The organism is Mycolicibacterium novocastrense (assembly GCF_001570485.1).
Taxonomy (GTDB): Bacteria; Actinomycetota; Actinomycetes; order Mycobacteriales; family Mycobacteriaceae; genus Mycobacterium; species Mycobacterium novocastrense.
In genome coordinates this window covers 1-230,686 of the sequence record NZ_BCTA01000028.1, presented here as the reverse complement: position 1 = coordinate 230,686, position 230,686 = coordinate 1, and the positions used below count along the sequence as shown (strand labels likewise).

Here is a 230,686-nt window from a genome sequence, read left to right as displayed (position 1 = left end):
AGCGGGTAGACCCTTTTCCCGGCAGATTGGCCTGCGACAAGTACGCCGCTGCCCGCCGTAAGACTTCATTCTCTTGTTCCAACAACCGATTTCGGCGTCGTAGCTCGCGCAGATCAGCGGAGTCATTGGTGCTCTTACCTGGCTTGGCGCCCTCGTCGACGTCGGCTTGGCGCATCCACTTGGTCAACGTCATCGGGTGCACGCCGAAATCGGTGGCGATCTGCTCGATCGTCACCCCGTCGTCGCGGTTACGGGCAACGCGGACGACGTCGTCGCGAAATTCACGGGGGTAGGGCCTAGGCACACTGACATCCTTCCAGCCCGCCCGCTTTGGGCAAGCCAACTCAGATGTCACCTATTGGTGCAGCAGACCCGATGATCGTGGGCTGGCGGGTAGCGTCGCACATGCGTACCACCATGGTGCTGGATGCGTTGGAGATGGCTCGTTGGTCACGCGGAAACACATTGCCGGGCTTGACATGTCACTCCGATGCCGGATCGCAATTCACCTCTATCCGCTATGGCGAACGGCTCGCCGAGATCGGAGCGGTCCGCTCGATCGGCACGATCGGAGACAGCTACGATAATGCCCTGGAGACGGTGAACGGCTACTACAAGGCGGAGCTGATCTACGGGCCAGTCCGCACCAGGCCGTGGAAGACCGTCGAGGACGTCGAACTCGCGACCCTGAGCTGGGTGTACTGGCACAACACCAGCCGCTTACACAGCTACCTTAATGACATCCCACCCACCGAGTTCGAAGCCGCGTTCCACGATGCACATGGGACCGACCAACCCCTGGCCGGAATCCAATAACCCGAGCCTCCGGGAAAGTCAGGGCGATTCAATCAAGTAGCTAGAGTCCGATACGTTTGGCGATGACCTCGTTCATGATTTCGTTGGTGCCGCCGCCTATTCCGAGAATTCGGCAATCTCGATAGTGTCTCTCGATCTCAGACTCACGCATGTAGCCCATCCCACCGAAGATCTGAACCGCCTCATTGACCACGTAGTCGCACGCATACACAGCGGTGTTCTTGGCCATCGACACCTCGGCAACGACATCCTCCCCCGCTAGCCACCTCTGCATGACCGCACGGGTGTAGGTGCACGCCACGTCGACCTGTCGAGCCATCTCCGCAAGCTTATGGCGAATGATCTGGCGCCCCGTCAAGGGTCTACCGAACGTTTCACGTTCCCGCGCCCAACTCTTGGCAAGGTCGAGAGCCCGACCCGCCGTCGCGTACGCCTGGACGGCGATGCCGAGCCGTTCAGCCTGAAATTGCTGCATGATCTGCAAAAACCCACTGTTCTCTGCCCCCACCAGGTTGTCAGCCGGTACGCGAACGTCGACGAAAGACAACTCGGCGGTGTCGCTACATCGCCACCCCATCTTGTCTAACCGGCGGGACACTTCGAATCCAGGCGAATTCTTGTCGATCACAAGCAATGAAACTCCACCGTAACCCGGTCCGCCGGTGCGTACCGCCGTAGTAACGAAGTCCGCTCGAACTCCGCTGGTGATGAACGTCTTTGCTCCGTTGACCACGTAGGTGTCCCCCTCGCGCACCGCGCGTGTGCGCAGATTCGCGACATCTGAGCCTGCCCCAGGCTCGGTAACGCCCAGCGAGCCGATCATCTTTCCTGCGAGCGTAGGACGGACATATCGTTGAATCAGGGCGTCGGAGCCATTGGCGGCAATGTGGGGAAGGGCAATGCCATGGGTGAACAAGGCGGCGCAGACGCCAGTGGACCCGCCTGCGGCCAGGATGGCCTCAGTGACCAGTGCAGAGTCAATCGCATTGCCGCCGCTGCCGCCGACTTCTTCCGGGAACCCGATTCTGAGAAGCCCCACCTCGGCAGCATTGAGATGCAGGTCGCGCGGAATCTCACCCACGTGCTCCCATTCCGCTAGCTTCGGCGCGATTTCACGTTCCGAGAAAGACCGCGCCATTTGGCTCAGCGCTCGTCGCTCCGGCGTGGTCCACACCTCCGGGGCGATAGCGAAACGAGCAGCCCCATCCCTGCTTGCCGTGGTCGTGCCAGCGTCCGTCATCTCAGCCTCCCAGAGAATGTGATAGATGATCGATGAGGTGTCTGATGCTTGCCGTCCTCACGACGGGAAAGAAGGACCCGACGCCAACCACCCAAGGGGCCCGGCCGCATGATCTGCAGCAACGCAAGGACATGGAGACCAGCAGTGGGCATGATGCTCTTCAGAACCGGACCAGCCCTCGGATATTTTTTCCTGAACGCATATCCTGGTAGCCCTCATTAATTTGGTCGAGGGAGTATTCGCGGGTGACCAACTCATCGAGCTTCAACAACCCAGCGGAGTACAGCTCGACCAGTCGCGGAATATCGTGCGGCGCATTGGATGAGCCATACAAAGCGCCACGAATCTGCTTCTCGTAAAGCGTCATTTCAAGCAGTGATCCTGAGATCGATGAGTCGTCGGGGTGCCCGATGGCCGTGACCACGACGCGCCCGCGCTTTCCGACCAAGGCCAGCGCTTCCGCGGTGTAGGAGGCCTCAGCCACATCGGTGGTGAGGATGCAGACATCAGCCAGCTTGCCCAGCGTCATATCGCTGACCAGCGACCAAGCTTCATCCATCGAGGCCGCGGTGTGCGTCGCACCGAACCCGCTCGCTTGCTCTCGCTTGAACTTCACCGGATCGACCGCCACAATCGCCAGCGCTCCCGCGATTCGCGCGCCCTGAATCGCATTCATTCCGATTCCGCCCGCTCCCACTACCACGACGGTGTCCCCGGCGCGCACCTCCCCAGTCCGCACCGCAGATCCGTAACCGGTCGTGACGCCGCAACCGATCAAGGCTGCCCGATCCAGGGGGATTCCGCCGTCAATCTTGACCACGGACGCCTGCGGCACCACTGTGTACTCGGAAAACGTCCCGAGCAAACACATCTGCCCGACGTCCTCGCCTCGTGCGTGAAAGCGATAGGTGCCGTCGATCTGCGGTCCCATCATGAGCGCCGCTCCCAACTCACAGAGATTGCCCATGCCGCGCGCGCAGTACGAGCAGCGCCCACACGAGGGAAGGAAGGTCAAGATGACAGAATCACCTTCGGACAGTTCCTCAACCCCTTCGCCGCACTCCACGACTGTGCCAGCACCCTCATGACCCCCCACTACCGGCAATGGGATCGGGAGGTCGCCGGTCACCAGATGTTCGTCGGAATGGCACAAGCCGGTGGCCGCCAGCCGCACGAGGACCTCCCCGGGACCTGGCGGATCCAAATCGACTTCTTCGACCTCCCACTTCTGCTCCAAGCCCCACAAAACAGCCGCACGTGTCTTCATGTTGAAGTCCCTTCTATCGAATTACGCTTCTCGAGTAGTTATCCCGACCGCGCACGGTGGTCGCGCGAACTGTCCTGGATGATCTCCGGGCACATCGCCCAGAGGCCCGCGCCGCTCACCCGGGCCCGGGCGCGGTACCGCACCGACATCACACATTGAGCAGGTCGTGACGCTTGTCGGCCTCAAGGATTGCCCGGTATTCCGGAAAGAGGTTCTTTGCCTGCGGTATGAGCTTGATCAGTTTGGTGACAGGACCTTTCGCTCGTACAGTTCCTTTCGCCATCGCCATGGTCAAGTTCACCTTCCCCAACCAGAACCTGTTGCCGGTATCCGCGGACATGAACAATTCGACATTCGGTGTAACGCCACTGTCCGCGCCGGTCTCTACGACCTTCTCCGGCATATCCACGGTTACTACCGCATCCGGATCGGTGTAGTGGATCCGTAACACCACCCCGGACCCGGCAAGTCTGTTCGCAAGGTCTTCGTTCTCCAAACCTCGTCGAAAGATGCCGGCGAGGTAGCGGTAAACCTCTTCCGCATCAGCGAAGACAGCCATCGTGATTCTCCCTTCCTATGACACAATTCAAAGCGCTCAAATAAATCTGCTGGGTCGCAACCAGTTCGGCTTGCTCCGAAGCAATCAGAACTCATAGGAGTAGATCTCCTGCCTCCCTCAGCGCCTCCGCGAGTCGACGTTCGGCTGTCGGCAATTGCGCAGCCACGGACGCGGCGCCGCTCGCTCTTCGGTGCGGATCTGCACCGCGGTCATAAGCGGCGTGCGCAACCGCGGTCCACAACTCAGATGCGGTCTTTGCAGCCTCCGCTGCTTTAAACGCAGGTTCGAAACTCAACTCTTCAGCGACGCGCCGACATCCACGTGCTTGCAGATCTCGGAACAGACCGCCTCCGGTTCCGGCTTTTTCGATGAAGGCGCTCAGCGCAAACAAGGCTCCGTCGAGGGTGTCGTCGTCAAAGATCTTCGGCCACCGCTTGAGATCCTCCACAAAAGTCGATACCCCTGGTAGCCCACGCACCTGAATTTCACAATCGGAGTCCTCGGTGATCGGCGCGCTCACACACGAACCCTGCATCGCGTCCGCGGACCTACGGAAGGCCGACCGGGCAGCATTGCCGAGATCTGGTGCCGCGCCGGGCCACTCGACTACGTAGGTGGTGTGCCGCGTGGGGACGGGAAATCCCGTCGATGCCCGCGCCTTCCGTAGATTCTCGTAAGGCACGGCTTGAGGTGTATCGCGATCGTTATCGACCACGAAGGCGAGTTCCTCGTCGTCGTCGTACCCTACGATCACGACATCGTGCCGGCTCATACTCAGACGCGTTCTCAGATAGGGCAATTCGGCGATGTCAGTCCACACCATGACCGGCGTACCGGCATCGATCTGTTCGGTCACCCATTTCCACCCGAGATCGGGGTCGTCTGTCGAACGACACTCGAAGCGCGCGCCCAACCGGGTCAAGTATTCGTCTTCGAGGTCCGCGCTGCGTCCAACGAGGTAGATCGGTGGACGTAGGTGGGCCGAGCGAACATACGAGAAGTCGAGGGCCCCGCCGAGAGCAAACACGATGCCTTCGTCCGGGGTGTCATCACCCCAACGGATCCCGGCCCATTCGGTCAAATCCCGAAGAGCCCCCGATCCGCAGTGGCCGCCCATGTCGTGGCGATACGGCACCACCATCGATGCCATCAGTCCTCCTCCTCTAGATGACTAACGTGCGGGCGGCAACTCCTCTGAGTCATAGGGAACGCGAGATGATTTCCTTCATCACCTCGTTCGTGCCGGCATAGATTTTTTGCACGCGCTGATCCACCCACAACCTCGAGATGGGGTACTCGGTCATGTAGCCATATCCGCCGTGAAGCTGCATACAGTCATCGAGTACCTTCATCGCTCGCTCAGTGGTCCACCACTTCGCCATGGCGACGGTCTGCACGTCGAGTTGACCCGCAAGGTGCAGGTCGATGCAGTAGTCGAGGAACACTCGTGCGATGCGCGTTTCTGTCGCGGCTTCAGCCAGCGTGAACTTGGTGTTCTGAAAGCCAAAGACAGGCCGACCGAACGCCTCCCGCTCACGCGTGTACTTGAGCGTCTGCTCCAGGGCAAGTTCCATCGCTGCGACAGCCCCCACCGCGACGATGAGTCGCTCTTGTGGCAGCTGCGTCATCAGCTGAATGAAGCCCTGTCCCTCAGACTGGCCCAGTAGATGCGAGCGCGGAACTCTCACTTCATCGAAGAACAACTCGGAGGTGTCCTGGCCGCGCTGGCCGATTTTGTCGAGAACCTTGCCGCGCCGGAATCCCGCCCGGTCAGCCTCGACAACGATCAAAGAGATGCCCGCAGCGCCCTGGCTCGGATCTGTCTTGGCAACAACGATGATGAGGTCGGCCTGTTGGCCGTTGGTGATGAAAGTCTTGGAGCCGGTGATCACGTACTCGTCACCGTCCAGGAGGGCTTTTGTCTTGACGCTCTGCAGATCGGACCCGGTCCCCGGTTCTGTCATGGCGATCGCCCCGATCATTTCACCGGACGCCATCTTGGGAAGCCACTGCGCGCGCAGCTCTTCAGTCGCGTACTGCAGGATGTAGTGGGCGACGATTCCGCTGTGCAGTCCCGCGCCCCATGAGCTGTCACCTATGCGGGCCTGCTCTTCAAGCACGACCGCTTCGTGCGCGAAAGTGCCACCGCCTCCGCCGTATTCCTCAGGTATAGACATGCAGAGCAGGCCCAGCTCGCCTGCTCGGTTCCACAGTTCTCGGTCGACGTGGTGCTGGTCTGCAAAGCGGTTCGCATGCGGCGCCAATTCGGCCGAGAAGAACTTCGCAGCGAGGTCACGAAGCTCGAGTAATTCGGCATTCATCCAGGGAGAGATTGGTGAGGACATGATTACCTTCCGACTGTTGGAATTCCAGGGATTTGACGTTATGACGTTTCGATTTCGATGAGGTATTCGCCGGCAGAGTGGCGCGCACGGATGACCTTTTTGTCGTACTTTCCGACGCTCGTCCTCGGAATATCGGACACGAAGCTCCATCGCTCGGGAATCCACCATTTGGCGACTTTGTCCGCAAGGAACGATCGGAGTTGGTCAATGTCAACGTCGGTTCCGGGGTGGACGACGACAAGCGCCAACGGCCTTTCCTGCCATTTATCGTCCGCGACGCCGACTACCGCCGCTTCGTACACGGCAGGGTGGCCGATCAGCGTGTTTTCCAGCTCCACCGAGGAGATCCATTCGCCACCTGACTTGATGACGTCTTTCGAGCGGTCGGTCAGTGTCAGATAGCCCTCGGCGTCGATCTTGCCCACATCACCGGTACGCAGCCATCCTTCGTCGAACTTCTCCGTATCGTTGTTTCCGAAATAGGACCCGGTGATCCAGGGACCGCGCGCCTGGATCTCCCCAACTGATTGCCCGTCCCACGGCACGTCTTTCCCGTCGTCGTCCCGCAACCGGATTTCGACACCGCAGATCGGTCGGCCCTGGGATGCGCGCAGCTCCCAGCGCCGCGTCGCGTCGGCTCTGTGAGCCGGACGTGCAACGGTCGCCAACGGAGAGGTTTCGGTCATACCCCAGGCCTGCACAATGGGCACGTCGTACTTCTCTTCGAATGCCCGCATCAACGAAAGCGGAACAGCAGACCCCCCGCACGCGACCAGCCGTAACGAAGAAATGTCCCGCTCAGGGTGCGAATCCAGATATCGGTCGACATCGTTCCAGATCGTCGGCACTGCACCGGCCAAGGTCGGTCTGGTGTCTTCGATGATCGACACCAACGGTTCGGCTTGGAGATACCGGTCAGGCAGTACCAGATCCGCACCGGACATCAACGCTGCGTAAATAAGCCCCCACGCATTGGCGTGAAACATTGGGACGATGGCCAGCACACGGTCGGCCTCGCTGACTGACAAAGCGTTAGCTGTGCAGGCGGTCAGGGAGTGAAGGTACGTCGAACGGTGGCTGTAGACGACGCCTTTGGGATCTCCGGTGGTACCGCTCGTATAACACATGGCCGCGGCGGACAGCTCGTCGAGCTCAGGCCAGTCAAATGATTCTTCTTGGCCGGCAAGCACTTCCTCGTAACGCAGAACGGTCTTCCCGCATCCCTGGAGCGGGGCAAGGTCGCCCTCTCCGGTGACGATGACGGTGTGCACCGACGCCATCGCTGGGAGCGCGCGCGCCAACAACGGGGCAACCGAAGCGTCGACTAGGACGATCTGATCGCTCGCGTGATTGGCGATGTACGCCAGTTGCTCTGGGGCCAAACGAATGTTGAGCGTGTGCAGGACCGCGCCCATGGAGGGAATCGCACAGTAGGCCTCCAGATGTTCCTGGTTGCTCCACTGGAAGGTGGCCACGCGTTGGTCTGCCGTGACGCCAAGACTGCGCAGCGCATTGGCAAGGCGAGCCACTCGCGCCAGCACAATGCGGTAAGGCGTTCTCCGATATCCATTTCCGGTCGGAGTGACGACCTCGCTGTCACCGTGTATGGCTGCCGCATGCTGGACGATCGCCGACACCGTGAGCGGAACATTTTGCATTGTGCTTTGCATCGTGTAGTGCCCTTTCAGGCGAAGAGGTCGGGACGGCTGTTCGGCTGATCGATGAATGTGCCGTAATGCGTTCTCAGTGCTTGCAGGATGTCTGCTAGGGGTAGATCGTCGTAGGCTCCCCGGTCGCGCAGATACTCCATGTGCTGGGTGCCGTCAGCGGTGAAACCATGGAGTAGCGCGTCGCTACGGCCGTCGAATTCGATCGGCGAGACACCGAAGCGTGCGCACAGCTCGCGATTGAACGCCGGGGTGGCCTTTACCCACGCACCGTTGAGGAACATGAGACTGTAGCCGTGGTAGACGAAAACGTCGCTACCACCCATCCGCTCGCGCAATGCCTTGGTCTGGAGGTGGTTTCGGACGTCGGCGAACCCCAGCCGCGCCGGGATTCCCGCCGCTCGGCACGCTGCAGTCAAGAGCACGGCCTTCGGGACGCAGTAGGCCCGTTCTGCGGTCGCGACGGTGCTGGCGCGATACGCGTGCGGGTTGTCGGTCACCGTGTAGGGGTCGTACCAAATGGAGTCACGGACCGCGGTGAAGATGGCGATGGCCTTCTCGGTGTCGCCGCAGGCACCACGGATCGCCGATGACACGAAGTCACGTACCGAATCTTGTTGCCAGTCAAGAAACTCCGTGGGTTCGAGGTAGGGGCTGTGGTCGACGGTCATCGGCGCTTCATCTCCAACGGAAGTCCGTCCACCGGAATGGGCAGCGAGGTGTTGTCCCATCGGACGTGATAGTTCTCCGGAACCTTCCAAGTGAACGAACGCAGCATCCTGTGCAGGATTGCTTTGACTTCGAGCGTCCCGAATTGCATGCCGATGCACTTGTGCGCTCCACCTCCGAACGGAACCCAGGCGAATCGGTGGTGTTGGTCTTCGCGCCGAGGCTCGTCGAAACGTGAGGGATCGAACCGCTCCGGATCACTCCAGATCGTTCGATCGAAGTGATTCACGGCAGGCGTTATAGCGCATAACGTGTTCGAGGGGATGTGATATCCATCGATGGCGACATCTCGAACCGTCTTGCGCATCACCAGCGGAACAGGTGCAAGCAGTCTGAGCGCTTCCTTGATCACGAGGTCGATGACCGTCATCTTCTCCAGGGCCTCGATGTCCGGCAACCCGTCACCGATGGCCGCGGCTTCCGCAGCCGCAGCCTCCTGCCACTGCGGATACTTGGCAAGGAAATAGGTGACCGCTGTGGTGGTGATCGTCGAGGTGTCGTGGGCCGCCATCATCAAGAAGATCATGTGATTCACCACATCCTCGTCGGAAAACCGCTCCCCGTCTTCGGTCGTGGCTTGACAGAGAGCAGCGAACAGATCCTCCGTTTCACCGGCTCGCGCGGCCGGCAGATGCCGGAAGAAGTAGTCCTCCAAAACGCGCCGCCCTTGCACACCAGCGCGGAATCTGGTTCCCGGAAGCGGAGCACGCACAAGGGAACTCGCCGCCCGGACCGTAGCGACGAACGCCTTGTTGACAGCATCGCTCTCGTCCTTGCCGCGGCCGCCCATGAAGACGTCGGTAGCGATGTCGAGGGTGAGTTCCTTCAACAGTGGGTAGATTCGAACCGACGGGCCCACCGGCCACGCAGGCACTGCCGAGCGAACGCATGGCGTTACCTGTTCGACGTATCCGGTCAGGCGCGGACGCGTAAACGCCTCCTGCATGATGCGCCGGTGCATCAAGTGCTCGTCGAAGCTCATGAGCATCAAACCGCGATGGAAGAAGGCGTCGATCAGGAAGGACCAGCCATCCTGAGAGAATGCTTTCGCTTCGCTCGTGAACGCCTCTCGAGTGGCGTCAGGGCCGGCGATGACCACCATCTTGGTGCCGAACGCGCCCATCCACGACACCGAACCCAGACGGTCGTAGCGCTCTCGACTGAAATCCGAGCCGAATCGGATGTAGTCGAGCGTGTGACCTACGAAGGGCAGTCCGGCATCCCCCCGGACGGCTTTCAATCCACTGCCCGCGGGTGCCGGTGCCAGTTCACGAACCGGCCAGTCCCGGCTCCATCGACGCCATCTGTCGTCGACGGCGTGAGGCGCGGGGACCATGATCACAGAGGACAACCGCTCCTTCACGTGGTGCGCAGGTGCGAGAAGGTGATTCGTCATGGTTCCTCCTGGACGCTGGGCCGCTTTGACGGCGTCCACCAGTCTTTACAAAGATGCCATTGATGTCAATATCTAGACATTATTGGCCTAGCGGTTAAGTGCGCGTCTCGTGCCCTTAGTCGGCCAGGCTCGGTTCTGCAGGGTCTCAGACCTTTAGACGCCCGACGTTTCTCAAGACGTAATCGCCGCTGTGCGGCTTCCGGGTAAGGAGTCGATAAACCAAGGTAGGCCCCGGCCAGTTCGTCGGGATTTCCCCGCTCGAGGTTCGATACCAGCTCGCACACAGCGCCCACACCGACCTCCGTAGTCGCCTTCTCAAGCGCGTGTTGTAGCGTTGCGCGCTCTCCGTCCTGACATCGATCGCATGACCCGGATGAGCAGCCACGGCTTTGATGAGCGTTGCGATGTGACGGACTTGTGACTCGATCATGTAGAGGATCGACCCCGAGCCCACATTCGTGTTGGGACCATAAAGCAGGAACAGGTTCGGGAACATGGGGACAGTGATGCCCAGATATGCGTACGCCTGGGTCTTCCACACCTCGGCCAAGGAGACTCCGCGAGAGCCGCGCACGGACATCGGGGCGAGAAAATCGGTGGCGCGAAACCCGGTTCCGTAGATCACGACATCTGCAGGACGAAACTCTCCATCCACGGTCTTGACACCGTTGTCGCAGAGCTCTGCGATAGCCTTCGGCACCAACGACACGCGATCACTCGCGATTGCTGGATAGTAATCATTCGAGAACAGCACTCGCTTGCACCCTGGCGCGTCCGAAGGCATCAATTGCTCGCGCAAAGATGGGCTAGCAACCTGCCGATGTAGGTGGCGGCGCGCGATCGCACCGAGGACGCGTGAGAGGGGCTTCGCGTCGACTAGCGTCACAGCGAGCAACTCGAAAATTAGCCATACCGCGAAACGCTCGAGGCGCAGCGCCATCGGCAATAACTCGCTCACCCTGTCGTGAAGGACTCCATACCTGCTGTCCCACTTCGGCAAGATCCACGGAGCCGTGCGCTGATATAGCGTGACATGCTCCGCCTCCTGGGCGATGTGTGGCACGAATTGGATGGCACTAGCTCCTGTGCCGATGACGGCTACTTGCTTGCCGCGAAGCGAAACCGATCGGTCCCAACGCGCCGAATGAAAGCGCGGCCCCTGGAAGGTGTCTGCGTCGGCAATAACGGGTACGTGGGGCAAGGAGAGCTGACCCACGGCCGAGACGACGACATCGCAGGTTATTGTCTCGTTCGAGTTCGTAACCAGGGTCCAACGCCCTAGCTGGTCATCGAAGGTCATTGCGACAACTTCGGTCTGGGTACGCAGATGCGCGGCCAGTCCGCCACTCTCCACGAGTTGTTGGAGGTACTTGAGTATCTCGGGTTGCTCGGCATATCGCCGTGACCAACGAGGATTGGGCTTGTACGAGAGTGAGTACAACGCTGACGGCACGTCGCAGGCCGCTCCCGGATAGGTGTTGTCACGCCAAACACCCCCGATGTCTGCAGCCTTTTCCAGGATCGTGAAGTTCGTGAACCCGTCCTTCTTCAGCCGGTGGGCCATCGCAACCCCGGCGAAGCCGGCCCCGATGATCACGATCGACGGATCGTATGCGCGACAGGCCGTCGCGAAGTTGCTGCTCATGAGGCAGAGACGACTGACTTCACGCTGCGGCGGTCGAGGTGGTGTAGGTGTAGGAGCATTGCCTGTTCGGACACTTTCACCTGACTTCCGAGGCTTCAAGGAAGCGTCCCGCTCGATGAATCGCGTCTCGGGCTTCGGGAAGAATCCGGAACATAGCCTGGAATACATGGATCTGTCCCCGGTATACCTGGATCTCGACGTGGGATCCAGCTGATTGAAGTCGCTCGGCGAGACGGCGCGAGTCATCGATCAACATTTCTCTCCCGCCCACCTGAATGAGGATCGGCGGCATCGAGGTGAGGTCCGCGTCAAGCACGCTGAGGCGCGGATCTCCGCGATCTGCGCCACCTACGTAGAGGTCAAGAGCGCGCGCCGCTGATTGAGCGGAGGCAAAAGGATCCCGGCGGCGAATTTCACGCGCTCTGGCAAGTTCGCACCTGAGATCCAGGACGGGAGACATCAGCAGCATCGCATCAGGGAGCGGCAATCCAACTGCACGTGCGCCCAAGGCCGTGGCCATCGTGAGCTGACCGCCCGCTGAATCGCCGGCAACCGCGACGGTGCGCTGACAAGAACCCGGGGACCCTCCGCTGGTAAGCCAGCGATACGCATTCAGCGCATCGTCCGCGGCTGCGGGATAGGGATACCGCGGGGCAAGACGATACTTCACTGCGAAGATGGGGCGCCCGCTCGCCGAGGCGAGTTCACCAAGAAGACCGCGGTGCGTCTCCGGCGAGCACATAGAATAGGCGCCGCCGTGGATGTACAGCAAAGGGTTGGCATGCGGATTAATGGCAGGCGTGGTGATCCAGTCCCCACGAACCGGGCCTCCGGCGAATACAGTGTCAACCTTGCGCACTGTGACGCCGCGCCGAGGCCGTGAGGCTACGAGCGCTGTTCGAAGCACGCGATCCATCACCGCAAGTCCGTAGGCGTTTGATGGCATCAGCTGCGCCAGTGGCCGCAGCGTGGTTCGCGAGGACATCGCGACGAGATGACTGGCAAGACTGGGCTGCCAGTCAGGGGCATCCATTCTGGTCACCGGGGACACACCTCTTCGGGCCGATTCTCGAATCGGTAGTCCGAGAGGCGAAAGGTGCGGCTCCGCCAATAGGTCTCCAGAGTCGTTGATGGACGGAGTGGAACGTCACCGTGCCTGTCGAAGTAGTAGCTGTTGGCATTGGAACAGCTCGGCTGCCAGAAAACCTGTCTGTGACGCCGCCTTAGCACTTCGGCGAAATAACGGTCGTTCGCCTCCTTCTTGACCTCCACGCAGTTAGCACCCAGCGCCCGCGCGCGACGAAGACACCGGACGATGTGCCGACTCTGCGCCTCGATGAGCGTGAAGTACGAGGAACCGTTGTAGCCGTACGGGCCGAAGATGTTGAAATGATTCGGAAATCCCGGGACGCTCACCCCTTCGAAGGCCTGCAGTCGATGCTCGTCCCACCATGTAGCCTGCTCCAGCCCGCCGCGTCCCTTCAATACGTAAGTTGGCATGTTGCCCGACTCCATCACTTTGAAGCCGGTGGCCAGGATCAAGACGTCAATGGGATGAGCTTTGCCGTCTCGAGTATGGACGGATGCATGGTCGATATGGGTTATGCCGCTCGTCTCGAGCGAAACGTTGGACCGGTTGTACGTTGCGAGATAGGAATTGTGGAAGCTGGGTCGTTTACAGCCCAACGAGTAGCGCGGAATGAGTTGTTCTCTCGTCGTCGGGTCATGGACCTCACGCCGCATGTACCGCTTTGCGGCGCTCTCCATGACATCGGCGAACGGTATCACCGTATGAAAGTGAGCGGCGATTGGGAAAGTGATTTCCACGAACGCCTGGCTGGCGGTCCGGGTCGCCAATTGTGCCCCCGGCAGGAAATGTAGAAGCCTTCCACCCCACGTCGGTATGGGGAAGTCTGGCTTCGGCAGACAATAAATTGGAGTTCGCTGAAATACCGTCAGACTCTCTGCTTTCTTTGCGACTTCGGGTATCAGTTGCACCGCCGATGCACCGGTACCGATTACTGCAACCCTCTTCCCGCTGAGATCTTTGGCATTGTCCCATCTAGCCGTGTGGAGCGTAACGCCGGCGAAATCTCGCACCCCCTTGATTTCAGGCCACTTTGGCCGACTGAGAACGCCGGAGCAATTTATCACGAAGCGTGCCGTGAACTCCTCACCATTGGCACTGGTCAAATGCCACCGTGTTGCGTTCTCGTCGAAACAAGCCTCGGTAATGGTTGTGTTGAAACGAATATGGTCCCAGAGCCGATACTTTTCAACACATCGCTCGGCATAGGCTTTGAGCTCATTGCCGTGGGCGTACGTGCGCGACCAAGAGGGCCGCATTTCGTATGAGAATTGATAACTGAACGACGGTATATCGACAGCGATACCCGGGTAGGTGTTCCAGTGCCACGTACCACCTACGCCATCGGCGTCATCAACCATCAAGAAGTCGGTAAATCCCGCCTTCATCAAGCTAATGCCAGACCCGATGCCGGAAAATCCAGCTCCTATGATAATTATCTCGTAATTACGGTCGGACTTGCGATCCATTCCTGTATTTCACCGTTCTGACGGTCAGCCCTGCAAACTTGTATTCAGAGTGATTGCGTCAGCTCGACGTGTGTATCGTCGCGCCGGGTTATCACGTAATCATGAGGATCCAAGCGGGATAGTTCTCTCATAAACTGGGTCGCGAAACCTGGGTACATCGTGCCGTTGTAGCCGTCCTCGGTCAAATACCAACTGCTGCACCCCGAATTCCAAGTCGTTCGTCGAAGGCGGCGCTGAATTTCGGAGTGATAGCGGTCCTGACGATCCTCCCTCACATCCAAAGTGCCGATGTCATTTTGCTGAAGGAGCTTGATCGCCTTGACTATATAGTCAATTGCAGCCTCCATATATACGAGCGCCGAGTTGTGGCCTGGCCCGGAATTCGGTCCGAAAGTGAAGAATAAGTTCGGATACCCGGCCACGCTCACGCTCTTGAAGGCAAATGTCCCCTGAGACCATTCATCGCCGAGCTTCCGACCGCCGAGGCCGCTAATCGGGAACGGGGTGCCACGTTTGGCCACATCGAAGCCAGTGGCAAATACGATACAGTCCACTTCGTGCTCGACACCGTCGGCGGTCCGAACACCGTTGGGTGACAATGTGGCGATCGGCCAGCTGATCAGCTTGCAGTTATCCGCCTGTAGCGCAGGGTAATAATCACTGGTCATGAGCATGCGCTTGCATCCAGGCCTGAAATGGGGCGTCAACTGACGTCTCAACCAGGAGTCTTTCACCTGCCGACGGAGATGAGCCTTGGCCGCCAGCTGTATCGCGGACGTCGCGGCGGTGTTCCAGACCATACCCACTGCCATCACTTCGTGGGCCCAAAACCACGCGTCGCGGAGCGCTTGTTCGCTCACCGGCAGGTGTGTGAAGGTCGAACGCGCCCAGGCCGGATGCCTGAAGTTCACCCTGGGCAACACCCAGCCGGGCGTTCTCTGGAAGACTTTGACCGAGGCAGCCGACTTTACGAGCTCGGGAATGATCTGAACCGCGCTCGCGCCTGTCCCGATGACTGCAACCCTCTTACCGCCGAGATCGTAGCCATGGTCCCATCGAGCGCTGTGGATCTTTTTTCCACCGTACGAGTCAATACCCCGAATATCGGGAAAGCTGGCGTTGGCAAGTGGTCCACTGGCCATCACAACTGACCGGGTGTGATACCGCTTTCCATCTGCCGTGTCGGCCATCCAGATGCCGGCACTCTCATCGAATTCCAAGGCAGTCACGTCGGTATCAAACTGGATGAACCGGGCAAGATCGTACTTGTCGACCATATCGTCGATATATTCGAGGATCTCAGCGCTCCCCGAGTAGGTACGAGTCCAGCCCGGATTCGGCTCGAACGAGTAGGAGTAGAGAAGCGAGGGAATATCGCAGGCCGCACCGGGATAAGTATTGTCTCGCCAGGTGCCTCCGACGCGATCTGACCGTTCCAGGATGACGAAGTCATCCGTGCCCTCTTGAAGCAGTCTGATCGCCGCACCGATACCTGCGAACCCGGCGCCGACGATCAACGTCGTCGTGGTGCCTGTCATTTGGCAACCGGTTCGTAGGTCAGTTCGTCCGTCCAGGATGGCGGCCGACCGAAAATCTGAACAGGGAAAACATCGATCGCATTGCCAAGGCGCTGAGACACGAAGTGCAGAGGCTGGGACCGCTTGATGGACGACGACATGTGCGCCTTCAAGATGTGATAGCCGGGCACCCTCCGCGTATGCTCACTGCGATCGCCGACATTGGCATACCGCGTCACTGCGTTGTATAACTTCTCCTCGGACAGACCCATAGCGTTGAGATTCATCAACATGCGCGTCAGGAGCGGGATATACAGCAACGCGCCGGTGAGAATGCGCGGGTCGACAAGAGCACCCGCAGTTTGAATGGCGTGGATTCGCATCGGGCTGGCGCCCAGGTCATTCAAGACCTGGAAGCCAACCGCGAGATGCCTTGATTCGTCGCTGTTGACCTTGTTGAACACCTCCCCGCACACAGGGTCGTCAACCTCATCGAGGAGAAACTTCAGCAGCGCTCCATCGAGCGCAGTCTCCAGTGCCGGAATCGCGGCCCCGATGACGGTCAGGGGCAGGGCTTCCGCATAACGGTCCAGCCATTCGATGACCAGCCGAATATTCTTGTTCGGGACCGGTTTCTCGCCTTCCTCGAGCATGCCCCAGCGACGCATCAAGGCAAGTTCGGCATTGGCGTGACGCTGCTCCTCGGCGTGAAAGTAACGGTAAATGTCTCCGAGCGCTTCGAATGGCGCCTTTGGAGCCATCGCGGCGAAGGCACGTGCTCCAACATGCTCAATCCACACCACGTCGGACATGAATTGCTTGAGTTTGGGACGCTGTTCATCGGTGATCAGTTCCGCGCCAGGGGCGTTCCAATCGATATCGGCAAGAGCCCATTGCTTGTTTTTGATTGTCTCGAGCATGTCACTGTATGCGAAAGCCATTTTCCCTGCTCCTCTACTCGGCTGAATCGTTCCATGAGGCCATGCGCTCCACGAGGCCCAGCGTGCGAGTAAAGGGGCCGGGTAGGGCTCTCTTGAGTTGCCACAAGACTTTGGCATCGAGTTGGGGTACTACATAAATTTGTCCGCGATCGTGCGCGTTCAACGTCGTTCGAGCAACGTGCTGTGGCGAAATGCCGGTCCATTTCATCAGGTTGGCCGCGAGTCTTGCAGCCGCCTCGTCGATTTGAGGATTGTTGACGATGTTCGTCTTCACGAAGGTGGGGCAAAGCACTGTGACGTTGATGTCAGTACCGCTCAGTTCGGCCGCCAATGTCTCCGACAGAGCGAGCACCCCGGCCTTGCTCACGTTGTAAGCCGCCATCCGAGGGGCCGAGCCAAAGCTCGCTGCCGACGCCACATTGATGACTCCGCCATGCCCATTGCTGCGGAGCCGAGGCACAAAAGTCTCGCAGCCGTAGATAACGCCCCAGAGGTTGACAGAAATCGCCGCGTTCCAGTCCTCGATCGACGTCGCGCCGATGCGGTTGCCGCCCGCACCGATTCCGGCGTTGTTGATGACGAGGCTCGCAGCCTTCTCGAACCAGTCTTCGCTCACATCAGCGAGGTTGCGGACCTGCTCAAGATCGGTGACATCGCATTCGATGTCGAAGCCCTCGCCGCCAGCCTGCCTCACCAACTCTGCCGACTCTTTTGCAGTGACGGGATCTTTGTCGGCGCACACCACGCGTCCACCTCGGCGCGCAAGCTCCACGGCGAATGCGCGGCCGATACCGCTTCCTGCGCCCGTGACGACTGCATCGGCGCGGTGCGTTCTGCCTGGTGCGCCGCCGAAGGGCAGCAATCTCATCCGTCTGCCTTTCGGGTCGCGACATGGACGTCTGCTGTGGGGAAACTCTCATCTGGGGGCACCAGCCACCATTGGTGTCGCATGCCACCAGTTTGGTGGTGGAACGAGCACCTTGTCAAGATGGAGAGGTGCGGTCGAGAAACAAGCGCTGGGGTGGTCGGACCGGGGCCGAGCGTCGTGCCGAGCGACGGCAGCAATTGATCGAGGCCGCAACCGAGATTTGGAGTGAGAGCGGTTGGGCCGCGGTCACTATGCGCGGCGTATGCGCCCGCACAGGGCTGAACGATCGATACTTCTACGAGGGCTTCAAGACGCGCGATGAGCTGCTCGTTGCTGCGTGGGATGGCGTCCGCAATGACATGCTCGGCGAGGTCGCCGCGCTCTTCAACGAGCGTGCGAATCGGCCGCCGATCGAAACCATCACCGCGGCGATCACCATCGTGGTCGACCGGATCGCACGCGATCCCGGCCGGGCACGCATCCTCCTCGCTCAGCATGTCGGTAGCTCACCGCTACAAGACCGCCGCGCCGTGGCGCTACAGGAAGCAACGCAGTTGGTCGTTGAGGCAAGCCGGCCACACCTCCGACAAGATGCCGACGAGATAGCCCTTCGCATGGACACCCTGATCGCTGTCGGGGGATTCGTCGAAGTCATCACCGCCTGGCACTCCGGTTTGCTTGCGGTGACCGAGAAAGAAGTGGTCGCGCACACCAGCAGACTTGCTGAAACCCTGGCTCAACGCTATGTCATCAGCGACTGATCGAGGCTCACAACAGGCCAGCCAGCCCCGTGGCGATCGCTGCGAACCGCATTTGCGGGTCCGACCGCCACCTTCACCGGCCACCGAGCACCGAATCCGTGAGTCACCGACGCGTCGCACCCTGTTCGGAAGGAGCGACGCAGGAACGGTGCTCCTGCGTCGCCGCACTTCCGCATCTTTGCTATCCCGACGAAGCGATAACTCGCTGTGAACCGTCTTGGTCGAACAGTTCTTTGCTCCAATGCTCCAGGACCGCGGCGCTGTCCCAATCATCAGGATGGAAACCCGGGCGATTGTAGGAACGGAAACGCCGCAGCGCATCGGCGGTGAACATCGGGGTGCGACTAAAGCGGTACAGACTGCGCACCAGGGTGACCGGGTTATATGAGGCTCTATCAGCGGCCATAGACAAGGCAGTCTGCAGAATGAGCTCGCCGAACAGAATTACTGAAGCGATCCGCATGCCCCGTACACGGGTGCGCTCGGTTGCTCCCACCAGCCGATAGACATCAAAGGCAACCGCTTTGTGCTCCGACTCCTCGAAGGCATGCCACAGCAGAATCGGTCGAACCTCTGTCTGGCCGATGAGCTTCTGGGCGTCTTCGCTGGTAAGAATGATTTCTGCCAGCGTAGCGGTGTAGTGCTCCAACGCGGAGGTCATGGACAGCCGCATTTCCGGCGAAAAGCGCCGTTCCAATCGCTTGATCAAGCGTCCGACATGACGGTCGATTCGCGCGGTCGGATAACCCATGACCTGGAGTCGCTCGTTTAGGAGACGATGCTGGTGTCGATGTGTGGCCTCTTGTCCGATGAAACCCTTGACCGCTGTCTCTAGTTGGGGATCGTCGATGGAACTCTGGAAGTTCCTGACCGAGCGGATGAAGAAATCCTCGCCTTCCGGGAACGTCGCAGAAAGCACCGAGATGAAATGGCTCATCACCAGGTCGCCATCGACAAAATGTTGCCGCTTCGTGGAGGTCGGCATCGGAAACCGAACGCGCCTGGGTTTTGGCAGCACCCGGGTCGGGGTCGGGGCTTGATCGTCCGACATTTGAGGTCCTTCCTCGAAGTTTGGATCTGACTTTATGCCTTGTCAGATAAGACTGCCAGACTGTAGGACATGAGTCCAGCACGTGTCTATGGCGGGCTGTCCGCAACTCAACGCGATGCACAGCGTCGCGTGATGTTGATTGATGCCGCGGTCTCAATCATGGGCACCCACGGAGCTACCGCGTGCACCGTGACCGCCGTGTGTGCGAAATCAGGAGTGACGAGCCGGTACTTCTACCAACAGTTTCGCGATCGAGACGCGCTCTTGCGTGCGGTATTTGCCAAGATCTCCACTACCTTCCAAGCGGTGATAACCAGCGCCATTCCGGACGACACGGTTGCTCCTCAAGAACTGGCTTACGCTCCGATCAAGGCCCTGGTTCAGGTGATCGAGAACGATCCCCGCATGGCCCGCATACTGTTTGTCGAGTCGGGCGCAGAACCCCTCCTTCGGCAGCTGCGAAGCGATCTGATGACCGATTTTGCGGAGCTGGTGCTCAGAGAGGCCCGCTTGCACCTCGATATACCCAGCGATGTGCTCCAAGTCGCAGATCTCGCCGCTACCTACGGTGTCGGGGGCCTGTTCGAGATACTCCGTCGCTGGATAGATGGACAACTGAACCTCTCGACTGAAATGCTCATCGAGCACTGTGCGGGTTTTCTCGGCATTCTCGGCCTGTATACCCTCGGACAGGCGCCTGATCAGGCCGCTCCGCCGCTGGCCAAAGCCGAGGAGACCCGATAGATTCTGGCCGACCGGCGTTATGCACTACTCGGTTGGCTGAAGGGCATGGCGCGACACTGACAATCGCTGCGGGTGTTCACCCGAGATCGCGAACCGTAGACTCCACGCGCGCCGGACGAGGAACTCGATACGACCTCGCACGGGCCCTGTGTGCCGTCCCTCCCCAGTCAATTCCTTCGATCGCTCGATCTGCAGCGAACGCACCGCTTCGATCCTCGCCATTCGACGGAACCACGGCGCGGAACAAATCCGACGCCCGCCTGCGCCGTTGTCACCTGATGTTAATTGCGGCTAACATCAGCGCCTAGTAGATCGACGTCGATGCTCGCCCGGAAGGAAAACTTTGGTACAGGTCCTGCCCGATCGGGTCGACGACACCGCGCCCGGCTATCTCAAGAACCGCGAAGGACTGAGCGCGCAACTCGACACCATCGCGGAGCAACTGGCGCTGGTCAACGGCGGCGGCGGCGCGAAATACGTTGCGCGCCACCGTAAGCGGGGCAAGCTGCTTGTCCGCGAGCGCATCGAGCTGATGCTCGACCCCGACACGGCGTTCCTCGAACTATGCCCCTTCGCCGCCTGGGGCAGTAAGTTCCCCGTCGGCGGTAGCGTGGTGGTAGGCATCGGCGTGGTCGAGGGCATCGAGTCGATGATCATCGCCCACGACCCCACCGTCCGCGGCGGCGCATCGAACCCTTATACCTTCCGCAAGGTGTTCCGCGGCATGGCCATCGCGCGGGAGAACCGACTGCCCATCATCAACATCGTCGAATCTGGCGGCGCCGACCTGCCCACACAGGCAGAGATCTTCGTGCCCGGCGGACAGCTGTTCCACGACTTGACCCAGCACAGCGCAGCGGGGCTGCCGACACTGGCCCTGGTCTTCGGCAACTCGACCGCGGGAGGTGCGTACGTCCCGGGCATGTGCGACTACGTCGTGATGGTGCGCAACCGTTCCAAGGTGTTCCTCGGCGGTCCGCCGCTGGTCAAGATGGCCACGGGCGAGGTCTCCGATGACGAGTCGCTCGGCGGCGCCGACATGCACGCCCGCACCTCGGGGCTGGCCGATTACATGGCCGAGGACGAGCAGGATGCGATCCGCATCGGCCGTCGCATCATGGCGCGGCTCAACTGGCGGAAGAACGGCCCCGGACCCACCACGCCGCCGCACCCACCGGTGCACGACCCCGATCAGCTGCTCGGCATCGCGTCGGTCGATCCGAAGGTGCCCTTCGACCCCCGCGACGTCATCGCCCGAGTGGTCGACGGCTCGGCCTTCGACGAGTTCAAACCTCTCTACGGCACGTCACTCGTCACCGGCTGGGCCTCGATCCACGGCTTCCCGGTCGGCATCCTCGCAAACGCACGGGGCATCCTGTTCAGTGAGGAGGCCGAGAAAGGTTCGCAGTTCATCCAACTGGCAAATCAGATCGACACCCCCCTCATCTTCCTGCAGAACACCACCGGTTTCATGGTCGGTGCCGAGTACGAACAGGGCGGCATCATCAAGGACGGCGCCAAGATGATCAACGCCGTATCAAACAGCACGGTCCCCCACGTGACCATCACCATGGGTGCGTCCTACGGTGCCGGGAACTACGGCATGTGCGGGCGATCGTACTCACCGCGTTTCCTATTCGCTTGGCCTAACTCGAAGTCGGCCGTGATGGGTCCGGCGCAACTGGCCGGAGTGCTGTCCATCGTGGCGCGCGAGTCCGCCGCCGACCGCGGGCTGCCCTTCGACGAGCAGGCCGACGCCCAGATGCGCGCCGCCGTCGAGGAACAGATCGAGCGCGAATCCGTCGCACTGGCCAACAGCGGCCGACTTTACGACGACGGGATCATCGATCCCCGCGATACGCGGACCGTTCTCGGGTTCTGCCTGTCGGTGATCCACAACGGCGAGGTCCGTGGCCAGCGTGGCTACGGCGTGTTCCGGATGTGATGGCGATGCCCAAGATCCGCAAGGTCCTGGTCGCCAACCGTGGCGAGATCGCGCGGCGGGTGTTCCGCACTTGCCGCGATCTCGGGATCGCCACCGTCGCGGTCTATTCCGACGCCGACGCCGACGCGTGGCACGTCGCCGACGCCGACGAGGCCGTGCACCTTCCCGGCTCGTCTGCCGCCGAGACCTACCTCGACATCCACCGGATCATCGCCGCTGCCTCGCTCACCGGCGCGGACGCAGTACACCCCGGCTACGGCTTCCTTTCGGAAAACGCCGGGTTCGCGCGCGCCTGTGCCGCCGCCGACCTCGTCTTCATCGGTCCGCCGCCCGGGGCGATCGACGCGATGGGCTCGAAGCTGCAGGCCAAGAAGACGATGTCCGACGCGGGGGTGCCTGTGCTGCCCGGTGGCGACACGACGGGGCTATCGGCCGAGCAGCTGGCGAAGCTGGCCGCCGACGTCGGCTACCCCGTGCTGGTCAAGGCCAGCGCCGGCGGCGGTGGCCGAGGCATGCGCATTGTCGCGTCGCCGGACGAGCTCGACGAAGCGGTCACCTCCGCTTCGCGTGAGGCCGCCGCCGCGTTCGCCGACGGCACCGTCTTCCTCGAGCGTTACGTCCAGCGCCCACGCCACGTCGAGATCCAGATCATGGCCGACACGCACGGAAACGTCGTCTCTCTGTTCGAGCGCGAGTGCTCCGTGCAGCGTCGACACCAGAAGGTGATCGAGGAGGCGCCGTCACCGGTCGTCGACGACGCGTTGCGCGCTCGGATGAGCGAGGCCGCCATCGCCGCCGCGCGCGCCGTCGGCTACGTAGGCGCCGGGACGGTCGAGTTCGTCTACGACGCCGCTCAGGATGGCAAAGCCGACTCCTTCGCCTTCCTAGAGATGAACACCCGGCTGCAGGTCGAGCACCCGGTTACCGAGCTGATCACCGGCCTCGACCTGGTGCGTGCCCAGCTGCTCGTAGCCATGGGCCGCCCGCTGCCTGAGGAGATGCACAACCCGCGAATTCGCGGTCACGCGGTCGAGGCCCGGCTGTGCGCCGAGGATCCGGCCGATGACTACCGGCCCTGTACCGGCACCCTGCGCACCTTGGATGTCCCGGCGCTTGCCGGCGTGCGGGTTGACTCGGGTTTTCGTGCCGGTTCGGTCATCAGTCATTACTACGATTCGCTGCTGGCCAAGGTCATCGCGTGGGCACCAACGCGCGACGAGGCACTTGCCAGCCTCTCGGCGGCGCTGGCCGGCGCCCGTATTCACGGCGTGACCACCAATCGCAACCTGCTTGTTCGCGTCCTGCGCCATGACGAGTTCGCCGGGCGGGGCACCGACACTGGGTTCCTTGACCGACACGACGTCGCCCAACTCGGCGCTGCCCTCCCAGACACGCAGTCCGAGCGCCTGCACGCCGTCGCGGCGACCGTGGCCGGGGTGGCCGCGCGGCGTGCCGTCGCAACTCTGCAGGCCACGTTGCCCGCCGGCTGGCGCAACAACCCTTCGCAGCCGCAGACCACAACCTGGCAGACCCAGGGCGGGCGCGAAGTGCGCGTCGGGTACACGTTAGGTTCGACAGGGACCTGCCTGCAGGTCGACGACGAGCCGTTGGCCGACGTCGAGGTTGTCGAGGGCAGTAGCGAGCGGGTGGTGCTGCGCGTCGACGGGGTGCGCCGCACTTATGATGTCGTCCTCGACGGCGATGTTGCCCACCTCGACTCGGTCGCCGGCTACTCCGCCCTGCGGCTGGCGCCACGCTTCGTCGACCCGAGCACTCTGAACCCGCCCGGGTCGCTCACCGCGCCGATGCCGGGCTCGGTGATCCGACTACCGGTCGCCGAGGGCGAGACGGTGTCAGCCGGTCAAACGCTCGTCGTCCTGGAGGCGATGAAGATGGAGCACACCGTCGCGAGCCCGATCGACGGGGTGCTGAGCGCCCTGCCGGTCCAGGTCGGCCATCAGGTCTCGAGCGGTGACGTCCTCGCCGTGGTCGAGGCGGTGGACGGCGGTGAAGTGGCGTCGGACGCCACGGAGCTCTAATGAAGCCGGCGCGCTCCCGATCGGTGGCGCGTCGATACCGATGTGAGGAGTGTCATGGAATTGCACGAGACAGAGGAACGTCAGGACCTGCGCAAGGCGGTCGCCGAGATCGCCAAGGACTTCGGACACGAGTACTACCTGGAAAAGTCGCTGGCCGGCGGGAAGAGCACCGAGCTGTGGCAGGCCGTGGGCAAACAGGGCTTCCTCGGGGTGAACCTTTCCGAGCAGTACGGCGGCGGCGGCGGCGGCATCTACGACATGCAGATCGTCGGTGAGGAGCTCGCCGCGGCGGGCTGCCCGCTGCTGATGACCGTCGTCTCGCCGACCATCTGCGGCACGATCATCCAGGCATTCGGCAGTGAGGAACTCAAGCAGCAGTGGCTGCCGGGCATCGCCAGCGGCGAGACGATCATGGCATTCGCGATCACCGAGCCGGACGCGGGCTCGAACTCGCACAACATCTCCACGACCGCGAAACGCGACGGCGACGACTGGGTCATCAACGGCACCAAGTACTACATTTCTGGTGTCGACGAAGCCGAAGCGATCCTGGTCGTCACCCGAACGTCTACCAACGACAGTGGTCGCGGACTACTCAGCTTGCTCGTCGTGCCCACCGATGTCCCCGGGCTCACCAAGTCACTCATCCCGGTGCAGGCGGTCACTCCAGAGAAGCAGTTCACTCTATTCTTCGATGACGTCCGCGTGCCGGCCGCCAACCTTATCGGCGCGGAGAACGAGGGCCTGCGCCAGGTCTTCATGGGCCTGAACCCGGAGCGAATCATGGGGGCGGCGCTCGGCAACGGCATCGGTCGCTACGCGCTGGATAAAGCCGCCGATTACGCCCGCAACCGCCACGTGTGGGGAACGCCGATCGGCTCGCACCAAGGCGTATCGCACCCGCTCGCCCACGCCAAGATCCAGGTTGAGCTGGCCCGGTTGATGACTCAGCGTGCCGCCTCCCTGCACGACGCCGGCGATCCGGGGTCGGGTGAGGCGTCGAACATGGCGAAATATGCCGCAGCCGAGGCGGGCATCCTGGCGCTCGACCAGGCGATTCAAACCCACGGCGGCAACGGCATGGCCACCGAGTACGGCCTCGCCACGTTGTGGGGTCCGGCCCGGCTCATGCGCACCGCGCCGATCAGCCGCGAAATGATCCTCAACTTCGTGGCGCAGCACAGCCTGAAACTGCCCGCGTCCTACTGAGTCGCCGCGGAATGAAAGGGAATCGAATGCAACTCGGCATCGGTCAGTGGGTGAGCCGGCGCGCCTTCCTCAACGGCGGGCGCACCGCGTTGATCAGCAACGGCGCGCACATCACCTACGCCGACCTCGATCGGCGCACCAACCAGGTCGCCGCCGCACTCATCGCCCTCGGCGTGCGCAAGGGCGATCGGGTCGCGATGCTGCTGGTCAATTCGACCGAGTTCATCGAGGTGCTGCTGGGCTGCGCCAAAATCGGCGCACTTGCAGTTCCGCTCAACGTGCGCCTTGCCGGACCCGAGATCGGCTACATCCTGGCCGACTCAGGCGCCGATGTTCTGGTCTTCCACGAGCCGTTCGCCGCGCAGGCCAGGAGCGCCGTCACCGAGTCCGGAGTCCGCGTGCGCCATGTCGTGCGCGCCGGTGGGGTGCCGGCGCCGGGCGAGCTCGGCTACGAAGACGTCGTCTCGGGCGCCGCGCCCGAACCGCTCAACGGTGACGTCGACGGCCGCGACCCCGCGTTCATCATGTACACGTCGGGGACGACGGGCCGACCCAAGGGCGCGATCCTCACCCACGACAACCTGCTATGGAACGCGATCAACGTCCTCGGCACCGACATCGGCCTGCGGGGCGAGGACGTCACCGTCGCGGTGGCGCCGATGTTCCACATCGGCGGGCTGGGAGTACACACCCTGCCGCTGTTGTACGTCGGCGGCACCAGCGTGATCATGCCGTCCTTCGAGCCGCGAGCGACGTTACAGGCGATGGCCGACCACCACGTCACGGTCCAGTTCATGGTGCCGGCCATGTGGACCGCACTCACACAGGTGCCCGACTTCGACTCCTTCAACCTGTCTGCGCTGCGTTTCGCCATGGGCGGCGGGTCGCCCGTCCCCCTCACGGTCATCGACTTCATGCGCGAGCGAGGCGTGCCCTTCACCGAGGGCTTCGGCATGACCGAGACCGCTCCCTTGGTGACCGTCCTCGACGCCGAGAACGTCAGCACGCGGGCCGGGTCGATCGGCCGCGTCGCAATGCATGTCGACGCCCGCATCGTCGACGACGACGACCGCGACGTCGCGACCGACACCGTGGGCGAACTGATCGTGCGCGGCCCGAATGTGTTCACCGGCTACTGGATGAAGGCCGAGGCGAGCGCCGAGGCGTTACGCGGGGGCTGGTTCCACACGGGCGACCTCGGGCGCATGGACGCCGAGGGCTTCATCACCCTCGTCGACCGCAAGAAGGACATGATCATCTCCGGCGGCGAGAACGTCTACCCGATCGAGGTCGAGCAGGTTCTCTTCCGCCACCCGGCGGTGTTCGACGCCGCCGTGATCGGCGGTAAGGACGCGAAGTGGGGCGAACGCGTCGTCGCGGTCGTGGTCGCCGACCCGGCGACACAGGCGCCGAGCGCCGAGGAGATCGTAGCGTGGTGCCGGGAGCGGCTGGCACACTTCAAGTGTCCGCGTGACGTGCACTTCGTCGCCGAACTGCCGCGCAATGCCACCGGCAAGCTGCTCAAGACCGAGCTGCGCGCGCAGTTCACGGGCATCGAGGGCGGAGTCGTTTTGCGCTGAGTCGTGCCGCTGCACATCGCGGGTTCGAAGCAGGGCCCCTAAATCATGAACTGAGAAGAGGATGCGACAGCATCGGCGGGGGCTAGCGGTTTCGTTCACCTCCCTTGATTTGGTGCGGCGGGTGCCGACGCAGGCAACCCCAGCGCCGGTAGGATCCCAGCCCGGCCCAGCGGATCGGACGGCGAACAACGTAACCACAAATCGACAGGAGGCCTGAAAGTGGCCGGTTTGCGCCGCAAACTGCTCCTCGAGGCCGCCGCCGACCTGTTCGCGCGGCAAGGCTTTCACGCCGTGGGCATCGACGACATCGGTGCCGCAGCAGGGGTGAGCGGGCCGGCCGTCTACCGGCACTTTCAGAACAAGGACGCGATCCTGCGCGAGTTATGCGACGCCGCCATGACTGAGCTGCTGGCCGGCGCCCGGCGCGCCACCAACGCCGGCACACCGACGGAGGTCCTGCACGCCCTTGTCGACCTACACGCGGCCTTCGGCGCGCGACGACGCGGCCTGTTGGCCGTCTACGCCCGCGAGCACCGCTCGCTGTCGCCGCTGGCGACCCGTGCCCTGCGACGCCGACAGCACAGGTACGAGTCCTTCTGGGTCGACGCGCTCGTACGAGCACGGGGCGATCTGGACCGTGAGCGCGCACAGGGCCTGGTCGCCGCCGTGCTGTCATTGCTCAACGCGTCCGCGTACATGCCGGCGTCGCTGGACGACGCGACGATTGAGGCGATGCTGGCCGCCGCGGCCGTTGCGGCGCTGTTCAGCCGCGCGGTTACACAGCAGGTAGACGGCGCCCCGCACCGGATTTAGTGTGTGTCGAGCAGCGATTCGGGAACGTCCACCACTCGGGATCGCACGTACTCCCCGAGCCCCTTGGCCTGCGCGTCCGGCCGGGTCGAGGAGGCCACCCCGTCACCGAGCAAGCCGTGCACCACCACGTTGAGCGCGCGCAGGTTCGGCAGTTCGAAGCGCTCGATGCGCAGGTGCGCCGTCTCCGGCCCGAGCAGTGTGCGCAGCCGCTCGACGCTCAGGTACTCGCGCGCCCACGCGTAACCGGGGTCGTCGCGTGCCCACAGTCCGAGGTTGGCGTTGCCGCCCTTATCTCCGGACCGCGCACCGAGTACCGACCCGAGCGGCGCGAGCCGCGTCGGCCCGGATGGCGCCGGCAGCTTCGCGGGCGGGGCGATCCCAGCCGGCGGGACCGCACCGGTCGGCGGGTCAGGGATCACGTGCCGATTGCCGTCGGCGTCGACGAGCACGTGCGTGAGGGCCGAGCGCGGAACGTAGGCCGGCCGGTAGACGCCGAACGCGGTCTCCGAGGACGGTGGCGTGGTGGTGTGGAAGCCGGCGAAACCAGCCAGGGCGATCTCCATGACCCCGCCGGAGAAGGCTCGGCCCACCTTTCGCGGGTCGGCGTCCTTCACCGTCACACGCAGGTGCGCGCAGGCTTGCTCGTTCGTCGGCGCATCGGAGACGTCGAAACGCAACAGTCGCACGTCGACTTCGTCGAAGGCGTCGCGTCCGCCGAGAACGTCGAAGAGCTGCTGTTCGGCGAAGGCCGCCTTGGCCTCGATGTCGAGGCCGGTGAGCACCATGGTCATCGTGTTGCGGAAGCCGCCCACCTCGTTCAGCGCCACCTTCAACGTGTCCGGCGGCGGACTGCCTTTCGTACCGCTGATCGCGACACGGTGCTCACCCTGTTGAGCCAGGCGAATGGTGTCGAAGTGGGCGACGACGTCGGGGCCGAGGTAGGCAGGTTCAGCGATCTCGTAGAGCAGCTGGGCGGTGACCGTGCCGACTGAGACCAGTCCCCCGGTGCCGGGATGCTTCGTGATCACCGAAGAGCCGTCCTCGGCGACCTCGGCGATCGGAAACCCCGGGTAGCGGCGGTCGGTGATCTCGTCGAGGAACGCGTAGTTGCCGCCCGTCGCCTGAGGGCCGCACTCGATCACGTGCCCGGCGACGACCGCACCCGCGAGCCGATCCCAGTCGGCGCGTGCCCAGGCGTGCCACCAGGCCGCGGGACCGACCACGAGGGATGCGTCGGTGACCCGGCCGGTCACGACGACGTCGGCGCCCGAATGCAGCGCCTCGGTGATGCCCCAGGCGCCGAGGTAGGCGTTGGCCGACACCGGTTTGATGTCGCCGACGGGCGGCGTGATTGCGTGGAGGTCGCCACGTAGGTCGTCGCCCTCGACGTGCGCGACGCGCGCGGTGAGGCCGAGACGTGCGGACAGCTCGCGCAACGCGGCGGCCAAGCCGGCGGGATTCAGCCCGCCCGCGTTCGCGACGACCTTGATGCCACGATCGAGACAGGTGCCCAGCACCTGTTCCATTTGGGTGAGGAAAGTCCGCGCGTACCCGCCGGACGGGTCTTTGGCCTGGGCCTTGGCCAGGATGAGCATGGTCAGCTCGGCCAGATAGTCACCGCACAGGACGTCGATCGGTCCGCCCTCGACCATCTCGCGGGCTGCGGCGATGCGGTCGCCGTAAAAGCCGGAGCAGTTGCCGATGCGGACCGGGACGCTCACCGCTGACCCCCTGCGAACTGGCCCGCCACGCGCCCGCCGCCAGGGGGCCCCGCGAAGGCCTGGGCGATCGCGAGCCACTGGTCGGCCAGCGGTCCGTCGGCGACCAAAGCGGTGTCGTCGCGGTGGCGGCGTTGGGTCACCAACAGGCAAAAGTCCAGCGCCGGCCCGCTCACGCGGTTGGCGGCGTCGGCTGGCCCCCACGTCCAGACGCTGCCGTCCGGAGCGGTCAGCTCGACGCGTACCGGGTCCGCGGGGAGGTCCAGACCGTTGGCCAGGTAGCTGAAAGCGCGCGCACCCACCCCGATGTGGGCCACGTGCCGCAGCCGTGCCGTGGCCTCGCGGGTCGCGCCGAGCGCGTCGACGATGTCCTGGCCGTGCGCCCAGGTCTCCATGAGTCGCGCTGTCAGCGACGAGACCGCGCTCATCGTCGGCCCGAACCACGGCAGGCGGGTCGCCGGGGCAATGTCCGCGAACGCCGCAACGAGGGCTGCACGCGACGTGTCGAACCACGCGAGCAGGTCGGCAGCCGGCATTTGACGGTAGCGCTCAGCGATGACGTCGGGTGAGATGCTTCCGTCGGCCATCATCGGCAGGTAGTCGCTGCTGAAACCGTCGGGGTCGGTGGCCGAGCGCACCGCCACGTCGTCGAAGAACGCCAGATGGCTGATCTGGTCGCGGATCGCCCAGCCCACGGCCGGAGTCGGCGCGTCCCAGCCGCGCGGACCTTCGGGCAGCGGTGCGATGAGTTCGCGCAACGCGGCCGTTTCGGCTTCGATGTCGGCGATTACCGACTGCATGGTCACCGCCATGTCAGCGTCCCTTCCACTGTGGTGCGCGCTTCTCGCGGAACGCCGTCGGGCCTTCCTGCGCGTCGTCGCTCAGATAGACCGGCTCCCATATCTCGTCGGCCAGGTCGTAGGCGGCGGCGAGGTGGTGCTGTGCCGAGAGGTACACGGTGCGCTTGGACGCAAGCACCGATAGCGGTGCGTTCGCGGCGATGCTGAGCGCCAACTGCCGGGTACGCTCGCGCAACTGATCGGCCGGCACCACCTCATTGACTAAGCCGACCTGGTGGGCGCGCTCGGCGGTGATCGGGTCGCCGGTCAGCAGGATCTGCATGGCAACGCGTGGGGGCACCAGCCACGATAGCGGTGCCGCCCACGGCGACCCGCGGCCGACTTTGACCTCGCTGACGGCGAAGGTCGCGTGTTCGGCAGCCACGACCAGGTCGCACTGCTGCGCGAGCAGGAAGCCCCCGGCGAACGCGACACCGTTGACGGCCGCGATCGTCGGCTTCGCGACATCGATGTTGCGGCCGAACTGCGGAGCGAAGTCCTTCGGGGGCACCTTGAGCGCGTTCTGCGCCATCTCCTTCAAGTCCCCGCCGGCGCAGAACGCCTTATCGCCCACGCCGGTGAGGACGAGCACCTTCGCCGCGTCGTCGTCATTGAAGCGGCGTACCGCGTCGAAAAGCCCCGTGCGCACAGCGTTGTTCAGCGCGTTGCGCGCCTCGGGCCGGTTGATCGTCAGCCAGGCCACGCTGTCGACGACCTCGTAGCGAACCGGTTGCTCGGCCACCGAGCCTCCGTCCCTCACCGTCGCCTCGCATGTGAGTGGCAGCTCACCCCGGCACCTCGACAAACGGGTCGGCCAGCTCAACGGTGGCTTCACTCGGCACGCACGGACCATCTTCGCTCGAGACGAGCAACTCGAGGTCGACGAGGCGCCGTCCGCCATCGTCGCGTTTGGCCACGACCTTGCCGCTCAGGGTTGCGGTCTGGCCCGGATAGATCGACCGGATCATTGAGATTCTGCGGCGCCGGATGAGCGCGTCGGGTCCGGCCCATTCGTTGAGGCCGCGGTCGATGAAGCCATGGAAGAAGAGGGTTGACAGGTAGATCGTGCGCTGGCCCTGGCTGCGCGCGTAGTCGGGGTCGTGGTGACCGGGGAACCAGTCCCATGTCGAAGCCGCGTTCATGCAGATGCGCTTGTAGCTGATCTCGATCGAGACGGGCGTCAGGGTGTCGCCGACGGCGATGTCCTCGAACCGCACGGGGACGCGGACCATGCTGCGCTCGGTGGAGTCGTTCATGATGCGCCTTCACTATCGGCGGTGTCGTATCGGAAGAGCACGTTGGTGTTGCGGCCGATGACCTCACCGTGCTGGTCGGAGAAGGTGCTCACCGTGGTGATGAACACACCGGTGCCCACCCGCGTCGTCTTGGGCTCGGAGATCGAGGCGATCTCCTCCACGATCGACACGTGATCGCCTACCCGGGGCCGGCGTTCGAACTCCGTCGTCGTCGAGGCGTTGATGATGTGGTGGCCCGGCAACGGGACGCTGAGCGCGAACATCATGTCGGCACGCGCTAGGTACCCGGGCACCCACTGCGGCGCGAAGCCGAGGCTCATCAGCAGCCCGGGCGGGCAGTCCTCACCCTCCCAGTAACGGGGGTTCGCGTCCTCGACGAGCGAGCAGTAGTACAACACCATCGAGCGGTCGATCGGGAACCACGCATGCCGCGGTTCGGAGCGATGACCGACCCACGCCCGGCCTTCGTCGAAGGTCCCGAACGTCATCCCGAGGCCGGTGACGTCGCTCGTTGGCGCGCTCACCGGGTCACCTGCACGACGGCGCTCCCCTTTATCGCGGGTTCGCCGGTCTGGCGCGTGACCACGAGTTCGAGGTCTGCCACCTGCTGCCCTCCGGCCTCGCGCACGCCGGTGACCCTGCCGCCGAAGCTGAGCAGGTCACCGGGCCATACCTGACCGGTGAACCGGATGCGGAACGAGCGGATGTTGGCCAGCCCCACCCAGGCGGTCAGCCGCTGCGCGAGCACACCGCCGTGCAGCAGTCCCATGCCGAACACACCGGGCATGCCGGCCGCGCGGGCGAACTCTTCGTCGTGGTGGATCGGGTTGAAGTCGCCGCCGGAGCCGGCGTAGCGAACGATGTGCGAGCGCGTCAGCGGGCCGAACTGTGAGGTCGGCATCTCGTCGCCGATGGCCAACGCCACCGGCGCGGGGGATGTCGTCATTGGGTGGAGCCTCCGGTTTCGATCAAGACGTCGGTCTGGCGCACGACGAGTTCGTCGCGCTGGTTGGTGAAGTCGGTCTCGATCGTCACGATTGTCATGATGCCGCCGCGCTTCCCCTCGCGGCTGGTCACGTTCGACACCCGACGAGTCTCGGTGAGCTCGTCGCCGACGAACACCGGCGCGAAATACTCCCAGCCGCACTCACCGTGCAGTACGCGTCGCAGGTCGAGCCCGAGGGCGCCGAACATGTCGTCGTCGGCGCGCCAGTGAGCCGAGGAGACGACGAAGGTCGGAGGAGCGGGGATCGCGCCGAAGCCGGCGGCGCGGGCGGCCGCGACGTCCTGGTAGATCGGGTCGCGGTCGCCGAGCGAAAGTGCGAACTCGCGCACTTTGGACCGGTCGACGGGAAACGTGGTCCTCCCGAGTTGCGTCCCGATGAGCGATGCGTCAGCCACTCTGGTCACCTTTCCCGCCGGCGAAGGCCGGCGCACAATCGCGAATGAGGCTGCCGAGGTTCTCGGCGATGCGCTCGGGCGCGAGACCAATCGAGGGTGAGTAGAGAACGATGTGGTCCAGCACGCCCTCGTAGCGGCGCAGCCCTTCTCGGACCTCGGCGGCGGTGCCGGCCACCGCCATCGCGTCGATCATGTCGTCGGTGACCGCGGCGAACATGGCCGGCAGGTCACGCCGTGCGAACGCGTCGCGGATGGCCGCTGCCTGCCTGGCGAAACCGCTGACGTCGAGCACGTGCTCGTAGGTCTTCACCGAGGAGTAGAACGCGATCTGCTGCGCGGCCTCACGACGTGCGATCTGTGGGTCGTCGTGCACCGCGCAGATGACCATCGAGACGATCTCAATGTCGGCGGGATCGCGTCCGGCCCGCTCCGCACCGCGCACGACGGCTGGGCGGGCGACCTCCTCGACGTAAGTCGTGGTGAACAGCGGATGACCAGCCAACCCGTCGGCTACGCGCCCTGCCACCTCGCACATCCGCGGACGCACGCCCGCGGTGATGATCGGGATCGCTCGCTTCGGCGGCGCGACGTCGCCGGTTGGGACGAGATTCATCCGGTAGAAGCGCCCCTCATGGCGCACGGGGCCCTCGTGCAGGTTCCAGATCCGACGCACGAGCGGGACCAGCTCCTCCATGCGCAGAGCGGGAGCGGAGGTGTCCTCCACGCCGTGCCAGTCGCTCATCATGCGGCGTGTACCGTTGCCGAGCCCGAGTACGACGCGCCCGCCTGAAAGCTCGTCGAGGTCACGCGCCTCGGTGGCGAGCACGAGCGGGCTGCGCCCGACGCCATACAGGATCGACGACCCGATGCGGCAGCGCTTTGTGCGCGCGGCCATCGCGGCCATCGAGATCGAGCCGGAGCGCGAGTAGAACTCCGAGGCCCAGGCGGCGTCGAAGCCGGCGAGGTCGGTAGCCTCGGCGGTCTCGACAAGGGTGGCCAAGTCCGCGCCGAGCACCGAGACCCCGTACGTGGTCACGACGCCGCCAGCCTGAATCGGACCAGCCCAAGGTCCTCGTTCACCCGCTCGAACACTGCGCGCACTCTCGCCCCGATCGCAACTTCATCTGGGGCCACGCCCTCGAGACTGGCCAACAACTGCGGCCCCTCGTCCAGACGAACGAGCACGACGACGTACGGCTCGCTGCGCGGGAACGAGTCCCACGGGGGGCGGTACACCGGCGCGAAACTGACGATCTCACCAGTACCCGCCGCGGTCTCCCAGGCCAACTCACCGTCATGGCAGACGGGACACACCAGCCGCGGGTAGAGGAAAGGGTGGTCGTTCGCGCACCGCTGGAAGACGAGTACACCGCGGGCCGCTGCTGCGAAGTAGGGACGGTTGACATCGGTCAGCGGCGGCAGCGCCTCAGGATCGTGCAGACCGTCGAGAGAACTCGAAGCTGCGGTCATGACGCTCCCTCCATCACCATGCTGACGTGACTGCACAGCATCGAGCCGTAGCTGTGCACGAACGCGGTATCCGCCCCGGGCACCTGACGGCCCTCGGCGCGACCGGACAACTGCCAGTAACCCTCAAGGATCTGCGAAATGCCAGAGGAGGTCCCGGTGTGCCCGAACCGGATTAGGCCGCCGTCGGTGTTCACCGGAAGGTCGCCCCCCGGATCGGCGCAGCCGTCACGGTAGAAATCGCCTGCCCCACCGGGCTTCACGAAACCCGCCTCCTCAAGGATCATCGCCGGGTTGGAGGCGAAGGCGTCGTAGAGCAAAGCGATGTCGACGTCGGCCGGCGCCCGTCCGGAGCGCTCAAAGGCCATCGGACCCGAACGGGCGGCCCCGGTACGACCCGGCCGGGCCAGCGAGGTCAGAAAACCGTGGGTGTGACCCTCTCCAAAGCCCAGCAAATGCACCGGCCGGTGCTTGCCCGCGCGAGCCCGGCGGGCCGAGCCCAGCACCAGCGCGCCACCGCCCTCGCAGGGAATCGAGCAGTGGTAGAAGTGGAACGGCCCGGCGATCGGCCGGGACGCCAGCACGTCCTCCACAGTCAGGCGTTGAGCGCCGTGCGCGATAGCCGCGGGGTTCAGTGCGGCCCAACGGTCCTGCGACACGGTGACCTCGGCGATGTCCGCCTTGCCCTGTCCCGTCTCGTGCATCCAGGCCTGCGCGATCAAACCGTAGAGCGCCGGCACGGACGGTCCATAGGGCATCTCGAACGCGTGGTCACACACCAGCGCCATCAGTTCGCGCCCGCCATCGCGGATCGGTGGAAACTTGCCCGCCGACACGACCAGCACCGTCTCGGCCTCGCCCCGGGCGATGACGTTACTCGCCATGCGCGTCATGGCGAGATGGGTCCCGCCGCCAAGCTGACAGGTCATCTGAAGTTTCAGATTGTGCAGCCCGAGATAGTCCATGAGGTCCTCGGACAGGAAGATCGAACCCTCGTTCGTCATCGGCCCGGCGCACACCAGACCGTCGACCTCGTCTGGGACCACCCCTGCGTCGGCGAGAGCCGCGACCGCGGCGCGCACATGCAATTCAGTGGAGGTGTACGGAACGTTTCTCCCTGGAGCGAGTTCGGCGGCACCGATGATGGCCGGCTGGTCGTGTGGCATCCGGACTCCTCTCGACCACGCGTCCAACGCCGGTCCCGACGTGAACGACGGTTAGCATAGCGTGCCTAGAGGTCCGCGTCACCCCCGCCCGCACCCGCCGCTAGCGCGGTATGGATTCTCTGGAATGTCCTTGCGCCTCTTCCCAAGAGGGTGCTGCGATGACCGAAACCCGCGCCGATCGTGTCGTTTCTCGACGATGTCCAGGTGACAGATGAGGCCGATCGTGAAGCCCGCTGGTTCCGATGGTCGCCCGGCACACGCCGGGGCGGATCTATAGCCCTCAGTCGCGCGTTTTTCTGAAGTGGCGCGGTGAACGACCGGTCCACCGTTTGAAGGCATGTGTGAAGTTCGTGAGCTCCGCGTACCCGAGTTCTGCCGCGATCTCGCTTACAGACAACGATCTGTCGAGAAGTCGCAGAATTGCTCGCTCCCGCAAGAACGACTGACGCAATTCGCGAAAGGTGGTCCCCTCTTCGCGGAGGCGCCGCTTCAACGTGCTCGGGGATATCGAAAGCTCGCCCGCCGTCCGGCTGATGTTCGTTTTTCCGGGATCTTTTTCGAGCAGGTCCCTTACTTTTTCGGAGACCGACGTGTCACGTCGTTGATCGAGAGTTCGCTGCAAATCGGTGACGGCAATCCGGTACGCCACAGGATCGGAGAATCGACAGACCTCCTCGAGCGAAGCCGCGGGAACGTGGACGAACGAGCTGGGGGCGTCGAAGAAGATCCGACCCGCCAACACTTCGTCATGAAGAACCCACGACTCCGGCGCTGAATGACTTAAATGCAGTTCAATATTCGGTACGGCACCCGCGAGCATGTCGAGCAGACGCAACAGCGCCAGCCCACCGTAGGTGACGGCCAGGCAGTTCAGGCCCGCGTCACCGGTGCGACCGGTGAGCCCGATCGTGAGGCCGCGTTCCGTCGAATGGAACGTCGGGCTGAGGGCTGTGGTGATCACCGGCAGATAAGCAAGCAACTCGACAACCTCGGCTACCGAGCCCGCGCTGACCAAGGGAACACTGAGTGCCCCAAAGGACGTCAGTTTGGCGTGTTCAGCGAACGCGAAACCCAGACGGGTTCCCTGATCACAATCGAAATCGGAATATATCTCCCTGAACCACCGTAAGGGGACCTGCGCGTCGCGACCCACCAACATCGACTCGGTAACGTGCTCGCGAACCATGATGCTGCGGAGCGCAATGCTGGCGTCATGCCCCAGCGCCTCACTGTCCAGCATCTGCAGGAAAGCCAGCGCTGGCATACCCGAGTCGTCGAGTTTCACGTGCCTCCCTGCGCGTGAGCTAAAAACACAACTTTTTGACTCCTGCGAGCCTAGCGACGCTGGTCACGCGCGACAACGCTAAATAGAGGAGTTCCAAATTGAGGAGAGTTAATCATGGCAGTCGTCACCTTCGTCTCTCACGACGGCGAGAAGTACGAAGCCCCCTTGGCCGAAGGGCAGTCCTTGATGCAGGTTGCGGTCAACAACGCGGTGCCCGGCATCGACGGCGATTGTGGAGGGGAAGCCGCATGCGGAACGTGCCACGTGATCGTCGCTCCCGAGTGGTCGGACACGGTGGGACTCTGCGGCGCCAACGAAGAGGAGATGCTCGCGATGAACCCCGAGCGTCAGCGGACGTCGAGGCTGTCTTGCCAGATGTCCGCCTCCGAGGCATGGGATGGCTTGACGGTCGAGCTACCTGAGTTCCAGCTCTGAAACAACGTCATGGATTTGGAGGAAACAATAATGAGTATTCCCGCGGCAGTGGCCGCCAAAGCCCAGTCTGCCGTGCCTCTGGAGCTGCAAATCCGCGGCGCACACCTCTACGACAAGACACGCCGGTGGGTAACCGGAACCAATGGTAAGAAGATCTTCACCGAGACGCCCATTCCTCCGGTCGAGGACGTTGATATCGCCGACATCGATCTCAGCAACCCGTTCCTCTACCGCCAAGGCCGCTGGAAGTCCTACTTCGAACGCGTGCGCAACGAGGCGCCGGTGCACTACCAGGCTCACAGTGCGTTCGGCCCGTTCTGGTCGGTGACCCGCCACGCGGACATCATCGCCGTCGACAAGAACCACGAGGCTTTCTCCGCAGAGCCGTTCATCATCATCGGGAGACCGCCCCGCTTCATGGACATCGCCATGTTCATCGCGATGGATCCGCCACAACACGACTTGCAGCGCGCTTCCGTCCAAGGGGTTGTCGCGCCGAAGAACCTGCGCGAGATGGAGGGGCTGATCCGCTCGCGTGTCCAGGAAGTGCTGGACGATCTACCGGTGGATCAGCCGTTCAATTGGGTGCACCACGTCTCCATCGAACTGACAGCGCGCATGCTCGCGACCCTGCTGGACTTCCCGTACGAGCAGCGGCACAAGCTCGTGGAATGGTCGGACCTCGCCACCTCCATGGAGCAAGCCAATGGTGGTCCTTCCGACAACGACAGAGTGTTTCGTGGCATGGTCGACATGGCGAAGGGTCTCAGCGCTCTCTGGCATGACAAGGCGGCCCGTACCGCCAACGGGGAGCGACCGGGCTTCGATCTGATCACGATGCTGCAGGCCAACGAGGACACTAAGGATCTCATCGACCGCCCGATGGAATTCCTCGGCAATTTGGTACTGCTGATCGTCGGGGGAAACGACACGACTCGCAACTCGATGAGCGGAGGGGTTCTCGCCTTGAACCAGTTCCCCGATCAGTTCGAGAAGTTGAAGGCGAACCCTGACCTGATTCCCAACATGGTATCCGAGATCATTCGCTGGCAGACCCCGTTGGCGTACATGCGCCGAGTCGCGAAAAAAGACATCATGTTGAACGGGCAATTCATCCGCAAGGGCGACAAGGTCGTGATGTGGTACGCCTCTGGTAACCGCGATGAGCGTGTCTTCGAGCGGGCCGATGAGTTGATCATCGATAGGAGCAACGCCCGCAATCACATCTCGTTCGGGTTCGGCGTGCACAGGTGCATGGGAAACCGACTTGCTGAGTTGCAGCTTCGAATCCTGTGGGAGGAATTGCTCCCTCGCTTTGAGAACATCGAGGTGGTCGGCGAACCCGAGTATGTGCAATCGAATTTCGTCAGGGGTATCAGCAAGCTGATGGTTCGCCTCACTCCCAGGCCAAGTGCGTGACTCCCGAACGAGCGGTGATCGTCGGCGCGAGCCACGCCGGCGCGCAGTTGGCAGCTAATCTTCGAAGGGAGGGGTGGTCTGGGGAGGTCGTGCTCATCGGCGACGAGGGGGGACTGCCCTACCACCGGCCTCCGTTGTCGAAGGGATACCTGGCCGGCAAGAACGGCCTCGACGACCTCCTGATTCGCGGCGCTGATTTCTACGAAAAGCAGCACATTCGACTCTTGAATGCGACCGTGGAGGCGATCCACCGGAGTGCCAAGCGTGTGTCTCTGAGCACCGGCGACACGCTGACGTACACCAAGCTCGCGTTGTGCACCGGCGCAAGGGCCAGACGACTCCCCACACCAGGGGTGGATCTTCCCGGAATTCACTACCTGCGTACCGCTGCAGACGTCGAGTTGATCCGTGCCGCCGCTACACCGGGTCGGAGGGTTGTGATCGTGGGCGGCGGTTACATCGGGTTGGAAACGGCGGCCTCGCTGTGTTCGCTCGGCATGAACGTCACCGTCCTCGAGGCAACCGAGCGTGTACTCGAACGGGTCACCGCGCCGGAGGTTTCCGCGTTTTACACCCGAATCCACAACGGCGAGGGAGTGGAGATCCGAACACACGCTCTCGTCGAAGCCTTCTCCGGCAACGGCAGAGTGCAGGAGGTCGTGCTGGCAGGCGGCGAACCGATCCCCGCCGACTTGGTCATCGTCGGCGTCGGTGTGGTGCCGAACACCGAGCTCGCCTCGGCCGCAGGATTATCCGTCGACAACGGCATCGTGATCGACGACCAGGCCCGCACCAGCGACCCCGACATCGTGGCCGCCGGCGACTGCACCAGCCACACCATGGCTCGATACGGCTCGCGTATTCGTTTGGAATCCGTATCGAGCGCCGGCGAGCAGGCCAAGATCGCTGCGGCGACAATCTGCGGAAAACACAGCGCAATCGCTGCGCTTCCGTGGTTCTGGTCCGACCAGTACGATCTCAAACTCCAGATCGCCGGTCTCAACACCGGATACGACGAAGTGGTCTTCAGCGGCGACCCGTCGCGTGACCGTGACTTCAGCTGCTTCTACTTCCGCGATCGTGAACTCATCGCCGCCGACTGCGTCAACCGTCCTCGCGATTTCATGTTCAGTAAGCGGGCCATCAGCCAGCAGCTCCGAGTTGACCGCTCAGAGCTCCTCGCCGGCTCGATCTGACACGAGAGCTTGCTAGTTACAAACTGTGGACAACTCCCAGGTACCTGAGTGCTACGCGGGAGATCCGCTCACCGGTGGTGGCGATGTCCGCGGCTGGGAGTACAACATGACTCACTGTCAGTCGCACCAGAACATCTGCGACCTCCTCAACGTCTTCGGGATCGAGATCGTCGAAGTGGTCGTTAAACCACGTGATCAGAGCCGCGGAGCAGAGCTGAAGCAGGGAAGCCGACGTCGGCAGAAGAGGTAGGACTCCAGTAGACGACGAGCCACCGCGATCATTCCCCGAAGGGTTGGACGTCAGAACTGCCTTGAGGAGCGGGCTGTCTTCTGCTTCACAGAGGGTGAATTGCACCGCTGCGGTGATGCCGCCCCGCACGTCGCCCACGTGTTCGGCAAGGACGGCAAGAATGCCTTCCATAAAGCGCTGGCCCTCCGACACCACAAGCGCGTCGCCGAGCCCCTGTTTGTCGCCGAACTCTTTGTACAACGTCGGGCGGGAGACGCCGACCGATTCGGCAACCTCGCTCATCCGGACCTGATCCCAGCCCTTCTCGATGGCGAGTTCTCGTGTCGCCCTCAAAACCTTTTCGCGCACATGCCGGCGGAAAGACACCCGCGCTGGTTCAGTTGGCATAGGAGCAGGATAGGCGCCAGCCCTACATGGGCAGTCAACCGACAGCAGGGTTCATGTGGTCCTGTCGAGGAATTCGACGACCGCCGTCGAGAATGCGTCGTTGTTGTCGCCGGCAATCATGTGTCCCGCGCCCGATACGTCAACGGTTTGCGCGTGCGGAACGACGGTCAGGAAATGCTTTACTGTCTCTTCGGAGACCATGTCAGATAGTAGGCCCCGGACCAGCAGCGTTGGCGCGGACACCTGCCTCGCACCATCAAGAAGGAACGCGCTCATCATGTCGAAGTCTTTAGCGCCTTCGTCTGGATCACCCTGCAGGAACTGGAAATTCGACGTCACGAAAGCTGGATCCCATCGCCAGGCCCAGCGACCGTCTTCGCGACGGGCGAGGACTTTTCGGAGGCCGTCGAGGTTTTCGGGGCGAGGGCGGTGCGGGTTGTAGGCGGCGATCACGTCAGCGGCCGACTCTAGGCTGTCGAAACCTTCGGGGTGTGCCGACATGAACGCTACGACTCGTCGGGCGCCTTCCATCTCCATTCGCGGAGTGACGTCAACCAGGACGACGGCCTGCCATAGGTCCGGCGGGGCGAGCAAGTGTGTTCCGAGAATGGTCAAGCCGCCCAGAGAGGCGCCGATCGCGGCGACGGGGCGGCCGGAATCGGCGTATGAGCGCACGGCCAATAGGTCGGATCCAAGCCGGTCCCCGTCGTAGCGTCCGTCGGGGTCCCAGTCGCTGTCCCCGTGTCCCCTGGTGTCGTACGCGGCCACCGTGTAGCCCCGCTGGTGCAGGCGTTGGGCGGTGACGTCCCAGGCGTGTCGGCTTTGACCTCCGCCGTGAAGGAGCAACACGACCGCCCGCGGCGCATCACAGCGGTAGAGGTCGACCGCCAGCGTCAGCCCGTCCGCCGTGGGCACGCGCTCGACCACAGGAGCCGACGAATCGCCTGTTCTCTTTGCCGACATCAGGAGCTCGTCTTCGGTGCGACGACGGTGACGGTTCCCTGGGCCGCACACACCGCTCTGCCGTCGTTGCAGATGTCGATACGCGCCACACCGCTGGTTCTGCCCAGCGAGATGATCTCGGCTGTGGCTACACAGGTGCCGCTAGAGACCGGACGAAGCAGATTCAGTTTGAACTCCGTTGTCGCGACCCAAGATCCCAGTGGAATCACGGGATAAAACACCACTCCGAGGCAGTGGTCGACCATGGCCGATAAGCAGCCCCCATGCAGGTTCCCGAAAGGCGTCTTCAGGTCGTCGCGTGCGTCCATCTCCGCGACGAGCCGTCCCGCAGTGAATTCGGTGTGACGGAAGCCGAGGTAACCGGCCAACCCGCCCGTGGTTTCTGCTGCGCTCTTTAGTTGCTCAGCGACCTGTTCGTTGAACGTGGTGAATTGCACAGGCCCTCCTACCTCATCTGCCGTCGAGACATTACGCCATAGATGTCACATCGGTCGAGCGTGGTCACCCGCCAGGATCGCCGGAAGGAGAAACCTCGACAGAAACGCCCGGAGTCCGTCACGACTGCGCTCCCGCGGCCCTCGAACAGTCAGCAGGCTCAATATCGTGCGGACAACCCACTCGGCGGCGTCGTCGACGGAGACGCCCGGTTCCACGCAACTCCAGTGTCTGGTGAAGATGGGACGCAGAAATTCGGTGACGATTTCGAAGAGGGACGTCGAGGTCCCCGCCGCGAGACCCACGCCGGCGAGTTCCTCGTCGCTGCCGAACAACAATCCGATGATCTCTTCGCGGCGCGCGGCCTCAACCGTGTATTCCACGAAATCGACGAGCGCGGAGCCCAGGTCGGCGTGCGCCGCGATCCGCGGGCTGATGCGGTCGAGATAGCGCTCGGCGGCGCGAATGATGACACCCGACATCACCGCCTCCCGACTGGGGAAGTAGCGATACACCGTTGCCCTGGACACACCCGCTGTTCTGCCGATGTCCTCCATGGTCGTGCCCACCACACCGCAACTCTCGAGGCACCGCTCGGCAGCATCGAGCAACCGGTCGCGAGCGGACCCACGATCTGTCGGCGCGGCGGCGCCCCATCTCAACAACCTCGTCGACACACAGCCAGTATGCCGCGAGCGCACACCATTGTGACTTGCCCACGCACATGACACCATCGCAGTTATGTCTCAAGTCAGCCCCGTGGCCCTGAGCGGATGCCGATGCCGATGTTGGTAGAAGCGCGTACCCCGGTTGTCGTCGGCGTGGGCGAAGTTACCCATCGCGGGAACGACTTCGTGGACCCGATCGACTTGGCGGTAGAAGCCGCACGCCGCGCGGTCAAAGACGCAAGTCGCCCGGTCGAGCGGCGCATCGACACCGTCGCGACTCCGGGCATCCTGGTCATACCGCGCGACAATCCCGCCAGCAGGATCGCCGAAGCGATGCACATCAGTCCCGCCCGCCGCATCAGCTGTCCCGTCGGCGGAAACACCCCGCAGTATCTCGTCGAAGTGTTGGGTGGCGAAATAGGCGAAGGCCGTGCAGATGTCGTCCTGGTCGTCGGGGCGGAGAGCGGGCATTCCGCACGCAAGCTTCAGGGCGGGGCACTTCTCGACTCGCCGCCCCCACCCCGCTCCGACGACGAATCCCTGGGCGACGCCCGCCCCGGGCTGAGTCAAGCCGAATTGTCGGTGGGTCTGAGTTGGCCGCACGAGGTGTATCCCATCTTCGAGTCCGCGATCGCCGCGCGCCACGGCCGCGACTTCGATGCTCAACGGGAGTGGCTGGGCACGCTGATGGCCCCGTTCACAGCCGAGGCGGCACGCCATCCGGAACAGGCCTGGTTCCCACGCGCACGAAGTGCCACCGAACTCAGCGAAGTCACCGCGGAAAACCGCATGGTCTGCTTGCCCTATCCCAAGCTGCTCAACAGCATCATGTCCGTCGACATGGCTGCCGCCTTCATTCTCATGGCGGCCGAGGTGGCGGACGAATTAGGCGTCGCGCGCGATCGTTGGGTCTTTCCCTGGTCAGCAGCGACTTGCAACGACGTGTACTTCCCCGTGGAACGGCCGGACCTCAGCCGCTCATCGGGTATCGAGGTAGCGGCACGGAAGGCTCTCGATGCGGGCCGGTTGACCACCGACGACATCCGGTGGTTCGACCTCTACTCCTGCTTCCCGTCGGCAATTGAGATGGCTGCCGAGGCTCTCGACTTGGACCCCCTCGACGACAGAGGCCTCACAGTAACCGGAGGCCTGCCTTATCACGGCGGTCCCGGAAACAATTACGTCAGCCACTCGATCGTGGAGATGGTCCGACGGTGCCGACGCGACCCAACCGATGCCGGACTCGTCACCGGCCTCGGGTGGTATTCGACGAAGCATTCGGTCGGTGTGTGGTCGGCCACCCCGCCACCAGCCGGGTGGCGACTGCTCGACACGGCGGTCGAACAAGCTCAAATCGATTCATCGCGGCTGGCCGTCGCAGGCGCCGACGAGGCGACCGGTTGCGCGACAGTCGACGGATACACCGTCGTCTACGACCGAGACGGCCAACCTCGATGGACTCCGATCATCGCGCACCTGTCCGACGGGCAAAGAGTCGTCGCACGCAGCGACGATCCGCAGATCGCCGAGGCGATGGGCGCGGAAATGTACGTAGGTAAAACGGTGTGCCTCCGAAACACAGGGTCGTTCACCGGGTTCGAGCTTCCATGATCGCCGAGGCGATGGTGCTGACCGGACCGCGGAGTCTGCAGCGGCGCCAGATGACCATCCCCGACGTCGGCGACCGGGGTGCGATCCTGCGAGTTGAAGCATGCGGTCTGTGCGGAACAGATCACGAACAATTCACCGGACACCTGCCTGCCGGCTTCTCATTCGTTCCAGGGCACGAAATCGTCGGCATCGTCGAACATGTTGGCGCTGCGGCTGGCCAACGCTGGGGTGTACAAGCCGGCCAGCGCGTGGCCGTTGAGGTGTTCCGGTCCTGCCGAGACTGCCCCGAGTGCCGCCGCGGCGAATACCGGCGGTGCGCGGTGAACGGCATCGCCACCATGTTCGGGTTTGTCGACGTGGAGGTCGGCGCGGGCTTATGGGGCGGATACGCCACCCATGTGGAGCTTCCGTGGGACGCGATGCTGCTCCCGATTGCCGAAGACATGGACCCCGTTCTCGCCACGTTGTTCAACCCTCTCGGGGCCGGTATCCAGTGGGGGGCGACTCTTCCCGACACCAAGGCCGGGGACGTCGTAGCGATCCTGGGGCCCGGCATCCGCGGAATCTGTGCGGCGGTGGCGGCCAAAGAGGCGGGAGCCGCGTTCGTCGCGATGACCGGCGTAGGCCCACGCGACGAACAACGACTGGCCATAGCCAGATCATTCGGTGTCGACCTGCCCATCGATGTATCGCAGGACGATGCAGTGACCGCGCTCCAGCGTGAGACAGGCGGACGGCTTGCCGACGTGGTCGTCGACGTCACCGCTAAAGCACCCTCCGCGTTCGCCGATGCCGTCGGCCTTGCCAGGCCCGGCGGCACAATTGTGGTGGCCGGCACCCGTGGAGGAGGCGGCACGCCCCGGTTTGAACCAGACTTGTTGGTCTATAAAGAATTACACGTCGTAGGCGCACTCGGCGTGGAGTATCCCGCCCACCGGGCAGCCCTCGAGATTCTCGCCCTGGGCCGCTGGCCGTTCGACCGGATCACCAGAGAATCAACCGGATTCGCTGGGCTCGCGCAGCTGCTCACTTCGCTTGCAGATGAAAGTGCCCGATCAAGTGGGGCGCTGCACAACGTCTTTTTGCCCACGCCCTAACGGCGTGGGCAGAGGTTCAACAGAGAGGGCCACCCGTGACCATGGCGGAACGCGTACCGATGCTCGACCGTGAGCAGGCCCAGCTGCGAGCTGCCGAATGTGGGTTGCCCGAAGAGTTGGCAGACCTGTCGGTATTCCGCGTGGCACTTCATCAGCCGCGTGTGGCGGTTGCGCTGTATGGGCTGCTAGACGCGTTACTCTTCCGCGGTTCCCTTGACGCGCGGCTACGCGAGCTGGTCATCATGCGCATCGGCTGGATTACTGGCTCCGAATACGAATGGACTCAACATTGGCGAATCGCCACACTGCTCGGCGTGCCTGAGCATGATCTCCTGGCGGTGCGCGACTGGCAGAATTCCGAAAGCCTCGGGCCAGTCGAGCGTGCGGTCCTCGCAGCGACCGATGATGTGGTACGCGACGGGGTCATCTCCGAGGAAAACTGGGCTGGGTGCCAGAAGGCATTCAATAGCGATCACGCCGTTTTGGTCGAACTTGTCGGAGCAATCGCCAATTGGCGGCTCTTTTCGATCCTGCTTCGATCTCTGAATATTCCGCTTGAGTCCGGTACCGACGGCTGGCCGCCCGATGGGCGAGCTCCTCAGGGTTGCGATTGAGCGAAAAACGTGGACCGGTGCTTGACCGAAGCGGTCAGCGCCCCAATCGCCAGACCACGACCCGTGTCGTAGACGGACAAGTCCCCCCTCGGACACCAGGTCAGTAGACGTCGCGCACGTAGCGTTTGGCCGCGACCAGCTCACGTTTGTAGTCGTGCGCCTGGTCGTGCGACATTCCGCCGTGCCGCTCGATGATCGTGGTCAACGCGGCGTCGACGTCCTTGGCCATGCGGGTGGCGTCGCCGCAGACGTAGAAGTGCGCGCCGTCGTCGAGCCAGCGCCACAGCTCGGCCCCTTGTTCGAGCATCCGATGCTGGACGTACACGCGCGAGGCCTGGTCGCGGGAGAACGCGAGATCCAACCGGTCGAGCAACCCGTCTCGCGCCATGTCCTCGAAATCGTCGCTGTAGTAGTAGTTCTGAGCACGGTGCTGCTCACCGAAGAACAGCCAGTTGCGACCGCGGTGCCCGAGCGCCCGTCGCTCCTGTAGGAAGCCGCGGAACGGCGCGACGCCCGTACCGGGGCCGACCATGATCATCGGCACCGAGCCGTCCTCCGGCGGGCGGAAGTGCGGTGAGCGCTGCAGGAAGACCGGCGCCGACGATGCGCGGTCGGCCAGGAACGTCGAGCAGACGCCGCCACGACGGCCGCCGTCTGCGCCGCGGTAGCGCACCACCGACACCGTCAGCTGTACCTCGCTGGGGCTGACCAGCGGACTCGACGAGATCGAGTAGCTACGCGGGGTCAGCCTGACCAGCACTTCGCGCCACTCGTCGGGATCGGCGTGCACGACGAACTCCTGGACGAGGTCCAAGCCGTTGCGGCCGATCAGCCACTTGTCCAGCTTGGCCTTGGGCGCGCGCAACGGCTTGGCGCCGCGGCTGTGCTCGGCGATGAAGCGCACCAGGTCTGGAGTGACCCGGCAGAAGTCGAAGTGGCTGATGAGCGCGTCGCGCAAAGGCTGCTCGGCCCCGTCGACCTCGACGGTGTGCTGAGCCGGCATCCCGGTGGCCGCCAGCCACGCGTCGACCATTGCCGGATCGTTGGTGGCGCACACCCCCAGCGAATCACCCGCGGCGTAGGTGACGTCGTGTTCGGAGATGTCGAAACCGAACTGGCGCACCTCTTTTCGGGAGGCCGGCCCGTTGAGCACCATATTGCGGGACAGCGGCACGACGAGAGGACGCGCCCGGGTGAACGGCTGCGCGACAGTGGTGGGCCGTACGAGTGTCGAGACGCTACCGGTCGACGGTGAGATCCCCGGATTGAGCAGTGCGGTGACGTCGTCGGCCCAGCGTCGCATCCGCTCGTCGTCGTAGGCCTCGCAGTCGGCGCGTTCGAGCAGCCGGACGGCGCCGAGGTCGGCCAGCCTGGTGTCGACGGCCTTGGCGTGTCCGCAGAAGTCGTCGTAGGAGCGGTCGCCGATACCCAGCACCGCGTACCGCACGCCGGTCAACCGCGTCGCCTCGTCGGATGCCAGCCGCTGCCAGAAGCCCGCACCGTTGTCGGGCGGTCCGCCGTCGCCGAACGTGCTGGTGACGACGAGCACGTCGCGGGCGGCCACGAGGTCCGCTGGCGCGACATCGTCCATGTTGACCAGCTGGGCGTTGCCGAGCCGCTCGGCCAGCCGCGAGGCGAAGTCCTCGGCGTTGCCCGTCTGGGAGGCCCACAGCACGAGCGGCCCGTCGTCGAGTTGTGTTCGGGCGGCCGGTTCTTCTGACGGGCGGTGAGCCTGCCCGGCGAGCAAACCGTTGATCCACTGCCGCACCTCAGTGGATACGGGCGCGGAGTCGGGCAGCACCGGAACCTCCGACTGCGCCTCGGCCAGGCCGCTGAAAAAGCCTGACACATAGAGCGTTTCCTGATCGGTGAGCGTCGGGGAGGCAACGGGCTGCAGGTTGACCGCGCAGACCTTGAATTCGGGCTGCAGCGAGTCGGGGTCGACGGCGTCGTTGGTCAACGCGTTGATTGTGAGGTTTCCGCCGTGCTCGTCGTTCCAGTGGAACGGCACGAAACAACTGCCGGGGCGGACGCGCTCGGTGACGGCGGCGGGCAACACCGCGCGCCCCCGTCGCGTCGTGAGTTCGACCGGTCGTCCGTTCTCGATGCCCAGCTGCAGCGCGTCCTCGGGATGCACCTCGACGAACGGCTCACCGGTCAACTTGTTGAGCGACTCGACGCGTCCCGTTTTGGTCATGGTGTGCCACTGGTGTTGTAGCCGGCCGGTGTTCAGGGTCAGCGGGTACTCGTCGTCGGGCAGTTCCCGCGCGTCCATGTGCGGGCGGGCGTGGAAGACCGCCCGCCGCGACGGGGTCGGGAAGGCCAGCCGCGGTGCGCGACCGTGCCCGTCGACGAAGAACTCTTGGCTCACACCGTCGTTGAGGTAGCGGATGGGATGGCGATCCTGCGGATCGTCGGGTGGGCATGGCCACTGCACCGGTGTTTCCCGTAGCCGCGCATAGCTGACGCCGCGAAGGTCATAGCCCGACTTGGGGTTCCAGAATCGCCGGATCTCGTCGAAGACCTGCTCGCTGGAGGTGTAGGCGAAGTGCTCGCCGAAACCCAGGTGGGCTGCGACCTGGCAGATCAGCTGCCAGTCGGGCCTGGCCTGTCCGGGCGCCGGGATGGACTGCTGCAGCAGGGTGAGGTTGCGCTCGGAGTTGACCATCACCGCATCGGATTCCGCCCACATGGTCGCGGGTAGCACGATGTCGGCGTAGGTGTTGGTGGCGGTTGCGCTGTAGGTGTCCTGGGTGATGACGAGCTCGGCGGACCGCAGCCCTTCGATGACCGTCGACCGGTTGGCCACGCTGGCAACGGGATTGGTGCAGATGATCCAGCATGCCTTGATGTCGCCGTCGGCGAGCTGCCGGAACATGTCGATGGTGCCCGGTCCGACGTCCGCGCGGATCGTGCCGGGCGCCACGCCCCACTGCTCCTCGACGAATGCGCGGTCCTGCGCCGAGGTCACCGAGCGCTGCCCCGGCAATCCCGGTCCCATGTAGCCCATCTCGCGTCCGCCCATCGCGTTGGGCTGTCCGGTCAGCGACATCGGTCCGCTGCCCGGTCGGCAGATCGCGCCCGTGGCCAGGTGCAGGTTGCAGATCGCGTTCGTGTTCCAGGTGCCGTGCGTGCTCTGGTTGAGCCCCATCGTCCAGCAGCTCAGCCACTCCTCCGCGTCGGCGATCATCCGCGCGGCGAGCCGGATGTCGGCCTCCGCCAGACCCGTGACCTGAGCGACGCTTTCGGGCGTGTAGTCGGCGAGGAATGCCGGCATCGCCTCCCAGCCCTCGGTGTGTGCGTCGATGAATTCCTGGTCGATGTCGCCGTTTTCGACGAGCAGATGCAGCAGCCCGTTCAGCAGTGCGAGATCGGTGCCGGGTTTGATCTGCAGGAAGAGGTCGGCGCGTTCGGCGGTCGTGGTGCGGCGCGGATCGACGACGATCAGCTTGGCGCCCGCCTTCAGCCGGTCGGCCATGCGCAGGTAGAGAATGGGGTGGCAGTCGGCCATGTTGGAGCCGATGACGAAAAACAGATCGCTGCAATCGAAATCGGCGTACGACCCAGGCGGGCCGTCGGCGCCCAGTGATTGTTTGAAACCGGTTCCCGCGCTGGCCATGCACAGCCGTGAGTTCGACTCGATGTGCACCGTACGCAGGAACCCCTTGGCCAGCTTCGTGGCGAGATACTGCGCCTCGATGGACATCTGGCCCGAGACGTAGAGCGCGACCGCGTCGGGACCGTGCTGCTCCACGATCGCCCGCAATCGTCGACCCGCCTCGGCGACGGCGTCGTCGACCGGGGTCGGGACCAGTTCCTCGTCACGGCTGGGCCGCAGCATCGCCGAGGTCAGCCGGCCGTCTGCGGCGCGCATCAACTCGGCGTGGGTGGCGCCCTTGGTGCACAGCCTGCCGAAATTGGCTGGATGCAGCTTGTCCCCGGAGACCCGCGCGATGACCGGGTTGCCGGTCTCGCGGTCGGTGGCGGTGTGCACCTCGATACCGCAGCCCACGCCGCAGTACGAGCACGCCGTCCGAGTCACCATCGGCGTCAAGCGGGCACCGGTGAAGCGGCGCGGCCGACCTGCTCGCCGGCGCCGGACCGCGAGGTCTGCATGCGCAGGAACACGAACCACGTGACGATCGCGCAGATCACGTAGAACCCGAGGAACACCCAGAACGCGTTGGTGGCCGATTTGGCGTCGCTGACGTACGAGGCGCGCAGGACGACGTTGATGAACACGCCGCCGAGGGCGCCGACCGCACCGGCGAAGCCGATCAGCGCGCCGGACATGCTGCGCGACCAGGCGGCCTTGTCCTCGCGGCTCCATTCGTCGCGGCCCTGGGCCTTGGCCTCGAAGATCGACGGGATCATCTTGTAGGTCGAGCCGTTGCCGATACCCGACAGGATGAACAGCAGGATGAATCCGGTCACGTAGGCGGCCATCTGCCCGCCGGTGGCCGCGCCTGCCATGCCGTCGTCGAGCACGCCCGCCGCCACCAGGATTCCGGCGGCGAAGATCATCGCGATGAAGGTGTAGAGGGTGACCCTGCCGCCACCGACCCGGTCGGACAGCTTGCCGCCGAAGGGGCGCGAGATGGAACCGAGCAGCGGGCCGATGAACGCGATCTGGGCGGCGTGCAGCGAGGCCTGCGCGGGGGTGTCACCGCCGGCGAGGAAGTTGATCTGCAGCACCTGTCCGAAGGCGAATGAGAAGCCGATAAACGAACCGAAGGTGCCGATGTAGAGGAAGCTCATCACCCAGGAGTGCTTGAACCGCAACGCCTCTACCATGGCGCCGAGGTTGGACCGCTGGTTGCCGAGGTTGTCCATGAACAGGGCAGCCCCAAGCGCGGCCAACGCGATCAGGACAAGGTAGATGGCGCAGACGATTTCGGGTGCAGTGTTGCTGACGGTGGCGATCACCAGCAGGCCGACCAGCTGGATCACCGGTACTCCGATGTTGCCGCCGCCGGCGTTCAGGCCGAGCGCCCAGCCCTTGAGCCGCTGCGGGTAGAACGCGTTGATGTTGGTCATCGAGGAGGCGAAGTTGCCGCCGCCGACTCCCGCGACGGCGGCCACGATCATGAACGTGGTGTAGGTCGTGTCGGGGTTGCTCATCGCCCACAGCGTCAGCACGGTGGGGATCAGCAGCAGCAGGGCACTGACGATGGTCCAGTTGCGCCCGCCGAATCGCGCGGGTGCGATGGTGTACGGGATCCGCATGAACGCGCCGACCAGTGTGGGCATGGCGACGAGGTAGAACTTGCCCGCCGCGTCGATGCCGTAGACGTCCTGGGGCATGAACAGCACCATCACCGACCAGATCGACCACACCGAGAATCCGACGTGCTCGGCGAAGATCGACCAGATCAGGTTCCGCTTGGCGATCTTGTTACCGCCGGATTCCCAGGCCTCGACGTCCTCGGCGTCCCAATCTTCGATGGTGCGGCTGCGGCTCAGAGTCTTCACGGGCACCAGAGTCGCCCGAACCCATTCCGCATCCGTTGCGTCATCGTGACGTAAACGTCAACTCCAGCTCACATACGTAACGGATACGCGTGCGGGGTGCACGAAACCGAGCCGAAACAAATGTGGCCGGGGCCACTCCGCGGCACCTTCAAAGGGGCTTCTTCGAAGAGGCCGCCGCACACCTCGGCGAAAGCGCCGCAGGTTTCAGAACGGCGCCAGTCGCCGGTTCCTCGCGCGTTCGGCCTTGATTCGCGCGGCGTATTCGGCGGCGCGGCTACGCCGTCGCAGCGGCATCATCAGCCCGCGGTCGCAGACCGTCGGCGGCGAGGTCGGTGGCGGAGGAAGGTCAGCGGTCGTCGTATCCCACGTCGGAAAGAACAGCTTGCTTCCGGGTCTGGTGGTGTATTTCCGACCGCTCGGCGAGGTCCAGATCACCGTGCCGTCTGGCAGCTGAACATCGTCCCATCCACCAAATGTCTTGGCTAGATGATGTTTTCGACACAGGCACTTGAGATTTGACGCATGTGTCGGACCGAACGGATACGGGGCGGTGTGGTCGATGTCGCAACGATCGGCTGGCGCGCTGCAGCCGGGGGCCCGGCAGTGCAGATCTCGCATGCGCACGAACTGGGCCAAGTCCGCCGACGGGCGGTAACGCGGCTCGGGCTCGTCGCTGGGCAGTTTGATCGGACGGATCTTCGCGCCATCGCGGATCAGTTGGGCCAGCAACGGTGCAGGCAGGATGTCCTCGCCGAGGAGGAGTGCTGTGGGCGGCTTGGCCTTCGACTCGCCGGCTGTCGGGGCAGGTGCGTCGGACTCGCGGGCTGCCGGGGCAGGTGCGTCGGACTCGCGGGCCGTCGGCTGCTGTAATGCCGCTTCGGCCGCTGACCGCTCGGCGAAAACGTTGACGACGACGTTCGACGACCGCGGCACGTCAGCCGACGGACACGTATCAGATCCGCAGCGGCACGCGAGGCGGTCATTGCCCGAGATCATCGCACCGACCGCGTCCGATCGGCGCTCCCCGGCGGATCGAGGATCGGCATCGCACAGGCCCTGCACCATTGCAGCGATGCGACGTTTGAGAACCGCCCCATCCGTGGCCAGCAGCCGGCCCCACACCGACGTGGTTCCTGCCGGATCGTCGATGTCGCCGACCGAGAAGTCTCTGCTGCGCGTGGTTGTTTCGCTGTGGCGCAAGGCTTCTGGATCGTACCGCTCGACCCACGCGTCAATTGCCCTCTCGAGCTTGTCATCGGACAGGCGACCCCATTTCGTCGCGCCTTCTGCAAGGGCAGCGTCGATCAAGGCCAGCGCCTCATCGTCGTAAACGAGCTGTGTGCGCCACGTGAGCGCCGAGACAACCCGGGAGTTGATGGCGCCCTGCAGATACAGCGCAGCAACGCGCGGAAGCCGGTCCCGAAGTGCGATCGCTATGCGCATCTGTGCCGAGGCCCGCCTGTGGCCGACGGTCATAGCGGCCGCGACTTCGGCGGCGGCCGCATCCCAACCGTCGAATGCTGCTCGGTCGTCATCGTCGACTCGGCGGCGGGCGAGTTCGGCGATGGCCGCCAGCCGACGGGCTCCCGCCCTTGCTTCGGCCCGCGTGCTCTCCTCGATCGCAGCGACGACGGCCGCGTCGTCAGCCTCCGAGAACTCCGAGTCGAACATGTGTTCGAGTATGCCAGGGCCCACCGACACGTTGACTCATCAGAAATGCGCGCGAACGGCTGAGCCGACACGACCGTCAGTCAGCGGCGGTCTCCCAGAAGCGCGTGAGCACCTCGGCCCCGAGCGCCGGATCCTGGACCATCCACCAGTGTCCGAGCCCCTCGAGAACTTCGGTCCGCGCGCCGGCACGCTCGGCCGCACGCCGGCGCATCTCGTCGGTTCCGACGTACGGATCCTCGGTGGCGAGTATCGACAGGCCGGGCCGCGACGCGGCGGTGCCCAACCCGCGCCCGGCTTTGCGAAGAACCGGCTGGGCGGCCGATCGGTACAGCACCAGGATCGCGCGCCCCATCTCCGGGCCTTGGGCCTTCGCCAGCGATGTCGCGATATCGATTGGCAGCCCGAGATCGGCCATCTGCGCCGTCCTGTCCGCGACCGTGCCGCCCATCATCGCCTCGACCAGTTCCTCGCCGGCTCCCGGCGTCTGCCACACCTGCGCGAGGTCATGCCAGACGTAGTCGGCATCGAACAACCCCACGACGTCACTGGCCCAGGTGCGCAGGAGTTCGGGACGGTGCATCGCCACGTTGACGACGTGACCGCCGCCCCAGTCGTGTCCCACCAGATCGACCGGCTCGTCGAATCGCTCCAGTTCGCGCTCGAGCCAGTCGCGATAATCGAGATAAGTCGCCGAGAAGTCGTCCGGCAGCGGTGCACCGAATCCGGGCGGAGAAAGCCGCACCACATCATCGCGGCCGAGCGCATCGACCAGCGGACCCCAGATCGCATCCGTCTCCGGATTGCCATGCACCAGAACGACTGTCATACGGCGATCCTAAGCGTGCCGCGCGGCCTCCTGAGCCAGCTGCACCCGCGACGCCAGTCCGAGCTTCGTGTAAACGTGGGTCAGGTGCGTCTGCACCGTGCGATGCGACACGAAGAGCCGTGCGGCGATGTCCTTGTTGCCGAGTCCCTCGGCGACCAATCGGACCACGCCGAGCTCGGTCGGAGTCAATGAGGCCCAGCCTGTCGACGGTCGCTTTCGCTCACCACGCCCGCGCTGCGCATACGCGATGGCCTCTTCGATGGACAACGCGGTCCCTTCGTCCCGCAGCGCCTCGAAGTCGTTCTTTCCGAGGGACTCCGTGAGTAGCGACACCGATTCCGCGTACGTCGCGTCGTGCACCCGGAGCCGGACCAGTCCCATGCGTTCCCGCATGGCATCGGCGGCACCGAGGAACCGCGCAGCATTGCGCTGATCGCCGGCCACACCTGTCAACTCACCGAGCACCTCGAAGGCATCGGGCGCGATTTGATAGGTCTGATGGGCGGCAATGCAGTCGAGCGCTCGGCGCAGATCTTCGAAGGCCTGAGCCGGTTCACCCTGCGCCATCGCGACGCGAGCACGGATCACCAGGGCACGCGCCAGATGCCACCCATGCATCAGCGACACGTCAACGTCCGCATACTCTCTGGCAGCGCGCAAATCACCTTTGGCGAGTTCGAGCTCGGCCAGTGGATTGACGTTCGTTATCGCCGTTTCGGGCTGTGCATTGATGCGCTGCGACGCCAAATCACACGCCCGCGCAGCCGCTTTCAGATCGCCCTCGGCGAGGGCAGCGTAAGCCAGCGGCGCGTACGCCCATGGTTCGAGGTAGGGACCGACCGTGGATGCGGTTTCAATGGCCGCCTCGGCCAAACTTCGACCCGCGGCGGGGTCGCCCGTCGATACAGATACGTGCGCAAGACCGATACGCGCAAGGAGGCCGTGCAGCACGTCCCCTGATGCGTCGGCCTCAGCAAGAAGTGCCTGCAATGACTCTGTGCCGTACTTCAGATCGCCGTGCTGGAACGCCGCCAGCGCCGGGCCCCAGTAACGGTTCATGCGCGCCATGAACACGTCTCCGACTTCCTCGGCCAGCGATTGGCCCTCCTCGCCGGCCGTCCGGGCCGCCACCGGATCTCCGAGAAGGATGGCGATGAGCGCCTTCCACGCGAGGATCTGGCACAGTCGCCACCGATCGCCCAATAGCCGTGCCAACTCGAGAGCTTCGTCGATATACGGGTAGGCCGCCTGCGCGTCGAACGTGGCCGCCCCGACACACGACACCAGCACCCGAAGCAACAATGCGGGGTCGTCGAGTTCCCTCGCCGTCGCCAGGGCCTGTTCGAGGTCATCGGTGACGCCGACCGTGACCGCCCACGCGTGGAGCACCGCCCGATCGGCGATCGCACTGAGCCGGGCTGCAACATCGGACGCCCCCTCTAGCGCCGGGTCGCTCAGCACGGCGTTGAACCAGGACAACCCCTCTTTGACCCGTCCGCGCATGAGCCACAGCGGTTGCAGCGAGCTTGCGAGGCGCAACGCCGCGTCGACGTCCTGACGCTCCCTGCTCCACGCGAAAGCGGCACGGAGGTTGTCGATTTCGAGTTCGGCCTGTGAGACGAGGCGGTCATACTCGGCGCATCCCGGTACCTCGAGTTGAGCGGTCATCGAGTTGTAGTGATCCCGGTGGCGGCCGCGCACCGTGTCGGCTTCGCCGGACTCACCGAGTTTGTCCAGCGCGTACTGGCGGACCGTTTCCAGTAACCGGTATCGCACTCGCCCACTGGAGCTTTCGGCCAACACCAGTGACTTGTCCACCAGGAGCATCAGCAGATCGAGCACCTGGAAGCGCTCGACCTCTCCGCCCGTGGCCACCGCCTGCGCGGCGTCGAGGTCGAAGTCTCCGGCGAACGCCGCCAGGCGCCGGAAGACGACTCGTTCGGGTTCGGTCAACATCTGATGCGACCAGTCCACGGATGCTTTGAGGGTCTGCTGGCGACGCACCGCTTTTCGTGATCCGCCCGTCAACAGGCGGAACCTGTCGTGCAGGCCGTCGAGGATCTCCCGCACGGACAGGGCGCGGACTCGGGCGGCCGCCAGCTCGATGGCCAGCGGCATGCCGTCCAGACGTCTGCAGATCTCGCCGACGATCGCGAGTTCCTCATCCGAGGGAGTGAAATCCGACTGGACATGGCGGGCGCGGTCGACGAACAACTCGACGGCTTCGTCGTCGATCGCCAGCGATGCCACCCGCCACACGAGCTCACCTTCGACGCCGATCGGTTCTCGGCTGGTGGCCAGGAACCGCAGCGCAGAACACCGCTCCAGCAGAGTGGTGATCAACTCGGCACTGACGTCGAGCAGATGCTCGCAGTTGTCGAGCACTGCCAGTCCCGCATGCTGGCCGATGAATTCGATGATGCTGTCCAACGTCGAGCGACCCGGCTGATCCGGTACCCCGAGCGCTCGCAGCACGGCGACGGGCACGAGATCCGGATCGCTGATCGGAGCAAGGTCCACATACCAGACCGACGGCAGATCGGTGCGGTCAGCGATCTGCACGGCCAGCCGCGTCTTGCCCACCCCGCCCGCACCGGTCAGCGTCACCAGCCGGCGGCCGGTCAGCAGCTCACCGATCTCGCCGATCTGCTTGCGGCGTCCGATGAATCGCGTCAGCTGCGCGGGCAGGTCGTGTCTCAGCGCGGCGTCGGCCGTACGCAGGGGCGGGAAGTCGTTGCGGATGTCGGGATGGCACAGCTGTACTACCCGTTCGGGTCGGGGCAGGTCCCGTAGCGGATGCGATCCGAGGTCGGAAAGCCACGCACCCTCGGGCAGATAGTCGACGACCATGGATTCGGTCGCACCCGTCAGCACCGTCTGCCCGCCGTGTGCGAGATCGCGTAGCCGCGCCGTGCGGTTGATCGTCGTCCCGATGTAGTTGCCTTCGTCGCGTAGTTGAATCTCACCGGTGTGCACGCCGATGCGCAGCCGGATCGGGGCCAGCGGCGCCCGCTGCAACGCCAGCGCGCAGGCCACCGCATCGCTGGCGCGCGCGAAGGCCAGCACGAAGCTGTCGCCCTCGCCCTGCTCGACGGGGCGGGCACCGTTGTTCATGATCACGAGATCGGCCAGCGTCGCGTCGAGCCGCCGGATGGCCGCGCGCATCTCCTCGGGCTGCGAGTCCCACAACCGCGTCGACCCCTCGACGTCGGCCAGCAGCAACGTCACGGTTCCGGTCGGCAGTCCGCTCACACCAAGTTCGCTCCACTCGAGTGCGCTCATGCTAGCCAGCATGCGACCCGCGTATCGGCAAAACATCAGCGCAAACGCGTAGATCTCTCCCCGGGCGCCGGGTTCACAGCTTGCGCCGGAGCCGGTCCCGGTACGACCGCCCGTCCGGGTCGTACATGAACCGGTACACGGGCTCGGCCCACAACCGCGTCAGCAGCCCGAGCCGCTCGGCCTTGTGCGGGCGCAACCGGCCCGGCGGTCGCGGTCCCCTACGACCGGAGGCGTACCACCCCTCCAACGCCTCGGCGGCCTCGACGATCTCGGACACCGCGGTGACCGGATCGACCAGTCCGCCGTCCTCGCTGCCGTCCTCGGCCCGGTCCAAGTGCTCGCGCATCAGCCGCAGCCTGAAGTCGCGGGCGAACACACCGTCGGAATCCAGTACGGCGCAGGACAACTCGCTGTCGTGCGTCCATGATCGTCGGTTGAAGTTGTCGCTGCCCGAACACGCCCACACGTCGTCGATCACGCACACCTTGGCGTGCACGTACACCGGTGTGCCCTCATGGTTCTCGACGTCGAATACATGCACCCGGTCCGGTGCGGCGCGGTGACACGTCTCGATGGCCTGCCAACGGCCGACCTGGTTGGGCGGCAACGCCAGCCGGCCGTCGACGTCGGGGTAGCGCGGCACCACCGCGACCAGATGCAGATCGGGATTGTCCCGCAGCGCGGCGGCGAACAGGTCGGCCACCCGCTTCGACCACAGGTACTGGTCCTCCAGGTAGATCAGCCGGCGGGCACGCGGCACCGCCTTGCTGTACGCGCGTGCGATGCTGCGCTCGCCGTGCGGTGCGAAGTCGTACGCGAAGTGGGCATCCGGATAGGTCCGCAGCACCTGCACGCTGTGCGGACCACACCGTGGCGGGTCCGGCGGTTGCTCCGGCAGCGCGTCGGCCGTCATGTCCGCGCCACTGAACTTGTCCCGCAGCCACGCCAGGGGGTTCAGCATGTCCAGCGACGCGGGATCGGTCCACCGCTCGCGAAACGTCGTGTCCAACGCGCCGACGACAGGCCCCTGCAGCCGCAATTGCACGTCGTGCCACGGCGGACGGTCGCCGTAGCGCGGCGACATCTCGATCGCCTGCGGGTCGCCGCGATGCGAGGCGTCATCCCTGCGCGAGTGACACAGATCGATCCCTCCCGCGAACGCCACATCACGCTCCGGCTCACCGGGATGCCGGATCACGACCAGCTTCTGGTGGTGCGAACCGCCGATGCGCACCCGCTGGTCCAACAAGACCTCACCGCCGGCCTTCTCGATGTGCTCACCGAGATGGCGGTTCTCTTCTTCGCTGTAGGAGAGTTCGTCCAGATGCGACCGCCACACCAGGCCCTTGACCACCACACCGCGTTCGGCTGCGCGGCAGAACAATTCGCGAACAGTGGGACCGTCGTCGCGCATCTTCTGATCCGGGTCGCCACGCCAGTCGGTGAAGAACACGTAGTCACCCGGCCCGAGCGCCTCCACCTCGGTGGCGAGCTGGTCGCAGTAGGTCGAGCCGTGCACGAGCGGTTCGACGCGGTTGCCGTCGCACCACGCCGGGAGGTCCGATGCGGGGTTGCCGCGCTCCTGTGCGGTCAGGAACCACTCCTCGACGTTCACGGGCGCCGCCGCAACAACCGGTCGCGGTACGAGCGACCATCGGGGTCGAAGATCATCCGGTAGGCGGGTTCGGCCCACAGCCGCGTCAGCGGATCGACCCGTTCGCTCTCGTGTGGCCGCAGCCGCCCGGGTGGTCGCGGGCCGGAGCGGCCCGACCGATGCCACTTTTCCAAAGTCTCTGCACAGGCGATGATCTCGTCGACGGCGGTCGCCGCGTCGACCAGACCCTCGTCTTGGCTACCGTCCTCCGCCCGATCGAGGTGCTCGCGCAGCAACCGCAGCCGCAGATCGCGCGCGAACCTGTCGTCGGCGTCGAGCACCGCGCACGACAGTTCGCTGTCATGCGTCCACGACCGGCGATTGAAGTTGTCGCTGCCGATGCAGGCCCAGGTGTCGTCGATGACGCACACCTTGGAGTGCACGTAAACCGGTGTCCCCTCGTGATTTTCGACGTCGAACACGTGCACCCGGTCAGGCGCGGCGCGTCGGCACGCGTCGAGTGCCAGCTGGCGCCCGACCAGCGTCGGTGGCCGACCCAAACCACCCTCGAGATCGAAATACCGTGGCACGACGGCCACCAGCTGCAGTTCGGGGTTCTCGGTCAGCGCGCCGACGAGCAGGTTGGCGACCTCTTCGGACCACAGATACTGATCCTCCAGATAGATCAGGCGCCGGGCGCGCCGGATCGCCTTTGTGTAACCGCGCGCGATGCTGCGTTCGCCCTCCTTGGCGAACTCGTACTCGATCAACGCGTCACCGTAGGTGCGAAGCACCTGCACCGCGTGCGGCCCGCAGGCCGGCGGATCCGGTGGCTGGTCCGGCAACGGGCGTCGTCGCGAATGGCCACCGAACCTGTCGCGCAGCCACGCGAGCGGGTTGAACAGATCCAACGGCGCCCGCGCCGTCCACCGCTCCCGAAACGTGACGTCCAGCGCGCCGATGACCGGACCGCGCACCTGTAGTTGCACATCGTGCCACGGCGGCCGCTCCCCGTACCGGCTCGACATCTGCACCGCCTGCGGATCACCGCGATGCGACGCGTCGTCACGGCGCGAGTGGCTCAGGTCGATGCCTCCGATGAACGCGACGTCGCGATCCGGTTCTTCCGGGTGACGCAGCAGTACCAGTCGCTGATGATGTGATCCGCCCACCAGTACCCGTTGATCGAGCAACACCTCCCCGCCCGCGCGCTCGATGGTCTCGGCCAGATGGCGGTTCTGCTCCTCGTTGAACTGCAAGCGATTCGGATACGACCGCCACATCAGGCCCTTGACGAGCACGCCGCGTTCGGCCGCCGCGCGGAACAGTTCGGCGACGGTCGGGCCGTTGTCGCGCAACCTCTGGTCGGCGTCGCCACGCCAGTCGGCGAAGAACAGGTGATCTCCCGCGCCGAGCGCCTCGACCTCCGTAACGAGCCGATCGAAATACGACGCGCCGTGAATCAACGCCTCGGCCTGATTACCCTCACTCCACGCGGGCAGTTCCCAATCGGGATTGCCGCGTTCACCGGCGGTGAGAAACCATTCGGCCAGGACTGACACCCCGTGGGATGCCCACTCGACACGGGATCTACGCGCGAAATAATGGGGCGCGTGACGGCAAAAGCCCTGTTCCTCTACAACGACCCCATCGCGACCGAGGCGCTGCTGGGCGAGGCGTTCGTCGACGCGGGTTTCGACGTGCACACCTTCGAGGTGGTGCCCGCCGGACGCGCGCACTCCCCGGCCGGCCACGTCACTTTCCCCGACCCGACCAACTACGACGTGCTCGTGCCCCTGGGTGCGCGCTGGCCCGTCTACGACGACGCGCTGGGCCGCACCTGGGTCGGCGAACAGATGACGATGATGCGCTGCGCCGCCGACGCCGGGATCGCGATCCTCGGCGTCTGCTTCGGCGGACAATTGCTGGCGCAGACCTTCGGCGGAACGGTCACACGAGCGCCGTCGCCCGAGATCGGTTGGTATGACGTCGAGTCCACCGATCCCCTGCTGGTGCCCGGCGGCCGGTGGTTTCAGTGGCACTACGACCGCTGGACACTGCCGCCCGGTGCCACCGAACTGGCCCGCACCGCGACCGCTTCCCAGGCGTTCCTGCTCGGCCGCACGCTCGCCCTGCAATTCCACCCCGAGGTCGACCTCGAGCTGCTGGACCGATGGTTGGGCGACGACGACGTCGGCGAGGTCGCCGCGTTCGGTCTCACCCACGACGAATTACGTTCCCAGACAACCGCGTTGGCGCACGATCCGGCCAAAAGGGTGCGACGTCTCGTGCACGGTTTCGTGACGCGCGTGGTCGGTCAACCGTGCCCGAGCTCGTGAGCGAGCGCACCGTCGAGCGACGGACGGCGGAAGCGATGCCCCAGCGCCTGCAACGCGGCCGGCAGCACCCGTTGATCGGCCTCGGCGAGTTCGCGGGCCCCCTGCTCACCGAGCAGTAGCCGCGGCCCGAACGACGGCACCGGCACGACGGCGGGACGACGCAGCACCCGCGCCAGCGTCCGGGTGTAGTCGGCGTTGCGCACCGGATGCGGGGCCACGGCGTTGACCGGACCGGCCATCCGATCGTCGTAGAGTGCGCGCAGGTACACGTCGAGCAGATCATCGAGCGCGATCCACGCCAGCCACTGCCTGCCGCCGCCCAGCGGACCACCCAGGCCGGCGGCGAACAGCGGCCGCATCAGCCGCAGCGTGCCGCCACGCGCGGACTGCACGATCCCCGTCCGGACGGTGACGACCCGCAGCCCCGCCTCGGCGGCCGGAGCCGTCGCCGCCTCCCAGTCCCGGACCACCTCGGCCAGGAAGCCGTCACCGGCCACGCTCTCCTCGGTCAGCGCCGCATCCCCGCGGTCGAACCCGTAGATGCCGACCGCCGACGCGCTGATGAACATCCGGGGGCCGTCGTCGGTCCGCGCCGCCGCCTCGGCGAGCCGACGGGTCGGTTCGACGCGGCTGGCGCGGACCGCATCCTTGTGGGCGTCGGTGAACCTGCCGGCGATCGAGGCGCCCGCCAGGTGCACCACGGCGTCGACCCCGGTCAACAGCCCGGGGTCCGGCCGATCGGGGTTCCACCGCCGCTCGTCCGGGCCCGTCGCCGCCCGTCGCACCAATCGGATCACCCGGTGCCCTCCGGTGCTCAGAAACGCGGTCAACGCCGAGCCGACCAGCCCCGACGCACCCGTGACCGCGACGGTCAGCGGTGCCAGCCTGGCGTCGGCGGCGTCGCGGTGGGCGGCCAGGTCGTCGGCCAGCTGGCGGTGGCGGTAGACGAACATTTTCCGCAACGCCGCCGCCGGCACCGGCGCCTCGACGCGGTCGTACACCCGGGTGCCGCCGGAGGCCTCGCCGAACTCGTGAATGTGGGTCCACCGACCGACCAGGCGCGGCGGCCACGACGCCGGCCCGTCGGAGGACAGCACGTCGACGAAGCGATGCGGCGGGTCGTAGCGGTCCGGATCGTGCTGGGCGATCCAGCGCAGACCGCCCGGCAATCCGAGCACCGCGCGCCCGTCGGCCAGCGATCCCGCTTCGGCGATCACCTTCATCGGCTGCCACGGCGGGACCAGGCGCCTCATCGCGCCGGGTCGTGCGTACCAGGCGAACACCTCGTCGCGCGGATGCTCGACGACACTCTCGTATTCGATTCCCATGTTTCGATATTCGTCGCCGTCGTGCCGATGGATTGCGTCCGGGTGGGGTACCCACGGTCGTAGTCTGACAACGTCCCACATCGAAGCGGCTGTCATGAACGGATGGAGCGGGCTCGCCCGCCGAAGCGGCAAACGCCTGTATCAGGATCGCCGGGAGGCCGGCGAGGTTCTGGCCGGCGAGTTGTCGTCCTACCGCGGTCACGATGTGGTGGTGTTGGGTCTCGCGCGCGGCGGCGTTCCGGTCGCCTGGCAGGTGGCCCGCTCGCTGGCGGCTCCCCTCGACGTCTTTCTGGTCCGCAAGCTCGGGGTGCCGCAGTGGGAAGAGCTGGCCATGGGTGCGCTGGCCAGCGGGGGCGGCGTGGTGATCAACGACAACCTCGTCCGCAGCCTCGGGATCGGCGACGAGGCGATACAAGCCGCGATCGCTCGCGAGACCGACGAGTTGCGTCGCCGTCAGCGGGTCTACCGGGGCGACCGGCCACCGCCGCAACTGGCGGGGCGGACGGTGATCCTCGTCGACGACGGGATCGCCACCGGAGCCAGCATGCTCGCCGCGGTACGGGCCGTGCGGGCCCAGAACCCGGCTCGGGTCGTGGTCGCCGTCCCGGTCGGACCGCCGTCGGCGTGCCGGGAGCTGACCAGGGAAGCCGACGACGTAGTGTGCGCGAGCATGCCCCCGGGCTTCGAGGCCGTCGGCCAGGTGTTCGCCGACTTCCATCAGGTCAGCGACGACGAGGTCCGCGAACTGTTAACCGACGGGAATTAGCAACAGCCCCAATGGATTAGCGGCGGTCTTCGCCGGAGTCGGCTTGTTCGACGACCGTGGTCTCGTCGTCCGCGCCGGGCTCGCCCGCGTACTCGGGTTGCTCCGCGACGGTCTGGTCGTCGGGATAGTCCTCGTAGTACTCCGGGTCGGCATCGGTCTGCGCGTCGGCGGCGGTGTCGGCCTTGCGGCCCGACCGCTCCCGCACCGCGTCGACGATCAGCAGCACCACACCGATCACGCTGGCCGCGATACAGACCCAGGCGATCAGTTCATTGCTGGTGACAACGGCGGTCACCAGCGCCGCGAGGCCGATGACAGCAAGGACGAGCGCAACGATCAGCATTGATCAACCCTAGGCCAGACCGGGGTTCAGTTGTTTCCCCGGTTGAACTGATTGAAGCCGCCACCGTCGTTTCCGGCGCTGGAGTCGACGGGCGCGGCCGAACCGCGCTGGCCGAGCTCCTCGAGCTGGGACTCCAGATAGGTCTTGAGCCGGGTGCGGTATTCGCGCTCGAAGGTGCGCAACTGTTCGAGGCGGCCCTCCAGCACCGTGCGCTGCTGGTTGATGGTGCCCATGATCTCCGAATGCTTGCGCTCCGCGTCGGCCTGCAGGGCGTCGGCCTTCTCCTGCGCCTGGCGCAGCTGCGCCTCCGACCGGGTCTGGGCGTCGGCCAGCATCGCGTCGGCGCGCTGGCGAGCATCCGCCACGGTGGTCTCGGCCGTCTGGCGGGCCTCGCTCACCAGTGCGTCGGCCTGCGCCCGCGCATCGGCGAGCAGCTTCTCCGACTCCGCCTTGGCGGTGCTGGTCAACCGGTCCGCCGTGTCCTGGGCCAGGCTCAACACCTTGGCCGCCTTCAACGCCTGGTCCTCACTGGCCTGCGCCGAGGGCGCCTCGTAGGCAGGCTGCGGCGTCGGAGCGGGCTCGGAGGCGGGCTGCTCGTAGACGGGTATGGCCTGTGTCGACTGGCCACCGCCGGAACCGCCGGAAGCCAACTCCTGCTCCAGCTCGGCGACACGCTGCCGGAGGTCGGTGTTCTCCTCGATGAGGCGCGTCAGCTCGTTCTCGACCAGATCGAGGAAGGCGTCAACCTCATCCTCGTTGTAGCCGCGCTTGCCAATGGGTGGCTTGCTGAACGCGACGTTGTGAACGTCGGCGGGTGTGAGCGGCATTGTCGCCCCCTATGAAGTCTGGACAGTCAACCGGTCTCAAAGTGTAAAGCGTGGGTGGAACGTAACTGGCGTCCATCCTGTCACACCAGCCGCGGCCGTAGCAGAAGAGGATGAAATTAAGAGCGAATTTCAAACACGGCCGGTGACCCGACGACCATTTCGCCGCTCAATTTCTTCTGGGCAAACGTCCGCTGCGTGCGCGGTCTCAGGCCGCCGCGCCGAAGGCCAGTTGCATACCGATGAACGCGACCAGCAGCAGCACCATGATCGACAGGTCGAACCGCACCGCACCTATCGTGAGCTGGGGAATGAGGCGCCGCAGCAGCTTCACCGGCGGATCGGTCAAGGTCATGATGATCTCGAGGATCACCACGGTGGCACCCTTCGGATGCCAGTCCCGCGAGAACGACCGGATGAACTCGACCACGACCCGCGCGATCAACAACAGCCAGAAGACGAACAGGGCGAAGCCCAGGATTTCAAAGAAGAGCGACAACGCCGACGGTCCTCACTACGGGCACAGATGTGACTTTTCATACGGGCTTGATACAGGCAAGTCGCCAAAGAGACCGCTCAAGCCCGCACGCGACGCCAGCCTACCCGTCGGTGAGACGTCCTATTGATAGGAGTAGAAGCCGGCCTCGGCGATGCGGCGCCGCTCCTCGGCCGTCACGTCGATGTCGGCCGGCGACAGCAGGAACACCTTCGTGGCGACCTTGTCGAAGGACCCCCTCAGCGCGAAAGCCAGGCCCGCGGCGAAGTCGACGAGGCGCTTGGCATCGGCGTTGTCCATCGAGACCAGGTCCATGATCACCGGGGTTCCGTCGCGGAACCGTTCGCCGATCGTGCGGGCCTCGCTGTAGTCCTTCGGCCGCAGCGTGGTGATCTTCGCCAGAGGACTGCCCGCCTCGAACAGCTCGGCCATCCGGCGCGGGTCCATGGCCAGCGCGCCGCGGGTGGCACCGCGCATCGGGGCGAAACGTGGTGCGGGACGCTCGAATTCGCGCGGTGCGCGCAGTCTCGGCTCGAAGCGGTCCTCGTAACCGCGGTAACCGCCGGGCGCATCGTCGTAGTCGCGGTCGTCGTAGCCGCGGTGCCCCGAGCCGTAACCGTCGTCGTCGAAATGGTCGTCTCGACCACGGCGCGAATACCCACGGGAGGCGCCGCGGTCGTCGTCCTCGTAGTACTCGTCGTCGTAATCGTCCATCGGGGCCATACCGAAGTAGGCCTTGACCTTGTGAAGTGTGCTCATCGTTCGACCCTTCTCATGCCCTGGACTCTGGTGTCTGTGATGAAGATGTGACTGGAGTGACTACTTCTGGTGACGGTAAAGGACGTTGTCCCAATAACGCGGTACCGACACGCACACATGTGGAGCCGTGTTTGACCGCCGCTTCGAGATCGTTCGACATCCCGGCCGACAGCTCGAGGCGCTGCGGGTAGGCGGCCTGGACCCGCCTGTACTCGGTGTTCACCCGCGCGAACGCCGCGTCCGCGTCCTCGTCGAGCGGAGGGATCGCCATCAGACCGGCGAACGCCAACCCGGATGCGGCGTGCGCCGCGGCGCACAACTCATCGACCGCGTCGGGCCTGTTGATGTCGACACCGCCGCGCTTTTCGTCCCCGTCGAGGCTCACCTGGATGAAGACGCGCAGCGGTTCGGCGCGTCGACCCTCGTCGAGCGCGGTGGACGCCGCGCGGCTCAGGGCGTCGACCAACTTGCGGGTGTCGACCGAGTGCGCCGCATACGCCCAGCCGGCAATGGATCGCGCTTTATTGCGCTGTATCCGTCCGACCATGTGCCAGCGAATGGGTCCGATATCCGGAATCGAAGCGATTTCTGAGACCTTATTCGACGCTTCCTGTTCCCGTGATTCGCCGAAAGCCTCACAACCCAAACGGCGAAGAATTACGACATCGCCGGCGGGAAAGAATTTGGTTACCGGTAACAATTCAATTTCGCCGATATTGCGTCCCGCGGCCTCGGCGGCGGCGGCGAGCCTGGTGCGCACGGCCACCAGCGCTTCGCTCAGCTCGACTTCGCGGGATGACGGCACGGTGTCGCTCACTCCATCCACACCAGTGAGGCGAGCCGCCCGGTAGGGGCGTCGCGCCGATGGCTGAACAGGTTGGGGTCCTCGATCGTGCAGCGAGGGTCGACGTCGATGGCCTTGACGCCCAAATTCGTTAACTGCCGGTGGATTCCGGCTCGCAGGTCCAGCGCGGGCGTGTTCTTCGAACTCGTCGTGCGGCTGCCCGGCAACGCGGTCTCGACCTCGGCGGCCATCGCGGCCGGGACCTCGTAGTTGCGCCCGCTGGCCGCGGGCCCGAGCAGCGCCGAGATGTCCTCGGCGTGCGCGCCCAGCGACAGCATCACCTCCACGGTGCGCGACACGACGCCCTTCTGCGCACCGACGCGCCCGGCGTGCACGGCGGCCACCACACCGGCGCGCGCGTCACCCAATAAAACGGGAACGCAATCGGCGGTAACCACCGCCAAAGCCAATCGCGGTGTGGCGGTGACCAATGCGTCAGTTTCATCGACGGCGTGAACCGTGGCGCCGTCGACCACGACGACGTGATCGCCGTGCACCTGATTCATCCACACGATCGCGTCGTCGCCCAATCCGATGGCGTCGCCGAGCCGTTTACGGTTGGCGGCCACGGCCTGCGGATCATCGCCGACGTGGTCGCCGAGGTTGAAGGTGTCGAACGGCGGCGCGGAGACGCCGCCGGCCCGTGTCGTGGTCACGCGCCGTATGCGAACCGTCACGGTCGCCAGTATTGCCGGATCAGTGGCGCATGAACGGCGGCACGTCGACGTCGTCGTCATCGTCCCCGCCGATACTGACCGTCGCGCCGTTGGTGTGCACCGGCACGCTCGCCGGGTCCGCGGGCTCGAACAGCGATGTGCTCACCTTGCCGGCCTTACCCGGGGTGATGCCCTGCCCTTCGGCCGGGCTGACCACGGGTTTGCGTCCGGGGCCGGCCGAGTCGAAGCCCGCGGCGATCACGGTGACCCGTACCTCGTCGCCGAGCGAGTCATCGATGACCGTGCCGAAGATGATGTTGGCGTCGGGGTGAGCGGCGTCCTGCACCAGCGACGCGGCTTCGTTGATCTCGAACAGGCCCAGATCGCTGCCGCCCGCGACCGAGAGCAGCACACCCTGGGCCCCCTCCATCGAGGCCTCCAGCAGCGGCGAGTTGATCGCGATCTCGGCGGCTTTGAGCGCACGGCCGTCACCCCGCGCCGAGCCGATGCCCATCAGCGCGGTGCCTGCCCCGCTCATCACGCCCTTGACGTCGGCGAAGTCGACATTGATCAGGCCGGGCGTGGTGATCAGGTCGGTGATGCCCTGTACGCCGTTGAGCAGCACCTCGTCGGCGCTGCGGAACGCGTCCATCAGCGAAACCGCGGCATCGCCCATCTGCAGCAGGCGGTCGTTGGGAATCACGATGAGCGTGTCGCAGCTCTCCCGCAGCGCCTGGATACCGTTCTCGGCCTGGTTGCTGCGCCGCTTGCCCTCGAACGAGAAGGGCCGCGTCACCACGCCGACGGTCAGTGCGCCCAGCTTGCGCGCGATCGACGCCACGACGGGCGCGCCGCCCGTGCCGGTGCCGCCGCCCTCGCCCGCCGTGACGAACACCATGTCGGCGCCGCGCAGCAGTTCCTCGATGTCGTCCTTGGCGTCCTCGGCGGCCTTGCGCCCCACCTCGGGATCGGCGCCCGCGCCGAGGCCGCGCGTGGAGTCGCGACCGACGTCGAGCTTGACGTCGGCGTCGCTCATCAACAACGCCTGCGCGTCGGTGTTGATGGCGATGAACTCCACGCCCTTGAGGCCCTGTTCGATCATCCGGTTGACGGCATTGACTCCGCCGCCCCCGATGCCGACCACCTTGATGACGGCGAGGTAGTTGTGTGGGGGGGTCATCGCGATCCCTTCCTCCCAAGTTGTCCGACGACACGCCGAGTCTTTGGCAAACCCTAAACCTCAACCAGAGGGTTATAGTTATGTCAAGTTGTTCCGCGCAACCAGAACGGTAGGGCGAGGTCGCGACCCAGCGATGCAGGCGCGCCGACACGCGCGACAAATTTTTCGTGCAACTTCGCGGCTGGACGCGCGCCAACTCACTTCACGGTGGGCAGGTCCGGACTCGACACGTCATAGGTCTTGCCCGGCTGGGTGAGCAACGCCCCGAGTTTGAGCGCCTTCTCCTCGGTTCGGTCGGTGGTCCCCCATACCACCTCCCTGCCGTCGATGAGCTGCAGGGTGATGGCCGCGACCGAGGGCGCCGCGACGCGGGCGACCTGCGCGGCGACCTCCGGACGCAGCGACGTCATCACCTGCAGGGCCGCCTTGGTCGGTCCGTCGTTGGGACCGGGATTCTCGGTGTCGAGATAGGGCACCCCGGGCGGCGGTGGGCCGATCGCGAAGTCGACGCCGTCGCGGTCGAACAGGTGTGGTCCGTCCGGATAGTCCTTGACCACCACCGGTACCCGCTCGACGACGGTGATCCGCAAGGTGGACGGGTACTGGCGCTGAACACGCGCACTGGCGATCCGCCGGATCGCGGCCACCCGTTCGGCGACGCTGTCGGTGTTCACCTGCAGCAGCGGCGTCCCCGGTGCGACGGCCGCCGCCGCGACGATCTCCTCCTGCGTCACCGCGCCCACACCGGTGACCACCGTGTTGCGCACCGCCATCACCGGCGTGAAGTACAACAGCAGCCCCAGCCCGACGACGATGACGCTGATCAGCGCCGACCACATCAGCACCTTCAGTCCGCGGACCGTTCCCCGGCGCAGTTTGCGGGTGTCGGAGGCGGGCTTGCCCAGCGCACGCCGTTTGGCCTCCCTGCGGGCCTCCTCGATCGCCATGGCGCGGGCCTGCGCCGCGCGGCGCTCCTCACGCTCGCGGCGCGCCCGCCGGCGCGGGCCCTCGAAATCCGTTGTCTCAACGGGTGTTTCTGTGTCTTGGGGCGTCTCCTGCGGCTGCGGCGCCTCCTCCTGCGGCTCGGGCTCCGCCGAGGGCTCCGGGAACTCCGGGGACTGCGGGTCACGGTCGATCGGCCCGGTCATCGCGACCCCGGCGTGCTCCGGTTGGCCTTGACGCGCAGCGCGGTCAGGATCTCCGGGCCGAGCATCGTGACGTCACCGGCCCCCATCGTGACGACGACGTCGCCGGGTGCGGCGGCCGCGGCCACCCTCTCGGCGACGGCGGCGAAATCGGGCACATAGGTGACCGGCACGGTGACGTGCTCGGCGACGGTGGCGCCGCTCACGCCGACGATGGGCTGCTCACGAGCGGCATAGACGTCGAGCACGAACACCTCGTCGGCCGCACTCAACGCTGCGCCGAACTCGCGTGCGAAAGCCTCTGTGCGCGAGTACAAATGCGGTTGGAACACGACGATCGAGCGGCCCAGTGACTCCTTGGCCAGCGCGCACACCGCGGTCAGCGCGGCGGCGACCTTGGTCGGATGGTGGGCGTAGTCGTCGAACACCTTCACCCCCGCGGCGGTGCCGACCAACTCGAACCGGCGGCGCACGCCCTCGAAGTCGGCCAGCGCGTCGAGCACCGCGTCGATGGGCGCGTCGACCTGCAACGCGGCCAGCAGCGCCCCAAGCGCGTTGAGGGCCATGTGGCGTCCGGGCACCGACAGCCGCATCACCCGCGGGTGGGCCTCGCCGGCCAGTTGGATGTGGGCGACGGCAGAGGTGCCCTGCTGCTCCCAGCTGAGCAGGGTGGCGTCCAGCATTTGGGCCGGGTCGCTGCCGTAGCGCAGCACCCGGATGCCCAGCCGCGCGGTGCGCTCGGCCAGCGCGGCGGCGCCGGGGTCGTCGAGGCAGGCCACCAGTGCGCCACCGGGTTTGATGCGCTCCATGAACGCGTCGAACACGTCGACGTAGGCCTGTTCGCTGCCGAAGAAGTCGAGGTGGTCGACTTCGACGTTGGTCACGATCGCGATGTCGGGCTCGTACTGCACCAACGATCCGTCGCTCTCGTCGGCCTCGGCCACGAAGTACGCGCCGCTGCCGTGGTGCGCATTCGTGCCGGCCTCGCCGAGGTCACCGCCAACGGCGAAGGACGGATCGAAGCCGCTGTGCTGCAACGCCACGATGAGCATCGAGGTGGTCGTCGTCTTGCCCGCGGTGCCAGTCACCATCAAGGTGGTGTCCTCAGCCATCAGCTTGGCCAGCACCACCGGCCGCAGTATCACGGGGATACCGCGGCGACGGGCCTCGACCAGTTCGGGATTGGTCTTGGGAATTGCGGCGTGGGTGGTGACGACGGCGGTCGGCCCGTCGGGCAACAGATCCAGCGAGGAGGCGTCGTGCCCGATCCGGATCGAGGCGCCGCGGGCCCGCAATGCGGCCACCGCCCGCGACTCCTTGGCGTCGGAGCCCGACACCAGCCCGCCGCGGTCGAGCAGGATGCGCGCGATGCCCGACATGCCGGCACCGCCGATGCCCACCATGTGCACCCGCTGCAGCTCCTCGGGCAACGACTTCGGTTTCACCGCATACCCTTTCGGGGCTCGGCTCGGGCCACCTCGATGGCGATCTCGGCGACCCGCCTGGCCGCGTCGCGGTGACCGGCCAGCGCCGCGCCTGCCGTCATCGTCTGCAACCGGCCGGTGTCGGTGAGCAGATCGACGACGGTCTCGGCGACGAAACTCGGCGACAGGTCGGCGTCGTCGACGATCAGCCCGCCACCCGCGTCGACCACGGGAAGCGCGTTGAGCCGTTGTTCGCCATTGCCGATCGGCAGCGGAACGTACACCGCAGGCAACCCGACCGCGGTCAGCTCGGCGACCGTCATCGCACCCGACCGGCACATCGCCACGTCGGCCGCGGCGTATGCGAGATCCATCCGGTTCAGATACGGCACAGCAACATACGGCGGGTCACCGTCGGCGGGTTCGCGCAACTCGAGGGTGTTTTTGGGGCCGTGCGCGTGCAGCACCGAAATGCCAGCCGCGGCAAGGTCTTTGGCTGCGCCCGACACCGCGCGGTTCAGCGACTGCGCGCCTTGGGACCCCCCGAACACCAACAACACCCGGGCGTCGGGGGTGAACCCGAAATGTGCGCGGGCCTCGGCCCGCAACGCCGCGCGGTCCAGGGAGGTGATCGCCGCGCGCACCGGCACCCCGACCACCTCGGTGGTCCGGCCCAGCCCGGGGTCGGGAACGGCCGAGAGCACCCGCCGCGCCGAACGCGCACCGACCCGGTTGGCCCAGCCCGCGCTGGCGTTCGCCTCGTGCACCACCACCGGCACGCGCCTGCTTCGGCGCACACTGCGCGCGGCCAGATAGGCGGGCAACGCGACGTAGCCGCCGAAGCCGATCACCACGTCGGCCTCGACCTCGTCGAGCAGCGCCCGCGTCTGCCGTACCGCCCGCCGCACCCGAAGGGGTAGGCGCAGGAGGTCGCCGGAGGGTTTGCGTGGCAGCGGCACCGGCGTGATCAGCTCGAGGTGATAGCCGCGTTCGGGGACCAGCCTGGTTTCCAGGCCGCGCTCGGTACCCAGAGCGGTGATCCGCACGTCCGGCACCAATTCGGTCAGGGCGTCGGCCACCGCCATCGCCGGTTCGACGTGTCCCGCGGTACCACCGCCCGCGAGGACAACGGAGACTCCCCGGTCGTCCCCCGGCCGCCGAGGGACGGGACCCGTGTCGTTCACCCGTAACGCTGACCTTCCAGTGCGCGCCGCCGGCTGGTGTCCGCGCGGCCGCCTCCATGATGCCTTGCCGCCCGGGCCGACTTACCGGCCGTCTGACGTTTACGGGCGGGCTTGGGCGGCTGTTTGGCCGCGGGCTTGGGCGCCCGGGTGCGCTTTGGCGCCAGCGGTTTGCCTGATCGTTTCGGGCTGCGCTTATTGAGCCGGTCGCGCACCGCCTCGGTCCGCGACGGCACGTAGGGCGCGGGCAGCGGAAGCCGGAGCAGCCTGTTGACCCGGTCGTCGCGCCCGGCCCGCAACGCCGCCACCGCCTCCGGTTCGTGCCGTGCCGCGCTCGCCATGATGCCGATCATCAGAAGCGTTGTCGCCGTTGAGGTTCCACCTGCGGAGATGAGGGGCAGCTGCAACCCGGTCACGGGTAGCAGGCCCACCACATAGCCGACGTTGATGAACACCTGGCCCATGATCCACAGCGTCGCGGTGGCGGTGAGCAGGCGCAGGAACGGGTCCGCGGAGCGCCGCGCGATGCGCATCCCGGTGTAGGCGAACAGGCCGAACAGGCACAGCAGGCCGCCGGCGCCGATGAATCCGAGTTCCTCGCCGATGATCGCGAAGATGAAGTCGTTGTGCGCGTTGGGCAGGTAGTTCCACTTGGCCGCGCCCTGGCCGAGGCCGTCGCCGAACACACCGCCGTTGGCCAGCGCGAACCGTGCCTGGCGGGCCTGATAGCCCGACCCCTGCGTGTCGGCGCCGGGGTTCAGCCAGGACTGCACCCTCGCCGAGCGGTACCCCTCGGCCATGGCCAGCACGACGGCCGACACCACGACCATGAGCAGCGAGGACACGAACACCCGCAGCGGCAGGCCGGCGTACCAGAGCAGGCCCAACAGGATGATGCCCAGCGACACCGTCTGCCCGAGGTCGGGCTGGGCGACGATGAGCGCCAGCGCGACGAAGGCGGCAGGTACCAGCGGGATCAGCATCTCGCGCAGCGACGCCTGCTCCATGCGGCGCGCGGCCAGCAGGTGCGCGCCCCAGATGGCGAATGCGATCTTGGCCAGCTCGGAGGGCTGCATCGAGAACCCGGCGACCACGAACCACCCGCGCGAACCGTTGGCCACGGTGCCGATGCCCGGGATGAGCACCAGGATCAGCAGGACGATGGTGAGCGCGAAGCTGGAGAAGGCCATGCGCCGCATCAGTTGCACCGGGATCCGCATCGCGACGTAGAACGCGAACAGCCCGACGACCGTCCACATCACCTGCTTGGCGAATACGACCCACGGCGAGCCGTCCTGGTCGTAGGAGTACACCCCGGATGCCGACAGCACCATCGTCAGACCCAGCGTGGTCAGCAATGCGGCCACCGCGATGATGAGGTGGAACGACGTCATCGGGCGGCCGAGCCACGCACCGACCCGGGTCCGATGCCCGGCGGTTACCGGCTCGGCCGGTTTGTCTTCGGCGCCCGTCCTGCGAAGCCGCAGCCGGGTCAGGATGGTGGCCATGGGCGACTATCGGGTCAGGGCGCGCACGGCGTCGGCGAACGCGTCGCCGCGGTGGCTGTAGCCGCTGAACTGGTCGAAGGAGGCGCCGGCGGGGGCCAGCAGCACGGTGTCGCCGGACCGGGCCAGCCCGCGGGCGGCGTCGACCACCGCGGCCATGATCGCGTCACCGGATGGCGCACCGCCAAGCCTGATCACATCAGTAACAGGACTAACATCCGACCCATTTGTCCCTTGCACCCCAAAATCCTCCCCCGTCACAACCTCGATGACGGGGACATCCGGGGCGTGTCGCGATAACGCCTCGGCGATCAGGGCCCGGTCGCGGCCGATCAACACCGCCCCGACCAGCCGATTCGCCATCGAAGTGACCAGCTCGTCGACCGAGGCGCCCTTGAGCAGACCGCCGGCCACCCACACCACCCGCGGGTAGGCGGCGATCGACGCACCCGCGGCGTGCGGGTTGGTGGCCTTCGAGTCGTCGACATAGGTGACGCCGTCGATGGTGGCCACCACCTCCGCGCGGTGTCTGCCGACCCGGAAACCGGTGAGCGCGTCGGCGATGGCCGCCGGTGGCACGTCGACCGCGCGGGCCAGCGCGGCGGCCGCGAGCGCGTCGAGCACCCCGACCGGGCCGGCCACCGGGATCGACGCAACCTCGGCCAGCGTCCAGCCGCCGTCGGGCGGATCGCCGAACGCGTTGTCCACCAGCGTGCCGTCGACGACACCCAGTTCGCCCGGGCCGGGCTCCCCCAGCCGGAACCCGATGCGGGTTGGCGCGGCGGCCGTGCCGAGCAGGCCCGCGGCCACCGGGTCGTCGAGTCCGACCACGGCGACGCGGCCGTCGAGCACGCGGGCCTTGGCGGCGGCGTAGGCGGCCATTGACCCGTGCCAGTCGAGGTGGTCCTCGGCGACGTTGAGCACCACGCCGGCGTCCGGCCGCAGCGAGGGCGACCAATGCAGCTGGAAGCTGGACAGCTCCACCGCGAGCAGGTCGGACGGTTCGGCGAGGACGTCGAGCACGGGGTTGCCGATGTTGCCGCACAGCACCGCGTGCCGCCCGGCGGCGACGAGCATGGCGTGCAGCATCGACGTGGTCGTGGTCTTGCCGTTGGTCCCGGTGACGACGAGCCAGCGCCGCGACGGCCCGAACCAGCCCGCCCGGTCCAGCCGCCAGGCCAGCTCCACGTCGCCCCACACCGGCACGCCCGCTTCCGCCGCGGCGGCCAGCACGGGCGCGGTCGGCGCGAACCCGGGACTGGTGATCACCAGCGCGTACTCGCCGATCGTGGCCCGGGCCTCGGCGGTGGTGACGACCTTGGCGGGGGTGATCAACCGCTGCAGCGCCAACGGATCGTCGTCGCAGATCGTCAACCGCACGCCGGTGGGCTCGAGCACGGCGCTGACCGAGCGGCCGGTCAGGCCCGCGCCGGTCACCAGCACCCGGGCGCCGGGGACCAGCGGCTCGAGATGCGTCATGTCAGGCACCGACGGTCGTCAACCACTCGCTGTAGAACAACGCGACCCCGAGCCCGCACGCGATCGCGGTGAGCAACCAGAACCGGATGATCACCGTGGTCTCGGCCCACCCCACCAGTTCGAAGTGATGGTGGAACGGCGCCATCCGGAACACCCTGCGGCCGGTCGTGCGGAACGCCAGGATCTGCACGACGACCGAGACCACCTCGGCGACGAACAGGGCGCCGAGCACCACGGCCAGCATCTCGGTGCGGCTGGCCACCGAGAGCCCGGCGATGATGCCGCCGAGGGCGAGCGAGCCGGTGTCGCCCATGAAGATCTTGGCGGGCGCGGCGTTCCACCACAGGAATCCGATACAAGCACCCGCAGTGGCAGCGGCGATGATCGCCAGGTCGAGAGGGTCGCGCACGTTGTAACAGCCCAGGCCCGGACTCGTCGCGCAGGCATTGCGGAACTGCCAGAAGGTGATCAGCACGTAGGCCGCGCACACCATCGCCATCGCGCCCGCGGCCAGCCCGTCCAGCCCGTCGGTGAAGTTCACCGCGTTCGACCACGCGCTGACCACCACGATGCAGAACAACACGAACAGCGCGGGCGGCAGTGTGACCGTGGCGATCTCGCGCACATAGGACAGTTCGGCGCTGCCGGGTGTGAGCCCGTCGGCGTTGCGGAACTGCAGGGCCAGCACACCGAAGATCACGGCGGCGGCCAGGATGCCGACGGTTTTGGCGGTCTTGTTGAGCCCGAGGTTGCGCGAGCGCCGGATCTTGATCAGGTCGTCGACGAATCCGACGACGGCCAGGGCGCTGGCCAAGAACAGGACGAGCAGGCCCGAAGCCGACGGGCCCCGGCCGTCGATCACGACGCCGACGAGGTGGGTGCCCAGGTAGCTGGCCCAGATCCCCGCGACGATCGCGACGCCGCCCATCGAGGGGGTCCCGCGCTTCTTGGCGTGGGTGGGCGGTCCGTCCTCGCGGATCTCGTGGCCGAACCCCTGTCGGGTGAACAGTCGGATCAGCACCGGGGTGAGCAGGATCGACACCGTCAGCGCGATGCCGACGGCGATGAGGATCTGCCTCATGCGTTCAGGTCCCGGATGTCGGCGGGCCGAAGATCGAGCAAAGCTTCGGCCAGCGCGCCGAGTCCGGCCGCGTTCGACGCCTTCACCAGCACGACGTCGGACGGTTGCAGTTCGGCGCGCAGGAGTTCCAGCGCCGCGTCGGCGTCGGCGACCATGGTGGCCTCAGCCCCCCACGATCCCTCCATCACCGCGCCGTGGTGCATGGCGCTCATAGTCCTCCCGGTTCCGACGACGATGAGTCGTGACACATCTAAGCGCACGGCCAGTCGGCCGATGCGGTCATGCTCGGATATCGCGTCGTCGCCGAGTTCGGCCATCTCGCCCAGCACCGCCCAGCTCCGCCGGCGCCCCCCGCCTTCGCGGGCCATCCACGCCAGCGCCTTGAGGCCGGCGCCCATCGAGTCCGGGTTGGCGTTGTAGGCGTCGTTGATCACCGTGACGCCGTCGCTGCGGGTGGCGACCTGCATGCGGTGTTTGGACACCGGGCCCGCGGTCGCCAGCGCGGCGGCCACCTGCTCGAGGGAGGCGCCGCACTCCAGCGCCACAGCCGCCGCGCACAGGGCGTTGGACACCTGGTGGTCCCCGTGCACGGCCAGTGCGACGTCGACGGACCCGGCGCCGGCGTGCAGGGTGAACCGCGGCCTGGCGAGCTCGTCGAGGGTGATCTCGTCGGCCCACACATCCACGTCGCGGCCGCCCGGCTCCCGTGACACCGCCACGATGCGCGCGGCGGTCTTTGCCGCCATCGCCGCCACCGCGGCGTCGTCGACATTGAGTACGACGGCTCCTGATGCTGGAACTGCTTGTGGCAGTTCGGATTTGGTCTCGGCGATGGCCTCCCGCGAACCGAATTCGCCGAGGTGCGCGGTGCCCACGTTGAGCACCACCGCGATCGAGGGCGGGGCGATCGCGGCCAGCGCGGCGATGTTGCCGCGATGCCGAGCCGACATCTCCAACACCAGAAAGTCGGTGGCTCGTGTCGCGCGCAGCACCGTCCACGGATGCCCGAGTTCGTTGTTGAACGAGCCCGGCGGTGCGATCACCTCGCCGAGCGGGGCCAAGACCGCGGCGACGAGGTCCTTGGTCGAGGTCTTACCCGACGATCCGGTGATGCCGATGATCGTGAGCCCGGCCGCGACGAGTTCGGTGGCGACCGCCGCGGCCAGCTTCGCCAGCGCCGCGAGCACGGCTGCCCCCGAACCGTCGACGTCGTGTTCGAGCACGCCCGCCGCCCGGTCGGACGTCTCCGGTGTCGGGTCGACGACGATCGCCGGCACGCCGACCGGGCGGGCGGCCAGCACCGCCGCGGCCCCGGCCTGCACCGCGGCGGCCGCGAAGTCGTGTCCGTCCGAGCGGGCTCCCGGCAGCGCGAGGAACAAACCGCCCGCCGAGACGGCCCGCGAGTCGAACTCGACGGTGCCGGTGATCCGGGTGGTCGCGGCGTCGGCTTCGGAGATGTCGGCGAGGCGGCCGCCGACGATCTCGGCGACCCGGGCCAGGGTCAGGTCGATCACGGCAGACGTTCCCGTGCCTCGAGGGCGCGCGCCAACTCCTCGCGGTCGTCGAAGGGCCGGGTGACCCCGGCGCTGGTCTGCCCCGCCTCGTGGCCCTTCCCCGCGATGAGCACGACATCGCCGGGTCGCGCCCACGCCACCGCGTGCTCGATCGCGGCGCGTCGATCGCCGATCTCGACGATCTCGGCGCGGCCCACCGCGCCGGCCACGATCGCCGCGCGGATCTCGGCGGGATCCTCGTCGCGCGGATTGTCGTCGGTCACCACCACCAGATCGGCCAGTTCGGCGGCGACACCGCCCATCGGCCCCCGCTTGCCGGGGTCGCGGTTTCCGCCCGCCCCGAACACGACCGCCAACCGGCCGTCGCTCTGTGCCCGCAACGTCTCCAGCACGGCCTGCAGGGCGCCCGGCTTGTGCGCGTAGTCGACCAACGCGAGGAAATCCTGCCCGCACTCGACGGGCTCCATGCGCCCCGGCACGGTCGCGGTGCGCAGGCCGGGCACGGCCTGTTCGGGTGACACACCGACCGCGTCGAGCAGCGCGATCGCGAGCAGGCAGTTGGCCACGTTGTAGCGCCCGGGCAGCCCGATCTGCAGATGGTGGTGCACCCCCGCCGGATCGACCGCGAAGAACTCCTGCGCGTTGCGTCCGACCGTGCGGACATCCTCGACACGCCAATCGGCGACGCGGCCCGTCGCGCTGACCGTGACCGGTTCGCGGGCCAGCCTGGCCATCTCGCGGCCGGCATCGTCGTCGACGCACAGCACGGAAAGCTCTGCGCGGTTGGGGGATTCGGGAGCGAACAGTCGCGCCTTGGCCTCGAAGTAGTCCCGCATCGTCGGATGGAAGTCGAGATGGTCGCGGGACAGGTTGGTGAACCCGCCGACCGCGAAGCGCACACCGTCGACGCGGCCGAGGGTGAGCGCGTGGCTCGACACCTCCATCACGACCGTGTCGACGCCCTGCTCGACCATCACCGCGAGCAGCGCCTGCAGATCGGGCGCCTCGGGCGTGGTGAGGACGCTGGCCTGATCGCGTCCGTCGATTCGGATGCCGACGGTGCCGACGAGTCCGGCCACCCGCTCCGCCGATCGCAGGCCCGCCTCCACCAGATAGGTGGTGGTGGTCTTGCCGGAGGTGCCGGTGACCCCGATGACCCGTAGCCGCTCGGACGGCTGCCCGTACACCTCGGCGGCCAGTGCGCCGAGCACCGAGCGCGGAGCCGGGTGGACCACGACCGGAATCTCCACTTCCGGACCCAGAAGCGCGAGCCCGTCGGGGTCGGTGAGGACCGCCACCGCACCGCGGGCGATCGCCTCGGCGGCGTAGCGGGCGCCGTGCGACGAGGCCCCCGGCAGCGCCGCGAACAGGTCACCCGGTTCGACGTCCCGGCTGCGCAGCGTGACGCCGGTGACGCGGACGTCCGGTACGGCACCGCCCGCGGGCACCGCCTGGACCTGCCCGGCCAGCGGCCCGAGCGCCGCGCCGGCGGGATGGCTGGGTCGCAGGTTCATGGCGTTGTCACAGTACCGAGTCGCCTGTGCGGCCCCCGCGACATATCGGGGCCGCCCCCGTCAGTCGGCTACTAGGGTCAGCCGCGAGTCGGGATCCGGCGACAGGGGCACGTTCTCGCGCTGCAGCAGCCAGGAGGCGATGTTGTGGAACAGCGGCGCCGATGTGGTGCCGGGCTGTCCGTCGGCCGTGCGCTGCGGGTGGTCCATCATGATGGCGACGACGTAGCGCGGGTCGTCGGTGGTGGCGATGCCGGCGAAGGTGATCCAGTAGACGTCGCTGTAGTAGCACCCGCAGGCCGGGTTGATCTGCTGTGCGGTGCCGGTCTTCCCGGAGATCTGATATCCCTCGACGGCCGCTTGCGAGCCCGTCCCCTGCTGCACCCCGGTGGGGTCGCGCTGCACCGTGGCCCGCAACATGTGCCGTACCGTCTTGGCGGTCTCCGGCGAGACCACCCGAATGCCCTCGGGGCGGGGCTCCTCGGTGCGGGTTCCGTCGGGGGCGATGGTGGTCTTGACGATGCGCGGCGGGACGCGCACACCGTCGTTGGCGATGGTCTGATACATGCCGGCCATCTGCAGCAGCGTCATCGAAAGGCCCTGTCCGATAGGCAGGTTGGCGAATGTGCTGCCCGACCACTGGTCGATCGGCGGGACCAGCCCCGCGCTCTCGCCGGGCAGCCCCACCCCGGTGCGCTGACCGAGGCCGAACTTGCGGACCATCTCGAAGAAGCGCTCCGGGCCGAGTCGCTGCGCCAGCATCAGCGTGCCGACGTTGGAGGACTTACCGAAGATGCCCGTCGTGGTGTACGGCATCGTCCCGTGCTCCCAGGCGTCGCCGACGGTGACACCGCCCATGTGGATCGAACCCGGTACCTGCAGCACCTCGTCGGGGTTCGACAGCCCGTACTCGATGACCGACGCGGCGGTGATGATCTTGTTGACCGAACCGGGTTCATACGGCGAGGACACCGCGGGGTTGCCGAGCTGGCGGTGCTCCTGCCTGCCGATGTCCTGACTCGGGTCGAACGTGTTGTCGTTCGCCATCGCCAGCACCTCAGCCGTTTTCGCGTCCAGGACGACCGCCGAGACGTTCTTGGCGCCGGACAGGTTCTTGGCCTGCTGCACCTGCTGCTGGACATAGAACTGGATGTCGTCGTCGATGGTCAGCATGACCGTGGAACCGTCGACCGCATCGTGTCGGTTGCGGTAACTGCCCGGGATGACAACGCCGTCGGAGCCCCGGTCATAGGTGATCGACCCGTCCGTGCCCGCGAGCACGGCATCGAGCGAATCCTCCAGCCCCAGCAGACCGTGTCCATCCCAGTCGATGCCGCCGACGATGTTGGCCGCCAGCGAGCCGCCCGGATACTGACGCAGGTCCTGGCGTTCCGAACCGACCTCGGGAAACTTCTTGGTGATCGCCTCGGCGATGGCGGGATCGACCGCCCGCGCGAGATAGACGAAAGTCTCGTTGCTCTTGAGCTTCTTGAGAACGGTCGCCGAGTCCGGCTTGTTGTTCAGCCGCAACGCCACCTCGGCGGCGATGTCGCGAAGCCTGCGGTCGGGTTCGGGCGCCTCCGTGCTTTTCGCCCTGGCCTCCTCCAACTGCTTGCGGACCTTTTGCGGCTGGAAGGTCAGCGCACGCGCCTCGATGGTGAAGGCGAGCTTGTCGTTGTTGCGGTCGACGATCGCCCCACGCACGGCCTTGTCGACGTCGGTGACCTTGAGCTGGCTCGCCGCCTCGGCCCGCAACCCATCGGCGCGGGGCACCTGGAGGTGGAACAGCTGTCCCGCCGCGACGATCAACACGAGGAAGATCGCCGCGTTGCCCACTCGATGCCGGAACACGAAAGACGCGCTGCGCAGCCCGGTTTCGGTGATCGGAGCGCGAGTCCGCCTGGCCCTGGCCGAGCGCTCCTGAGAACCGGCCGCCGGTGCGGCCTTGCGGGTCCGACGCTCGCCGCGGGTCATGCGACGGGACCCGCCGGAGGCAGGGTCGCGGGAGGCACGACAGCCGGCGGCACGACCGCGGGGCTGAACTGTTCGGCGCCCGGCATGGGGCCGGGCAGCACCTGCGGGTTCGGGATGTGCAGCGCATCGGGCGGCGCCATCGGCACCGCCGGCGGGACCATGGGCCCCGGTGCGGCACCGGGCACCGGCGGCTGTCCCGGAAGCGACTGCGGCACCGGGGTGGGCGCCGTACGCGTCGGCATCCGCACGGTGACCTCGCGGGGATCGACGACCCGCGGTGCAGGCGGTCGCGGCCCGGGTGGGGGCGGCTGCGGGGTCGCGTCGGGCAGCGGTGTGTTCAGCGGCGGCGGCGGAACGCCCTCTGCCGGTTTGGGTGTGCCGACCACCACCCAGTTACCCGCCGGGTCCTGCACGAGGTGTGCGGTGTCTCGGGACGGGATCATCCCCAGCTCGCGCGCGGCTTCGGCCAATGCCGGGGCCGCCTGGGCCTCCAGCACATCGCGCTCGAGGGCTTCCTTCTGTTGCAGCAGAGCCTGATTCGTCTCGCGGGCGTTGCCCAGCTGATAGGACCGCTCGGCGGCGTCGGTGGACAACCACAGCGTGGTGCCCAGGCCCATCCCCAGCGAGCCGATCACCAACACCACGAACGGCACCCTGGCCACGAGGGCCCGTGGGCTGAGCTCCACCGAGGCCAGCTTGACGATGATGCGCTGTCGTAGTGGTGTGCGAACAACCTTGGGCGCCTTGGCCTTTCGTGCCTTGGCCCGGGCCTTGGCCTGGCTGGCGCTCTTGGGCCTGCCCGGTGCGCCGGTCGGACGCGGAATGGGGTTGGTCTGGGGCGCCGACCGCTGCGGTCGCTGATCGCGGGTCGGCTTGCGCCGTGCCTGCGCGTCCACCGTGCGCCGCGCAGCGCCGGTGCGCCGACGTTCGTCGGCGCCGCGCACCCCCTTCGCGCGCTTGGTCTTTTTGGCCTGCTTGGCCTGCTTGGCCTGTTTGGCGTTCACCTGGGTGCCCCCACCTTCTCCAGTGCTCGTAGCCGCACAGGCGCGCTACGCGGGTTTCGTTCGATCTCCTCGGGAGCTGCACGCTCGGCACCGCGAGTCAGTGCGACGAACTCCGGCTCGTGACCCGGGAGTTCCACCGGTAAGCCGGGCGGCGTCCTGGACGCCGTTGCGGAGGCGAAGGCCGCCTTGACGATGCGGTCCTCCAGGGACTGGTAGGCCATCACGACGATGCGCCCGCCGGGAGCCAGAGCGTTCAGCGCCGCGGGCAACGCGTCGCGCAGCGAGTCCAGTTCGCCGTTGACCGCAATCCGAAGCGCCTGGAACGTGCGCTTGGCCGGGTGACCGCCGGTGCGGCGCGCCGGCGCGGGAATCGCCTGGTAAAGCAGCTCGACCAGCTCCCCGGTGGTCCGGAACGGCTGGCGGGCGCGCCTGCGGATGAGCTGGGCCGCGATCCGGCTCGCGAAACGTTCCTCACCGAACTCGCGGAGCACCCGGGTCAGTGATTTCTGGTCGTAGGTGTTGACCACGTCCGCGGCGGTCAGCTCCGCGTCGGGGTCCATGCGCATGTCCAGCGGCGCGTCGGCGGCGTAGGAGAAGCCGCGGTCGGTGCGGTCGAGCTGCATCGAGGACACGCCGAGGTCGAACAGGATGCCGTCGGCCTGGCTCGCCCAGTACCCGTCGTCGCCGAGCACGCCGCCGATGCCGTCATAGCGCGTGCGGACCAGCATCACCCGGTCACCGAACCGCGACAGGCGCTCACCGGCGATCCACAACGCATCGGGGTCGCGATCCAAGCCGATCAGCCGTAGACCGGGCAGTTCGGTCAGGAAGCGCTCGGCATGGCCGCCGGCCCCGAGGGTGCCGTCGACGAGAACCGCACCCTCACCGTCGGGACTCCGCCGCGTCAGTGCCGGTGTGAGCAGTTCGACGCAGCGGTCCAGCAGGACGGGGATGTGTCCGTGGTCGCCGCTGCTCCGTGCCATCGCCGTGCCTCCCTCACCTCCACCAGAAACCCCTGCACCGGGGTCCCTGTCCGAGAGCACGGACCTGGCGTCGGGGAAGTACGCCAGGGCCGGTTCGGGCAGAGGCCGCGATGCACGGGCTTGATGCCGGTCGACCGCCGAATCAGATGATGTCGTGCAGAGCTTCATCGGTGGCCGCGGAGAAGTTCTCTTCGTGGGTCTGCTGGTACTCCTGCCATGCCGTGGAGTCCCAGATTTCCAGGTAGTCGACCGATCCGATCACCACGCAGTCCTTCGACAGGTTCGCGTAGCGGCGGTGATCGGCCGACAGGGTGATTCGGCCTTGTGCGTCGGGGTGCTGTTCGTCGGTGGCGGCGGCGAGGTTACGCAGGAACGCGCGTGCTTCCGGGTTGCTACGCGATGCCTGCGACGCCCGTCGGGCCAGCTTCTCGAACTCCGCGCGCGGGTAGACGGCAAGGCTGTGATCTTGGCTTTTGGTGACCATCAACCCTCCTGCCAGCGCGTCGCGGAACTTGGCGGGCAGTGTGAGCCGCCCTTTGTCGTCGAGCTTCGGCGTGTAGGTACCGAGAAACATCTCGAACCTCCCCGCCAGTCAACAGAGCCCCGGTCGCTCCGTTGTCCGCCACTTTACCCCACAATCCCCCACTAGCCACCATTTGCGCGCCAAATTTCCTGGTGAGTCCCCACCCTGCACCCCACACCGGTCGTCGTACGGACGGCGGCACCCCGGCGTTGAGTGCCACCGGCAAGAAAAGCGCAGGTGAGAGGCCTATAGGGCGGCGGTGGGGCGTCGTGGGGCGATCAGCCGCCGGACACACGAAAAAGGGGCAGCCCGCCGTGCGGGCTACCCCTGTGTCGTGTCAGTTCCTATTCGTCGAAGCGGCGACGGAAGCGATCCTCCATGCGACTGGCGAACGAACCACCCGAGCCCTTGCCCCGCTTCTGCCGCGGAGCGCCCGGTTCGGCGACCGACCGGTCGCGTCCGCCGGGGACCCGCGGGCCGGTGATCGCGAACACCACGCCGCCGAACATCACGATGAACCCGAGTACCGAGAGCACCGGGAAACCGCCGATCTGGGTGGCTGGGATCGCGACACCGGACACCAGCATCGCGAGCCCGAGCACGAAGAGCGCGGCGCCCTGCAGGCGACGCCGGGTCGAGGGTGCGCGCAGGGTTCCGCCGCGGACACTCGAAGCGAATTTCGGGTCCTCGGCATAGAGCGCGCTCTCGATCTGGTCGAGCATGCGCTGCTCATGATCGGAGAGTGGCATTCGTCCCTCCCTCGGAACCCAGGGGCCCACCGCGGCCAACTCATTGTTCAAAGTCATGTGTGCCCGCGTTCACGGGCATCTAACAGTCATGATACGAGGTCGATCTGAGCCGTACCACCTTGTTCGACGCCCGATTGTATGACGGACACCGCCGCGTGGGAGGCGCAGGCCGATCCACTCGATAATGGTTGAGACGACACCGCCCCGACCCGCGGAGAGGCAGACACAGTTGGCGACATTTCTCATCGATCTGTCGCCGGGCGATATGCAGCGCCGGCTCGGTGACGCACTCGCGGTCTACGTCGACGCGATGCGCTATCCGCGGGGCACCGAGGCCCAGCGGGCGTCGATGTGGCTCGAGCACACCCGCAGGCCGGGGTGGAAGGCCGTCGCGGCGGTGACCATCGGCGAATCCGAGGACACTTCGGTCGGCGAGGCCGAGCTGTCCTCCGCCCCGATGGTCGGCATCGCCTACGGCTACTGTGGCGCCCCCGACCAGTGGTGGCAGCAGCAGGTGGTGGCCGGGCTGCAGCGGGTGGGCGCCGACCGCAACTCCATCGCCGCGTTGATGACGAGCTACTTCGAGCTCACCGAACTGCACATCCACCCCCGCGCCCAGGGGCAGGGCCTCGGTGAGGCGTTGGCTCGCCGCCTGCTCTCGGGCCGCCGGGAGGCCCACGTGTTGCTGTCGACACCGGAGATCAACGGTGAGGCGAACCGGGCATGGCGGCTGTACCGCAGGCTCGGATTCACCGACATCATCCGCGGCTACCATTTCGCGGGCGATCCGCGGGCTTTCGCGATCCTGGGCCGGTCCTTGCCGCTGTGACACGGATTTGATGTCGTCGACGCCTCGGCTCGGCTCGGTCTGGCACGATGACCACGTGCCGGCCCGCCACCGCAGCAGAACCCGCCTGCTCGCACTCGTGATGCTGCTCCTCGTCGTGCTTCCGACCGCCGTTGGCTGCGTCCGGGTGCGGGCCTCGATCACGGTCTCCCCCGACGACCGGGTGTCGGGTCAGATCGTCGCGGCGGCAAAGCCGCGAAACGCCGACGACAAGGGCCCGCAGCTGCTGAACAACCTGCCGTTCGCCAACAAGGTGGCGGTCTCGGAGTACAGCCGAGACGACTACGTCGGATCCCAGGCGGTGTTTTCCGACCTCACCTTCGCCGAACTGCCTCAGCTGGCCAACATGAACCGCGACGCCGCCGGTGTCGACCTGTCGTTGCGCCGGGCAGGTGACCTCGTCATCCTCGAGGGCCGCGCCGACCTCACCTCCCTCAGCGACTCGGAGGCCGACGTGTCGCTGACCGTGTCGTTCCCGGGCGAAGTCACCTCGACCAACGGCGATCAGGTGTCGGCCGAGATCGTCGAATGGAAGTTGCGGCCGGGCGTGGTCAGCACGATGAACGCGCAAGCCCGCTACACCGACCCCAGCGCACGGTCCTTCACCGGCGCCGCGATCTGGCTCGGCCTCGGCTCCTTCGTGGTGGCGGCCATCATCGGCGCCTTGGCGTACATGAGCCGTGACCAATCGCCGAAAGTGGGCGAAGCCCGCGATTGACGGTCGGGTCCTCCCGTCCTCCCTGCTCGGACCACGCACGCAGGCTCTACTCTGAAGGCGTTCGGGGCAGGGTGGTCGCACAGAGAAAGGGGCGCCCGCTGAGCGTGCATGCCACGGCACCGTCAGCCGTCCAGCTGGCCGGCGCCGTCACCGATCAGCTGCGGGACTATCTGCAGCAGCGTCGCAACGAATGCGCCTACATGGGCGACGACTACGCCGAGATGACCGCCGCACTGGAGGAATTCGTGTTGCGCGGCGGTAAGCGGCTGCGGCCCGCGTTCGCCTACTGGGGCTGGCGCGCGGTCGCCGACCGGCCCGAGAACCCGCTGGACCCGGACGTGCTGCGGCTGTGTTCGGCCCTTGAACTGCTGCATGCCTGCGCGCTGGTCCATGACGACGTCATCGACGCCTCCGCGACCCGCCGCGGGCTGCCGACCGTGCACCGGCTGTTCACCGAGCGGCACCGCACGCACGGCTGGCACGGCTCGCCCGAACAGTTCGGCATGTCGGCGGCGATCCTGCTCGGCGACCTGGCGCTGGTCTGGGCCGACGACGTCGTCGCCACGGCCGACCTGCCCCCCGACGCTGCCGTGCGGGTCCGCCGGGTGTGGAGCGCGATCCGCACCGAGGTGCTCGGCGGGCAGTACCTCGACATCGTCGCCGAGGCCAGCGGAGCCGACTCGGTGGCTTCGGCGCTGACGGTCAACATCTACAAGACGGCGTCGTACACGATCACCCGGCCGCTGCAGCTCGGCGCCGCCGCGGCCGCCGACCGGCCCGACGTCCAGGCCGCCTTCGGAGAGTTCGGCACCGACCTCGGTGTGGCGTTCCAGCTGCGCGACGACGTGCTCGGGGTGTTCGGCGATCCCGCGGTCACGGGCAAGCCGTCCGGCGACGATCTGCGGGCAGGCAAGCGCACCGTGTTGTTGGCCGAGGCGGTCGAACTGGCCGAAGAGGCCGACCCCGCGGCGGCCAAGCTGCTGCGCACCTCCATCGGATCGGAGCTCTCCGAGGCCCAGGTCAAGGAACTGTGCACGGTGATCGAGTCCGTCGGCGCGCTGGCCGCGGTGGAGAACCGCATCTCCGAACTCACCCGCCGCGCGCTCGACACCCTCGAATCCGCCGCCATCGACACCCATGCCAAAGCGGGGTTGTCCGAGCTCGCCCGATTGGCCGCGAATCGAACCGCATAACGATGACGACCTCCCCATCGACCTCCCCATCGACACGGCCGTCGAAAGTCAGCTTTGCAGAGCATGTTTCGCGGCTGACCTCGTTCGCTACATCGCCACAGGGCCAACCCGCCCGGCTGGGCTTCGTCGGCGCCGTCCTGATCACCGCCGGAGGGTTGGGCGCGGGCAGCACGCGACTGCACGACCCGCTGCTGGAGTCACTACACCTGTCGTGGCTGCGGTTCGGGCACGGTCTGGTGCTGTCGTCGATCCTGTTGTGGGGCGGCGTGACACTGATGCTGGCGGCATGGCTGTGGCTGGGGCGCCGGGTGGTCGACCGCACCGCGACCCAGTACACGATGGTCGCCACGACCGGCTTCTGGCTGGCGCCGCTGCTCTTGAGCGTTCCGCTGTTCAGCCGCGACACCTACTCCTACCTCGCGCAGGGGGCACTGCTGCGCGACGGCTTCGACCCGTACGCCGTCGGGCCCGTCGAGAACCCGAACTCGTTGCTGGACAACGTCAGTCCGATCTGGACCACCACCACCGCGCCGTACGGACCGGGTTTCATCCTGATCGCCAAGTTCGTGACGATGCTCGTCGGCGAGGACGTCGTCGCAGGCACGATGTTATTGCGGTTGTGCATGCTTCCCGGCTTGGCGCTGCTGATCTGGGCCGCGCCGCGCGTGGCCAGGCACATCGGCGCCGACGGTGCGACCGCGCTGTGGATCTGCGTGCTCAACCCGCTGGTCATCATCCATCTGATGGGCGGGGTGCACAACGAGATGCTGATGGTCGGCCTGATGATGGCCGGCATCGCGCTGACGTTCTCCGGCCGCCATCTGTGGGGCGTGAGCCTGATCGCCGCGGCGGTCGCGGTGAAAGCCACCGCGGGACTGGCGCTTCCGTTCATGGTCTGGGTGTGGGCGCGGGACCTGCGAAACCGGCGCGACTTCTCACCGGTCAAGGCGTTCGTGACGGCGTCGGCCGCGTCGGCGCTGATCTTCACCGCGGTCTTCGCCGTGCTGTCATTGGCCGCGGGGGTCGGACTGGGCTGGCTCACCGCCTTGGCCGGTTCGGTGAAGATCATTAACTGGCTCACCCTGCCCACCGCGGCGGCCAACGTCATCAACGCCGTCGGCGGCCTGTTCCTGCCGGTGAACTTCTACGCGGTGCTGGACGTCGCCAGGATCATCGGTATCGCGCTCATCGCGCTGTCACTTCCGTTCGTGTGGTGGCGGTTTCGCCACACCGACCGCGACGCGTTGACCGGCATCGCGGTGGTGATGGTGATCGTGGTGCTCCTCGTGCCCGCGGCGCTGCCCTGGTACTACACCTGGCCGCTGGCGGTGGTGGCCGCGCTGGCCCAGAGCCGGCGGTCGATCGCGATCATCGCGGGCCTGTCGACGTGGATCACCGTGATCTGGAAACCCGATGGGGCACACGGGATGTACTCGTGGCCACACGTGCTGCTGTCGTTGGCGTGCGCCGCGGTGGCGTGGTACTCGCTGAAGAACGCACCGGAGTGTGCGGTCAATAAGCCACGACCGCGGGCGGTCAATAGGCCATCGCCTGGGCCCGGCGCACCACCTCACGGGCCTGATGCGAGTGAAGAGCATCAACCGGCCGAGCATTAGGCAGGTCGGCGGTCGCGCCGTCGCGCCTGATCGTCAGGGATCCGTCGGGCGTGAACAGCCAGCGCACGATCTCGGTCTCGTGGTAACCCCCGTCGCGCAGCACGACGAGTAACCCGGGCAAGCTCTTGACGACATGGCCGGTGTCGTCGAAGAACGCCTTCGGAACCACCACGACGCCGTCGCGCCGGACGCCGATCAGGTGGCCGTCCCGCAGCTGTTGATGCACTTTCGTCACCGCGACGCCGAGCATCTCGGCGACGGTGGGGAGGTCGTAGACGTCTTCGGCGGGATCGAGGACATCCTCTGCGGCCGGAATGCTGCTCACCGCACCGAGTCTAAATCCGGTAACCGTCGGTCGTTGCCGCAAAGCCGCCGGTGTCGCGCTCCGTAACATGTCTCCGGTGGATGCCTACCCGATGACGGACCCCCTGCTGGGAACCGTGCTGGACGGTCGGTACCGCGTCGACGTGATGATCGCGACCGGCGGAATGTCCGCCGTGTACCGCGGGCTCGATCTGCGGCTGGATCGTCCGGTCGCGCTGAAGGTGATGGACAGCCGCTATGCGGGTGACTCACAGTTCCTGACCCGGTTCCAGCGCGAGGCACGCGCGGTGGCCCGGCTGACCGACCCCGGTCTGGTCGCGGTGTACGACCAGGGCGGTGGACGCATCGGCGGCCCTCCCCCCTTCCTGGTGATGGAACTCGTCGAGGGCGGCACGCTGCGCGAACTGCTGCGGGAGCGCGGGCCGATGCCCCCGCACGCCGCCGCCGCGGTGCTCGGCCCGGTCCTCGGCGGGCTGGCCGCAGCGCACCGCGCCGGCCTGGTGCACCGCGACGTCAAACCCGAGAACGTGCTGATCTCCGAGGACGGTGACGTCAAGATCGCCGACTTCGGACTGGTGCGGGCGGTGGCCGAAGCGAAGATCACCTCGACCAGCGTCATCCTGGGCACCGCGGCGTATCTGTCACCCGAACAGGTCAGCACCGGCGACGCCGATCCCCGCAGCGACGTCTACTCGGCGGGCATCCTGACCTACGAACTGCTGACCGGCCGCACCCCGTTCGCGGGCGACTCGGCGCTTGCCGTGGCGTATCAGCGGATGGACAACGACGTCCCGGCACCGAGCACGGTGATCACGGGCGTCCCCGCGCAGTTCGACGACCTGGTGCTACGAGCCACCGCCCGCGATCCGGCTCAGCGCTACGCCGATGCCCGCGAGATGGGTGACGACCTGGACGCGATCGTCGACGAACTCGGACTGCCGCCGTTCCGGGTGCCGACGCCGCGCAACTCCGCCCAGCACGCCTCGGCTCCTCTTCCCCCTCCTCCGGCGCCCCCGGCCGCAGCCGCACCCGCGCCGCGGCAGGCGACGCGGACACTTCCGCGCGACGACTGGCAAGCCCCCGAAGCCGAATACCAGCCGGTGTCGGGACGGTTCGCCGGAATCGAGCTCGAAGAGTTCTACTGGGCGCGGCAGCGCGCCCGGCGCGCACTGCTGTTCTGGGTGGTGACCGTCATCACGCTGACGGCGCTCATCGCCGCGGCCGCGTGGACGGCGGGCAGCAACCTGACCAACCTGATTTAGTCGCGCAGCATCTCGGCGACCAGGAACGCCAGCTCCAGGCTCTGCTGGGTGTTCAGCCGCGGGTCGCACGCGGTTTCGTAGCGTCCGGCGAGGTCGGCGTCCGAGATGTCCTGCGCCCCGCCGAGGCATTCGGTGACGTTCTCACCGGTGATCTCGACGTGGATGCCGCCGGGATGGGTGCCCAACGCCCTGTGCACCTCGAAATAGCCCTGCACCTCGTCGACGACCCGGTCGAAGTGGCGGGTCTTGTAACCGGTGGACGACTCATGGGTGTTGCCGTGCATCGGGTCGCACTGCCAGATCACCTGATGGCCGGTGGCCTGCACCTTCTCGATGATCGGCGGCAGCAGGTCGCGCACCTTGTTGTTACCCATGCGGGTGACCAGCGTCAGCCGGCCGGGCTCGTTGTTGGGGTCGAGGCGTTCGACGTACTCGACGGCCAGCTCCGGTGTCATGGTCGGGCCGAGCTTGACCCCGATCGGGTTCGCGATCACCTCGGCGAACGCGATGTGCGCGCCGTCGAGCTGACGGGTGCGCTCGCCGATCCACACGTAGTGCGCGGACAGGTCGTAGAGCTTGGAGCCCTGCTCGGTCTCCGAGAGCCGCAGCATCGCGCGCTCGTAGTCGAGCACCAGCGCCTCGTGGCTGGCGTAGATCTCGGCGGTCTCCAGGTTGCGGTTGTCGACGCCGCACGCGCTCATGAACGTCAGCGCCCGGTCGATCTCACCGGCCAGCGCCTCGTACCGGGCACCGGCGGGCGACGTGCGGACGAACTCGCGGTTCCAGTCGTGCACCAGATGCAGCGACGCGAGGCCCGAGCCGGTCAGGGCCCGCACCAGGTTCATCGCGGCGCTCGCATTGGCGTACGCGCGCACCAGCCGCGACGGGTCGTGCTCACGCACCGCGGGGTCGGGCGCGAAACCGTTGATCATGTCGCCGCGGTAGGACCGCAGGCCGAGCGCGTCGATGTCGGCCGAGCGCGGCTTGGCGTACTGGCCTGCGATGCGGGCCACCTTGACCACCGGCACGCTGGCGCCGTAGGTCAACACCACGGCCATCTGCAGCAACGCGCGCAGGTTGGCCCGGATATGCGGTTCGGTGTTGTTGACGAAGGTCTCGGCGCAGTCGCCGCCCTGCAGCAGGAACGCCTCGCCGCGGGCCACGGCGGCCAGCAGGCTCTTGAGCCGCTCCACCTCGGCGGGCACCGTCACCGGCGGAACACTTTCGAGGACGGTGCGCATGTTCTTCGCCGCTTCGACATCCCAGGTCGGCTGCTGCACCGCGGGCTTGGCGAGCGCGGCATCGAGCCGCTGCCGCAGCTCATCGGGCAGCGGCGGCAACGAGGGCAGCTGTTCGATGGGTACGTCGACGGTCCAGTTCACCCGTTCGTGGTAACGGCCCGCGACATGTGCTTTTCACCGCTGGCCCGGTGTTTCACCGGTGGTCATCAGCTGGAACCGCCGCAAATTGTGGCGAGCGTCGACCAACGCGTCGTGGGCGTCGCGCGGGCGCGGCGGCATGCGCGGTGAACCGCGCTCCTCCCAGAACTGGCGCAACTCGCGGGTGAAGCGCGGTATCGCCGGCGGAAGGTCGGTCATCGGACCCCAGAGCTGACACAACACGACATGGTCGTAGGCGCCCACCCACGCCCACAGCTCGATCGGCTCGTCCCCGTCGATTCCGAAGAAGTCCTCCAGCTCCGCGCGAATCTGGCGGCGCGAGCGCCACAGCTGCGAGGCCGGTGGCGGGAGCTTGGGCAACACATGCTTGCGGACCCAGCTCCCTGCCCGTTCGGGGTTGAATTCCGTTGACACCGCGTAATATTCGCGACCATCCTCGGCGGCGACGCCGATCGAGATCAGGTCGATGGTGCGCCCGTTGTCGATGAATTCCGTGTCGTAGAAGTAGCGCACTACGCGGGTTCCTTCTCGGGCTCGGCCGAGACCGACCGATCCTTGGGGGCGGGCGCGGCGTGGATCTCGCGGTCGAGCTGCTCGTCGACCAACGCGTCGTCGGGAAACTTGGGCATACCCGCGATCGCGTCCTGCAGCCACAGCTTGGCCTGGACCACCGGTCGCCGCAGCCAGCGCTCCCGCTCCAGCGCCCGATGCATTTTGCGCGGGCGGTTGGTGTAGCGCCAACGCGCCCACGGCGCGTGCGGCCTGGACAACCGGATCGCCCCGACGAACAGCAGCGGGGTCACGAACATCCCCACGAGCCCGGTCCACACCTTGCCCTTGAGCAGCACGATGACGGCCAGCATCAACGTCAGCACGGCCGCCACGACCACACCGGCGCGCGCGAGCAGCGAGTGGTCGTTGCGCCAGATGTCGATGTCGAAGAACGACAGCGGGTTGAAGCCCAGGATCAGCAGGCCCGCGACGGCGACGGCAGCGAAGACCGCATCGACCGAGGTCCTGCCGTCCTCGGCCCAGTACACGTCCTGCAGATGCAGTATCAACGCGAACTCGTCGAGCACCAGCGCTGCACCGATTCCGAAAAAGATTGCTGCCGCCGTGAATTCGGGTACTCCCCCGTCGACACCCAACGTCACCATCGTCACACCGGAGATCATGACCAGGACCACGCCGATCACCACGTGGTGGATGTGCAGCCCACTACCAGTGCCGATGTTGCGCGGCTGCCACCACTTGCGCGGCGCATCGCTGTCGGCGTGCCTGCGGATGTACCGCACGATCGTGCGGGTGACGAAGAACGTCAGGATGAACGCGATCAGGCAGTACATGAGCGGCACCCGCGCGTGCGGGACGCCGAAGACGAGGTGTAAGTCCGCGAGCACCCAGAAAACTTACGCCGACCGCCGCGGACGCGAGGAGCAGAATGACCAGCGCGTGTCGCGCCCGGTATACCGGCCGACCCGGCGGGGCGCCCGGATAGTCTGGTCAGCGACATGAGTACGTGGCGGTCGCCCGGCGGGGCTGGTTGGGGGCCAACGCTCGCCTGGCGACTGTTCCAGTTGCTGACCCTGGCGGCGTTGGCCTGGGCCGGCTGGCGTGTGCTCGGGCGCGTGCCCTACCGCATCGACGTGGACGTCTACCGGATGGGCGGTCAGGCCTGGCTGGACGGCCGGCCCCTTTACGCCGACGGAGCGATGTTCCACACCCGGGGCGGCCTCGATCTGCCGTTCACCTATCCGCCCCTGGCCGCCGTGGTGTTTGCCCCGTTCGCGCTACTGTCGCTGGAAGCGGCCAGCGTCGCGATCACGGTGACGACCCTGGTGCTGCTCATCGTCGCGGTGACGCTCGTGCTGCACCGGTGCGATGTCTGGGCCCAGACGTCGGTGACGGCCGAGCCCGCGTGGCTGCGCCAGGCGTGGCTGGCCGCGGCGATCGTGGCCCCGGCGGTGGTCTACCTCGAGCCGATCCGGTCGAACTTCGACTTCGGCCAGATCAACGTCGTGCTGATGACGCTGGTGATCGCCGACTGTGTGCCGCGGCGGACACCGTGGCCGCGGGGCATGCTCCTGGGGCTGGCGATCGCGCTGAAGCTCACCCCGGCGGTCTTCCTGCTGTATTTCCTGCTGCGGCGCGATGTTCGCGCGGTCGTCGTCACCGCGGTGTCCGCCGTCGTCGCCACACTGATCGGGGTGGCGTTCGCCTGGCGCGATTCGCTGGAGTACTGGACCGAGACCGTGCGCAACACCGATCGCATCGGTACCGCGACGCTGAACACTAACCAGAACATCGCCGGCGCCCTGGCTCGGCTGGGGCTGAGCGAAGGCCCGCGGTTCGTGTTGTGGACCGCGGCCTGTCTCGCTGTGCTGGCGATCACCGTGTGGGCGGTTCGGCGCGTGCTCAGGGCCGATCAACCGGTGCTGGCGCTGATCTGCGTGGCGATGTTCGGGTTGGTGGTGTCGCCGGTGTCGTGGTCGCACCACTGGGTGTGGGCGCTGCCCACGCTGTTGGTCACGGCACTGGTCGCCTATCGGAAGCGGCACGCGGCGCTGGGCGTGGTGGCGGCCGCGGGCTTCGCGTTGATGGTCTGGACCCCGATCACGCTGATGCCCGAACACCAGGAGACCGCCGCGTCGCTGTGGCGCCAGCTGGCGGGCGGTTCGTATGTGTGGTGGGCGCTCGCGGTGATCGTGGTCGCCGGCACCGTCGCGGGGACGGCCGCACCCGCGACACGCAGCACACCGGTCGTCGACGCGTCGCCGGTGCCGGCGGTCAACTAACCGGGCTCAGCCGGCGGCCACCTCCGGCATGCGGGCCGACGGCTTTGTCGAGTCGTCGGCCCTGCCCTCCTTGATGTCGGCGGCGTAGAGGTCGACGTACTCCTGACCGGACAGCCGCATCAGCTCGTACATCACCTCGTCGATGACGGCGCGCTCGATGAAGCGGTTGCCCGCCAGCCCCTCGAACCGGCTGAAGTCCATCGGCGCGCCGAACTTCACCTGGACTCGGCCGAAGCGCCACATTTTGCTGCCGGGCGGGTTGACGACGTCGGTTCCGATCATCGCGACGGGAATGACCGGCATTCCGGTCTCCAGCGCCAACCGGGCCAGACCGGTCTTACCCTTGTAGAGTCGGCCGTCCGGTGAGCGGGTGCCCTCGGGGTACATCCCGAGCAACTTGCCTTCGCCGAGGATCCGCGCCGCGGTGTTCAACGCGCTCTGCGCGCTGTCGGCGTCTGTGCGGTCGATCGGCACCTGACCGGCGACGGTGTAGAACCACCGGGTGAACCAGCCCTTCAGCCCGGTGCCGGTGAAGTACTCGGCCTTGGCCAGGAAGGTGATCCTGCGGCTCACCACCAGAGGCAGATAGAAACTGTCCGCGACCGCGAGGTGGTTACTGGCCAGAATCGCCGCGCCGGACGACGGAACATGGTGCAGCCCTTCGACTTTCGGCCGTCCGAGCAATGACAGCAGGGGGCCCATGAAGATGTACTTGAACAGCCAATACCACATGGGCCCTCCCGGTGATCGAACACCGGCCGGTGTTCTGCGACAACTTTACCCACGCACTGTGGATGCGACCACAGCGCGCAAGACTACTCCTCGACAGTTACCGGAATGTGCTGATAGCGCCCCGGCGCGGGCGGCGGAGCCGAGCCGTTCGGTCCCGGGTCGTGCGGTGGCCCGGGCGGCCCGTCCGGGGGCACGTCCGGCCCCGTCGGGCCTTGGCCTGCCTGGTCGAGAATGGCCCGGACCACGGCGAGCAGGGCGACGCTGTGCTCGGCGACAACGGTGAGCAACGGATGCTGTTCGCCCGCCGCCAGGGCAGCCAGCGCACACACCGGGCACCAGACCTGCTGGCATTTGCCCGCGGTACCGGTCGTCGCACGGGCCGCGGCCATACGCACCGCGGGGTCGAGCCTGTCGAGGATGGCCTGCGCGAGCGCCCGCAACTCCGGTCCGAGATCGCCGTGTGGTGTCGTCACTTCGGCCACACCTCCGGATTCGGTCGGAACCGCACGGTCAACTCACACCCTCGCAGTTGGGCGTCCACGACGACGCATCTTCGCAACACGGACGCCAATCGGACCCGGCGCCGCAATCCCCCCGCGCCGACTATCAGATCGTCGTCGACCCGGCCCAGCGTCAGCGCCGAGGAGTCGACCTGCGGCAACTCTAGCCGTAGCCGGTACACCGATTCGAGGCCGGAGCCCGACTCGCGGTCGACGATCGGACGCAACGGCCCCGGCGGGGGTGACCCGTCGCGGCGCCGTGCGCTGTCGAGCAGCTCCCCGAGCGCCTTCGCACCTATCGGCTCGCCGGCCAGATGGGGAACCAAGACGAGTTGGACATCGCCGATGGTCGCATCGAGCTGATCGAGCACGGCCCGCTGTTCGGATATCCGTTCGGTGTACCAGTCGAAGGCGGGATGTTCGGGCAGGTTGCGGTACTCGTACGAATCGTCTTGTACGAGTATCTGGTTGACGATCAGCTCGGCAACCTGCACGCCCATCAGCGCCAACGATCCCAGCGTGCGGGCGGCCTCGGCGGCTACCACCCGCTCGGCGGTCATCACCAGATGGGCGCTGACCACCGAGCCGTCGATGAGCATCGCGCCCAGCGATTCGGTGCCCGCGCTGATGCGTTCGAACAGTGCGACGACGGCCGCGGAGTGTGGATCGTCGAATCCGGTGGACAGCCGCCGGTGCCGCGGCCAAGCGCGCTCCAGGTACAGGCCGAACGTAGCGGGCAGGGTGAGCATGCGCAGCGCGTCGGCGGTCGACGCGCAGTCGACCACGATCCGGTCCCAGTTCCCCGAGGCCGCCAGTTCACCCACCTCATAGAGCCCGAGCACCTCCTGAACACCGGGTAGCGCCGAAAGTTCTTCGGGGGCAACGCTTCCCAACTCGGACTCCGGAAACCGGTCGGACAGCAGGCCCGCGATCTCGCGCCACCGCGTCTCCAGAAGGGCCAGCGTGTCCAACGCCAGCGCGTCCAGCGCTCCGCCGCCGGCGTCGGCGTCATCGGTGAACACCCGGGTGGGCCGACGCTGGCCGGTCGGTGTCACCGTCACCCCGAGCACGTCACCGATGGAGTGCGCCTGATCGGTCGAGACGATCAGTACCCGCAACCCCGCACGTGCGTCACGCACGGCGGTGGCGGTCGCCAACGTCGACTTGCCGACCCCGCCCTTACCGACGAACAGACCGATCTTGGCGACAGGCGGGCCGGTGGCATTGGCGCTCACTCAGCCTCGACTCGTTTCTTGAGGTCCTTCAACGCGGTGTCCGTGAGGCGCCGTTCGGCTTTGCGCTTCAACAGCCCGATCATCGGAATGATCAAATCGACAGACAGTTCGTAGGTGACGTCTGTCCCTGATCCCTTGGGCGACAAGCGATATGCGCCTTCCAGCGACCTCAGCAGCGAGCTGGACACCAGCGACCACGTCACGGACTGGCGATCAGGCGGCCAGTTGTAAGACAACACCATGGTGTCCTTGAGCACGGCCGCATCCAGCACCAACCGGGCGGTCTTCGGGTAACCGTCGGCGTCGGCCTCGAGTACCTCGGTCTCCTTGTACTCGGCCACCCAGTCCGGATAGGACCCGATGTCCGCGATGACGTCCATGACCGTCGAGGGATCGGCATCGATGTAGATGGTCTGCGCCGTCTTGTCCGCCACGTTGAAAATCTACCCTCCCCTGTCGTCGACGGCCGAAGCCTCAGGCCAACGGCGACACACCCACCGGGCGCGTGGCCTCCAGCCGCTGCTTCACCTCGAATGCCATGTTCTTACCCGCGACCCGGCGCCGGTGGTTCATCTTCGCCAGATTCATCTTGGCCAGCTGCCACGCCGCCACCCCCGCCGGTTCGGCGTGCAGAAAATAGTGCAGCACGACGCCGTCGAGCACCGGTTCCAGCCAGACCTCCATCGTCCCGACGAGCGCCCCGGTGACGGTCCAGCGGTGGCCCTTGTCGCCGCGGTCCTCCACCACGGTCAGCCGCAGATCCGGCCACCAACGACGCCAGCTCGCAGGATCGGCGACGTAGCGGCCGACCTCGGCGGGGTCCGCCGCGACGAACGTGTCGTCCGCGATCTGAATGCTGTTCATGGCATACCAGCTTCACATACGAGCCTGCCCGGCCCGATCCCGGCCGACTAGGGTGGATGCGGCAAGAGCAGCCGTATCGAGAGGCCAAGACCGTGCGTGAGTTCAGTGTGCCCGCGTCCTTCACGGTGGAAGATCACGACAGTGTCGTGCGCGCCGTGTTCGACCATGAGCGCGACGATCCCGACCATGTGATCTTCCAGCGCCTCGTGGACGGTTCGTGGACCGATGTGACGAGCAAGCAGGCCGCCGACCAGATTCGCTCCGCCGCGCTCGGACTGATCGCCAAGGGCGTGCAGCCCGGTGACCGCGTGGCGCTGATGTCGGCCACCCGCTACGAATGGCCCATCCTGGACTTCGCGATCCTGGCCACCGGCGCGCTCACCGTGCCGATCTACGAGACCAACTCGCCCGAGCAGGTGAAGTTCGTGCTCTCGGACTCCGAAGCCGTGCTGCTGATCGTCGAGACCGACCAGCACGCCGACAGGATCGAGCACCTCGAGGACGAACTGCCCGGGCTCCGGGAAGTGTTGCGCATCGAAAGCGCGGGCACACCGGTGCTCGACGAACTCGCCCAGGCGGGGAAGTCGGTCGACGCCAAACAACTCGACGACCGGTTGGCCGGTCTGGCGGCCGCCGATCCCGCGACGCTGATCTACACGTCGGGCACCACGGGTCAGCCGAAGGGGTGCCAGCTGACCCACTCGAACCTGGTGCACGAGATCCGCGGCGCGAAGGAGTGCTTCCCGACACTGCTCGACAAGGGCGAGCGCATGCTGGTGTTTTTGCCGCTGGCACACGTGCTTGCGAGGGCGATCACGCTCGCGGCCTTCACCTATAAAGTCACCTTGGGCTTCACCAGCGACATCAAGAACCTGGTGCCGACGTTCGCGGTGTTCAAGCCAACGCTCGTGGTGTCGGTGCCGCGCGTGTTCGAGAAGGTTTACAACACCGCCGAGCAGAACGCCCGCAACGACGGCAAGGGCCGAATCTTCGAGATGGCCGCCGACACCGCGATCGAGTGGAGCAAGTCGCTGGACACCGGCAAGGCCGGCCTGCTGCTGCGCGCCAAGCACGCGGTGTTCGACCGCCTGGTGTACGGCAAACTACGCGCGGCGCTGGGCGGCGACTGCCGCGCCGCCATTTCCGGCGGCGCTCCGCTGGGCGCACGGCTCAGCCACTTCTACCGCGGCGTGGGGCTGACGATCTACGAGGGCTACGGCCTCACCGAGACCAGCGCCGCGATCACGGTCAACCGAATCGACGACATCAAGGTGGGTTCGGTCGGGAAACTGTTGCCGGGCAACAGCATGCGCCTCAACGACGACGACGAACTACTGGTCAAGGGCGGCGTCGTGTTCGCAGGGTATTGGAACAACGACGGGGAGACCAACGCCGTGTTCTCCGACGGCTGGTTCCACACCGGCGACCTCGGCGCGATCGACGAGGACGGCTTCCTGACCATCATCGGCCGCAAGAAGGAAATCATCGTCACCGCGGGCGGCAAGAACGTCGCGCCGGCGATACTCGAAGACCGGTTGCGCGCCCACCCGCTGATCAGCCAGGCGATGGCCGTCGGCGACGCCAAGCCGTTCATCGGCGCGCTGATCACGATCGATCCCGAGGCGATCGAGGGGTGGAAGGAACGAAACGGCAAGGGCGCAGGCACGTCGGTCGGCGACCTGGCGACCGACCCCGACCTGGTCGCCGAGATCGACCTCGCGGTCAAGGAGGCCAATCAGGCGGTGTCGAAGGCCGAGGCGATCCGCAAGTTCCGCATCCTGTCCGTCGACTTCACCGAGGACACCGGCGAGCTGACCCCGACGTTGAAGGTCAAGCGAAAGGTGGTGGCGCAGAAGTTCGCCGACGACATCGAGGCGATCTACACCGGATAGAGCAGGTTCGACAACCGCTTCGCCTGGGTGTGCCACTGCCACTTGTCGACCACCCAGCGCCTGCCCGCCGCGCCCATCCGGACGGCACGGTCGGGATCGGCCAGCAGATCGCCGACCGCCGCCGCGATCGCGCCGACATCCCAACCGTCGACCACCACTCCGGTCTGCCCGTCGCGCACGGTCTCCGGCGCCCCGCCGGAGCGTCCGGCCACCACCGGAACCCCCGTCGCCGACGCCTCGAGGTAGACGATGCCCAGACCTTCGACGTCCAGTCCGGCGCCGCGGGTGCGGCACGGCATCGCGAACACGTCGGCCATGGCGTGGTGGGCGGGCAACTCGTCGCCGGGGACGGCGTCGGTGAACACGACGTCGTCGGCCACCCCGAAGCTGTGCGCCAGCTTGTGCAGGGTCGACCGGTAGGGCCCGCCGCCGACGATCACCAGCGCCGCATCGGGCACACGTTGCCGGATGGCGGGCATGGCCCGGATCAACATGTCCTGTCCCTTGCGCGGAACCAGGCGCGACAGACAGACGACGACGGGCCGGTTGCCGAGCCGGTAGCGGGCCCGTAGTTGCGCTCGCGCGACCTCGTCGGGGGTGAACCGGTCGGTGTCGACGCCCGGCGGCAGGTGTTCGAGCGCGGCATGCGGGCCGAACGCCGACGCGAACCGGCGCCGGGTGTACTGGCTGACGTAGGTGACTGCGTCGGTGCCCGATCCGATGCGCCGCAGAGCATTTCGCGCCAGGGGCAACATCGACCAGCCGACCTCGTGACCGTGTGTACTGGCGATCACCCGGCGCGCGCCTGCGCCGCGGGCCAGCGGCGCCATCAACGCCAGCGGGGCCGCCGCACCGAACCAGACCGTCTCGGCGGCGGTCTGTTCGATGAGGCGCCGCATTCGGCTGCTCACCGACGGCTCGGGCAGCATGAGGGTGGTCGGGTGCCGCACGACCCGATACGGCGCGTCCCGGTCGAACTCGTCGGCGCCCTTCCACTTCGGCGCGTACACCGTCAGCGTGTGCCGCCCGTCGGCGACGAGGTGGTCGACGAGCGCCTGCAGATAGGACTGGATGCCACCGCGCCGCGGCGGAAAATCGTTGGTGACCAACAGAACCCGGCTCACGTCAGCGGCTCGCCCACTGCCGCCACTCGGTGAGCACGGCGTCGAGGTCCATACCCAGGGTGTCGCGCACCGCCGTTGCGACGGCGGGGTGACCGGGTCCGCACGCCCGGTGGTACAGCGCGAGTAGGGTGCCCGCGCCGTACCGGTCGGCGACGAACCGGCTGAACCACCAGGCCCGGTCGTAGGCCGGCGAACGGTCCGGCCCGGAAAGCTCGGCGTCGGCGGGCAGCGTGAGAAGCGAGGCGTCGGGCACCGGGGTCGCGGGCCGGGCAACGAAGTCGGCCACCCCCTCGGTGAGCCAGCGGGGTGCATCAGATGCGGTTCGGTCGCGGGCCGCGTAGTGAAAAAGTTCGTGGCGCAACACGATTCGCAACGCGGCGTCGCTCAGGTCGGCGGCGCCGGGGGCGAACGTGATCCGCTCGGGCGTGGTAGTGGCCGCGGTGTGGATGTCACCGCCGCCGATCGCCGCGAACTGCGCGTCGGTGCCCGCGACGGCGATCACGATCTCGCGCGGCCACTGCGGGCCCCAGAACCCGGTGACCGCCGCGGCGGCGCCGTCCATCTCGGCCGCGATCCGGGACAGCAGCCGATCGGTGCGCGCCCCGCCGAGGTTCGTCAGTCGGACCGCACGGCCGTCGGCCAGTGTGTGGACGCGCGACGCCGCGACGGGCGTGGTCAGCGACGCCGGAGCAGCGGGTGTGGCCACCGCCGGCCCGGACGGGGCCTCGGAGCGGCCGACGATCAGCAGCGCGAAGATGAGTTCGGCGATGAGCAGCGCCGCGAGCCGAGACCTACTCCTCGCGTGCGCGACACCCCGGCGGTCAGTAACGGCGGACGTTGTAGATCGGCGCATTGTCCACCGGGGCGACTCGCACCGGCGTGCCGTAGGTCGAGGCGTGCACCATCATTCCGTCACCGATGTAGATGGCCGAGTGTGACGCGTCGGAGTAGTAGTTGACGACGTCACCGGGCTGCATCTGGTCCTGGGAGACCGGCTGACCACCGCGGGCCAGCGCCTGGCTGGAGTGCGGCAGCGAGATGCCGGCCTGTTGGAACGCCCACATCACCAGCCCCGAGCAGTCGAATGCGCTCGGTCCGGATCCGCCCCACGAGTACGGCGAGCCGATACGGCTCAGCGCGGCCTGGATCACGGTGGCGGAGTGTCCGCTGCCCGGGGCCGCGACGTCTCCGGGCGGGATGGCTCCGGGCGCCGGCGGTGCGGCCAGGACCGCGGGGTCACCGCCGGGGGGCGCCGGCGCGGGCGCGGGCACCGGAGGCATGGGCGGGATGGCGGCAAGCGCTTCGCGCTGGTTCGGTGTCAACGCCTCGTACTGCGACTTCACGACGGCGATCTGCACCTGCAGCCTGCTCTGCTTGGACTGCAGGTCGGCCCGGACGGCGGCGGCCTGCTCGGCGGCGGTCTTGGCTGCGGCGGCCGACGTCGCGGAGGCCTCTTCGGCCAGGGCGGCCTGCCTGCCGATCTCGCGGTAGCTCTTCATCTGCGCCGACATCTCGGCGGCCATCACACGTTGCACCGACAACTGATCGATGAGGCCCTGCGGCGAGCCCGCGGTCAGGATCGCGTCCAGTCCATCGGTTCTGCCGCCCATGTACTGGGCCGCGGCAACCCTGTCGACGGCGTTCTGAAAGTTTGCCAACTGTTCGCGGGCCGCCTTCGCCGCTGCCGCATCGGCGGCGTGCTTGGCCTCGGCGTCCCGCTGGATGGCCAGCTTGTTGTCGAGATCGAGCTGCGCCGAGTGCATCGCCTCGGTGGTCTGCTCGGCCTGTCGCGACAGTTCGTTGAGCTTCGCCAGCGCGTCGTCGGCCGGATCGGCCTGCACACTGACGGCGAAGAAACTCGCGAAAAACGTGATACCGACTATCGCGCTGACGAGGGGGCGAAGGAACCCACGAATGGTCAAGCGCGTGTGGTCGAGCCTCAAGATTTTGCGTCCTTCAACTTCCGGAACGAAGCCGTGTCGAATAGCCCTTAGGTCTCAGACAGGTTACGAAACGGCATCGGGGATTGTCCAACAGAAGACGCAAATTTAACAGGCAGCTCATATTTCGTTCCGTCGCCCGCCACGCCGCGTGTCATCAGGCGACACCCGAACTGCCCTCCCGGCGGATGGGTACCAGCCGCAGTCGCGGCGCCAGGCCCACATCGGCGAGCACCTCCAGCGCTCGACGTTCGTCGTCCAGCAAGGTGTCGGGTACGCCCAGCAGAACACTCACGACGCAGTCCTGACAGCCTGGTCCGCGGACCGCGCAGTCGTCGCAGTCGATCTTCACCGTGCCCACGAATGGCTCCTCTCGGTCGGTGCGGTCCGCACGCTATCGGGGGGTACCGACAAGTTCTTACGGCCCGCGTGGCAACCCGAAGGTGTCGGTGGGGTTTCCTACCGTCGAGCCGTGAGCCAGCTCAGCTTCGCCGACGTCGATCGGCAGGCTGACGTCTCACTGCACGACACCACGTTCGTCGTTGTCGACCTCGAGACCACCGGAGGCCGCGCCAGCGGCGACCACCACGACGAGATCACCGAGATCGGGGCGGTCAAGGTGCGCGGCGGCGTCGTGCTCGGCGAACTGGCCACCCTGGTGGACCCGGGCCGCAGCATCCCGCCGCAGATCGTGGCGCTGACCGGGATCACCACCGCGATGGTGTGCAACGCGCCCAGGATCGAGTCGGTGCTGCCGGCATTTCTGGAGTTCTCGCGCGGGGCGGTGCTGGTCGCCCACAACGCCGGGTTCGACATCGGGTTCCTACGGGCCGCCGCCGAACGCGCTCAGATCGCCTGGCCGCGGCCGCCGGTGCTGTGCACGGTCAAACTGGCGCGCCGGGTCCTCACCCGCGACGAGGCCCCCAGCGTGCGCCTCTCCGCGCTGGCCCGCTTGTTCGGCGCGAGCACCACCCCGACGCACCGCGCACTCGACGACGCCCGCGCCACCGTCGACGTCCTGCACGGGCTGATCGAGCGCGTCGGCAACCAGGGCGTGCACACCTACACCGAGTTGCGGTCCTACCTGCCCGACGTCACCCCGGCGCAGCGGCGCAACCGCCACCTCGCCGCGGCGTTGCCGCACCGGCCCGGCGTCTACCTGTTTCGCGGCCCCGGCGCTGAGGTCCTCTACGTCGGCACGGCAGTCAACCTCCGGCGACGCGTCGGGCAGTACTTCAACGGCTCCGACTCGCGCACCCGCATCAAGGAGATGGCCTCCCTGGCCACCGCGGTCGACCACGTCGAATGCGCGCACGATCTCGAGGCAGGCGTGCGCGAGCTACGCCTGCTGGCCGCGCACGCTCCGCCCTACAACCGCCGGTCGAAGTTCCCGCACCGATGGTGGTGGATCACGTTGACCGACGAGGCCTTTCCCCGCTTCTCGATCGTGCGCACCCCCAAGCACGACGCGGTGATCGGCCCGTTCCGTGCGCGCGCCGACGCCGTCGACACCGCCGCGCTACTGGCCCGGTTCACCGGGGTGCGCACGTGCACCAAGAAGCTGGGGCGCGGCGCGGTGCACGGTCCGGCCTGCCCCGACCGGGAGTTGTCACCGTGCCCGGCGCCCCGCGACGTGGGCGCCGACCACTACGCCGAGACGGTCGCGCGGGCGGCCGACCTGATGGCCGGCCGCGACGGCCGGGCGCTGGCCGCGGTGCTGGCCCACGTCGCCGACCTCGCCGACCGGGGCCGCTACGAGACCGCTGCCCGCCTACGCGATCACGCCGCCGCCGCGATCGACGGATTGTGGCGAGGCCAGCGACTTCGGGCCCTGACCGCCGTCACCGAGTTGGTGGCCGCACGCCCCGACGGCGACGGCGGATGGCACCTCGCGGTGATCCGCAACGGCCAACTGGCCGCCGCGGGAAACGCGCCGCGCGGCGTGCCGCCGATGCCGGTGGTCGACGCGATCTGCGCTGGCGCACAAGCCGTTCTGCCCTCGGCAGCCCCGCTGGGCGGCGCACTGGTCGAGGAGACGGCCCTGATCGCGCGGTGGCTGCACCAACCCGGGGTGCGCATCGTGCGCGCCGACGACGGCTACTGCTCACCGGTACATGCGGCGGGCCGGTGGGCGGCCTGGGTCGCGTCGGCGCGCTCGGCGCGCCTGGCCGCAGAACAGATCGAGAAGGCAACTCGCTCAGGCTTTTTGAGTGAACCGCACCCAACGCGCGAGGAGCTGTTCGGCCGCCCCGGAGTCGATGGCCTCGGCCGCCTTGGCCAGCCCGCTCTCCCAGGCCGGCAACCATTTGGCGTCGCTGGCTAGCCCCGCGTGCGCCACCAGCGCGCCCGCGGCGTTGAGGACCACCGCGTCGCGCACCGCCCCCGGCGCACCGCCGAGCACCGCGCGCACCGACGCCGCATTGGCCTCGGCGTCGCCGCCGACCAGTTCGGAGATCTCGGCGCGCTTGAAACCGAACGCGGCGGGGTCGAACTTCAGCCGCTCGACCGTGCCCGCCTGTACCCGCCAGATGGTGCTGGTCGTGGTGGTGGTGAGCTCGTCGAGACCGTCGTCGCCGTGGACCACCAGCACGCTGGACCCGCGGGCCGCGAACACGCCGGCCATCACCTCGGCCAGTTCCCCCCACGCGCAGCCGACCAGCCCGGCGCGCGGCGAGGCCGGATTGGTCAGCGGACCGAGCAGGTTGAACACCGTCGGCACCCCGATCTCGCGGCGCACCACGCCGGCGTGCCGGTACGACGGGTGGAAGTGCGGCGCGAACGCGAACCCGATGCCTATCTCGGCGACGCTGCGAGCGACGTCGTCGGGACCGAGGTCGATGCGCACCCCGAGCGCCTCGAGCGTGTCGGCGCCCCCGGACAGCGAGGACGCCGCGCGGTTCCCGTGCTTGATCACCGGCACCCCGGCGGCCGCGACGACGATGGCCGCCATCGTGGACAGGTTCTGGGTGTTGGCGCCGTCCCCGCCGGTGCCCACCACGTCGACGGTTGCGGTGCCGATCACGTCGGTGGGGACGCGGCGCGCGTGTTTGAGCATGGTGTCGGCCAGCTCGGTGACCTCCGCCGACGTCGGGCGCTTCATCCGCATCGACACCCCGAAGCTCGCGATCTGGGCAGGGGTGGCCACACCGGTCATGATCTGGTCCATCGCCCACGCCGCCTGCCCGTTCTCCAGCGACTGACCGGTGGTGAGGCGGCCGAGGATCCGGGGCCACGTGAAGGAATCGGGGTTTTTGGGAGAAGCCACCACGCGATTATGACGAAACGCCGACCCGGGTGGAGATCGACAACTACAAAGCGTCATACTTGCTCCTGTGACGAGCGCTGTAGGGACCTCGGGAACCGCAATCACGTCGCGAGTACATTCGCTGAACCGGCCGAACATGGTCAGTGTCGGCACCATCGTCTGGCTGTCCAGCGAGCTGATGTTCTTCGCTGGCCTGTTCGCGATGTACTTCACCGCGCGTTCGCAGGCGGCGGGCGAATGGCCGCCGCCGCCGACGGAGCTGAACCTCATGCAGGCGGTGCCGGTGACGCTGGTGTTGATCGCGTCGTCGTTCACCTGCCAGATGGGCGTGTTCGCCGCCGAACGCGGTGACGTGTTCGGGCTGCGCCGCTGGTACACCCTCACCTTCGCGATGGGGCTGTTCTTCGTCCTCGGCCAGGGCTACGAGTACATCGAACTGGTCAAGCACGGCACCACCATCTCCAGCAGCGCCTACGGTTCGGTGTTCTATCTGGCCACCGGTTTCCACGGCCTGCACGTGATCGGCGGCCTTGTCGCCTTCCTCATCCTGTTGGCCCGAACCCGGATGAGTAAGTTCACTCCGGCGCAGGCCACCGCCGCGATCGTGGTGTCGTACTACTGGCACTTCGTCGACATCGTCTGGATCGCCCTGTTCGCCGTCATTTACTTCGTAAGATGATCGGCTCGCCGATGTGTCCGTTGATCGGCTTGTCGTGCCGATCGATCCGATGAGAAGGAGTTCGATGACCGACAAGTCGCGCCGTCGGCTACGCCGGCGCCTGTCAGGTGCTGTGCTGCTGCTGCTCGGATTGGGCGTCGCCGGTGGTCTGGCCGCCACGCTGACGCCCACACCGCAGGTCGCGGTCGCCGACGAATCGCAGTCGGCGCTGTTGCGCACGGGTAAGCAGCTGTTCGACACCTCCTGCGTGACCTGCCACGGCGTCAACCTCCAAGGTGTGCCGGACCGCGGCCCCAGCCTGATCGGCGTCGGCGAGGCGGCGGTCTACTTCCAGGTCTCCACCGGCCGCATGCCCGCGATGCGCGGTGAGGCCCAGGCCCCGGCCAAGCCCCCGCTGTTCGACGAGGCGCAGACCGACGCGCTCGGCGCCTACGTGCAGGCCAACGGCGGCGGCCCGGTCGTCCCGCGCGACGACAACGGACGCGTCGCACAGGAGTCGCTGCTGGGCGATAACGTCGCCCGTGGTGGTGACCTGTTCCGGTTGAACTGCGCGTCGTGTCACAACTTCACCGGCAAGGGCGGCGCCCTGTCGTCGGGCAAGTACGCGCCCGACCTCGGCGACGCCACGCCCGCGCAGATCTACACCGCGATGCTCACCGGCCCGCAGAACATGCCGAAGTTCTCGGACCGGCAGCTGTCGCCGGATGAGAAGCGCGACATCGTGGCCTACGTCCGCGAGTCGGCGGAGGCACCGAGCTACGGCGGCTACGGCCTCGGCGGGTTCGGCCCGGCGCCCGAGGGCATGGCGGCCTGGATCATCGGCATGGTGGCCGTCATCGCCGCGGCCCTGTGGATCGGAGCGCGAGCATGAGCGAGCCGGGCAACGGCACCGAGAACACCCCCAAGGGCACCGACGCACCCGGTCAGGCCGGTGTTCCGGGTCAGCCCACGGACGCCGAACTGGCGGCGATGTCACGCGAGGAGCTGGTCGAACTCGGCGGCAAACTCGACGGCGTCGAGATCGTCTACAAGGAGGACCGCTGGCCGGTCCCCGACACCAAGGCCGAGAAGCGCGCCAGCCGCGTGGTCTCGTACTGGCTTCTGCTGGGCGGTTTCTCGGGCCTGGCGCTGCTGTTGGTGTTCCTGTTCTGGCCGTGGGAGTACGTGCCCTACGGCTCCGAGGGCGAGTTCCTGTTCAGCCTGACCACGCCGCTGTACGGGTTGACGTTCGGGCTGTCGATCCTGGCGATCGGCATCGGCGCGGTGCTGTACCAGAAGAAGTTCATCCCCGAGGAGATCTCGATCCAGGAACGCCATGACGGCGCCTCCCCCGAGATCCACCGCAAGACGGTCGTGGCGAACCTGACCGACGCCCTCGAAGGCTCGACGATCAAGCGGCGCAAGCTGGTCGGCCTCTCGCTGGGCATCGGCCTCGGCGCATTCGGCCTCGGCACGCTGGTGGCGTTCGCGGGCGGTCTGATCAAGAACCCGTGGAAGCCGGTTGTGCAGACCGCCGACGGCAAGAAGGCCGTGCTGTGGACGTCCGGCTGGACGCCGCGATACCAGGGCGAGACGATCTTCTTGGCCCGTTCCACCGGCACCGGCACCTTCGTCAAGATGCGGCCCGAGGACATCGACGCCGGCGGCATGGAGACGGTGTTCCCGTGGCGCGAATCCGACGGCGACGGAACCACTGTCGAGTCGCACCACCACCTCGCCGAGATCGCGATGGGCGTGCGCAATCCCGTCATGCTGATCAGGATCAAGGCGCAGGACCTGCCGCGGGTGGTCAAGCGCAAGGGTCAGGAGAGCTTCAACTTCGGGGATCTGTTCGCCTACACCAAGGTCTGCTCTCACCTGGGCTGCCCCTCGTCGCTTTACGAGCAGCAGTCGTATCGCATCCTCTGCCCGTGCCACCAGTCTCAGTTCGACGCGTTGCACTTCGCCAAGCCCATATTCGGCCCGGCTGCGCGCGCGTTGGCGCAGCTGCCCATCACCATCGACCAGGACGGGTATCTCGTCGCCAACGGCGACTTCATCGAACCCGTCGGGCCGGCCTTCTGGGAACGGAAAACAGTATGAGTCCATCACTGCCGAAGCCGCCGAAGCTCGCCGAAGTCGCTGCGGCACAGGGCAATGCCATCGATTCGCGCTATCACCCGTCGGCGGCGGTGCGGCGTCAGCTGAACAAGGTGTTCCCGACCCACTGGTCATTCCTGCTGGGCGAGATCGCGCTCTACAGCTTCATCGTGCTGCTGATCACCGGCGTGTACCTGACGCTGTTCTTCGACCCGTCGATGGCCGAGGTCACCTATAACGGCGTCTACCAGCCGCTGCGCGGGGTCCAGATGTCGAAGGCGTACGCGTCGACGCTCGACATCAGCTTCGAGGTCCGCGGCGGGTTGTTCGTCCGTCAGATCCACCACTGGGCCGCACTGCTGTTCGCGGCGGCGATCATGGTCCACCTGGCCCGCATCTTCTTCACCGGCGCCTTCCGGCGCCCGCGTGAGGCGAACTGGGTGATCGGCGCGCTGCTGCTGATCCTGGCGATGTTCGAGGGCTACTTCGGCTACTCGTTGCCCGACGACCTGCTGTCGGGCATCGGGCTGCGGGCCGCGCTCTCATCGATCTCGCTCGGCATGCCGGTGATCGGCACCTGGTTGCACTGGGCGCTGTTCGGCGGCGACTTCCCCTGCGGCGGCGTCGGATACATGTGCAACGAAGACGGGTACTGGATTCCCAGGATGTACGCACTGCACATCCTGCTGATCCCGGGAATCATGTTGGCGCTCATCGGGCTTCACCTGGCCCTGGTGTGGTTCCAGAAGCACACCCAGTTCCCCGGCCCGGGCCGCACCGAGACCAACGTCGTCGGCGTGCGCGTCATGCCGGTGTTCGCGGTGAAGTCGGGCGCCTTCTTCGCGATGACGGTCGGCATCCTCGGCCTGATGGGTGGGCTACTGACGATCAACCCGGTCTGGAACCTGGGGCCGTACAAGCCATCTCAAGTGTCGGCGGGTAGCCAGCCGGACTTCTACATGATGTGGACCGAGGGTGTGGCGCGTATCTTCCCGCCGTGGGAGCTCTACTTCGGCAACTACACCGTCCCGGCGTCCACCTGGGTGGCCCTGTTCATGGGCCTGGTGTTCACGCTGCTGATCGCCTACCCGTACATCGAGAAGAGGCTCACCGGCGACACCGCGCACCACAACCTGCTGCAGCGCCCGCGTGACGCCCCGGTGCGTACCGCGTTGGGGTCGGCGGCGATCGCGCTGTACATGCTGTTCACGCTGTGTGCGATGAACGACATCATCGCGCTGAAATTCCACATCTCGCTCAACGCGACGACGTGGATCGGCCGCATCGGCATGGTGGTGCTGCCCGCGATCGTCTACTACATCGCCTACCGGTGGGCCGTCGGCCTGCAGCGCAGCGACCGGGAGGTGCTCGAACACGGCATCGAGACCGGCATCATCAAGCGGCTGCCGCACGGTGCCTACATCGAGTTGCACCAGCCGCTCGGTCCGGTGGACGAGCACGGTCATCCGATTCCGTTGGAGTACCAGGGCGCTGCCATCCCGAAGCGGATGAACAAGCTGGGCTCGGCCGGAGCGCCGGGCACCGGCAGCTTCCTCACGGCCGATCCGATCGAAGAGCACGAGGCGCTCACCGCGGCCCTGCACGCCGGCGAGCGCAAAGCGCTCACCGCGCTGGCCGAGCACCAGGAGCGCAACAGCCCGTCGAACGGACACGGCTCGCGCGACGGCGACTCGTCCAACGGCCACCACTGAGGCGGCCGGCAAGAACCGAAGAAGGACTTACGCGCCCTGCTGATCGAGCAGGGCGCGTAGTTCTTTGAGGTAGAACCACGGCACGACGGGCATCGCGAGGGTGACCAGAGCGGTCAGCGCATAAAAGATCCAAGCCGCGACATCGCTGTCGACCGCCATCAGATAGGTGGCAACACCGATGGCCACCATGGCGATGCCGATCGCGCAGGCGATCGCCACCGCGCAACGCAGCCACACCAGCTCCACCGCGGTGGACGCGGGCTCCGGCGCCTCGAGTGTGCGCTCCTGGCGCGGCGCCGCGTAGGGCAACTTCTCGGTGGGCGGTGTCGGGTCAATCGGCCGTGCCCGGCCGGGAGCCGGTGAGGCGGCCGGCGCGGGCCCGGCGGCCTGCGGCTGCGGTGATTCGGCCAGCGCGTCCCGTCGGGCGCGCAACAGCAGCGGGACCGCTCCGATGATCACCACCGCAGAGATCGCGATGACGGTGTAGAGCAGCCACGGCGTCCCGGTATCCCCGGACGACTCCGTCGGCCCCCGCCCGAGGTCCACCAGCGCCACCGTCGCGGCGACCCCGGTACCCAGGGCCACCAGCCAGATCGCCGCGCATGAGCCGAGCAGAATGCGATCGGTGCGGTCGAGCTCGCTGGGGTCCAGGGCGGGGGTCAACCGCGAGCGCCCCGAAGCGTCGGTTTCGTATGTCATCAGCAGCTGGTCTGTGCGGCGTTGTTGGTGTTCGACGACAGCACGGTGCCGTCGCTCGTGGTGATCGAGCAGTTCAGCCTGCTGACCAGGAACAGGCTCGACGCCTGCACCGAGCCGACCTCGGACTGCGAGATCGGCGTCACGGTCAACGACCACGGGATGTAGACGTTGCGCTGGGTCCGGCTACGGCCCGAGGCGTCGATATAGGTCACGGTGATGATGTCTCCCGGTGCTTTGGTTCCCGTCACCGAATAGGTGACCTGGCGCGGGCCCGAACGGGTCGTCGTGGGTGGTGGCGGCGCCGGCGGCGGCGTGGTCTCCGGCGGCGGCGGTGGCGGTTCGACCGGTGCGGGCGGCGGAGGTGGCGGCTCCTGAGTCACCGTCACGGTCTCGGGCGGCGGGGGCGGTGGCTCTTCGGTCGGTGGAGGCGGCGGAGGCGGTGGCGGCGGCGTGGTGGTCGTGATCTCGTCCTGCACCGGGGGCGCCACGGTCGTGGTCGAGGTCTCCGGTACTGCGAGGCTGTCGGTGTCGGTGCGGGTCACCAACACCGAAACGGAGACCACCAGCGCGATGGCCGCGATGATCGCCGCGACGCCGACGACCCACGGCCACCGCGGCGGTGCGGGTTGGTCGACCGGCTCGGCCTGCTCGTAGTTGTCGTAGTCGTACAGCGACGAGTCGGCCGGCACGTACGGGCCCGCGGTGAACTGCTCGGACTCCGGCGCCGAGTACGCCCGCGAGTAGAAGTCCGTGTCGCTGCTGTCCGGCGCAGGCTGCTCACCGCCGGTCTGGCCCGGTTCCTGACCCGGCTCCCGACCCTGGATATCCGAACCTTCGTCATCCGGGGGATTCGGCCCGCTCATGTACGCCTATCCTTCTCGACTACTCAACCGGCGCGGCACGCCACAGACTCCCGGCTCAGCGGCGGCGACTGACCGTGCCTCGGCAACACTACCCAACCCCGTAACCGGGCGTGATCACCCGCCACGGTTCCCGACGCAAGTGGTGGTCCGATTGTGACCTTGGCTGAGGCCCTGTCCGCCCGCGCCGTTCGGCACGGTGGCAGATTCGACGGGTCAGTGCTTCTCGGGGCCGGTGTAGTACTCGAACGTCAGGCCCGCGACCGTCGTGATCACGAAGGCCGCACCGGCCACGATGAGCCACGGCAGCCACAGCGCCACACCGACCGCGGCGATCGAGGCCGACAGCGCGATCATGACCGGCCACCAGCTGTGCGGGCTGAAGAAGCCGAGCTCACCGGCGCCGTCGCTGATCTCGGCGTCCTCGTAGTCTTCGGGCCGGGTGTCCAGGCGTCGTGCCACGAACCGGAAGAAGGTGCCGGTGATCAGGGTCAGGCCGGCGGTCAACACCAGCGCGGTGGTGCCTGCCCATTCGATGCCGCCGTACTGGAACATCGCCGTCAGCACCGCGTAGACGATGGCGGCGAGGACGAAGAACGCGGTCAGGAACTCGAACAGCCGGGCTTCGATATGCATGTGGTGTCCCTACTTGCTGGCCTGCGTGAGCTGGGGCGCCAGTTCACCGCGACGAGTGTCGAACGGCTTCGTGGTGACCGCGGTCGGTGGCTGGTTGATGGCCTGCAGCGCCTGGGCGTTGGTCTTGCCGTCGATGCGCTGCTGCAGATACGCCTTGAAGTCGTTGGGCTCCACCACGCGCAGTTCGAAGTTCATCATCGCGTGGTAGGTGCCGCACATCTCGGTGCACCGCCCGACGAACGCCCCGGTCTGGGTGATCTCGCTGATCTGGAAGGTGTTGTCGGAGTTGTTCGCCCGCGGGTTGGGCATCACGTCGCGCTTGAACAGGAACTCCGGCACCCAGAATCCGTGGATGACGTCGGCCGAGGCGATCTGGAATTCGATGCGCTTGCCGGACGGCACCACCAGCACCGGGATCTCCGAGGACGAGCCGAGCGTCTCGACCTTGTCGAACGCCAGGTACGAGCGGTCCTGCGGGTGCTTGCCGGCGATCACGCCGAACGCCGGGTCGTGTGAACCTTCCTCGCCGCCGTGCTCACCCTCCAGGCCCTCGGGGCCGGACGCCACGGCGGCCGCGCGCTCGGGGTCGGCGCCCTCGTAGGTGAAGGTGCCGTCGGAGAAGTTCACGTTCTTGTAGCCGAACTTCCAGTTCCATTGGAAGGCGGTGACGCTGACCACGACTTCGGGGTTCGACTCCTCGTGCAGCATCCTCTCCTGCACCACCACGGTGAAGTAGAACAGCACCGAGATGATCAGGAACGGGATGACGGTCAGCACCAGTTCCAGCGGCATGTTGTAGCCGAACTGGCGCGGCAACTCGGTGTCGGTCTTCTTGGCCCGGTGAAACGCCGAGGACCAGAAGATGAGCCCCCACACGATCGCGCCCACGACCAGCGAGGCGATCACCGAACCGATCCACAGTTCGCGGTTGACGTGCGCTTCGGGGGTGATGCCCTTCGGCCATCCCAGGCCCAGCACCTCCGACCAGCTGCAACCGCTGAGCAGCAACGCCGTAGCACCCAGGACGATCGCCAGCGACGCGGTTCGCGCCACCGCCTTCAGCCCGCGAGGTGTCACGTTGGAGCCTCCTAGAAGTCAGTGACGCGCGACCGCGGTGCGGTCAATTTCCGGAGCGAATACTACGCAGCGTAGACCACGCCCGGGTGCAGGTCTCAACACACCTCGGGATTAGGCATACTGGCGCCGTGTGCGGACTGCTGGCCCTGGTGCGTGACCCGTCCGCTGACGTCTCCCCCGCGCTGATCGACGCGGTGTCCGGTGCGTCGCACCTGATGCGTCATCGCGGCCCCGACGAGCCCGGGACGTGGTCGGACGACCGGGTCGTGCTCGGATTCAACCGGTTGTCGATCATCGACATCGCCCACAGCCACCAACCCCTGCGGTGGGGTCCGCCGGACTCGCCCGACCGCTACGTGCTGGTGTTCAACGGCGAGATCTACAACTACCTCGAGCTACGCGAGGAACTGACGGCCCGGCACGGCGTGACGTTTCACACCGACGGTGACGGCGAGACCATCATCGCGGCGTACCACCACTGGGGCACCGATGCGCTGACCCGGCTGCGCGGCATGTTCGCCTTCGCGCTGTGGGACACCGTCGGCGGTGAGCTGTTCTGTGCCCGCGACCCGTTCGGCATCAAACCGCTCTACCTGGCCACCGGCCCGGGCGGCACGGCGGTGGGCAGCGAGAAGAAGTGCCTGCTCGAACTCGCCGACGAGCTGGGCCTCGACCTCGACATCGATCAGCGGGCCGTTCAGCACTACACGGTGCTGCAGTACGTTCCCGAACCCGAGACCCTGCACGTCGGGATCCGGAGGCTGGAGTCGGGTAGCTACGGGCGCGTGCGTCCGGGCGGTGAACTCGTGGTGACCCGCTACTTCCATCCGCGCTTCTCCGCTGTGCCATTCGCCGAGGGCCGTGAGCAGGACCGCTACGACGAGATCACCGCGGTGCTCGAGGATTCGGTCGCCAAGCACATGCGTGCCGACGTGACCGTTGGCGCGTTCCTGTCCGGCGGCATCGACTCGACGGCGATCGCCGCGCTGGCCATGCGGCACAATCCGCGGTTGATCACGTTCACCACCGGGTTCGAGCGGGAGGGCTTCTCCGAGGTCGACGTCGCGGTCGCCTCGGCCGAGGCCATCGGCGCCAGGCATGTGGCCAAGGTCGTCAGCCAGGCCGAGTTCGTCGCCGCGCTGCCCGAAATCGTCTGGTATCTGGACGAACCCGTCGCCGACCCGGCGCTGGTGCCATTGTTCTTCATCGCCCGGGAAGCCCGAAAACACGTCAAGGTGGTGCTCTCCGGCGAGGGCGCCGACGAATTGTTCGGCGGCTACACCATCTACCGGGAACCGTTGTCGCTCAAGCCATTCGAGTACCTGCCGCGGTCGGTGCGACGGTCGCTGGGGCGGGCGTCGCGACCGCTGCCCGAGGGTATGCGGGGCAAGAGCCTGCTGCACCGCGGTTCGCTCACGCTCGAGGAGCGCTACTACGGCAACGCGCGCAGCTTCTCCGACGAGCAACTGCGCGCGGTGTTGCCCGGGTTCCGCCAGGAGTGGACGCACACCGACGTGACCGCGCCGGTGTACGCCGCGTCGCAGGGCACCGACCCGGTCGCGCGCATGCAACACGTCGACCTGTTCACCTGGCTGCGCGGCGACATCCTGGTCAAGGCCGACAAGATGACCATGGCGAACTCGCTCGAACTGCGGGTGCCCTTCCTCGACCCCGAAGTTTTCGCCGTCGCGTCCCGACTGCCGTATGACCAGAAGATCACAAGGGCCACAACGAAATTCGCATTACGGCGGGCGCTGGAGCCGATCGTTCCCGAGCACGTGCTCAACCGGCCCAAGCTGGGCTTCCCGGTGCCGATCCGGCACTGGCTGCGGGCCGGCGAACTCCAGGACTGGGCGTACTCAATGGTCAACTCGTCGCAGGCGGGCGAGTGGGTCGACCTCGCGACCGTCCGCAATATGCTCGACGAACACCGCGACGGCACAAGCGATCACAGCCGCCGGTTGTGGACGGTGCTGATCTTCATGCTGTGGCACGCGATCTTCGTCGAGCACAGCATCACCCCGCAGATCGGCGAGCCGACCTACCCGGTGCAGCTGTAGCTACTTGAGCGCCTGCGAGATCTCTTCGGCCGCTTCATCGCCGTAGGCGTCACCGAGCCGCTGGATCGCCTCGTCGCGGTTCCAGCTCCATTCCTGCGGGCCGGGCGCCTCGAACACGAGCACGGCCACCAGCGAGGCGAGCTGCGCCGAACGCTCCAGGCTCAGGCCGGCACTGCGACCGGTCAGGAAGCCGGCCCGGAACGCGTCCCCGATACCGGTCGGATCGGCCTGGTGCTTTTCCGGAACCACCCCGACGTGGATGAAGGTGCCGTCGGAGCTGACCACGTCGACGCCCTTGGGACCGAGCGTGGTGACGCGCAGCCCGATCTGGCTCATCACCTGGGCCTCGCTCCAGCCGGACTTCTGCAGCAGCAGATCCCATTCGTAGTCGTTGGTGAACAGGTAGGTGGCGCCGTCGATCAGCTTGCGGATCTCCTCCCCCGACAGCCGCGCCAGCTGCTGGGAGGGGTCGGCGGCGAAGGGCAGACCGAGCTTGCGGCACTCCTCGGTGTGCAGGAACATCGCCTCGGGGTCGTTGGCGCCGATGATGACCAGCTCGGGCTCCCCGATCCGCTTCGTCAGCGCGGCCAGCGAGATGTTGCGCGCCTCCGACATCGCACCCGGATAGAACGACGCGATCTGCGCCATGGCCTCGTCGGTGGTGCAGACGAACCGCGCGGTGTAGGCGTCCTCGGAGATCAGCACGCTTTCGGTGTCGACGCCGACGGCCTCCAGCCAGCTGCGATAGTCGTCGAAGTCGCGGCCGACAGCGCCCACCAGCGCGACGTCACCACCGAGCACGCCGATGGCGAAGGCCATGTTGCCCGCGACGCCGCCGCGGTGTACGACGAGGTCGTCGACGAGGAAGCTGAGCGAGACTTTCTGCAGGTGTTCGGGCAGCAACTGTTCGGAGAATTTCCCGGGGAACCGCATCAGGTGGTCGGTTGCAATCGATCCGGTCACCGCAATTGTCACGAACTACACCCTTCATTTGATTAAGTCGCCTAGATATTTATCGTGCGCTAACCTGCCTACAAAGACATGCCAGTCTCGTACGACAGCACTGTAGACAGGCACCTTCCTACCCACATCTCGGGGGAGCAAATTTATGACCGGTCCGTACCCGCCCGAATACGGCGCTGGACCGACCGGCCCGCAACTGTATCCGCAATCACTTCCGTATCCGGAGAATGTGCCGTCGGCGTACCCGGGCATGCTGCCGCCGCCGGTGCCGTACCGCAAGAAGAAGCGGTGGCCGATCGTCCTGGCGGTGGTGGTGGCGCTCGCGCTGGTCGCGGCGGTCGTCGCGGTCATCGCCATGGCGGGTGGTGACGAGGAGCCGGCCGGTTCGAACGCGCTGAGCGAATCCTCGGTTACGGCCGCCATCCAGGACTACCTGGACGCGCTGACCAACGGCGACGACGAGACCGTCGCCCGCCACACCCTGTGTGGGCTCTTCGACGCGGTGAAGGAGAAGCGCTCGGACCTGGCGCTCGCGCGCCTCTCCGGCGACGCGTTCCGCAAGCAGTACAGGCAGGCCGAGGTGATATCGATCGACAAGATCGTCCAGCCCTCGCCCCACCAGGCTCAGGTGCTGTTCACCATGCGGGTGACGCCTGCGGGCGGATCACGCCGAGAACAGAGCGACACCCGCGAACAGCAGGCCGTCGCTCAGCTGTTGGCGGAAGACAACGAAATCCTGGTGTGTTCCTACCTGCCGCGCACCTCGGGGCAGTACTGACCGACCGGGTCGGAGATCAGTTGAAGGAGTCGCCGCAGGCGCACGAGCCGGTGGCGTTGGGGTTGTCGATGGTGAACCCCTGCTTCTCGATCGTGTCGACGAAGTCGATGGTCGCGCCCTGCACATACGGTGCGCTCATCCGGTCCACCGTCAGGTTCACGCCGCCGAATTCCGCGGACAGGTCACCGTCGAGCGACCGGTCGTCGAAGAACAGGTTGTAGCGCAGTCCGGCGCACCCACCCGGCTGCACGGCGATGCGCAGGGCGAGGTCGTCGCGGCCCTCCTGGTCCAGCAGCGCCTTGGCCTTCGCGGCAGCGGCATCGGTCAGGATCACACCGTGGGTGGCGGTCGCCGTCCCCGGGGTTCCTGCCGACTCTTCCTGAACTGTCATTACGTCTCCTGTAGGCCTCATTGTCGTGGCGCGTACAAATCAACGGTACCTCGTCTCGACGCTATTCCCGAGTTCTGTCCCCAGGCCTCCTCCCCAGGCAGTGCCACCCCTCGCGGCGGAAGTAACCTGGCAGGCGTGAAGCTGCTGGGCCGCAAGAAAGACGACAAGCCGACCGCCGACGCGTCGAGCGCCGAGGTATCGGAGAACACCGCCGAGGGGGCACAGGACACCGCCAGGCCCGCGGGCACCACCCCACCCAAGGGCAGGCCCACGCCCAAGCGCACCCAGGCCGCCCGCAAGCGCGGCCCGGTGGCACCGGCCCCGCTGACGGCCGCCGAAGCGCGTCGCCGCCGCAAGGAAATGCGCAACAAGATGAGCCGTGAGGAGCGCCGCGAGGAGAAGGCGGCGCGCCGCGAGCAGATGAACGAGCGCCGCGAGCGGATGATGGCCGGCGAAGAGGCCTACCTGCTCCCCCGGGACCAGGGACCGGTGCGTCGTTATGTCCGTGACGTGGTGGACGCCCGCCGAAACGTTCTCGGGCTGTTCATGCCCTCGGCGCTCGGCCTGATCTTCGTGATGCTCGCGGTGCCCTCGGTGCAGGTGCAGCGCCTACTGTCCCCCGCGATGCTCGTGCTGGTGCTGATCATGGTGATCGACGGATTCGTCCTCGGCCGCCGGGTCAACCGGCTGGTCGACGAGAAGTTCCCGAACAACACCGAAGGCGGGTGGAAGCTCGGTTTCTACGCGGCCAGCCGCGCCTCGCAGCTGCGTCGCATGCGCGCACCGCGCCCGCAGGTGAACCGCGGCGACAAGGTCACCTGAGCCCGGTGCGCACCCTGGTGCTCGGCGGCATCCGGTCGGGGAAGTCGCAGTGGGCCGAAGCCGCGCTCGCCGAGGAGGCGACCGATGCGCAACCGGTGTGCTACCTGGCCACCGGACCCTCGCCCGCCGATGACCACGAGTGGGCGGCCCGGGTAGCCGCCCACCGATCGCGACGCCGGAATCGGTGGTCCACCGTCGAAACCACGGATGTCACAGAGCAATTGCGCGCACACCACGTCGCGACGCTGGTCGACGACATCGGTTCATGGCTGACCGCTGCGATGGACCGGGCGGGCGCGTGGACCGGCGGCTCGGTCGCCGCGGACGTCGACGACCTACTCGAGGCTGTCGGCGGCTTCCCCGCTCCGCTGGCGATCGTCAGCCCCGAGGTCGGGCTGACGGTCGTTCCGGCGACGACGGCAGGTCGCCGGTTCGCCGACGAGCTGGGATCGCTGAACCAGCGGCTCGCCGCGGCCTGCGATCGGGTCGTGCTCGTCATCGCCGGACAGCCGCTGGCCGTGAAGGACCCGGTGTGACCGACTTCCCCGCCGTCCAGCCACCCGCCGCCGAGGCCGCCGCCGCCGCCCGTGCGCGCCAGGACCAACTCGCCAAGCCCGCCGGATCCCTGGGCAGGCTGGAAGAGCTCGCGGTGTGGATCGCGTCATGTCAGGGGGTGTGTCCCCCGCGGCCGCTTGTGCGCCCGCGGGTGGTGGTGTTCGCCGGAGACCACGGCGTCGCCTCGGCAGGGGTTTCGGCCTACCCGCCGGACGTCACCGCGCAGATGGTCGCCGCCTTCGACGCCGGCGGCGCGGCGATCAACGTGCTCGCCGAGGTCGCCGGCGCCACCGTGCGGGTCGTCGACATCGCGGTCGACACCGACGAACCGCACTCGCCGTCGATCGGCGCGCACAAGGTGCGTCGGGGCAGCGGCGACATCACGGTCGAAGACGCGTTGAGCGCCGATGAGGTCACCGCCGCACTCGAGGCCGGCAGGCGCATCGTCGACGACGAAGTCGACTCGGGTGCCGACCTGCTGATCGCCGGCGATATGGGTATCGGAAACACCACCCCGGCAACCACTTTGATCGCGGCGCTCACGGACACCGAACCGGTCGTGTTGGTCGGGAGAGGCACCGGTGTCGACGACGCGGGTTGGGCGCGCAAGGCCGCCGCGGTCCGCGACGCGCTGTACCGGTGTCGCAACAGCCTCACCGATCCCGTTGCGCTGCTGCGTATCTGCGCCGGGCCCGATCTGGCCGCGATCGCCGGATTCTGCGCGCAGGCCGCCGTGCGGCGGACGCCGGTGCTGCTCGACGGGCTGGTGGTGACGGCGGCGGCGCTGCTGGCCGAACGCCTGGCACCCGGTGCCCGACAGTGGTGGCGGGCCGGGCACCTGTCCACCGAACCCGCCCACGAGGTGGCGCTGAACCGGCTGGGACTCGAGCCGATCGTCGATATGCGCATGCGCCTCGGCGAGGGCACCGGGGCAGCGGTCGCACTGCCGATCGTGCGGGCGGCGGTGGCCACGCTGGCGTCGATGGCGACGTTCGACGACGCCGGGATCACGCGTATGCACCGGGAGGACTAACACGTGATCCGTTCGATCACAGGGGCTTTCGCGTTCGGCACCGTCGCACCGGTTCGCAATGGGGCGGCGGTCGGGCGGGGTGCTTTGACGGCGTTGCCGGTGGCCGGTGCGGCGATCGGCGGCCTGGCGGCGGCCACGGTGTGGGCGGCGTCGTGGGCATTCGGGCCCGGGGCGCTGGCCGGGCTGCTGGCGGTGGCGGTCGTCGTCGCGGTGACGCGTGCCCTGCACATCGACGGTCTCGCCGACACCGCCGACGGTTTGGGCTGTTACGGTCCGCCGCAACGCGCCCTGGAGGTGATGCGCGACGGCTCGGCAGGTCCGTTCGGTGTGGCCGCGGTGGTCTTGGCGATCCTGGCGCAGGCCTTCACGTTCGGCGGGTTGACCGCCCTCGGGCTGGTGGTGGCGCTCATGTGCGGGCGGGTCGCGGCGGTGCTGGCGTGCCGTCGAGGCGTGCCCGCCGCGGCGGGCAGCGCGCTGGGCGCCCGGGTCGCGGGCACCCAGTCCTGGGTCGTCGTCGTCGCGTGGAGCGTCGCCGTCGCCGGGCTGGCCGCATTCGCGGGCCCCCGGCCCTGGCAGGGACCACTGGCCGTCGCCGCCGGACTCGCGTGCGGCGCGGCGCTCGTCGCGCACTGCGTGCGGCGCTTCGGCGGGATCACCGGCGACGTGCTCGGCGCCGCGATCGAGGTGACGACGACGATCACGGCGTTAGGGCTCGCCATCGCCTGAGCCCCGCTCCAAGAAGTCGCCAAGAATCCGCCAAGGACGACGTCGGAGCCTTTCGGTACCCGCGAGGGACCCACCATCGAAAGGAACCGTGACATGTTCGATCTCAGCCGCATCACCGTTGCCGTCGCCGCCACCGTCGGCGCGCTGGGCACCGCCGCGGTCATGACCGCGGCAGCCGCACCGGCCAACACCGTCGACGACACGTTCATCGAGGTCATCAACCAACAGGGCATCAAGCCGCCCTCTGCCGCGGAGGCGATCAGCGTCGCGCATGACGCCTGCTCGGTGATCGACCACGGCGGCGACCTGAGCGCTGCGATCGACGCGGTGTCCGAGGCCACCAAGCTGGACTTCGAGGACTCGGCGTTCTTCGTCGGCGCGTCGATCGCGTCCTACTGCCCCGAGCACGAGAGCCTGATCGGCTGACGGCGCGGTGCGGGTGGTCCGGCTCAGCCGAGTCGGGCCATCCAGCCGTGCGTATCGGCGAACGTGCCGCGCTGGATGCCGGTCAACGTGTCGCGCAGCGCCATCGTGATCTCACCCGGCCCGCCGTCGGCGATGGTGAACTCGCCCTCGGCGTGCTTGACGGTGCCGACCGGGGTGATGACGGCGGCAGTCCCGCACGCGAACACCTCGGTGATCTCGCCCGCGGCCGCCTTCTTCTGCCACTCGTCGACGTCGATCTTGCGTTCCTCGACCGCGAATCCAGCATCGGATGCCAACTGCAGCAACGAGTCTCGGGTCACACCGGGCAGGATCGAGCCACTCAGCTCGGGAGTGACCAGCCGTGCCGACCCGCCGCTGCCGAAGACGAAGAACAGGTTCATCCCGCCCATCTCCTCGACGTAGCGGCGTTCGGCGGCGTCCAACCACACCACCTGGTCGCAGTCGTTGTCGGCGGCCTGGGCCTGGGCGAGCAGCGAAGCGGCGTAGTTGCCGCCGAACTTGGCGGCGCCGGTCCCGCCCGGGCAGGCCCGCACGTATTCGGTGGACAGCCACACGGAGACGGGTTTGATGCCGCCGGTGAAGTAGGCGCCGGCCGGTGAGGCGATGACCATGTAGCGGTATTCGGTCGCCGGCCGCACACCGAGTCCGGGCTCGGTGGCGAACACGAACGGCCGCAGATACAGCGACTCCTCACCCCCGGCGGGCGGCACCCATTGTTCGTCGACCGCGATGAGCTGGCGCAGCGACTCGATGAAGACATCGTCGGGCAGTTCCGGGATGGCCAGCCGCTGCGCCGACGTCCGCAGTCTGCGCGCGTTGGCCTCCGGCCGGAACGACACGACCGAGCCGTCCGCCCAGCGGTACGCCTTGAGGCCCTCGAAGATCTCCTGCGCATAGTGCAGCACGATCGCCGACGGGTCGAGTTCGATCGGACCGTAGGGGATCACGCGCGCGTCGTGCCAGCCCCGGCCCTCCCGGTAGTCGATCGAGACCATGTGATCGGTGTGGTAGCGGCCGAACCCGGGATCGGCCAAGATCGACGCCCGTACCTCGTCGCTCGCCCGGTTCGCGTTGCGCTCAACCGTGAACTCGAGGGGGCCGTCAGTCATGCAGCGATTGTATATCCGCGCGCTACCGGGTTTTTGCCGCGACGAACGGGGGCTTGACCACCTCGCACTCGACCGCGCGGCCGCGGACGTCGACCGCGACGCGATCTCCGTCGGCGATGTCGGCCGCGGTGTCGATCAAGGCCAGCCCGATGCCGACTTTCAATGTGGGAGAGAAGGTTCCCGATGTCGTCACCCCCACGGGCCGGTCGCCGTCGAGGACGGTGAGATCGGCCCGCAGCACTCCCCGGCCGACGGCCCTGAGACCGCGCAGCAGCCGGGCCGGGCCGGCCTCCTTCTCGGCCAGCAACGCATCGCGCCCCCAGAACGCGTCCTTGCGCCAGCCGACGGCCCACCCGCAACGGGCCTGCAACGGCGAGAAGTCCGGCGACAGTTCGTGGCCGTGCAGCGGATACCCCATCTCGGTGCGCAGGGTGTCGCGGGCGCCCAGTCCGGCAGGCTCACCACCTGCGGCCGTGACGGCCTCGAGCAGCGCGTCGAAGACCACGCCCGCGCGGTCCCACGGCGGCAGCAGCTCATAGCCGTGCTCGCCGGTGTAACCGGTGCGACAGACCCGCACGGGTACGCCGGCGAACTCGGCGTCGGCGTAGCCCATGTAGTCCATGTCGGTGGGCAGCCCCAACCCGCCGACCGTCTCGGCGGACCTCGGTCCTTGAACCGCGAGCACCGCGTACGACCGGTGTTCGTCGGTGATGGTGAGGCCTGCAGGCGCGCGCTCGCGCAGCGCTTCGACGACCGCGGCGGTGTTGGCGGCGTTGGGCACCAGGAAGATCTCGTCGTCGGAGACGTAGTAGGCGATCAGGTCATCGATCACTCCGCCGGAGTCGTTGCAGCACAACGTGTATTGCGCCTTGCCGGGGCCGATCCGGTGCAGGTCGTTGGTGAACGCGGAATTGATGTACTCGGCGGCGCCGGGACCGCGCACCAACGCCTTGCCCAGATGGCTGACGTCGAACAGCCCGACGGAGTTGCGCGTCGAGTTGTGCTCGCTGACCGTTCCCGCGTACGAAACGGGCATCAGCCAGCCGCCGAACTCGGCGAAGCTCGCACCCAGTTCGCGGTGGCGGTCTTCCAGCGGGCCCTTCGACACGTCGTTCATCTCACCGTGCGTCACGCCGATCCACCCTAATGGGGCCGCGAAGTTGGCACACTTGTGCAGGTGGTCGACCTCGACGCGCTGCAAGCCGCCGGGATCGCCGACGCCCACGCGCGGGCCGGGTTGATCGCCTACCTCGACTCGCTGGGCTTTTCCGCCGAGGACATGGTCGAGGCCGAACGCCGCGGCCGGCTCTTCGGCCTGGCCGGCGACGTCCTGCAGTGGTCGGGACCTCCCACCTACACGCTGCGGGTGGCCGCCGAGCACCTCGGCGTCCCGCTCGCCGATCTCGCCCACGCCTGGCAGGCGCTCGGTCTGCGCGTCGCCGGACCCGACGTGCCCGCGCTGAGCCGCGCCGACGTGGACGCGCTGGCGTCGTGGCAGACGGTCAGCGCGGTGACGGGCCCCGACGCCGCGCTCAACTTCCTGCGGATCGTCGGTGCGTCGATGGCGCGCCTGGCCGAGGCCAGCGGGACGATGATCCGACTCGCGCAGCCGGATCTGCTGATGACGCACACCCATGACGAACTGACCACCGCGCGCGCCTACCGTTCGGTCGCCGAGCTCGTGCCCGGCATCTCGGCGCTGATGGACTCGGTGTGGCGCCACCACATCACCAGTGCCAGGGCGTACTTCGAGGACGTCATCCACGATGCGTCGGCCATGGTGACCTGCGGCGTCGGGTTCGCCGACCTGTCGGGGTTCACGGTGCTGACCCAGCGGCTGAGCCCCACGGAGCTGTCGGATCTGCTGGTCGAGTTCAGCGGCGCGGTGAGCGATGTCGTGCACAGCGACGGCGGCCGGGTGGTCAAGTTCATCGGCGACGAGGTGATGTGGGTGAACTCGGACCCCGAGCAGCTCGTCGAGGTCGCGACCGACCTGGTCGAGTATCCGAGGGCCCGCGAGAGCGGGTTGGGCGTTCGGGCCGGCCTGGGGTACGGGTTGGTGCTCTCGATCGGAGGCGACTACTTCGGTACCCCCGTCAACCTGGCCGCGCGGCTGGTCAGCGCCGCGGCGCCCGGCCAGGTGCTGGCCGCGCGCGATGTGCGCGACGCGCTGCCCGACCACCCCGCGGCTCAGCTGGAACCGTTGACGCTCAAGGGGTTCCAGGGTCCGGTCACGGCCTACGACCTGCACGCCAGCTGCTGAAGCTAGGGTTGGGATTCGTGAGCCCTGCAACCTCTGGATATCAGACCCCGACCGTCACCGTCAGCACGTCGCTGCCCAAACGCAAAGCCGACGGCTCGGTGCTGATCGTTCCCGTGGTGAACGGGGACGACGATTCAGCGGCGAAGGTGGTGCCCAGCTCATTCCTGGACCCCGCGGCGGTCGCCGAGATCGAGTCCGCGCTGGCGGCGCTGGGCGCCAAGGGCGGCAGCGAACAGGTCACGCGCGTCGTGGCACCGTCGCTTCCGGTGGGCAGCGTGCTGGCCGTCGGGCTCGGTAAGTCACGCGACGGCTACCCGGCCGATGTCATCCGCCGCGCGGCGGGCGTGGCGGCCCGCTCGCTCAACGGCACCGAGTCGGTGCTGACAACACTGTCGGGCGTGGATCTGGCGGCCGCGGTCGAGGGCCTGATTCTCGGCGCATACCGGTTCAGCGATTTCCGCAGCGACAAGACCGCACCCAAGGACGCAGGCCTGCGCGAGATCACCGCACTGGCCCCCGACACCAAGTCCGCCACCAAGGAGGCCGCACAACGCGCCGCCGACATCGCGACCGCGGTGGCCACCGCCCGCGATTTCGTCAACACTCCGCCCAGCCACCTGTTCCCCGACGAGTTCGCCCGGCGCGCAAAGGCATTGGGTGAATCGGCCGGTTTGTCGGTCGAGGTCCTCGACGAGAAGGCATTGGAGAAGGCCGGTTACGGCGGCATCATCGGCGTCGGCAAGGGTTCGTCGCGGCCGCCGAGGCTGGTGCGGCTGACGCACAAGGGCGCCAAGCGCAAAGGCAAGCGTGTCGCGCTGGTCGGTAAGGGGATCACGTTCGACACCGGCGGCATCTCGATCAAACCCGCGGCGAACATGCACCACATGACCTCCGACATGGGCGGCGCGGCGGCCGTCATCGCCACAGTGGTGCTGGCGGCCAAGCAGAAACTGCCCATCGACGTGATCGCCACGGTGCCGATGGCCGAGAACATGCCGTCGGCGACCGCGCAGCGCCCCGGTGACGTGTTGACGCAATACGGCGGCATCACGGTCGAGGTGCTCAACACCGACGCCGAGGGCAGGCTGATCCTGGCCGACGCGATCGTGCGCGCCGGCGAGGACAAGCCGGACTACCTGATCGAGACGTCGACGCTGACCGGTGCCCAGACCGTCGCGCTCGGCGCCCGCACTCCGGGGGTCATGGGCAGTGACGAGTTCCGCGACCGGGTGGCGCGGATTTCGCAGGCGGTCGGCGAGAACGCTTGGGCGATGCCGTTGCCCGAGGAACTCAAGGACGATCTGAAGTCGACGGTCGCCGACCTCGCCAACGTCAGCGGTTCGCGCTATGCCGGCATGCTCGTCGCGGGGACTTACCTGCGCGAGTTCGTGCCCGAGGGTGTGCAGTGGGCCCACATCGACATCGCCGGCCCGGCGTACAACACGGGAGGGCCGTGGGGTTACACGGGTAAGGGCGGTACAGGTGTGCCGACGCGGACGATGTTCGCGGTCCTGGAGGACATATCGGCGAGCGGGTAGGCCCTTCCGCCGGGACCGACGCTTTGGCGGCTTTCGCTCGCAAAAACCCGCCAAAACGTCGGCTTCGGCGCTAGACGACCTTGCCGCGAGCGGTGCTGCGCATCACCTGCGGCAGAAGGTGTGCGACGCCGTAGACGATGTGGGCCTCCGGGGCGACCGGGCGGATCGGCTTGTTCTTCTTGACCGCCGACACGATCGCGTTCGCCACCTTGTCCGGGCCGTAGCGCCGCCGGGAGAACGCCTTCTCGAGCTGCGCGCGACGGGCTTCGACCTTGTCCCGCTTGGAGTCGGGGATGTCGAACCGGGTGGTGTGCACGATGTTGGTGTCGATGACGCCGGGGCACACCGTGGTCAGGCCGACGCCCGCCTGGTCCAATTCCGCGCGCAGGCAGTCGCCGAACATGAACACCGCCGCCTTGCTGGTGGCATAGGCGTTCATCGACTGCTGCGGTGAGTACGCCGCCATCGAGGAGATGTTGACGACGTGCCCACCGAGCCCGCGGTCGACCATCCTGCGCCCAAAAGACCTGCAGCAGTTGACGACTCCACCGAAGTTGATGGACAGCACGCGGTCGTACTCCTCGCGCGGGGTGTCCAGGAACATGCCCGCGTGCCCGACGCCGGCGTTGTTGACCACGATGTCGGGGACCCCGTGTTCTGCGCACACCTTTTCGGCGAACCGTTCGACGGCGTCGGCGTCGGACACGTCGACGGTGTAGGCGTGCGCGATTCCGCCGCGCGCGGCGACCTGCTCCGCGGTTTCCTTCGCGGTGCCCTCGTCGACATCGCTGACCACGATCTCGGCGCCCTCGCGGGCGAACGCCAACGCCGTCGCACGGCCGATACCGCTACCCGCACCCGTGATGGAAACCAGTGTGTCGCCGAAGTATTCGCGTGGCCTGCCGACCTGCGCACGCAGCAGTTCACGCGCGGGCGGCTTACCGCCGAGGAAATCGACGAGCTGCTCGACTGAGCCGGCGATGGCCTGCGGATGCGACATCGGCGACCAGTGCCCGGCGGAGATGTCGCGGCGCCACAGTCGCGCCACCCATCGGGCGGTGTCCTCGTAGACGTGGGGCCGCACGAACGGGTCCCTGGTGTTGACGATGAGCTGCACCGGGACATCGACGTAATGGTCCTTGCGCCCCGGCGTCATCGAGCGCAGGTAGTTGGCGCCGTAGACCTTGACGCTCTTGGCGGCATCGGCCTTATAGGTCGCACCGTGGTGCAGTTGCTCATGCGGGATGCCGTCGCGCACCAAAAGGATCTGGCGCACCAGGTTCGCGACGAAGCCACGCACCGCCAGCGGTGCGAGCACCGGGATCGAGAAGAAGCCCATATAGGCGAAGGACAGGAACTGACTCAGTGCGCGCACGAATCGGCGCGGACGCCACGGGCGCACCAGGCTACTGGTGATGAAGGCGTTGAGGTGGTCGATGCTGGGTCCGGAGATCGAGGTGAACGACGCGACCCGGTCGCCGGCCCCCGGCCGGGCCAGGTATTCCCACATGGCCGCCGAGCCCCAGTCGTGGGCGAGCACGTGTACCGGCTCGCCCGGGCTCACCGCGGCGATGACCGCTTCGAAGTCATCCGCGTACCGAGACATGTGATAGGCCGAGACCCGTTTGGGCCCAGTCGATTTCCCGACACCGCGGTTGTCGTAGCGCACGATGCGGAACCGGTCGGACAGCAGCGGCACCACGCCGTCCCACAGCACGTGCGAGTCGGGCCACCCGTGCACGAGGACCAGGGTCGGACCCTCAGGATCGCCTTCTTCGTAGACCGCGATCCGCACGTCGTCCGTGCTGTCGACGAACCGCGCAGCGACGTCCCCCATCGCACCTCCCGTGACTTGGCGGAACCGCCGGTACCGTATCAGTGCGTTCGTCAGCGCTCGTCTAGTTCACGGCGAGCAGCGCGTCGGCGCTCGATGCGACGCTTCTCGTCGTAGTCGCGCATCCGCTGCGGGTAGCCGACTTTCTGCACGTCGTAGACCGGGATCTTCAGCCGTTCCGACAGCCGGCGTGCGCCGGCGTCTCCCCCGGCGCGCCGCCGCGTCCATTCCCCGTCGGCGGCGACCAGCACCACGGTGACGTCGGTGACGGTGGTCTTGGGTTCCACGAAAGCTTCCACGCCGGTGTGGGTGGCGACCCACTGCCGGAGATAGTTCAGATCCGCGGCGGGGTCGCCACCCGGACCCACGCCTTTGCGCTTACCGCGCCGAAACCTGTCGAGGACTCCCACTCGCGTCCGCGCTCCCTCCGATCGCCTCTTTCCGATAGTGCCAGAGGAGTGGGTCGGACGGTCTGCGGCGAACTGCGAGTCCGGACGTGACAGGATGGGTATGCAGACAATCACCCAGCACGACTGACGACCGTTCAAGGGAGCGAGGGAGTCAATCAATGGCCATCTCCGTTCAGATGCCCGCACTCGGTGAGAGCGTTACCGAGGGGACTGTCACCCGATGGCTCAAGCAAGAGGGTGACACGGTCGAACAGGATGAGCCTCTGCTCGAAGTCTCCACCGACAAGGTCGACACCGAGATCCCCGCGCCCGCTTCCGGTGTGCTGAAGAAGATCATCGCCCAGGAGGACGACACCGTCGAGGTGGGCGGCGAGTTGGCGGTCATCGGTGATGCCGACGAGGACGGCGACTCCGCAGGCTCCGATGACTCCGAGGACGACGCGTCGGACGGCGACGATGAAGGCTCGGAGGACCAGGAGCAGCCCGCCGAAGAGGAGAAGCCGGCCGAGGAACCGGCCGCGCAGCCCGAGCCCGCCGCCGAAGAGACGGAATCAGAACCCGAGCCCGAGGAGAAGGAGGACAAGCCCGCCGCGAAGTCCTCGGGTGGGGCCTCAGGTAAGTCCACGCCGGTGCTGATGCCCGAACTCGGCGAGTCGGTGACCGAAGGCACCGTGACCCGATGGCTGAAGAAGGTCGGCGACAGCGTGGAAGTCGATGAGCCGCTGCTCGAGGTGTCAACCGACAAGGTCGACACCGAGATTCCCTCGCCCGTGGCAGGCACCTTGATTTCGATCACCGCAGAAGAGGACGACACCGTCGAGGTGGGCGGCGAGCTGGCCAAGATCGGTGATGCCGACGCAGAAGCCGAGGCCGAGCCAGAACCCGAACCCGAACCCGAACCCGAACCGGAACCCGAACCCGAACCCGAAGCCAAGGAAGACAAGGCGAAGGAAGACAAGAAGCCGGAACCGAAGCAGGAGCCCGAGCCCAAGGAAGACAAGAAGCCCGAGCCCAAACCGGAGCCCAAGTCCGAACCGCAGCCGGCGAGCGATTCGGGGCCCTACGTCACCCCGTTGGTGCGAAAGCTGGCCGCGGAGAACAACGTTGACCTCGCCAGCGTGAAAGGCACCGGGGTCGGCGGCCGCATCCGTAAGCAGGACGTGCTCGCGGCCGCGGAGGCGGGCAAGGCGCCGGCGGAATCGACCGAGAAGGCGGCCGAGGCTCCGGGCAGGTCGGCTGCGGCGGCGACGGCGTCCGCGGATGCCAACGCGCCGGCCGCTTCGCTCGCACACCTGCGCGGCACCACGCAGAAGGCCACCCGGATCCGGCAGCTGACCGCGAAGAAGACACGCGAATCCCTGCAGGCGACAGCGCAATTGACGCAGACCCACGAGGTCGACATGACCAGGATCGTGTCGCTGCGGGCACGGGCGAAGGCCGGCTTCGCCGAACGCGAGGGCGTGAACCTGACGTACCTGCCGTTCATCGCCGTCGCCGTCATCGACGCGCTCAAGGCGCATCCCAACGTCAACGCCAGCTACAACGAGGAAACCAAGGAGATCACCTACTACGACGCCGAGCACCTCGGGATCGCGGTTGACACCGAGCAGGGTCTGCTTTCGCCGGTGATCAAGAACGCCGGTGATCTGTCGTTGGCCGGACTGGCCCGCGCGATCGCTGACATCGCCACGCGCGCCCGGTCGGGTGACCTCAAGCCCGACGAACTGTCCGGCGGGACGTTCACCATCACCAACATCGGCAGCCAGGGCGCGCTGTTCGACACGCCGATCCTGGTCCCGCCGCAAGCGGCGATGCTGGGAACCGGGGCGATCGTCAAACGGCCGCGGGTGATCGCCGACGAGTTCGGCAACGAGTCGATCGGTGTGCGCTCGGTGTGTTACCTGCCGCTGACCTACGACCACCGGTTGATCGACGGCGCCGACGCCGGACGCTTCCTGACCACCATCAAGCGTCGCCTCGAAGAAGGCGCATTCGAGGCCGATCTGGGTCTCTAGAACGCCTCTAGAGAATCTCGTGTCCGAACCCGTCATCGCGATCGCGGGATCGTCCGGTCTGATCGGTACGGCTCTGGTCTACGCGTTGCGCGCCACCGACCATCGGGTGCTCCGCATCGTCCGGCGCGCGCCGTCCAACGCCGACGAGGTGTTCTGGAACCCCGACACGGGCGAATTCGACCCCGCGATGCTGGCCGGGGTGGACGCCGTGGTCAACCTGTGCGGGGTGAACGTCGGCGAGAAGCGGTGGTCGGGCGCCTTCAAGCAGAGCCTGCGTGACAGCCGCATCGGACCGACCGAGGTGCTGGCCACCGCGGTCGCCGAGGCCGGTGTGCCGGTGCTGATCAACGCCAGCGCGGTCGGCTACTACGGCGACACCGGATCCCAGATCACCGACGAGACGGCCCCGGCAGGCGACGGGTTCCTCGCCCACCTGTGCGTGGGCTGGGAGGCCGCGACCTGGCCCGCCCGGCAGGACGGCGCCCGGGTGGTGCTCGTGCGGTCGGGGCTGGTGCTGGCGCAGGCCGGAGGGATGCTCGGCAGGCTCAAGCCGCTGTTCTCCCTGGGACTGGGCGCTCGGCTGGGCGACGGCCGTCAGTACATGCCGTGGATCAGCCTCGAGGACGAGATCCGCGCGCTGCTGTTCGCGATATCGCGCGACGAGCTGTCCGGTCCGGTGAACCTCACCGGCCCGGCGCCTGTGACCAACGCCGAGTTTACCACCGCGTTGGGCCGCGCGCTCAACCGCCCGACACCGCTGATGGTGCCCGGGTTCGCGCTGCGCGCCGCACTGGGCGAATTCGCCGACGAGGGTCTGCTCGGCGGTCAACGCGCCATCCCCGCCGCACTCGAGCGGGCCGGATTCGTCTTCCACCACAACACCATTGGTGAAGCGTTGGCGTTCGCCACCGCACACCCGGAGTAGCGTCGTCATCATGACCCAATCGATCCGGTCGGCGACAGTGCCGGTCGAGGTGCGCCGGCTGGGCTCGGTCGACTACGAGAGCGCCTGGCAGCTGCAGCGAGCGATCGCCGACCAGCGCGTCGCGGGCGGCCCGGACACCCTGCTGCTGCTCGAGCACCCGCCGGTGTACACCGCTGGGCGGCGCACACTCGCCACCGAGCGGCCGAACCCCGGCGCCGGCGGCACCCCCGTCATCGACACCGACCGCGGCGGAAAGATCACCTGGCACGGCCCCGGCCAACTCGTCGGCTATCCGATCATCGGCCTGGCCGAACCACTCGACGTGGTCAACTTCGTGCGGCGGCTCGAGGAGTCGCTGATCAGGGTCTGCACCGACCTCGGCGTGCGGACCGGCCGGGTGGAAGGCCGCTCCGGGGTGTGGGTCCCCGCGGACGATTCTGGACCGGCCCGCAAGATCGCCGCAATCGGCATCCGGGTGTCGCGGGCGACCACGCTGCACGGCTTCGCGCTCAACTGCGACTGCGACCTGTCCGCGTACAGCGCGATCGTGCCGTGCGGAATCTCCGACGCCGGGGTCACTTCGCTGACGGCTGAACTGGGTCGCCGCATCGCCGTCGCGGACATCGCTGACCAGGTGGCCGACGCCGTGTGTGATGCCCTCGACGGGCGGCTGGTAGTAGCGTTGGCGTAGTGACTGTCGCTCGTTCATCCAATGTCGCCGGCCATGCGGCTCCGGAAGGCCGGCGGCTGCTGCGTCTCGAGGTCCGCAACGCCGAGACGCCGATCGAGCGCAAGCCGCCGTGGATCAAGACCCGCGCGCGGATGGGCCCGGAGTACCAGGAGCTCAAGGCGCTCGTGAAGCGCGAGGGCCTGCACACCGTCTGCGAAGAGGCCGGCTGCCCCAACATCTTCGAGTGCTGGGAGGACCGCGAGGCGACGTTCCTGATCGGCGGCGAGCAGTGCACCCGTCGCTGCGACTTCTGCCAGATCGACACCGGCAAGCCCGCCGAACTGGACCGCGACGAACCGCGTCGGGTCGCAGAGAGCGTGCAGGCGATGGGCCTGAAGTACGCGACCGTGACCGGCGTGGCCCGCGACGACCTGCCCGACGGTGGCGCGTGGCTCTACGCCGAGACGGTCCGCGCGATCAAAGCGCTCAACCCCAACACCGGCGTCGAGTTGCTGATCCCCGACTTCAACGGCGACCCGGCCCTGCTGCGGCAGGTGTTCGAATCCCGCCCAGAAGTGTTGGCGCACAACGTCGAAACGGTTCCGCGAATCTTCAAGCGCATCCGGCCCGCGTTTCGCTACGAGCGAAGCCTCGACGTGCTGACCGCGGCGCGCGACTTCGGGCTGGTGACGAAGTCGAACCTGATCCTGGGGATGGGCGAGACGCCCGATGAGGTGCGGGCGGCGCTGACCGATCTGTACGACGCGGGCTGCCATATCGTCACGATCACCCAGTACCTGCGCCCGTCGGTGCGCCACCACCCGGTGGAGCGCTGGGTGCACCCCGACGAGTTCGTCGAGCACGAGCAGTTCGCTCAGCGCCTCGGCTTCGCCGGTGTGTTGGCCGGCCCGCTGGTGCGCTCGTCCTACCGTGCCGGTCGGTTGTACGCGCAGGCGAAATCGGCGTCCGTATCCTGAAGCAATGGCGAAAACCCGCAATCCCCAGGCACTGAAGGCCGCCAAGGCCGAAGCCAAGGCGGCTCGTAAGGCGGCGTCGAAACAGCGCCGCAGCCAGTTGTGGCAGGCGTTCCAGCTTCAGCGCAAAGAGGACAAGCGCTTGCTGCCGTACATGATCGGTGCATTCGTGCTGATCGTCGCCGCTTCGGTGGCGTTCGGCATCTTCGCGGGCGGCTTCACCACCTACATGATGATTCCGCTGGGCATCGTGCTCGGCGCCCTGGTCGCGTTCATCATCTTCGGTAGGCGCGCCCAGAAGTCGGTGTACAGCAAGGCCGAGGGCCAGACGGGCGCCGCAGCCTGGGCACTGGACAACATGCGGGGCAAGTGGCGTGTGACGCCGGGTGTCGCGGCGACGGGCCACTTCGACGCGGTGCACCGGGTGATCGGCAGGCCCGGTGTCATCTTCGTCGGCGAGGGGTCGCCGTCGCGTGTGCGGCCGCTGCTGGCGCAGGAGAAGAAGCGCACGGCTCGGCTGGTCGGCGACACCCCGATCTACGACGTCATCATCGGCAACGGCGAGGGCGAGGTGCCGCTGGCCAAACTGGAGCGCCACCTGAACAAGCTGCCCGCCAACATCACCGTCAAGCAGTTGGACGCCCTGGAGTCGCGGCTGGCCGCATTGGGCACCAAGGTCGGACCCGCGGCGATGCCGAAGGGCCCGCTGCCGGCGCAGGCCAAGATGCGCGGAGTGCAGCGTACGGTGCGGCGGCGATGAGCGCTTGCGCGAAGAGCAGACGGCGCCGCTGACTTCGGGCGGGCTGCGGCCGGAGGCGCGGTATGTGTACCGCCTGCGAGTGGGCGCCCCATTTCGCGGCATTCGGGGCGAGTCGGCGCACCGTGCTGCGCGCCGGCGCTGTGGTTCTCGCCGCGACCGCGGCCAGCGCCTGCTCGGCCAGTGACCCGTCCGGGACCGGCTCCGACGCCACGGCCGCAGACCAGGGCGCCGACTACGTCTTCCGCAACGGACCGATCTACACCGTCGCCGGCCCGGCACCGTGGGTGAAGGCGGTCGCGGTACGTGGCAACACCATCACCCACGTCGGCGACGAGGCGGGCGCCATGGCGCTGGTCGGGCCCGACACCCGAGTGGTCGACCTGGGGGGCCGGCTGCTGATGCCCGGCTTCGTCGAGGGCCACACCCACCCGTTCCTCGGCGCCTTCCTCACCTCCGGTGTCGACCTGCAGCTGCCGACGGGCGCGGACGCGCTGGCCGCGATCGAGCGGTACGCGAAGCAGAACCCGACCGGGCCGGTGCGCGGATTCGGTTGGCGCGTCGACATGTTCGGCCCCGACGGACCCGATCGCGCCGACCTCGACCGCGTGCTGCCCGACCGGCCGGGCTTCTTCTTCGCCATCGACGGGCACAGCCTGTGGGCCAACAGCAAGGCGCTCGAGATCGCCGGCGTCAACCGCGACACCCCTGATCCGATTCCGGGTTTCAGCTATTACGCGCGGGACGCCAACGGCGATCCGACCGGATATGTGCTCGAGGTCAACGCCGTGCTGGGTCTCGTCGACGCGATCGAGCCGATCTCACCGCAGACGATGGGGCGGCTGCTCGAGGCGTGGCTGCCGAAGGCCTCCGCGGCCGGGATCACGTCGGTGTTCGACGCCGGCGTGCCACCCATCGGCTCGGATCAGGGAGCGCTGATCGGCCTGTACACCGACGTCGAGAACCGCGGACAGCTGCCGTTCCGCGTCGTCGCCTCCTACAGCGTGCGATCGGCGCCGGTGGACGACGTCGTGCAGGAGCTGACCGACATCAGGGACCGGTTCTCCACCGAGCTGGTCCGGGCCGACGTCGTCAAGATCGTCGGCGACGGAACCCAGGGCGGATACACCGCCTGGCTCATCGAGCCCTACGCGGACAGACCCGACTCCACCGGCGGCTCGCCGTTCACCGAACAACAGTGGCACCAGCTCATCGGTCAGGTCGACGCCGCGGGTTTCGACGTGCACGTGCACGCCTGCGGCGAGCGCACCGCCCGCGTCGCCCTCGACGCGATCGAGCGGGCCTCGGCCGCCAATCCCCCGCGCGATCGCAGGCACGCCATCGCGCATCTGGTCTACGTCGAGGATCCCGACAGTCGGCGTTTCGGCGAACTCGGCGTCGTCGCCCAGTTCTCGGCCAACTGGATGTCAGCCGATCCGGACACGCTGGAGAACATGGCCGCCCGCTACGGTCGGCCACGCCAGGACCTGATGTACCGCCCCCGAGATGTGTTGAAGTCCGGCGGACGAATCTCGCTGGGCACCGACTGGCCGGCCGCGGGCTACTTCTCCACCTACAAGCCGCTCGAAGCGATCCAGATCGGTGTCACCCGTCAGCTGATCGGCCGGCCGCAGGCGCCGGTGCTGGCGCCCGCCGACCAGCGGCTGACCGTCGCGGAGGCGGTGCGCGCCAACACGCTCGGCGCGGCCTATCAGATCCGGATGGACGACAAGGTGGGGTCGCTCGAGGTCGGCAAGCTCGCGGACATGATCGTCGTGGATGAGAACATCTTCGCGATCGACCCGCACGACATCGCCCGGGCGAACGTCACGATGACGATGATGAACGGCCAGATCCGCCACGAGGCGTGACGTTTCGCCGCGGCCGCTCAGCGCCGGACGACCGCCGTGTTGGTGAAGCGGTCCTGATAGCCGCGGAAGTCCCTGTCGGTGAACAGCGCGGGTATGACGAAGAACACCAGCAGACCACGCACCGCGGCCCGGCCGATGCCGACGTGCTGGCGGTGGTCGATCGAGGCGACCCGCAGCCCCAGCGCCCACTGCCCGGGTGTGAAGCCGTACAACCGCACCGAGATGATGCCAAGAACCAGCCACACCGCGGCGATGGACGTCGAGCCCAGCTGCGAGTAGAGGAAGGCGTCCTTGCTGATGAATCCGAGGTTGACCGCGAGCCCCACCAGCCCGTATGCGATGAACCAGTCGAGCATCAGCGCGGCGATCCGCCTGCCGAACCGGGCGATGGACCCCGGACCGGTCTCCGGTAGTCCGAGGCGCTTGCCGGGATAGTCGTTGGGTCCCGCGTCGCTGGTCGGATCCGGTCCCGACAGCCAGGACCCGAGTGTGCGGGCCATACACTGAAGGATATGGGACTGAAAAAAAGTCCATCGGCCGCCGGCGACTGACCCTGATGTGATTGCGTAACTTCAGCGCAACATTCGGTTGACGACCGTGCAACATCGTGTCCTTAGCGTCAACCCGCGAGTTACTGGATAAAGGAGAAAACTCAGTGGCAGAAAAGACGGCCGACGACATTCTCAAGCTGATCAAGGATGAGGATGTCGAATACGTCGACATCCGGTTCTGTGATCTGCCCGGCGTCGTCCAGCACTTCTCGATCCCGGCTTCGGCCTTCACCCAAGATGTCTTCGAGGACGGTCTGGCCTTCGACGGCTCGTCGGTTCGCGGATTCCAGTCGATCCACGAATCCGACATGATGCTGCTGCCGGACCCCGAGACCGCACGCATCGACCCGTTCCGTGCCGCGAAGACGCTGAACATGAACTTCTTCGTGCATGATCCGTTCACCCGCGAGGCTTACTCGCGCGACCCTCGCAACGTCGCCCGCAAGGCGGAGAACTACCTGGCCAGCACCGGCATCGCCGATACGGCGTACTTCGGCGCCGAGGCCGAGTTCTACATCTTCGACTCGGTGACGTTCGACTCCAGGATCAACGGCACCTTCTACGAGGTGGATTCCGAGGCCGGATGGTGGAACACCGGCGAACCGGTCGAGGCCGACGGCAGCGCGAACCGCGGTTACAAGGTGCGCCCGAAGGGCGGCTACTTCCCGGTCGCGCCGTACGACCACTACGTCGACCTGCGCGACCAGATGGCGACCAACCTGCAGAACGCGGGCTTCGTGCTCGAGCGCGGCCACCACGAGGTCGGCACCGCGGGCCAGGCCGAGATCAACTACAAGTTCAACACGATGCTGCATGCGGCCGACGATGTGCTGCTGTTCAAGTACATCATCAAGAACACCGCATGGCAGGCCGGCAAGACGGTCACCTTCATGCCCAAGCCGCTGTTCGGTGACAACGGCTCGGGCATGCACGCACATCAGTCGCTGTGGAAGGACGGCCAACCGCTGTTCCACGACGAGTCCGGCTACGCGGGCCTGTCGGACCTCGCGCGCCACTACATCGGCGGCATCCTGCACCACGCGCCGTCGCTGCTGGCGTTCACCAACCCGACGGTGAACTCCTACAAGCGCCTGGTGCCCGGCTACGAGGCGCCGATCAACCTGGTGTACAGCCAGCGGAACCGCTCGGCGTGTGTGCGCATCCCGATCACGGGCAACAACCCCAAGGCCAAGCGCCTCGAGTTCCGCTGCCCCGACAGCTCGGGTAACCCGTATCTGGCGTTCGCGGCGATGCTGATGGCAGGCATCGACGGCATCAAGAAGAAGATCGAACCGCTGACCCCGGTGGACAAGGACCTCTACGAACTGCCGCCCGAGGAGGCCGCCAACATTCCGCAGGCGCCCACCTCGCTGTCGGCGGTCATCGACAAGCTCGAAGAGGACCACGACTACCTCACCGAGGGTGGCGTGTTCACCGAGGACCTGATCGAGACCTGGATTTCCTACAAGCGCGAGAACGAGATCCTGCCGGTCCAGATCCGGCCGCACCCCTACGAGGTTGCGCTGTACTTCGACGTGTAAACACCAGTCGACACTTCGGGCCGGGCGGGTCAAACCGCCCGGCCCGAAGTGCGTCTGCGCGTAGGGTAAACGCGCATGACGACCTTCGACGCACGCCTGTCCAGCTACTCGTCGCCATTCCTGAGCCTGTTCCGGATCATCGCCGGAATTCTCTTTGCACTGCACGGATCGCAGAAGGTGTTCGGCTGGCCGGTGGCGGCCCCGGTCGCGATCGAGGCCGGTTCGTGGCCGCTGTGGTGGGCGGGCCTGATCGAACTCGTGGCCGGTTTGTTGATCGCCGTCGGATTGTTCACCCGCATAGCGGCTTTCATCGCTTCGGGTGAGATGGCGGTGGCCTACTTCTGGCAGCACTGGCCGCCGCTCGAGGGCCCTCCGGCGAGCTTCTGGCCGATGGAGAACGGCGGCGAAGTCGTGTTGCTGTACTGCTTCGGTTTCCTCGCGATCGCCGGTTTGGGCGCGGGCGCCTGGTCGGCCGACGCCCGGCGCCGCACCCGAGTCGGGGCCGCGGCGCCCGGACGTGTGGTCAGCGGCACGGCCGCACCGGCGGCCACCACCGCTGCGCCGGTTCGGCGGCGCGGCCTGCTGAGCCGCTTCCGGCGGTGACGCGCGGATGCGCAGAGGACTTCTGGCGGCCGCGGTAGCGGTCGCGACGGTGACGAGCATGCTCGGCCCGGCGGCTTCGCCGGCCGGTGCCCAGAACGCCCGCCTGGTTGTGATCACCACCGGCGGCACGATCGCGACGAGCACCGACCCCAGCGGAGTGCGGCGGCCCACCGTCGGGGGCGACGAACTCGCCGCCGGACTGGACGTCGAAATCGTCGACCTGATGCAGAAGGACAGCTCGCAGCTGACCCCCGCGGACTGGGACGCGATCGGCGCGGCCGCCAAGAACGCGGTGGAGGGCGGCGCCGACGGGGTGGTCATCACGCACGGCACCGACACCATGGAGGACACCGCGATGTGGTTGGACGTCACCTACCGCGGTGCCCCGCCGATCGTGCTGACCGGTGCGCAGCGGTCCTCCGACGCCCCCGACGCCGACGGGCCCAAGAACCTGCGGGACGCACTGACCGTCGCGGCCAGCCCCGCCGCCCGCGAGCAAGGTGTGTTGATCGTGTTCGACGGCACCGTGTTTCAGGCACTGGGCACCCGGAAGATGGACACCGCGGCCCTGTCGGCGTTCGCGGGCGTACCCATCGGAACGGTCGGCGACAACACGTTCAACCTGTCCCAGCCGGCGCGGCGCCCGTTCATCGCCGAGGTGTCGGCCGCCGCCGCCCCGCGGGTCGACATCGTGGCCGCCTACCCCGGGGACGGGCCCGGACCGATCGATGCCGCGGTCGCATCGGGCGCCCGCGGAATCGTGGTCGAGGCGCTGGGTTCCGGCAACGCCGGCGAGGGCGTGGTGGACGCGGTCCGTCGGCATGCGCCGGCCGGCGTCGCGTTCGCGATCTCGACCCGCGTCCCGACCGGCCCCGTCAAAGCGGAGTACGGCCCCGGCGACGACATGGTCAAGGCGGGGGCGGTGATGGTGCCGACCCTTCGGCCCAGCCAGGCCCGGGTACTGGTGATGGCGGCTCTCGCGGCGGGCCAACCGGTGGGCGACGTGATCGCGCGCTGGGGTTAGGCGTCGAGCCGAAGGTCCTTGCGGAACCGCTTCATCCCGTCGATCTTCTCGGCCAACGAGGCGTGCGGGCCCGCGTAGAACATCCACGGCATGGTGATGATGCCGGTGATGCCGCCGGCTTGCGCTCGGTCGAAGTGATCGGGGGTGAACGCGTCGGTCAGCGGTGTCAGCACCTCGAAACCGTCCATGGTCAAACCCTTTTCGGCGCGCAGCTCGCGCAGCTTGGCGACGCGTTCGAGGGCCCGGTCGGTGGTGATCAGGTCGCCGATCCAGCCGTCGTGGCGCGCCGCGCGGCGCAGCGCGATATCCGAGAGCCCGCCGACGTACACCGGGATCGGCGGCGGCGTCGGCTCCATCTCCAGCTTCGGCGTCTGGTAGAACTCGCCGTCGAACTCCGTCCAGCCCGGCTTCCAGAGCTCCTTCATCAACTCGAGCATCTCGTCGGTGCGCTTTCCGCGCCGCGCGAACTGCTGACCCATCAACGTGAACTCTTCCTCGCACCAGCCGACACCGATGCCGAGTTCGAGTCGGCCGCCGGCCAGGACGGCCGCGGTGCCGATCGCCTTCGCCGCCGAGTAGGGGTCGCGCATCGCGGGCAGATACACGGTGGTGACGAACCGCGATCGTGAGGTCACGAGGGCCAGCCCGCCGATCAGCACCCACGGATCGGGCCAGTCGGTGAACGCCTCCCAGCGCCTGCTGCCGTCTTTGGTGTAGGGGTACGGCGTCTCCAACGTCTCGAGGTTGACCACGTGGTCCGGGATCCCGAGCCCCTCGTATCCGAGATCGTCTGCCGCCTTGGCGATCTCGACGACTTCCGTCGTGTCGAGGAACGCCAGGCTGACATAGAACCTCATCCGGCATCCCTCGCCCACGCCGGCTGGATGAACACGCCCTCGGCCTCCACCGTGGGACCCTGCGCGTCGAGCAGATATCCGCGGGCGAATGTCTTGACCCCCTCGGACCGCTCCACGAACGCCTCCGCCCGCAGCGGCCCCAGCGGTGTGCCGCGCAGATAGCGCAGCGAGATGGTGCCGGTGAACTTCGGTTGGGTCAGGCCGTCGCTGGCGGCCTCGCCCAGCAGATGGTCGAGTACCAACGCGCAGATGCCCCCGTGCACCCACCCGGGCGGGCCTTCGTAGGCGCCGCTCAGCGTGAACTCACTCCAGCAGCGGCCGTCGTCCTCGTGATGGATGACCATCGGGGGTGCGATCGCATTACGCAGTCCCACAGCGGGATTCGCCCACGCCAGCGGACGGCCGGTGACCTCGTGCCGCAGGGTCGACGACACCGGGCGCTGCGTGCTCTCGAGAATCTGCGTGACGGCCTCGATCTTTGCCTGCGCGTCGGCCACGGCGGTCTCGTCGATCTCGGTGTGCAGGCTCGCGTAGATCAGCCGGCGCACCGCCTCGGTCAGCGGGCCGTACAGCGCGCGCTGGCGCTCGTACTCCTCGTCGGTGATCACGTCGAACCCGAAATCCATGCTCATCGGCTGTGCCTATCCTCTATGTCTCGCCACCGAAAACCTTGCGCACGACGGCTTTTGCCCGTCGTGTCACGCGCAGGTAGTTGTCGAGGAACTCGCCGCCGTCGTCGGTGTCCCAGCCGGCGGCCACCGCGACGGCGTTGAGCTGGCGTCCGGGGCCGGGCAGTTGGTCGGTCGGCTTACCTCGCACCAGCACCAGTGCGTTCCGTGCTCCCGTCGCGGTCAGCCAGGCCTGACGCAGCAGTTCGACGTCGCCCTCGGCGATCAGTTCGGCGGCGCCGATCGCGTTCAGCGACTGCAGCGTCGACGTGTTGTGCAGTGCGGGCACCTTGTGCGCGAAGCGCAGCTGCAGCAACTGCACCGTCCACTCGATGTCGGCGAGGCCTCCGCGCCCCAGTTTGGTGTGTGTGTTCGGGTCGGCCCCCCGCGGCAGCCGTTCGGCGTCCACCCGCGCCTTGATCCGCCGGATCTCCTGCACCGCTTCGGCCGACACCCCGCCGGGTGGGTAGCGGATCTTGTCGATCATGAGCAGGAACCGCTTCCCCAAGTCCAGATCGCCCGCCACGCGGTGGGCCCGCAGCAGCGCCTGCACCTCCCACGTCTGCGCGTACCGCTCGTAGTACGCCTGATACGAGGACAAGGTGCGCACCAGCGGACCGTTGCGCCCCTCCGGCCGCAGATTGGCGTCGACCTCCAGCGGCGGATCCGAACTCGGTGTCCCGAGCAGGGACCTCACCTGTTCGGCGACGGTCACCGCCCATTTCACCGCGGCCGATTCCTCAACGCCCACTTCGGGTTCGCACACGAACAGCACGTCGGCGTCCGAACCGTAGCCCAGTTCACCGCCGCCCAGCCGGCCCATGCCGATCACCGCGATCCGCGCCAGCGGCCCCCGGTCGGGCGTGTGCGCGCGGATGACCGCTTCGAGCGCGGCCTGCAGCACGGCCACCCACACCGACGTCAGTGCGCGACACACCTCGGTGACCTCGAGCATGCCCAGCAGATCGGCCGAGGCGATACGGGCCAGCTCGCGTCTGCGCAACGTGCGCGCCGCCGCGATCGCGCGTTGCGGGTCGGAATACCTTGCGGCCGAGGCGACCAGCGCCCGCGCGACCGCCTCGGGTTCGGCGTCGAGCAGTTTGGGTCCGTTGGGGCCGTCGGCGTAGGCCTGGATGACCTCCGGTGCCCGCATGAGCAGCTCCGGGATGTAGGCCGAGGTGCCGAGCACCTGCATGAGGCGCTTGGCGACGGCTCCCTCGTCGCGCAGCGTCGCCAGGAACCACCGCTGTTCGGACAGCGCATCGCTGATGCGGCGGTACGACAGCAGCCCCGCATCGGGATCGGGGGTGTCCGACAGCCAGTTGAGCAGCGTCGGCAACAAGACCTGCTGCACGCGGCCACGGCGGGCGCTGCTCCCCGTGAGGGCGGCCAGGTGTGTCAATGCGCTCTGCGGGCCTTCGTACCCCAGTGCGGCCAGCTGCCGTTCGGCGGCGGCCTGGGTCATACCGTCCGAAATGCTCAGTGCCGGTTGCCCGACGGACTCCAGCAGCGGTTGGTAGAACAGCTTCTCGTGCAGCCGCGACACCCGCAGGCTCTGGCGTTTGAGCTCTTCACGCAACACGCCGAGCGCGTCGCGGGTGCCGTCGGGCCGCACGTGCGCGGCCCTGGCCAACCAGCGCAGCGACTCGTCGTCGTCCTCGTCGGGCAGCAGGTGGGTGCGCACCATCCGCTGCAACTGCAGGCGGTGCTCGAGCAGGCGCAGGAATTCGTAGGACGCGGTCAGGTTCGCGGCGTCGTCGCGCCCGACGTAGCCGCGCTCGCCGAGTGCGGCCAGCGCGGCCACCGTCGAGGCGACGTGCAGCCGCTCGTCGTTGCGCCCGTGCACCAATTGCAGTAGCTGCACGGCGAATTCGACGTCACGCAGCCCGCCGGTCCCCAGCTTGATCTCGCGGGACCGTTGGCCGGCGGGCACCAGTTCCTCGACCCGCCTTCTCATCGCCTGCACCTCGGAGACGAAGTCCTCGCGCTCGCAGGCCGTCCACACCATCGGCATCAGGGCGTCGACGTAGGCCTGACCGAGCTCGGGGTCGCCCGCGGCCGGGCGCGCCTTCAGCAAGGCCTGGAACTCCCACGTCTTGGCCCACCGCTGGTAGTAGGCGACATGGGAGTCCAGCGTGCGCACCAGCTGGCCGTGTTTGCCTTCGGGCCGCAGCGCGGCGTCGACTTCGAAGAAGGCGTCGGCCGCGAACCGCATCAGCTCGCCGGCGACCCGGGTCGCCAACGCGTCGGCGGGCTCGGCGACGAAGATGACGTCGACGTCGCTGACGTAGTTCAGTTCGCGCGCACCGCATTTGCCCATCGCGATGATCGCGATCCGCGGCGGGGATTCACCCCCGGTCGTCTTGAGCGCGAGATGCAACGCGGCGGCCAGCGCCGCGTCGGCGAGGTCCGACAGGTGCTCGCCGATCGTCGGGAAGGGCAGGACCGGTTCGTTCTCCACCGTCGGCGCCAGGTCCAGGCTGGCCAGCACCAGCAGCCGGTCGCGGTAGAGCTTGCGCAGCGGTTGCAGTGCGCTCGACGTGTCGGGTGCTTCGTCGGCCAGCGCGACGAACATCTCGCGCAGCGCGTCGCGGGTCGGCAGGGCGACGTCACCGGCCAGCAGCCGCCAGTTCTCCGGATTGGCGACGAGGTGGTCACCGAGGGCCAGCGAGGAACCCAGCAGGCTGAACAGCCGACCCCGAAGGCTCTTGTCGGTGAGAAGGGCGCGGTTGAGTTCGTCCCAGCCGTCACCCAGCGCCTCGGCCAGCCGGACCATCGTGCGCAGCGCGGTGTCGGCGTCGGGGGCACGCGACAGCGACCAGAGGAGCTCGACGTGCGCATCGGTGGTCCAGCCCAACAGATCCAGATCCGCGGGCGCGGTGGGTTCGACGAGACCCAGCCGGCCTACGCTCGGCAGCTTCGGACGCTGCGTCGCTGGTTTGGCCACGCCTAAAAGGTATCTCGCCTAGTCACCTAGAGAGACAGGTAGGCCTTCAGCTCGAACGGTGTGACGTGGCTGCGGTAGTTCTCCCACTCCGCGCGCTTGTTACGCAGGAAGTAGTCGAAGACGTGCTCGCCCAACGCCTCGGCGACCAGTTCGGAGGTCTCCATCTGCTCGAGCGCTGCACCGAGGCTGCCCGGCAGCTCCTTGTAGCCCATCGCGATGCGCTCCTCGGAGGTCAGCGTCCAGACGTTGTCCTCGGCCTCCGGCGCCAGCACGTAGTTCTTCTCGATGCCGCGCAACCCGGCTGCCAGCAGCACCGCGAAAGTCAGGTAGGGGTTGCACGCCGAATCCGGGCTGCGCACCTCCACGCGGCGTGAGGACGCCTTGCGCGGCGTGTACATCGGCACCCGCACCAGCGCCGAGCGGTTGGCCGCGCCCCAGGACGCCGCCGTGGGCGCCTCGCCGCCGTGGACGAGGCGCTTGTAGGAGTTCACCCACTGGTTGGTGACGGCGCTGATCTCCTTGGCGTGCTCGAGGATCCCGGCGATGAACGACTTCGCGACGTCGGACAGTTGCAGCGGGTCGTCGGGGCTGTGGAAGGCGTTGGTGTCGCCCTCGAACAGGCTCATGTGCGTGTGCATGGCCGACCCGGGATGCTCGGCGAACGGCTTGGGCATGAACGACGCCCGCACCCCGTCCCCGAGCGCGACCTCCTTGACGACGTAGCGGAACGTCATCACGTTGTCGGCCATCGACAACGCGTCGGCGTAGCGCAGGTCGATCTCCTGCTGGCCGGGCGCGCCCTCGTGGTGGCTGAACTCCACCGAGATCCCCATCTGCTCGAGCGCGTCGATGGCGTGCCTGCGGAAGTTGGGTGCCGAATCGTGGACGGCCTGGTCGAAGTAGCCGCCGTTGTCGGCGGGCACGGGCGGGGTGCCGTCGTCCTCGCCGGGCTTGAGCAGGAAGAACTCGATCTCGGGATGCACGTAGCAGGAAAAGCCGAGGTCGCTGGCCTTGGCCAGCTGCCTGCGCAGCACGTGGCGCGAGTCCGCCCACGACGGGGAGCCGTCCGGCATGGTGATGTCGCAGAACATCCGCGCCGAATGATGTCGGCCGGAGTCGTCGGCCCACGGCAGCACCTGGAAGGTGGAGGGATCGGGGCGGGCCACCATGTCGGCTTCCGAGACCCGGGCGAAGCCTTCGATCGCCGAGCCGTCGAACCCGATCCCCTCTTCGAAGGCACCCTCGAGTTCGGCCGGGGCGATCGCGACCGACTTGAGGTATCCGAGCACGTCGGTGAACCACAGCCGGACGAAGCGGATGTCGCGTTCCTCCAGCGTGCGCAGCACGAATTCCTTCTGCCGATCCATGGTCGCAGCGTAGGCACCGGCTGTTAAATCGGTGTTACACGGCGGCTGCGTTCGTTGGGCTGATCACCAGATGCGGCGCATCTGCGCACCCGTTCGACGGTGCCGCAGCTGGGCTCGCCGCTGGTCTTGGGTGAGCACCTCGGTGCCCGCCGGGAGGTGCCCGAGCACGTCGGCGACCGGCACTTTCGTGACCGTGATCTCGGGGAACTCCTCGGCTTTGTAGAACCGCGCCTGCAGAATCCCCCACGGCCAGTCGGCCTTGTCGAGCCAATTGTGCACGCCCGGGTCGCGCTTGGACACCACGCCGCGGAACCAGCCGTCGGGGTCGATGCGCGCCTGAACGTCGTTGAGACTGGATTGTCGGTTCACCCAGTCCACCGTCGAGAACCGGTCGTCGGCCACCAGAATCTGCCAGTAGTAGCAGTGCGCCGGCACGGGGAACTCGACGACCAACGCCTCGTCGTCGGCGATTTGATGGATACCGTCGTAGTAGGCCTGCTTGGTGGCCAGGCCACCGCCTTGCTGAATCCACTGTGACCGCAGGAGCACGTTGAAGCCGTGGTGCTCGCGGTAGTACCGGACCAGCTCCATGTCGAAGTCGATCATTCCCTTGATCCAGTCGCCCAGCTCCGAGAACCGCCGCGCGATCTCGGTCGGCGACATGTCCGTGCCGCCGTCGTCGAGGCGATTGATGGCGACCTGGGCGTCGATCTCGGTGTTCCAGTCGCACGCGCATTTGCGCATCAGCAGCTTGCCCACCTCCGGGTTGAGCGGCCACCAGTCGCCGTCGTATGAGTCGGGGCGTTCGGCGGACATGATCACGCGGAAGGAACCGTCCTCGGCGATCGTCAGGTCGTCCAGGTCGTGGGTGACGGCCTGGAACTTCATCTGCCGCTCGACGCCCTTGAGGCTCTTCATCATTCCGGGTGCCTGCTGGGTGATCTCGACGAACCGAACCGTGCCACGACGACCGGTCAACTCATAGACGCCGGACCCGTCGACCTCGGCGGTCAGGTAGACGTAGTCCGGGTTCGGCCCGCCCTGGTTGCAGGCGTAGTTCCACAGCGGCATGAACACCGGGCGCTTCGAATCGGTGTAGACGTGGCACAGGTAGCCGCACGCCAGGATCGACAGCGCGAGTTTGTTCATGTCCTGGATCTCGGCTTCGGAGGCGCCGTCTGGTCGCCACGTCGCCAGCAGGTGGTCAGCCACTCCTTTGAGCGCCTCCATCTGGGTGTCCCAGCTCGGCAGGGTGGTCATAGGTGAGCCTCCTCAGGCCTCCACGGCCACGTCGAAGTGCCGGATGTAGAAGTCGTAGTCGGATCGGATCTGGTCGACCGAGAGGCCGAACTGTTCCGCGGTGTATCGGTGTGTCCCCTTGGCGCCGACGGCGTTGGTGTCCTGCCAGTCGAAAATCGTCTCGGCGACAGCGGGTTTGAGCTCCAGGCCCAGCCAGTCGTAGACGCGGCGGACCGTGCCCCTCGGATCGGCGACCAGCTCGCGGTGATGGACGTCGAGAAAACGGTCCTCCCCGATGCGTGCGCGTTCGGCGATCGCGTTCTCCATGCCCTCACGCAGGTGATCGCTCAGTTCGCGGCCGAGGGCGCACAGATCCCGGTCGCCCGCCGCGGGCGGGAAGATCGTCGACACCAGGCTGGTGTAGGACGGGACGACCTTGGCGGGATCGCGGTGTGTCATCACGAACCGCATGTCCGGGTAGGCCTTGGCGAGCGCCTCCAGGTGGAACTTGTGGTGGGGCGCCTTGAACAGCCACAGCTCCGGTGGGCACGTCGACCCGAGCAGCTTGACGACCCTGCGGTGGTAGGCGTAGGTCTCGGTCAGATCGGCGCGCCGCCACCACGATCGGTAGCCCGCCACCGGCAGGGTCATCTGCTGGCCGTGAAACGCCATTCCGAGGATTTCGGTGTCCTCCATGGTGGCGTCGACCTCGAAGATGTGCATGACGGCCTGTGCGGCGGGACGCTCCTCGTGCATCCGTAGGAATGCCTGCCTGCGCGGGTCGTGGGCCTCGCCGCCGGCGACCGGCGGCGGCACGGGCTGATATTGCTCCCAGCCCCGCAGACACCGGAACTGCGGATCGAGCGAGAGCATGTCGGCCAGCGCGGTGGTTCCGGTGCGCGGCAGCCCGTTGATGTCGACGGGCCCGGAGATGACGACGTCCTCGACCTCGGGGTGCGCCCGGTAGTAGGCCTCGACCTCGAGGCGATTGACCAGCCTGCGCCGCAGATCGCCGATGACCGCGGCGTCTGTGCCCGGGTCCAGGTCGCCGTCGCGTTCCAGGCTGTCGAGCAGAACGGCCAGTCCTTCGCGGAAGTCTCCGGGCCCGAAGTCGGAGTGCCCGCATTCGGCGACCGCTTCGTCGAGCAACTGTTGCGGCTCGGGATAGCGCATGCGCGTCAGGCCTCGACGCGGTCGGGATAGTGGTGAGCGGCCATGGCCCGGAAGCCCTCCCGCCAGTCCACCGTGCAGGGCCCGGTGATCGACGTTCGCATGGTGTGGTCGCCGACCGAACCGACCGAGGCACCGGGGACGGGCTGCACGTCCACCTGTGGTGACACACCGAGAAGTTCACCGAAATACGCGCACCACTGCTGGACGCTCACCGGGGTGTCGCCTGCGAAGTTGACGATGGTGGCGGGAACGCTCGTCGCGTCCAGCAGCGCCGGAATCTGGGCGTTGATGTCGTCGTAGTGGATCGGGCTGTACGGCAACGGGTCCCAGCGGGCCACGACGGGTCGCCCCTCCGCGATCGCTTGCAGGTGCCACAGCGGCAGACCGCCCCGCTCGCCGTACGCGCTGCCCATCCGGGCGATGACCGTGGGTATGCCGAATTCGCGCGCACAGTATCTGGCGACGGCCTCCTCGGCGATCTTGACGATCGAATACGGTTGCGGGCTGGGCAATCCGGCATCGCCGATCGGATCGTCCTCCCGGAATGCGTGCCACGGGTCCGGGTGCGGTTTGTAGACGGTGACCGTCGACATCACCAGCGCGGCCTTGACACAACGGCAGTGGGACAGCAGCAGTCCGGTGCCCTCGGCGTTGACGCGTAGTCCCTGCTCGTAGTCTTCACCGAAATCGGCGGCGATGTGCAAGAGGTACGTGAAATTCGTTGGCAGATCGACGAAGTCGCCGACGGCGAGATCGATGCTTCGGGTGGTCAGGCCCAGTGCCTCGACCTCCTCGCGCGCGGCGATGTCGGAGAACCTGGCGATACCCCACACTTCGTTGTCTTTGGCGAGCGACTTCGCGACGCCGTAGGCGATGCGGCCGGCCGGCCCGGTGATGAGAACCCGTTCCCCGCTCAGCATTGCGCGGCCATGCCATGATCGTGCGCATGGATCTGTTCGAACAGCCATGGCCCGAGGGGGATTTTCGGTTCTTTCAACTCGGGCACGTCGTCGACGACGTTCTCGAGGCCGCCGCCGGTTGGGCGCGTGTGTTCGGAGTGGGACCGTTTCATGTGCTGCCCATCGCCGATCAAGTGGCCGACTACGGCGGTGAGATCCGCACGGTCCGCATCCAGGTCGCGGTGGCCCAGGCGGGCCCGGTCCAGATCGAGTTGATCCAGCAGCACTGCCAGACGCCGAGCATCTACTCCGACTGGAGCCGTAACGGGACGAGCTCGTTCCACCAAATCGCGACGGTGACAAAGGATTACGATGCCAAAACGGCCCACTTCGCGGCGCTGGGGTATCCGGTTGCGGCCCAGAGCACGGGCGGGGGTTTCCGCGTCGCCTACATCGACACCGTGGCCGATTTCGGGTTCTACACCGAGATCGTCGAGGCCCCGCCCGCCTTTCTCGACCAGGTGCGCCGCATCTCCGAAACCTGCTCGGCATGGGACGGCAGCGATCCGGTCCGCATCATGACCCGCGACGGCTACCGGCTGCCGGGAGATTCCAGAGGCCACACCCGGACTCTAAAGTCTTAGAGACAACGGTGGCAAGGATCTGGCAGGATCCACCCGTGATGTCCGCCGATGAGATCGACCCGCTGACCGACCTGTCCGGCCCGCTTCGCGGAACGGTGCTGGAGAAGGCGGTGCTCGAATCCCTCGACACGCTCGAACGGGCACTGGACTTGACACCGTTGGGCGACAACCGGTTTCAGGCAACCAACGAACGGGATCGCTTCGGCCGGATCTTCGGCGGCCAACTGCTCGCACAGGCGCTCTACGCCGCGTCGCGCACCGTCGACGAGCACGCGCCGCATTCCCTGCACGCCTACTTCGTCCAGACCGGCGCCTCGGACACACCGGTCGACATCGCCGTCGAGGCCGTGCGCGACGGACGATCGATGGCGACCCGTCGGGTCACCGTCGCGCAGGGCGAGCGCACCCTGCTCACCGCCCTTGCGTCGTTTCACACCAATCCCGCCGAACCCGAACTCGAGCGCCGAGCGCCCCATACCCCGGCACCCGAGGAGATGCCGCTGCTGCAGCACTGGGTGCACCAGGTCCCCGCGCAGCTGAGACAGAACGCGCAGAACTGGATCGACGTCCCGCCGGCAGTGGAGATGCGCATCGCAGAGCCGACGAACTTCCTGGGTGGCAGGCAGACGCCCGAGCCCCGGTCGCACTGGATGCGGTTGCCCCGCCCCATCGGTGACGAGCCCGCGCTGCACAGCGCGATGCTGGCGTACGCGAGCGACTATCTGCTGTTGGACATGGCGTTGCGCAACCACCCGCACCGCGCCGACTACACATCGATCGCGGCGGTCAGCCTCGATCACGCGTTGTGGCTGCACCGGCCCGTCCGCTTCGACGAGTGGCATCTGTACACCCAGGACACGGTGGCCGTCACCGGACACCGCGCGCTGATCCGCGGAACCATCCGTGACGCGGCGGGCCGCACCGTGGCCAGCACATCCCAGGAAGTGCTGATCCGTCCGATCGCGACGTAGGTGAGCGAGCGCCGAACCCCGGACGGCCGGCAACGGCGTCGCGAACTGTGTGACGCCGCGATCGGGCTGCTCGCCGAGCACGGCGCCAAGGGGCTGAGCCATCCGCGGGTCGACCGTGCCGCGGGTGTGCCGGAGGGGAGCACTTCGTACTACTTCCGGACGCGCACGGCGCTGATCCGCGCCGTCGCCGAGCGGGTCGCCGAGCTCGACCTGGCGGACCTGCGCTCGGTCACCGCGGCCGACGTCGGCACCTCCCGACAGGCCGCGGTCACGCGATTGGCCGCCGTCGTGATGAAATCGCTGACCGGCGACGGCCTCACCCGCACCCGCGCGCGAATCGAACTACTCCTACAGGCCAGTCGCGATCCCGCGATTTCGGCTGTGTTCCATGCGAATTCGCAGACCTACCTCACATTGCACCGCGAGCTGGCCGAACGCTCGCGGCCGGCTGACGCCGACCCGTCCACAGTGGCCGACCGGGCCCTGCTCACCGTGATGTTCATCAGCGGACTCATGCTCAGTGCCGCGGCCGGCCGTCAGCCGGTGACCGATCGCAAGCGCCTGGAGCTTCTGCTCGTCCAGATCGCCACCAGCGGATCCTGATGACACATCGAGGTTTCGTCGACGCACCGCGCGGGTAGCCGATCGTTCTGTCGGGGGGTCGCGCCGCAGAAATCGATGCGAGGAGCGACCATGAACCTCAAGAAAACAGCATTTTCCCTGGGCCTGGCCGGGGCCTTGGGCGGCTTCACGGCACTCGGCTTGGGAACGGGCGTCGTGCACGCAGACCCGAAGTTCCCGTCCCCGCCGATACCGCCCATTCCGGCGCCACCACCGGTTCCCAACGTCGAGGTACCGCGGGTCGAGGTACCCCGTCCCCCGAAGGTCGACGTGGAGGTGCCGCGAGTCGACGTGAATGTGCCGCGCGTCGAGGCGCCGCGGGTGCCGGACGTCGACGTGAACGTGCCACCGGTCGACGTGCCGCCGCTGCCCAGGGTGGACCTGCCGCCGGTCCCGAGACCCGCGGTCGACGTCGATCTGCCGGATCTGGAGCCGAACCTGCCCGACATCGACGCCTACTTCGGGTTGCCGGGCGCTCGGATACCGCCCGGGCAGTTGAAGAACGCGGCCACCATCAACGGAGTGCCGAACCCGTTCTTCAACATCCCGCCCGGACAGCTCAAGAAGATGCGGACCGTCCAGGGTTATGAGAACCCGTTCTTCGACGAGGCACCGGGCCACTGGGAGATCCCGCAGTGGGCTGTGCCCGACGTCTGGCCGGGCGTGCCGGGGGTCGGCGACTACTTCGGACTGCCGGGTGAACAGATCGGTCCCGTCCAGCTGAGGGCGGAGGCCACCATCAACGGGGTCCGCAATCCCTTCTACGGCATCCCGCCGGATGAGCTGCGGAAACTGCCCACGGTGCAGGGTTTCGAGAACCCGTTCTTCGACGGGACTCCGGGTCACTGGGAGATTCCGTAAGGCCACCAGCGCAGTTCGCGGCCGTGATCAGTTCGCGGCCGTGGTCAGTCCGAGGAGCAGGTGGTGTCGGCCGGCGGCAGCGCCAGGTCGACGAGGTAGTTGGCCGCGATGTCATCGACGCACTTGTAGCCCTGGAACACCACGGTGTGCTGAGTGCCCTGGAACGTCAAGAGCGCCCCACCGAGCTGCTTGGCCAACTCCACCGCGTCCGAGCGGGTGGTCGAGGCGTGGCGGGTCGCCGAGCTGGACCTGGCGGAACTGCGCTCGGTCACCGCGGCCGACGTCGGCACCTCCCGACAGGCCGCGGTCACGAAATTGGCCGCCGACGTGATGAAGCCGCTGACCGCGCGCTGCTGACCGTGAACTCATCAGCGGGCTGATGCTCAGTGCGGCCGCGGGCGCGCAGCCGGTCATTGAGCGAGATCGCTTGAATCACTGCTCATCCAGCTTGCCGCCAGCACGTCCGCGAGCGTGCGGACCTAACCCGCCGGTCGTCTCCACATCGCGTAGAGGGTCGGACTGTCAGCCACCGTCAGCTCCGTCACCGTTTGGAAACCGTGGCGCTCGTACAGACGTTTGTTGGCTGGGCACGACGCCTCCAAATAAGCCGGCACGCCGTGGCGATCCGCATCTGCGAGAACCGCCTGTAGAAGCGCGCTGCCGATTCCGCGGCCCCGTAGCGAGGGGCGTACGCCCATGAATGCCAGATACCAGTGGGCGTCCGACGGATGGTGCTCATCGAGCATGGCGGCCAGTTCGGCCTGTCGCCGGCACGAGGCTTCGTCCCCCGCGGTTTGGACAAGCTCGCGGCCGAAGGCTTCGGCCCTGTCGTCATCGACCAGTTGCCGCTTCGGCGGTAACCAGAGCGCCGCTCCGCTACCTCTGCCGGCCGCATACACCCCGTCATGCGACCAATGCGCATCGACGAGCAGCGAGTAGAACGACTCCGCGCTGCGACGTCGTTGCTGGTCATCGGGAACGATCCACCGGTAGATCGGATCTTCGACGAACGCTGCGACCAGGGGGGCGACCACGTCGGTTCGTTCGTCCTCGGTCGCCTGGTGGGCGCCTTCGGCATCAACGGTCGCCATCTGACACCTCCCGCGCAGGGCGCCGCCACCCGTCGCCGCCACAAACTACAGAGTCACACGGCTCGTGCGCCGGGGCGGCTAAAACAACTGAAGACCGCCGCACGACCCGGTCGAACCCTGATCAGTCCGAGGAGCAGGTGGTGTCGGCCGGCGGCAGCGCCAGGTCGACGAGGTAGTTGGCCGCGATGTCGTCGACGCACTTGTTGCCCTGGAACACCACGGTGTGCTGAGTGCCCTGGAACGTCACGAGCGTCCCACCGAGCTGCTTGGCCAGCTCCACACCCGCCTGGTACGGCGTGGCGGGATCGTTGGTCGTCGACACCACCAGCGTCGGGGGCAACCCCTCCACCTCGAGTTCGTGCGGTTCGCTCGTCGGCGGGACCGGCCAGAACGCGCACGTGCCCAAAGGAGCGTGCCCGGTGAACTCGCCGTAGCTCATGAACGGCGCCGCCTCGCGCACCCGCCGGTCCTCCTCGACGACCTTCGCGCGGTCGGTCACCGCGGGCTTGTCCACGCAGTTGACCGCCACGCGCACGTCGGTCGAGTTGTTGTAGTGGCCCTGCGCGTCGCGGCCCATGTAGAGATCGGCCAGCGCGAGCATGGTGTCGCCGGTTCCCCGCTCCATCTCGCTGAGCGCCTGCGTCAGGTGCCGCCACAGGTCGGGCGAGTACAACGGCAGGATGGTGCCCACGATCGCGTCGGAGTAGCTCAGCCCGCGCGGGTCGCGCGTCCGCAGCGGCTTCTGCACCAGCGGGTCGACCAGGCTGTGGTAGACGTCGTTGGCCTTCGCCGGGTCGGTGCCCAGCGGGCAGGCCGGGTTCTCCGCACAGTCGGCGGCGTAGTCGTTGAACGCGGTCTGGAAGGCCGCGGCCTGCCGGACATTGGCCTCGGTGGGATCGGCGTTGGGATCGACCGCCCCGTCGAGGACCATCGCGCGCACCTTGTCCGGATAGTTCTCGGCGTAGGTGGCGCCGATCCGGGTGCCGTAGGAGTAGCCGAGGTAGGTCAGTTTGTCGTCACCGAGGGCCTCGCGCATCGCCTCGAGATCCTTGGCCACGTTGACGGTCCCGACGTTGGCGAGGAACTCCTTGCCCATCTTGTTCTCGCAGCGTGCGACGAACTCCTTGGTCTCCTTCTCGATCTCGGCGACGCCCTCCGGCGAGTAGTCGACCTGGGGCTCGGCGCGCAGCCGGTCGTTGTCGGCGTCGGAGTTGCACCACAGCGCCGGCGTGGAGTTCGCGACGCCGCGTGGATCGAAGCCGACGAGGTCGAAGCGCTCCCGCACCGACTCGGGCAGCGAGCCGACGAGGCTCGCTGCGGCCTCCACCCCGGACTCCCCCGGGCCCCCGGGGTTGATGATCAGCGAGGCGATCTTGTCGCCGGTGGCCTTGAACCGGATCATCGCGAGACGGGCGACGTCACCGTCGGGCTCGTCGTAGTCCACCGGGACCGACAGCATGCCGCATTCGGCGTCGGCGGGAATCCGCGACTCGTCGGACTGGTCCGACTGGCATTTGACCCATTCGATCGGGGTGCCCGGCGGCGGCACCGCGACGACGGCGCGGCCGTCCACCAATTGGCTGCATCCGGTGGCCGCGAGCAGCACAGTGGTGGCGATGACCCCGATCTTGGCGTTCATGGCTCAACATGCTGCCATGAACCCTCATCGCCGCTGGCTAGGGCGCTATCGCGTGGCGGCCAACAACTCGTCGAGCGCCGCGGCGAAGTCGTCGGCCATGTCCCACAGGTCGGGCAGCAGTTCCGGACAGGACACGATGCCGACGTTCAGCGACCCGGTCAGCGACATGACGGTGATGTTGAGACCCGACCCGTGAAAGATCGGACCGAGCGGATACATCGCCTTGGCCTCGCAGCCCAGGTAGTACAGCGGGACCTGCGGCCCGGGGACGTTGGAGATGACGAGGTTGTGCACCGGGCGCGCGCCGCTCAGCCGGCTCGACGCGTAGACGCGCATCGCGACACCGAACACCGCCGGGGCGGCGAACTGCGTCCAGTCCTGCAGCAGGGTCGCGCCGATCGCCGAACTATGTTGTTTGGCAACCGAATTCGCCTCAGCGATGGATTTCAGCCGGGCCGCCGGATCCTCGATGTGGGTCTCCAGTCGCGAGAACATCCCCGACACCTGGTTGCGGCCGGGTCGATCGGACCTGTCGTGCACCGAGACCGGCACCATCGCGACCAGGGAGTTCTCCGGCAGCTGGCCGCGGTCGGCGAGGTACTTGCGCAGCACGCCGGAGACCAGCGCCATCACCACGTCGTTGACCTTGACCCCGAAGTGGTTCTTGACGGTCTTGATGTCCTCGAGATCCAGTTGCGTGAACGCGACGTTGCGGTGCCCGGTGACGTTCATGTTGAACACCGTCCTGGGGGCGGCGAACGGCGGCGCCATCGAGTTGCCCGAGCGGGCGCGGCGGACCGTGTCGACCACCGACGAGACCGTCATGGGCAGCGTGCTCGCCAGCTTCAACGGCCGGGTGGCGAACTTGACCGCACCGGAAACCGCGATCTCCAGGGAGCTTGCGTCGCCGGGACCGTCGACGGGATCCGGAGGTAGCGCGTCGGGTTCGGTGCTGCACAACTGCGACATCAGGCTCGCACCCGTCACACCGTCGACGCCCGCGTGGTGAACCTTCGTCATCACCACGAGACGCCCGCCGTCCTGCGGATCGGTTCCATCGATGTTCTCGATGACCCACTTCTCCCACAGCGGACGGCTGCGGTCCAGCGGCAGCGACGCGATATGGCCGCAGATCTCGGCGAGCTCGCGAGGGCCGCCGGGCGCGGGCAGGCCGATGCGATGCAGATGGCGGTCGACGTCGAAGTCCTTGTCCTCCACCCACACCGGATGGTCGAGGTTGAACCGGCTGTCGGCCAGCTTCTCGCGGAACTCCGGCATCGCCTTGATGCGCTGGTTCAACTCGTCCCGGAACCGGTCGAACGTGTAGCCGCCCGGCATCGTCGAGGTGTCCAATTCAAGGATCGAACAGACATGCAGCGGCTGCTGCGCGGTCTCGAGGTACAAGAAGCTGGCGTCGAGCCCGCTGAGCCGTTGCATGCCGGAATGCTATGCCCGGCGACGGCGCGTGTGAGCAAATCCACTCAACAGGCCTTTTAACATCTCGCGCACAGAATGGCAGACTGGAGGGCGTCAGCGAACCCGGGGACCGATGTCGGCCTCGAGGATTCGACCCGACCCACCCAATTGGGGGACAACGATGTCTGAGCAGACCGTCTACGGGACTGCCTCGCCCGCTCCGCGGACCTCCGCCGAACTGTCCGCTCCGCGGACGAAGACGCGGACCTTACACCTCCAGAAGTGGAAAGCCGAAGGCCACAAGTGGGCGATGCTCACCGCCTACGACTACTCCACCGCCCGAGTGTTCGACGAGGCAGGAATTCCGGTGCTGTTGGTCGGCGATTCAGCCGCCAACGTCGTCTATGGCTACGACACCACCGTGCCCGTGACAATCGATGAGCTGATTCCCCTGGTACGTGGCGTCGTCCGCGGTGCGCCGCACGCGCTGGTCGTGGCCGACCTACCGTTCGGCAGCTACGAGGAAGGCCCTCGCCAAGCGTTGTCGACGGCGACCCGGTTCCTGAAGGAGACCGGTGCGCATGCGGTCAAGCTCGAGGGCGGCGAGCGCGTGGTCGAGCAGATCGCGGCGCTGAGCGCGGCCGGGATTCCGGTCATGGCGCACATCGGCTTCACCCCGCAGAGCGTCAACGGGCTGGGCGGCTTCCGGGTCCAGGGCCGCGGCGACGCCGCCGAGCAGACCATCCACGACGCCATCGCCGTGCAGGAAGCCGGCGCGTTCTCAGTCGTCATGGAGATGGTGCCCGCCGAACTGGCCACCCAGATCACCGGCAAGCTGACCATCCCCACCATCGGGATCGGCGCGGGCGCGAACTGCGACGCACAGGTGCTGGTGTGGCAGGACATGGCGGGCATGACCAACGGCAAGACCGCCAAGTTCGTCAAGCGCTTCGGCGACGTCGGCGCCGAATTGCGCCGCGCCGCAGAGCAGTACGCCGATGAGGTGGCCAGCGGGGTGTTCCCCGCCGACGAACACTCCTTCTAGGCGAACTCGGGCTTGCGCTTGGCCAGGAAGGCGTCGACGCCCTCTCGGCCGTCGCTGGAGACCGCGCGTGCGGCGATCAGCCGTCCCTCGAGTTCCATCTGCTCTTCGAGCCCGTTGCCGAACGTCCCCAGCAGCAATTGCTTGACCCCACCGTTGGAACCGGCCGAGGTGGCCGCCATCTGATCCGCCAGCTTCGAGGCCCGGTCGGCCAGTTCGGCGTCGGGGACCACCTCGGTCACCAGCCCCCACTGCGAGGCCTCCTGCGCCGTCAGGCTCCGGTTGGTGAGCATGAGTTCCTTGGTCTTGGTGATCCCGACCAGCCGCGGTAGGTAGTAGGAGGCGCTCCCGTCGGGGCTCAGCCCGACGCGGGTGTAGGCCATCGTGAACGATGCCGACTCAGCGGCCAGCACCAGATCGCCGGTGACCGCGAGTGAGAACCCGGCGCCGGCCGCGGTGCCGTTCACCGCGGTGATCACCACCGCGTTCATCCGGGCGAACGTCGAAATCGCGCGGTGCAGATCGTCGGCGACGCCCTTGAGGTGCGCGCCGCGGTCCGGCGCCGACGCGAAGTCCTTCAAATCACCACCGGCGCAGAAGAACCGGCCGGACCCGGTGAGCACCACGACCTTGGTCGAATCGGTGTCGCACCGCTTGGCCGCGGCGGCCAGCTCACGAGTCATAGTGCCGTTCATGCCGTTTGCGGCATCCGGCCGATTCAGCGTGATGCGGGCGATGGCGCCGCTCTGCTCGAAGGTCAGCGTTTCGTATTCGGTCACAGGGCGACACTATCTTCTCTGTGCTCGGGCTCCGTTGCCCCGTGTTCACGTACGTGTGGCAATCTGTCTCGCACCATGGGTAAATCCAGCGACAAGGCGACGCGGCACCTCGAGGTCGAGCGCAAGTTCGACGTCGGCGAGTCGACCGTGTCGCCGTCGTTCGAAGGGCTGTCAGCGGTCGCCAGGGTCGAAGGATCGCCGGCTCACCACCTCGAAGCCGTCTACTTCGACACCCCCGATCACGACCTCGCGACGCGGCGCATCACGCTGCGCAGACGCACCGGTGGACCCGACGAAGGGTGGCATCTCAAACTTCCCGCCGGCCCGGACGCCCGCACCGAGGTCAGGGAGCCCCTCGGCGACGAGAACGAGGTGCCCGAGGCGCTGCGCGACATCGTGCTGGCGATCGTGCGCGACCACCCCTTGCGCCCGGTCGCGCGCATCTCGACCCGGCGCATCGTCAACATGCTCTACGGCCCCGAGGGGAGGCCGATCGCGGAGTTCTGCGACGACCAGGTGACCGCGTCGGCCGAGCCCGGCGGTCCGGAGCAGGCGTGGCGCGAATGGGAACTCGAACTGACGGACGGTGCCGACCGGGAACTGCTCGACCGGCTGTCGAACCGGCTGATCGATGCCGGCGCCGAACCCGCGGCCAGCGGTTCGAAGCTGGCGCGCGTGCTCGCGGAATCCTCTGCGCCGGATGACGCAGTGCGACCGACCGACGCCGTGCACCGGGCGGTGGCCGAACAGGTCGACCAGCTGATCGAGTGGGACCGTGCGGTGCGCGCCGACGTGCCGGACTCGGTGCACCAGATGCGAGTCACGACGCGCAAGATCCGCAGCCTGCTGCAGACCTCCCGGGATGCGTTCGGCATCTCCGACGACGCCTGGATTCTCGACGAGCTCAAGCAGCTGGCCGGGATTCTGGGAGTGGCGCGCGACGCCGAAGTGCTGGGCGAACGCTACGAGGAGGCCCTCGATGAGCTGCCAGCGGAATTGGTCCGCGGCCCGGTGCGCGAGCGGCTGGTCGACGGGGCCAAGCGCCGCTACACGGCCGGACTGCGCCGGTCGCTGATCGCGATGCGTTCACAGCGTTACTTCCGGCTGCTCGACGCGCTCGAGGGGCTGGTGGCCGCGGAGCCGGCGCTATCGCAGGACGAGGACGAGCGCACACAGGCGACGATCGACGCGGCCTACAAGCGCGTGCGCAAAGCGGCGAAGAACGCGGCCGCCGCCGAAGCCGACGAGGACAAAGACGAGGCATTGCATCGAATCCGCAAGGGCGCCAAACGTCTTCGCTATACGGCCGCCGCGACCGGCGAGTCCAAGGTCTCGGATCGGGCCAAGAGCATTCAGTCGCTGCTCGGCGACCACCAGGACAGCGTCGTGAGCCGGACTCACCTGCGCCAGCAGGCCGATGTCGCGCACGCCGCAGGCGAGGACACGTTCACCTATGGTCTGCTCTTCCGGATGGAGGAGGAACTCGCGCACCGCTCGCGGGAGCAGTTGGACGGGGCACTCAAGAAGCTCGCCAAGGCGGTGCGCAAGGCGCGGTGACTCGGCCAAGGGGCGGATGAGTTGGCCTGTAAGCCGGATTCTGTCCCGCGCCACCGCGGCTGACCGCGGCGGCGAGGTGGCGACCATCCATCTGGACACACCGTCGCCGGGTGCCTCGAGCGGCCTACCCGCAGGCTCGGGCGAGCAACCCTCGGACGCCTGCGCGGCCGCAACCAGGTTGCGGCCTTCTTGGCCTTGCTTCGGGTGGGGTTTGCCTAGCCACTCCGGTCACCCGGAATGCTGGTGCGCTCTTACCGCACCGTTTCACCCTTACCTCCCCCGAGTCCGAAGACCCGGTGGTGGCGGTCTGTTTTCTGTGGCACTTTCCCGCGAGTCACCTCGGATTGCCGTTAGCAATCACCCTGCTCTGTGAAGTCCGGACTTTCCTCGAAACCCAGGTGAACCTGGATCCCGCGGCCGCCCAGCCAACTCATCCGCGGGTTCAACGTACTGTGTGCCGCCGCTGTTCCGCGAGTTCGACATACTTGGCGCATGGCGCAGGTGCCCCCGGCGCGCTATCTGCTGCGCGCCAAGGATCTGGTCGACGCCCGGTACGCGGAGGCGATCACCGTCGACGACCTCGCCGCGGCCGCCGGGCTGTCGCGCGCGCACTTCAGCAGGATGTTCACCCGCACCTTCGGCGAGACACCGCGGGCTTACCTGCAGACCCGTCGCCTCGAACGCGCCGCGGCGCTGCTGCGCTACACCGACCGCTCGGTCGCCGACATCTGCGTCATGGTGGGGCTACAGAGCGTGGGGTCGTTCACGACCAGCTTCGCCCGCGTGTACGGGCTGCCCCCGGCCGCGTACCGCGCGAGCCTGCCACCCGCGGCCATCCATGCCCGGATTCCGAGTTGCATCCTCAAACGCGACACCCGACCGCCCGCCGACAGTCGGGTGCGCAAGACAGCACACGGGGAGAAGACGTAGAAAGCCGCCCGGCCGTAGCGTCGAGCCATGATCAAAATCGCAAGCGCCCACCTGTGGGTACACGACCAAGAAGCGGCACTGAGGTTCTGGACCGAGAAGGTCGGTATGGAAGTGCGGCAGGATGTTTCGCTGCCCGATGTCGACGGCATCTTTCGGTGGCTGACCGTCGGCCCGCCGGGTCAGGACGACGTGTCGATCGTGCTGATGGCCGTGCCCGGTGAACCGGTCATGGACCCGCCGACCCGTGAGCAGGTGCTGGACCTGACCGCCAAGGGATTCGCGGGCACGGTGTTTCTCACCACCGAGAACTGCCAGGCCTCCTATGAGGAAATGCGTTCGCGCGGAGTGGAGTTCACCGAGGAGCCCCACGAGATGCCCTACGGCATCGACTGCGGGTTCCGCGATCCGTCGGGCAACAGCGTGCGCCTGACCCAACTCGCGGACATCTCGGCCATCACCGGATAGCGCACGTGCGGATCACCACCGCCGCGCTCGTCTCGGCCGCTTTCTTCGTGGTCGCCCCCGGCACGTTCGTCGGTCTCGGCCCGTGGTTGGTGACGCGCTGGGACCTGTCGGATGCGCCCGCGTGGCGTGTGGTGGTGGGCGGGATCCTGGTCGTGCTCGGCCTGATCCCGCCCGTCCACGCGTTCGTCGAATTCGTCAGGGCCGGTGGCACACCCATGCCCGTCGCGCCGACCGAGCGTCTGGTCGTGACCGGGTTCAACCGGTTCGTCCGCAACCCGATGTACGTGGGCCTGTTGATCGCGATCCTCGGCCAAGCGGTGCTTTTCGGCAGCCTGTGGCTCGTGCTGTACGCCACGATCGGCTGGGTGGTCACCGCGTCGTTCGTGCGGTGGTACGAGGAGCCGACGTTGGCGCGGACCTACGAGGAACAGTACGAGGCGTATCGCGCGAACGTTCGCGCGTGGATTCCCCGGCTGAGGCCGTGGACGGGCTGACCGGAGTGTTGCGGCAGGTGTCAGCGGTTGCGGCAGGTGTCAGCGGTTGGGCCAGGTCGTGCGCGGTGCCGGTCCCCCCGGCGGCGCGGGTTTGATGTTCGCGCCCGGGACCTGTGAATTCTGCCAGGCCGCTATGCACAGTCCGATCCTGCCGGGTTTGCACCAGCCGCCCGTGCCCGAGACCCCCAGTGAGGTCTGGGACTGGTCCCAGCACACCCCGGTGCGCTGGTCCCACACCTCTCCGGCCGTGCATTGCGCGTTCGCCGGCGGCGCGGTCAACAGTGAGGTCGACAAAAGCACGGCGCTACACACCGAAGCCAGTAAGAGCACTGGAGCCGTGTTCCGGAACTTCATATCGATGCGTCTCCGTCGGTAAGCGGGTCCTTTGGGTATCGGATGGTGCGGGCGGTCATGACGGCGGGGTGATAGTCGTCTGCTCATCGATCACCTTGATGGCGTCGAGTACCGCGTTCTGTTCGGCCTCGAGACTGTCCGCGTTCAGTTGTAGGACGAACACACCGTCCGTCGCCGGCACGACGACCGTCCTCTGTGCGACGAATCGCTTCTGCCCGTCGTTCATGAACGTGCCTGCGTACGAAAGGGCATCGAAGCCACCGAATTTGCCCCTCGCCGGTTCTGCCAACGGCTTGAACTCGGCCATATCGTCCAACTGCTCCGGGGCGTATTCAAGGATCTTCGCCTGATCTACGTTGCCGGTCAGCTTCGAGGCGATCGCGTACATGTCCGGCGGGTCATTCGGATCCTTCGGGCTGTCGTAGACGATGGCGCCGTAGGCCCATTCCGGCGTCGCCTCACCCGCGTCGCTCCATCCGGGCGGGATCGGGAAGTTGAAGGTCGGGGTTCCGGGTTCGCCGGGTTTGATCGGTGTCTCCGCGATATCGCTCTCGGTGACGTACTCGTTGATCGTGTCGTCATCGTCGTCGGGCGGCGGGCTGGGTGCGGCCGTCGTGCCGGTCTCGCTAGTAGCCGAGGTCGTCGTCGTGGCCGCCGTGTCATCACTCGAACCACAGCCAACGAGCCCTAGGCTCAGAGCAATCGCCAACAGGCCCGCCGTCGTCGCTACAGGGAGGTTCTTCATCGACTCGCTGTCTCCTACGGTCCTTGGTCCAACCACAGAGGATTGATCTTGAAGGGCAGCTTAGAGACGTGGCTACCGGAAATTGGCTACTTCGTGAATTTCGACGGGGCGAGCGCACGGCTCGCCGCTCAGAAGGGTGGCGGTTTGTAGTTCGCGGCGAGCCACGCTTGGCGTCGTTGCTCCTCTTCGGCGATCAACTCGCTCCGACGTCGCCGTTCGGTGTTGATGCGGTCACGGCGGTCCTGTTCGCGGGTTTGCCTGCGCCGCGGCATCATCGCCATGCGGTCGGGGTTCTCCGGCGGAGGCGTGCCGACCTCGAGCGCGCCGGTCGATTGTCCGAGCGTGGGAAACATGCTCGCGCCGTGGGGTTCCGACCGGTACACGTGTCCGGTCGGAGCGGTCAAAACGATTGTGCCGTCGGACAATTGCTCTTCTCGCCAGCCACCAGGGCCGGTATAGAACGTCTTGATCAGATGATGAATGCGGCAGTAGTGCTTGGTGTTCGACGGATGCGTCGGGCCGTAGGGCCACGGCACCGTATGGTCCACATCGCAGCCGGCCACCGGCTTGTCACAGCCAGGCCAGCGACACGTCAGGTCCCGCCACTGCAGGAACTCGGTCAACTTGGCGCTGGGTCGATACCCGGCGCTCGGTCGTGCGCTCGCGCTGGTGCGATCCCCCGCGCTGGGGCGATCTCCGGTGTTTGCACCGGCATTGCTGGCCGGCACGCCCACCGGCTTGAGTTCGGCGTGACGCGCCAGGTTGCGCACCGACTCGGCGGGCAGCACCCCGAAACCGCGTAGATATCCCGGCTTGTCGCTGGTTCCATCGACGGTGGCTTGTTCGGCCAGAAGATGAATCACCGCTGCGGACGCCGCGGCACGCTCGGTGCGCGCGGAACAGTCGTCGGATCCACACCGGCACGCCAGCGTGGCCTCGAGCCGCGCCAGCGGACCGCAGGCGTCGGCGCGACGCTGGGCGACCGTCCGCGGATCGTTCTCGCACACGGTGTCCGCCAACGCATCCAACCGTGCAGTCAACGCCGCACCGTCTTCGGCGCGCAGCCTGCCCGCGAGAAACGCCAATCCGGCACAGTCGGCGGGACTGACGTCGACGTAGCGATGCTTATCGGCTTCCGGCGGCACTCGGACCGCGGCCGGATCGAAGTCGGCGATGAACATATCGATGCGGTCACGCAGCTTGGGCTTCGACAGCTTCATCCACTTCTCGACCCGCCAGGCCAACGCCTCGTCCAGGCCCACCATGACGTCGTCGTCGACATTCTCGGTGCGCGCGACGATCGTTGAGACCATCCGGTAGTCGATCATTCCGCGACAGAACCGTCTGAGCACCTGCGGCAACCGATCCCGCAGCGCGATCGCGACCTGGACCTGACCGACCGCGCGGGCATGGCTGATGTTCTGCACCGGCGCGATCTCCGCCGCCACCGCGGCGATCGCATCGGCGACGTAGAAGCGCGACTCCACCATCTCCGGATTGCGCCGGGCGAACAGCTCGCCCACTAGTTGCAGCCGCCTTCCCATGGCCGCCGACTCCTCGCGCGCCTCTTCACACATGAAGGTGATCAGATCGGCATCCGAAGGTACTTCGAACATACTTTCGATACTACTCGCACCCCCGACAATCTGAACGCCGAACCAGCGCCCTGTGGATGAATTCCCGCTTGGGGATGACCTCACAGAATGTCGCCCCGCGAGCGTCTTCTGGGTATGCAACGCCACATGGCGCATACGCGATGGCACACTCGCGTCGACGCCGCCGATTGGGACGCCGTCGTCACCGAACTCGACGCGACCGGCGGCGCCCTGCTCCCCCGGCTCCTCACCAAGCGCGAAGGCGCGACGCTCAAGCGGCTTTACACCGCCGACGAGTTGTTCCGTTCCACCATCGACATGGCTAGGCACCGGTTCGGCGAAGGCGAGTACCGGTATTTGCGCGAGCCCTACCCCGAACCAGTCGAGGCGCTCAGGCAGGCGCTCTATCCGCGACTGCTGCCCATCGCGCGCGATTGGTGGAAAAAGTTGGGCCGTCCCACGCCGTGGCCGGACGACTTCGGCGACTGGCTCGAAATGTGCCACGCCGCAGGCCAGACGAAGTCGACCGCGCTCATGCTCAAATACGGCCCGGGCGATTGGAATGCACTGCACCGAGACCTTTACGGCGACTTGGTGTTTCCTCTGCAGGTTGTGATCAATCTCAGCGAGCCGGGCGTCGACCACACTGGCGGCGAGTTCTTGCTGCTCGAACAACGCCCCCGCGCTCAGTCCCGCGGCACCTCCACACTGTTGCCGCACGGGCACGGCTACGTCTTCACCACCCGAGAGCGGCCCGTGCGATCGGCCCGCGGTTGGTCCGCCGCGCCGGTGCGCCACGGCGTGTCCGTGGTGCGCTCAGGTGAGCGCTACACGCTCGGGCTCATCTTCCACGACGCCGCGTAGCACCTACCGGCGGCGCAGCACGATCACGTTGTCGGACCACAGAGCAGGCTCGCCGTCCGGTGTGGTGACCTCACGCATCGGCGTGCTGATCTGAGCCGGTTCCCATTCGGAGTCAGGCAGATTCAGCGCGGCGACGACCTCCTCGGGCGGTGTGAACGTGTGGTGGTGATCGTGGAGTTCGGATAGCCACGGCGGCGGTGTGCCGTGATCGACGATGAGCAGGAGCCCACCGGGCCGGACCGCCTGCGCGGCCGCCCTGAAGATGGCTGTTCGGTCAAGCGGGAATGTGGAGTGCAGGAACTGCGCGTTCACCAAATCGAATTCGCCCTCGGGGAAGCTGTGCGACAGGTCGTGCTGCTGAAAGTCGATCCGGTCACCGACCCCGCGCGTTACGGCATCGGTCGCCGCACGACGCAGGGCGGTTTCGGCGATGTCAACGGCGACGACCCGCCATCCCTTCTCGGCGAGCCACATCGCGTCACCGCCCTCACCGCTACCCAGATCCAGCGCGACGCCGGGCTCCAGGTCCGACCCCACCTCGACGAGACGGACGTTGGCCCGCCCGCTCCAGATGCGGTTGCGTTCGCTATAGCGTTCTTCCCAATGCTGTTTGGCGTCAGGCGACGACATGTCGGCTCCCTTCCTGGACAACCGCTGGAAAATACTCTTCGATCAGGCTCTGCACGACAGCGGCGGCCGCCGCCGAACCGGCCGCCACCGCGGCGGCCACCTGCGGCATCTGGGCGACCAGGTCGCCGGCGGCGAAAACCCCGCCCGCACTGGTGCGATAGAACGCATCGACGTGAACCGGATTGTGCGCGACGGGCGTCGACTCGCCCGAGGTGGCGCCGAGCTGTTCGGCCAGCGACGAGCGTTGGTGAAGCGTCGTCGCGACCAGAATGCCCGTCCGGGGCAGCCAGCTGCCGTCGGCGAACACCACGGCCTCCAGATTCCCATCGGCACCAGACAATTCGGCCACCGCCCGTTCGTCCACCGTCACACCCGCAGCCGTCAGCCGTTCGCGCTGTGCGCCATCGAGATCGCCGGGACCATCGGTGAGCAGAATGACGTCGTCGCTCCAGAGACGCAACAACAGCGTCGAGTGCACCGCGCGCTCACCACGCGCCAGCACGGCCAGCGGCTGATCGCGAACTTCCCAGCCGTGACAGAACGGGCAGTGGAAAGCGGACCGACCCCACAACTGCGCCAGTCCGGGAAGCGCCGGCGGCCGGTACTCCATACCGGTGGACAACACCACCCTCCTGGCCCGCTCGATCCCGCCGTCGTCCAACCGCAGGACGAACAGTTCGTCGGCGCGCTCTCCGCCGGTGACTTCCGCCGTCCGCACCTCGACCGACGGATAAGCCGACAACTCTTGGCGCCCCAACGCATACAGTTCCGCCGGCGGCCGGCCGTCGTGACCCAGAAGCCCGCCTATCCCGTGCGCGGGGAGGTTGCTCTGGGCACCGCCGTCGATCAGCAGTGTGCGACGACGGGCCCGGCCCAGCACCAGCGCGGCACTCAACCCGGCGGCGCCGCCGCCGACGACGACGCAATCCCAAATTCTGTCCATGCGACCACCTTGCAGCCGTCGCGAGAAACTGCCAAGCTTCCTTGCCATGCAGGCAAAAGACGACGGTGTCGACGCGCGGGTGCGACGCAGGCTGCGCGAACTGCGCACCCAGCACGGCCTGACGCTCGAGGAGGTGGCCCGACGGTCGAACATCGACGTCTCGACGCTGAGCCGACTGGAGTCCGGCAAGCGCCGCCTCGCCCTCGATCACCTACCGAGACTGGCCGCGGCGTTGTCGGTGAGCACCGACGAACTGCTGCGTGCACCGGAAGCCGAGGATCCGCGCGTGCGTAGCGGATCCCATACCGCACATGGCATCACGTACTGGCCGTTGACCCGCCAGGCCGCCGGCGGCCTGCACGCCTTCAAGATCCGGATCAGCGCCCGCCGGCGCAACCCGCCCGCCGAACTCCCGGTGCACGAAGGCCAGGACTGGATGTACGTGCTGTCCGGTCGGCTGCGGCTGATTCTGGGCGAACGCGACTTCACAGTGAAACCCGGTGAGGCCGTGGAGTTCTCGACCTGGACGCCGCACTGGTTCGGCGTCGTGGACGGTCCGGTCGAGGCGATCACCATCTTCGGACCGCACGGCGAGCGGCTGCACCTACACGACTAATCCAGGTAGGCCGTCTGATTGACCAAGCGCACCGACGCCGCACCGTCGGGATAGAACTCGGCAATCGACAGCGACGCGAGATCGAGGTGCAGCCGGAACAGGATGTTCGGGCCACCGTCGAGCGCCATCCGCAGCAGTGTCTTGATCGGCGTCACGTGCGAGACCACCAGCACCGTCTCCCCCGCGTGCTCGGCGAGGACCCGTGCCCGTGCCCTGGCGACCCGCTGCGCGGCGGCATCGAAGCTCTCGCCGTCCGGTGGCGCCAGCGAGGTGTCGCGCAGCCAACGCCGGTGCAGGTCTGGGTCGCGTTCGGCCGCTTCGGCGAACGTCAGCCCCTCCCAGGCCCCGAAGTCCGTCTCGATGAGGTCGTCGTCGACGGCCACGTCCAGGCCGAGCACCTTGGCCGCGGCCGCCGCGGTGTCGTACGCGCGCTGCAGCGGTGACGTGACAACCGCCGCGACACCCCCGCGCTGTCCGAGATAGCGGGCGGCGGCTTCGGCCTGACGACGCCCGAGTTCGGTCAGCGCCGGGTTCCCCCGCCCGGAGTATCGGCGGTCGACCGACAACTCGGTCTGACCGTGGCGCAGCAGCAGAAACCGCGTCGGCGCACCGTGCGCACCGCTCCACGCAGTGGGGTTGGAGGCCTGGTGTGGCTTGGGCTCCTCGACGGCCGAGGGCATTTCGGCCGCGGCGTCCATGGCTTCGTTGGTCAGCCGGTCGGCATGGCTGTTCTCCGCACGCGGAATCCACGTGTAGGTGACCCGGTCGAATCGGGCGGCGAGCGCCGTGGCCTGCTGATGCAGGACTGCGATGTCCGGGTGCTTGACCTTCCACCGGCCCGACATCTGTTCCACCACAAGCTTGGAGTCCATCAGCACGTCGACCTCCGTGGCGCCCAGGCTCGCGGCCTCGCTCAGACCGGCGATCAGCCCGCGATACTCGGCGACATTGTTGGTGGCGTGGCCGATCGCCTCCTTGCTCTCGGCGAACACGGTTGCGTGGTCGGCCGACCAGACCACCGCCCCATAGCCCGCCGGTCCCGGGTTGCCGCGCGAGCCACCGTCCGCCTCGACGATGACCTTCACGCGCCGGAGCCCTTGACGCGCAACAGGATCGCGCCACATTCGGGGCAGCGAAGCACCTCGTCGTCGGCCGCCGCGGAGATGCGCGCAAGCTCACCCTTGTCGATTTCGATGCGGCACGCCCCGCATCGACGGCCCTGCAGTTGTCCGGCCCCCGCGCCGCCGCGGGCGCGCTGCTGCTCGTAGAGCCTGACCAAGTCGGGGTCGAGTGTCGCGACGAGTTCGTCACGGCGCGACAGGCTCTGGTGACGCTGCTGATCCAGTTCGGTACGGACGTCGTCGCAGGCGCTCTGCGCGGAACCCAGCTCGTTCTGCAGCTCGTCCATCTTCGCGAGCGCGGCATGCTGATCGCGCTGCAGTTCCTCGCGTCGCTCCATCACCTCGAGTTGAGAATCCTCCAGCGCCGCTTGCCTGCGCTCCAGGGTGTCGAGTTCGTGCTGCAACTCGGTGAGCTGTTTGGCGTCGACCGAGCCGCCCGAGAGCAGCTTGCGGTCACGGTCCTCGCGCTGGCGGACCGAATCGATCTCGGATTCGAACTTGGCGATCTGGGCGTCGAGGTCCTCGATGGCGATCTGCAAGGCCGCCAACCGGTCGTTGGCGTCCCGATGCGCAGCCTGGATGTCCTCCAGCCGCTGCTGTTCGGCGAGGTTCTTCAACCGATGCTCCAGCCGAGCAAGGGAGGCATCGAGTTCGGCCAACTCGAATAGCGACTGTTGTTGAGCTACTTCAGCTTTCATGCTCATCTCTCGACATTCCATGGATCGGTGCGCACGCTTGACACCCGCACGGGTAGCGCTTCACCGAAGTGGGCGCTCAGCAGGTCTGCGGCTTGGCGGCACCACGGGTACTCACTGGCCCAGTGCGCGACGTCGACAAGCGCGACCTGCGAAGCGCGTCGGTGTTCGTCGGCGGGATGGTGCCGCAGGTCCGACGTCACGTACGCGTCGACGCCCGTGCGGGCGACCAGGCCGAGCAGCGAGTCACCCGCACCACCGCACACCGCGATCCGCGACACCTCCGCGTCGGGGTCACCGGATGCGCGCACCCCCCACGACGTGGCGGGCAGCGCTTCGCGCACGCGAGACACGAACGCCGACAGCGGTTCGGGACGATCCAGCACGCCGATGCGTCCCAGCCCGACATTGCCCGGAATCGGCGCCAGCGTGAAGACGTCGAAGGCGGGTTCCTCGTAGGGATGCGCGCCCCGCATCGCGGCCAGCACGTGCCCGCGCAACCGGGCGGGGGCGATGACCTCCACCCGGTCCTCGGGGACGCGCTCGATGGATCCGACACTGCCGATCGCCGGGGCCGCGCCGTCGTGCGGCAGGAACTGCCCGGTGCCCGTCGTGATCCAGCAGCAATGCGAATAGTCGCCGATGCGCCCGGCGCCCGCGGCGAACATGGCTTCCCGCAGCGACTCCGAATTCTCCGCGGGTACGAACACGACCCACTTGTCCAAATCCGATTCCGCGGTCGCCGGGGCCAGCACCTCCTCGACGGTCAGGCCGAGGGCTTCGGCCAGCGCGTCGGAGACGCCGGGCGAGGCCGAATCCGCGTTGGTGTGCGCGGTGAACAGCGCCCGGCCGCTGCGGATGAGCCGATGGATGAGGGCCCCCTTGGCGGTGCTGGCCGCCACGGTGTCCACGCCGCGCAGCAGCAGCGGATGGTGAGCCAGCAGCAGACCGCGGTCGGGCACCTCGGCGATGACCTCGGCGGTCGCATCGACGGCCACCGTGACCGTCTCGACGGCCTCCGAGGGGTCGCCGCAGACCAGGCCGACCGAATCCCAGTCCTGCGCCAGCTCCGGCGGGTATGCCGCCTCCAGCACGTCGATGATGTCGGCCAGCCGCGCGCTCACCGCAGCACCTCGGCCATCGCCTCGACCAGCACGGGCCACTCCGGACGTACCGCCGCGCGCAGGAACTGACCGTCGAGCCCGACGAACGTGTCGCAGCGACGCACGGCAATGCCTCTGCGGTCCAGGTGTTTTCGCATCAACTCGGCATCCGGGACACAGAACAGGACGAACGGGGCCGAACCGGTGACGACATGCAGGCCGATGCTAGTCAAGCCCGCCACCATCTCTGCGCGCACCTCTGTCAGCCGCCGGGCGGCACGGTCGGCCTCGGCCACCGCCTCGGGCGTACTGCACGCTGCGATGGCTTCGAGTTGCAGCGTGCCCAGCGGCCAGTGGGCACGCCGTGCGGTCAACCGCGCCAGCACGTCGGGCGCACCGAGGGCGTAGCCGACGCGCAGCCCGGCCAGCGCCCACGTCTTGGTCAGGCTGCGCAGGACGACGACGTTGGGTAGGGCCTGGTCGGCGAGCGATCCGGGCTCGCCGGGAATCGCGTCGGCGAACGCCTCGTCCACCACCACGATGCGCCCGGGCCTGCGCAGGGCGAGCACCTGCTCGCGGGTGTGCAGCACGCCGGTCGGATTGGTCGGATTGCCGAGGACGACGAGGTCCGCGTCGCCGGGCACCGCGTCCGGGGTCAGTGTGTACGGCGCTTCCAGCACCACGTGAACGAAGGGCACCCCGGCCGCCGCCAGTGCCGCCTCCGGTTCGGTGAACGACGGCGCGATCAGCGCCGCGCGTCGCGGCTGCAGGTCGGCCAGTCGCGCGAAGCCCTCGGCCGCCCCAGCGAGCAGTACGACCTCGTCGACGGCGCGGCCGTGCCTGGCGGCGACCGCGTCGAGCGCGCGCTGCGCGTCGGCCGCGCTCGGATACCGGGCGAGGTCGGACAACCGCGCCGCGAGCCGGTCGACCAGCCAGGACGGTGGCTCATCGGCGCGGACGTTGACGGCGAAGTCCAGCATCCCGGGGACCACGGCCTGATCGCCGTGGTAGCGCGCGGCTGCACGCGACGGACTCACCACATCACGACCCTAGTGCGCTGGCTGCGGAGGTTCTGCGATCGGGGAGAATGGGGCCGTGACCGACATGCTGGCCTCCACGACCACGGCGACCCGCCCCCAATTGGTGATCTTCGACCTCGACGGCACCCTGACCGACTCCGCGCAGGGCATCGTCTCGAGTTTCCGCCATGCCCTGGGGTCGGTCGGCGCCGCGGTGCCCGACGGAGACCTGGCCAGCATGATCATCGGCCCACCGATGCATCACACCCTGCAGGGCCTCGGCCTCGGCGACCGCACCGCCGACGCCATCGAGGCATACCGCGCGGACTACCGGACCCGAGGATGGGCGATGAACCGCGTCTTCGACGGCATCCCGGCGCTGCTCGCCGATCTGCGCGCGGCCGGAGTGCGCCTGGCGGTGGCCACCTCGAAGGCCGAGCCGACCGCGCAGCGGATCCTCGCCCACTTCGGCCTGGCCGACTGCTTCGAGGTGATCGCGGGCGCCAGCGTCGACGGTTCGCGCGCACGCAAGGTCGACGTCGTCGCCCACGCGTTGGCCCAGCTGGACGACATCCCCGAACGCACGCTGATGGTCGGGGACCGGTCGCACGACGTCGAAGGCGCCGCCGCGCACGGTATCGAGACGGTGGTCGTCGGATGGGGCTACGGGAAGGACGACTTCGACGGGCCCGGCGCCGTTGCCGCCGCCGCGCACGTGGCGTCGGTCGCAGACCTGCGTGAGGTGCTGGGTGTCTGAACCTCTGCACGTGACGTTCATCTGCTCGGGCAATATCTGCCGGTCACCCATGGCCGAGAAGATGTTCGCCCATCAGATCTCCGAGCGCGGTCTGGGCCACGCGGTGCGGGTCACCAGCGCCGGCACCGGCGGTTGGCACGCCGGCGAGCCGGCGGACCGCCGGGCCAGCCACGTGCTGCGCGAGCACGGATATCCGACCGCGCACCGCGCCGCCCAGGTCAACGAGGACCACATGTCCGCCGACCTCGTGATCGCGCTCGGCCGCAACCACGTTCGGATGCTCAAGGATGTGGGTGTGCCCGCCGAGCGGATCCGGATGCTGCGCTCGTTCGACCCGCGCTCGGGCGCCCATCCGCTGGACGTCGAGGACCCCTACTACGGCGACCACGCCGACTTCGAGGACGTGTACGCGGTCATCGAAGCGTCGCTGCCGGGCCTGCACCAGTGGGTCGACGAGCAGCTGGCCGGCCGGGGGATCGCCAGCTGATGCGCCGGTGGTCTTTCCTGCTGCGGCCGTCATGGCTGGCGCTGTTCGTCGTGGTGGCCGCTTTCGCGTATCTGTGTTTCACCGTGCTGGCGCCGTGGCAGTTGGGCAAGAACACCCAGACCTCACGGGAGAACGCGCAGATCGCGCACTCCCTGACCGCCGAGCCGGTCCCGGTGACCTCGCTTCTGCCGAACCAGGATTCGGCGGCGCCGGACGACCAGTGGCGCCGGGTCACCGCGACCGGACGCTATCTCCCGGAGGCTCAGGTGCTCGCGCGGCTGCGGATGGTCGAAGGCGAACCCGCCTTCCAGGTGCTGGTCCCGTTCGCCGTGGACGGTGGGCCGACCGTGCTCGTCGATCGCGGATACGTCCGGCCGGTACAGGCTTCCGGGGTGCCGGAGATCCCGCCGGTGCCCGACGGCACGGTGACGATCGCCGCGCGGTTGCGCGACAGCGAGGGGCTGGTGCGAGACAAGGAGCCGTTCCGGCAGGACGACATCCAGCACGTGTACTCGATCAACACCTCGCAGATCTCGGCGATCACCGGCGTCCCGCTGGCCGGTTCCTATCTGCAACTGGAGGGCGATCAGCCCGGCGGGCTGGGCGCGATCCCGCTGCCGCATCTCGACGCCGGACCGTTCCTGTCCTATGGCATTCAGTGGATCGCGTTCGGCATCATCGCACCGATCGGGCTCGGCTACTTCATCTACGCCGAACTGCGCCAACGCAGGCTGGAGAAGGCTGCGCGGGAGGCTGCGCAGACGCGCCCCGACGCTCCGCTCACGACGGAGGAAAAGCTCGCCGACCGCTACGGCCGACGGCGCTGAGCGCGATCGCCACCCCTGCGGCGGCCAGCTGAACCGCCCGCGACAACCGCACAGCCCTGCGCAGGTCGGCCACCTGCGGCGGCGGGCCGTCGCCGAGCGTCGGCCGGATCTCCAGTTCGTGCGCGTATTGAGTGGGCCCGCCGACCCGGACCCCGAGTGCGCCCGCGAAGGCGGCCTCCACCACACCCGCGTTCGGACTCGGATGGCGGCCCGCGTCGCGCCTCCACGCACGCAGCGCCGCGACGGGAGAGCCGCCCACCACGGGCGCACACACGGCGACCAGCACCGCGGTCGCCCGGGCGGCGGAATGATTCAGCAGGTCGTCGAAACGCGCTGCCGCCCAACCGAACCTCCGGTATCGAGGTGACTTGTGGCCGATCATCGCGTCGAGGGTGTTCGCACCGCGATACACCAACACCGCGGGCACACCCCCGAGGGCGACCCACAGCAGCGGCGCCACGTGGGCATCGGAGGTGTTCTCCGCGACCGACTCCAGCGCCGCCCGCGCGAGGCCCGCCTCGTCGAGCACGGCGGGATCGCGGCCACACAGCGCGGGCAGCAGACGTCGCGCGGCGTCGACGTCACCGTGGTCGAGATGGTGCGCCATCTGCGCTCCGGTGCGGGCCAGGGAGGTCCCGCCCAGCGCGACGAACACCGTGGCGGCCGTGGTGACCGTGGCCGCGGCGGCGCCCCGGCGCAGCGACGATCTGTCGGCCGCCATCCCGAGCAGTGCCAGCGCGCCGAGCAGGGTCGCCGTGTGCAGGACGCCCGCCGCTCGGGTGTCGGCGTAACTGCGCCCCTCCAAACCGGCTGCCACACTGCCGAAGAGCGCCACGGGATGTCCGCGCCGAGGGTCGGCGAACAACGAATCCGCGACACAACCGGCGGCGATCCCCACCACACGCGAGCGTGACGTCGGCGCAAACACTTCGCGAGCGTCTCACAAGGTGATCTACTCGGATGCATGAGGTTCGGGCCACCGCGTCGGCCGAGACGCGTCGTCGACTTGCTCAATCCGGCTGCGGTGCTGGCACCGGCGGCCAACGTGATCATGCAGCTGGCCTCCCCCGGCGTCGGCTATGGCGTGCTGGAGAGCCCGGTCGACAGCGGCAACGTCTACAAGCATCCGTTCAAACGGGCGCGCACCACCGGCACCTATCTCGCGGTGGCGACGATGGGCACCGAGGACGACCGCAGGTTGATCCGCGAGGAGGTCGACCGCGTGCACGCGCTGGTGCGGTCCACCCCGTCAAGCCCGGTGTCCTACAAGGCTTTCGACCCCCGGTTGCAACTGTGGGTGGCCGCCTGCCTGTACCGCTACTACATCGACCAGCACGAGTTCCTGTACGGACCGCTCGACGACGAAGCGGCCGATGCGATCTATCTCGACGCCCGAAAGCTCGGCACCACGCTGCAGGTGCGCGAGGACATGTGGCCGCCGGATCGCGCCGCCTTCGACGAATACTGGAAGCGCTCGCTGGACGAACTGCGCATCGACGAACCCGTGCGTGAACACCTGCACGGGGTGGCGGCGATGGCGTTCCTGCCGGCTCCGCTGCGGCTGCTCGCCGGCCGGTTCAACCTGTTCGCCACGACGGGGTTCTTGCCGCACGAGTTTCGTGAGCACATGCGGTTGCCGTGGTCGGCGCGCCAGCAGCGCAGGTTCGAGGCGCTGCTGACCGCGCTTCGTGTCGCCGACCGTGTGATCCCCCGCGACGTCTGGATTTTCGGCTACCGGCTGTACCTGTGGGATATGCGGGCCCGGGCGCGGCGCGGCAGACGCGTTGTGTGAACCGACCAGAAAAGCAGGACGAAGAGTTCACCGAATCCATTCCGGCCTCGACCATGTCGGCTGTCAATAGCGGTCAGGCCGGTACACCGTTGGAGTGCGTCAGCGCGCCTTTTCCTGCTCGAATCGTTGGCGTTGCCGCGCCCCGTATGCCGCCGCCTTCACGGCCTCGCCGTCCTCCATGCCCGATCCCAAGGCGCCACCGAGCGTGGCGATCGCCGCCACCAACCAGGTCACCACCAACACGGTTGAGAATCCGACGGAATGACCGATGTTTCGAGCGACCAACTCCGGCGGGAGCGTCCACCACGCCGTCACCAATATCAGGACATACAGCCCGATGTGGAAGATGGCGACGCCGATCGTCAGTGTGACGAGGGTCGTCGCGTTGTACAACACGGCTCGTTTGCGTTCACCGGCCGAATGCGGGCGTTCCCATAACTCGTGATCGAGGATGAGCCACGCAATCAAAGCGCCGCTCGCCAGCAAGGTCGCCGCGGTGAGCCGGCCGGGGCCCATGGTGTCCGACAACTGCCAGATCGTCGGGTAGGCAAGGCTTACGGCGCCGGCGGCGAACGCCGCCATCATCACCTTGGACAGACCAGAGACCAACCGCCACGGGCGGTTGGCGTAGACCATGCCCATCAGGAGCCGCAGACGTGACAGTGCTGGCGGCGCGACGTAGCGGACCACACCGTCGACCTGGGTCCGCTTCAGCCGCTTCACCGAAGGCGTCTTCTCATCCGATCGCCCCGCGATCTCGGCCACGACGGCCTGCGCCAATTTCTTGATCCGGCGATCGATTGACAAGCCACCCACCGCCGGAATCGAAATCACTCCCAGCCGGTCAGGCAGGCTGATCTCGGCCATCACCGGCGTCGTCCCCTGGCGTCGGGGAAGATCGGTCAGGTAGATGATGATGTCCTCCGGCTTGTGACCGGGTTCAATGGTGCGGATCACCTCGGAGACTTCGGCATACTCGTCGACCGGATACGCGTGATATCGCACCGACACATCACGCGGGCCGTCGTCCGCAGACTCGACGGCCAGCGCATCGCGCAAGGAGTCCGACAGACGTTCGGCGATTGCCGCGGGAGCGCCGGGATCTGCGATCAGCAAGATCGACGACGGGTTCTCCGGCATTGCAAGCGCGTACCCGCGCTTCGACGAACCAAACGCCTGGGAGGGCGCGGCACGATCGCACTTCCATCCTTCAACGACAACCGATTCAGACGTCAGGCCGACGCCGCGGTTTCGTGCGCCTTCACCGCCATCTCGGAGAATTCGGACTGGATGTCGTCGTCTTCGCGGGCGGTCATGAGCGATACGGCGACGGCGACGACGAGGCATGCGATGAAGCCGGGGACGATCTCGTACATCGCGCTCGACAGCGCCTCGGTCTGACCCCAGATGCCGACCACCACGGCGCCGGCGATCATGCCGGCGATCGCGCCGGCCGACGTGAGCCTGCGCCAGAACAGCGACAGGATGATCAGCGGTCCGAATGCGGCACCGAAGCCGGCCCACGCGAAGCCGACGAGATCGAGGATCGTGTCATCGGGGTTGAGCGCCAACACAATCGCCACCACCGCGACCGTAAGCACCCCGAGCCGGCCGAAGGCGACCAGCCTCTTCTGGCTGGCCTCCTTGCCGAATGCCCGGTAGATGTCTTCGACCAGTGCCGACGAGCACACGATGAGCTGAGAGGAGATCGTCGACATGATGGCCGCCAGCACCGCGGCGAGCACCACACCGGCGACAAACGGGTGGAACATCACCTGCGCGAGGCGTAAGAACACGGTCTCGGGATTGTCCAGCGTCACGCCCTCGCGGAAGAAGTACGCCAGGCCCGCGAAGCCGGTGGTGATCGCGCCCGCCGAGGTGAGGACCATCCAGCTGATGCCGATGCGACGTCCGGCCTTGGCGTCGGCCGAGGAGCGCATCGCCATGAAGCGGACGATGATGTGCGGCTGCCCGAAGTAGCCGAGACCCCAGGCCGCCGCCGACACGATGGCGAGGAAACTCCCGCCGAAGAACAGTGACGTGCGGTGCATTTCGTCACCGGGGTTGGCGGCGTTGTGGGCGGCGTCGGCGGCCCGAACCAGATCCACCACCTCGCCGGGTCCGCCGGTGGCGATGATCGCGGCCACGGGGACCGCGACGAGCGCCGCCAACATCAGCAGCCCCTGCGCGACATCGGTGAGCGAAGCGCCCAGGAAGCCGCCGAACAGCGTGTAGCACAGGGTGACTCCGGCGACCAGCAGCATGCCCGTCAGGTACGACGAGCCGAACGACGACTCGAAGAACACGCCGCCGGCGACCATGCCGGATGACACGTAGAACGTGAAGAACACCAGGATGATCGTGCCTGCCGAGATCCGCAGGACATGCGACTTGTCGCGCAGCCGGTTCTCGAAGAAGCTCGGCACGGTGATCGAGTTGTTGGCGATCTCGGTGTAGGCCCGCAGTCGTGGGGCGACGAACTTCCAATTGAGCCAGGCGCCGGTCACCAGCCCGATCACGATCCACGACTCGAGCAGGCCGGAGGCATAGATCGCGCCGGGGACGCCCAGCAGCAGCCATCCGGACATGTCGGATGCGCCCGCGGACAGCGCGGCGACCGTCGGGGTGAGCCTGCGCCCGCCGAGCATGTAGTCGTCGAGGTCGCTGGTTCGGCGAAAAGCGTAGAAACCGATCGCGAGCATCACGGCGAAGTACAGGCCGATCGCCACCATCTGAAACGCGGTGTCAGATATGGGTCTCTCGTTCCGTCGAAGAAACCTGCTGGTTCTCCGATGGTATTTGAAACCTGGTGGGCGCGGACGGTATCGAACCGCCGACCGCTGGTGTGTAAAACCAGAGCTCTACCACTGAGCTACGCGCCCCTGCAGGGCAAGCTACACGGCCATGACCTGCGACGAGAAATCACCTCAGCCGTTGCGCAGCGCCGCCAGCGCGTCCGTCCACAGCGCCTGATCGCGGGCCTCCCCGGGCTCCTTCATCTCGGCGAACCGGACGATCCCGCTGCGGTCGACGACGAACGTGCCGCGGTTGGCGATGCCCGCGGCCTGGTTGAACACCCCGTAGGCCATCGCGACCTCGCCGTGCGGCCAGAAATCCGACAGCACGGGGAACGTGAAGCCGCTCTGGGTGGCCCAGATTTTGTGGGTCGGCGGCGGGCCCACTGAGATCGCCAGCGTCGCGGTGTCGTCGTTCTCGTACTCGGGCAGCCGATCGCGGACCTCGTCGAGCTCACCCTGGCAGATTCCCGTGAACGCCAGCGGGAAGAACACCAGCAGCACGTCCTTGGCGCCCCGGAAATCGCTCAGCGTGACGGGCTGACCGTTCTGGTCCTTGAGCGTGAAATCGGGCGCCTCTGCACCGACCTCGATCATCCTCTCCGCCCCGCTGCCTTCGACTTCGGTTGCACCAGCCGGGTGGCGATCCAGTCACCGAGGTTGGCCGACGATGTCTGCATCAGGCCGGCGGTGGGCGCCGACTCGGCGACCTCGGCCGGTTGGACGTGGCCGGGTTTGCCGGTCTTCGGCGTCACCACCCAGATGACGCCGTCGTCGGCCAAGGGGGTGATGGCGTCCATCAGCGCATCCACGAGGTCTCCGTCGTCGTCGCGCCACCACAGCAGTACGACGTCGATGACCTCGTCGGCATCCTCGTCGAGCAGCTCGCCGCCGCACGCTTCCTCGATGTCGGCTCGGATGTCGTCGTCGACGTCCTCGTCCCAGCCCAGTTCCTGTACAACCTGATCTTTTTGGATGCCCAGTCTGTGGGCGTAGTTCGGGGCGTCATCCGCCGCGACCACGGTCGGTCCTCCTTCAGCCGGCTCGGGCGCATGTTGCGCTCGGCAGTGTCCTTTAGGCCTGTGTCTTGCGCCCTATCGTCGCACGAAGCACTATGCCCGCACGTGACTGGCGGCAAGGTTGGTCAAATATCCGCTTGGTCAATACGACGCGTCGCAGAGGTTGAGCGCGGTGGTCTTGGTGTCGTTGAGCCGGGTGATCGCGGCGTTGAACTCGTCGGGCCCGTAGTTGCCGGCGATCGCGGTGGCCACGCCCCTGGCGGCGTCGACCCAGCCGTTGAGCGCACCTGTGAGCTCGGGACCCAGCGGATCGGCGATGCTGCGCGCGACCATGTCGGCGCTGTGGTTCAGGGCGTCGATCGCGGGCCCGGCCTTGGCGGTCACGTCGCCCGCGCTCCGGTTGAAGGCATCGACGTAAGCGTTGACCGCGGTGATCGCCTCGACGCTGGTGGAGCTCAGCGTCTCGCACGACGAGTGGATCGCCTCCTTGGTGATCGAGGCCTGGCGTTCCGATTCCCTGGCGCTGGAACTGGCCGCCGACTCCGCCAGGGAGGCCGACACCGACGCCCGGTACACCGGCGCGTCGGCCGCGTCGACCTGTGCCGAACCCTCGGTGACGCTGCTACAACCGACGACGACCATGGCCGCGGCGGCCGAGAGGCCGACTACGAGTGCGCCTATCCGCAGCGGTTTCTGCACCAGCGCACCGATCACCACGGCTGCAGACGTTACCGGTTCGATCCGGCGACCGCCGGTTCATTCCAGGGGGCGACCCCACCGATGCGTGTGGGGCAGGATGGGAGAAGGATGGAACCCGTCGCTCACGGTTCGAGCGCAGAAAACATCTGCGCGACGGGCGTGGGCACCCGAACCGCCTACCAAGGAGCGGAAGTTGACCACCGAGTTCGCGCGCCAGGACCTGGCCCAAAACTCCACCACCGCAGCTGAACACGACCGGGTCAGGGTGATCCGGGAAGGCGTGGCGTCGTATCTGCCCGACATCGATCCCGAAGAGACCGGCGAATGGCTGGAATCGTTCGATCAGCTGCTCGAACAGTCCGGGCCCGCGCGGGCACGCTATCTGATGTTGCGTCTGCTCGAACGCGCCGGTGAACAGCGCGTAGCCATCCCGTCGTTGACGTCGACCGACTACGTCAACACGATCCCCACCGAGGTGGAGCCGTGGTTCCCCGGCGACGAGGACGTCGAACGCCGCTACCGCACCTGGATCCGGTGGAACGCCGCGATCATGGTGCACCGCGCGCAACGTCCGGGAGTCGGTGTGGGCGGCCATATTTCGACGTACGCGTCGTCGGCCGCCCTCTACGAGGTCGGCTTCAACCACTTCTTCCGCGGCAAGTCGCATCCCGGCGGCGGGGACCATGTGTTCATCCAGGGTCACGCGTCGCCGGGCATCTACGCACGCGCGTATCTGGAGGGTCGCCTGTCGGCCGACCAGCTCGACGGCTTCCGGCAGGAGCACAGCCACCCCGGCGGCGGGCTGCCGTCGTACCCGCATCCGCGGCTGATGCCCGACTTCTGGGAGTTCCCGACGGTCTCCATGGGGCTGGGCCCGATGAACGCCATCTACCAGGCCCGGTTCAACCACTACCTGCACGACCGCGAGATCAAGGACACCTCGGATCAACACGTGTGGGCGTTCCTCGGCGACGGAGAGATGGACGAACCCGAAAGCCGCGGCCTGGCGCATGTCGCCGCACTGGAGGGCCTGGACAACCTCACCTTCGTGGTCAACTGCAACCTGCAGCGCCTCGACGGGCCGGTGCGCGGCAACGGCAAGATCATCCAGGAACTCGAGTCGTTCTTCCGCGGGGCCGGCTGGAACGTCATCAAGGTGGTGTGGGGCCGCGAATGGGATGCGCTGTTGCACGCCGACCGCGACGGCGCACTGGTCAACCTGATGAACAGCACACCCGACGGTGACTATCAGACCTACAAGGCCAACGACGGCGCCTACGTGCGCGACCACTTCTTCGGCCGCGACCCCCGCACCAAGGCGCTCGTCGAGAAGATGTCGGACTCCGAGATCTGGAACCTCAAACGGGGCGGCCACGACTACCGCAAGGTCTACGCCGCCTACCGTGCGGCCATGGAGCACAAAGGCCAGCCGACGGTCATCCTGGCCAAGACCATCAAGGGTTACTCGTTGGGTGCGCACTTCCAGGGCCGCAACGCCACGCATCAGATGAAAAAGCTTGCGCTGGAAGATCTCAAGTACTTCCGCGATGCCCAGCGCATCCCGATCAGCGACGAGCAACTCGAGGAGAACCCTTACCTTCCGCCGTACTACCACCCCGGCCCGGAGGCGCCCGAGATCCGCTACATGATCGACCGCAGGCGCGCACTCGGCGGGTTCCTGCCCGAGCGTCGCACCAAGACCAAGTCGCTCACCCTTCCCGGCCGCGACACCTACAAGGCGCTCAAGAAGGGGTCCGGCAAGCAGGAGGTGGCCACGACGATGGCCACGGTGCGGACGTTCAAGGAACTGTTGCGCGACAAGGAGATTGGTTGGCGCATCGTGCCGATCATTCCCGACGAGGCACGCACGTTCGGCATGGACTCGTGGTTCCCCAACCTCAAGATCTACAACCGCAACGGCCAGCTGTACACCTCGGTCGACGCCGAATTGATGTTGGCCTACAAGGAATCCGAGGTCGGCCAGATCCTGCACGAGGGCATCAACGAGGCCGGGTCCTCGGCCAGTTTCATCGCGGCGGGCACGTCCTACTCGACGCACAACGAGCCGATGATCCCCGTCTACATCTTCTATTCGATGTTCGGGTTCCAGCGCACCGGAGACAACCTGTGGGCGGCCGCCGACCAGATGACGCGCGGCTTCCTCCTCGGCGCCACGGCGGGCCGGACCACGCTGGTGGGCGAGGGCCTGCAGCACGCCGACGGGCATTCGCTGTTGTTGGCCGCGTCCAACCCCGCGGTCGTCGCCTACGATCCGGCGTTTGCGTACGAGATCGCCTACATCGTCGAGAGCGGCCTGAGCCGGATGTACGGCGAGAACCCCGAGAACGTCTACTTCTACATGACGATCTACAACGAGCCCTACGTCCAGCCGCCGGAACCGGAGGGCCTCGACGTCGAGGGGCTGTTGCGCGGCATCTACCGCTACCGGCCCGCACCCGAGAAGCGGTCCAATGCGGCGCAAATTCTGGTGTCGGGGGTGGCCATGCCGTCGGCGCTCAAGGCCGCCGAGATGCTGGCCGAGGAATGGGATGTCGCCGCCGACGTGTGGTCGGTGACCAGCTGGGGTGAGCTCAACCGCGACGGCGTCGAGATCGAGAAGCAGCGGCTGCGCCATCCGGACCAGCCGGCGGGCACGCCGTACATCACCAAGGCGCTCGCCGATGCCGCAGGCCCGGTCGTCGCGGTGTCGGACTGGATGCGCGCGGTTCCCGAGCAGATCCGGGCGTGGGTTCCCGGCTCGTACATCACTCTGGGCACCGACGGGTTCGGGTTCTCCGACACCCGCCCCGCCGCACGGCGGTACTACAACACCGACGCCGAGTCGATCGCGGTCGCGGTACTCGAGGGTCTGGCCCGCGACGGCAATATCGACGAGTCCGTCGCGGTCGAGGCGGCCAAGCAGTACGAGATCGACGATGTGCTGGCCGCGCCCGAGCAGACGTCGGATCCCGGAGTGGCGTAGCTACGACATTGGGCCCGGAGTGGCGTAGGCGCTTGGAGGTTTCCTCCATAAGGGTGGCGTAGCCTTTAGAGGTGCCTGACAACCGGTTCGTGCCACCGAAGTCGACGGTCGAGGTTCTGGGGGCCGTTCCCGATTCGGTGCTGCGCCGGTTGCAGCAGTATTCGGGCCGGGTGGCCACCGATGCCGTGCGTGCGCTGGAGGAACGCCTGCCGTTCTTCGCCGAACTCGAGGCCTCGCAGCGGGCCAGCGTCCAGCTCGTCGTGCAGACCGCGGTGGTGAACTTCGTCGAGTGGATGCGGGACCCGCAGAGCAACGTGAGCTACACCGCGCAGGCCTTCGAGGTGGTTCCGCAGGACCTGCGGCGGCGCATCGCACTGCGGCAGTCGGTGGAGATGGTGCGCGTCACCATGGAGTTCTTCGAAGAGGTGGTGCCGCTGCTGGCCCGCTCCGAGGAGCAGCTGACCGCGCTGACCGCCGGCATCCTGCGCTACAGCCGCGACCTCGCGTTCGCCGCGGCCAGCGCCTATGCCGATCAGGCCGAGGCGCGGGGCGCATGGGACACCCGGATGGAGGCCAACGTCGTCGACGCGGTGGTGCGCGGCGACATCGGCCCGGAACTGCAATCCCAGGCCGCCGCGCTGAACTGGGACGCCACCGCGCCCGCCACCGTCATCGTGGGGTTGCCGCAGCCCGACCGGATCGACCTGGCCAGCGACGACGTCCACGACGTCGTGCGGCGCAACAGCCGGGCCGCGCTGTCGGACGTGCACGGCACGTGGCTGGTCGCGATCGTCTCGGGTGCCCTCTCCCCGACCGACAGGTTCCTCACCGACATGATGACGGTGTTCGCCGAGGGCCCCGTCGTCGTCGGACCCACCGCCACCACGCTCGCGAGCGCGCACCGCAGCGCAACCGAGGCGATCGCGGGCATGAACGCCGTCGCGGGCTGGCCGGGCGCGCCGCGGCCGGTGTCGGCTCGCGAACTCCTCCCCGAACGCGCCCTGCTCGGCGACGTGTCGGCGATCGCCGCGTTGGAGACCGAGGTGATGAGGCCGCTGGCCGATGCGGGCCCAGCGCTCACGGAGACCCTCGATGCCTACCTCGACTCGGGCGGCGCCATCGAGGCCTGCGCACGCAAATTGTTCGTTCATCCAAATACCGTCCGGTACCGGCTGAGACGAATCGCCGACTTCACCGGGCGCGATCCGACGCTTCCGCGCGACGCCTACGTGCTGCGGGTGGCCGTCACCGTCAGCCGACTGGGCCGTCAGCCGTACCATACGAGCACAGCAAACATGATCAACCCGGCGCGTCCGGCGCTGCGACCAGCAGCGCTTCCCACCCAGCCGGACAGGCCATAGATCGCGGGCAGATTTCGGTAGCGTCGCATCACAGGTGATTTTGTGGAGTCTCCACAAAAACATAAGACCAGGTTCATAATCTCTTACACCGCGCAAACCCGTCTTCACAGTGTTCTCTTAATGTGTGCCTCGTAATGATGTGCTTGCACTTCTCGCGCCCGGACAGGGCTCCCAGACACCCGGCATGCTCGCCGCATGGCTGGAGCTGCCCGGTGCCGCCGAGCGGCTCGCCGGATGGTCCGAGATCAGCGGGCTGGACTTGGCGCAGCTGGGCACCACCGCGTCGGCAGAGGAGATCACCGACACCGCGGTGACCCAGCCGCTCGTCGTGGCGGCCACGCTGCTGGCCCACGAGGAACTGAGCAGGCGCGGTGTGATCGCCGACAAGAAGACCGTGGTGGCGGGCCACTCCGTCGGAGAGATCGCCGCCTACGCGATCGCCGGGGTGATCTCCGCCGACGATGCCGTCAAGCTGGCTGCCATCCGTGGCGCCGAGATGGCCAAGGCGTGCGCGGTCGAGCCCACGGGAATGGCCGCCGTGCTCGGCGGTGAGGAAGCCGACGTGCTGGCCCGCCTCGAGGCACTGGACCTGGTTCCGGCCAACCGCAACGCGGCGGGACAGATCGTCGCCGCCGGTGCGGTCGCCGCACTGGACAAGCTGGTCGAGGATCCGCCGGAGAAGGCGCGGGTGCGCAAGCTGGCGACCGCCGGCGCCTTCCACACCCACTACATGGCCTCGGCCCTCGACGGGTACGCCGCCGTGGCCGAAGGTGTAACGAGCGCCGAGCCGAACACGACGCTACTGTCGAACGCGGACGGCCAGCCGGTGGATTCGGCGGCCGACGCCATGAGCAAGCTGGTGGCGCAGATGACGCGCCCGGTCCGCTGGGACCTGTGCACCGAGACGATGCGCCGGCTCGATGTGACCGCGATCGTCGAGTTCCCGCCCGCCGGGACGCTCGCGGGTATCGCGAAAAGAGAACTTCGGGGGGTGCCGACGCACGCCGTCAAGTCCCCCGCTGACCTGGACGGGCTCGCCGAACTCTCATAGGCAGACCTGCGCCAGACACAACCACATAACGATCGTCATTCCCATCAAGTAACACCACTGAATAGAAGGAGCCAACGTGGCCGCCAGTCAGGACGAAATCATCGCCGGTCTCGCCGAGATCATCGAAGAGGTCACCGGTATCGAGCCTTCCGAGGTCACCCCTGAGAAGAGCTTCGTCGACGACCTGGACATCGACTCGCTGTCGATGGTCGAGATCGCCGTGCAGACCGAGGACAAGTACGGCGTGAAGATCCCCGACGAGGACCTCGCCGGTCTTCGCACCGTCGGTGACGTCGTCACCTACATCCAGAAGCTCGAGGAAGAGAACCCCGAAGCGGCCGCGGCCATCCGCGCGCAGATCGAAGCCGATCGGGCATGAGTAGACCTTCCACTGCTAACGGCGGTTTCCCCAACGTCGTCGTGACCGCCGTCACGGCGACCACGTCGGTCGCGGCGGACATCGAGAGCACGTGGAAGGCGCTGCTGGCCGGCGAAAGCGGCATCCGCGTCCTCGAGGACGAGTTCGTCACCAAGTGGGACCTTCCGGTCCGCATCGGTGGGCACCTCGTCGACGCGATCGACGACCACATGACGCGACTGGACATGCGACGGATGTCGTATGTCCAGCGCATGGCCAAGTATCTGTCCGGCCAGCTCTGGGAGACCGCGGGCACGCCCGAGGTCGATCCGGATCGCTTCACCGTGGTCGTCGGCACCGGTCTGGGTGGCGGCGAGAAGATCGTCGAGACCTACGACGCGATGAACGAGGGCGGCCCCCGCAAGGTGTCGCCGCTCGCCGTGCAGATGATCATGCCGAACGGTGCGGCCGCGGTGATCGGTCTGCAGCTGGGCGCGAGGGCCGGGGTGATCACCCCGGTCTCGGCCTGCTCATCGGGTTCGGAGGCCATCGCCCACGGCTGGCGTCAGATCGTCATGGGTGACGCCGACATCGCGGTCGTCGGCGGCGTCGAGGGCGGAATCGAAGCGCTGCCGATCGCGGCGTTCTCGATGATGCGCGCGATGTCGACCAACAACGAGGATCCCGAGGGTGCTTCGCGGCCGTTCGACAAGAACCGCGACGGGTTCGTCTTCGGCGAGGCCGGTGCGCTGATGGTCATCGAGACCGAGGAGCACGCCAAGGCCCGCGGCGCAAAGCCGTTGGCCCGTCTGATGGGTGCGGGCATCACGTCCGATGCCTTCCACATGGTGGCCCCGGCGTCCGACGGTCTTCGGGCCGGCCAGGCGATGAAGCGTGCGATGGAGACCGCGGGTCTCGAGCCCAAGGACATCCAGCACGTCAACGCCCACGCCACGGCCACGTCCATCGGTGACGTCGCCGAGGCCAACGCGATCCGGTCGGCCGGGGTGGAGCATGCGGCGGTCTACGCGCCGAAGTCGGCGCTCGGCCACTCCATCGGAGCGGTCGGCGCGCTGGAATCGGTTCTGACCGTGCTCTCGCTACGTGACGGCGTCATCCCGCCGACACTGAACTACGAGACGCCCGATCCCGAGATCGATCTCGATGTGGTTGCAGGCGAGCCTCGTTACGGCGACTACCAGTACGCCATCAACAACTCGTTCGGCTTCGGCGGACACAATGTCGCCCTGGCCTTCGGACGCTACTGAGCGAAAGGAACTCTCGGGCAGGAATGGCAGGGTCAGCCGCACTTTCCACGGGGGACGGTTTCCCCAACGTCGTCGTCACGGGTATCGCCATGACGACTGCGCTGGCCACCAGCGCAGACGACACCTGGAAGAAGCTGCTGGACGGCCAGAGTGGAATCCGCAGGCTCGAGGATCCGTTCGTCGAGGAGTATGACCTGCCGGTTCGCATCGGCGGGCATCTCCTCGAGGATTTCGACCACGAGTTGAGCAAGGTGGAACTGCGCCGACTGTCGTATCTGCAGAAGATGTCGACGGTCCTGAGCCGGCGGGTCTGGGAGAACGCGGGCGCACCCGAGGTGGACCCCAAACGGCTGACGGTGTCGATCGGCACCGGCATGGGCTCCACCGAGGAGTTGGTGTTCAGCTACGACAACATGCGCGCCAAGGGTCTGAAGGCGGTTTCACCGCTGGCCGTGCAGATGTACATGCCCAACGCCGCTGCCGCCGCAGTGGGATTGGAGCGCAAGGCCCGCGCCGGGGTGGTCACTCCGGTGTCGGCCTGCGCATCGGGTTCGGAGGGCATCGCGCACGCCTGGCGCAACATCGTGCTCGGCGAGGCCGACGTCGCGATCTGCGGCGGCGTGGAGACCAGGATCGAAGCGGTGCCGATCGCCGGCTTCGCGCAGATGCGAATCGTCTTGTCCACCACCAACGATGACCCGGCCGGCGCATGCCGCCCGTTCGACAAAGACCGCAACGGCTTCGTGTTCGGCGAGGGGGGTGCGCTGATGGTCATCGAGACCGAAGAGCACGCCAAGGCCCGCGGCGCCAACATCCTGGCCCGGATCATGGGGGCCAGCATCACCTCGGACGGCTACCACATCGTGGCGCCGGACCCGAACGGCGAACAGGCCGGTCACGCGATGACGCGCGCCATCCAACTCGCCGGGCTGCAGCCCACAGACATCGACCACGTCAACGCGCATGCCACCGGCACCAGCGTCGGAGACGTGGCCGAGGGCAAGGCGATCAACAACGCGATGGGCGGCCACAAGCCTGCGGTATACGCACCCAAGGCGGCGCTCGGCCACTCGGTCGGCGCGGTCGGTGCCGTGGAGTCCATCCTGACCGTCATGGCGTTGCGGGAAGGCATCATTCCGCCGACGCTGAACCTGCGAAACCTCGATCCGGACATCGATCTGGACGTGGTCGCCGGTGAACCGCGGTCGGGCAATTACCAGTACGCGATCAACAACTCGTTCGGATTCGGTGGGCACAATGTCGCGCTCGCTTTCGGGAAGTACTGACACTCCCCGGAATCCAGCGCACTAGGAGGTATTGAATGACGACCATGGCGCCCGAGACAGTCGGCGAATCGCTCGACCCTCGTGATCCGCTCCTGCGTCTGAGCACCTTCTTCGACGACGGCAGTGTCGAATTGCTGCACGAGCGCGACCGTTCAGGCGTTCTCGCCGCCGCCGGAACCGTCAACGGAGTGCGCACCATCGCGTTCTGCACCGACGGCACCGTCATGGGTGGGGCCATGGGCGTCGAGGGATGTGCCCACATCGTCGACGCCTACGACCAGGCCATCGAGGAGCAGAGCCCGATCGTGGGCATCTGGCACTCCGGTGGTGCCCGTCTCGCCGAGGGCGTCAAGGCGTTGCACGCCGTCGGCCTGGTGTTCGAGGCGATGATCCGCGCATCCGGTTACGTCCCGCAGATCTCGGTCGTCGTCGGCTTCGCCGCCGGCGGTGCGGCCTACGGACCGGCCCTCACCGACGTGATCGTGATGGCGCCCGAGAGCCGGGTGTTCGTCACCGGACCCGACGTGGTGCGCAGCGTCACCGGCGAGGACGTCGACATGGCCAGCTTGGGCGGCCCGGACACTCACCACAAGAAGTCCGGCGTGTGCCACATCGTCGCCGACGACGAACTCGACGCCTACGAGCGCGGCCGCCGGCTGGTCGGATTGTTCTGCCAGCAGGGCCATTTCGATCGCGCGAAGGCCGAAGCGGGCGACACCGACCTGCACGCGCTGCTGCCGGAGTCGGCGCGACGCGCATACGATGTGCATCCGCTCGTCGAGGCATTGCTGGACGAGGGCGTGCCGTTTGAGGAGTTCCAGGGCAAGTGGGCCCCGTCGATTGTGATCGGTCTCGGTCGGTTGTCGGGCCGCTCGGTCGGCGTGATCGCCAACAACCCGCTGCGGCTCGGCGGCTGCCTGAATTCCGAAAGTGCCGAGAAGGCGGCGCGATTCGTGCGCCTGTGCGACGCGTTCGGGATTCCGATTATCAACGTCGTCGACGTCCCGGGGTACCTGCCCGGCGTGGATCAGGAGTGGGGCGGCGTCGTGCGGCGCGGAGCGAAGTTGCTGCATGCGTTCGGCGAGTGCTCGGTCCCCCGGGTCACGCTGGTGACGCGGAAGATCTACGGCGGCGCCTACATCGCGATGAACTCGCGCTCGCTGGGTGCGACCAAGGTCTACGCCTGGCCGGACGCCGAGGTCGCCGTCATGGGCGCCAAGGCCGCCGTCGGCATCCTGCACAAGAAGAAGCTGGCCGCCGTCGAGGATCCCGCCGAGCGTGAGGCTCTGCACGAGGAATTGGCAGTGGAGCACGAGAAGATCGCGGGCGGAGTCGATTCCGCGATCGACATCGGCGTCGTCGACGAGAAGATCGATCCGGCGCACACCCGCAGCAAGCTGACCCAGGCGCTGGCCGAGGCTCCCGCACGCCGCGGCCGGCACAAGAACATCCCGCTGTAACCGCGAGCGCGCCGTACCCCTTCAGCGCGGAGACCGACGTTTCGGCGGGACTGCTCGCGTGAGATCGACCATTTCGTCGGTCTGGGCGTAAGAAGTGGCTAGCCGACGGCCGCGAGCATCTCCTCGGCCACCGCCACCACCCGCTCGCGGTCGGCTTCGACCAACCCGATGCGAGTGCGGCGGTCGACGATGTCGTCGACGGTCAGCGCGCCTTCGTGGGTCACCGCGTATTCGAATTCCGCACGGATGACGTCGATCCCCTCGGCGACCGGTTCGGTGGGCCGCTCGCACGCGGCGGTGGCGATGACGTTCGGCGCCTCGGCACCGAAGCGGGCCACCAGTGAACCCGGCATCTCCGTCGGATGACGTAGCGTGGCAACCGGATTCGACGGTGCCCCGACGAGCGGCAGGTTGCGGGTGCGGCAGTCGGTCGCGGTCAGCCCACGAAGCTGGATCGCCCGGTCGAGCACATCCTCGGCCATGAAGCGGTATTCGGTCAGCTTGCCGCCGATGACGCTGATGACGCCCGAGGGTGATTCGACGACCGCGTGTTCGCGCGAGACGTCGGCGGTGCGGCCCGCGCCGGTGTCGATCAGCGGACGCAGACCGGCGTATGCGCCGATCACATCCGACGGGCTCAAGGCGACATCCAGGGCGGTGTTCACGGTGTCAAGCAGGAACGAGATCTCCTCGGGCGCGGGTTCGGGCACGTCCGGGACCGGGCCGGGCGCATCCTCGTCGGTCAGCCCGAGGTACACCCGGCCCAACTGCTCGGGCATCGCGAACACGAAACGGTTGATCTCGCCGGGTATCGGGATGGTCAGGGCCGCAACCGGATTGCCGAAGGCCGCCGCGTCGAACACCAGATGCGTTCCGCGGCTCGGCCGCAGCTTGATCGAGGAATCCACTTCCCCCGCCCACACCCCGGAGGCGTTGATCACCGCGCGCGCGGCGACCTCGAACGACTCGCCGGTGAGCTGATCGGTCAGCCGCACCGAGGTGCCGGTAGCGTGCGACGCCGCCACCCGCGTCAGCACCCGCGCACCGTGTTGGGCCGCCGTCCGCGCCACCGCGGTGACCAGGCGGGCGTCGTCGATCAACTGCCCGTCGTACGCCAGGAACGCGCCGTCGAGACCGTCACGCCGTACGGTGGGTGCGAGTTCGACGGCCCGGCGCGCATCGATCCGCCGCGAGCGGGGCAACACCGACGCCGGCGTGCCCGCCAGCTTGCGCAGGCCGTCGCCGGCCGCGAAGCCGAAGCGCACCAGCGCGCGCGACGCGGAGTTCATCGACGGGAGCAACGGCACCAGCTGCGGCATCGCCGTGACCAGATGGGGGGCATTGCGGGTCATCAGGATTCCGCGTTCGACGGCGCTGCGCCGGGCGATGCCGACGTTGCCCGTCGCCAGGTACCGCAGCCCGCCGTGAACCAGCTTGGAACTCCACCGGCTGGTGCCGAACGCGAGATCGTGCTTCTCCACCAGCGCGACGCGCAGACCGCGGGTGGCCGCGTCCAGCGCGATGCCCGTTCCGGTGATGCCGCCGCCGATGACGATGACGTCGAGGCGCTCACCGTCGGCCAGCGCCGCCAGTTCGGTGCTGCGGCGCGCGGAGTTCAGAGCCGTCGAGCCGGTCACGGCGCCAGGTACCCGTCGAGGGCGTGCGCCAACTCGGTGTCGAGCGCATCGGTGTCCAACAGCTTTTCGACCATCTGCGCGGACTGGATCGCCGACTGGGTGATCAGCAGACACATCGCGGCCAGCTGACGCGCGTCGCCGGCGCGCACGCTGCCGTCGTCCTGGGCGATCTTGATGGCGTGGGTCAACGCGTCGATCAGGATCATCTGGCTGGTCCCAAGCCGGTTGGCGATGTAGACCATCGCGAATTCGGGTGCGTCTTGCAGCACCGACAGGATGATCTCGTCGGTGCGAAGGTGCCGGGCCACTTCCACGACCCGCTGCACCAGCGCTTTGCGGTCGGATCCGGTGTCGGGGACTTTGTCCAGCACACCGGCGATGCGCTCGGTCATCAGCGCCGCGAGCACCCCGTTCGTGTCGGACCACCGGCGGTAGATGGTGGGGCGGCTCATGCGCGCGCGGCGGGCGATGTCGGTCAGCGTGACCCGCTTGACTCCGACCGCGAGCACGCAGGCCGCCGCGGCGTCGATGATGCGCGCCTCGACTGTCGACTCATCGTTACGGATTGACGACATGTGTAATACTGTAACGCATGACGCGTCCGGATGCTCACTCGACCGCTCTCCTGCCCCCGATGAAGTGGAACGCCTGGGGCGACCCCGCCCAGGCCAAGCCGCTCTCCGAGGGCATCCGGACGCTGCTCGAACAGGCGCTCGGCGTGGAGACGTCGACCACCGAAGAACTCGAACCCGAACAGGTGCGCCTGCGGCCGTCGGCGCTGACCGACGACGACCGCGAGGCGTTGACCGTCATCGTCGGGCGCGATTACTGCCGCGTCGACGACCAGGGTCGCCTGTTCCGGGCCGGCGGCAAGTCGACATTGGACCTGCTGCGCCGCCGCGACCCCGGTGAGCAGGACGCGCCGGATGCGGTGGTGCTGCCCGGTAGCGAAGAGGAAATCGCCGTGATACTGCACCTGTGCGGTGAGCGCCGCATCGCCATCGTCCCGTTCGGCGGCGGCACCAGCGTCGTCGGCGGCCTCGACCCGATCCGCGGCGGCTTCCGCGCGGTGATCTCCCTGGACCTGCGCCGCTTCGACGAGCTTCACTTCCTCGACGAGGTCTCCGGAGTGGCCGAACTCGGCGCGGGCGTGACAGGACCCGACGCCGAACGGCTTCTGGGCGAGCGCGGTTTCTCGCTCGGCCACTTCCCCCAGAGCTTCCAGTTCGCCACCATCGGCGGCTTCGCCGCGACGCGGTCGTCGGGCCAGGGGTCGGCGGGCTACGGCCGGTTCAACGACATGGTGCGCGGCCTGCGGGCGGTCACACCGGTCGGCGTGCTCGACCTCGGCCGGGCGCCGGAGTCGGCGGCGGGACCGGATCTGCGACAGCTGCTGATCGGCTCGGAGGGCGTGCTCGGCGTCATCACGCGGGTGCGAGTGCGGGTGCATCCGAAGCCGACCGCCACCCGCTACGAGGCGTGGTCGTTCCCCGACTTCGCCACGGGCGCCGACGCCCTGCGCGCGGTCGTGCAGACCGGTACCGGCCCGACGGTGATCCGCCTGTCCGACGAGGCCGAGACGGGAGTGAACCTCGCGACCACCGAAAGCATCGGCGAAAAACAGATCACCGGAGGATGTCTGGCGATCACGGTGTTCGAGGGCACCGAAGCGCACGTCGCCAGCAGACACTCCGAGACACGCGCGGTACTCGAAGCCGCCGGCGGCACCTCGCTGGGCGAGGAACCCGCACGCGCATGGGAGCACGGCCGGTTCAACGCGCCGTACCTACGCGACTCGCTGCTGTCGGCCGGCGCACTGTGCGAGACGTTGGAGACCGCGACGAACTGGTCGAACGTGCCTGCGCTCAAAGCCGCCGTCACCGAGGCGCTGACGACCGCGCTCACCGAAACCGGCACGCCATCGCTGGTGCTGTGCCACATTTCGCACGTGTATCCGACCGGCGCGTCGCTGTACTTCACGGTCGTCGCCGGGCAGCGGGGGAACCCGATCGAGCAGTGGCGCAAGGCCAAAGCCGCGGCGTCGGACGCGATGATGCGCACCGGGGCCACCATCACCCATCACCACGCCGTCGGCGCCGACCACCGGCCGTGGATGCGTGACGAGGTCGGCGACCTCGGCGTCGCGATCCTGCGCGCCGTCAAGGACACACTCGACCCCGCGGGAATCCTCAACCCGGGCAAGCTGATCCCATGACGATCGACGGTCGCGTCACGATGCTGACCAACCCCGCCTCGGGGCACGGCAGCGCACCCCACGCGGCCGAACGCGCTGTCGCACAATTCCATCGGCGCGGAATGGACGTCGTCGCGATCGCGGGCACCGACGCCGAACACGCGCGCAAACTCGTCGAAGGCGCGCTCGAACGCGGGATGGACGCGCTCGTCGTGGTCGGCGGCGACGGAATCATTTCCCTTGCGCTGCAGGTGCTTGCGCAGACCGACATTCCCCTGGGCATCATCCCGGCCGGCACCGGCAACGACCACGCACGCGAATTCACGATCCCGACACGCGATCCCGAAGCCGCCGCCGACGTCGTGGTCGACGGCCTGACCGCCGGGACCGCGAAGACCATCGACCTCGGGCGGATCCGCGGCGCCGACGGCACCGAGAAATGGTTCGGCACCGTGATGGCCGCGGGTTTCGACTCGCTGGTGACCGACCGGACCAACCGGATGCGCTGGCCGCACGGCCGTATGCGCTACAACCTCGCGATGATCGCCGAGCTGTCGAAGTTGCGACTCCTGCCGTTCCGCTTGTCGTTCGACGGCGACGAAGTGACGACGGAGTTGACGCTGGCCGCGTTCGGCAACACCCGCAGCTACGGCGGCGGGATGCGGATCTGCCCCGACGCCGACCCGACCGACGGTCTGCTCGACGTGACGATGGTGGCCTCGGCGTCGCGCACCCGGCTGATCCGCTTGTTTCCCACCGTGTTCAAGGGCACCCACGTACACCTCGACGAGGTTCGCACCGCGCGGGCCAAGACCATCACCGTCGACTCCCCCGGCATCAATGCTTACGCCGACGGCGAGTACATGTGCGCGCTACCGGTCGAGGTGTCGGCCGTTCCCGGGGCGCTGCGGATCCTGACGCCGCGACGCTGACGAACGTGCGGTTCTATACGCGACACGCCGTTCGGGCGTATGGGTCCGCACACTCGCGCCGGACCAAGACCTACCCGACTCCGCGGCTCAGCCAGCTCACCTCCGCGCCCGCACCGCCATCGCGGTACGGCTCCAAGGCCTCGTCCCACGCTGTGCCCAGCACCGAGTCCAGTTCGGCGGCCAGCGTGTCCGCGCCGGCGACCATCATCGCGCGCAGCCGCATCTCGCCGACGATCACATCGCCGTTGGCGCTCATCGATCCGCTCCACAGTCCGAGCTGCGGCGTGTGACACCAGCGATGGCCGTCGACGCCGGGGCTGGGATCCTCGGTCACCTCGAACCGCAGCACCGACCACGACCGCAACGCGCTGGCCAAGGCGGCACCGGTACCCACCGGGCCGACCCAGTTGGTGACGGCACGCAGCTGTCCCGGCATGGCCGGTTGCGGAGTCCACTTGAGATTCGCCCTCGCCTGAAGGGTCGACGACAACGCCCACTCGACATGCGGGCACACCGCAGCGGGTGACGCGTGGATGTAGACCACGCCCGTCGTCGCTTCGGCGAACTGGTTCGACGCACGCATTTGCCACTCCTTCGGCTCCACGAGGGACGTCTTCCCCAAGCGGCCTCTTGAAACCGAAATTACAGCTGTGTCGTGCGTGTCTATTGTGCCTTGTGAGGCGCCTGTTGCGCTAGTCTGCGGCGAATTCTCTCAGGACTTCGTCAGATAAAATCCGCCACGGCTTGTACGCCCACTCGCCGAAGTTGCGATCGGTGAGCACGACGAGCGCCAGATCGGCGTCCGGATCGACCCACAAAAACGTCCCTGACTGGCCGAAATGCCCGAACGTGCGCTCGGAGTTCTGCTCGCCCGTCCAGTGCGGGGACTTGCCCCCGCGGATCTCGAAGCCCAGCCCCCAGTCGTTGGGCCGCTGCACACCGAACCCCGGCAGCACCCCGTCCAGGCCGGGAAACTGCACCGAGATCGCCTCGCCGTGCAGTCGGGCGGACACGGTAGCCGGCCGCAGCAGGTCTGCGGCGAATGCCGCCAGATCGGCCGCCGTCGACGTCGCGCCGTACCCCGCGGCGGCCGCGCCCCCGTCGAGCACGCTGTCGGACATGCCCAGCGGTTCGAACACCGCCTCGGTCAGATACCGGTCGAACGCGATGCCCGTCGCCTTCTCGAGGGTCTCGGCCAACACCCCGAACCCGTAATTCGAGTAGACGCGCCGGGCCCCCGGCTCGGCCATCGTCTCCGCCGAGCGCATGGAGTAGCCCGACGCGTGCGCCAGCAGGTGACGCACCGTCGCCCCGGGCGGGCCCGCTTCGGTGTCGAGTTCGACCGCCCCCTCCTCGACGCCGACCTGCACCGCGCGTGCGGCCAGCGGTTTCGTCACCGACGCCAGCTCAAATCGTCGCCGCTGGTCGCCATGCTCGGCCAGCACGCCAGACGGTCCGACGACGGCGGCCGCGGCGTTGGGCACCGGCCAGTCGCCCACGAGATCCAGCGCGCTCATCGCGCCGAGCCTACTTGCGCGCGATGTAGTAGTTGTTGACCGGATCGGACTCGATCTCTCGCACCGAGACGTCGCTGAATCCGGCATCGCCGAGCATCGAGGTGGCGAGTTGATGCCCCCAGCAGGTGCCGAGTCCGGCACCGTCGAGGCCGAGCGAAACCGTCATGCAGTGCATCGTCGAGACCGTGTAGAGGTACGTGGCCAGCGGCACGCCGACGTTGTCCTCCAGGTTGCTCGAGGCCTTGACGTCGACCATGAGCAGGCAGCCGCCCGGCCTGAGCGCACGATAGATGTTGGCCAGCACGGCAGCCGGATCGGCCTGGTCGTGGATGGCGTCGAAAACCGTTATCACATCGTAACTTTCGGGCATGTCCAGCGCCGCAACGTCTGCTGCGACGAAGGTGGCGTTGGCCAGGCCCAGCCGGGCCGCCTCGGCGCGTCCCACGCCGAGACCCTCGTCGCTGAAGTCGATTCCGGTGAACCGGCTGGCCGGGAACGCCTGGGCCATCACGTTGATCGCGTGCCCGCTACCGCAGCCGATGTCGGCGACGTCGGCCCCGTCGCGCAGCAGCTGTGGCAATCCCTGTGCCAACGGCAGGATGACGTCGACGAGCGCGGCGTCGAACACCTCTCCGCTCTGCTCGGCCATCACCGTGTGGAACCGCGGGTACTCGCTGTAGGACAGCCCTCCGCCGGTGCGGAAGCAGCCGATGATCTGCTGCTCCACCTCGCCCAGCAGCGAAATGAACTGCGCCAACCGCGCGAAGTTGTCCGGGCCCGCGGCGCGGGTGAGGACCGCGGCGCGGTGCGGCGGAAGCCAATAGGTGCCCGCCGCGGGGTCGTACTCGATCACCCCCGCCGTCACCACACCGCCCAGCCACTCGCGCACGTAGCGTTCGTTGAGTCCCGCGGCCGCGGCGAGCTCGGCGCTGGTGGCCGGGGCCGAATCGGCCATGGTGTCCCACAACCCGGTCTGGTGACCGATCGACAACAGCAGGGCGAGGCTGGCGCTGTCGATCGCGGACACCATCCGCGCGGCGAACTCCTCGGTCGTGTCCGCTGGTCTGTGGTCGATATCGGTCATCGCGGGTTCCTTCCGGCGTACTGAGCTCATGTCCATTGCACAACGGAGTCCGCCGCCGGGCGGTTCAACGGCTAAATCAGTTCGATCGACCTCTTGGCCAGACCCATCCAGTAGCCGTCGATCACCTGCCGCGCCTGCTGCGCGGGATCGCGGGAGGCGCCGAGCGCGACGAACAGCGGCGACCAGTGCTCGATGGTGGGATGCGCATACGGCATGCCCGGCGCCCGATGACGGAAGTCGATCAAGGCGTCGACGTCGCCGGCGGCGAACATCTCGGCCGCCCACATGTCGAAGTCCGTCGACCAGTCCGGCGGCTCCGCGCCAGGTGACGGGTCGTCGAGGAACGGCAAACCGTGCGTCGTGAACCCGGACCCGATGATCAGCACGCCCTCGTCGCGCAGCGGCCTCAACCGCTCGCCCAGGTGCAGCAGCGCCTGCGGGTCGAGCGTCGGCATCGAGATCTGCAGCACCGGGATGTCGGCGTCGGGATACATCACCGTCAGCGGAACGTAGGCGCCGTGGTCGAGCCTGCGACCGGGGTCGTGGCGCACCGGCTCATCGCGGGGCAGCATCGCCTCGATGCGCGCGGCGAGGTCGACGGCGCCGGGCGCGTCGTAGGTCGTCTGGTAGTAGCGCTGCGGGAAGCCCCAGAAATCGTAGGTCAACGGGGTCTGCGTCGATGTCGACCCGATCGTCAGCGGCGCGGACTCCCAGTGCGCCGACACGACCAGGATCGCCGCAGGCCGTGGCAGCTCTGTCGCCCAAGCCGCGAGCTGACGCACCCACAACTCGTCGTCGACCAGCGGCGGCGCACCGTGGGAGAGGAACAGCGCGGGAAGCGAATCAGCCATGTGACCGGTGTTCCCCCAGCCGATAGGTTGTAGTCATGAGTCAAACGGTGCGCGGAGTGATCTCACGAAAGAAGGACGAGCCGGTCGAAGTCGTGGACATCGTGATCCCCGACCCGGGTCCGGGCGAGGTGGTGGTCGACGTCACGGCGTGCGGGGTCTGCCACACCGACCTGACCTATCGGGAGGGCGGCATCAACGACGAATTCCCGTTCCTGCTGGGCCATGAGGCCGCGGGCACCGTCGAATCCGTCGGAGCAGGTGTCACCAACGTCGAACCCGGCGATTTCGTGATCCTCAACTGGCGCGCGGTGTGCGGCCAGTGCCGGGCATGTAAGCGCGGCCGTCCGCACCTGTGCTTCGACACCCACAACGCCGCGCAGAAGATGACGCTGACCGACGGCACGGAATTGACCCCGGCCCTGGGCATCGGCGCGTTCGCCGACAAGACGCTGGTGCACGAAGGGCAGTGCACCAAGGTCGATCCCGCGGCCGACCCCGCCGTGGCCGGGCTGCTGGGCTGCGGCGTGATGGCCGGGCTCGGCGCCGCGGTCAACACGGGCGCGGTGACCCGCGACGACACCGTCGCCGTGATCGGCTGCGGCGGCGTCGGCGACGCCGCCATCGCCGGGGCCGCCCTGGTCGGCGCCAAGCGCATCATCGCCGTCGACACCGACAACAAGAAGCTCGAGTGGGCACGCGATTTCGGCGCCACCCACACCATCAACGCCCGCGAACTCGATCCCGTGGAGACCATCGCCGACCTCACCGACGGCTTCGGCGCCGACGTGGTGATCGATGCGGTCGGCCGGCCGGAGACCTGGAAGCAGGCGTTCTACGCCCGCGACCTCGCGGGAACCGTTGTCTTGGTGGGTGTTCCGACTCCCGACATGACGCTGGAGATGCCGCTGATCGACTTCTTCTCGCGCGGCGGCTCACTGAAGTCGTCGTGGTACGGCGACTGCCTGCCCGAACGCGACTTCCCCACGCTGATCAGCCTCTACCTGCAGGGCCGACTACCGCTGGAGAAGTTCGTCACCGAACGCATCGGCATCGACGACGTCGAGGAGGCGTTCCACAAGATGCACAAGGGCGGGGTGCTGCGATCGGTGGTGGTGTTGAAATGAACGGCGGACCGATCGGCCGGGTGGTCACCCACGGCACCTTCGAACTCGACGGCGGCAGTTGGGAAGTCGACAACAACATCTGGATCGTCGGCGACGACTCCGAGGTGGTGGTGTTCGACGCGGCGCACGACGCGGGGCCGATTGTCAACGCGGTCGGCGGCCGGCATGTGGTCGCGGTGGTGTGCACGCACGGACACAACGACCATGTGACGGTCGCACCCGAACTGGGCCAGGCACTCGACGCGCCGGTGCTGATGCACCCGGCCGACGACATGCTGTGGCGAATGACGCACCCGGACAGCGACTTCCGCACCGTGGCGGACGGCGACACCCTGCAGGTCGCGGGTACCGAGCTGCGCGCCCTGCACACACCCGGGCATTCGCCGGGTTCGGTGTGCTGGCATGCGCCGGAGTTGAACGCGGTGTTCTCCGGCGACACCCTCTTTCAGGGCGGGCCGGGCGCGACGGGGCGGTCGTTCTCCGACTTCCCCACCATCCTCGAGTCGATCTCCGGGCGGCTGGGAAAGCTGCCCGACCACACCGTCGTCTACACCGGTCACGGCGATTCCACCACCATCGGCGATGAGCTGGTCAACTACGACGAGTGGGTGGCCAGAGGGCACTAGCTAGTCCCCCAGTATGCGGCGCTTCTCCGCGTTGAACTCGGCCTCGGTCAGCGCGCCCGAATCCCGAAGGGCGGCCAGCTGCTTCAGCTGTTCGAGGCGCACGCCCCGGTCATCGGGCTGATACGCCGAGGTGGGCGTCGACACCGCCCGAAGGGTCGGCGGTGCGTCGGCGTTGACGATCTCGTGCGGCGCCAGCGGGCGCGCCACCTTGGCCGCGCGGGCCGACCAGATCAGAGCGGCGATGAGCCCCAGTACCCCCAGCGCGGCCAACCCGCCGAACAACCACGCCAGCCAGCCGTACGAACTGCCGTGCCCGAACGAGAGCCGCGGGTCGATGTACCCGTTCACGCTGCCGTCGGTCGAGACGCGATAGGCGCCGGGCTCGGCGACCTGCACCACCCAGAGCCGCACATGGGTGTCGCTGTTCACGGTGGTTGTCCCGCCGATACTTTCAGTCACCACGGGATCGGGCGCCCCGTCGGGCGCGTCGATGTTGATGCTGAGCGCGGGGATCGGGAAACCACTGGTCGGCTGTCCGGTCGTCACGGTGTGGAAGCTGACCGTCACCTCGCCCGCGGGCAACTCGATGCTGCCGGATCCCGGAATCGGCACTTCGCCGTAGGCGTCGAAATCGTCGAGGACGAACGCGTTGAGCACCAGGGTGACGATGAAACCGGCGACGGCAGTCACGAGGGTCAACACGGAGACGACGACGGCGACGCGCGGGCCGGCCCTTCCGCTCATGGGCAGAGTTTGGCACGGGCGGGACCGCCCGGCGCGGTGTTGCTACGGATACGTCGACCTCCGTCGGCGGCGACGGCCCGCGGGGACTACCGTCGGATAGGACCGAACCTGTTGTCCGCACGTCACGGAGGTCGCGATGCCCGAGTCCAGCATCGTCGTGCGGCCCGAGCCGATGGAGAGCGGGTCGTACACCGCCGGTTCGCGTCTGCAGGCCGCCGGTCTGCACGGGGCGATCAAGCTTTTCGAGGAGGCGGCCGCCGCCGTGCCGATCCCGCGGCCTCCGCAACCGTTCGTCATCGCCGACTACGGCGCGTCGACGGGCCACAACTCGCTGCTGCCGATCTGCGCGGCAATCGCGGTGGTGCGCAAGCGGACCCGCACCGACCACCCCACCCTGGTCGTGCACACCGACGTACCGGAAAACGACTTCACCGCACTGTTCCGCACCCTCGCCGAAGATCCGGACACCTATCTGAGCAAGGACTCCGCGGCTTTCGCCTCCGCGATCGGCCGGTCGTTCTACTCGCAGATCATGCCGTCGAGCAGTGTGAACCTCGGCTGGAGTTCATGGGCCGTGCATTGGCTCAGCCGTGTACCCGCGCCGATCCCCGACCACGTCCACGTGGCCTACAGCCGCGACGAGACGGTGCGCGCCGCGTACGCCAGGCAGGCCGCCACCGACTGGCATGAGTTCATCGCCTTCCGCGGTCGTGAACTGCGTCGCGGCGGTCGTTTCGTCGTGATGACGACGGCGGTCGACGACAACGGCGAGGTGGGGTACCGCTCAGTGCTCGACGCGCTGGTCGACGCGATCGACGAACTGGCCGCCGACGGCTTGCTGACCGCCGACGAGGTGCACCGGATGGGTATCCCCATCGTCGGCCGGCGGGAGCAGGATTTCCTGGCGCCGTTTGCTCCGAAGGGCCGTTTCGAACAACTCGAGATCGAACATCTGGAGATCTTCGACGCCGGGGACCGCTTCTGGCAGCAGTATCAAGTCGACGGCAACGCAACGACTTTCGGGGCGCAGTGGGCGTCATTCGCCAGGGCGGCGGTGTTCCCGATGCTGGCGACCACACTCGAGGGCGGTGCCGCCGACCCTCGGTCGGACCAGTTCTTCGATCGCCTGGAGGCAGGTATGGCGGCCCGGCTGGCCGCGGCTCCCGAGAAGACTCAGATCCCGATGGCGCACCTGGTGTTGACCAAGAAACCGAGAATCCCCTGAGCCGTCAGCCGCCGATGCGGCCGAACGGTGCTACGGCGCCGGTTGACCGGGCAGTTGCGGAGCGGGCACCCACGGCAGCCCCGGAATCGTCGGGTACGGCGCGGTCGGGCTCCACGGCGGCTGCGTGGTCGCCGGCGGTGCCGTCGTGGTGGGCGGCGGCTCGGTTGTCGGGGGTGGCTCCGGCGACGGAGGCGGCGGCTCGGTTGTCGGGGGCGGGGGTTCGGGCGACGGGGGCGGCTCGGTGACGGTCCGGGTCACCGGCGGAGGCGGCCGGTAGACGGTCTGGGGCGCCTGGGTGGCCGGCGGTGGCGGCGGCTCGGCGGTGGTCGGTGTCGTGGGCCGCGGGGTGACCGTCATGGGTGGTGTGGTGGTCGCGGGCTCAGGTGCGGACTCGTCGCCGGACATCACCCACAGCACCGCGGCCACCAGCGCGGCCAGCACCACGAGGACGCCAACGGCCAGCGGGACCGCCGGATTGCGGTACCAGGGCACCGGTCGCGGCGGCAGGTCGTCCCAGGATTCGTCGTCGAACTGCATCTGCGGGCGCACGTCGGCGGCGCCGGCCGCGGGCGGTCCGTAGTCGTAGGGATCGGTTGCCGCGACCTCGGGCAGCTCTTCGGCGTCCGACCAGGCCAAGGCCCCGAAGGCTTCTGACTGTGGCGACGCTTCGTCGGCCGCAGAGCCGACCTCGGGGGCCATCGCCGTGGCCGCGGCGACGGCAGCACCGGCCCCGGGAGCCGCGGACATCGCGGTCATCCCCTCCTCGACGGTGCCTCGGACGGCGGCCAACCCACCGCCCACCGCCGAAGCCAATTCGGGGTGGGCCGACGTGATCACCGGCGCCCGGAACCGCTCCGAGAGCGTGGTGGTGACGACCGGGATCCGCGCCCCGCCGCCGACCGACGCCACGGCCGCCAGTTCACGAATACCGTTGCGCTCCAGGGTCTCCTGCAGGGTGTTCGCAAACCCCGTGAGAGGTCCGCTCAGCACCTCGTCGAGTTCGGTGCGTGTCAGCCGCACATCGCTGCGGTGCCCGGGCAATTCGGCCACCAGCGAGGTGAACGCCGCGGTGGACAGCCGCTCCTTGGCGCCGCGGCACTGTGCACGCAACCGCGACAGCGAGCCGATCGCCGAGGTGCTGGACAGGTCGACGGCCCCGGCCGCCGACAGATCCTCGAGGACGTGGGTCAGCAGCGCCTGGTCCACCAGGTCACCGGACAGGTCGTGGTGGCGGACGGTCTGGCCGATCTGCGTGTAACCGTTATCCGCATCGAACAGGCTGATACTCGTTCCGGTCCCCCCGAAGTCGCAGAGGGCGATGACGCCGCGGGTGGGCACCCCCGGTTCGTCCTGCAGAGAGGTCAGCGCGGCCACCGCATCGGAGACGACGGGCGCCGGCCGGGGCCGCTGAAACTCGGGCACGGCGGCCAACGCCCCGCGCAGCGCGTCGACGGAGGCGGGCCGCCAGTGCGCCGGGTGCGTCACCGCGATGTTGCCGGCGGGGCCCCGGCCGCCCCCGACCGTGTGGAGCATTGCCCGCAGCGCATCGGCGAGCACGACTTCGGCTTTGTGAGTGGAACCGTCGGCGGCGACGATGCCGACCGGATCCCCGACCCGGTCGACGAAATCAGTCAGGATCAGGCCGCGTTCGTCGAGGTTGCGGTTCTCGCCGGGCACGCCGACCTCGGGCGGGCGGTGCGGATACAACGTCAGCACCGGAGACCGGGTCACGGCTGATCTGCCCACGACGACGGCGGCCAGGTTGGTCGCGCCAACCGAGAGCCCTACCCCATCGGCCATCAGCGGATGGTGCCTGCGCCCGGAATCAATGGCAAATCCAACGCCGTCACCCAGCCAGGCGAGAGGTCGTTGACGGCCGGCACGGCGTTGAGCGCGCGCAGGCCGGTCGCCAGGCAGCCGGCCGCGGCGGCGTCGCGGCCGGAGCCGTCGGTGAACCGGAACGCGGTCTCCTGGAAGATGCTCGGGGTGCCCTCGATGTCGACGCGGTAGACGTCGTTCTCGTTGCCCGAGGGCCAGTCGGGTGCGGCGTCGTTGCCGATGCGGTTGACGTGTTCGAGCTGGATCCGCGTCTCGCCCCGGTACACGCCGTTGATGGTGAACCGCACGGCCGCGACGTTACCCGGGGCGATGATGCCCTTCGCGGTCTTGCGTTCGGTCGGCGTGACCCACTTGTCCCATGTGGTGGTGATCTCGTCGAGCATGATGCCCGCGGCGTGCGCGATCATCGGAACCGTTGCGCCCCAAGCGAATATCAGGATGTCGGGATTCTCGAGAAGCGGCCGGTACTCGGGTGGCTTGCCGATGCCCATCTCGCGGTCGTAGTCGCCTTCGTAGTTGGTGTAGTCGAGCAGTTCGGAGGCACGAACCTTGCGCACCTCCGAACACAGGCCCATCAGCGTCATCGGGAACAGGTCGTTGGCGAACCCGGGGTCGATGCCGGTGGTCAGGCACGACGATTCGCCGAGTTCGCAGGCCGCTGTGATGGGTTCGATCCAGTTCGGAGGGTTCAGGTGCATGGTGGGCCAGATCCAGGGCGTCATCGCGGTCGAACACACGTCGATGCCCGCCCGCAGGAAGCGGGTGATCAGTGCGATGTTGTCGTCGGCGCGATTGGCCGTCGGCCCGTAGTGCACCAGCGCGTCGGGTTTCAGCGCGATCAGCGCATCGACGTCATCGGTCGCGGTCACCCCCAGCTCCGTGCCCAGCCCGCAGATGTCACCGACATCGCGGCCGACCTTATCCGGGCTGCTCACGCCGACTCCGACCAGCTCGAACAGGGGATGTTTGACGATTTCGGGGATCACCATCTTGCCCACGAAACCGGTGCCCCAGACCACTACACGCTTGGCGCCGGAATCCCCAGATCTCCCAGTCACTGCTCGCCTCTCACTCGGCCCCGCTCTAACACCATAGGGGCGTCACCGTCGCGACGGATCGGACGCTACAGATTGATCGGATCGGGTGGTGGCACCGTCCTGGTGCTGTCTTTGAGCGCGGACTTGAACTGCATCGCCCGGTAGGGCCAGCCGGTCGCCGTATTCCACTGCGAGACAACCAGTCCGATACCGCCGTCGATGTCGAAGCGCGATCCCGGCAGCAGGTACCCGCCGTAGAGCTGGGCGACCCGGCTGCCGGCATGGTCCTCGGCCTCCCACGCCGATCCGAGGACGGGCATCTGGACCGGCGTGGTGTGCATGTTCGCCACCGGTGACTCCACGACGCGGTAGCCGAGCGCGTACTTCGACGCGAGAAATCCGCCGAGGACCCACTTCCCCGGACCGACGCGACGCAAAGCGAGCTCGCCCCATCGCTCACCGACCGGTGTGATGGGCGTCGCCGATGTCCCCCACGACCACCTCGTCCCGTCGAAATGCCAACTGAGGTAACGGGTCCTGTCGCCGATGTGCTCCGGACACACCCGCATCAGCACGATGCCCTTGTCGCGCTGGAAACCGGTCGCCGCCACGTACACCCAGTCGTCGTCGGGCTCGTAATCCCATGCCCAGCACTGTGCGTGACCGCCGTGCAGGTCGGCGGGGAACTTGGCCCTCTCCCCCAGATGGGTCCAGCTCACGCCGCTGTCGGGCGAGTGCCAGATCTCGGTCCAGGCGACGTTGCCGAAGCCGCGGTTGACGATGGCGTGCAGATACATCGATCCGCCGACGGTCAGCAGGTCCGACGGGATCACCGTGCTGATCCCGCCGCGACGCCAGCCGGTGCCCGCGTCGTCGTGCTCGTAGTGCCACAGTTGACGCGCGTAGCCGGGATCGCTGCCACCGGCGCGTTCGTAGACGATCGGGTGGTCGGCGTCGCCGGTGCCGATCAGGACGACCGGGGACCGCCAATCGCCGAGGCCGACCCGGGGACCCGAGAAGGTGTCGCCGAACACCGAGACCAGCTTCCCGTTCGGCGCGAGCACCGACGCGCCGAGGTCGGTGCACGTGACACCCCATCGATCGGTCAGCCCGGGACCGGTCAGATCGAGGGCCTTGCCGTTGAGGAGTGGCAGGCGGGCCCGCCCGCTGGGGCCGAGCCCGCGCCCGGCCGCTCCGCCGATCGACGGGTTACCAGGCACCTAGTAGCAGAGCCGCAGACCGCCGGGTTCGCAGATCAGCGGGTACGGCGTGACGGGAATCGACAGCGGTTCCTTGAACGTCAGCGTCAGCGGCAGCTCGACCATCCCGGGCTGCTCGCCGCACACCGCACCGTGGATGATCCTGGCGCGCCCGGTGAGAGTGGCCCCGTTGAAGGAGTAGATCTCCTTCTGCAGCGCGGTGCTGCCGTCCGGGCAGTTGCGGATCGAGTCGAACGTGTTCGCCTTGAATGTCCACTCGCCGCCGACCATGTCGGCCTCGGCGCCACCGCGGCCCGCCGGCGTGACCTTGAGCCTGCACCCGACCGGCAGGATCAGCGGCTCGCGAAGGTCGCCCACCGTCGGCACGCAGATCGGGAAGATCTCCCAGGTCGTCTCGGCCTGGCCGGCGATCCTGACCGTGTAGACCCCTTCGGGGGTATCGGGAGATTTCACGTCGCCCTGGCCGGCCGCCGTCCCCACGGCACTGAATGTCAGCCCGAGCGCGAACGCCACGACGCCCAACGTCCGCGCGATCGTCTTGGTCACCTCGTACCCCTTCAGCCGTCTACCGTGGTGTCGAGTATCTCAGTGTGCACGCGGCGTCGTCACCCCTTTCCCCGGCTCCGGGTTTCGGCGGTCATCGCCGGAGGGGTAGAGGCATGAAACGACTGGTGGAAGTACTGGCCACCGTGGTCGTCACCGCGGTCGTGACGGTGCTGGCCGGGTGCTCCACCGGTCAGGGCGTGGATCTCGGGGATTCGTCGAACAACCTGGTCGCCGCCATCGCCGGTGAACCCGACCAACTGGACCCGCACAAGACCAGCGCGTACTTCTCCTTCGAGGTGCTCGAGAACGTCTTCGACACGCTCGTCGAACCGGATGCCGACCTGGAGATGCGGCCCGCCCTCGCCGAATCGTGGGAGGTCAGCCCGGACCAGCTGGCGTGGACGTTCCATCTGCGGCCGGGCGTGACGTTTCACGACGGCAGCCCGTTCACCGCCGAGGACGTCGTGTTCTCGTATCGGCGCATCATCGACGAGCAGTTGGCCAACGTCGATAAGTTCAGCGCCGTCACCGACGTGCGCGCCGTCGACCCGATGACCGTGGTGATCCAGGTCGAACATCCGACGCCCAACCTGCTGACCAACATCGGCGGGTTCAAGGGCATGGCGATCGTCTCGCGCCGCAACGTCGAAAGCGGTCAGATCGCCACTCACCCGGTGGGCACCGGACCGTTCGCCTTCCGGTCGCAGAAGAGCGGCGACTCCATCATCTTGACCGCGAACAAGGCGTATTGGCGCGGCGCCCCGAAGGTGGGCGGTGTGACGTTCCGGTTCATCTCCGAACCCTCGACCGCGCTGTCGGCGCTGCAGGCCGGTGAGGTCGACTGGACCGACTCCGTCCCGACGCAGCGGGTGGCGCAGCTTCGTGACGACGACTCACTGCATCTGGAGGTGACCGCCAGCAACGACTACTGGTATCTCGCGCTCAACGAGGCGCACGAGCCGTGGAACGACGCGCGGGCACGCCGGGCCGTCGCCTTCGGCATCGACCGCGCCGCCATCGTCGCGGCCACCAGCTACGGCACCGCGGCCGCCAACCAGCTCGCCATCCCCGAAGGCAACCCGTGGTACACCGCCTACGACCGCTACCGCTACGACACCGACACCGCCCGACGGCTTCTCGACGAGGCGGGGGTCGGCGATGTCGATCTCGACATGCTGGTCACCAGCGAATATCCCGAGGCTGTGACCGCAGCGCAGGTGATCGCGGATAACCTTGCGCCGCTGGGCATCACGGTCAACATCCGCACCGTCGACTTCGCCACCTGGCTCGACGAGCAGAACTCCGGCAACTTCGACATGCTGATGATGGGCTGGCTCGGCAACATCGACCCCGACGACTTCTACTACGCCCAGCACCATACGAACGGGACGAGCAACGCCCAGAAGTTCTCCAACCCCGAGGTCGACCGCCTGCTCGACGCGGGGCGCGTCGAGACGGACCGGCAGGCACGTTTGGAGCTGTATCGGCGGGCCGCAACGATCATCGCCGACGAGGTGAGCTACATCTACCTGTACAACCCGTCGGTGATCCAGGCGTGGGTGAGAAATCTGTCGGGCTACGAAGCCCGCCGCGACGGTGCCGTGCGCTTCCGCACGGCGAGCCTGGCCGGAAGCGAAACCTCATGACCGGCTTGCTCACTCACCCGATCGCGCGGTTCTTGGCGCGCCGGTTGGCGTATTCGGCGGTGGTGTTGCTCGGCGTGCTGATCGTGAGTTTCGCGCTGGTGCATCTGGTGCCCGGCGATCCGGTGCGCATCGCGCTGGGAACCCGCTACACACCGCAGGCCTACGAGGCGTTGCGGTCGGCCAGCGGCCTGGACAAACCGATCGTCGAGCAATTCCTGTCCTACATCGGCAACGCGCTGACCGGCGATCTCGGGGTCAGCTTTCGCAACGGAGACCCGGTGACGGTGATTCTGCTCGAAAGACTGCCCGCCACAGTGTCACTGGCGGCGGCCGGAATCGTCATCGCGCTGCTGATCGCCATTCCGGCGGGGATCTGGTCGGCGCTGCGCGAGGGCCGGGTCAGCGACGCGCTCGTGCGGGTGGGCAGCCAGTTCGGGGTGTCGGTCCCCGACTTCTGGATGGGCATACTGCTCATCGCGCTGTTCGCCTCGACGCTGCACTGGCTGCCCACCTCGGGCTACCGGCCGCTGTTCGACGACCCCGTGGGATGGTTGCGCCATCTGATCCTGCCCGCGCTCACCGTCGGCCTGGTGGCGGGCGCGATCTTGACGCGCTACGTGCGCTCGGCGGTGCTCGAGGTCGCCGCGATGGGTTATGTGCGTACCGCGCGCTCGAAAGGGCTTGCGCCGCGGGTGGTCACACTGCGCCACACCGTGCGCAACGCGTTGATCCCGATACTGACCATCACCGGCATCCAGTTGGCCACGATCCTGTCCGGGGTGATCGTCGTCGAGGTGGTGTTCGCCTGGCCGGGTCTGGGCCGGCTCGTCTACAACGCGGTGGCGGGGCGAGACTATGCGGTCATTCAGGGCACGGTGCTGTTGATCGCGGCGCTGTTCCTGTTGATCAACCTGATCGTGGACGTGCTCTACGCCGTCGTCGACCCGAGGATCAGGTTGTCATGACAGCTCCCGCCGGGTCGAGCGGCAGGGTGTCGTCGTTGCGTCTGCTCATGGGCAACCCGGTCACGATGGTCAGCGCCGTCCTGCTCCTGCTGATCGCATTCGTCGCCGTCACCGCCAATTGGATTGCGCCGTACGGGATCAACGACGTCGACGTGCCGAATGCCCTGCAACCGCCCGGCGGGGCGCACTGGTTCGGCACCGACGAACTGGGCCGTGACGTGTTGTCGCGGGTGCTGGTGGCGACGCAGGCATCGATGCGCGTGGCCGTGGTCAGCGTGACGTTCGCCGTGGTGGTCGGTGTGACGGTCGGCGTGCTGGCGGGCTATCGCGGCGGCTGGCTCGACACCGTGTTCATGCGCGTGGTCGACGTGATGTTCGCGTTTCCGGTGCTGCTGCTGGCCCTCGCCGTGGTGGCGATCCTCGGCCCCGGTGTGACGACGACGATCCTGGCGATCGGCATCGTGTACACGCCGATCTTCGCGCGGGTGGCGCGCGCCAGCACCATGAGCGTGCGCGTCGAACCGTTCGTGTCCGTGTCGCGCAGCATGGGCACCGGGCATCTGTACATCCTGGGCCGCCACATCCTGCCCAACATCGCCGGACCGCTGGTGGTGCAGACGTCGCTGTCGCTGGCCTTCGCCATTCTGTCCGAAGCTGCATTGTCTTTCCTGGGGTTGGGTATTCAGCCGCCGCAGCCGTCGCTGGGCCGGATGATCTTCGACTCGCAGGGTTTCGTGACGATGGCCTGGTGGATGGCGGTGTTCCCCGGTGCGGCCATCTTCGTCACGGTGCTCGCATTCAACCTGCTCGGCGACGGTCTGCGCGACGTCCTCGATCCCCGGCAGCGCACGCTCGCCGAAACCCGCCGGAAAGGGATGTCGCAGTGAGCGATCCGGTGATGAGCGTGCGCGACCTGCGGGTCAGCATCGGCAGCCGCGGGATCGTGCACGGGGTGTCGTTCGACGTGCACCGGGGACAGACACTGGGAATCGTGGGCGAATCCGGTTCGGGCAAGTCGATGACCGTGCTGGCCGCGACGGGCCTGCTCGACGCGCCGGGTGCGCGGGTTGCCGGAACCAGCACGCTGACAACCGAATCCGGAAGCACCCAGCTCATCGGCGCCTCGAACCGGGTGTTGCGCAGCGTGCACGGCGGCCGGATCGGGTTCGTGTTCCAGGACCCGGGCACATCGCTGAACCCGCTGTTGACGCTGGAGCGGCAGATCACCGAATCGCTGGAGGCGCACCGGCGGATGACCCGACAGCAGGCGCGCGGCCGGGCGCTCGAACTGCTCGAGGCGGTCGGGCTGCCGGACCCAGAATCGCGATTGCGCGCCTATCCGCATCAGCTGTCCGGCGGGCAGAAGCAGCGCGTCATGATCGCGATCGCGATGGCATGCGACCCCGCGCTGCTGATCGCCGACGAACCGACAACCGCCCTCGATGTGACCACTCAGGCGCAGATCGTCGACCTGGTCGCCGAACTGCAGCGCGACTTCGGCACCGCGGTGGTGTGGATCAGCCACGACCTCGGCGTGATCGGCCAGGTGGCCCAGGACGTGACGGTGCTGCGCGGCGGCGAAGCGGTCGAGCAGGCCTCGGTCACCGACGTTTTCGACCGGCCTCGCCACGAGTACACCCGAGAACTGCTCGCCGCGCGACCGCTCATCGGGCGTCCAGGCCCACCGCCGGTGCCCGATGCGCCGGTGCTGTTAAATGTCGACGGTCTCGACGTGCGGTTCGAGGTCAGCACGCCGGTCGGCAAGTCGACCGTGCACGCCGTCAAGGATCTGTCGTTCCAGATCCGCCGGGGCACCACCCTGGGCCTGGTCGGCGAATCGGGTTCGGGTAAGTCGACCGTGGCGTCCGCACTCACCGGCCTGGTGCGGCCCGACGCGGGCACCGCGACACTCTCCGACGCCGACGTGTTCGGGGTGCGCGGGTCGGCGGAGAAGGCGTTGCGCAGGCGGATCGGCCTGGTGTTCCAGGACCCGTTCTCGTCGGTGAACCCGCGCGCCCGGGTCGGCGCGGCGATCGCCGAACCGCTGATCGTGCACCGGCTCGCAAAGGGTCGGCGTGCCCGCGCGGCCCGGGTGGGCGAACTGCTCGACCTCGTCGGCCTGCCAACGTCGTTCGCGTCGCGCTACCCGCACGAGTTGTCGGGTGGTGAACGTCAGCGGGTGAGTATCGCCCGCGCGCTGGCCGGCGAGCCCGAGTTGCTGATCCTCGACGAAGCGACTGCGGCCCTGGATGTTTCGGTACAGGCCAAGGTTCTCGACCTGCTGGCCCGGCTACAACGCGACCTGGGACTGACCTACCTGTTCATCGCCCACGACCTCGCGATCGTCCAGCAGGTCAGCCACGACGTGCTGGTGATGCGCGACGGTATTGCGGTCGAGTACCGGCCGGCCGCCGAATTGTTCGCCTCACCCCGCGACGACTACACCCGCGCGCTGTTGGCCGCCGTACCCCCGGAACGCCCACGCGTCTGGGCCCCGTAGGGCCCCGCGGGCAGGTGCCCCCACTCCCCTCGCCGCAGCGTGAGAAGGTCATGCCATGACGCAACTGAGCGGCAAGGTCGCATTGGTGACGGGTGCCTCGGCGGGTTTGGGCGCCGCTGTCGCGCAACTGTTCGCGGAACGGGGTGCGACGGTCTTCGGCATCGCCCGCGACGGCGAGCGGATGGCGGAGGTGTTCGAGGCCGTGCCCGGGGGTCGCTTCGCGCCGGTGGACGTGACGTTCTCGGCGGCGTGCAGTGAGGCCGTCGCCCGGTGCGTGGAGGAATTCGGCCGTCTCGACGTCCTGGTGAATGTGGCGGGCTTTCACCAGATGCGGCACACCACCGCGGTCACCGACGACGAGTGGGAGCGCGACCTGGCGGTGAACCTGTACGGGCCGTTCTACCTCTGTCGCGCCGCGCTGCCGCACCTTGTGGAGAGCGGCGGCAACATCGTCAACGTCTCGTCGATCGCGGGTGTGGAAGGCGAGGTGTACTCGGCCGGATACTGCGCCGCCAAACATGGTCTCGTGGGGCTGACGCGCGCGCTGGCCGTCGAGTACACGAAGGAGAAGGTCCGCGTGAACGCGGTCTGCCCCGGTGGGATGCCGACCGCGCAGACCACCGAGTTCTCCGCGCCCGACAACGCCGACTGGGACCTCATCATGCGCATCGCCTCGCCGCGCGGGTTCATGGACACCGTCGACGTCGCCAAGACCATCGCGTTCCTCGCCAGCGACGACGCTGCGGCGATCCACGGTGCGGTCTACCGTGTCGACAACGGCAAGGGCGCCGGCTGAGGCGGTTTCAGAGCAACTTGTGCTCGATGACGGTGGTCAGGTGCGGTTTGCGCCAGCCGCCGGTGACCTTCTCGATCCGTACGCCCATCTCCCCGCCCGCGATCTCCAGCGTCCCGACCTGATTGCGGAAATGCGGCTCGGATACGGGCCGCCATCGGAGCCGCGCCTTGGGCACTTTCGTGGTCTTCACCAGCGCCTTGCCGACGGCCTCGACGAAGCCGGTGTGGCCGAGCCGCAGGACGACTCGTTCGACCGCGGACGGCTCTTTGCGCAGTCCCGAACACACCACCTGCCAGACCTTGGTGCCCAGCTTGGTCGCCTCGTCGGGCACCTCGACCTCGGACACCCAGCAGTGGTGTACGTCGCCACCGAACAGCACCACCGAGTCGGGGGCGGGACCTCGCCGTCCGCTCGCCACATCGATGAGCAGATCCTCGAAGCGCCGGAAACTTTCCTGGAAGCAGGCCCAGTGGTCGAGGTTGGCCGTGATGCGGACCTTCTCCCCGAGCCCGGTGAGCCATCGTCCCCAGGCGCCGTCGCCGACGGCCTCCGACCACGCTTCGATGTGGTGCATTCCGTAGGGCAGCAGGATCGGCAGCGAGCTGGCGAACAGCAGGTGCTGATAGTTCCCGTCGGCGTTGGCGGTGATCCAGTCCCATTCCTCGTCGGTGGTGATCCGGCGCTGTCCGGGTTTGAGCTGGCGGCCGGTGCGGGCGTCGGCGACGATCAGCCGCGCCGCACCGAGATCGCGACACATGCTGAAATGGGATGTGCCGTCGTCCTTTTCGGCTATCTCAGCGAGTTCGCGAATCGGTTCCGAACCCTGCCTGGTCTCGGTGACGCGCTGGAACGTCTGGTCCTTGGCCAGTTCGTCGGGCGACATGTTGCCGAGGTGCTGGTAGATCCAGTACGCCATCAGCCCGCCGATGATCCGGGTCTGGTACCAGTCGGTCTGTCGCTTCTCGTCGAGCCAGGCCTGCGAGGTGTTCCACTTGTCGTTGATCTCGTGGTCGTCGAACATCATCGACGTCGGAATGGTCGAGAGCATCCACCGCACGACGGGATCGCACCAGGCGTCCCAGTAGCCGATGCAGTACTCCTCGAAGTCCTCGAGCACCTCGACCGGGCCGTTGGCGTGGACCTCGCGGTCGGCGACCAGATCTTTGATGGTGTCGTTCACCTGGTCGGCGTAGAGCTGGTCACCCATCATCAGCAGGGCGTCGGGCCACAGCGCCGACGGCTGGCGCAGCATCCGCATCCCGTAGGTGCGCAGCACGTCGATGCCCTTGCCCTTGGGGTGCCACCAGTGCTGATAGGTGTAGGGCGGGTGATGCGGGGCCGACGCGCGGCAGGACCCGAACAGCAGCCGCAGCGAGCCGTCCCGCGGCATCAACCTGATCCGCGGTTGCGGATACTCATATCCCTTTGGCGGCCAGGCCTTTTCCCCGTCGAGGTGCACTTCATAGGGGTGCTCGCTCTCGGGGTCGAGGTCGGTCACGCAGACGATCGCGAAATGGTGACCTTCGACCTCGAAGGTGTCCGCGTGGCTGCCCAGGACCTCGACGACGCACGCCTTGTCCGTCTCGACCCACACGGTCGCGTCGGTTTTGCCGACGTGACGAAGCAGCGGACCCACGCGAACCTCGGGCATCGCACCATCATGCACCCTTGTTGACGGCGGCGTAATGGCGGCGACGACCTTTCCGGTGCGCGGGTGGCCCCTCAGTGTTCGGGCCGCCGACGGCCGAGGAAGAACGCCAGGCCGATGGCACCGAACCCGAGCGTGCCGATCACACCCGCGGACACCATCAGGAAGATGTCGCGGCCGGTCAGACCGCCGGTCGACGCCTCGTCGGCAGCCAGCCGCAACCGGTAGTCGCCGGGCAGGGGGGCCTCGGCGGGTTCGCTCAGGCCCGGGAACTGCTGGGTCTTGCGGACCTCGAATTGGCGCTCACCGCTTGCGGTTTGGGTCCATTCGCCCCACACCGGGGTCGCGCCGTCGAGCAGCACCTTGTGCCCGCCGTAGACCCGGTCCTCACCGACGTCGACGATCTGACGCACGCGGAACGGCTCGTAACGGGCGTTGGAGTAGTTCACCAACACCGGCACGTTGTCGTAGCGCAGGACGGGCGGCGGAGGCGGCGGCAACGGCAGGCCGGCGCCGGGGAAGTAGCCGCCGCCGAGGAAGGTGCCGACCGCGATGTTGGACACCGCCTGCGCGACGTTGGCGGCCGCCACCACCGGGCTGAGCACCGCCGCGGTGAAGCTGTAGGCGGCGAACTGGGCCGCTTCGAGCACCAGGCGGGACAGCGGGGGGATGTAGGCGATGCGTGGGCGCATGTCGTAGACGTAGACGATGCGCACCGGTGCCCGGAACGGGTTCATCAGGACCGGGCGGTAGAACTCGTCGTACTCGATCCACTCGGGTCGCCACTGACGCACGTTGCTGACCAGCTCGAAGTCGCGGTCACGCTTGGCCTCGAACTCGACCTTCGCGCTCGCGCTGGCCTCGGCGCCGTTCAGGCCGAGAGTCATGTCGACCGACTGCTTGAACGCGGCCACGTCCTGCTCGGGCGCGGGCGCAGGCTCCGGTTCGAAGACCGGCTTCGCGTTGCGTGCGAGTTGAACGTCCTCGGCGGGCGCTTCGAGGGTTTCGGGCGCCAGCGTCTCGATCTCCTTGGCGGCGTTCTCGATCGACACGGTCGGGGTGTCGGATTCCGAACTGCTCTCCTCGTCGGCGGTGGTCTCCGCCGCGGTCTTGGCGCTCGATGTCGGCGATTCGGTATCCGAAGCCGGCGCGACCGCTGCGGACGACGCGGTGGACTGGCCCGGTTCGGCCGGTTCGGCCGGTTCGCTGGTTTCGGGCTTGGTCGCCGGAGCAGCGCCGGTGGTGCTCGGCGCAGCCGAGGTCGCGGGGGTCCGCTCGGCGGGAGTCGACGGCGGCGGGGCGCTCGGAGTCGACGGCTCTGCCGTCTGGACCGCCGTGCTGGTCTTCGGCGGGGCCACGGTCCGGGGCGCGGGCTCCGGCTCGATGGCGGGCTCCGGCTCGACGGCCGGCTCCGGCTCGACGGCCGGCACCTGCGTCTGCGGCGCTTGCGTCTGCGGCGCCTGCGTCTGCGGCGCTTGCGTCTGAGGTGCGACCTGGGTGGCCGGTGCTTGCGGCTGCGGAGCCGAGGTCGGCTGCTCGACGGTCACCTCCGGCTCCGGAGCGCTGACCCTGGGTTCCGGCGCGACCGTCGTCACGACGTCGTCGGAATCCGGCTGCGCGACCGCAGGCGCGAGCCCGGCCGTCAGCGCGGTCAGGGAGATCACGGCTCCCGACGCGACAACGGCGATACCTCGTCTCCGGACATCCCTGCGAAAATCATCCAGCGGAGCACCCATCGTGCCTCCACTCCCTTCTCTGCCTGGTTTGGCGCGTGAACGCCATGCGACAACGGTTCGTCGCTGAGACGGAAGCGAGCACCCCGAGGCACTCCCCCGACGCTTCGACCTCACAAGAAACATCGCTGGGTCGGCGCGGGCGTTACAGGCACAGGCTCCCGCCCGTGCGCTTTCAGCGAACGCTGTCCATCGCCTGCCCGAGTGGCTCGGGCATGCTCGGCGAACCTCAGGAAGTGGGCGCCACAGGAGGGCTTAGGTGCCCGGAATGCGGGGCCTGCCGAGACACCAGATCATCGACGACCGCCGCCACTTCGGCAAAGCCCGGGGAGGCGGCCATGTCGGCCGCGATGCGTGCACTGGCATCTCGGTATCGCGGCTCGTCGAGCACGCGCAGGATCTCCCGGCGCAGCGCGCGCGGGGTCGGCCGTTCGCTTCTGATCCGCCGCCCGACACCAGACCATTGCACCCGGGCACCCACCTCGGGCTTGTCTTCCTTGCCGCCGGTGGCGACGACCGGCACGCCGTAGCGCAACGCGTACTGCACGCCGCCGTAACCGCCGTTGGTGACGAAAACCGCGGTGCGCGGGAGTAATTCGTCGTACGGCAGGTACTCGGCGGCGCGCGCGTTGGCGGGCAGTGGCGGAAGGGTGTCGACGGGGCGCCCACCCGTGGCCACCACGACAAGAACGTCCTCATCGGCGAGCGCCCGCAACGTCGGGCCTATCGGCTGGTCGTAATCGGTATTGGCGACCGTGCCCTGCGTGACGTGCACGACCCGCCGGGTCCCGTCCAGGTCGGACCACCACGTCGGCAGCGCCGCCTGTGAACCCGTGGCCGACAGCGGCCCTGCGAAGCGCAGCGTCGGGGGCGCGTCGGTGATCGGATATTCAAAGGACGGCACCGTGAAGTGAATGAGCGCGTCGGCCCTCCGGCCCCAGTTCGGGTACCTGACCGGCATATCCGTTCCGTGCACTTCGCGATGCAGGTCGTTGACCACTCCGTTGGCGCCCTTGAGGATTCGCCGGTGCACAACCGCCAGCGCGGCGTTGCGGCCCCGGTTCAGGTAACGCGCGGGCGGCAGCCCCAACCCGAACGGCGCGATGTCGCGGCTCTCGATGCAGAGCGGGATCACACAGCACATCACCACCGCGGGGCGCGCCGAACGCGGAAGCCCGAGAAGAAGGGCGACGCCGACGAAGGCGGGATCGGCGAACACGACGTCGGCGGCTTGGTCGGCCAGCGTGGCGGTCAACGACTCGTACTGACCTTTGGCCGGCCGGGCGAAGACATGCTCGACGTCGAAGGCGATGGCGCGGACCCCCTTGAGTCGCGCGCGCTCCGGGAACTGCTCCGAAAGGGGCCGCTCGTCGATGTCCGCCTCGGCGGGCAGTGCGACGAATCGAGCTCCGGTAGCGCGCACCTTCTCAGCGAAGCCGGAGCCGGTGATGAAGCGAACGTCGTCACCCCGTTCAACGAAATTCCTGGCCAGCGTCAGAAGCGGCGTGACGTGTCCCTGCGCCGGAAAGCCGGCGATGATGATCGATGCCATTGCGGGCCCCCGCCCATCGGAAAATTCGATCCAGTGAGCTAGTATTCATTACTGTGTCACCCAAGTCAATATCCCGCAGTCGCTCGTATCGTTCCGAATTGCGCAGGCAACAGGCGCAGGCGACCAGGGAGCGAATCGTGGCGGCCGCTGCGAAACTGTTCGCCGCGCAGGGGTACGCGCGCACGACATTGGCCAAGATTGCGTCGGACGCCGGGGTCTCCACGGAGACCGTGCAGTCGCAGGGACCCAAAGCTGCGTTGCTGATCGCCGCCATCGAGTACGCGGCGTTCGGCGTAGCCGGCGAGGACAACATCCTCAATCTCGACGTCGGCCGCAGGATCGTCGAGACCGAGGATTTCGACGAGGCGGTCGACGCCGTCATCGCCGCACAGATGGATGTGCATGAACGAGCGGCCGAACTCGCGACCGCACTCATCGGCGGCGCGAACGCCGACCCCGAGTTGGACCGTTACCTCGGCGAACTCATCGCCAGCGTCACCAGGCAGATCGGACGGATCCTCGAGCGCTTCGGGGACCGCGGCTGGCTCCGCACCGATGTCCCGTTCGAAGAACTACTCGAGACGGCGGCAGTGCTGGGCAGCGTCGAGACGTTTCGGCGGGTCACCCACCGCGACGGCTGGAGTGTCGAGGCTTACCGGCTGTGGTGTCGGCGACTGCTCATCGAAACGGTGTTCCGCAAACCCGCGTGACCGTCAGGGCTTGCGGCGGAGTCCGCCGACGGCCAGTGCGATGCCGATCAGCGCGATGATCGGGCCGAGGATCGACCAGGTGGTGGTGTTGCTCATCGGGCTGCCGCCGACCACGCCGAAACCCTGGAGGGTGAACAGCAGGCCGAATAACGCGACGATCACTCCGAGCAGGGCGATGGCGAACCGCATGCCTTCACCCTAGGCGAGCACCCGCGGTCAGCGGCGCCGCGACAGATATTTCTGATACGCCTCGGCGGCGGCCGCAAGCTCAGGGCGCGCGTCGAGGACGGGTTGCATCTTCTGGCGCGCCTGCTCGCGCTTGTAGGGCAGGAACTCGGTCGGGAAATCGCCTTCGTGGGGTTCGTAGTCGCGCAGCACGCGGCGCGCGACGGTCGCCTTGTGCACCTCGTCGACGCCGTCGGCGATACCCATCGTCGGAGCCGCGGCGTACATCGCCTGGATCGGGGTGAGGTCGGTGGTGCCGAGTGATCCGAGGATGTGCAGCGCGTTGAACGACACCTCCCGCAGGACCTTGGCCATCGTGAACTTCACCGCGGCGATCTCGGTGCGGGCCTCCTGCGTCGAGGTGTTGTCGATCTTCCACGCCGTCTCGAGGACGAACAGGCGCAGCATCTTGATCATCGCGTAGGACTCGGCGATCTTCTCCTGCACCATCTGGTGTTCGGAGATGACCTTGCCGTGCGATTCGCGGCTCAGTGCGCGCTCGCACATCATGTCGAACGCCAGGTTGCACTGCGCGATCGTGCGCATCGCGTGATGGATGCGACCGCCGCCAAGACGCCTCTGCGCCAACACTTTTGCGCCGTTCTCCGGGCCCAGCAGATGATCGAGCGGCACCCGAACGTCGCGGTACTTGATGTGGTTGTGGTTGCGCGGCTCGGGCATGATCTCCACGCCCGGCGTGTTGCGCGGGACGACGAACATCCCGTTGGTGCACATCACGAACAGGATGTCGGCGACGCGACCGGCCGAGGTGAACCACTTCTCGCCGTTGATCACCCATTCGTCGCCGTCGCGCACGGCGTGGGTCTTGAAGAGGTTGGGGTCGCTGCCGCCCTGCGGTTCGGTCATCGAGTAGGCCGAGAACATGTCCTGGTTGAGCAGCGGTTTGAGCCACCGCTCCTTTTGTTCCTCGGTGCCGTACGCGGCGAGCATCTCCATGTTGCCCGTGTCCGGTGCCGACGCGCCGAACATGTGGGGGGCGCCGGCATAACGACCGATGACCTCGTTGAGCAGGCCGAGCTTGAGCTGTCCGAAGCCGGGGCCGCCGAGGTCCTTGTCGAGGAAGATCGCCCACAGACCCTGGTCCTTGACCTCCTGCTGGAGCTCGCGGACGTAAGCCTTGACCGCCGGATCGGGTGAGCGCACCGCGTACGGGAAGACGTGGTCGAGAGGCTCGACCTTCTCTTCACAGAACTGCCTGACCCAGTCGAGCTTGGACTGAAATTCCGGTTCGGTGCTGAAATCCCACGCCATGTCGAGAGTCTGTCACCACGCCGGTGACACCAGCTATCCCGGTCTTGATAACGCCGCAATCTCGATCTGCGTGCGATCCTGCGTGCCGGGAGCCAAATCGGGTAGTCGAGCGCTAGGAAGGACGTGACATGACTACGCGCGCGCTCACAGCGCTTTCGATGGCAGTGGTGGGCCTGATGATGGCGGCACCGCACGCTGCCGCATCGCCCGAGGACGACCTCTGCCGCAGCATCACCTCGGTGGGATACACGGGCGACTGCACCACACTGACCACCCTCGCCCGGGACGCGTGCGCGCAGTTCGCGCGCGGCGCCGACTCGACCGCGGTGGCCGAGAAGTTGGACATCGCGACGAAGGACGAAACGCTGTCGAACTTCATCGTGGCCGGGGCTCGGCTGTACCTCTGCCCCGAGCCCAAGCAAGCGTGATCCACCGGCGGGTTGGGCGGCGGCGCTAGACTCCGACGGCAATGAATGCCGGTACACGGCGCCGCGACGCCGCCAGGATCGCGGCGGCCGCGAGCGTCGGGATGATCTTGTTCGTCGTCATCGGGTGCTCGGATTCAGGGAAGCAGGAAGCACCTCCCGCGACGTCAGCGGCGCCCGCTGCCGCGGCCCCGCCACCCGCAGCCGAGCCGCCTCGCCGAGAGTTGGCCTCGGATCCACTGCGCATCGCCGATGATCTGGTCGCCGACGAACGAGCGCTGCGGGATCCGTCGTCGAGCGAGGCGCTGACGAACGCGGCGGCGCAGCGCCAGCAGCTGGCGTACCGAGCCATCGGACGACACCCCGACTGGGACCCGATCGTGCGTCCGCGGATTCCGCCGGAGCTGGTGACGATCTACGACCACAATGTCCACGCGCGACGTGAACTCGGCGTGATGAGCCGGCCGAAGGACACGCTGCCCGCGTGGCGGATCGTTGCGCCCACGCCGGTGGACGAGCTGATGAGCCACTACCGCGAGGCGGAATCCGAGTTCGGTGTGCCCTGGCAGTATCTGGCGGCGATCAATCTCGTCGAGACCGCCTTCGGACGCGTCGCAGGGGTGAGCACGGCCGGTGCGCAAGGACCGATGCAGTTCATGCCCTCGACATTCGCCGCCTTCGGCGCAGGCGGGGATATCCACTCGCCTCGTGACAGCATCATGGCGGCGGGACGTTACCTGTCTGCCAACGGTTTCACACGAGACCCCGACTACGCGCTGTACCGCTACAACAACTCGAACAACTACGTGCGGGCGATCCACGACTACGCAGCGGTCATGGCCGCCGACCCTGCCGGCTTCGACACCTATCACCGGTGGGAGGTCTACTACCTGTCCACCGCCGGCGACGTGTTGCTGCCGGTGGGCTACGCCGAGGCGACTCCCATCCTGGCCGTGAATTACCTTGCCTCAACGGAGAAGCCGGCCCCCGACGTACAGGTCTCAGAGCAGAACACGCAAATCCTCGAGCGGCTGCTGGCGGTCAGAAACGGTGCCGCACCCCCGGAACGCGCTGAGGTCATCTCACGCGCATTTCTCGGAACCCCTTATGGCGCACACACTCTCGTCGGATCCGCGGATGAGCCCGAGCAGCTGGTGGTCGAACTGTCGAAGGTCGACTGCTTCACCTATGCGGACTACGTCGAGGCTTTGAAGCGGGCGGGCAGCCGCGAGGAGTTCATCGCCGCGCTGCGCGAGGTCCGCTACAAGGACGGCGTCGTGGACTTCGCGAACCGGAAACACTTCTTCACCGAATGGGCGGCGGCGACGCCGGCGGTCGCGACCGATATCACTGCCAGCTTGAGCGCCAACGTGATTCATGTTCAGAAGAACTTGAACCAGAAGGACTCCGGCGGCGTGTACCTGCCCGGTTTGCCGGTCGTGCCCCGGACGGTGTCCTACATACCGAGCGCGCAGTTCGACGACGCCGTGGTGGGCGGACTGCGAACCGGGGACTACATCGGAGCGTATGCCGAAGACGGCGGCCTCGACGTCACGCACGTCGGCGTGTACGTGGACACCCCGCACGGACCGGTATTCCGCAACGCCTCATCGCTTCCGGGTGACGACAAGGTCGTCGACACCCCGCTGTTCGATTACGTACGGACCGTTCCTGGGGTGGTGGTTCTGCGCCCGGTGCAGTAGGGATCGGAAGGGGGGCTTCTCAGCCAGCCCGGCGGGCCCGACTGGCCACGACGGTCGTCGTGCCGAAGGGGCCGCTGCGGAACTCGAGGGTGATTGCGGGGTCGGCATAGCGGGCGATCGCACGCAGCGCCGACGGGCTGTAAGAACGAAGCGAACTGATCACCCCATCGTGTGCCAACGGATTCAGCGCGGTGAGGGGTAGCGCCGGCGACAGCACCGCGACATGGATCGGGGATCGCCACCTGCGGAGGTCGATGATCAGCATCTTCGTGGCGGCCCGGGTGCCTTCTGCGAACACCCGAGCGGCCTGTTCGGGCGGCAGGTGATGCAACGACAACGCAAACACGGCAAGGTCGTAGGACCCGTCCGGGGCGTCGATAGCGGTCGCATCCATCTCGCGCACCGTGGCACGCGGATGGCTACCGAGGTCGGCGGCGGCGATCGCCACGAACGCAGGGTCGATGTCGGTGACTGTCACGTGAGCACCGGGGTGATCCCGGAGCAATTGCCGTGACAGCCCGCCGAGGCCGCACCCGAGCTCGAGGATCTTGGGTGCCGGGATCTCGGCAACTTCTCGAAGCGCCGATCGAGCGCACATCTTGTACGTACCGACGTACCGTCGCCGCCCTCTGCGGTCCAGCGCTTCGATGACCTTCCGCTTGAGATCATCGACGTCGTTGCGGTCCAAATACTCCAACCGGTCGGTCTGCAGTCGCCGGTCCAGCCACGAGGCATCCGGCCCGCCCCTGGGCATGTTCTCGATATCGGCGGTTGGCGCGCCCATGTCGATCATCATGAACGACTCGCCCGTCGTTCAACGTCGAATGGCCCAACATCGAAGGGCAAACCCCCTCCCCGGCGCGAATTCACTGCAGCGTCGGCACGGGCATCCTCCCGAATAGTTTGCGTTCGAAATATCCTGTGCGCGAGCCGGGATGCTGAAACACCGCCTTCCCATTCGATCGGCTTCATCCAGCCACCGACGGTGTCCGTTTCCGGGCATGTTCCCTGCTGGCGGTGTTAGCCTGACCCGGTCGGGAGGACGCGAAAGCTGCGCCGGATTCGCGCCTGCTGACTTGCCGGGTGCGCCGTTGAGTATGCCTCGGCCGAACGATCGGCAATGCGGTTCCAGCAGTGGATCCCATCGCCCGCGTGATCGGGGTTCGAATCATGGGATCTGACGGCACACAGAAGAGGAAGATCCGGTCCTTCTCGGATATCGAGGCGGTGTGCCACCGCAATGACACCATCGTGACATTGTGCGGTGGTGGACTGGACAGCGCTTACCTGTTGGCCCAGCTGGCCAAACTCGACACGCGCGTTTTTGCACTGTCGGTCGATCTCGGCGACGACTTCGATATCGGACGTTTTTCGTGCATCGCCGACAAGTTCGATGTGCGAATCACTCGTCTCGATTGCAGACACGAATTCGTCGAAGAGTTCGTACAGCCGGCGATTCTCGCCGGCGGCAGATATCTCGGTCAACATCCGGTCAGTGCATCTCTGTCGCGACCGTTGATCGCCAGAGTCGGCGTGGAGTTCGCGCGATCGGTCGGCGCCAGGTGCCTGCTGCACACAGCCAACCAGTCGCAGAACAGCCTACGAAGGCTCAACGGCGCGATCTCAGATCTGGGTTTCGAAGGTCACTTCGGATCGCCCTACGAACTCGACGCGTTGTCGCGCGACTTCAAGCGCGTGGAGCTTCAGGAGACGTTCGGTGTCGGCGGGTTTGCCGACCGGTTCTTGAGCACTGACACCAACCTGTGGTGCCGGGAGTTCGAAAGCGGAACCCTCGACGACCCCGAAGAATTCGAAGTCGATCGACATCTGTACCAATGGTCTGTGGTATCGGACGCGCCGAGCCGCATGATATCGCTGGGCTTTGAGCGCGGGCGCCTCGTGGCAGTGGATGGCCAACCGGTCACCAACGCCGTCGAATCGATTTCGAACCTCAACACGAGCGTCGGCCAGTACGGTATCGGGCGGTTCTGCAGTCTGGAGCATCTGGAAAGCGGCGAGAAGGTACTCGAGGTCCGCGAGGCCCCTGCGGCGGCGCTCGTCCTCGAGGGATTCGCACAACTGGCCTCAGCGACAGTCGAAGTGGACACGCTGCGCTGGATCCGCTCCGCCGGCGAGGCCCTGATCGTGGAAGCCGTCGAGGGTCGATGGTTCCGCGGCCTCCGTCAGGCCTTGCAGTCCTTCCTCGAAGTGAGTGCTCGAGCCGTCAGCGGAGAGGTGCGGTTCACCCTTCGCACAGGAGGATTCGACCTCGAGGGATTCAAAGCCGTTTCACCCCTTTATATTCGAGATCGCGAGCAGTGGGAGTACCGCAAAGCAGCTGCGGCGAGGTCGGCCGCGGCGGTCCCGGGCGACGGCCTACCCCGTGCTGAATCGGAGATTCGCCTCGATGGCGAGAAAGGCCTGCACGTCCGCGAATACCTACCGCACGATGCTTCTGCGCAGCGCTCGTCACCGCGAGACCATTGCAGCGAGCGGGCCGAGGCTTCGATCTCGAATACACCTCGGCTGATCGACTGAGCATGCCGTTGCGCGCCGACGACACGGGTGCCGACGCCGGTCACAGCGAGATCGGTGACATGGACCTTCGGGTGCGGGCACTGCAAAGCGTCCTGGTTGAGAAAGGGTACGTCGAACCTGCCGCACTCGACGAACTCATCGAGACCTACGAAACACGCATCGGCCCTCGCAACGGTGCTCGCGTGGTGGCCCGTGCCTGGATCGATCCGACCTATCGCGACTGGCTGCTGAGCGACGCCACTGCCGCGATCGCGTGGCTGGGTTACATGGGACGGCAGAGCGAACACATGGTCGCCGTGGAGAACACGCCTGCACACCACAACCTGGTCGTCTGCACGCTGTGCAGTTGCTACCCGTGGGCGGTGTTGGGGCTTCCCCCCACCTGGTACAAGAGCGCGCCGTACCGGTCACGTGCGGTGCGCGACCCCCGCGGCGTGCTTGCCGAGTTCGGGGTGACCCTGCCGCTGCAGACGCAGATCCGGGTATGGGATTCGACCGCCGAAGTGCGTTATCTCGTGGTGCCGATGCGACCGGCCGGAAGTGAGGACCTGGACGAAGATCATCTCGCCGCCTTGGTGACTCGCGATTCGATGATCGGCACAGGTCTGGCCCGCCAACCGGGATCGGTGTCGCGTGCCTGAGGAGTACGTCAACCATGCCGATATCGGTGGCCGACTTCGGCACGGTCCCATCGAGGTCGGGTCGGGACGCGAGATGTGGCGGGCGGCCTGGGAGCCGCGGGTGTTCGCACTACAACTGTCAATGGGTGCCGCCGGAGTGTGGAACCTCGACATGACACGCGCTGCGAGGGAGACACTGCCGGACTACGCGCAACGCAGCTATTACGAGGTGTGGTTCGCAGCGTTGGTCAATCAGCTCCGGGAACGCGACCTCATCTCACCCGATGAATTGGCCAGCGGCCGATCCATGAATGCGCCGCCTGCGTTGCCCCGCATTCTGCGTGCGGGCGACGTGCGAACGGTGCAGGCGCGCGGGGCGCCCACCGAGCGGTTCGCAACGAGCGGTCCGCGGTTCGCAGTCGGCCAGCGCGTGCGCACGACGGCCGCGGCGGCTCCCCATCACACCAGGCTCCCCGGGTATGCGCGGGGCAAGAGTGGTGTGATCGAGCAGGTGCACGGGGTGCACGTGTTCGCCGACACGAACGCGAGTGGTCAGGGCGAACAACCGCGGTGGCTCTACGGCGTGGTGTTCTGCGGTACAGAGTTGTGGCCGGACGCCGAGCCCACTTTGACGGTGTCCATCGACGCGTGGGAACCGTATCTGGAGGCAGGGTGACCACCAACGAATGGCCATCGGAAACCACAGGCATCGACGAGCGGGTATTCGCTGAGCCCTGGCAGGCGAGGGCTTTCGCGATCGTGGTCCTACTGCATGAACGTGGTTTGTACAGCTGGACCGAGTGGAGCGAGGCACTGGCCGCCCGCATCGAAAGCGGTTGCCCAGACGGCCTTTCCGGCCTCGACGGCTCCTATTACCACCATTGGCTGGATGCCCTCGAAGACCTGCTGACGCGCAGGGGAATCGACCCCGGCGAGACCGAACGCTGGCGTGATGCGTGGCGACACGCGGCAAGGCGCACACCGCACGGCAATCCGATCGAGGTGCATGCCGCCGATTTCGGCGCCTCGCCTCCCGCGCGCCACGGCGCCTACCCCGGGGGCTTGCGGGCCGAGACGACCACGTAATCGGCGATCCCGAGTCCCCGCTCCCACATCTGCACGCCACGGCACTGCGCGCGGTCGTCCTCTGACACTTCGACGACCACCTCACGCATGCCCTTCCTCTCCTCGATTCGCTGGCGCGCATATTCCGCCATCGCGGGGTACACGTCTCCCCTGATCGACTCCACGAGCACATCGTCGAAGCCCGCGGCCGCCAACCGCCGCGGATACTCCTCACGGTCATAAAAATTGGCCTCGGGATAATGTCCGCACTTACGGCCGAATCTGGTCGATCGGCTGGATTTCTGGCCCGGCATCGGGAGCATGTCGGTGAGCGCGATGGCGCCTCCCGGTTTGAGGACTCGCAACGCCTCCCGCAGGAACTCATCGCGGGTGTCGAAGTGAAACGCGGATTCCAGGGCCACCACCTTGTCGAACGATTCGTCGGCGAATTCCATTGCGGTAGCGGAGCCGAGGCGAATGTCGATCCGGTCCTCGAGTCCACGCTTGGCGACGGCTTCTGTGCCTTTGTCGACGTGGACAGGCGTGATGTCGATGCTGGTGATATGAGAGACGTCGAAACGATCGAGCAGAACGAAGTCCTGCTCACCGAACCCCGCGCCGACGTCGAGGACGCTGTCGCCAGGCCGCAGTCCCGCACGCGCGCCCAATAGTTCGACCATCGCGACACAGGCGTCGGGATAGGTGCGTGCGGATTTCCAGTAGCCGAGGTTGAGCCACAACGGCTTGGAGCTGTCGGCGTATCCCCCACTCATGAAGTCGATGACGTCGTCGCCGAGCATCGTGTAGTAGGCCGCGGCATCCTTCTGCCGGACCAGGGTGACGGAGTGGACGGCCGTCAAGAACCCCCAGTAGATCGAAAGGGCGAGTCGACGCATGTGGTCCTCCTGGGGCTAAAGCAGTCCGAGCCGCTGCAAGTCGGTGACGTATTTGGTGATGATCGGCGCCGAGATGTGCGGAATGTCCGCGATGCCCTCGTGGAGCGAGAACTCCGCCGCCTGTACCGCGGCACGAAACCGGTCAGTGGGTGCGAAAGCCCCGCGGGTCGGTTCGGGCAGCTCGAACTGATCCGACGGACGCGACCGCAACATGTTCAGTACCGAGTGCTCCCGCTGCTGATCCGGCAGCTCACTGAGTGCGGTTTCGAACCGCCTCACCCACTCCGTGAAGTCACCGATGCGCTGGATCGGGTAACCGGCCTCGATCAGCCAGTCGACGTACTCGTCGGGTCCGATGCCGTCATCGTGCGGGTTCATCACGTGATAGGTCTCGAATCCGTCGATGAGCGGGGCACCCAGCGACACGATCGCCTTGGCGACGAAATCCACTGGCAACGCGTCGAAGTGGGCACGTTGACGCTTACCCTCCGCGTCGAGCGGAAAGAACGAGCCGGGTGCGATGCCGGTGGCGACCAGGCTCAGCACCATCCGGGTGACCGTGTCCGACACGTTGAGCTGACCCCCGTAAGTGGGCTCGGCCAAGATGACGTCACACCGGAACACCCCGACCGGCAGCCCGCACAGATCGTGGGCTTCGCTCAGCAGCACCTCACCCGCCCATTTGCTTGTGGCGTAGCCGTTTCCGTAGCTGCCATCGATGACACGGGTGGGGCTGATGAGGCGGATGTCGGCATCCTCGGTGAAGACTGAGGGATCGATCTGCGTTCTCACATCGGCGGTCGAGACGAAACTGTAGGACTTGAGTCTGGTGGTGAGGGCGAATCGAATCAGCTCGGCGGTACCCACCACGTTGGGCCCGAACAGCTCGCTGTAGGGCAGAACCCCGTTGACCAGAGCCGCGGGATCGACGATTCGGTCGACGGTCTCGGCGAGACACTCCCAGAGCTCGTCGTCCAGTCCGAGGCGGGCCTCGCTCTTGTCGCCGGCGATGACCTCCAGGTGGTCGGTGGCCAACGACTGGAAGTGTTGCAGCAGAACGGGATCACCGCTGTCGAAGGTCTTCTCCAGACGGGCCCGCGCGTCGGCGTCGGATTCGCCTCGCACAAGACAGATCAGCGTGCCGTCGATCGCCGCCATCCGCTCCAGCCACTGCAAGGTCAGGTAACGCCCGAGGAATCCGGTGGCGCCGGTGAGCAGCACTGTCCTGGCGTCGGCGCGGGGGCCCGGCAGCGTCGGCGCCGCGGTCAGGGTTGCGGTATCGATGAAACTGGCGAGCTTGAGATCCGCGGCGCGGACCTCGGTGCAATCACGGCCGTGTATGGCTGTATACAGCGCTCTGACACCGGTCTTCTGGTCGGTCTTGTGCCTGTCGAGTTGGGCGCACAAGCCGCTTACAGACGGAGCGTCGAAGAGGACGGGCACCGGAAGGTCGGCATCGAATGCCGTGTTCACACTGGCGATCAGGCGCATCGCGGAAAGCGAGTCACCCCCGAGGTCGAAGAACGAGTCGTCGACGCCGACCCGGTCCAGCCCCAGAATGCCGGCGTAGATACCGGCCAACGTCTCCTCCATCGGACCGGTCGGCGCGCGATACCCGCCGGCGGTGTACTGCGGTGCAGGCAACGCGCGTTGGTCGAGTTTGCCGTTGACCGTCAGAGGCAGCGTCGTCACCGCGACGACGGCGGCCGGCACCATGTAGGGCGGTAGCCGTTTCGCGAGCGCGCTGCGCGCCCCGGGCAGGTCCACTGAGCCCGTCGCAGTCTCGATGACGTAGCCGACGAGGCGTCGGTCACCGGGGCGGTCTTCCCGGACGGTCACGACCGCCTGCTCGACACCCTCCAGCGCGGCCAACGCGGCCCGCACCTCACCGAGTTCGATGCGGTAACCGCGGATCTTGACCTGCTCGTCGATACGTCCCACGAACTGTAGTTGCCCGTCCGTGCGCCATCGCACGAGATCTCCCGTGCGATACATCCGTTGGCCGGGTGCCCCGTCGCCGACGAACGGGCATGCCACGAACCGTGAGGCGGTCAAACCGGCCCGGCGCCAATACCCGCAGCCCACTCCGGCACCGGCCACATACAGTTCCCCGACGGACCCGACCGGCACCGGCCGCAGCCACCCGTCCAGGACGAAAAACGCCGATCCCCCCACCGGCGAGCCGATCGGCGGCACTCCCGACCCCACCGCCAGCGGCGCGCTCATGGACGTATACACGGTCGTCTCGGTGGGACCGTACGAGTGGACCATCACCCGCCCGGACGCCCACCGATCCACCACCTCGGCGGGGCAGACCTCGCTGGCGGCCACCAACGTCACCCCGTCGAGCCCCCGCGGCGACATCATCGCGACCGCCGACGGCGTCAGGAGCAGCACGCTGACGTCTTCGGCCACGAGTAGGGCGCGCAGGTCCTCGGGTGAGCGGCTCACCGACTCGGGCACCACGACGAGCCGCCCACCACGTAGCAGAGCACCCCACATCTCCCACGCCGATACATCGAAGGCCAGCGAATGCCATTGTGACCACACCTGTTCGGGCGCAAGCCACTGGTCCAGCGACCTCAGCAACTGGGTCAGATTGTGATGGGTGATGGCCACCCCCTTGGGTGCACCGGTCGTCCCGGAGGTGTACATCAGGTAGGCGACATCGTCGGCGTTCGGTGTCGGCAGATTCGTTGCCGGATAGGTTTCGAGGTGAGGAGCGTCGACATCGATGACCGTGACGTCGTACTCGCCCAGCCGGTCGGCGAGCCCGGCGCTGGTGATCGCGGCGACCGGCCGCGCATCGGCGAGCATGAAACCGATGCGGGCCGCCGGCAGCGCCGGGTCGATCGGGAGATAGGCGGCCCCCGTTTTGAGCACCGCCGCAATCGCGGTGACCGCTTGCAGGGAACGAGAGAGCAGCAGCGCCACACATTCGCCTGGGCCCGCACCCTGATCGACGAGCAGGTGCGCTAGCCGGTTGGCTGCTTCATCGAGTTCGCGATAAGTCAGTGAGCAGCCCTCGAAAGTGACTGCCACCTCCTCGGGCGTTTTCGCCACCTGCACAGCGAATGCCGCCGGGATCGACACGTGCGTCGCCGGCGGCTGAGTCAACACCGCGCGATGGCCGATCTGATCCAATCGGGTGTGCTCGACATCGTCGAGTACGTCCACCGACGAAACACACTGGCGCGGATCGGTCGTCATCGCAACCATCACCCGCTGGAAACGCTGGATCAACGCCTGGATACGTTCGCGATCGAAGACGTCTGTGTCGAATTCGAAGCGAAGGCCCAGTCGAGGACCGGGGCTGGCTTGCACCGTCAGTGGGTAGTGGTTGTATTCGCGGCTGGCGAACTCGGTGACGGCCAACCCGTCGGCATCGGAGAGGGCTGCAGTGTCGATGGGGTAGTTCTCGTACACGAACACTGTGTCGAAAAGCTGGTCGTGACCGGCGATCCGGTGGATCTCGGGTAGCGCCAAGTGCTGATGTTCGAGTGTGTCCTTGTGGGCGCCGTGCATGTGCTCGATCAGGTCCGTGATGGAGGCCTGCGCGGTGATGGGGGCCCGCACCGGAACGCTGTTGATCAGCAGGCCCACCATCGACTCCGCACCTGGCAGTTCGACGGGGCGACCCGAGACCACCGTGCCGAAGGCGACATCGTTCTGGCCGGTGAGCCACATCAGTAGTTGGGCCCATGCGGCTTGCAGCACGATGTTGGTGGTGGTGTGGTGGGACCGTGCCAATTCGCTGATGTCGCGGGTGATTTCGGCCGGTATCTGGAAGGTTTCGACGGCGCGGGGCCCGAGCCTGGACCGGTCGGGCGAGCCGACCAATGTGGGGGTGTCAAACCCGGTGAACACCTCGAGCCACGCCGCGCGCGCAGCGTCGCGATCCCGCTCGGCCAACCAGGTGACGTACCTGCGATACGACCCCGGTGCGCCGAGCCACTGCCCGTGATAGGCGGCGAACACTTCGCCGAGAAGGATCGGCAGCGACCAGCCGTCCATCACGATGTGGTGGTACGTCAGCACCAAACGGTGCCGATCGTGTGCGGTGCGGATCAAAGCGGCACGAACGGCGGGCGGATGCGCCAGGTCGCCAACCGCAGCGCGTTCCTCGGCGCAGATCTGCTCGATCTGCTCCGTATGCTCATGACGAGCGGTTTGCGCTGCCGCCAAATCGACGTGGCGCCAGGCCATGACGGGATCGGCGGGGATGATCTGCACCGGCTCCCCGGACTGCGCCCAGAAGCGGGCCGCCAGATGAGGGTGGCGTTTGACCACGGTGTGCATCGCCTCGCGTAACCGATGGTCGTCCAGCCGACCACTCAGCGTGATGTCCAGCTGCATCGCGTAAACATCGTCGCCGCCACCATGTGTGGCGACGGCGTGGAAGAACAATCCCTGCTGTAACGGCGTCAGCGGCAGGATGTCGGCGATGTCGTAGCGCTGTGCGAGGTCGTCGATCTGGTACTGGGTCAACCGGGCCGGTGCGATGTCGGAGGGGGTGAGGCCGCCGCCGCCTGCGTGGACGTGGGTGCAGATGCCGGTGAGGGCTTGGAACCAGAGTTGGTTGAGTCGGTGGATGTGTTCGGGGGTCAGTGTTGAGGGTGCCCATGTCCAGTGGGCGTGTAGTTGTGGTCCGGTGCTGGTGTCGGTGGTGGC

At 67.2% G+C, this 230,686-nt stretch carries 212 protein-coding genes, 1 tRNA gene, 1 other RNA gene and 4 pseudogenes (1 of these 218 cut by a window edge); 87 read left to right on the top strand and 131 right to left on the bottom strand.

The features are described from left to right. A protein-coding gene (locus RMCN_RS11700) for an IS3 family transposase (protein ID WP_225323256.1) occupies positions 1–304 on the bottom strand; the annotation gives its coding sequence in 2 pieces (ribosomal slippage) (positions 1–17 and positions 20–304; 1,161 coding nt in all) (it extends 859 nt beyond the left edge of the window). Positions 305–372: 68 nt separating this feature from the next. Between RMCN_RS11700 and RMCN_RS11695 the strand changes: the two are divergent. Further along, positions 373–816, top strand: a pseudogene (locus tag RMCN_RS11695) (DDE-type integrase/transposase/recombinase); the annotation flags it as partial. Positions 817–856: 40 nt separating this feature from the next. On the opposite strand, the gene RMCN_RS11690 reads toward RMCN_RS11695, so the two are convergent. The 14 genes from RMCN_RS11690 to RMCN_RS11625 form a co-directional block, all read right to left on the bottom strand. Continuing rightward, complete coding sequence (locus tag RMCN_RS11690) at positions 857–2,056, bottom strand: acyl-CoA dehydrogenase family protein (RefSeq protein ID WP_011856018.1); 1,200 nt, start codon at positions 2,054–2,056, stop codon at positions 857–859. A 160-nt stretch (positions 2,057–2,216) separates the two neighbouring features. Further along, positions 2,217–3,323 carry an NDMA-dependent alcohol dehydrogenase gene (locus tag RMCN_RS11685; protein WP_011560572.1) on the bottom strand — a complete coding sequence of 369 codons (1,107 nt, stop codon included), beginning with the start codon at positions 3,321–3,323 and terminating at the stop codon, positions 2,217–2,219. 148 nt (positions 3,324–3,471) lie between these two features. Then, positions 3,472–3,882, bottom strand: a complete 411-nt coding sequence (locus RMCN_RS11680) for an SCP2 sterol-binding domain-containing protein (protein WP_005110592.1) — start codon at positions 3,880–3,882, stop codon at positions 3,472–3,474. A 91-nt stretch (positions 3,883–3,973) separates the two neighbouring features. Next, positions 3,974–5,032: a BtrH N-terminal domain-containing protein gene (locus RMCN_RS11675; RefSeq protein ID WP_005086581.1), complete on the bottom strand. Its 1,059-nt coding sequence runs from the start codon at positions 5,030–5,032 to the stop codon at positions 3,974–3,976. Between the two features lie 49 nt (positions 5,033–5,081). Continuing rightward, positions 5,082–6,227 carry an acyl-CoA dehydrogenase family protein gene (locus RMCN_RS11670; RefSeq protein ID WP_005086582.1) on the bottom strand — a complete coding sequence of 382 codons (1,146 nt, stop codon included), beginning with the start codon at positions 6,225–6,227 and terminating at the stop codon, positions 5,082–5,084. Between the two features lie 38 nt (positions 6,228–6,265). Next, positions 6,266–7,885 (bottom strand): fatty acid--CoA ligase, encoded by a 1,620-nt coding sequence (locus RMCN_RS11665; RefSeq protein WP_017205326.1) that lies wholly within the window; start codon positions 7,883–7,885, stop codon positions 6,266–6,268. A 26-nt stretch (positions 7,886–7,911) separates the two neighbouring features. After that, on the bottom strand, positions 7,912–8,565 hold the full coding sequence (locus tag RMCN_RS11660) for a transglutaminase-like domain-containing protein (protein ID WP_011560574.1): 654 nt from the start codon (positions 8,563–8,565) through the stop codon (positions 7,912–7,914). Next, on the bottom strand, positions 8,562–10,019 hold the full coding sequence (locus RMCN_RS11655; RefSeq protein WP_011560575.1) for a cytochrome P450: 1,458 nt from the start codon (positions 10,017–10,019) through the stop codon (positions 8,562–8,564). Before RMCN_RS11655 ends, RMCN_RS11660 begins: the two co-directional genes overlap by 4 nt. A gap of 145 nt (positions 10,020–10,164) precedes the next feature. Then, on the bottom strand, positions 10,165–11,664 hold the full coding sequence (locus RMCN_RS11650) for a flavin-containing monooxygenase (RefSeq protein WP_017205328.1): 1,500 nt from the start codon (positions 11,662–11,664) through the stop codon (positions 10,165–10,167). Positions 11,665–11,740: 76 nt separating this feature from the next. After that, positions 11,741–12,706 carry an alpha/beta hydrolase gene (locus RMCN_RS11645; protein WP_012296509.1) on the bottom strand — a complete coding sequence of 322 codons (966 nt, stop codon included), beginning with the start codon at positions 12,704–12,706 and terminating at the stop codon, positions 11,741–11,743. After that, a complete protein-coding gene (locus tag RMCN_RS11640; protein ID WP_011560579.1) occupies positions 12,703–14,220 on the bottom strand; it encodes a flavin-containing monooxygenase in 1,518 nt (505 codons plus the stop codon). The genes RMCN_RS11645 and RMCN_RS11640 overlap by 4 nt, the downstream gene beginning before the upstream one ends. Before the next feature lie 44 nt (positions 14,221–14,264). Then, entirely contained in the window at positions 14,265–15,758 is a 1,494-nt protein-coding gene (locus RMCN_RS11635) for a flavin-containing monooxygenase (RefSeq protein ID WP_011560580.1), read from the bottom strand. Beyond that, positions 15,755–16,678: a hypothetical protein gene (locus RMCN_RS11630; protein ID WP_005086594.1), complete on the bottom strand. Its 924-nt coding sequence runs from the start codon at positions 16,676–16,678 to the stop codon at positions 15,755–15,757. The genes RMCN_RS11635 and RMCN_RS11630 overlap by 4 nt, the downstream gene beginning before the upstream one ends. 13 nt (positions 16,679–16,691) lie before the next feature. Further along, a complete protein-coding gene (locus RMCN_RS11625) occupies positions 16,692–17,546 on the bottom strand; it encodes an SDR family NAD(P)-dependent oxidoreductase (protein ID WP_011560581.1) in 855 nt (284 codons plus the stop codon). 197 nt (positions 17,547–17,743) lie between these two features. On the opposite strand from RMCN_RS11625, the gene RMCN_RS11620 reads away from it, so the two are divergent. Continuing rightward, positions 17,744–18,307 (top strand): TetR/AcrR family transcriptional regulator, encoded by a 564-nt coding sequence (locus tag RMCN_RS11620; protein WP_005131302.1) that lies wholly within the window; start codon positions 17,744–17,746, stop codon positions 18,305–18,307. 181 nt (positions 18,308–18,488) lie between these two features. Here RMCN_RS11620 and RMCN_RS11615 read toward each other — a convergent pair whose 3' ends face one another. Further along, entirely contained in the window at positions 18,489–19,358 is an 870-nt protein-coding gene (locus RMCN_RS11615; protein ID WP_011560583.1) for a metal-dependent hydrolase, read from the bottom strand. A gap of 69 nt (positions 19,359–19,427) precedes the next feature. Here RMCN_RS11615 and RMCN_RS11610 point away from each other — a divergent pair, with 69 nt between their 5' ends. From RMCN_RS11610 to RMCN_RS11585, 6 genes are all read left to right on the top strand, one after another. Further along, positions 19,428–20,102 carry a TetR/AcrR family transcriptional regulator gene (locus tag RMCN_RS11610; protein ID WP_011560584.1) on the top strand — a complete coding sequence of 225 codons (675 nt, stop codon included), beginning with the start codon at positions 19,428–19,430 and terminating at the stop codon, positions 20,100–20,102. Positions 20,103–20,445: 343 nt separating this feature from the next. Continuing rightward, positions 20,446–22,047, top strand: coding sequence for an acyl-CoA carboxylase subunit beta (locus tag RMCN_RS11605; RefSeq protein WP_011560585.1), 1,602 nt, complete (start codon positions 20,446–20,448; stop codon positions 22,045–22,047). 5 nt (positions 22,048–22,052) lie between these two features. Next, entirely contained in the window at positions 22,053–24,086 is a 2,034-nt protein-coding gene (locus tag RMCN_RS11600; protein WP_005116476.1) for an ATP-binding protein, read from the top strand. Positions 24,087–24,140: 54 nt separating this feature from the next. Further along, the gene (locus RMCN_RS11595) at positions 24,141–25,295 is read left to right on the top strand and encodes an acyl-CoA dehydrogenase family protein (RefSeq protein WP_011560586.1); all 1,155 of its coding nucleotides are present in this window, start codon (positions 24,141–24,143) and stop codon (positions 25,293–25,295) included. Positions 25,296–25,321: 26 nt separating this feature from the next. Further along, the gene (locus tag RMCN_RS11590; RefSeq protein WP_011560587.1) at positions 25,322–26,875 is read left to right on the top strand and encodes an acyl-CoA synthetase; all 1,554 of its coding nucleotides are present in this window, start codon (positions 25,322–25,324) and stop codon (positions 26,873–26,875) included. 219 nt (positions 26,876–27,094) lie between these two features. Beyond that, the gene (locus tag RMCN_RS11585) at positions 27,095–27,688 is read left to right on the top strand and encodes a TetR/AcrR family transcriptional regulator (RefSeq protein ID WP_011560588.1); all 594 of its coding nucleotides are present in this window, start codon (positions 27,095–27,097) and stop codon (positions 27,686–27,688) included. On the opposite strand, the gene RMCN_RS11580 is transcribed toward RMCN_RS11585, so the two are convergent. The 11 genes from RMCN_RS11580 to RMCN_RS11525 all read right to left on the bottom strand — a co-directional run bounded on the left by RMCN_RS11580 (position 27,685) and on the right by RMCN_RS11525 (position 36,820). Then, a complete protein-coding gene (locus tag RMCN_RS11580; protein ID WP_011560589.1) occupies positions 27,685–29,409 on the bottom strand; it encodes an acyclic terpene utilization AtuA family protein in 1,725 nt (574 codons plus the stop codon). The genes RMCN_RS11585 and RMCN_RS11580 overlap by 4 nt on opposite strands. Continuing rightward, positions 29,406–30,218 (bottom strand): TIGR03084 family metal-binding protein, encoded by an 813-nt coding sequence (locus RMCN_RS11575; RefSeq protein WP_011560590.1) that lies wholly within the window; start codon positions 30,216–30,218, stop codon positions 29,406–29,408. The genes RMCN_RS11580 and RMCN_RS11575 overlap by 4 nt, the downstream gene beginning before the upstream one ends. A gap of 1 nt (position 30,219) precedes the next feature. Then, a complete protein-coding gene (locus RMCN_RS11570; protein WP_011560591.1) occupies positions 30,220–30,987 on the bottom strand; it encodes an enoyl-CoA hydratase/isomerase family protein in 768 nt (255 codons plus the stop codon). Between the two features lie 43 nt (positions 30,988–31,030). After that, positions 31,031–31,501 (bottom strand): hotdog family protein, encoded by a 471-nt coding sequence (locus RMCN_RS11565; protein ID WP_011560592.1) that lies wholly within the window; start codon positions 31,499–31,501, stop codon positions 31,031–31,033. Then, positions 31,498–31,989: an FAS1-like dehydratase domain-containing protein gene (locus RMCN_RS11560; RefSeq protein ID WP_017205330.1), complete on the bottom strand. Its 492-nt coding sequence runs from the start codon at positions 31,987–31,989 to the stop codon at positions 31,498–31,500. Before RMCN_RS11560 ends, RMCN_RS11565 begins: the two co-directional genes overlap by 4 nt. Before the next feature lie 32 nt (positions 31,990–32,021). Next, positions 32,022–32,447: a dihydroxy-acid dehydratase gene (locus RMCN_RS11555; protein WP_011560594.1), complete on the bottom strand. Its 426-nt coding sequence runs from the start codon at positions 32,445–32,447 to the stop codon at positions 32,022–32,024. Beyond that, complete coding sequence (locus tag RMCN_RS11550; protein WP_011560595.1) at positions 32,444–32,902, bottom strand: FAS1-like dehydratase domain-containing protein; 459 nt, start codon at positions 32,900–32,902, stop codon at positions 32,444–32,446. Before RMCN_RS11550 ends, RMCN_RS11555 begins: the two co-directional genes overlap by 4 nt. Further along, positions 32,895–33,938, bottom strand: a complete 1,044-nt coding sequence (locus RMCN_RS11545) for an LLM class flavin-dependent oxidoreductase (protein WP_014382413.1) — start codon at positions 33,936–33,938, stop codon at positions 32,895–32,897. The genes RMCN_RS11550 and RMCN_RS11545 overlap by 8 nt, the downstream gene beginning before the upstream one ends. Continuing rightward, complete coding sequence (locus RMCN_RS11540) at positions 33,935–34,372, bottom strand: Zn-ribbon domain-containing OB-fold protein (RefSeq protein WP_011560597.1); 438 nt, start codon at positions 34,370–34,372, stop codon at positions 33,935–33,937. The genes RMCN_RS11545 and RMCN_RS11540 overlap by 4 nt, the downstream gene beginning before the upstream one ends. Beyond that, positions 34,369–35,535: a thiolase family protein gene (locus RMCN_RS11535; protein ID WP_011560598.1), complete on the bottom strand. Its 1,167-nt coding sequence runs from the start codon at positions 35,533–35,535 to the stop codon at positions 34,369–34,371. Before RMCN_RS11535 ends, RMCN_RS11540 begins: the two co-directional genes overlap by 4 nt. 280 nt (positions 35,536–35,815) lie before the next feature. Further along, entirely contained in the window at positions 35,816–36,820 is a 1,005-nt protein-coding gene (locus RMCN_RS11525) for a helix-turn-helix domain-containing protein (RefSeq protein WP_011560599.1), read from the bottom strand. A gap of 114 nt (positions 36,821–36,934) precedes the next feature. Here RMCN_RS11525 and RMCN_RS11520 point away from each other — a divergent pair, with 114 nt between their 5' ends. Genes RMCN_RS11520 through RMCN_RS11510 form a run of 3 tightly spaced genes read left to right on the top strand, consistent with a single transcriptional unit; the run spans position 36,935 to position 39,870 of the window. Next, on the top strand, positions 36,935–37,255 hold the full coding sequence (locus RMCN_RS11520) for a 2Fe-2S iron-sulfur cluster-binding protein (protein WP_011560600.1): 321 nt from the start codon (positions 36,935–36,937) through the stop codon (positions 37,253–37,255). Positions 37,256–37,285: 30 nt separating this feature from the next. Then, a complete protein-coding gene (locus RMCN_RS11515; RefSeq protein ID WP_011560601.1) occupies positions 37,286–38,674 on the top strand; it encodes a cytochrome P450 in 1,389 nt (462 codons plus the stop codon). Further along, positions 38,671–39,870, top strand: coding sequence for an NAD(P)/FAD-dependent oxidoreductase (locus RMCN_RS11510; RefSeq protein WP_011560602.1), 1,200 nt, complete (start codon positions 38,671–38,673; stop codon positions 39,868–39,870). Before RMCN_RS11515 ends, RMCN_RS11510 begins: the two co-directional genes overlap by 4 nt. Before the next feature lie 16 nt (positions 39,871–39,886). On the opposite strand, the gene RMCN_RS11505 is transcribed toward RMCN_RS11510, so the two are convergent. The 4 genes from RMCN_RS11505 to RMCN_RS11490 all read right to left on the bottom strand — a co-directional run bounded on the left by RMCN_RS11505 (position 39,887) and on the right by RMCN_RS11490 (position 42,606). Continuing rightward, positions 39,887–40,468 carry a TetR/AcrR family transcriptional regulator gene (locus RMCN_RS11505; protein ID WP_005110548.1) on the bottom strand — a complete coding sequence of 194 codons (582 nt, stop codon included), beginning with the start codon at positions 40,466–40,468 and terminating at the stop codon, positions 39,887–39,889. 90 nt (positions 40,469–40,558) lie between these two features. After that, a complete protein-coding gene (locus RMCN_RS11500; protein ID WP_011560604.1) occupies positions 40,559–41,470 on the bottom strand; it encodes an alpha/beta fold hydrolase in 912 nt (303 codons plus the stop codon). Continuing rightward, the gene (locus RMCN_RS11495; RefSeq protein WP_011560605.1) at positions 41,470–41,907 is read right to left on the bottom strand and encodes a PaaI family thioesterase; all 438 of its coding nucleotides are present in this window, start codon (positions 41,905–41,907) and stop codon (positions 41,470–41,472) included. Before RMCN_RS11495 ends, RMCN_RS11500 begins: the two co-directional genes overlap by 1 nt. Before the next feature lie 45 nt (positions 41,908–41,952). Continuing rightward, positions 41,953–42,606, bottom strand: a complete 654-nt coding sequence (locus RMCN_RS11490; protein WP_370474583.1) for a TetR/AcrR family transcriptional regulator — start codon at positions 42,604–42,606, stop codon at positions 41,953–41,955. Between the two features lie 84 nt (positions 42,607–42,690). Between RMCN_RS11490 and RMCN_RS11485 the strand changes: the two genes are divergently transcribed. Genes RMCN_RS11485 through RMCN_RS11475 form a run of 3 tightly spaced genes read left to right on the top strand, consistent with a single transcriptional unit; the run spans position 42,691 to position 45,895 of the window. Further along, positions 42,691–44,184: an acetyl-CoA acetyltransferase gene (locus RMCN_RS11485; RefSeq protein WP_024445489.1), complete on the top strand. Its 1,494-nt coding sequence runs from the start codon at positions 42,691–42,693 to the stop codon at positions 44,182–44,184. Beyond that, complete coding sequence (locus RMCN_RS11480) at positions 44,181–45,281, top strand: zinc-dependent alcohol dehydrogenase (protein WP_017205332.1); 1,101 nt, start codon at positions 44,181–44,183, stop codon at positions 45,279–45,281. The genes RMCN_RS11485 and RMCN_RS11480 overlap by 4 nt, the downstream gene beginning before the upstream one ends. 35 nt (positions 45,282–45,316) lie before the next feature. Further along, positions 45,317–45,895, top strand: coding sequence for a carboxymuconolactone decarboxylase family protein (locus RMCN_RS11475; RefSeq protein WP_014382408.1), 579 nt, complete (start codon positions 45,317–45,319; stop codon positions 45,893–45,895). A gap of 100 nt (positions 45,896–45,995) precedes the next feature. On the opposite strand, the gene RMCN_RS11470 is transcribed toward RMCN_RS11475, so the two are convergent. The 7 genes from RMCN_RS11470 to RMCN_RS11440 form a co-directional block, all read right to left on the bottom strand. Continuing rightward, the gene (locus tag RMCN_RS11470) at positions 45,996–49,940 is read right to left on the bottom strand and encodes a bifunctional nitrate reductase/sulfite reductase flavoprotein subunit alpha (RefSeq protein WP_201028833.1); all 3,945 of its coding nucleotides are present in this window, start codon (positions 49,938–49,940) and stop codon (positions 45,996–45,998) included. Positions 49,941–49,945: 5 nt separating this feature from the next. Continuing rightward, positions 49,946–51,376: a nitrate/nitrite transporter gene (locus RMCN_RS11465; RefSeq protein ID WP_067389193.1), complete on the bottom strand. Its 1,431-nt coding sequence runs from the start codon at positions 51,374–51,376 to the stop codon at positions 49,946–49,948. Positions 51,377–51,571: 195 nt separating this feature from the next. Next, positions 51,572–53,038, bottom strand: a complete 1,467-nt coding sequence (locus tag RMCN_RS11460) for an HNH endonuclease signature motif containing protein (protein ID WP_067389191.1) — start codon at positions 53,036–53,038, stop codon at positions 51,572–51,574. A 76-nt stretch (positions 53,039–53,114) separates the two neighbouring features. After that, the gene (locus tag RMCN_RS11455) at positions 53,115–53,864 is read right to left on the bottom strand and encodes an alpha/beta fold hydrolase (protein ID WP_067389189.1); all 750 of its coding nucleotides are present in this window, start codon (positions 53,862–53,864) and stop codon (positions 53,115–53,117) included. A 9-nt stretch (positions 53,865–53,873) separates the two neighbouring features. Beyond that, entirely contained in the window at positions 53,874–57,146 is a 3,273-nt protein-coding gene (locus tag RMCN_RS11450) for a helix-turn-helix transcriptional regulator (RefSeq protein ID WP_110765815.1), read from the bottom strand. Between the two features lie 73 nt (positions 57,147–57,219). Beyond that, a complete protein-coding gene (locus RMCN_RS11445; protein WP_067389185.1) occupies positions 57,220–58,761 on the bottom strand; it encodes a phospholipase D family protein in 1,542 nt (513 codons plus the stop codon). Next, positions 58,758–60,302, bottom strand: a complete 1,545-nt coding sequence (locus RMCN_RS11440; RefSeq protein WP_067389183.1) for a phospholipase D family protein — start codon at positions 60,300–60,302, stop codon at positions 58,758–58,760. The genes RMCN_RS11445 and RMCN_RS11440 overlap by 4 nt, the downstream gene beginning before the upstream one ends. Before the next feature lie 42 nt (positions 60,303–60,344). Here RMCN_RS11440 and RMCN_RS11435 point away from each other — a divergent pair, with 42 nt between their 5' ends. Continuing rightward, the gene (locus RMCN_RS11435; protein ID WP_067389181.1) at positions 60,345–61,079 is read left to right on the top strand and encodes a type 1 glutamine amidotransferase; all 735 of its coding nucleotides are present in this window, start codon (positions 60,345–60,347) and stop codon (positions 61,077–61,079) included. On the opposite strand, the gene RMCN_RS11430 is transcribed toward RMCN_RS11435, so the two are convergent. Then, entirely contained in the window at positions 61,058–62,407 is a 1,350-nt protein-coding gene (locus tag RMCN_RS11430; RefSeq protein WP_067389179.1) for a TIGR01777 family oxidoreductase, read from the bottom strand. The two genes, RMCN_RS11435 and RMCN_RS11430, sit on opposite strands and share 22 nt — an antisense overlap. A 94-nt stretch (positions 62,408–62,501) precedes the next feature. On the opposite strand from RMCN_RS11430, the gene RMCN_RS11425 reads away from it, so the two are divergent. Next, positions 62,502–63,173 carry a phosphoribosyltransferase gene (locus RMCN_RS11425; protein ID WP_067389176.1) on the top strand — a complete coding sequence of 224 codons (672 nt, stop codon included), beginning with the start codon at positions 62,502–62,504 and terminating at the stop codon, positions 63,171–63,173. A 16-nt stretch (positions 63,174–63,189) separates the two neighbouring features. On the opposite strand, the gene RMCN_RS11420 is transcribed toward RMCN_RS11425, so the two are convergent. From RMCN_RS11420 to RMCN_RS11325, 20 genes are all read right to left on the bottom strand, one after another. Further along, complete coding sequence (locus RMCN_RS11420; protein WP_064416359.1) at positions 63,190–63,516, bottom strand: hypothetical protein; 327 nt, start codon at positions 63,514–63,516, stop codon at positions 63,190–63,192. Positions 63,517–63,542: 26 nt separating this feature from the next. Then, positions 63,543–64,343 carry a DivIVA-like cell division protein Wag31 gene (gene wag31 / locus RMCN_RS11415; RefSeq protein ID WP_067389175.1) on the bottom strand — a complete coding sequence of 267 codons (801 nt, stop codon included), beginning with the start codon at positions 64,341–64,343 and terminating at the stop codon, positions 63,543–63,545. Between the two features lie 205 nt (positions 64,344–64,548). After that, positions 64,549–64,839, bottom strand: coding sequence for a YggT family protein (locus RMCN_RS11410; protein WP_064349985.1), 291 nt, complete (start codon positions 64,837–64,839; stop codon positions 64,549–64,551). Between the two features lie 120 nt (positions 64,840–64,959). Continuing rightward, positions 64,960–65,595, bottom strand: coding sequence for a cell division protein SepF (locus RMCN_RS11405; protein ID WP_067389172.1), 636 nt, complete (start codon positions 65,593–65,595; stop codon positions 64,960–64,962). A 13-nt stretch (positions 65,596–65,608) separates the two neighbouring features. Then, positions 65,609–66,412, bottom strand: coding sequence for a YggS family pyridoxal phosphate-dependent enzyme (locus RMCN_RS11400; RefSeq protein WP_409366050.1), 804 nt, complete (start codon positions 66,410–66,412; stop codon positions 65,609–65,611). Continuing rightward, a complete protein-coding gene (pgeF, locus tag RMCN_RS11395) occupies positions 66,409–67,116 on the bottom strand; it encodes a peptidoglycan editing factor PgeF (protein WP_064416362.1) in 708 nt (235 codons plus the stop codon). Before pgeF ends, RMCN_RS11400 begins: the two co-directional genes overlap by 4 nt. Before the next feature lie 19 nt (positions 67,117–67,135). Beyond that, positions 67,136–68,275 (bottom strand): cell division protein FtsZ, encoded by a 1,140-nt coding sequence (gene ftsZ, locus RMCN_RS11390; RefSeq protein WP_064349978.1) that lies wholly within the window; start codon positions 68,273–68,275, stop codon positions 67,136–67,138. 197 nt (positions 68,276–68,472) lie between these two features. Beyond that, positions 68,473–69,423, bottom strand: coding sequence for a cell division protein FtsQ/DivIB (locus RMCN_RS11385; protein WP_067389170.1), 951 nt, complete (start codon positions 69,421–69,423; stop codon positions 68,473–68,475). Next, positions 69,420–70,823: a UDP-N-acetylmuramate--L-alanine ligase gene (gene murC / locus RMCN_RS11380; protein WP_067389497.1), complete on the bottom strand. Its 1,404-nt coding sequence runs from the start codon at positions 70,821–70,823 to the stop codon at positions 69,420–69,422. Before murC ends, RMCN_RS11385 begins: the two co-directional genes overlap by 4 nt. Positions 70,824–70,861: 38 nt before the next feature. Then, positions 70,862–72,028, bottom strand: a complete 1,167-nt coding sequence (gene murG / locus RMCN_RS11375; RefSeq protein ID WP_064416364.1) for an undecaprenyldiphospho-muramoylpentapeptide beta-N-acetylglucosaminyltransferase — start codon at positions 72,026–72,028, stop codon at positions 70,862–70,864. After that, positions 72,025–73,533, bottom strand: a complete 1,509-nt coding sequence (ftsW, locus tag RMCN_RS11370; RefSeq protein WP_067389168.1) for a putative lipid II flippase FtsW — start codon at positions 73,531–73,533, stop codon at positions 72,025–72,027. Before ftsW ends, murG begins: the two co-directional genes overlap by 4 nt. A 6-nt stretch (positions 73,534–73,539) precedes the next feature. After that, a complete protein-coding gene (gene murD, locus RMCN_RS11365) occupies positions 73,540–75,018 on the bottom strand; it encodes a UDP-N-acetylmuramoyl-L-alanine--D-glutamate ligase (RefSeq protein ID WP_201028827.1) in 1,479 nt (492 codons plus the stop codon). Further along, on the bottom strand, positions 75,011–76,090 hold the full coding sequence (gene mraY / locus RMCN_RS11360; protein WP_064416367.1) for a phospho-N-acetylmuramoyl-pentapeptide-transferase: 1,080 nt from the start codon (positions 76,088–76,090) through the stop codon (positions 75,011–75,013). Before mraY ends, murD begins: the two co-directional genes overlap by 8 nt. After that, a complete protein-coding gene (locus RMCN_RS11355; protein WP_067389165.1) occupies positions 76,087–77,604 on the bottom strand; it encodes a UDP-N-acetylmuramoyl-tripeptide--D-alanyl-D-alanine ligase in 1,518 nt (505 codons plus the stop codon). The genes mraY and RMCN_RS11355 overlap by 4 nt, the downstream gene beginning before the upstream one ends. After that, the gene (locus tag RMCN_RS11350; protein ID WP_067389163.1) at positions 77,601–79,118 is read right to left on the bottom strand and encodes a UDP-N-acetylmuramoyl-L-alanyl-D-glutamate--2,6-diaminopimelate ligase; all 1,518 of its coding nucleotides are present in this window, start codon (positions 79,116–79,118) and stop codon (positions 77,601–77,603) included. Before RMCN_RS11350 ends, RMCN_RS11355 begins: the two co-directional genes overlap by 4 nt. Positions 79,119–79,178: 60 nt before the next feature. Next, positions 79,179–81,089, bottom strand: coding sequence for a peptidoglycan D,D-transpeptidase FtsI family protein (locus tag RMCN_RS11345; protein WP_067389161.1), 1,911 nt, complete (start codon positions 81,087–81,089; stop codon positions 79,179–79,181). Next, complete coding sequence (locus RMCN_RS11340) at positions 81,086–82,093, bottom strand: cell division protein FtsL (protein WP_067389159.1); 1,008 nt, start codon at positions 82,091–82,093, stop codon at positions 81,086–81,088. The genes RMCN_RS11345 and RMCN_RS11340 overlap by 4 nt, the downstream gene beginning before the upstream one ends. Beyond that, positions 82,090–83,244, bottom strand: coding sequence for a 16S rRNA (cytosine(1402)-N(4))-methyltransferase RsmH (gene rsmH, locus RMCN_RS11335; RefSeq protein ID WP_201028826.1), 1,155 nt, complete (start codon positions 83,242–83,244; stop codon positions 82,090–82,092). Before rsmH ends, RMCN_RS11340 begins: the two co-directional genes overlap by 4 nt. After that, on the bottom strand, positions 83,219–83,650 hold the full coding sequence (gene mraZ / locus RMCN_RS11330) for a division/cell wall cluster transcriptional repressor MraZ (RefSeq protein ID WP_059098924.1): 432 nt from the start codon (positions 83,648–83,650) through the stop codon (positions 83,219–83,221). The genes rsmH and mraZ overlap by 26 nt, the downstream gene beginning before the upstream one ends. A 293-nt stretch (positions 83,651–83,943) precedes the next feature. After that, complete coding sequence (locus RMCN_RS11325) at positions 83,944–84,348, bottom strand: SCO2097 family morphological protein (protein ID WP_064349958.1); 405 nt, start codon at positions 84,346–84,348, stop codon at positions 83,944–83,946. Positions 84,349–84,577: 229 nt separating this feature from the next. Here RMCN_RS11325 and RMCN_RS11320 point away from each other — a divergent pair, with 229 nt between their 5' ends. The 4 genes from RMCN_RS11320 (at position 84,578) to RMCN_RS11305 (ending at position 88,722) form a co-directional block, all read left to right on the top strand. Further along, complete coding sequence (locus RMCN_RS11320) at positions 84,578–85,177, top strand: GNAT family N-acetyltransferase (protein ID WP_067389495.1); 600 nt, start codon at positions 84,578–84,580, stop codon at positions 85,175–85,177. Between the two features lie 10 nt (positions 85,178–85,187). After that, positions 85,188–85,913 (top strand): LppM family (lipo)protein, encoded by a 726-nt coding sequence (locus tag RMCN_RS11315; protein ID WP_064416373.1) that lies wholly within the window; start codon positions 85,188–85,190, stop codon positions 85,911–85,913. Between the two features lie 104 nt (positions 85,914–86,017). Next, positions 86,018–87,106, top strand: a complete 1,089-nt coding sequence (gene idsA2 / locus RMCN_RS11310) for a bifunctional (2E,6E)-farnesyl/geranyl diphosphate synthase (protein ID WP_067389155.1) — start codon at positions 86,018–86,020, stop codon at positions 87,104–87,106. A gap of 2 nt (positions 87,107–87,108) precedes the next feature. Next, on the top strand, positions 87,109–88,722 hold the full coding sequence (locus RMCN_RS11305; RefSeq protein ID WP_067389153.1) for an alpha-(1->6)-mannopyranosyltransferase A: 1,614 nt from the start codon (positions 87,109–87,111) through the stop codon (positions 88,720–88,722). Here the strand turns inward: RMCN_RS11305 and RMCN_RS11300 are convergent. Then, on the bottom strand, positions 88,643–89,047 hold the full coding sequence (locus RMCN_RS11300; protein WP_064416376.1) for an Rv2175c family DNA-binding protein: 405 nt from the start codon (positions 89,045–89,047) through the stop codon (positions 88,643–88,645). The two genes, RMCN_RS11305 and RMCN_RS11300, sit on opposite strands and share 80 nt — an antisense overlap. 67 nt (positions 89,048–89,114) lie before the next feature. Here RMCN_RS11300 and RMCN_RS11295 point away from each other — a divergent pair, with 67 nt between their 5' ends. Then, a complete protein-coding gene (locus RMCN_RS11295) occupies positions 89,115–90,308 on the top strand; it encodes a protein kinase domain-containing protein (RefSeq protein ID WP_067389151.1) in 1,194 nt (397 codons plus the stop codon). Here the strand turns inward: RMCN_RS11295 and RMCN_RS11290 are convergent. The 3 genes from RMCN_RS11290 to RMCN_RS11280 are packed head-to-tail and all read right to left on the bottom strand — an operon-like array spanning position 90,305 to position 93,054. Further along, positions 90,305–91,690 carry a class II 3-deoxy-7-phosphoheptulonate synthase gene (locus RMCN_RS11290; RefSeq protein WP_064416378.1) on the bottom strand — a complete coding sequence of 462 codons (1,386 nt, stop codon included), beginning with the start codon at positions 91,688–91,690 and terminating at the stop codon, positions 90,305–90,307. The two genes, RMCN_RS11295 and RMCN_RS11290, sit on opposite strands and share 4 nt — an antisense overlap. Before the next feature lie 33 nt (positions 91,691–91,723). Next, positions 91,724–92,221: a polyadenylate-specific 3'-exoribonuclease AS gene (locus RMCN_RS11285; RefSeq protein WP_064416379.1), complete on the bottom strand. Its 498-nt coding sequence runs from the start codon at positions 92,219–92,221 to the stop codon at positions 91,724–91,726. Then, entirely contained in the window at positions 92,221–93,054 is an 834-nt protein-coding gene (locus RMCN_RS11280) for a hypothetical protein (RefSeq protein ID WP_234787641.1), read from the bottom strand. The genes RMCN_RS11285 and RMCN_RS11280 overlap by 1 nt, the downstream gene beginning before the upstream one ends. A gap of 165 nt (positions 93,055–93,219) precedes the next feature. Here RMCN_RS11280 and RMCN_RS11275 point away from each other — a divergent pair, with 165 nt between their 5' ends. Continuing rightward, on the top strand, positions 93,220–94,503 hold the full coding sequence (locus tag RMCN_RS11275; RefSeq protein WP_064416381.1) for a glycosyltransferase 87 family protein: 1,284 nt from the start codon (positions 93,220–93,222) through the stop codon (positions 94,501–94,503). Between the two features lie 6 nt (positions 94,504–94,509). Here RMCN_RS11275 and RMCN_RS11270 read toward each other — a convergent pair whose 3' ends face one another. From RMCN_RS11270 to RMCN_RS11250, 5 genes are all read right to left on the bottom strand, one after another. Continuing rightward, positions 94,510–95,235, bottom strand: a complete 726-nt coding sequence (locus RMCN_RS11270) for a lysophospholipid acyltransferase family protein (protein ID WP_067389149.1) — start codon at positions 95,233–95,235, stop codon at positions 94,510–94,512. Positions 95,236–95,318: 83 nt separating this feature from the next. After that, complete coding sequence (locus RMCN_RS11265; RefSeq protein WP_067389492.1) at positions 95,319–95,708, bottom strand: hypothetical protein; 390 nt, start codon at positions 95,706–95,708, stop codon at positions 95,319–95,321. Beyond that, positions 95,705–96,970, bottom strand: a complete 1,266-nt coding sequence (locus tag RMCN_RS11260) for an ArsA family ATPase (protein WP_084377356.1) — start codon at positions 96,968–96,970, stop codon at positions 95,705–95,707. The genes RMCN_RS11265 and RMCN_RS11260 overlap by 4 nt, the downstream gene beginning before the upstream one ends. Beyond that, positions 96,967–97,404, bottom strand: coding sequence for an SRPBCC family protein (locus tag RMCN_RS11255; RefSeq protein WP_064416383.1), 438 nt, complete (start codon positions 97,402–97,404; stop codon positions 96,967–96,969). Before RMCN_RS11255 ends, RMCN_RS11260 begins: the two co-directional genes overlap by 4 nt. A 40-nt stretch (positions 97,405–97,444) precedes the next feature. After that, a complete protein-coding gene (locus RMCN_RS11250; RefSeq protein ID WP_064349937.1) occupies positions 97,445–97,834 on the bottom strand; it encodes an SRPBCC family protein in 390 nt (129 codons plus the stop codon). A gap of 92 nt (positions 97,835–97,926) precedes the next feature. Between RMCN_RS11250 and RMCN_RS11245 the strand changes: the two genes are divergently transcribed. Continuing rightward, positions 97,927–99,726, top strand: a complete 1,800-nt coding sequence (locus tag RMCN_RS11245) for an AMP-dependent synthetase/ligase (protein WP_067389487.1) — start codon at positions 97,927–97,929, stop codon at positions 99,724–99,726. Here RMCN_RS11245 and RMCN_RS11240 read toward each other — a convergent pair. The 4 genes from RMCN_RS11240 to RMCN_RS11225 all read right to left on the bottom strand — a co-directional run bounded on the left by RMCN_RS11240 (position 99,714) and on the right by RMCN_RS11225 (position 103,151). Continuing rightward, entirely contained in the window at positions 99,714–100,850 is a 1,137-nt protein-coding gene (locus RMCN_RS11240; RefSeq protein WP_067389147.1) for a glycosyltransferase family 4 protein, read from the bottom strand. The genes RMCN_RS11245 and RMCN_RS11240 overlap by 13 nt on opposite strands. A 1-nt stretch (position 100,851) precedes the next feature. Beyond that, the gene (locus RMCN_RS11235) at positions 100,852–101,703 is read right to left on the bottom strand and encodes a peptidase (RefSeq protein WP_067389145.1); all 852 of its coding nucleotides are present in this window, start codon (positions 101,701–101,703) and stop codon (positions 100,852–100,854) included. Continuing rightward, positions 101,672–102,793 carry a peptidoglycan hydrolase RipC gene (gene ripC, locus RMCN_RS11230; RefSeq protein WP_064416387.1) on the bottom strand — a complete coding sequence of 374 codons (1,122 nt, stop codon included), beginning with the start codon at positions 102,791–102,793 and terminating at the stop codon, positions 101,672–101,674. The genes RMCN_RS11235 and ripC overlap by 32 nt, the downstream gene beginning before the upstream one ends. Before the next feature lie 154 nt (positions 102,794–102,947). After that, complete coding sequence (locus RMCN_RS11225; protein WP_064349930.1) at positions 102,948–103,151, bottom strand: hypothetical protein; 204 nt, start codon at positions 103,149–103,151, stop codon at positions 102,948–102,950. Between the two features lie 111 nt (positions 103,152–103,262). Here RMCN_RS11225 and RMCN_RS11220 point away from each other — a divergent pair. Then, positions 103,263–105,050, top strand: a pseudogene (locus tag RMCN_RS11220) (DEDD exonuclease domain-containing protein); the annotation flags it as partial. Here the strand turns inward: RMCN_RS11220 and trpD are convergent. Then, positions 104,988–106,112, bottom strand: a complete 1,125-nt coding sequence (trpD, locus tag RMCN_RS11215; RefSeq protein ID WP_110765812.1) for an anthranilate phosphoribosyltransferase — start codon at positions 106,110–106,112, stop codon at positions 104,988–104,990. The pseudogene RMCN_RS11220 and the gene trpD overlap by 63 nt on opposite strands. A gap of 10 nt (positions 106,113–106,122) precedes the next feature. On the opposite strand from trpD, the gene ctaE reads away from it, so the two are divergent. The 4 genes from ctaE to qcrB all read left to right on the top strand — a co-directional run bounded on the left by ctaE (position 106,123) and on the right by qcrB (position 110,525). Next, entirely contained in the window at positions 106,123–106,734 is a 612-nt protein-coding gene (gene ctaE / locus RMCN_RS11210) for an aa3-type cytochrome oxidase subunit III (protein ID WP_066842775.1), read from the top strand. A gap of 64 nt (positions 106,735–106,798) precedes the next feature. Then, complete coding sequence (gene qcrC / locus RMCN_RS11205; protein WP_067389141.1) at positions 106,799–107,605, top strand: cytochrome bc1 complex diheme cytochrome c subunit; 807 nt, start codon at positions 106,799–106,801, stop codon at positions 107,603–107,605. Then, positions 107,602–108,816 carry a cytochrome bc1 complex Rieske iron-sulfur subunit gene (qcrA, locus tag RMCN_RS11200; RefSeq protein ID WP_064416390.1) on the top strand — a complete coding sequence of 405 codons (1,215 nt, stop codon included), beginning with the start codon at positions 107,602–107,604 and terminating at the stop codon, positions 108,814–108,816. The genes qcrC and qcrA overlap by 4 nt, the downstream gene beginning before the upstream one ends. After that, positions 108,813–110,525: a cytochrome bc1 complex cytochrome b subunit gene (gene qcrB, locus RMCN_RS11195; RefSeq protein WP_067389139.1), complete on the top strand. Its 1,713-nt coding sequence runs from the start codon at positions 108,813–108,815 to the stop codon at positions 110,523–110,525. The genes qcrA and qcrB overlap by 4 nt, the downstream gene beginning before the upstream one ends. Positions 110,526–110,552: 27 nt before the next feature. On the opposite strand, the gene RMCN_RS11190 is transcribed toward qcrB, so the two are convergent. The 4 genes from RMCN_RS11190 to ctaC form a co-directional block, all read right to left on the bottom strand. Beyond that, positions 110,553–111,224, bottom strand: coding sequence for a DUF2561 family protein (locus RMCN_RS11190; protein ID WP_067389137.1), 672 nt, complete (start codon positions 111,222–111,224; stop codon positions 110,553–110,555). Continuing rightward, complete coding sequence (locus tag RMCN_RS11185) at positions 111,224–112,087, bottom strand: MmpS family transport accessory protein (RefSeq protein WP_064416393.1); 864 nt, start codon at positions 112,085–112,087, stop codon at positions 111,224–111,226. The genes RMCN_RS11190 and RMCN_RS11185 overlap by 1 nt, the downstream gene beginning before the upstream one ends. A gap of 213 nt (positions 112,088–112,300) precedes the next feature. Further along, positions 112,301–112,720 (bottom strand): cytochrome c oxidase subunit 4, encoded by a 420-nt coding sequence (locus RMCN_RS11180; RefSeq protein ID WP_064416394.1) that lies wholly within the window; start codon positions 112,718–112,720, stop codon positions 112,301–112,303. Positions 112,721–112,729: 9 nt separating this feature from the next. Next, on the bottom strand, positions 112,730–113,797 hold the full coding sequence (gene ctaC, locus RMCN_RS11175) for an aa3-type cytochrome oxidase subunit II (protein WP_064416395.1): 1,068 nt from the start codon (positions 113,795–113,797) through the stop codon (positions 112,730–112,732). 128 nt (positions 113,798–113,925) lie between these two features. Here ctaC and asnB point away from each other — a divergent pair, with 128 nt between their 5' ends. After that, the gene (gene asnB / locus RMCN_RS11170; RefSeq protein WP_067389134.1) at positions 113,926–115,857 is read left to right on the top strand and encodes an asparagine synthase (glutamine-hydrolyzing); all 1,932 of its coding nucleotides are present in this window, start codon (positions 113,926–113,928) and stop codon (positions 115,855–115,857) included. Here the strand turns inward: asnB and RMCN_RS11165 are convergent, their stop codons facing one another. Next, the gene (locus RMCN_RS11165) at positions 115,858–116,832 is read right to left on the bottom strand and encodes a carbohydrate kinase family protein (RefSeq protein ID WP_067389132.1); all 975 of its coding nucleotides are present in this window, start codon (positions 116,830–116,832) and stop codon (positions 115,858–115,860) included. Between the two features lie 133 nt (positions 116,833–116,965). Here RMCN_RS11165 and RMCN_RS11160 point away from each other — a divergent pair, with 133 nt between their 5' ends. Continuing rightward, the gene (locus RMCN_RS11160; protein ID WP_067389129.1) at positions 116,966–117,598 is read left to right on the top strand and encodes an Rv0361 family membrane protein; all 633 of its coding nucleotides are present in this window, start codon (positions 116,966–116,968) and stop codon (positions 117,596–117,598) included. Between the two features lie 16 nt (positions 117,599–117,614). Here RMCN_RS11160 and RMCN_RS11155 read toward each other — a convergent pair whose 3' ends face one another. Next, positions 117,615–117,989: a HesB/IscA family protein gene (locus RMCN_RS11155; protein ID WP_064349908.1), complete on the bottom strand. Its 375-nt coding sequence runs from the start codon at positions 117,987–117,989 to the stop codon at positions 117,615–117,617. 135 nt (positions 117,990–118,124) lie between these two features. Here RMCN_RS11155 and RMCN_RS11150 point away from each other — a divergent pair, with 135 nt between their 5' ends. The 5 genes from RMCN_RS11150 (at position 118,125) to RMCN_RS11130 (ending at position 121,551) form a co-directional block, all read left to right on the top strand. After that, a complete protein-coding gene (locus RMCN_RS11150; protein ID WP_067389127.1) occupies positions 118,125–118,811 on the top strand; it encodes a DUF3043 domain-containing protein in 687 nt (228 codons plus the stop codon). Between the two features lie 5 nt (positions 118,812–118,816). After that, a complete protein-coding gene (locus RMCN_RS11145) occupies positions 118,817–119,347 on the top strand; it encodes a bifunctional adenosylcobinamide kinase/adenosylcobinamide-phosphate guanylyltransferase (RefSeq protein WP_067389125.1) in 531 nt (176 codons plus the stop codon). Beyond that, complete coding sequence (gene cobT / locus RMCN_RS11140) at positions 119,344–120,399, top strand: nicotinate-nucleotide--dimethylbenzimidazole phosphoribosyltransferase (protein ID WP_067389123.1); 1,056 nt, start codon at positions 119,344–119,346, stop codon at positions 120,397–120,399. Before RMCN_RS11145 ends, cobT begins: the two co-directional genes overlap by 4 nt. A 3-nt stretch (positions 120,400–120,402) precedes the next feature. Further along, positions 120,403–121,125 (top strand): adenosylcobinamide-GDP ribazoletransferase, encoded by a 723-nt coding sequence (locus RMCN_RS11135; RefSeq protein WP_067389121.1) that lies wholly within the window; start codon positions 120,403–120,405, stop codon positions 121,123–121,125. Between the two features lie 93 nt (positions 121,126–121,218). Beyond that, entirely contained in the window at positions 121,219–121,551 is a 333-nt protein-coding gene (locus tag RMCN_RS11130) for a DUF732 domain-containing protein (RefSeq protein ID WP_064416403.1), read from the top strand. Between the two features lie 23 nt (positions 121,552–121,574). Here RMCN_RS11130 and RMCN_RS11125 read toward each other — a convergent pair whose 3' ends face one another. Beyond that, the gene (locus tag RMCN_RS11125) at positions 121,575–122,681 is read right to left on the bottom strand and encodes a branched-chain amino acid aminotransferase (protein WP_067389119.1); all 1,107 of its coding nucleotides are present in this window, start codon (positions 122,679–122,681) and stop codon (positions 121,575–121,577) included. 22 nt (positions 122,682–122,703) lie between these two features. Further along, the gene (gcvT, locus tag RMCN_RS11120; RefSeq protein ID WP_067389483.1) at positions 122,704–123,798 is read right to left on the bottom strand and encodes a glycine cleavage system aminomethyltransferase GcvT; all 1,095 of its coding nucleotides are present in this window, start codon (positions 123,796–123,798) and stop codon (positions 122,704–122,706) included. A gap of 60 nt (positions 123,799–123,858) precedes the next feature. On the opposite strand from gcvT, the gene RMCN_RS11115 reads away from it, so the two are divergent. Together RMCN_RS11115 and RMCN_RS11110 are read left to right on the top strand one after the other, a co-directional pair. Further along, on the top strand, positions 123,859–124,944 hold the full coding sequence (locus tag RMCN_RS11115) for an adenylate/guanylate cyclase domain-containing protein (protein WP_067389117.1): 1,086 nt from the start codon (positions 123,859–123,861) through the stop codon (positions 124,942–124,944). Positions 124,945–124,961: 17 nt separating this feature from the next. Next, the gene (locus tag RMCN_RS11110) at positions 124,962–126,482 is read left to right on the top strand and encodes a leucyl aminopeptidase (RefSeq protein WP_067389481.1); all 1,521 of its coding nucleotides are present in this window, start codon (positions 124,962–124,964) and stop codon (positions 126,480–126,482) included. A 70-nt stretch (positions 126,483–126,552) separates the two neighbouring features. Here RMCN_RS11110 and RMCN_RS11105 read toward each other — a convergent pair whose 3' ends face one another. Next, positions 126,553–128,319, bottom strand: coding sequence for an SDR family oxidoreductase (locus RMCN_RS11105; RefSeq protein ID WP_067389115.1), 1,767 nt, complete (start codon positions 128,317–128,319; stop codon positions 126,553–126,555). Between the two features lie 50 nt (positions 128,320–128,369). Then, positions 128,370–128,726 (bottom strand): hypothetical protein, encoded by a 357-nt coding sequence (locus tag RMCN_RS11100; protein WP_064416406.1) that lies wholly within the window; start codon positions 128,724–128,726, stop codon positions 128,370–128,372. Between the two features lie 158 nt (positions 128,727–128,884). Here RMCN_RS11100 and sucB point away from each other — a divergent pair, with 158 nt between their 5' ends. The 6 genes from sucB (at position 128,885) to RMCN_RS11070 (ending at position 135,938) form a co-directional block, all read left to right on the top strand. Continuing rightward, positions 128,885–130,741, top strand: a complete 1,857-nt coding sequence (gene sucB / locus RMCN_RS11095) for a 2-oxoglutarate dehydrogenase, E2 component, dihydrolipoamide succinyltransferase (protein WP_067389113.1) — start codon at positions 128,885–128,887, stop codon at positions 130,739–130,741. 19 nt (positions 130,742–130,760) lie between these two features. Beyond that, positions 130,761–131,666, top strand: a complete 906-nt coding sequence (locus tag RMCN_RS11090; protein WP_067389111.1) for a TIGR01777 family oxidoreductase — start codon at positions 130,761–130,763, stop codon at positions 131,664–131,666. 10 nt (positions 131,667–131,676) lie between these two features. After that, positions 131,677–132,357, top strand: coding sequence for a lipoyl(octanoyl) transferase LipB (gene lipB, locus RMCN_RS11085; RefSeq protein WP_067389109.1), 681 nt, complete (start codon positions 131,677–131,679; stop codon positions 132,355–132,357). Further along, entirely contained in the window at positions 132,357–133,313 is a 957-nt protein-coding gene (gene lipA, locus RMCN_RS11080) for a lipoyl synthase (protein WP_064416410.1), read from the top strand. Before lipB ends, lipA begins: the two co-directional genes overlap by 1 nt. Positions 133,314–133,317: 4 nt before the next feature. Further along, positions 133,318–134,070 (top strand): DUF4191 domain-containing protein, encoded by a 753-nt coding sequence (locus tag RMCN_RS11075; RefSeq protein WP_064416411.1) that lies wholly within the window; start codon positions 133,318–133,320, stop codon positions 134,068–134,070. Positions 134,071–134,132: 62 nt separating this feature from the next. Next, positions 134,133–135,938, top strand: coding sequence for an amidohydrolase (locus tag RMCN_RS11070; RefSeq protein ID WP_165604435.1), 1,806 nt, complete (start codon positions 134,133–134,135; stop codon positions 135,936–135,938). Positions 135,939–135,955: 17 nt separating this feature from the next. On the opposite strand, the gene RMCN_RS11065 is transcribed toward RMCN_RS11070, so the two are convergent. Next, a complete protein-coding gene (locus RMCN_RS11065) occupies positions 135,956–136,438 on the bottom strand; it encodes an RDD family protein (RefSeq protein ID WP_067389107.1) in 483 nt (160 codons plus the stop codon). A 155-nt stretch (positions 136,439–136,593) separates the two neighbouring features. Here RMCN_RS11065 and glnA (RMCN_RS11060) point away from each other — a divergent pair, with 155 nt between their 5' ends. The 3 genes from glnA (RMCN_RS11060) to RMCN_RS11050 all read left to right on the top strand — a co-directional run bounded on the left by glnA (RMCN_RS11060) (position 136,594) and on the right by RMCN_RS11050 (position 139,657). After that, positions 136,594–138,030 carry a type I glutamate--ammonia ligase gene (gene glnA, locus RMCN_RS11060; RefSeq protein ID WP_064416413.1) on the top strand — a complete coding sequence of 479 codons (1,437 nt, stop codon included), beginning with the start codon at positions 136,594–136,596 and terminating at the stop codon, positions 138,028–138,030. A 75-nt stretch (positions 138,031–138,105) separates the two neighbouring features. Continuing rightward, on the top strand, positions 138,106–138,633 hold the full coding sequence (locus RMCN_RS11055; RefSeq protein ID WP_067389105.1) for a DoxX family protein: 528 nt from the start codon (positions 138,106–138,108) through the stop codon (positions 138,631–138,633). A gap of 58 nt (positions 138,634–138,691) precedes the next feature. Further along, positions 138,692–139,657 (top strand): asparaginase, encoded by a 966-nt coding sequence (locus tag RMCN_RS11050; RefSeq protein ID WP_064416492.1) that lies wholly within the window; start codon positions 138,692–138,694, stop codon positions 139,655–139,657. Here RMCN_RS11050 and RMCN_RS11045 read toward each other — a convergent pair. The 7 genes from RMCN_RS11045 to RMCN_RS11015 all read right to left on the bottom strand — a co-directional run bounded on the left by RMCN_RS11045 (position 139,654) and on the right by RMCN_RS11015 (position 148,828). Then, a complete protein-coding gene (locus RMCN_RS11045; protein WP_064416415.1) occupies positions 139,654–140,514 on the bottom strand; it encodes a TIGR03619 family F420-dependent LLM class oxidoreductase in 861 nt (286 codons plus the stop codon). The genes RMCN_RS11050 and RMCN_RS11045 overlap by 4 nt on opposite strands. Further along, positions 140,511–141,146: a PaaI family thioesterase gene (locus tag RMCN_RS11040; RefSeq protein ID WP_064416416.1), complete on the bottom strand. Its 636-nt coding sequence runs from the start codon at positions 141,144–141,146 to the stop codon at positions 140,511–140,513. Before RMCN_RS11040 ends, RMCN_RS11045 begins: the two co-directional genes overlap by 4 nt. 16 nt (positions 141,147–141,162) lie before the next feature. Further along, the gene (locus RMCN_RS11035) at positions 141,163–144,129 is read right to left on the bottom strand and encodes a bifunctional [glutamine synthetase] adenylyltransferase/[glutamine synthetase]-adenylyl-L-tyrosine phosphorylase (RefSeq protein ID WP_067389103.1); all 2,967 of its coding nucleotides are present in this window, start codon (positions 144,127–144,129) and stop codon (positions 141,163–141,165) included. Positions 144,130–144,155: 26 nt separating this feature from the next. Next, the gene (glnA, locus tag RMCN_RS11030) at positions 144,156–145,496 is read right to left on the bottom strand and encodes a type I glutamate--ammonia ligase (RefSeq protein ID WP_064347333.1); all 1,341 of its coding nucleotides are present in this window, start codon (positions 145,494–145,496) and stop codon (positions 144,156–144,158) included. Positions 145,497–145,559: 63 nt separating this feature from the next. Then, complete coding sequence (locus tag RMCN_RS11025) at positions 145,560–146,756, bottom strand: DUF1214 domain-containing protein (RefSeq protein ID WP_067389101.1); 1,197 nt, start codon at positions 146,754–146,756, stop codon at positions 145,560–145,562. A 12-nt stretch (positions 146,757–146,768) separates the two neighbouring features. Further along, the gene (locus RMCN_RS11020) at positions 146,769–147,908 is read right to left on the bottom strand and encodes a sulfotransferase family protein (RefSeq protein ID WP_067389099.1); all 1,140 of its coding nucleotides are present in this window, start codon (positions 147,906–147,908) and stop codon (positions 146,769–146,771) included. Between the two features lie 5 nt (positions 147,909–147,913). Further along, complete coding sequence (locus tag RMCN_RS11015; RefSeq protein WP_084377352.1) at positions 147,914–148,828, bottom strand: NAD-dependent epimerase/dehydratase family protein; 915 nt, start codon at positions 148,826–148,828, stop codon at positions 147,914–147,916. A 26-nt stretch (positions 148,829–148,854) separates the two neighbouring features. Here RMCN_RS11015 and RMCN_RS11010 point away from each other — a divergent pair, with 26 nt between their 5' ends. The 4 genes from RMCN_RS11010 (at position 148,855) to RMCN_RS10995 (ending at position 151,904) form a co-directional block, all read left to right on the top strand. After that, entirely contained in the window at positions 148,855–149,451 is a 597-nt protein-coding gene (locus tag RMCN_RS11010) for a VOC family protein (RefSeq protein ID WP_234787636.1), read from the top strand. A gap of 38 nt (positions 149,452–149,489) precedes the next feature. Further along, on the top strand, positions 149,490–150,422 hold the full coding sequence (locus RMCN_RS11005) for an acyl-CoA thioesterase (RefSeq protein ID WP_067389095.1): 933 nt from the start codon (positions 149,490–149,492) through the stop codon (positions 150,420–150,422). Further along, positions 150,423–151,025, top strand: a complete 603-nt coding sequence (locus RMCN_RS11000; RefSeq protein ID WP_067389093.1) for a TetR/AcrR family transcriptional regulator — start codon at positions 150,423–150,425, stop codon at positions 151,023–151,025. Between the two features lie 90 nt (positions 151,026–151,115). Then, on the top strand, positions 151,116–151,904 hold the full coding sequence (locus RMCN_RS10995; RefSeq protein WP_067389091.1) for a hypothetical protein: 789 nt from the start codon (positions 151,116–151,118) through the stop codon (positions 151,902–151,904). A 44-nt stretch (positions 151,905–151,948) separates the two neighbouring features. Here the strand turns inward: RMCN_RS10995 and RMCN_RS31465 are convergent. Next, positions 151,949–152,107 (bottom strand): annotated as a pseudogene (locus RMCN_RS31465) (alpha/beta hydrolase); the annotation flags it as partial. Between RMCN_RS31465 and RMCN_RS31460 the strand changes: the two are divergent. Beyond that, positions 152,094–152,261, top strand: coding sequence for a hypothetical protein (locus RMCN_RS31460; RefSeq protein WP_234787635.1), 168 nt, complete (start codon positions 152,094–152,096; stop codon positions 152,259–152,261). The pseudogene RMCN_RS31465 and the gene RMCN_RS31460 sit on opposite strands and share 14 nt — an antisense overlap. Before the next feature lie 122 nt (positions 152,262–152,383). Here RMCN_RS31460 and RMCN_RS10985 read toward each other — a convergent pair whose 3' ends face one another. The 3 genes from RMCN_RS10985 to RMCN_RS10975 all read right to left on the bottom strand — a co-directional run bounded on the left by RMCN_RS10985 (position 152,384) and on the right by RMCN_RS10975 (position 156,071). Then, on the bottom strand, positions 152,384–152,995 hold the full coding sequence (locus tag RMCN_RS10985) for a GNAT family N-acetyltransferase (RefSeq protein ID WP_067389089.1): 612 nt from the start codon (positions 152,993–152,995) through the stop codon (positions 152,384–152,386). Between the two features lie 121 nt (positions 152,996–153,116). Next, entirely contained in the window at positions 153,117–154,634 is a 1,518-nt protein-coding gene (locus RMCN_RS10980) for an alpha/beta hydrolase (RefSeq protein WP_067389087.1), read from the bottom strand. A gap of 45 nt (positions 154,635–154,679) precedes the next feature. Beyond that, complete coding sequence (locus RMCN_RS10975) at positions 154,680–156,071, bottom strand: WS/DGAT/MGAT family O-acyltransferase (RefSeq protein ID WP_067389085.1); 1,392 nt, start codon at positions 156,069–156,071, stop codon at positions 154,680–154,682. A 160-nt stretch (positions 156,072–156,231) separates the two neighbouring features. Here RMCN_RS10975 and panB point away from each other — a divergent pair, with 160 nt between their 5' ends. Beyond that, entirely contained in the window at positions 156,232–157,095 is an 864-nt protein-coding gene (gene panB, locus RMCN_RS10970) for a 3-methyl-2-oxobutanoate hydroxymethyltransferase (RefSeq protein ID WP_067389083.1), read from the top strand. Here the strand turns inward: panB and RMCN_RS10965 are convergent. Then, positions 157,092–157,871, bottom strand: a complete 780-nt coding sequence (locus tag RMCN_RS10965) for an enoyl-CoA hydratase/isomerase family protein (protein WP_067389081.1) — start codon at positions 157,869–157,871, stop codon at positions 157,092–157,094. The genes panB and RMCN_RS10965 overlap by 4 nt on opposite strands. 75 nt (positions 157,872–157,946) lie before the next feature. On the opposite strand from RMCN_RS10965, the gene RMCN_RS10960 reads away from it, so the two are divergent. Then, positions 157,947–159,428 (top strand): CYTH and CHAD domain-containing protein, encoded by a 1,482-nt coding sequence (locus RMCN_RS10960; RefSeq protein ID WP_067389079.1) that lies wholly within the window; start codon positions 157,947–157,949, stop codon positions 159,426–159,428. A 13-nt stretch (positions 159,429–159,441) separates the two neighbouring features. Here RMCN_RS10960 and rnpB read toward each other — a convergent pair. After that, positions 159,442–159,861, bottom strand: an RNA gene (rnpB, locus tag RMCN_RS10955) — RNase P RNA component class A. A gap of 59 nt (positions 159,862–159,920) precedes the next feature. On the opposite strand from rnpB, the gene RMCN_RS10950 reads away from it, so the two are divergent. The 3 genes from RMCN_RS10950 to RMCN_RS10940 are packed head-to-tail and all read left to right on the top strand — an operon-like array spanning position 159,921 to position 161,317. Next, positions 159,921–160,358, top strand: a complete 438-nt coding sequence (locus tag RMCN_RS10950; RefSeq protein WP_064416431.1) for a helix-turn-helix domain-containing protein — start codon at positions 159,921–159,923, stop codon at positions 160,356–160,358. Positions 160,359–160,385: 27 nt separating this feature from the next. Next, a complete protein-coding gene (locus tag RMCN_RS10945; protein ID WP_067389078.1) occupies positions 160,386–160,823 on the top strand; it encodes a VOC family protein in 438 nt (145 codons plus the stop codon). Positions 160,824–160,828: 5 nt separating this feature from the next. Further along, positions 160,829–161,317: a methyltransferase family protein gene (locus tag RMCN_RS10940; protein WP_067389077.1), complete on the top strand. Its 489-nt coding sequence runs from the start codon at positions 160,829–160,831 to the stop codon at positions 161,315–161,317. Between the two features lie 409 nt (positions 161,318–161,726). On the opposite strand, the gene lpqN is transcribed toward RMCN_RS10940, so the two are convergent. Together lpqN and RMCN_RS10925 are read right to left on the bottom strand one after the other, a co-directional pair. Continuing rightward, positions 161,727–162,416 (bottom strand): envelope biogenesis lipoprotein LpqN, encoded by a 690-nt coding sequence (lpqN, locus tag RMCN_RS10930; protein WP_067389075.1) that lies wholly within the window; start codon positions 162,414–162,416, stop codon positions 161,727–161,729. A gap of 128 nt (positions 162,417–162,544) precedes the next feature. Beyond that, the gene (locus RMCN_RS10925; protein WP_067389074.1) at positions 162,545–164,032 is read right to left on the bottom strand and encodes an HNH endonuclease signature motif containing protein; all 1,488 of its coding nucleotides are present in this window, start codon (positions 164,030–164,032) and stop codon (positions 162,545–162,547) included. Positions 164,033–164,158: 126 nt separating this feature from the next. On the opposite strand from RMCN_RS10925, the gene RMCN_RS10920 reads away from it, so the two are divergent. After that, positions 164,159–164,875: a 2OG-Fe(II) oxygenase gene (locus RMCN_RS10920; RefSeq protein WP_067389073.1), complete on the top strand. Its 717-nt coding sequence runs from the start codon at positions 164,159–164,161 to the stop codon at positions 164,873–164,875. Between the two features lie 3 nt (positions 164,876–164,878). On the opposite strand, the gene RMCN_RS10915 is transcribed toward RMCN_RS10920, so the two are convergent. Beyond that, complete coding sequence (locus RMCN_RS10915) at positions 164,879–165,505, bottom strand: class I SAM-dependent methyltransferase (protein ID WP_067389072.1); 627 nt, start codon at positions 165,503–165,505, stop codon at positions 164,879–164,881. Then, positions 165,492–166,448 (bottom strand): NAD(P)/FAD-dependent oxidoreductase, encoded by a 957-nt coding sequence (locus tag RMCN_RS10910; RefSeq protein ID WP_067389070.1) that lies wholly within the window; start codon positions 166,446–166,448, stop codon positions 165,492–165,494. The genes RMCN_RS10915 and RMCN_RS10910 overlap by 14 nt, the downstream gene beginning before the upstream one ends. 46 nt (positions 166,449–166,494) lie before the next feature. Here RMCN_RS10910 and RMCN_RS10905 point away from each other — a divergent pair, with 46 nt between their 5' ends. Continuing rightward, positions 166,495–167,064 (top strand): type II toxin-antitoxin system RelB family anti-toxin, encoded by a 570-nt coding sequence (locus RMCN_RS10905; protein WP_064416440.1) that lies wholly within the window; start codon positions 166,495–166,497, stop codon positions 167,062–167,064. Here the strand turns inward: RMCN_RS10905 and RMCN_RS10900 are convergent. The 4 genes from RMCN_RS10900 to cobC are packed head-to-tail and all read right to left on the bottom strand — an operon-like array spanning position 167,061 to position 171,023. Continuing rightward, on the bottom strand, positions 167,061–168,149 hold the full coding sequence (locus RMCN_RS10900) for a bifunctional RNase H/acid phosphatase (protein ID WP_067389068.1): 1,089 nt from the start codon (positions 168,147–168,149) through the stop codon (positions 167,061–167,063). The two genes, RMCN_RS10905 and RMCN_RS10900, sit on opposite strands and share 4 nt — an antisense overlap. Continuing rightward, positions 168,146–168,883: a zinc ribbon domain-containing protein gene (locus tag RMCN_RS10895; RefSeq protein ID WP_067389066.1), complete on the bottom strand. Its 738-nt coding sequence runs from the start codon at positions 168,881–168,883 to the stop codon at positions 168,146–168,148. The genes RMCN_RS10900 and RMCN_RS10895 overlap by 4 nt, the downstream gene beginning before the upstream one ends. A gap of 2 nt (positions 168,884–168,885) precedes the next feature. Continuing rightward, positions 168,886–170,004 carry a Nif3-like dinuclear metal center hexameric protein gene (locus tag RMCN_RS10890; RefSeq protein WP_067389064.1) on the bottom strand — a complete coding sequence of 373 codons (1,119 nt, stop codon included), beginning with the start codon at positions 170,002–170,004 and terminating at the stop codon, positions 168,886–168,888. Continuing rightward, positions 170,001–171,023 (bottom strand): Rv2231c family histidinol phosphate aminotransferase CobC, encoded by a 1,023-nt coding sequence (gene cobC, locus RMCN_RS10885; protein ID WP_067389062.1) that lies wholly within the window; start codon positions 171,021–171,023, stop codon positions 170,001–170,003. Before cobC ends, RMCN_RS10890 begins: the two co-directional genes overlap by 4 nt. A 64-nt stretch (positions 171,024–171,087) precedes the next feature. Between cobC and RMCN_RS10880 the strand changes: the two genes are divergently transcribed. From RMCN_RS10880 to RMCN_RS10870, 3 genes are read left to right on the top strand one after another with little or no spacing between them, the layout of a single operon-like run. Continuing rightward, a complete protein-coding gene (locus tag RMCN_RS10880; protein WP_067389472.1) occupies positions 171,088–171,759 on the top strand; it encodes an HAD-IA family hydrolase in 672 nt (223 codons plus the stop codon). Continuing rightward, positions 171,752–172,246, top strand: coding sequence for a low molecular weight protein-tyrosine-phosphatase (locus RMCN_RS10875; protein WP_067389060.1), 495 nt, complete (start codon positions 171,752–171,754; stop codon positions 172,244–172,246). The genes RMCN_RS10880 and RMCN_RS10875 overlap by 8 nt, the downstream gene beginning before the upstream one ends. Then, on the top strand, positions 172,246–173,073 hold the full coding sequence (locus RMCN_RS10870; protein ID WP_067389058.1) for an SURF1 family cytochrome oxidase biogenesis protein: 828 nt from the start codon (positions 172,246–172,248) through the stop codon (positions 173,071–173,073). The genes RMCN_RS10875 and RMCN_RS10870 overlap by 1 nt, the downstream gene beginning before the upstream one ends. Here the strand turns inward: RMCN_RS10870 and RMCN_RS10865 are convergent. Continuing rightward, on the bottom strand, positions 173,027–174,001 hold the full coding sequence (locus tag RMCN_RS10865) for a cobalamin biosynthesis protein (RefSeq protein ID WP_067389056.1): 975 nt from the start codon (positions 173,999–174,001) through the stop codon (positions 173,027–173,029). The two genes, RMCN_RS10870 and RMCN_RS10865, sit on opposite strands and share 47 nt — an antisense overlap. Positions 174,002–174,037: 36 nt before the next feature. Between RMCN_RS10865 and RMCN_RS10860 the strand changes: the two genes are divergently transcribed. Then, complete coding sequence (locus RMCN_RS10860) at positions 174,038–174,865, top strand: oxygenase MpaB family protein (RefSeq protein WP_067389054.1); 828 nt, start codon at positions 174,038–174,040, stop codon at positions 174,863–174,865. 99 nt (positions 174,866–174,964) lie between these two features. Here RMCN_RS10860 and RMCN_RS10855 read toward each other — a convergent pair whose 3' ends face one another. The 6 genes from RMCN_RS10855 to RMCN_RS10830 all read right to left on the bottom strand — a co-directional run bounded on the left by RMCN_RS10855 (position 174,965) and on the right by RMCN_RS10830 (position 179,321). Then, positions 174,965–176,005, bottom strand: coding sequence for a hypothetical protein (locus RMCN_RS10855; protein WP_067389052.1), 1,041 nt, complete (start codon positions 176,003–176,005; stop codon positions 174,965–174,967). Between the two features lie 92 nt (positions 176,006–176,097). Then, on the bottom strand, positions 176,098–177,618 hold the full coding sequence (gene putP, locus RMCN_RS10850) for a sodium/proline symporter PutP (protein ID WP_067389050.1): 1,521 nt from the start codon (positions 177,616–177,618) through the stop codon (positions 176,098–176,100). Between the two features lie 54 nt (positions 177,619–177,672). After that, positions 177,673–177,747: transfer RNA gene (locus RMCN_RS10845), tRNA-Val, on the bottom strand. 45 nt (positions 177,748–177,792) lie between these two features. After that, positions 177,793–178,257: a peroxiredoxin gene (locus RMCN_RS10840; RefSeq protein ID WP_067389048.1), complete on the bottom strand. Its 465-nt coding sequence runs from the start codon at positions 178,255–178,257 to the stop codon at positions 177,793–177,795. Continuing rightward, a complete protein-coding gene (locus tag RMCN_RS10835) occupies positions 178,254–178,682 on the bottom strand; it encodes a DUF3052 domain-containing protein (RefSeq protein WP_064347257.1) in 429 nt (142 codons plus the stop codon). Before RMCN_RS10835 ends, RMCN_RS10840 begins: the two co-directional genes overlap by 4 nt. A gap of 138 nt (positions 178,683–178,820) precedes the next feature. Next, on the bottom strand, positions 178,821–179,321 hold the full coding sequence (locus RMCN_RS10830) for an Rv2240c family protein (RefSeq protein WP_067389469.1): 501 nt from the start codon (positions 179,319–179,321) through the stop codon (positions 178,821–178,823). Between the two features lie 250 nt (positions 179,322–179,571). Between RMCN_RS10830 and aceE the strand changes: the two genes are divergently transcribed. The 7 genes from aceE to RMCN_RS10795 all read left to right on the top strand — a co-directional run bounded on the left by aceE (position 179,572) and on the right by RMCN_RS10795 (position 189,145). After that, the gene (gene aceE / locus RMCN_RS10825) at positions 179,572–182,361 is read left to right on the top strand and encodes a pyruvate dehydrogenase (acetyl-transferring), homodimeric type (protein WP_067389046.1); all 2,790 of its coding nucleotides are present in this window, start codon (positions 179,572–179,574) and stop codon (positions 182,359–182,361) included. Positions 182,362–182,432: 71 nt separating this feature from the next. Next, a complete protein-coding gene (locus RMCN_RS10820; RefSeq protein WP_067389044.1) occupies positions 182,433–183,722 on the top strand; it encodes a PucR family transcriptional regulator in 1,290 nt (429 codons plus the stop codon). Positions 183,723–183,861: 139 nt separating this feature from the next. Next, complete coding sequence (locus RMCN_RS10815; RefSeq protein WP_174523784.1) at positions 183,862–184,773, top strand: ACP S-malonyltransferase; 912 nt, start codon at positions 183,862–183,864, stop codon at positions 184,771–184,773. A gap of 76 nt (positions 184,774–184,849) precedes the next feature. Beyond that, positions 184,850–185,152, top strand: coding sequence for a meromycolate extension acyl carrier protein AcpM (gene acpM, locus RMCN_RS10810; protein WP_059098849.1), 303 nt, complete (start codon positions 184,850–184,852; stop codon positions 185,150–185,152). Beyond that, complete coding sequence (gene kasA, locus RMCN_RS10805) at positions 185,149–186,399, top strand: 3-oxoacyl-ACP synthase KasA (protein WP_067389040.1); 1,251 nt, start codon at positions 185,149–185,151, stop codon at positions 186,397–186,399. The genes acpM and kasA overlap by 4 nt, the downstream gene beginning before the upstream one ends. A 23-nt stretch (positions 186,400–186,422) precedes the next feature. Continuing rightward, complete coding sequence (gene kasB / locus RMCN_RS10800) at positions 186,423–187,685, top strand: 3-oxoacyl-ACP synthase KasB (protein WP_067389038.1); 1,263 nt, start codon at positions 186,423–186,425, stop codon at positions 187,683–187,685. A 35-nt stretch (positions 187,686–187,720) separates the two neighbouring features. Then, positions 187,721–189,145 carry an acyl-CoA carboxylase subunit beta gene (locus RMCN_RS10795; protein WP_064404024.1) on the top strand — a complete coding sequence of 475 codons (1,425 nt, stop codon included), beginning with the start codon at positions 187,721–187,723 and terminating at the stop codon, positions 189,143–189,145. A 98-nt stretch (positions 189,146–189,243) separates the two neighbouring features. On the opposite strand, the gene RMCN_RS10790 is transcribed toward RMCN_RS10795, so the two are convergent. Then, entirely contained in the window at positions 189,244–190,782 is a 1,539-nt protein-coding gene (locus tag RMCN_RS10790) for a glycerol-3-phosphate dehydrogenase/oxidase (protein ID WP_067389036.1), read from the bottom strand. Continuing rightward, positions 190,779–191,357 (bottom strand): TetR/AcrR family transcriptional regulator, encoded by a 579-nt coding sequence (locus RMCN_RS10785; RefSeq protein ID WP_067389034.1) that lies wholly within the window; start codon positions 191,355–191,357, stop codon positions 190,779–190,781. Before RMCN_RS10785 ends, RMCN_RS10790 begins: the two co-directional genes overlap by 4 nt. Before the next feature lie 59 nt (positions 191,358–191,416). Between RMCN_RS10785 and RMCN_RS10780 the strand changes: the two genes are divergently transcribed. Both RMCN_RS10780 and RMCN_RS10775 read left to right on the top strand, forming a co-directional pair. Beyond that, on the top strand, positions 191,417–192,997 hold the full coding sequence (locus tag RMCN_RS10780) for an FAD-binding oxidoreductase (RefSeq protein ID WP_110765810.1): 1,581 nt from the start codon (positions 191,417–191,419) through the stop codon (positions 192,995–192,997). Further along, positions 192,994–193,908 carry a diacylglycerol kinase gene (locus tag RMCN_RS10775; protein WP_067389030.1) on the top strand — a complete coding sequence of 305 codons (915 nt, stop codon included), beginning with the start codon at positions 192,994–192,996 and terminating at the stop codon, positions 193,906–193,908. The genes RMCN_RS10780 and RMCN_RS10775 overlap by 4 nt, the downstream gene beginning before the upstream one ends. Positions 193,909–193,978: 70 nt before the next feature. On the opposite strand, the gene RMCN_RS10770 is transcribed toward RMCN_RS10775, so the two are convergent. The 4 genes from RMCN_RS10770 to RMCN_RS10755 all read right to left on the bottom strand — a co-directional run bounded on the left by RMCN_RS10770 (position 193,979) and on the right by RMCN_RS10755 (position 197,360). After that, positions 193,979–194,491, bottom strand: coding sequence for a DUF3145 domain-containing protein (locus tag RMCN_RS10770; protein ID WP_067389466.1), 513 nt, complete (start codon positions 194,489–194,491; stop codon positions 193,979–193,981). A 109-nt stretch (positions 194,492–194,600) separates the two neighbouring features. Then, positions 194,601–195,425, bottom strand: coding sequence for a serine hydrolase domain-containing protein (locus RMCN_RS10765; RefSeq protein ID WP_067389028.1), 825 nt, complete (start codon positions 195,423–195,425; stop codon positions 194,601–194,603). 10 nt (positions 195,426–195,435) lie between these two features. Further along, entirely contained in the window at positions 195,436–196,509 is a 1,074-nt protein-coding gene (locus tag RMCN_RS10760; protein ID WP_067389463.1) for a class I SAM-dependent methyltransferase, read from the bottom strand. A gap of 71 nt (positions 196,510–196,580) precedes the next feature. Continuing rightward, on the bottom strand, positions 196,581–197,360 hold the full coding sequence (locus tag RMCN_RS10755) for a dioxygenase family protein (protein WP_067389026.1): 780 nt from the start codon (positions 197,358–197,360) through the stop codon (positions 196,581–196,583). A 35-nt stretch (positions 197,361–197,395) separates the two neighbouring features. Here RMCN_RS10755 and RMCN_RS10750 point away from each other — a divergent pair, with 35 nt between their 5' ends. Both RMCN_RS10750 and RMCN_RS10745 read left to right on the top strand, forming a co-directional pair. Continuing rightward, a complete protein-coding gene (locus tag RMCN_RS10750) occupies positions 197,396–198,484 on the top strand; it encodes an S-(hydroxymethyl)mycothiol dehydrogenase (protein ID WP_064414738.1) in 1,089 nt (362 codons plus the stop codon). Then, the gene (locus tag RMCN_RS10745) at positions 198,481–199,110 is read left to right on the top strand and encodes an MBL fold metallo-hydrolase (RefSeq protein WP_067389024.1); all 630 of its coding nucleotides are present in this window, start codon (positions 198,481–198,483) and stop codon (positions 199,108–199,110) included. The genes RMCN_RS10750 and RMCN_RS10745 overlap by 4 nt, the downstream gene beginning before the upstream one ends. Here RMCN_RS10745 and RMCN_RS10740 read toward each other — a convergent pair whose 3' ends face one another. After that, entirely contained in the window at positions 199,111–199,854 is a 744-nt protein-coding gene (locus RMCN_RS10740) for an SHOCT domain-containing protein (protein ID WP_067389022.1), read from the bottom strand. 136 nt (positions 199,855–199,990) lie between these two features. Between RMCN_RS10740 and RMCN_RS10735 the strand changes: the two genes are divergently transcribed. Then, the gene (locus RMCN_RS10735; protein WP_067389020.1) at positions 199,991–201,079 is read left to right on the top strand and encodes a class I SAM-dependent methyltransferase; all 1,089 of its coding nucleotides are present in this window, start codon (positions 199,991–199,993) and stop codon (positions 201,077–201,079) included. A gap of 30 nt (positions 201,080–201,109) precedes the next feature. Here RMCN_RS10735 and RMCN_RS10730 read toward each other — a convergent pair whose 3' ends face one another. From RMCN_RS10730 to RMCN_RS10715, 4 genes are all read right to left on the bottom strand, one after another. Then, positions 201,110–202,879: an Hsp70 family protein gene (locus RMCN_RS10730; protein ID WP_067389018.1), complete on the bottom strand. Its 1,770-nt coding sequence runs from the start codon at positions 202,877–202,879 to the stop codon at positions 201,110–201,112. Beyond that, positions 202,879–203,907 carry an NAD(P)H-dependent amine dehydrogenase family protein gene (locus tag RMCN_RS10725; protein WP_067389460.1) on the bottom strand — a complete coding sequence of 343 codons (1,029 nt, stop codon included), beginning with the start codon at positions 203,905–203,907 and terminating at the stop codon, positions 202,879–202,881. The genes RMCN_RS10730 and RMCN_RS10725 overlap by 1 nt, the downstream gene beginning before the upstream one ends. A 134-nt stretch (positions 203,908–204,041) precedes the next feature. After that, the gene (locus tag RMCN_RS10720) at positions 204,042–205,109 is read right to left on the bottom strand and encodes a glycoside hydrolase family 183 protein (protein ID WP_067389457.1); all 1,068 of its coding nucleotides are present in this window, start codon (positions 205,107–205,109) and stop codon (positions 204,042–204,044) included. Between the two features lie 66 nt (positions 205,110–205,175). After that, positions 205,176–205,721 (bottom strand): hypothetical protein, encoded by a 546-nt coding sequence (locus RMCN_RS10715; protein ID WP_064414733.1) that lies wholly within the window; start codon positions 205,719–205,721, stop codon positions 205,176–205,178. Between the two features lie 113 nt (positions 205,722–205,834). Here RMCN_RS10715 and RMCN_RS10710 point away from each other — a divergent pair, with 113 nt between their 5' ends. From RMCN_RS10710 to RMCN_RS10690, 5 genes are read left to right on the top strand one after another with little or no spacing between them, the layout of a single operon-like run. Next, positions 205,835–207,367 carry an ABC transporter substrate-binding protein gene (locus RMCN_RS10710; protein WP_067389016.1) on the top strand — a complete coding sequence of 511 codons (1,533 nt, stop codon included), beginning with the start codon at positions 205,835–205,837 and terminating at the stop codon, positions 207,365–207,367. Next, on the top strand, positions 207,364–208,332 hold the full coding sequence (locus tag RMCN_RS10705; RefSeq protein ID WP_067389014.1) for an ABC transporter permease: 969 nt from the start codon (positions 207,364–207,366) through the stop codon (positions 208,330–208,332). Before RMCN_RS10710 ends, RMCN_RS10705 begins: the two co-directional genes overlap by 4 nt. Then, a complete protein-coding gene (locus RMCN_RS10700) occupies positions 208,329–209,219 on the top strand; it encodes an ABC transporter permease (protein WP_067389012.1) in 891 nt (296 codons plus the stop codon). The genes RMCN_RS10705 and RMCN_RS10700 overlap by 4 nt, the downstream gene beginning before the upstream one ends. Positions 209,220–209,230: 11 nt before the next feature. Further along, on the top strand, positions 209,231–210,832 hold the full coding sequence (locus tag RMCN_RS10695) for a dipeptide ABC transporter ATP-binding protein (RefSeq protein WP_067389454.1): 1,602 nt from the start codon (positions 209,231–209,233) through the stop codon (positions 210,830–210,832). A 55-nt stretch (positions 210,833–210,887) separates the two neighbouring features. Next, positions 210,888–211,628, top strand: coding sequence for an SDR family NAD(P)-dependent oxidoreductase (locus tag RMCN_RS10690; RefSeq protein WP_067389010.1), 741 nt, complete (start codon positions 210,888–210,890; stop codon positions 211,626–211,628). A gap of 7 nt (positions 211,629–211,635) precedes the next feature. Here RMCN_RS10690 and RMCN_RS10685 read toward each other — a convergent pair whose 3' ends face one another. The 3 genes from RMCN_RS10685 to RMCN_RS10675 form a co-directional block, all read right to left on the bottom strand. After that, a complete protein-coding gene (locus RMCN_RS10685; protein ID WP_067389007.1) occupies positions 211,636–213,279 on the bottom strand; it encodes a DUF7800 domain-containing protein in 1,644 nt (547 codons plus the stop codon). 71 nt (positions 213,280–213,350) lie between these two features. Next, positions 213,351–215,012, bottom strand: coding sequence for a hypothetical protein (locus tag RMCN_RS10680; protein ID WP_067389005.1), 1,662 nt, complete (start codon positions 215,010–215,012; stop codon positions 213,351–213,353). Between the two features lie 226 nt (positions 215,013–215,238). Beyond that, a complete protein-coding gene (locus RMCN_RS10675; protein ID WP_067389004.1) occupies positions 215,239–216,561 on the bottom strand; it encodes a glycosyltransferase in 1,323 nt (440 codons plus the stop codon). A 137-nt stretch (positions 216,562–216,698) separates the two neighbouring features. Here RMCN_RS10675 and RMCN_RS10670 point away from each other — a divergent pair, with 137 nt between their 5' ends. Continuing rightward, positions 216,699–217,271 carry a TetR/AcrR family transcriptional regulator gene (locus tag RMCN_RS10670; RefSeq protein ID WP_165604433.1) on the top strand — a complete coding sequence of 191 codons (573 nt, stop codon included), beginning with the start codon at positions 216,699–216,701 and terminating at the stop codon, positions 217,269–217,271. Between the two features lie 3 nt (positions 217,272–217,274). Here RMCN_RS10670 and RMCN_RS10665 read toward each other — a convergent pair whose 3' ends face one another. Then, positions 217,275–217,460: a hypothetical protein gene (locus tag RMCN_RS10665; protein WP_067389001.1), complete on the bottom strand. Its 186-nt coding sequence runs from the start codon at positions 217,458–217,460 to the stop codon at positions 217,275–217,277. Between the two features lie 27 nt (positions 217,461–217,487). Next, positions 217,488–218,768 (bottom strand): acyl-CoA dehydrogenase family protein, encoded by a 1,281-nt coding sequence (locus RMCN_RS10660; RefSeq protein ID WP_067389000.1) that lies wholly within the window; start codon positions 218,766–218,768, stop codon positions 217,488–217,490. 128 nt (positions 218,769–218,896) lie between these two features. Between RMCN_RS10660 and RMCN_RS10655 the strand changes: the two genes are divergently transcribed. From RMCN_RS10655 to RMCN_RS31450, 3 genes and pseudogenes are all read left to right on the top strand, one after another. After that, positions 218,897–219,196, top strand: a complete 300-nt coding sequence (locus RMCN_RS10655) for a DUF732 domain-containing protein (protein WP_064414722.1) — start codon at positions 218,897–218,899, stop codon at positions 219,194–219,196. Between the two features lie 41 nt (positions 219,197–219,237). Then, positions 219,238–220,164, top strand: a pseudogene (locus RMCN_RS31455) (transglycosylase SLT domain-containing protein); the annotation flags it as partial. After that, complete coding sequence (locus tag RMCN_RS31450) at positions 220,147–220,896, top strand: DUF1460 domain-containing protein (RefSeq protein WP_234787639.1); 750 nt, start codon at positions 220,147–220,149, stop codon at positions 220,894–220,896. The pseudogene RMCN_RS31455 and the gene RMCN_RS31450, both read left to right, overlap by 18 nt. 19 nt (positions 220,897–220,915) lie before the next feature. Here the strand turns inward: RMCN_RS31450 and RMCN_RS10645 are convergent, their stop codons facing one another. Continuing rightward, entirely contained in the window at positions 220,916–221,692 is a 777-nt protein-coding gene (locus RMCN_RS10645; RefSeq protein WP_110765808.1) for a class I SAM-dependent methyltransferase, read from the bottom strand. 374 nt (positions 221,693–222,066) lie between these two features. Between RMCN_RS10645 and RMCN_RS10640 the strand changes: the two genes are divergently transcribed. From RMCN_RS10640 to RMCN_RS10625, 4 genes are read left to right on the top strand one after another with little or no spacing between them, the layout of a single operon-like run. Next, positions 222,067–223,434 (top strand): argininosuccinate synthase-related protein, encoded by a 1,368-nt coding sequence (locus RMCN_RS10640; RefSeq protein WP_084377370.1) that lies wholly within the window; start codon positions 222,067–222,069, stop codon positions 223,432–223,434. A gap of 2 nt (positions 223,435–223,436) precedes the next feature. After that, on the top strand, positions 223,437–224,075 hold the full coding sequence (nthA, locus tag RMCN_RS10635) for a nitrile hydratase subunit alpha (protein ID WP_067388994.1): 639 nt from the start codon (positions 223,437–223,439) through the stop codon (positions 224,073–224,075). Then, complete coding sequence (gene nthB / locus RMCN_RS10630; RefSeq protein ID WP_067388991.1) at positions 224,068–224,730, top strand: nitrile hydratase subunit beta; 663 nt, start codon at positions 224,068–224,070, stop codon at positions 224,728–224,730. The genes nthA and nthB overlap by 8 nt, the downstream gene beginning before the upstream one ends. Continuing rightward, on the top strand, positions 224,727–225,140 hold the full coding sequence (locus RMCN_RS10625) for a nitrile hydratase accessory protein (RefSeq protein WP_067388989.1): 414 nt from the start codon (positions 224,727–224,729) through the stop codon (positions 225,138–225,140). Before nthB ends, RMCN_RS10625 begins: the two co-directional genes overlap by 4 nt. Here RMCN_RS10625 and RMCN_RS10620 read toward each other — a convergent pair. Then, positions 225,104–226,015 (bottom strand): SAM-dependent methyltransferase, encoded by a 912-nt coding sequence (locus RMCN_RS10620; protein ID WP_067388987.1) that lies wholly within the window; start codon positions 226,013–226,015, stop codon positions 225,104–225,106. The two genes, RMCN_RS10625 and RMCN_RS10620, sit on opposite strands and share 37 nt — an antisense overlap. Before the next feature lie 15 nt (positions 226,016–226,030). Continuing rightward, on the bottom strand, positions 226,031–230,686 hold a 4,656-nt coding region (locus RMCN_RS10615), incomplete at its 5' end, for a non-ribosomal peptide synthetase (protein WP_131808545.1).

Excerpts from the sequence above, each read along its gene's own strand:
- RMCN_RS11690 (WP_011856018.1), bottom strand. The coding sequence starts at position 2,056 with ATGACGGACGCTGGCACGACCACGGCAAGCAGGGATGGGGCTGCTCGT.
- RMCN_RS11685 (WP_011560572.1), bottom strand. The coding sequence starts at position 3,323 with ATGAAGACACGTGCGGCTGTTTTGTGGGGCTTGGAGCAGAAGTGGGAG.
- RMCN_RS11680 (WP_005110592.1), bottom strand. The coding sequence starts at position 3,882 with ATGGCTGTCTTCGCTGATGCGGAAGAGGTTTACCGCTACCTCGCCGGC.
- RMCN_RS11675 (WP_005086581.1), bottom strand. The coding sequence starts at position 5,032 with ATGGCATCGATGGTGGTGCCGTATCGCCACGACATGGGCGGCCACTGC.
- RMCN_RS11670 (WP_005086582.1), bottom strand. The coding sequence starts at position 6,227 with ATGTCCTCACCAATCTCTCCCTGGATGAATGCCGAATTACTCGAGCTT.
- RMCN_RS11665 (WP_017205326.1), bottom strand. The coding sequence starts at position 7,885 with ATGCAAAATGTTCCGCTCACGGTGTCGGCGATCGTCCAGCATGCGGCA.
- RMCN_RS11660 (WP_011560574.1), bottom strand. The coding sequence starts at position 8,565 with ATGACCGTCGACCACAGCCCCTACCTCGAACCCACGGAGTTTCTTGAC.
- RMCN_RS11655 (WP_011560575.1), bottom strand. The coding sequence starts at position 10,019 with ATGACGAATCACCTTCTCGCACCTGCGCACCACGTGAAGGAGCGGTTG.
- RMCN_RS11650 (WP_017205328.1), bottom strand. The coding sequence starts at position 11,664 with ATGAGCAGCAACTTCGCGACGGCCTGTCGCGCATACGATCCGTCGATC.
- RMCN_RS11640 (WP_011560579.1), bottom strand. The coding sequence starts at position 14,220 with ATGGATCGCAAGTCCGACCGTAATTACGAGATAATTATCATAGGAGCT.
- RMCN_RS11635 (WP_011560580.1), bottom strand. The coding sequence starts at position 15,758 with ATGACAGGCACCACGACGACGTTGATCGTCGGCGCCGGGTTCGCAGGT.
- RMCN_RS11630 (WP_005086594.1), bottom strand. The coding sequence starts at position 16,678 with ATGGCTTTCGCATACAGTGACATGCTCGAGACAATCAAAAACAAGCAA.
- RMCN_RS11625 (WP_011560581.1), bottom strand. The coding sequence starts at position 17,546 with ATGAGATTGCTGCCCTTCGGCGGCGCACCAGGCAGAACGCACCGCGCC.
- RMCN_RS11615 (WP_011560583.1), bottom strand. The coding sequence starts at position 19,358 with ATGTCGGACGATCAAGCCCCGACCCCGACCCGGGTGCTGCCAAAACCC.
- RMCN_RS11610 (WP_011560584.1), top strand. The coding sequence starts at position 19,428 with ATGAGTCCAGCACGTGTCTATGGCGGGCTGTCCGCAACTCAACGCGAT.
- RMCN_RS11600 (WP_005116476.1), top strand. The coding sequence starts at position 22,053 with ATGCCCAAGATCCGCAAGGTCCTGGTCGCCAACCGTGGCGAGATCGCG.
- RMCN_RS11595 (WP_011560586.1), top strand. The coding sequence starts at position 24,141 with ATGGAATTGCACGAGACAGAGGAACGTCAGGACCTGCGCAAGGCGGTC.
- RMCN_RS11590 (WP_011560587.1), top strand. The coding sequence starts at position 25,322 with ATGCAACTCGGCATCGGTCAGTGGGTGAGCCGGCGCGCCTTCCTCAAC.
- RMCN_RS11575 (WP_011560590.1), bottom strand. The coding sequence starts at position 30,218 with ATGGCGGTGACCATGCAGTCGGTAATCGCCGACATCGAAGCCGAAACG.
- RMCN_RS11565 (WP_011560592.1), bottom strand. The coding sequence starts at position 31,501 with ATGAACGACTCCACCGAGCGCAGCATGGTCCGCGTCCCCGTGCGGTTC.
- RMCN_RS11560 (WP_017205330.1), bottom strand. The coding sequence starts at position 31,989 with ATGACGTTCGGGACCTTCGACGAAGGCCGGGCGTGGGTCGGTCATCGC.
- RMCN_RS11555 (WP_011560594.1), bottom strand. The coding sequence starts at position 32,447 with ATGACGACATCCCCCGCGCCGGTGGCGTTGGCCATCGGCGACGAGATG.
- RMCN_RS11540 (WP_011560597.1), bottom strand. The coding sequence starts at position 34,372 with ATGACCGCAGCTTCGAGTTCTCTCGACGGTCTGCACGATCCTGAGGCG.
- RMCN_RS11535 (WP_011560598.1), bottom strand. The coding sequence starts at position 35,535 with ATGCCACACGACCAGCCGGCCATCATCGGTGCCGCCGAACTCGCTCCA.
- RMCN_RS11520 (WP_011560600.1), top strand. The coding sequence starts at position 36,935 with ATGGCAGTCGTCACCTTCGTCTCTCACGACGGCGAGAAGTACGAAGCC.
- RMCN_RS11515 (WP_011560601.1), top strand. The coding sequence starts at position 37,286 with ATGAGTATTCCCGCGGCAGTGGCCGCCAAAGCCCAGTCTGCCGTGCCT.
- RMCN_RS11500 (WP_011560604.1), bottom strand. The coding sequence starts at position 41,470 with ATGTCGGCAAAGAGAACAGGCGATTCGTCGGCTCCTGTGGTCGAGCGC.
- RMCN_RS11485 (WP_024445489.1), top strand. The coding sequence starts at position 42,691 with ATGTTGGTAGAAGCGCGTACCCCGGTTGTCGTCGGCGTGGGCGAAGTT.
- RMCN_RS11480 (WP_017205332.1), top strand. The coding sequence starts at position 44,181 with ATGATCGCCGAGGCGATGGTGCTGACCGGACCGCGGAGTCTGCAGCGG.
- RMCN_RS11470 (WP_201028833.1), bottom strand. The coding sequence starts at position 49,940 with ATGGTGACTCGGACGGCGTGCTCGTACTGCGGCGTGGGCTGCGGTATC.
- RMCN_RS11460 (WP_067389191.1), bottom strand. The coding sequence starts at position 53,038 with ATGTTCGACTCGGAGTTCTCGGAGGCTGACGACGCGGCCGTCGTCGCT.
- RMCN_RS11455 (WP_067389189.1), bottom strand. The coding sequence starts at position 53,864 with ATGACAGTCGTTCTGGTGCATGGCAATCCGGAGACGGATGCGATCTGG.
- RMCN_RS11450 (WP_110765815.1), bottom strand. The coding sequence starts at position 57,146 with ATGAGCGCACTCGAGTGGAGCGAACTTGGTGTGAGCGGACTGCCGACC.
- RMCN_RS11435 (WP_067389181.1), top strand. The coding sequence starts at position 60,345 with ATGGGGCGCGTGACGGCAAAAGCCCTGTTCCTCTACAACGACCCCATC.
- RMCN_RS11430 (WP_067389179.1), bottom strand. The coding sequence starts at position 62,407 with ATGGGAATCGAATACGAGAGTGTCGTCGAGCATCCGCGCGACGAGGTG.
- RMCN_RS11425 (WP_067389176.1), top strand. The coding sequence starts at position 62,502 with ATGAACGGATGGAGCGGGCTCGCCCGCCGAAGCGGCAAACGCCTGTAT.
- RMCN_RS11420 (WP_064416359.1), bottom strand. The coding sequence starts at position 63,516 with ATGCTGATCGTTGCGCTCGTCCTTGCTGTCATCGGCCTCGCGGCGCTG.
- wag31 (WP_067389175.1), bottom strand. The coding sequence starts at position 64,343 with ATGCCGCTCACACCCGCCGACGTTCACAACGTCGCGTTCAGCAAGCCA.
- RMCN_RS11405 (WP_067389172.1), bottom strand. The coding sequence starts at position 65,595 with ATGAGCACACTTCACAAGGTCAAGGCCTACTTCGGTATGGCCCCGATG.
- ftsZ (WP_064349978.1), bottom strand. The coding sequence starts at position 68,275 with ATGACCCCCCCACACAACTACCTCGCCGTCATCAAGGTGGTCGGCATC.
- RMCN_RS11385 (WP_067389170.1), bottom strand. The coding sequence starts at position 69,423 with ATGACCGGGCCGATCGACCGTGACCCGCAGTCCCCGGAGTTCCCGGAG.
- murC (WP_067389497.1), bottom strand. The coding sequence starts at position 70,823 with ATGGTGGGCATCGGCGGTGCCGGCATGTCGGGCATCGCGCGCATCCTG.
- ftsW (WP_067389168.1), bottom strand. The coding sequence starts at position 73,533 with ATGGCCACCATCCTGACCCGGCTGCGGCTTCGCAGGACGGGCGCCGAA.
- mraY (WP_064416367.1), bottom strand. The coding sequence starts at position 76,090 with ATGAGGCAGATCCTCATCGCCGTCGGCATCGCGCTGACGGTGTCGATC.
- RMCN_RS11350 (WP_067389163.1), bottom strand. The coding sequence starts at position 79,118 with ATGAACCTGCGACCCAGCCATCCCGCCGGCGCGGCGCTCGGGCCGCTG.
- RMCN_RS11345 (WP_067389161.1), bottom strand. The coding sequence starts at position 81,089 with ATGACCCGCGGCGAGCGTCGGACCCGCAAGGCCGCACCGGCGGCCGGT.
- rsmH (WP_201028826.1), bottom strand. The coding sequence starts at position 83,244 with ATGAAGCTCTGCACGACATCATCTGATTCGGCGGTCGACCGGCATCAA.
- mraZ (WP_059098924.1), bottom strand. The coding sequence starts at position 83,650 with ATGTTTCTCGGTACCTACACGCCGAAGCTCGACGACAAAGGGCGGCTC.
- RMCN_RS11325 (WP_064349958.1), bottom strand. The coding sequence starts at position 84,348 with ATGCCACTCTCCGATCATGAGCAGCGCATGCTCGACCAGATCGAGAGC.
- RMCN_RS11315 (WP_064416373.1), top strand. The coding sequence starts at position 85,188 with ATGTCGTCGACGCCTCGGCTCGGCTCGGTCTGGCACGATGACCACGTG.
- RMCN_RS11305 (WP_067389153.1), top strand. The coding sequence starts at position 87,109 with ATGACGACCTCCCCATCGACCTCCCCATCGACACGGCCGTCGAAAGTC.
- RMCN_RS11295 (WP_067389151.1), top strand. The coding sequence starts at position 89,115 with ATGTCTCCGGTGGATGCCTACCCGATGACGGACCCCCTGCTGGGAACC.
- RMCN_RS11280 (WP_234787641.1), bottom strand. The coding sequence starts at position 93,054 with ATGTACTGCCTGATCGCGTTCATCCTGACGTTCTTCGTCACCCGCACG.
- RMCN_RS11275 (WP_064416381.1), top strand. The coding sequence starts at position 93,220 with ATGAGTACGTGGCGGTCGCCCGGCGGGGCTGGTTGGGGGCCAACGCTC.
- RMCN_RS11270 (WP_067389149.1), bottom strand. The coding sequence starts at position 95,235 with ATGTGGTATTGGCTGTTCAAGTACATCTTCATGGGCCCCCTGCTGTCA.
- RMCN_RS11250 (WP_064349937.1), bottom strand. The coding sequence starts at position 97,834 with ATGAACAGCATTCAGATCGCGGACGACACGTTCGTCGCGGCGGACCCC.
- RMCN_RS11235 (WP_067389145.1), bottom strand. The coding sequence starts at position 101,703 with ATGCGCCGATCTACAACGTCCGCCGTTACTGACCGCCGGGGTGTCGCG.
- trpD (WP_110765812.1), bottom strand. The coding sequence starts at position 106,112 with ATGACGCTTTGTAGTTGTCGATCTCCACCCGGGTCGGCGTTTCGTCAT.
- qcrC (WP_067389141.1), top strand. The coding sequence starts at position 106,799 with ATGACCGACAAGTCGCGCCGTCGGCTACGCCGGCGCCTGTCAGGTGCT.
- qcrA (WP_064416390.1), top strand. The coding sequence starts at position 107,602 with ATGAGCGAGCCGGGCAACGGCACCGAGAACACCCCCAAGGGCACCGAC.
- qcrB (WP_067389139.1), top strand. The coding sequence starts at position 108,813 with ATGAGTCCATCACTGCCGAAGCCGCCGAAGCTCGCCGAAGTCGCTGCG.
- RMCN_RS11190 (WP_067389137.1), bottom strand. The coding sequence starts at position 111,224 with ATGACATACGAAACCGACGCTTCGGGGCGCTCGCGGTTGACCCCCGCC.
- RMCN_RS11185 (WP_064416393.1), bottom strand. The coding sequence starts at position 112,087 with ATGAGCGGGCCGAATCCCCCGGATGACGAAGGTTCGGATATCCAGGGT.
- RMCN_RS11180 (WP_064416394.1), bottom strand. The coding sequence starts at position 112,720 with ATGCATATCGAAGCCCGGCTGTTCGAGTTCCTGACCGCGTTCTTCGTC.
- RMCN_RS11160 (WP_067389129.1), top strand. The coding sequence starts at position 116,966 with ATGACCGGTCCGTACCCGCCCGAATACGGCGCTGGACCGACCGGCCCG.
- RMCN_RS11155 (WP_064349908.1), bottom strand. The coding sequence starts at position 117,989 with ATGACAGTTCAGGAAGAGTCGGCAGGAACCCCGGGGACGGCGACCGCC.
- RMCN_RS11130 (WP_064416403.1), top strand. The coding sequence starts at position 121,219 with ATGTTCGATCTCAGCCGCATCACCGTTGCCGTCGCCGCCACCGTCGGC.
- RMCN_RS11125 (WP_067389119.1), bottom strand. The coding sequence starts at position 122,681 with ATGACTGACGGCCCCCTCGAGTTCACGGTTGAGCGCAACGCGAACCGG.
- gcvT (WP_067389483.1), bottom strand. The coding sequence starts at position 123,798 with ATGAACGACGTGTCGAAGGGCCCGCTGGAAGACCGCCACCGCGAACTG.
- RMCN_RS11105 (WP_067389115.1), bottom strand. The coding sequence starts at position 128,319 with ATGGGGGACGTCGCTGCGCGGTTCGTCGACAGCACGGACGACGTGCGG.
- sucB (WP_067389113.1), top strand. The coding sequence starts at position 128,885 with ATGGCCATCTCCGTTCAGATGCCCGCACTCGGTGAGAGCGTTACCGAG.
- lipB (WP_067389109.1), top strand. The coding sequence starts at position 131,677 with ATGACCCAATCGATCCGGTCGGCGACAGTGCCGGTCGAGGTGCGCCGG.
- RMCN_RS11075 (WP_064416411.1), top strand. The coding sequence starts at position 133,318 with ATGGCGAAAACCCGCAATCCCCAGGCACTGAAGGCCGCCAAGGCCGAA.
- RMCN_RS11070 (WP_165604435.1), top strand. The coding sequence starts at position 134,133 with ATGTGTACCGCCTGCGAGTGGGCGCCCCATTTCGCGGCATTCGGGGCG.
- RMCN_RS11065 (WP_067389107.1), bottom strand. The coding sequence starts at position 136,438 with ATGGCCCGCACACTCGGGTCCTGGCTGTCGGGACCGGATCCGACCAGC.
- RMCN_RS11055 (WP_067389105.1), top strand. The coding sequence starts at position 138,106 with ATGACGACCTTCGACGCACGCCTGTCCAGCTACTCGTCGCCATTCCTG.
- RMCN_RS11050 (WP_064416492.1), top strand. The coding sequence starts at position 138,692 with ATGCTCGGCCCGGCGGCTTCGCCGGCCGGTGCCCAGAACGCCCGCCTG.
- RMCN_RS11045 (WP_064416415.1), bottom strand. The coding sequence starts at position 140,514 with ATGAGGTTCTATGTCAGCCTGGCGTTCCTCGACACGACGGAAGTCGTC.
- RMCN_RS11040 (WP_064416416.1), bottom strand. The coding sequence starts at position 141,146 with ATGAGCATGGATTTCGGGTTCGACGTGATCACCGACGAGGAGTACGAG.
- glnA (WP_064347333.1), bottom strand. The coding sequence starts at position 145,496 with ATGGATCGGCAGAAGGAATTCGTGCTGCGCACGCTGGAGGAACGCGAC.
- RMCN_RS11025 (WP_067389101.1), bottom strand. The coding sequence starts at position 146,756 with ATGACCACCCTGCCGAGCTGGGACACCCAGATGGAGGCGCTCAAAGGA.
- RMCN_RS11020 (WP_067389099.1), bottom strand. The coding sequence starts at position 147,908 with ATGCGCTATCCCGAGCCGCAACAGTTGCTCGACGAAGCGGTCGCCGAA.
- RMCN_RS11015 (WP_084377352.1), bottom strand. The coding sequence starts at position 148,828 with ATGCTGAGCGGGGAACGGGTTCTCATCACCGGGCCGGCCGGCCGCATC.
- RMCN_RS11010 (WP_234787636.1), top strand. The coding sequence starts at position 148,855 with ATGGATCTGTTCGAACAGCCATGGCCCGAGGGGGATTTTCGGTTCTTT.
- RMCN_RS11005 (WP_067389095.1), top strand. The coding sequence starts at position 149,490 with ATGTCCGCCGATGAGATCGACCCGCTGACCGACCTGTCCGGCCCGCTT.
- RMCN_RS10995 (WP_067389091.1), top strand. The coding sequence starts at position 151,116 with ATGAACCTCAAGAAAACAGCATTTTCCCTGGGCCTGGCCGGGGCCTTG.
- RMCN_RS10985 (WP_067389089.1), bottom strand. The coding sequence starts at position 152,995 with ATGGCGACCGTTGATGCCGAAGGCGCCCACCAGGCGACCGAGGACGAA.
- RMCN_RS10980 (WP_067389087.1), bottom strand. The coding sequence starts at position 154,634 with ATGAACGCCAAGATCGGGGTCATCGCCACCACTGTGCTGCTCGCGGCC.
- RMCN_RS10975 (WP_067389085.1), bottom strand. The coding sequence starts at position 156,071 with ATGCAACGGCTCAGCGGGCTCGACGCCAGCTTCTTGTACCTCGAGACC.
- panB (WP_067389083.1), top strand. The coding sequence starts at position 156,232 with ATGTCTGAGCAGACCGTCTACGGGACTGCCTCGCCCGCTCCGCGGACC.
- RMCN_RS10960 (WP_067389079.1), top strand. The coding sequence starts at position 157,947 with ATGGGTAAATCCAGCGACAAGGCGACGCGGCACCTCGAGGTCGAGCGC.
- RMCN_RS10950 (WP_064416431.1), top strand. The coding sequence starts at position 159,921 with ATGGCGCAGGTGCCCCCGGCGCGCTATCTGCTGCGCGCCAAGGATCTG.
- RMCN_RS10945 (WP_067389078.1), top strand. The coding sequence starts at position 160,386 with ATGATCAAAATCGCAAGCGCCCACCTGTGGGTACACGACCAAGAAGCG.
- lpqN (WP_067389075.1), bottom strand. The coding sequence starts at position 162,416 with ATGAAGAACCTCCCTGTAGCGACGACGGCGGGCCTGTTGGCGATTGCT.
- RMCN_RS10925 (WP_067389074.1), bottom strand. The coding sequence starts at position 164,032 with ATGTTCGAAGTACCTTCGGATGCCGATCTGATCACCTTCATGTGTGAA.
- RMCN_RS10920 (WP_067389073.1), top strand. The coding sequence starts at position 164,159 with ATGGCGCATACGCGATGGCACACTCGCGTCGACGCCGCCGATTGGGAC.
- RMCN_RS10915 (WP_067389072.1), bottom strand. The coding sequence starts at position 165,505 with ATGTCGTCGCCTGACGCCAAACAGCATTGGGAAGAACGCTATAGCGAA.
- RMCN_RS10910 (WP_067389070.1), bottom strand. The coding sequence starts at position 166,448 with ATGGACAGAATTTGGGATTGCGTCGTCGTCGGCGGCGGCGCCGCCGGG.
- RMCN_RS10905 (WP_064416440.1), top strand. The coding sequence starts at position 166,495 with ATGCAGGCAAAAGACGACGGTGTCGACGCGCGGGTGCGACGCAGGCTG.
- RMCN_RS10895 (WP_067389066.1), bottom strand. The coding sequence starts at position 168,883 with ATGAAAGCTGAAGTAGCTCAACAACAGTCGCTATTCGAGTTGGCCGAA.
- RMCN_RS10880 (WP_067389472.1), top strand. The coding sequence starts at position 171,088 with ATGCTGGCCTCCACGACCACGGCGACCCGCCCCCAATTGGTGATCTTC.
- RMCN_RS10870 (WP_067389058.1), top strand. The coding sequence starts at position 172,246 with ATGCGCCGGTGGTCTTTCCTGCTGCGGCCGTCATGGCTGGCGCTGTTC.
- RMCN_RS10860 (WP_067389054.1), top strand. The coding sequence starts at position 174,038 with ATGAGGTTCGGGCCACCGCGTCGGCCGAGACGCGTCGTCGACTTGCTC.
- RMCN_RS10855 (WP_067389052.1), bottom strand. The coding sequence starts at position 176,005 with ATGCCGGAGAACCCGTCGTCGATCTTGCTGATCGCAGATCCCGGCGCT.
- RMCN_RS10840 (WP_067389048.1), bottom strand. The coding sequence starts at position 178,257 with ATGATCGAGGTCGGTGCAGAGGCGCCCGATTTCACGCTCAAGGACCAG.
- RMCN_RS10830 (WP_067389469.1), bottom strand. The coding sequence starts at position 179,321 with ATGGTCGTCGTCGGTTGTAGCAGCGTCACCGAGGGTTCGGCACAGGTC.
- kasA (WP_067389040.1), top strand. The coding sequence starts at position 185,149 with ATGAGTAGACCTTCCACTGCTAACGGCGGTTTCCCCAACGTCGTCGTG.
- kasB (WP_067389038.1), top strand. The coding sequence starts at position 186,423 with ATGGCAGGGTCAGCCGCACTTTCCACGGGGGACGGTTTCCCCAACGTC.
- RMCN_RS10795 (WP_064404024.1), top strand. The coding sequence starts at position 187,721 with ATGACGACCATGGCGCCCGAGACAGTCGGCGAATCGCTCGACCCTCGT.
- RMCN_RS10785 (WP_067389034.1), bottom strand. The coding sequence starts at position 191,357 with ATGTCGTCAATCCGTAACGATGAGTCGACAGTCGAGGCGCGCATCATC.
- RMCN_RS10780 (WP_110765810.1), top strand. The coding sequence starts at position 191,417 with ATGAAGTGGAACGCCTGGGGCGACCCCGCCCAGGCCAAGCCGCTCTCC.
- RMCN_RS10775 (WP_067389030.1), top strand. The coding sequence starts at position 192,994 with ATGACGATCGACGGTCGCGTCACGATGCTGACCAACCCCGCCTCGGGG.
- RMCN_RS10770 (WP_067389466.1), bottom strand. The coding sequence starts at position 194,491 with ATGCGTGCGTCGAACCAGTTCGCCGAAGCGACGACGGGCGTGGTCTAC.
- RMCN_RS10765 (WP_067389028.1), bottom strand. The coding sequence starts at position 195,425 with ATGAGCGCGCTGGATCTCGTGGGCGACTGGCCGGTGCCCAACGCCGCG.
- RMCN_RS10760 (WP_067389463.1), bottom strand. The coding sequence starts at position 196,509 with ATGACCGATATCGACCACAGACCAGCGGACACGACCGAGGAGTTCGCC.
- RMCN_RS10755 (WP_067389026.1), bottom strand. The coding sequence starts at position 197,360 with ATGGCTGATTCGCTTCCCGCGCTGTTCCTCTCCCACGGTGCGCCGCCG.
- RMCN_RS10750 (WP_064414738.1), top strand. The coding sequence starts at position 197,396 with ATGAGTCAAACGGTGCGCGGAGTGATCTCACGAAAGAAGGACGAGCCG.
- RMCN_RS10745 (WP_067389024.1), top strand. The coding sequence starts at position 198,481 with ATGAACGGCGGACCGATCGGCCGGGTGGTCACCCACGGCACCTTCGAA.
- RMCN_RS10740 (WP_067389022.1), bottom strand. The coding sequence starts at position 199,854 with ATGAGCGGAAGGGCCGGCCCGCGCGTCGCCGTCGTCGTCTCCGTGTTG.
- RMCN_RS10735 (WP_067389020.1), top strand. The coding sequence starts at position 199,991 with ATGCCCGAGTCCAGCATCGTCGTGCGGCCCGAGCCGATGGAGAGCGGG.
- RMCN_RS10730 (WP_067389018.1), bottom strand. The coding sequence starts at position 202,879 with ATGGCCGATGGGGTAGGGCTCTCGGTTGGCGCGACCAACCTGGCCGCC.
- RMCN_RS10725 (WP_067389460.1), bottom strand. The coding sequence starts at position 203,907 with ATGGTGATCCCCGAAATCGTCAAACATCCCCTGTTCGAGCTGGTCGGA.
- RMCN_RS10710 (WP_067389016.1), top strand. The coding sequence starts at position 205,835 with ATGAAACGACTGGTGGAAGTACTGGCCACCGTGGTCGTCACCGCGGTC.
- RMCN_RS10705 (WP_067389014.1), top strand. The coding sequence starts at position 207,364 with ATGACCGGCTTGCTCACTCACCCGATCGCGCGGTTCTTGGCGCGCCGG.
- RMCN_RS10700 (WP_067389012.1), top strand. The coding sequence starts at position 208,329 with ATGACAGCTCCCGCCGGGTCGAGCGGCAGGGTGTCGTCGTTGCGTCTG.
- RMCN_RS10695 (WP_067389454.1), top strand. The coding sequence starts at position 209,231 with ATGAGCGTGCGCGACCTGCGGGTCAGCATCGGCAGCCGCGGGATCGTG.
- RMCN_RS10690 (WP_067389010.1), top strand. The coding sequence starts at position 210,888 with ATGACGCAACTGAGCGGCAAGGTCGCATTGGTGACGGGTGCCTCGGCG.
- RMCN_RS10685 (WP_067389007.1), bottom strand. The coding sequence starts at position 213,279 with ATGCCCGAGGTTCGCGTGGGTCCGCTGCTTCGTCACGTCGGCAAAACC.
- RMCN_RS10680 (WP_067389005.1), bottom strand. The coding sequence starts at position 215,012 with ATGGGTGCTCCGCTGGATGATTTTCGCAGGGATGTCCGGAGACGAGGT.
- RMCN_RS10675 (WP_067389004.1), bottom strand. The coding sequence starts at position 216,561 with ATGGCATCGATCATCATCGCCGGCTTTCCGGCGCAGGGACACGTCACG.
- RMCN_RS10665 (WP_067389001.1), bottom strand. The coding sequence starts at position 217,460 with ATGCGGTTCGCCATCGCCCTGCTCGGAGTGATCGTCGCGTTATTCGGC.
- RMCN_RS10660 (WP_067389000.1), bottom strand. The coding sequence starts at position 218,768 with ATGGCGTGGGATTTCAGCACCGAACCGGAATTTCAGTCCAAGCTCGAC.
- RMCN_RS10655 (WP_064414722.1), top strand. The coding sequence starts at position 218,897 with ATGACTACGCGCGCGCTCACAGCGCTTTCGATGGCAGTGGTGGGCCTG.
- RMCN_RS10645 (WP_110765808.1), bottom strand. The coding sequence starts at position 221,692 with ATGATGATCGACATGGGCGCGCCAACCGCCGATATCGAGAACATGCCC.
- RMCN_RS10640 (WP_084377370.1), top strand. The coding sequence starts at position 222,067 with ATGGGATCTGACGGCACACAGAAGAGGAAGATCCGGTCCTTCTCGGAT.
- nthA (WP_067388994.1), top strand. The coding sequence starts at position 223,437 with ATGCCGTTGCGCGCCGACGACACGGGTGCCGACGCCGGTCACAGCGAG.
- RMCN_RS10620 (WP_067388987.1), bottom strand. The coding sequence starts at position 226,015 with ATGCGTCGACTCGCCCTTTCGATCTACTGGGGGTTCTTGACGGCCGTC.